Consider the following 216,703-nt stretch of genomic DNA (forward strand, 5'->3'; position numbering starts at 1 on the left):
TCACCGCAATCGTCAATGGCCATAAGCAGAGCCAAATCGACCAACTATTACCATGGAATTATACCGGCCCGGTGTGAGTGAGACACCGCTTACACCCAGACCAGTTCCGCCTCACTATCATAAGAGGCTATTCCGGCCTCAATGACCCTTTGAAGCCCCTTCCAAGCCCCTTCCAAGGGTATGCCAATATCCAGCGCAAGATACTCGATATTCAGCGGGTAAATGCCGATCATGGTTGAGTGGTGACTGGTCGTCAGGTGATAGTAGACCGCGATTGCCTCCAAATCACCGCGAAGCTTCTTCAGGTCGGTTTTCCAGATGGTCGGCGGGATAGACGCAAATGATCTCATCGGTTGTACCTCCGCATGAAGTCCTCATATGAGCGGTCGGCATGTTTGCAGGCCCAGAGCGCCAGCCATTGCCAGCAACGGTTACGAAACGTGTAGAAGAGCATCATTGATTGAACTCCGGGCTGTGCGGGTAAAGCTGCTTGAGGAATTCAAACTCCAACCGGTTCGATCGGTTAAGAACGTCGTTCCATGCGAACGAAAGGCGGTCCAGGTCATCGGGCATGATCTGCACCTTGTGCATATCGTCGTAACGGCTGGTGCTGCCGATTATGGTATCCAGCATTTCCGCGAGAATACCGGCCATGCACTTCAGATCGTGGAACTGGTATTCGATGGCCTTGAGATTGGAAATCGTGGCGTCTGGAGTGCTCATACTGATGCCCTCTTTTCTTCCACTAGCTTTTCCCAAAGACTGAAAACGTCCCGTGCCTTTTCCTGAGCTTCGAGGATTGAAAACGATATGGCCTCAGAGCGGTCATTGCTGCAAATGAGCAACTTATCGCTGGGGAAGCGCCTAATCTTTTCGATGGGCATCCCCTCCCAAACGACCTGAAGCATGTAGAGAAACGTCTTAAGCTCGCAGATCGGCGTTTCAAGATCGTACAAGCTCGGCACTCGCTGCCTTGCTTGGCTTGGAATTTCTGTGCTATTGGTATCCATGTTCTTCTTTCCTTGCTGGGTGAGGTGAACGTCGCCCGGATTTGAGGTTGCCGCCTCTGCCGGGCCTTTTGATTTCTGGGTCATTGTGATGCGCCTCCAATATTGGCGCGAAGTCCGAGGCTTGCAGCCAGCGGCGCAACTGGCACCACGATCCGGCCTCCAACTCTGATTGTCTGGAAATCGCCGCGCTTAGCGGCGTCGTATGATGCGCAACGGGCTAAGCCGAAAAACAACTTTCCTGCTTCGGTCACTGATATGGTTGGCTTGGTCAGAGCTTCTTCTAGCGTCATATCTGATCCTGTCTCTTTTAAGCGCTATCGGCGCTACTTGTGCCGATTTTTTATTGTTAAGAGATTTTTCATGCTTTCGCAATAGCTGTTGTGCTACTTGTGCCGATTTTGTATGAGTTAGTAACAGGAAGGGTGATGCTAATGGTCAAGCCGCGAGAAAACCGGGTTCCGATTATGATGTCAGACGACGAACTGACCGCTATCGATGACTGGCGATACGAGAACCGGATAAGCACACGTTCGGATGCAGTCAGACGATTGGTACAGATTGGGCTGAGGCTCGATAGGCACTTTGACGCGCTCTATGACAACTTGAATGACTTACGTGCTTTAATGCCGCGAATGATCGATAATCTGGATAACGCGGTGAATGGGGTTGATGATGAAGCCTATTCGACCCAGGCACTAACCCAAGTTCTCGTTACCTTTATGAACCAAGCCGAAGGGCAGAAGCGAATGATCAACCTTCTGTATGGTGTGCTGGGCGAGGCTGCGACCCTCAAAGACGCAAAGACTACAGCGCAGGCGATCCAAGAGGCTGATGAGGGTGCCGATAAATATTACACGAGTATCAAAGAGGTCCTTAAGCCGCTTGCTGAGAAGTGGAACGAGAGCAAATGAAAGGCCACATCCGTGAACGCTCGCCCGGTAAGTGGGCAATCGTCCTTGACGTTCCTGATCCCGAGACAGGCAAGCGCCGCCGCAAGTGGCACACGTTCCACGGCACCAAAAGGCAGGCCCAGGTCGAATGCGCCCGACTGGTTTCCGAACTTAATGGCGGGGTCTACATCGAGCCGGACAAAACCACACTCGCGGAGTTTCTGAAACGTTGGCTCACCCACGTAAAGCCTAGCGTTTCGAACAAGACCCATGAGCGATATACCGAACTCTGCGAACTGAACATCAAGCCGCTGCTTGGCGATGTCATTTTGAATAAGCTCAAAACTGAGCGCATCGACAACGCACTTTCAACGGCGATCGTTTCCGGCCGTGTTGATGGCAAAGGCGGTCTATCGCCAACCACAGTCCGGCATATTCGCCGTGTGCTTGTCATGGCGCTTGGTCAGGCCGTCACATGGGAATTGCTACTGAGAAACCCGGCCACGACTTCAAAGGCACCGAAGCAAGTTCGGAAGCCGATGGGCGCTTATGACGCCAACCAGACAGCGACACTGTTGAAGGCGATTGAAGGCAAACGACTTCACATGCCGGTGCTGCTGGCAGTGATGTGCGGAATGAGCGCGGGGAAATTGCAGCCCTGCGCTGGAAGCACATAGACTTCGAAGGATCACGGCTATTCGTGATCGAGAGCGCAGAGCAGACGAACAAAGAGGTTCACTACAAGGAACCAAAGTCTGGTAAGGGCCGTGTTGTCGACATTCCGGCTTCGGTCACGGCTGCATTGAAGGCGCATAGAGCGCGTCAGGCCGAAGAGCTATTGCCGCTGGGTGTTCGCCTTACTGATGAGACATTTATTGTGGCAGACGAGCAAGGAGAAGCTCTTGAGCCGCGCAAGCTGACAGACGCATGGAATAGACTGCGGAAAGGCCTCGCCCTGCCGCCGATCCGGCTTCACGATTTGCGTCATACCCATGCTACCCAAATGCTGGCAGCTGGGGTTCATCCGAAGATCGCGAGCGAGCGACTCGGACATTCTACAATCGCGATCACTCTCGACCTTTACAGCCATGTCATGCCGGGTATGCAAGCCAATGCTGCTGCCCAGATTGACGCGATGATTACGCGTGCTGTAGGAAAGAGGGGAAAATAAAATGGTAGCAATTGGGTAGCAAACTGCCCTCTGCTACCGTCGCCTGACACGAATTTATGTAATGAATTCAATATCTGGAAGGGATACATGCCCGGTGGCATGTCCGGACTTCAAATCCGGAAGGGGCCGATAGACGGTCTTTGGTGGGTTCGACTCCCATTCTCTTCCGCCAAGAACCCCATTTGATCTACCAAGCCGCAAACATCTCCAGCAAAGCTGCTTCACAACCTCGCTGGAGATACAGAAGATGGATCAGACGCGCTCAAGCGCGATGGCAATGCCCTGACCGACGCCAATGCACATAGTGGCGAGCGCATATTTGCCGCCGTTCAGCGACAGTTCCAGCGCCGCGGTGCCAGCAATGCGCGCGCCCGACATACCGAGCGGATGACCGAGCGCAATTGCGCCGCCATTCGGATTGACGCGGCTGTCGTCATCAGCAATGCCCAGCTCACGCAGCACGGCAAGGCCCTGCGAGGCGAAAGCTTCGTTCAGCTCGATCACGTCGAAAGCATCAGGTGCAATGCCGATGCGAGCGCTGAGCTTCTTGGTTGCCGGTGCCGGGCCAATGCCCATGATGCGCGGCGGCACACCAGCCGTCGCACCGCCCACGACGCGAGCAATAGGTGTGAGGCCATATTTCTTCACCGCGGCTTCCGAAGCAACGATCAATGCGGCAGCGCCGTCATTGACGCCCGATGCATTGCCCGCCGTGACCGTGCCGCCCTCGCGGAAAGGTGTCGGCAGCTTGGCCAGCGCTTCGATGCTGGTGGCACGCGGATGCTCGTCCTTGTCCACGACGATCGGATCACCCTTGCGCTGCGGAATGGTAACCGCCACGATTTCCTTGGCCAGACGTCCGTTGGCCTGCGCCTCAGCGGCCTTGTTCTGGCTGCGAACGGCAAACGCATCCTGATCAGCGCGCGAGACCTTATAATCTTCGGCAACGTTTTCGCCGGTTTCCGGCATGGAATCGACACCATATTGCTTCTTCATCAGCGGATTGACGAAGCGCCAGCCAATGGTGGTGTCGAAGATTTCCGCCTTGCGCGAAAAGGCGCTATCGGCCTTCGGCATGACGAAAGGCGCACGGCTCATGCTTTCCACACCGCCCGCAATCATCAGTTCCGCTTCGCCTGCCTTGATGGCGCGGGCAGCGGCGATAACCGCATCCATACCCGAACCGCATAGACGGTTGATCGTGGTGCCGGAGACGCTGACTGGAAGACCAGCCAGCAGCAGCGACATACGTGCGACATTGCGGTTGTCTTCGCCTGCCTGATTGGCCGAACCGAAGATGACGTCATCGACGGCTTCCCAATCGACGGAAGCGTTACGCTCCATAAGAGCCTTGAGGGGCACGGCGCCCAAATCATCGGCACGGACTGCGGAAAGCGCGCCACCATAACGACCGATGGGTGTACGGATGTAATCGCAAATATAGGCTTCGGTCATGACAGGCCTCACAATTCTGGAACAACGAGATCGGCAACAGGGCCATCGATATGCAGCTTCGCGCCGGTCATAGCCTGTAGCTCTTCCAGCGTCATCGCCGCAAGCTTTTCGCGCAGCACAAAGCGGCCCTTGTCGATGTCAACCACCGCATGGCTGGTATAGATGCGCGTGATGCAGCCGACGCCAGTCAGCGGAAAGGCGCATTTTTCGACCAGTTTCGGCTCGCCCTTCTTGGTGACATGTTCGGTGATGACCACCACCTGCTTGGCGCCATGGACAAGATCCATCGCGCCGCCGACGGCAGGCACACCCTTGGCGCCCACGCGCCAATTGGCCAGATCGCCGTTCTGCGCCACCTGATAGGCACCGAGGATCGCCACATCAAGATGACCGCCGCGCACCATGGCAAAGCTGTCGGCATGATGGAAGAAAGCCGCGCCCGGCTTCAGTGTCACAGCCTTTTTGCCGGCATTGATGAGATCCCAGTCTTCCTCACCTTCCGGCGGTGCTTCGCCGAAATCGAGAATACCGTTCTCGGTGTGGAAGATCGCTTCGCGGCCTTCCGGCTGATAGCGGGCAACCATTTCGGGAAAGCCGATGCCAAGATTTACATAAGCGCCGTCGGCAATATCCTGCGCCGCGCGCCAGGCAATCTGGGCGTTGGAAAGCTTGATGTCCTCACGTGTATCGACGGTCATACGTAGGCCACTCCTGCCCGAATGAGTTCTTCTTCCTGCTGCGGGTTTGCCACTTCGACAATGCTGTCGACGAAGATGCCCGGCGTGATGACATTTTCCGGCTCGATGCCGCCAAGCGGCACAATCTGGGATGCCTGCACGATGGTCTTGGCCGCAGCCATGCACATCAGCGGATTGAAGTTGCGCGCCGCCATACGGTAGTTGAGATTGCCGTGAATATCAGCCACATGCGCCTTGATCAGCGCAAAATCCGCCTTGAGCCAGCGCTCCTGCACGTAAGCGCGGCCATCGAATTCGGCGATCACCTTGCCATCGGCAAGCTCGGTGCCAAAAGCGGTTGGCGTATAGAAAGCCGGGATGCCTGCACCACCAGCGCGGATGCGTTCGGCGAGCGTTCCCTGCGGAACCAGCTCAAGCTCGATTTCTCCGGCCAGATACTTGTCGGTGAAGGCGCGCGGATCGGACGAACGCGGAAACGAACAGATCATCTTCCTGACCAGTCCCGCGTCGATCATGGCAGCGATGCCGATGCGACCGTTACCGGCATTGTTATTGATGACCGTCAGATTTTTCGACCCCTTGTCGATGAGCGCGTGAATGAGTTCAATCGGCGCGCCCGATCCACCAAACCCGCCGATCATCACGGTCGCGCCATCGCCGATACCGGCAACCGCTTCCGCAAGGCTTCCTATTGTCTTGTCCATATTCTTCTCCTCAGACGACCGCAGCGCCAAAGTCGGGCCGGGCGGTGCGCATGCCGAAAATCGGAAACCGTCTTTCAAAAATGCGCTCCAGATTGAATAAAACGACGCCCTCTCGACCACAATGATTTTGTGCGTTATGCTTACTTTGTTCGATAATCGCACAAATACGGAGGTTGCCCGCGTGCAGATCAAGGATCGCGACATGATGGGTGGACTGGCCAAGGGACTGAAAGTGATTGAGGCTTTTACCTTCGATCACCCACGGCTCAGCATTTCCGATGCAGCGGAACTATCCGGCTATGACCGCGCCACGACGCGTCGCTGCCTGCTGACACTAGCCGAGCTTGGCTATTGTGCTTATGACGGCAAATATTTCACGGTGACGCCGCGCATTCTGCGGCTCGGCACCGGGTGCCTCGCCTCCATGCCGCTTCCGCGTATCGTGCAGCCTTTTCTCGACCGCCTGTCGGATGAAATCCGCCAAAGCACTTCCGTCTCCATTCTTGATGAGACGGAAATTGTCTATGTCGCCCGCGCGGCGCAGCAGCGCGTCATGTCGGTGATGCTGATGCCGGGATCGCGATTGCCTGCCTATTGCACCTCGATGGGACGGGTGCTGCTCGCGGTCCTGCCCGATGCGGAAGCGCGTGAAACGCTGAATGCAAGCCAGCGCATCGCCCGCACGCCGCGGACGGAAACCGATCTGACGCGCATCATGGAAGAGCTGGCCCGCATCCGCGAGCAAGGCTATGCAGGCATCGATCAGGAAGTGGAAATCGGCCTGCGCTCCATGGCCGTACCACTTACCAACTTCCACGGGAAAGTGGTTGCCGCGCTCAATGTCGGCCTGGCTTTGACCGATGAACCGATGGCCGATGTCATCGAGCGCTATTTGCCCGCGCTGAAGGCGACGCAGGCGGAAATATCCCGCACTTTGCGCTAGAGCGGTTCCGGTTAAAACGGAATCGTGGAACCGCTCTATCCATTTGTTTTTACGCATTATCCTACGCAAAACCGCTACGCACTTTTGCTGGAAATGCTCTAATGAATTTCTAACAAAGACGAGCGCCGACCTGTTGCTACAGACCGGCGCTTGCTTGGTCAGCTTGCGGCGACTTCCGGCAAAGGCCTATCAACGACCATGGCATGATCGAGCACGCGTTGCAGATTGGCGGCATGGCGGAAACTCGGCTCCAGCCCAATGCCATCAGCCACGGCGCGGGCAAACCGCTGATAGTTGGTCTCGACAATACCGGCATCGATATCGCGCCAGACCGGTGTTTCGATATCCTCGCCGATAGAGCCGCGCAGGCTCGATCCGGTCGGCGTGTGAAGCACTTCCAGTGCGCCCTTGTCGCCATGAATGCGCAGACGCAACTCGTTCAGATGCCCGGTCGCCCAGCGGCTGGCATGAATGACCCCCAGCGCACCATTGGCGTATTCCGCCATCATGACGAAGCTGTCATTGGCATCCAGCACATATTCGCCGATATGGTCGTTGTCGGCCTTATCGAAGGTCTTCAGCCGTGCTGACGCCCGTTCCACGTCGCTGCCGATGGCATAGGATGCGAAGTCGAGAATGTGGATGCCGACATCGCCAAGAACGCCGTTCGACCCATGGCGGGTCGAAAGACGCCAGAGCCATTTGCTCTCGGTCTTCCAGTCACCCCATGCCTTCGACACCAGCCAGCTTTGCAGATAGGACGCCTCGAAATGGCGCACCTGCCCGATTTCTCCGGCGAGTACCATCTCGCGCGCCTTCTGCAAGGGCGCAACGTTGCGATAGGTCAGATTGACCATATTGACGACATTGGCCTGCTCGGCTGCATCGGCCATTTCAGCGGCCTTCTCATAGCTTTCCGCCAGCGGCTTTTCGCAAAAGACATGCTTGCCCGCCCCGACCAGCGTCAATGTGGTCGGGTGATGGATGGCGTCCGGCGTGACATTGGCGACCGCATCGAAGCGACCCCATTCCAGCGCATCTTCAAGCCGCGTGAAGCGGTTATGAATGTCGTGGTTTTCCGAAAACGCGTCGACACGTTCCGCCGACACATCACAGGCCGCAACCACCTCGACGCCCTCAATCGCCTTGAAGGCTTCGGCATGGTTTTTCGCCATGCCGCCAGTACCCAGAATAAGAAGACGCATCATGCACCTCAGCGATAACCGGCTTCACCGGCCTTGTGCAGCTTGGGCCCGCGCTCGACAATCGGCTCCAGCGCCTTTTCGACCGGAACATTCGGCGCGGTGTGGATGCCTGTCCATGCCGGCTGCGGATTATAAGCCCATTTGACCGAATTGCGCAGAACGGTCTGCACATTGGCATCGTGGTAGGTCGGGTAGGTTTCATGGCCGGGGCGGAAATAGAACACATTGCCCGCACCGCGACGCCAGGTCATGCCGGAACGGAACACTTCACCGCCCGCGAACCACGAAATGAACACCGTTTCCAGTGGTTCCGGCACGGAGAACTGTTCGCCATACATTTCCTCATTTTCGAGGACGAAATTCTCGTCCAGCCCTTGTGCAATCGGGTGACCGCGATTGACGACCCACACACGCTCACGCTCGCCCGCCTCGCGCCATTTGAGCGCGCAGGGCGTGCCCATGACGCGCTTGAAGATTTTGGAGAAATGGCCGGAATGGAGCACGATCAGCCCCATGCCCTCGAACACGCGCTTCGCCACGCGCTCCACCACCTCATCGCTGACGGCACCGTGATCCTTGTGCCCCCACCAGACCAGAACGTCGGTCTGGGCCAAGCGTGCTTCCGGCAAGCCATGCTCCGGTTCCTGCAAGGTGGCGGTCGTAGCACTGATGCCGCTGTCGGTGTTCAGTGCGTCGGCAATCGTGTTGTGCATGCCATTCGGATAGACCGAACGCACCGTTTCATTGATCTGCTCGTGGATGTTCTCACCCCAGACGATTGTGCGAATAGGCACGGATATTCTCCTTGCTGCGGGCGTCAAAGCCCGGTTGTCTCATGTGTCATTGAGCTTGGGAGGTCGACGTCAAACGGCGCGGCCCTTTTCATCGAAACGATGAACATTGTCCCCTGCCGGGGAAACCGAGAGCGTCTCGCCTGATTTGCGCACCGCGACGCCGCTTTCGCGGACCACCAGCGGTTCCTCCAGGCCGAGATCGATATAGACATAGGTATCGGAACCGAGGATTTCGGTGTGGATCACCTGACCGGTCCAGTGACCGCCTTCGGGAACAACGGCAAGATGCTCGGAACGCAAACCCACCGTGTGAGCACCGAAAGGCTCGGCATGTTTGCCGGTCAGGAAATTCATCTTCGGCGATCCGATGAACCCGGCGACGAAAAGCGAATTGGGCTTTTCGTAAAGCTCAAGCGGCGTACCGACCTGCTCCACGCGCCCATCGCGCAGCACACAGATACGATCCGCCAGTGTCATCGCCTCCACCTGATCATGTGTCACATAGATCATGGTGGTGTCTTCCATGCTCTGGTGGAGCTTGGCGATCTCAAGCCTTGTAGCCACACGTAGCGCCGCATCGAGGTTGGACAAGGGTTCGTCGAACAGGAAAACCTTCGGGTCGCGCACAATGGCCCGACCGATGGCCACGCGCTGGCGCTGACCGCCGGAAAGCTGGCGCGGCAACCGCTCCAGATAGGGCGACAGTTGCAGCATCTCCGCGGCCTTGTGAATGCGGCTTTTGCATTCGTCCTTGGTCTTGCCTGCAAGCTGCATACCGAAGGCCATATTCTCATAGACCGTCATATGCGGATAAAGCGCATAGGACTGGAACACCATGGCGATGCCGCGCTTCGAAGGGGTGAAGCTGTTGACCACCGTTCCATCGATGGCGAGGCTTCCCGATGAAATTTCCTCCAGTCCCGCAATCAGGCGCAGCAAGGTGGACTTGCCGCAACCGGATGGGCCGACAAAGACCATGAACTCGCCGGGGCGGATATCCATATCGACGCCCTTGATGACATCAAAATTGCCGAAAGATTTGCGCACATCGCGCAATTGAAGTTCTGCCATAACCTTACTCCTAGCCCTTTACGCCACCCGCCGTCAGACCGGAGACGATCCGCCGCTGGAAGATGAGCACGAGGATGACGAGGGGAACCGTGACAATGACCGAAGCCGCCATGATGTTGCCCCAGGGGATTTCGAACTGACTGCTGCCCGACAAAAGCGCGATCGCCACAGGCACGGTGCGCTGGCCGCCGGACGAGGTGAAGGTGAGCGCGAACAGGAACTCGTTCCATGCGGAGATGAAGGCGAGCAGACCTGTCGTCACCAGTGCGGGCCACATGAGTGGCATGAACACTCGCGTTATGATGACCCAAGGCGATGCCCCGTCGACAATGGCCGCTTCTTCGATCTCCATCGGCAGATCGCGCATGAAGGTGGTTAGCACCCACACGGTGAATGGCAGTGTGAAGATCATGTAGGAGAAGATCAGCGCCAGCGGCGTATTGAAAATGCCGAGGAAACGGATCAACTCGAACAGGCCGGCCAGAACAGCAATCTGCGGAAACATCGACACCGAGAGAATGGTGAGCAGCAACAACCCCCTGCCCCGGAAACGCACCCGCGCCAACGCATAGGCCGCTGTTATTGCAAGCAAAAGCGAAATTGCCACCACCACCGTTGCCACCAGCAGCGAATTGCCGAGACTGCGCAGGAAGCTGCCCTGCGTCAGCACGCTGGTATAGTTTTCAATCGAGAAATTGGTGGGCCAGTAATCGACCTGAAACAGCGCTGTTCCCGATTTCACACTGGTGATGATCGCATAATAGAACGGGAACACCGCGACCAGAATGATGATTGCAACGAGGAGATAGAAGCCAGCTAACTTTATATAGTGCATCCTCTACTCTCCCCTGCTGGCAATGTTCACACGTCCGAAGAACATGTAGAGCAAGGTGATGCCTGCGATGATGAGGAACAGCATTGTCGATGCCGCCGCACCATAGGCAAACTTGTCGAAATCGAACAGATTTTCACGCGCAAAGACCGACATGGTCTTTGTTTGCGCATTGTTGGGCGTCAGCACATAGATCAGATCGAAAATGCGCAGCGCATCGAGCATGCGGAAGATGATCGCCACCATCAGCGCCGGGCGTATCAGCGGCAGCGTCACCCGCCAGAACACTTTCAGCGGATGCACGCCATCGATCTTCGCCGCTTCATAAATATCCGTCGGCACCATTTGCAGACCGGCCAGAATTAGCAGCGCCATGAAGGGCGTCGTCTTCCAGACATCGACAATCAGAACCGCAATCATCGCCGTATCCGGATTGGCAGTCCACGCGATCTTCTGGCTGATAAGCCCCAGATTGAGCAGTATGTGATTGAGAATGCCGAACTGGTCGTTGAGCATCCAGTGCCAGATCTTGGCCGAAACAATGGTGGGGATCGCCCACGGGATCAGGATCGCCGCACGCACCAGACCTCGCCCCGGAAAATTGGCATTGAGTACCAGCGCCACGATCAAGCCGAATATGGTTTCCAGACTGACCGAGAGCAGCGTGAACTTGATGGTGTTCCAGACGGCGCCCCACCATGCGGGGTCGGCAAGAAGGCCACGATAGACGGTGCGTCCGCTCTTCAGCGTGATCCAGTTGAGATAATTACTGAAGCCGACGAATTCTGCCGAGCCAAGACTGGTCAGCGAAGCATTGGTAAAACTGAAATAGATGGTTCTAAGCAATGGCCACCCGGCCACCAGCGCCAGCACAAACAGCGTGGGGGCGAGAAAAATCCAAGCAGACCGGATGCGCTGACTGCGCAAATCGGAGTGAACACGCACCCTTTGAGGCGATGCTTCCGCAATATCGAGAGAAGTCTCTGTCATGATCCAGCTCTGGTCCTGCTCAGAGGAATATGAGCGTTCGGGTTGCCCACCTTGGGGGCGGGGCTTGGGAGGACAACCCGAACGCGGCTTGATCGGTCCTTACCAGCCAGAACCTTCCAGCTCAGTCAGCTCGACCTCAAGCATTTCGAGATTCTCCGCAGCGGTTCCGTTGCCGGAGAGTGTCTTGTGAACCGCCGTCCAGAATTTTGACGACACTTCGTTATACTTAACCTTTGTTGCAGCCGATGGCCGTGGCACGGCGTTCTGGAAAATGGGTTTCCAGTTGGCCATGAAGGGCTGTGCGGCGATGACATCCTTGTCATCGTAAAGCGCTTCAATGGTCGGCAGACGCGAAATCTCGACCGCCTGCACCTTCTGCACTTCCGGTGATGCCAGATATTTGACCAATGCGATGGCCGCATCCTGCTTGGTCGAATATTTGGACACGGCAAGGTTCCAGCCGCCAAGCGTAGAGGATGGTGCATCCCCATCGGCACCGGCGGGCAGTGGAGCAACGTCGAACTTGCCCTTCACGCCGCTATCCGCGCTGTTGCCCAGCGCATAGGCATAAGGCCAGTTGCGCATGAAGACGGCATTGCCGGTCTGCCAGACACCGCGCGATTCCTCTTCCTGATAGGCAAGCGCGCCTTGCGGCGAGATAGAACCGATCCAGCCCTTTGCGCGTTCAATCGCTGCGGCCGCCTTCTCATTGTTGATCGAAATCGTGCCGTCCGCCTCAACGATCTGACCGCCACCCGACGATTTGATCCACTCGAGCGCGTTGCAGGTCAGCCCTTCATAGGCATTACCTTGAAAGACGAAGCCCCAGAGATCGGACTTACCGTCAGCCCGCTCCTTGTCCATGATTTCCTTGGCGGTTGCCGTCATTTCATCCCAGGTCTTGGGGACAGGCTTGCTGTATTTTTCGAGGAGATCCTTGCGGTAGAACAGCGCTGGCGCATCCGTGTAAAACGGCAGGGCGACGAGCTTGCCGTTGACGGTCTGCGACGCGATGATCGACGCAAAATGTGTTCCCGTCACATCTTTTGTGGCCTCGGTCAGATCGACAAACTGGTCGGACAATTGCGGCGCCCAGACCACGTCGGTCTGATAGACGTCGATATCCGCATTGCCTGCGGCCAGCCACAAGCGATACTGGCTGAACTGCTCGCTTGAGGACGACGGCATGGACACGATATTGACCTTGTTGCCGGTATCCTTCTCGAACTTGACGATCTGATCCTGCAAGAACTTGATATTGTTGCCGGTCGAATTGGCAGCAATCGAAATCTCGACAGCCTGCGCGCTGACCGTTGCAAAGCCCAATGCCAAACAGGCAGCGAGCACACCCTTTAATGGTTTCATTGTTCCCTCCTCCCATCCATTCTGTAAGCGGATTATTAAAATCGAAAACGGTTTGGATGACAAAAAGTTGCAGAGGACCGCATTTCTGTCAAGCGACAGATTCTTACAGATCGGGAACTTCGATAGTTTTCTTTAAAAAGCATAGATATTTCAATTGTATATATGGATGAGTGCATTTTCTATAAATCGAGCATCAACCATCTCTAACTTGATTCTATGCTTCATTTTGAAACAAACTTGAAAGCGGTTTGGATTTGTTGCACAATGATAATTAGTCACGCCGTCTTCGGGCTGCGAGCTGATTGTTAAACGCAAGGAAGCGGCTATAATCCGCGGCCTTGCCTGCCTTTAAACTCGACATACCAAATGAAACTTCGCGAATTTGCCAAACAACTGGGGCTTTCAGCCACGACCGTCAGTCGTGCTCTAAGCGGCTATCCTGAAGTCGCCGAAAGCACACGCAAGCGGGTGATGGATGAAGCCGTGCGCCTTGGTTACCGCCCCAATGAAAATGCGGTGCGGCTTGCAACCGGGCGCGCCGGTGCCATCGGCGTTGTGATGGGCCGCAACAGCGAATTTCATTTCGCCGAATTCATGCGCGGCATGGCCGAACGGCTCAGTCAGGACGAAGTCGACATTCTCGTCAGCCCCATTTCCCATAATGGCACCGACGACGAAGTTCAGATTTGCCGTCGGCTCGCCACCAGCCGCCGGGTCGATGCGATCATCGTGACCTCCCCGAAGCCGAATGACGAACGCATCCGCCTGCTGCACGAACTCGGCATGCCGTTTCTGGTGCACGGGCGTTCGGAAACCGACATCCCGCATGCTTGGCTCGACATCGACAATGAAGGCGCGGTCTGTCGCTCGACGGCCCATCTGCTCGATCTCGGCCACCGTCGCATTGCGATGATCAATGGGCGCTACGGCTTTACATTCTCACTCCATCGCGACGAAGGTTATCGCAAGGCGCTGGAAAGCAGGGGCATCCCCTTCGATCCGGAACTGGTGGAACATGGCGATTTCACCGACGAAATCGGCTATCGTCTTGCCATCAAGCTTCTGGAGCGCACCCCGCGCCCAACAGCCTTTGTTGCCGGATCGATGATGACGGCGCTTGGCATCTATCGGGCGGCGCGGTCGTTCGGGCTGACCATCGGCAAGGACATTTCGGTCATTGCCCATGACGACGTGATCTCGTTCCTGAGCGCGGAGAATATGGTGCCGTCGCTGACAGCAACACGCTCCTCCATGCGGGCGGCGGGCAAGCGCTGCGCCGACCTTCTTATGGACATGCTCGACGGGCATGCCGCGAGTGATATTCACGAACTTTGGCCGGTGGAACTGATCCTGCGGGATTCCGCCACGCGCGCGCCCGAAAGCAGCTGAACGCCAGATGCGGAGAAAACTGTAACGGTCTTTCTCCAGACATCCGGCATCAGATAACGACTATTCTGCAGCAAGGGCTGCGGCGTCTTCCGCTTCTTCCAGTTCACGCACCAGCGGGATGACATGCTTGCCGAAATATTCGACCTCTTCCTGAAAGTGCAGGAAGCCAAGCAGAATAAGATCAGCCCCAGCCCGCTTCAGCCCGACAACACGTTCCGCTACCTGCTGTGGCGTGCCGATCAGGTTGGAACGGAAGCCATCATTATATTGCACAAGATCGTCGAAGCTGGACTTCGCCCAGTTGCCCTCGCCTTCCGGTGAGGATTTGCCTGCATTCTTCACTTCGTGACCGAAGGCCTTGACCGCTTCCGGATTGGCCTTCTCGACAATCTCGGCCAAGACGGCTTTCGCCTCTTCTTCCGTGTCACGCACGATGGCAAAAGCATTGACGCCGATACGAACCGAATGGTTGTTTTCCCTCGCTTTGGTCTGGATATCGTCAACCTGTTTGGCGATTTCTTCCGGCGAGTTGCCGTTGGTGAAATACCAGTCGGACACGCGCGATGCCATATCGCGTGCTGCACGCGACGAACCGCCCTGGAAAATCTCCGGCTGCGGATCGATTGGCTTGGGCTTCAAGGAGTAGTTGTTGAAGCGATAGAAATCGCCGTGGAAGGAATAGCTGTCCTCGGTCCAGATGCCCCGCAGCGCGCGAATGAATTCTTCCGAACGGCGATAACGCTCATCATGGTCGTACCACGGCTCGCCAATGGCATGGAACTCGCCACGGAACCAGCCGCTGACAATATTGACCGCAACACGACCATTGGTGAGGTGATTGATCGTGGCAATCTGTTTGGCGGCAAGCGCCGGGTTCCACGGTCCAGGCAGAAGAGCAGCAATCACCTTCAGCGTCTTGGTGGATTCGAGCAGCGCATGGCTGAATGACACCGATTCATGCTGGAACTCAGCACCGTAACCCGCCGTAAAGCGGATCTGGCTCAGCGCATATTCAAACCCGTTGGCCTCAGCGATTTGCGCGAGCTTGCGGTTATACTCGATCGTCCAGCTGGTGCGCTGTTCAATATTCGAGATGACGAGGCCACCAGAAACATTCGGGACCCAATAGGCGAATTTCAAGGGATTTCGGCTGCGTTCGGTCATGGCTCAACTCCATAGGTCATCGTCAATTGGTGGTGCCCCCACAGGCAAAATGCGCAAAATCACGTCTTGCAGAACATATTGTCTATGGTTTTAGTGAAGTATCAAACACGACTATTCCAAAGTGCGAACCATCTTTGAAATGACAATCCAGCCAGAGGCTGCACGAACAAACGTAATGGCTGGCCAAGCGGAAGATGTTGAAAACGACAATATAAAACCGGCCTGTAAGGACTACGCATTGCGCATCAGGGCCTTTGTTGTGCTATCCCGACGCGGTAAAATACGCGAGACTTGAGTAGATTTGCTGTAATCTCCGTCATGAGACTGACAGAAGATTCGATTACTTAGTCGGGAAGGCGTTATCGGGGCTGCCAATAAGGAGTACGCCATTGGCCGAAATCGAACTGAAGCTCGAAATTTCCCCTGCCGATCTTGAAAAGGTCGCTCTGTCCAGTCTTTTGGGGCAACCAGCTGCGACACTGGAATTGCACTCAGTTTATTTCGACACCGGCGATTGCCGGCTCTTCGATAATGGCTTCACCTTGCGTATCCGCCGTTCTGGCGACAAAAGCATTCAAACCGTGAAGGCGACCGGTTCCAACGCATCGCTTTTCGCCAGATCCGAGTGGGAAACCCCGGCCAAGACGAACACACCCGTCTTTGACTATAATAGCCCGCTTCTCAACCGGTTCGGCCCGATCGAGCGCGATCTCATCGTGCAGTTTGAAGTCGTTACCAATCGCCGCATCTGGAATCTGACCGAGAGCACGACGAGCATCGAAGTGGCAGCCGATTCCGGCATCGTGATCGCTGGCGACCGACAAGCGCCGTTTCACGAAATCGAGCTTGAACTGAAAGGCGGAGAGCCGAGACAGCTCTTCGCGCTCGCCCGCAAGGTCAATGCAATTGTCCCGGTTAAGATCGGCGCTCAATCCAAATCAGAGCGCGGCTACCGGCTGTTATCGGCTATGCGCAGCGCAGCGAAGGCGGAAGCCATCGATCTGGAGCAACGGCTGAACGCAGGTGAGAGCTTCAGGATGATCGCGCTGTCCTGTTTCCGCCAGTTCCGGCTGAACGAAACCTTGCTGCTGCAAAGGGGCAATGCCGGCAGCCTGCATCAGGCGCGCGTTGCCATGCGACGGCTGCGCTCGGCGCTGTCTCTGTTCAGGCCTCTGCTTGATGAAAACGGCAAGCGGTTTTCGGACGAATTCGGCTGGCTTGCCAATACACTTGGCGAGACCCGCAATCTGGATGTGCTTTTGTTGAAGACCGTCGATGGCGAACTGCGAGAAAAACTCGAAGCCGCACGCAAAAACTCTTACGATGAGATTGTCGAAGCACTGGGTTCAGCCCGGAGCCGAGCACTGATGCTCGACTTCAACGAATGGCTGCTTTGCGGTGATTACGCCAAACACCCGGACTGTGAAAAGCCTGTCGAAGACTTCGCTGCAAAAGCGCTCGACCGGATGCGCAAGAAGCTCAAGAAGCACGGTCGCGATCTTTCCGGGATCGATGACGAGCACAGGCATGAGGCGCGCAAAGACGCCAAGAAACTACGCTATGCCGCAGAATTCTTCGCGCCGCTGTTTGCCGACAAGCGTGGGCTGCGCCGGTACAAGAACTTCAACAAGGCCATGGAAGCCCTGCAAGACCGGCTGGGTTCACTGAACGATCTGGCGATAGGCCATGACGTGCTGAAAAAATATGGCATCGAAGAAACGCCTGAGGCTCAGAAGCTGATCTTCTATGCCGATAAGAGTCAGTTGATTGATAAAGCCCAAACCGCTCTTGATGACGTTCTCGATGCCAAGAAATTCTGGCGTTAAGTCGGGGTCAAAACATCGCTGTGGAAGCGTCGATCACACCCGATGATTGAAGATATTCAACGGCCTCAAAAGCTGGTTTGGCGGCGAAGAACACAAGTCCGTCCATCAATGTGACATAGACCCTGCGTGGCACGACATCCAGGGTTGTCGAGTCACGATAGATGGAGAATTTCGGCCAGAAACGCGGCACTTCCCGCAGATAGGCCGCATAGGGCTCGCCGAACATGCCCTCCAGGTGTTTTTCTTCCCGGTGAATGACGAGCTGAAACAGCACCGCGCATCCAAGGGCGAAGATCAGTCCGACGACAACGCTGCCGGATTGCAACCCCACACCGCCAGCGGCAATGGCCGAGAAGACATAAAGCGGATTGCGGCTGATGGAATAGGGACCCTGGCGAACCAGTTCCGACGACTTCTTGCCGCCGATATAAAGTGTACACCACAGTCTCCCGACAATGCCCGCGAGAATGAGGAATATCCCGACCACCTCAATGGTTTCGTGGGTTTCTCCGATCCAGGCAGACTTCACCTGCGTCAGTGCGAGAAATGCGAGAAGCACGGCTGCGCCAACCCAAAGGCGTCTGAAATACTGAAACTTGCTCAAGGTCATTTTTTGCAAACCTATGCCGAAAGATGTTCAAAGAGAATGGACGTGCCGAGAGCACATAGCACCACCGCAGCTGCCACCTCGGCAAACTTGCCGAACTTGGCGCCGATTACCTTGCCGATCATCAGTCCCATCGTGGACATGATAAATGTCGCACAGCCGATGGCCAATGAAATCGCGATAATACCCTGCAAGCCAATGCCGAGGAAAGCAAGCGACAGGCCGACAGCCATCGCATCGATGCTGGTGCCAACCGCCGTCGCCAACAGGACGAGGAACGAGCCTCCCTGGGGCCTCTCATCCGCGTCGTCATCCTTGGGCCAGATCACCGTGTAAAGCATATGCAGACCGACCGCTGACAACAGGCCGAATGCCAGCCAGTGATCGATTTGCGAAACCCAGTCGCTGGCCAGAATACCAGCCACCCAGCCGAGAAACGGGGTGATGGCTTCGACAACGCCAAAAACAATGCCGGTGCGCAACGCCTCGGAAAGTCGGGGGCGGTTCAAGGCGGTGCCACGCCCGACAGAAACTGCAAATGCATCGACCGACATGCTGACGGACAGAAAAAATACCGTGATGGGGGACATCATGTCTGCTCAGACGGAGGATTGGCCGGGCAACAAAGGCCATCCGTCCGTCGGCGGATGGCTGATACCACGGTCTTGCCGGGCCGTTAAACGGCTGATCACGCCACGCTTTTCAGCGATTGTGTTGACGTGATCCCACTTGATCTCAGCGCCGCTGTAATGGGCCGCGCTTCGGTGGTGGCTACTCCCCGATGCGGCTTATCTATTTGCAACTGGAAAAATTGTCAAGCAATATCAATGTGTTGAATGATTATGATAAGCATTTGCAATTAGAGAAATTATAAAAGCACTACAGGACATTGATGCGTTTTTAATATTTTGAACGGTGTGGTCGTCTCGAATTTATATGCGCCCGGTCGTAAGTTTTTCGCATCGCCACCGGTTCGATTGAGCCGAAGCGAGGGGGAGAATCCACCCGAAACGCGGAGACAAATGATTATGGCTTATGATGAACTCAAAACGAGGCTTTGTGGTGTAACAACTGCGCTTGTCACGCCGTTTCGCAGTAGCGAAGTCGATTACCGCGCCTTTGCCGATCTCATAAACTGGCAAATCGGAGAAGGCATCCATGCGCTCTCGCCGTGTGGCACCACCGGCGAAGCGCCGACATTGAACACAGCCGAAAAAATCCGTCTCATCAAAACCTGCGTCGAGGTTTCGGCCAGACGCGTGCCAGTCATCGCCGGGACCGGAACGAACGACACGCTCTCGACCATCGCCCTGACCAGTGCGGCCGCCGCATGCGGCGCCGATGCCGCGCTTATCGTGACGCCCTATTATAACCGCCCCTCTCAGGAAGGGCTTTATCGCCACTTTGAGGCGGTCGCAAACAATACCCAGATTCCGATCATACTCTACAATGTGCCCACCCGAACCGGTGTCGACCTGTCGCTGGACACCATCGAACGACTTTGCAAACATCCCGCGATCATCGGCATTAAGGACGCCACCGGCGATCTGGACAGGCCCAAGCGTCTCATCCGTCGTCTGGGAAGCCGGCTTATCCAGCTTTCAGGCCATGATACGACCTCCACAGCATTCAATCTGGAGGGTGGTGACGGCACAATATCGGTGATCTCAAACGTAGTACCAGCCGCGATGGTTGCTATCCACAATGCCTGCCAGCGCAACGATGGCTGTAGCGCGCGCTCACTCGCCTTTGCACTCAAGCCGCTTTTGACGGCACTGGAGCAAGACACCAACCCGGTTCCTATCAAATATGCGCTGCATCACATGCGCGGTCTGTCGCCTGAAGTGCGGTTGCCGCTTGTCACGACGAATGACGAGACCACGGCCTCTATTCGCCGTGCACTTGCCGCACTCGATCCCGATGTGCATCCAATCGTGCCCCTGCGCGATATTGATGGCAACAGCCGCACGCAATTGGCGGTCGTTCCCCGCTGACACATCCCCCGAAATGATACATGAGGCATAACCATCATGACCAGCATCCCGAACACTGTAGTCCCGGAACAACGGGCCAGATTTGCCGTTAGTCAGGACAAGCGAGGCCAATGGGTCGTGTTTGACAGGCTTGGCCTGACCGGCGGATTGTTTACCGACCGTGAAACTGCGCTTCGTTTTGCGAAGAGAGCTTGCCGCACCGCATCAGACACGGCCTGCCTCTCGTCCGGTCCTGTCGCGTCGGATGCGATCTTCGGCAAGAAATCGACGCTCTTGAGACTGGTCCAATAGGCAGCACTTTGGCTCGCCAATTTCAGCGAATTCGCGCCCGGATTTACCCATGCGGGCCGTCCTTTCCAGACCAATACACACCAGCCTGTTCACGCATTTCACACGTCCTCCATGCCCTATCGCCTCTCATTGTTGCTGGCGTGCTGGCATGGGTATTGACCAATATTTTCTCGCCGTCGTGAGACGGAGCCGAACGCGCCGCTTCGTTCAAGCAATCGGGGTTTGCACCGGGCAGCAGCTTCGTAAACCGCCAATAATGATGCGCGAATCGTAAAGTGACTTTGTCAGTTTCCCCTATCATATTGTTCCCAACAAAAAACAAAGGGGAGAGATGATGAAGAAGCTCAATCACTTGCTGGTGGCGGGTATCGCAATCCTGTCCGCTGCTCCGGCTTTTGCAGCCGAGGCAGAATCCTGTAAAGCGCCGAAATTCTCGGATGTTGGTTGGACCGACATCACCGCAACCACGGCGCTCGCATCGCTTTTGCTTGAAAAGGCTGGATACCAGCCTCAGACGACAATTCTCTCAGTGCCGGTGACATTCCAGTCACTGGAAAATGGCCAGATCGATATTTTCCTTGGAAACTGGATGCCCCTTCAGGAAGAAGTGCGCAAACCCTATCTCGAAGGAAAGAAAATCGAGCAAGCCGGTATTAATCTCGAAAATGCGAAAATCGGCCTTGCGGCAACGGGCAAGGATCTGGGCATCAAGACCTATGCCGACATAGCAAAATTCAAGGACCAACTCGGCGGAAAGATCTACGGTATTGAAGCGGGCAGCAGCGCCAATGCAACGATCCAGTCAATGATCGAGAAGAACAATTTCGACCTCAAGGATTTCCAGCTGGCAGAATCGAGCGAACAGGCGATGCTGTCACAGGTGCAAAACGCCGTGCGCAAAGATGAGCCGGTGGTGTTCTTCGCATGGACCCCACATCCGATGAATATTCGCTACAAGCTCACCTATCTGGAAAACGGTGATAATCTCTTTGGCCCCAATGACGGTGCCGCAACCGTCGAGACGCTGACCCGCAAGGGCTATGCCACCGATTGCCCGAATGTCTCGCATTTTCTGTCGAAGTTGAAGTTCACGACCGAGATGGAAAGCACCATGATGAACATGATCCTCAATGACGGCATGGAAGCCAAGGATGCCGTCACGAAATGGATCAAGGAGAACCCGGCACAGCTCGACGCTTGGCTCGACGGCTTCAATACTTTTGACGGCAAGCCAGCACTCGCTGAAGTGAAGTCCGGCCTCGGCTTATAATATTTATTAAGCCGCGAAACTATTTTTGCCGCAACTTGCTCGGCGCCTGTCCGAAATGCCGCTTGAAAGCGCGGGAGAGCGAACTGATCGACGAAAAGCCGGTCTGTTCAGCCGTATCCGCCATTGAAAGATGCGTATCGAGGATGAGGCGTCGAGCAGCCTTGAGCCGAAGCGACAGATAATAATTGCCAGGCGATTGCCCGATCACATTGGCAAACAGCATTTCAAGACTGCGCGTCGAAAGACCAAGCCTTCTGGCAATCCGGGTCACTGGTATAGGCCGGTCGATATGGTTCTCCATAATCTTGATGGCATCGGCCAGTCGCGGCTCCCGGTTCAAAAGCCGCCCCAGCGAGACCAGTGGCTGCGCATCCGAAGCCTGCCGCACCTCGTCATAGACATAGAGGCTCGCAACATCGAGCGCGATGGAATAGCCGTGCCGGGCGCGGATCAGCGCCAGCATCATGTCGAGCGCGGGAGCCGCACCACCTGTTGTCAGAAAAGTGCCGTCGCGCACCCAGCGGTCCGACTGCATTTCCACATCCGGGAAACGCTGGGAGAAAGCTTCCAGATCCTCCCAATGGGTAGTGGCTTTCCTGCCATTGAGAAGCCCGGCCTTTGCCAACACCCATGAACCCGCTTCGACACCGATCACCAGTTGGGACTGTTTGGCGGCCTGACGCAACTGCCCAAGAAGCTTTGGGGTTGCGTGTTCCAGCGCATGAAATGCGCTGACGATAATCAGGATATCCTGCGGCGTCGCTTCAAATTTCCCATTCACACCAACCTTCAGGCCGCTTGAGGTGATGGGGTCGCTTCCATCCGGAGACACCACCCGCCACGAATAGAGCGAACGACCCGTCACGCGGTTGGCGCCGCGCATCGGGTCGAGTGTTGCGGCCAATGACATGAGCGAGCAATCCGGCAAAACCAGCAGGGTGACAGACAGTTGTTCATCGGATGGTTCAAAGATCACGTGCTTCGCTCTTCGCCAAACTAATTTCGTAAAATGATAATCTCAGCAATCTGCGACCTGTCAAGCTCGACAAAAATCGAGGGAAATCACCATGCCTTTGCAGCCCACTCGCGAAACCTTCATCACAGCCGCCGTTACTGGCGCTGGCGCTACCACACATCGCTCCAACAAGGTGCCGATCACGCCAAGGCAGATCGCGGACGCCGCGATTGAAAGCGCTAAAGCAGGTGCCGCAATCGCGCATATCCATGTGCGCGATCCAGAAACAGGCGAGCCATCGCGCAAGGTCGAACTGTTCAGCGAAGTGGTCGATCATATACGCGCTTCCGGCGTGGATATCGTGCTTAACCTGACCGCAGGCGTCGGCGGCGATCTTGTCTTCGGTTCTGCCGAAGCGCCTCTGCCACCGGATGCGTCGAAGACCGATATGGCGGGCGCGACAGAGCGCCTTGCGCATGTCGCAGCACTTCTGCCGGAAATCTGCACGCTTGATTGCGGCACCATGAATTTCGGCGAAGGCGACTATGTGATGACCAACACCCCTGCCATGCTGAAAGAAATGGCAGCGCAAATTCAACATTTGGGCGTGCGCCCGGAAATCGAAATTTTCGACACAGGTCACCTGCCATTGGCCCAATGGCTGCAACAGCAAGGCCTGCTTGACGACCCGGTGATGGTGCAATTGTGCATGGGCATTCCATGGGGCGCACCGGATGATCTCGCGACGCTGGTGTCCATCCTCCACAATCTGCCGGATAACTGGATATTCTCAGCATTTTCCATTGGTCGTAACCAATTGCCTTATGCAGCACTTGCGGTGCTCGCTGGCGGCAATATCCGCGTCGGCCTCGAAGACAATATCTGGCTCGAAAAGGGCGTGCTCGCTTCCAATGGCGATCTGGTGGAACGCGCCAGAAACATCGCCGTCAATATGGGGTCAAAGATACTGACGCCCGGTGAAGTTCGCGAAAAGCTCAAGCTCAAGAAGCGTTGGTGATGCCCATGACCATTCATCCTCCCAAGATCGCCTGCATCGGTAGCGGCGTCATCGGCAGCGGCTGGGCCGCACGCTTTCTGCTCAACGGCTATGACGTTGCAGTCTATGACCCGTCGCCGGATGCGCAGGCGACAACCGAGCATATCCTCGACAATGCCCGGCGCGCCTTGTCCGCCCTCACCCCGAAGCGCCTGCCAAACGAAGGCACACTTTCCTTCGCGCCATCACTGGCCGATGCTGTGCGCGATGCCATCCTGATTCAGGAAAGCGTGCCTGAGAGGCTCGACCTTAAACTGGCCGTTCTCAAGGAGATCGAGGCATCCTGTTCCAGCGACGCGCTGATTGCATCATCCACCTCCGGCTTCCTGCCGAGCAAGCTGCAAGCCCCCTTGCAGCACCCGGAACGGCTGATCATCGCGCATCCCTATAATCCGGTCTATCTGCTGCCTCTGGTGGAACTCGTACCGGGTGAAAAGACCGGCAGGCAGGCTATCGAAATGGCCGCCGCGCTTTACCGCCACACGGGTATGGAAGCCGTCATTCTCGAAAAGGAAATCGATGCCTTTGTCGGCGACCGCTTGCTGGAAGCCTTGTGGCGCGAAGCGCTTTGGCTCGTCAAAGACGGCATCGCCACGGTCGAGCAGATCGACAATATCATCCGCTATTCGTTTGGTTTGCGCTGGGCGCAGATGGGCTTGTTCCAGACCTATCGCATCGCTGGTGGTCCGGCGGGGATGAAGCACTTTCTGGCGCAGTTTGGTCCCGCCTTGCAATGGCCGTGGACGAAACTGACGGATGTTCCGGAGCTGGACGAGACCCTGATAGGCCGCATCGCCAGCCAGTCTGACGCGCAGAACGAAAACCTGTCGATCCGCGATCTTGAGTCCATTCGCGACGCCAATCTGGTAGCCATCATCCGCGCCCTATCCCAGCAACAGCAGGGCAAAGGCTGGGGCGCAGGCGCACTTTTGAATGAGTATACCGCGCGACTCGACACATCCGACGACAAGATAGCGTCTCGCTCCGGTCCGCTACGGCTACTCGATGCCCGTGTGATCCCGGAATGGATCGACTATAATGGCCATATGACCGAGCACCGATACCTCGATCTTTTTGGGCAGACCACCGACCAGTTTCTCGCGCATATCGGCGTCGATGCCGTTTATCTAAACGGTGGCCACAGTTATTACACCGTCGAAACCCACATCATGCACCGCGATGAAGCCAAAACTGGCGACGAACTGCATGTCGACACACAGCTTCTGTCCTTCGATGCAAAGCGCATTCACCTGATCCATTCGTTGAAACGCGGTGAGACAGAACTGGCAAGCGCGGAGCAGATGCTGCTCCATGTCGATACGAAAGCAGGCAAGGCGGTCGCCGCCGATCCTGTCATTCTGCAAACGCTGGAAGATCTCACGCTTGCCCATAAGGGTTTAGCCGTTCCGGCTGCTGTCGGACGATATGTAGGGCAGCGCGCCTGAACGCTGCCCAAATTGGCCACAGAGCGGCCCAGCGCGCAAATCCGTTTCACATTGTTGCGAAAAATGCTCTAACATTCCTCCCGGGTGGTACGGAGGAGGAAACAAAATGGCCGAAAAGGCATCATCCAAGCCGGTTCTCCTATCCGGCGGCAACCCGCAAATTCCAAAGGGCGAAGGCGACGCGCCGGTCAATGCCTATATCGCCGCCATGCCCGGCTGGAAAAGCGAGGTGGGGCGCCGGCTAAATACGCTCATCGAACAAACGGTTCCAGACGTTCACAAGGCGGTCAAATGGAATTCACCTTTCTACGGGCTTGAAGGACAAGGCTGGTTTCTGAGCTTTCATTGCTTCGCCAAATATATAAAGGTTGCTTTCTTTCGCGGTCTCTCCCTGACCCCGCAGCCGCCGGTGGAGTCCAAGAGCCAGGATACGCGTTACTTCCACATCCAGGAAAACGACGTGCTGGACGAAGCGCAATTTACCGACTGGGTCAGGCAAGCAAGCCAGTTGCCCGGCGAAAAGATGTGAGTGAAACAATGACTACCCATGAAAACAAATCCGCTTCACAGCTGATCGACGAACGCATTGCCACACTTGACGACTGGCGAGGCAAAACGCTCGCCGGTGTTCGTGCCATCATCACGAAGGCTGATCCGGAAATCACTGAGGAATGGAAATGGCGCGGCGTACCCGTGTGGGAGCGCGATGGCATTATCTGCACCGGCGAGACCTATAAGCAGGTCGTCAAACTGACTTTTGCCAAAGGTGCCTCGCTGGACGATCCGACTGGTCTGTTCAATTCAAGCCTGGACGGCAATATGCGCCGGGCCATCGATATTCGCGAAGACGAAGAGATCAATGCCGATGCGCTGACAGCCCTCATTCGCGCTGCCATAGCGCTTAATAGCGCGAAGCCGCCGCGCAAGAAAAAGACCCCTTGAAGCATCAATAGCTGACCGTCACCACCACCGTATCCGAATAGGTTCCCGGTGCTGGTGTGGTCTGCGGCGCGACACGACCATAAACGGTCAGGCTTTGCGCGGTTCCCGTTCCCGTCCCGGTTACAATCTGCCCGGTGGTGTTACCCCACGGGATTGATCGTGCGGCATTTGTATAGAGCCCATAGATGACTGCATTGGAGCCAAGCGTCATCCGCCTTTGTGTCGGTGTTGTATTGCTCAAACCACCATTGAGCGAAACGCTATAGGGAAGGTTGGTGGTACAGCTTACCGATAGAGTACCGGTCGCATCCACGTTCGATGTCAGAACCCCGTGATTGCCAAAGTTGATGGACGTGGCGGAGACCGTGCAGGTGCGATCGACATTCGCCGTCACATTGAATGACGGCTGTGTTGGATTATCCGTCATGGCGGTACAGGCAGGCGCCACAAGCAGATAGCTGGCATAGTTGAAGCGGGTTTGAGCACCCGAAAATGTCGACAGATACGCGCCGCCTGGCGTGGCCGCCTGCCCGGACAGGATACGCCCATAGATCGTGCGCGTGGCGGAAGTGGATGTGAGCGGCAGCAACGTCATGTCGATGGGTGGCGGAGACCCCAATGTCGTGTTGGTAACAGACCCCCAGGGAACCGAACGGGCAGTATCCGAGTAAAGCTGGTAGGTCAATGTGTTGCTACCGCTCAGCATGGTGCGCAAGCCCCCACTTGAACCGCCGCTGCCCGCATTGATATTGGGGCACACCCGAAGAAACAGACTGACTGTGAGCGTGTTGGAACAATTGACACTCAATGTCGCTGTCGTATCAACCGCTCCGCCCGCCAGAAGATTGACCGTACCAAAATTGACATTGGTGACACTGAAGGAACAGGTTTGCGCATAGGTCCAACTGGGTAGAAAAATCAATAGGTTGAACAACGCGCATGCGACGATGCGATAAAATCTCATTGCGTGCTCCTGCATACGGCGTCCGGAATGGTAACGCGCGCTTCTGTATTGCACGGCACGGTGAACGTGATCTGGCATGAGCCCTTTTCGGATTGCGTCACTATCAACGTGTTGGAGTTCTCAATGCCTTCAAGATAGACCTGACCGTCATAGCCCACGATGAACTCCTGGGAGCCATTAAGACGCGCTGTGGATCCGGTCTCGATGTAAGCACCGCTTTCATCGCGCAAGGTGACAAGGGCTGCTCGTGTATCAGCCTTGACGTTGAAATCCACCACGGCTCCGCCCCGATCACTTGGGCTCACCACTTGTCGGGTTTCTCCTACAGTCGCATCAATGGGCAGATTACTAGGGTCGATTGAAATGACGTTCTTGTCGTAGGAGCGCAGATTGGGCAGAAGCATTTTGCCGCTCTTGTTGGTTTTGCCCATGGGACGGTTTTCGAATTCAACATCGACATCCGGCGCACCCACATCCACCACACCGAAAGCATCGTCGATGCGGTTCGACAGGAACACACCGCCGCCCGCGAGGACAACAGCACCATCAATCTGCGCACTGGCGCGGACATTCTCATTAAACTTCTCGACGCTACCTTCAATTCTGCCAATCTGGCTGCGATAGCTGCCGCTGGCGGCAACAATATCGCTCTGGCCGTAAGAACCGCGCAACCGCCAGCCAGTGCTTCCCACTTCGGCCTGCTCGGATTTCATCAAATCGATGGATCCAGTAGTTCCGTTTTCATCAGCCGAAACACTTGTCGATGCCGTGATGTTATGGTCGAACGACCAGGACAGTCCGGCATATAATCCGAACGAGCCTTTCTGCTCAAAATCCGTATAGGCAGACACAAACATATTGCCCTTCTCACCGAAAGGCCGTGTGGCGGTGACGCCAAGAATTCTCGACTTTTCGGAATCGGCGGTTTCGATCTGTGCATAGGAGAAATTAAGGTTTGTGCTATCGAAGATGGGTGGCAGCGAAACTGACACCTGATCGAGCGCTTTGGCAGGCTTGGCGCTATTGGACGGAAGCCCGGTCTCGTCAATATCAGCCGTGATCGAGGCAATATCATTATAGTCGCCGAAGGTACGCTGGGTACGCACATAGAACTTGATGTCCCAAAGTTCGGCTTCAACACTAGCTGCAAACTGGTAGCCGGTTTCGCCACCAAATTTGCTGGTCGCTCCGGACAAGGTTCCAACGCCGAATGGCCCTATATTGAGTACGCTGCCAATGCCCGCATTGTAGAAATTTTCAGCACCTTCAACGTGCCCCTCGACGGTCGTGTTGTTGGTGAGACCATAACGCACGGTGCCGCTTCCCACGATGCGGTCATCATAATCATTCGATTCCGTGCCGTAATAACGGCGAGCAAAACCGGTTTCAGCGGAAAAATCCGCGAAACCCTTAGCCAGCAAATCAGCCGAGGCATAGAATGGGGTTTCCGTCACTGTTTCGCGGCCCAGAACGTCGCGAACCACCATGCGCGCCGTGCCCGCACCGGTGACCACCGGGAGGTTGGTGACTGTAAATGGGCCGGATGCAACAGAGCTGGTCGCGCGGCGCGCATTGTCGATATAAACATCGACCGTTGACGGCACAGCCGCAGACCCCGACAGCTCGGGCATCGGCATGGTGACCAGATCTGGCCGCAATGAAAAATTGCGCCGGATTTGTACGCCGCCCAGACGGCTCGGTCGTGTCCATGAGAGACCACCCGTAATGAAGTCACCGACATTATAGGTCATCAGTGTTTCCTGATCCGAGTAGGACCATCGCGTATCGAGCCGCGTCGACCCGAACCTGTCGGTATCGGACGAGCTGATCACCTGTGACGATGACAAGACGCCGTAGGGACCGAACAGGCGCCCTTCCATGAGGCCCGAAACACCTTCGAACTGCGTCAGATCATACCAATCCTGTCCGCCGCTGGCGCCATAGATCGTATAATTCACCAGCCCGCCGAAATTGCTCTTGGCTTTGGGCTTGTCGTCCTCTTCCTCAGACGCGACTTCCTCGCCAGACTGTGCATCAATCACACGCGCGGCGCGCTTGTTTTCCTGCGCATCGAAACGAACGATCTGGTTCTCCTTATCATAGGTGACGTTGACCCCGGAGAGCCGGTTCACGTCGATCCATCCGTCATCCCGCATAGCTTCCCTGGCGGGCTTGATCCCGACATTCTTGAGCTGTTCCGGCTCAATCAGAAGTGATCCGTCCGGTGTTTGACGAAACGTAGCGATCAGCGCCGATGATGCGCCATTCACATAGACCTCAAGCTGAAGCTCCAGAGGGGTATCGTCGGAAACAAGCGTCCCCGACGACGTAGGTGGCAATTCCTGCGCCGCAGCTTTCAGACATCCTGTGCAGACCGTTAGAAACGCAATCGTCAAAACCGCAAGATCAACCGCCCCTGACGCTCGCTTGCGCATTTATCGGGCCAGCTTCGCTTTGAGCTGAAATCGTCAGCGAGCCACCACCCCGACTACCACCTGTTCCAGGAATAAACCAAGATGCACTTGATTGCCCCAGAACATATCCAACAAGGCCTTTCCGCTGTGCGACGGCACGACCGCCCGCACCCTGCAATGCAAGGTCGGAAACACGCAGACGCTTGTTTCCCGTGTTGTTGACGGTCACCTGATAACCGCCCGATTTACGCTGAACACTCCAGGACGGGTTCGCATCCGGCGTACCGGGTTGCGAAAAGAAAACCGGAATGGAATGGCGGATCACCAGATTGACGGTGCCGGATCGCCGCTGCGCATTATCAGGAAGTTCATCGACAATCAGCCGGTAGCTTTCTTCCGCCTTGACCGGACTTTTCGACGTGCGAACGATACGCACGATGTTTTCGCCGCCGGGTTTCAGCTGCGATATGGGCGGGCTGACGACGACATCGGTTGCTTCCGCGTACGTGTCGACCCCGTTGCTCTGGCTCCAGCGGAATATTCTGGCCTGAACATTGATGGGCCGTTTTGCATCGTTCCAGATGCGAATGTTTGAAGCCGCCGTTGGCGCGCTCAGATCGATGATGACCGGCGAAACGCGCAAGGAAGCCGCATGCGCCGGAATGAGATACAAGCTCGCAAATAACGCCGCGGCAAAAGTGAGAACACGCATTCTACCCTCCGTGACGTTAATAGCTGATCGTGGCGGTTACCGTATCCGTATAGACACCAGCAGCCGGCGTTGTTTGCACTGGCACACGCCCGTAGACCGTATAGGCCTGTGCGGCACCATTGCCTGTGCCGGCAACCGTGTTTGTCCCAACAGTATTACCCCAGACGGCTGTACGTGCCGTCGTGGTGTAAAGGGAATAGCCAACCGTGGCGCTTGCCGGTCCCGTCATCAAACGGTTTGCAACGGTTGCGCCCGTTCCACTGCCAGCACTCAGGCCAATGTTGTAAGGTGTCAAATTGGTGCATTGCACAGTAATGGTGCTGGTCGCATCGACATTGGTCGACAAAACACCATTGGAACCGAAGTCCATGTTGGTTGCAGAATTAATCTGGCAAGCCGCAGTAATCGTAATCTGTACATTAAACGTCGCTGTGGGCGTTTGGGCCATAACGCATGTTGAAGAAAGAACAAAACTCGCTACAAGCGCGGGGAACGCGTATTTTATGTACACCATATTCCCTCCTATATGTCGGGACGGAAATAATCTCCGCCCTTTCAACCAGGTTCACTTGCCCCCCAAATCATTCACTTCTCAATTCTCTGCCTAATTAGTGATTCTCTATCATATGCGGGTTAATATTTTTTTCAAGAATCGCCCATTTTTCCGTGTTTAACGGCAAGCTATTCTTATACCACATGAAAATCTCTTTATTTTACAAGCACCTAATTCGTGAATTTTCTTTTCAAAGATAAATGAATGCAGAGACGGCACAGCTTGAAAAGATACGCGAAGAACATAAAAAATTCAAAAACTCACTCGTTAATATTTTTTGAGATCTAAAACTGTCTAATCTGAGAAATATTTTTAGTTACATAAATTGAGTTAGTGAAATTCTCAATAAATCCCTTATCATTCTCAACAAAACGGCCTTGAGCGCTTGCTTTGATAATCGGGCAACCGCTCAAAATGCACGCGAAACAACAAACCTATTGGCGATAGAGGATCATGCCGCCATGGTGGAGAACATCATTGATAAAACGCCCGTCGGCTGTGAACCCGGTATCGTCCCAGTAATAGATATGGTCGCCGCGAACTTCATAACGCCCCTGATAGGCGCTTTCACGGCTACCACGCGCCTCGTCATAACGTCCGTTGGGGAGAAGATGGTGACGGACATGACCATCCCCGGTGATCCACATACCGGCATAGGAGTGGCTCTGGTCAGCAGGAGCTGACAGATCAGGCTGATTGTTCATTGCGAGGCCTTTTGGGGTCAGAAAGAATATATTCACGGCGACCGCAAACGCGGCGATCATGGGCAGAGAGGCTATCGGCATAACCTCGTCCTCCTCAGGTCGTTGCCGTTGGACGAATGACGATCTCATTGACGTCCACATCGTCCGGTTGCTCTATCGCGAAACGAACAGCCCGTGAGATTGCATCAGGCTTCAGCGCGATGGCGCGATAGGTCTTCATCGCCTCAATTGCGATGGGGTCAGTGATCGTATGCGCAAGGTCGCTTTCCACAACACCGGGGTGAATGCAGGTGACGCGTAGCGCGCTGTTTTCCTGACGCAGCCCTTCGGAAATTGCCCGCACCGCATATTTCGTCGCGCAGTAAACTGCCGCCGTCGGGGCAACACTCAATGCGCCAATCGAGGCAATATTGATGATGTGACCGGAACCGCGGGCCGTCATTTCAGGCAGCACCGCTGCGATGCCATAAAGAACGCCCTTGATGTTCACATCGATCATGCGGTCCCATTCTTCCACTTTCATCGAAGCCATCAGTGACAGCGGCATGATACCGGCATTGTTGACGATGACATCAACGCGCCCCCACAAGTTGCGTGCCGCATCGGCAAAAGCATTCATGCTGTCACGGTCGGTGACATCAAGCGGATGGGCGAAGGCCGTTCCGCCCGCTTGGTTCAGTTCGGCAGTCAGCGCTTCGAGACGCTCGATGCGACGCGCACCAAGCGCCACCTTGGCGCCCGCTGCAGCGAGTTCGCGCGCAATGTCGGCACCAATGCCGCTGGATGCGCCGGTGACGAGAACAACTTTATCGACAGCCATGGCTGTTCCTTTCTTTGGGAATTGAGAACGTCTTGACTGTAAGCGCCAATCATTGTTTCGATAACCGCACCTTCTTTAACCAGACTGGAAAGCAAAACTAACCAATGACTCCGGATCTGAATGCCCTCGCCATTTTCGCGCTCGTCGCGGAAGAACGCAGTTTTCGGGCTGCTGCCGAGCGACAGGGTGTGACGCGTTCGGCGATCAGTCAGACGATCCGCAAGCTTGAAGAAAGTCTTGGCATTGCGCTGATCCAGCGCACCACGCGCAGCGTCAGCCTGACGGAAGCTGGCGAAAGGCTCTATAGCCAGATCGCGCCAGCCGTGGCGGAAATGACCGCAGCGCTGGAGGGAACAGAGGCGCTCAAGGAACGACCGCGTGGACGCTTGCGCCTCGCCGTATCGTCCATTGCGGAGCGCTTCCTATCGGGGCCGCTGCTGGCAACCTTCCTCAAACAATATCCCGAGATCGAACTGGACATCATGGTCACGGATGACGAGTTCGATATCGTCGCGGAAGGCTATGATGCTGGTGTGCGTCTGGGTGAGGTGATTGCGCTGGATATGATCGCCGTGCCGATTGCCGGAGAAGAACGGCAACTTGCCGTCTGTGCACCATCTTATTCCGAGCGCTGTGGGATTCCCGCTCATCCGGCGGAACTGACATCGCATTTCTGCGTCGGCTGGCGACCTTTCCCGAAATCGTCGCCCTATCGCTGGGAATTTGCCGAAAACGGCAAGGAATTCAGCGTTGCAGTGCCGCCAACAGTCACCACTAACGATATGGAACTGATGATCAAGCTGGCCGTTTCGGGCGCAGGCATTGCATTCGGCATGGAAGAAAGCTTCCGCCCATGGATTGACCGCAGCGAACTGATCCCCATTCTCGAAGATTACTGCCCGTATTTCGCAGGCTTTTATCTCTACTATCCGACACGCAAGAACATCGCGCCCAAGCTTCGCGCGCTGATCGAGCATGTTCACCGCAGCCGGGCGGCTCAGGCTTAAATAAAAAGCGGCGGAGCTTTCACCCCGCCGCCTTTGTTTTTCAAACGTCGAAACCGATCAGTGCGCAGCCTGGCTCTTGCGAACCGCAGCCACATCACCAGCCGAAACTGCGCCTGCCTTGTTGCCCCAGGCGGAACGAACGAACGAAGCGAGGTCCGCCACTTCCTGATCCGTCAGGCGATCAGCATAGCCTTGCATCACAAGACGCATCGGACGCTTTGCCGTCGACGGCACTTCCGCACCATGCAGAATGATCGAGACCAGCGGCTTCACTTCCGAACCCGTCACCAGATCGTTGTCAGCCAGCTCCGGGAATATTCCCGGTGCACCCTTGCCGGTCACGAAGTGGCAGGCAGCGCAATTGTCGAGATAAAGGCGGGCGCCCACCGGCATATCCGGTGATGCTTCCGTCAGCATCTTCGCCGTTGCTTCACCAGCCGCATCGGCAGGCGCCGCAGGCAGGACTGTCGGCGCCTTGGCCGCAAAGCTCTGCGGAACTTCGACAGCCGCACCGTCAATGCCCTTGAGGAAAGCGGCAATCGCCAGAGTATCGGCATCGGTCAGGTGCTGGAACGATTGCTCGACAGCCAGACCCATTTCGCCGTTTGCGGTCGAGTGTGCATTACGACCTGTTGCGAGATAGGCAGCCATTTCCTCGACCGACCATTTCTGGGGAGCCGATTGCGCGCCACGCAGCGAAGGCGCATTCCAGCCGTCGACAACGCCGCCGGTCAGGAAGTTCTTATCGCCGACGCTGACGCCATCCTGCGCCATGAAGCTGGTACGCGGGCTGTGGCAGGCCGCACAATGCGCCGGACCTTCGACCAGATACTGGCCGCGTTCCTGAACTTCGTTCTTGCCCACTGGCGTGAAGCCAGCCTTATGGGTCAGCGCGAGCCAGTTCCAGGCGCGAATGCCAAAGCGCAGATTGAACGGGAAGCCGAGTTCGGTCTGCTGAACTTCGTTCTTCACCGGCTGCACATCGTGCATGAAGTAGTCGTAGAGCGCACGCACATCTTCTTCGGTCAGCTTGCGATAGTTTTCGTAAGGCATGGCCGGGTAAAGATGTGCGCCATCGGCGCGGATACCGTCATAGAGCGCGGCGCGGAACTGATCGAGCGTCCAGTTTCCGATGCCCGTTTCCTTGTCCGGGGTGATATTGGTTGTCCAGATTTGACCCATCGGGCTTGCAATGGCGCGACCACCAGCGAATGGCTTGCCGCCATCCGCCGTGTGGCAGGCCATGCAGTCGGATGCATACATGACATATTCGCCCTGCCCCTTGGCCGGCTTCCAGTCGGCAGCCAGTTCTTTCGTCGGCTTTGTAAGCTGTACCGGAACGAACAGGAAAGCCAGCAAGGCGACGATGCCAAGAACGATGAGGACACCGATTATCCGAAGAAAAGTTTTCATCACCGTTCTCCTCAAACCAGCGGACGCGGATTGGCAAGATACTGCGTGCGGATCGCATGTGCGGTCCAGTAGGCAAGGCCGCCGAGCAAGCCGGTCGGGTTGTACTGGGTGTTCTGCACGAAGTTACCCGCACCAAGCATGAACACATTGTGCTTGTCCCATGCCTGCGAGAAGCGATTGACCACGCCCTCGCGCGCATTCTCCGACATGATGTGTCCACCGGTCGTGTGGGTCGTCTGGTAAGGACGAACGTCGAACTGAGCGCCTTCCTTCTTGAAGGACGACTGGATCAGGTCCGGGTTCATCGTCTTGGCCAGCGCTTCCGCCTTGGTCTTCATGAACTGGGTCATCCGGATATCGTTCGGATTCCAGTTGAAGGTCATGCGCATCAGCGGACGGCCGTGCGGGTCCTTATAGGTCGGATCGAGATCGAGATGGTTAGTCTTGTAGGACATGACGGAACCATGGGTTCCGATGTTCATCGAGTGCCCATACCATTCGGCAATCGACTTCTTCCAGCCAGCACCCCAGCTCGGCGTGCCGGACGGCAATATCATGCTGCGGATCGGCTGGCCGTTGGTCTGGCCGGTGCGCCAGTAAGCGCCACCGATGAAACCTTCGCGACCGAAATCGATCTGGTTGACGCCAAAGTCATCGATACACATGCCATTGGCGCCGGTGCCGATGAACGGATTGAACTCTTCATCCTTGAAGAAAAGCGTCACACCGCCGGTCAGCTGGTAGGCATAGTTACGTCCGGTGACGCCTTCGCCCGTTGCCTGATCGTAAGGCTGTCCGATGCCCGAAAGCAGCGCCAGATGCACGTTGTTCAGTTGGAACGACGACAGAATGACGAGATCGGCAGGCTGGAAGACTTCTTCCTGCGTCTTGTCGTCGAAATAGGTCACGCCGGTCGCGGTCTTGCCATCCGGAGCCATTTCAACACGCAGCACTTCCGACTCGGTGCGATAGGAGAAGTTCGGCATCCGCTTCAGCGCATCGAGGATCGTCGTCTGGGGCGACGACTTCGAATACTGGTAACAACCAAAACGCTCACAGAAACCGCAATGATTGCACGGCCCCATCTGCATGCCATATTCATTGACGTAAGCGGTCGAGGCAATGCCGCCCGGCGACGGAAACGGGTGGTAACCCGCAGCCTGCGCTGCATCGGCGAATTTGCGTCCGTCCCAGGTCGTCTTCATCGGCGGCATTGGGTAGTCGTTTGAACGCCAGCCCTCGAACGGGTTGCCGCCTTCAACAATCTTGCCCTTGATGTTGCCCGCCTTCCCGGAAATACCAGCCACGCGCTCGAAGCGGTCGAAGAACGGTTCCATCTCGTCATAGGTGACGGGGTAATCACCCAGAAGCATGTCTTCCGGGATGATCTGCTCGCCCCAATGCTCGCGCACATGGGAACGCAGGCGCAGTTCTTCGGCCTGCGGACGCCAGTTGAGGCCGTTCCAGTGCGTACCCGCACCACCCACGCCGTTACCCGGCAAAAACGAGCCGAAGCTGCGATAAGGCAGCGCGTTTTCTTCCGCGTTGCGGCGCACGGTGACCGTCTGCTGGCTGGCGCGCTGCATCATCTTGAGACGCACGCCATATTTCAACTCATCGATCATGTTCGGATATTTGAAATCCGGCACGGTATTCTGATCGTGGCCGCGTTCAAGCGCGACGATGTCGAGGCCTTCCTGCGCCAGTTCCATTGCGAGAATAGAGCCGGTCCAGCCGAGGCCGACAATGACCACGTCTTTCTTCTTTTCCTGACGTGCCATGGTTAAGCCCTTTCGCCCTTGATCGAAACCGGACCCAGCGGGTAGGCAACATTGTAGCGCTCAACCCACTCCTTGTAGCTGCCGCGCGCGCCGGGGAAGCCAATATAGGTCCAGGCCTGCATGCCGTGATTGCCGCCATACATCGGGTCGGCGAAATAGCCTTCCTTGGTGTTCTGGAGCAGAATGCCGAAGAACTCGCGCAGTTCCGGCTGCAAACCGACTTCGCCCTTTTGAAGCGCAGTCAGTGCTTCGTCCTGTTGTTCAGGCGTGAGAGCGGCAAAAGCGGCGCTGTATTTCTGTTCGCACCAGCCGTTGAAGGCCGGAATAGCCTGGCGATAAATCTGCGCCGGGTTGAGCGGGGTTTGCCAGCCGCGTGTCGGATCAGCCGACGCGTCGTGCGGCCCAACCATGTACCAGTCGTCAGCGCGGCCATAATCGCCGGCAAGCTGGAGATCGATAAAGACAGGGACGCGGGCTTCGATGGCGCCGGGGCCATCGCCATCCGAGGGGATCAGCCTTGCCGTCGCGGCGAGGATAAATGTCCATTCAAGATCGGTAAAATATTGGCGTTCATAGTCTTCGAGCGAAACCGGTGGCGTCTTCGGTTCGGCCTGCGCTGAGACAGCCAGTCCTGAAAGCATGACGCTTGCTGCGGAGGCTTTCAGAAAACTGCGACGACTCGGATATCCGGGGAGGTCAGTCATTGTCGTTTCCTGCCTGTTAGGTGGGTAAGACGGAGGGATGCTTTTCTGAAATGAAACCGCATTGCACGATTGAGAAAAACATAGCGCTCGATACACACCAGACTAGAACAGTTCAAATAACTTGTACCCTAGCTGTGCAAAACATGAGGGATTTCGGGGCGATGAAGCAGCCGTTTCGGCGAAGAAATTGCCCCTAAAATACCAGAAACCGGCGAAAACGTGCCCGTCATCGGTACAATAATCACATTTATGTGATTACGTGATCATATACTTAAATAAAGGCTCAAAACTGCAAATTTGACCGGTCGGACAAATTTCAAAAAACGGAGAGAGACTCACTCGGCCAGCGCATGAAACGCTGGCCGAACGACGCTCATCAACCGACGACTTCGCCTACCAGAGCGAGGTCGAAAACGTGGTGGTGGATATGCCCATCGAACATTGCGAGGAGGCCCTTTGTGGCCTCCCGGCTTTCGTAGCGGATAGGTGACTCCAGCGCCTCGGCCAGCGCTTGTCGGCCGTCATAAACCGTCCACAACACCATCGGGTAGGATGGTGCGCCTTCGTCCCGTTCCACGGCATAAAGCACGCGCACATCCCGGATGCCTGGAAACTGAAGCCACATCGGCATCAGGGTTTCCGCGACATAAGCCTTGAACGCATCCTCGCGCCCGGCATGAATTTCACCTTCGAAGAAAGCCTGTCTGACAATCATCGCAAAACTCAATTTACCTTGGTGGGCGGAACATCGCCTGCGAAATAGGCCTGCAGATTGGCAAGCACCAGTTCACCCATGCCGATGCGCGTTTCGACAGTTGCACTGCCCTGATGCGGCATCAAAACCGTGTTTGGAGCAGTGAAGAATTCTTCGCGGATCGTCGGCTCGTTGACGAATACATCAAGACCGGCACCGGCGATAATGCCACCGTTCAGCGCGGCCAGAAGCGCGTCTTCATCGACCACAGTGCCGCGCGCGACATTGATGAGATAGCCCTTGTTGCCAAGCGCGGTCAGCACATCCGCATTGACGATATTCGCCGTGGAGGCATTGGCTGCCACGCAAACCGCCAGAACATCGCAGTTCTCAGCCAGTTCTACAGGCGATGCATGGGCCACCCAGTTCGTGCCTGCCACCGGCGAGCGGTTCCAGTAATGCACGTCCATGCCGAAAGCCTCGGCGCGCTTTGCCAGCGACTTGCCGATCTGGCCAAGACCGAGAACGCCGATACGCTTGCCCTTGGGGCTGATGCCCAGCGGGAACGCCTGACGCCCGGCCCATTTTCCTTCGCGGACAAAGCTGTCGCCAAGCGCCACATGGCGCAGGAGCGCGAGCATCAGCGCAATGCCGGTATCGGCAACATCATCGGTCAGGACGCCGGGCGTCGTGCTCACATGCACATTGCGGCTGCGGGCGAAGGGGAGATCGACCTTGTCCGTTCCGACGCCGTTGATGGCGATCAGGCCAAGCGACGGCAGACGCTCGATCCATTCATTGGAAAGTCCCGAACCGCCACCGGTCACGACCGCGCGGATCGAGCCCAAAGCCGCATCGATAGCCGCTTTTTCTTCGGTCTTGTAAAGCCGGTGCACCTTGTAGCCCGCATCGAGACGCTCCTCGATAGCGGACATCATCGGCTCCACGAGCAGAATTTCCTTCGTCACGTCAAACTCCAGTTCCAGATTGGGGGAAACACATCGCGAAAGGTGGGATTTAGCCTTCGCGGTATGCGTCAGAACAAACGATGCGAGCGGTCAGGAAATCTGACCGATAAAGGCCCTTGTCCGCTCATGCTTCGGATTGCCGAAGAATTCTTCCGGCTCCGCCATTTCAAGAATCTGTCCCTGATCCATGAAAATAACGCGGTCGGCGACCTGTCGCGCAAAGCCCATTTCATGGGTGACGCAGAGCATGGTCATGCCCTCCTTGGCGAGATCGATCATGGTGTCCAGAACTTCCTTGACCATTTCCGGATCGAGCGCCGACGTCGGCTCATCGAAAAGCATGATCTTGGGGTTCATGCACAATGCGCGCGCAATCGCCACGCGCTGCTGCTGGCCGCCGGAAAGCTGTGCCGGATACTTGTCCGCTTGCTCCGGGATGCGCACACGCTCAAGAAATTTGCGTGCCGTCTTTTCGGCTTCCGCTTTGGCAACCCCGCGCACTTTCATCGGTGCAAGCGTGCAGTTTTCCAGAACGGTCATATGCGGGAAAAGATTGAACTGCTGGAACACCATGCCGGTTTCCTGCCGGATGATGTCGACATTCTTGCCGCCAGCCGTCAGGTCGTGACCATCGACGACGATGCGCCCTTCCTGAATGGTCTCAAGCTGGTTGATGCAACGGATCAGCGTGGACTTTCCGGAACCCGACGGGCCGCAAATGACGATGCGCTCGCCGCGCGCCACAGTCAGATTGATATTCCGCAGCGCATGATAGGTGCCATACCATTTGTTGACGCCTTCCATCAGCACCGCAGTACCGGAAGCATCCTGCGATGCCCGGCTGGCTTTGTTCTGAGCTGAATCGTGTGCCGTCTGGTTCATGTCGAGAACTCGCTTTGCTGAACGTGATCGCCGAATGCGGCGTTTGCGGCCATGCCCGGCCAATACCGGGCATGGCACTGTCAAAGACTTACTTCGCCTTGGAAACGAAATCCGGCAGTGGAGAACCAAGCCACTTTTCGTGGATCTTGTTCAGTTCGCCGTCGCCCTTCACCTTCTCGATGAACTTGTTGACGAATTCGAGCATTTCGCTCGAACCCTTGCGAACTGCGATGCCCTGAACCTGCTGGCTGAGCTGGATTTTCTGCTCGTAACGTCCCGGCGCTGCCTTTTCGATTTCAGCGGCAACGACATTGGAAAGACCGATCAAATCGACCTGACCCGACAGCAGAGCCTGCACGGCGCTGGCATCGTCATCGAAGCGGCGGATATTCGCATCCTTCGGCGCAACCTTGGTCACCGCCGTATCCTGCGTCGAGGCGCGCGCCACGCCGATGGTCTTGCCCGACAGGTCTTCCGGCTTGGCGACTGCCGCGTCCTTCGGTCCGAAAACGCCGATGGAAATACCAGCATACGGCTGGGAGAAATCGACGCTCTTGGCGCGCTCTTCGGTGATGCCCAGCGAAGCTACCAGCAGGTCAACCTGTCCGCTCTGCAGATAAGGAATGCGGTTAGGGCCGGTGACCGGTACGATCTGCGCCTTCACACCCAGCTCGGCAGCAAGCAGCTTTGCCACGTCGGCATCATAGCCGTCCGGCTCGTTATTGGTGTTCATGATGCCAAATGGCGGAAAGTCGACCAGCATGCCGATCTTGATCGTTCCTGCCGACTTGATGCCTTCGACGGTCTGCGCGAATGCGGCAGGCGCAAAAGCCGCGGCAAGCGCGCCAGCACCGATAAGCGTCATCGCTATGCGTCTGTTGATATTCATGTTTTTCCCTTCCCTATTGTTAAACCGGACTCCTCGCCGGCTATCAGTCCCTACACAGCCCCCGGTTACCGAGCAGTTGCGCGAGAAAATTTGGTTTCCATGTTGCGGGCCAAGATCGAGAGCGGCCAGCACAGAATGAAATAGATAACCGCAACCGTGCCGAAGACCATGAACGGGCTGAAGGTTGCATTGTTGATGATCTGGCCCTGCCGGGTCAGTTCGGTAAAACCAATGATGGCGGCAAGCGATGTGCCCTTGATCAACTGCACAAGGAAACCGACCGTCGGTGCAACCGAAATGCGTGCAGCCTGCGGCAGAATGATGTAGCGCATGCGGTTGTAGTAGCGCAGGCCAAGCGCCGTTGCCGCTTCCCGCTGACCCGGCGGCACAGCATCGATACAGCCACGCCAGATTTCGCCAAGGAAAGCACTGGCATGCAAGGTCAGGGCGATAGCCGCTGCGATCCAAGGATTGATGCCCAGGCCGAAAATATTCAGTCCGAAGAACACAAGGAAAAGCTGCATCAAAAGCGGTGTGCCCTGAAACAGGCGGATGAAGCCAAGCGCGATATAGCGCAGCGCACGATTATCCGAAACGCGCATCAACGCCACGATCATGCCGCCAATGCCGCCGCCCACAAAGGCGATGGCCGAGAGCGCAATGGTCCACTGAGCCGCATAGACGATAATGAGAAATTCGTTCCAGCCGAAAGGTCTGATCATGGCCTTGCTCCTATCGGCTCAGTGGATATTTGAACGCCAGTTTTTCAATCAGCGAAAACACCGCCGAAAAACCGATGGACATGATGAGGTACATCACCGTGATGACGATATAGACCTCGAAGCTGGCGAAGGTCGCAGACTGGAGATCATTACCGGCAGCGGCCAGTTCATTGGCCGAAATCACCGACACGACGCTTGATGTCAGCATCAAATAGATGAATTGGCTGGTCAGCGACGGATAGACCGTGCGCAATGCCGGTTTCATGATGATGTAGCGGAAAACTTGCAGGCGCGAGAGGCCAAGCGCAGTGCCCGCTTCCACCTGCCCCTTATGGATGGACTCGATGCCTGCGCGGATGATTTCCGTACCGTAAGCGCCGAAATTCACAACCAGCGCCAGAAGTGCCGCACTGTTGGGCGACAAGCGCAGACCTGCCGAGGGCAGACCGAAGAAGATGAAGAATATCTGCACCAGAAACGGTGTGTTACGGATGATCTCCACATAGGCGTCGATGACAAAGCGCACCGGCTTCGAGCCGGATGTCTTGCCCAAGGCGCACACAATGGAAACGACCAGCCCGAGCACCATGGCGGCGACAGAAAGCTCGATCGTTTGCCAGGCGCCGAGAAGCAGCTTGTCCATCGACGCGAACACTGGCGCGAAATTGAAATTGTACAATGCTGGAACCTCCCGGTCGGCGAATTGGCTGTCTTCCTCCAAGATCAGCTCAATTTAGATCGATCTAAATTCGTTTAACCCCTCTCGTCAATCATTAATTCGGATTAGATGATCAAATCTCTCGTCAGCCCACAGGGCGTCCACATGACTGGCGAACCTGCAAATAGGTCTCGGCAACAATGCGCTGCGCCGCCATTTCCGGCTCTGCAAGGCGCGAAAGCAGCAATCTGGCTGCGTTTTGGCCGACCGTCACCGGACGCGTCGCGACGGAACTCAGGCGCGGGCGTGTCGCCTCGGCGTCGCTGACATCGTCAAAGCCGATCAGCGAAAAATCCTCCCCGATTTTTCGCCCGTAATCATAAAGCCCGGCCGAAAGACCGAGCGCTATCACATCGTTAAAGCAGATTGCCGCTGTTGGTTCCGGTCCCTGCTGAAACAGAAGCGGCGCGGCCCTGGCGATTTCCGGCATGGTGCTTGGCAGATGCACGATCAGTTCCGGGTCCAAGCCCTTCTGCAGCATGGCCTCGCGAAAGCCCTCGACACGCTCGCGATAGGCAGAATGCACCGGCCCATGCACCGCAAAAGCAATGGTCTTGTGCCCCAGTCCGGACAGATGATTGACGGCCTGCCGCATGCCGCCCGCATAATCGACCCCGGCATAGTCGATCCTGTCTGTCACATGGCGGAGCACCTGCACGACGGGAAGTCCCCAATCGGCAATCTGCTCGATAAATTCCGGCTCGGTTCCCGCCGTCAGCGATACGATCACGCCATCGACACCATGCTCGCGCATGCGCTGCATCAACGTGTTCTGATTGGCAAAGTTCTCATGGCTATTGGCCAGCAGAACAACCATGCCAGCCTCACCGACAATACTGTCGATGCCGGCCAGAAGCTCGCCGTAAAAGGGGTTGCCCAGCGTCGGCACAATCACGCCGACCGTGTTCGAGCGATCGGCCCGCAAGCTCGCTGCGCCCATATTGTAGACGTAGCCGAGTTCTTGCAGCGCCTTCTCGACCTTCTCCCGCGTCGCGGTTCCCACAAGCGGGCTCTTGCGGATGACAAGCGACGCCGTGGCGCGCGAAACATTCGCATGGCGCGCCACATCAAGAAGTGTAACCCGGCTTTTCTTACGGTCGTCGGTCGGCATGAAACTCACCTGTCAGTATGAATCCATGTCCTGAAAGGCATTCCAAAATGCCGCCATCAGGTCAGATTCGAAGTCGGTATATTCAGTACAGACAGATGAAATGGTCAATCCGCAGCATAAAACACCTGCGGATTGACAAAGCGCTCTTTGCGGCCCGCATCACGAAGAATGCAGGTGGCGTGTTAAAACTCCCAGTCTTCATCCTCCGTCGCCACGGCCTTGCCGATGACGTAGGAAGAGCCCGAACCGGAGAAGAAGTCATGGTTTTCGTCGGCATTTGGTGAAAGTGCCGACAGGATAGCCGGATTGACCTTGCACGCCTCTGCCGGGAAAAGCGCCTCGTAACCAAGATTCATCAGCGCCTTGTTCGCGTTGTAATGCAGGAACTTCTTGACGTCTTCGGTCAGACCGACGCCGTCATAAAGCGCTTCCGTGTAGCGCACTTCATTGTCGTAAAGCTCTAGCAGAAGCTCGAAGGCAAAGTCCTTGATTTCCTGCTTCTGCGCTTCGCCCAGCACTTCAAGCGCACGCTGGAACTTGTAGCCGATGTAATAGCCATGCACAGCTTCATCGCGGATAATTAGCCGGATAAGGTCTGCCGTATTGGTCAGCTTGGCGCGGCTCGACCAGAACATCGGCAGATAGAAACCCGAATAGAACAGGAAGCTCTCCAGAAACACGCTGGCGATCTTTTTCTTGAAAGGATCATCCGCACGGTACTGTTCGAGGATCAGTTCGGACTTGCGTTGCAGGAATTCGTTTTCCTCCGACCAGCGATAGGCGTCATCGACATCCGGTGTCAGACACAGCGTCGAGAAGATCGAGGAATAGGAGCGCGCATGCACCGCTTCCATGAAGGCGATATTGGAAAGTACTGCCTCTTCATGGGGCGTCGCCGCATCTTCCATCAGCTCGACTGCGCCGACAGCGTTCTGGATGGTATCAAGCAAGGTGAGGCCGGTAAAAACACGGATCGTCAGCTGCTTTTCCTGCGGCTTCAGCGTTTCCCATGACTGGATATCGTTGGAGAGCGGCACTTTTTCCGGCAGCCAAAAATTACCAGTCAGGCGGTTCCAGACTTCCAGATCCTTATCATCCTCGATGCGGTTCCAGTTGATGGCGCGTACGAGACCGTGGGGCTTTCCCTTGCCGGTTTTGAATTGCATGTTCATTGGATTTCCTCTGATCTCATCTTGGGCTTACAGGGCGCAGGAAACGCAGCCTTGCACCTGCGTCCCTTCAAGCGCCATCTGGCGCAGCCGGATGTAGTAGATCGTCTTGATGCCTTTCTTCCAGGCATAGATCTGGGCGCGGTTGATGTCGCGGGTGGTGGCCGTGTCACGGAAGAACAAGGTCAAGGACAGGCCCTGATCGACATGCTGGGTAGCAGCCGCATAGGTGTCGATGATCTTTTCCGGCCCGATCTCATAGGCGTCCTGATAATAATCGAGATTATCATTGGTCATGAACGCAGCCGGATAATAGACGCGACCAATCTTGCCTTCCTTGCGGATTTCGATCTTGGACACAATCGGATGGATGGAAGAAGTGGAATGGTTGATATAGGAGATCGACCCGGTCGGTGGCACCGCCTGAAGGTTCTGGTTGTAGAGGCCACCCTCCATCACCGCCTTTTTCAAGTCGCGCCAGTCGTCCTGCGTGGGGATCGCGATGCCCGCCTTTTCGAAAATCTCGCGGACCTTGTCGGTCTCTGGCTCCCAAAGCTGATCGGTATATTTGTCAAAATATTCACCCGATGCATATTTGGACTTCTCAAAACCGCTAAATGATTTGCCCGCTTCGACGGCAATGCGGTTCGAAGCACGCAGAGCGTGATAAGTCACGGTGTAGAAATAGATATTCGTGAAATCCACGCCTTCTTCCGAACCGTAGAAAATCCGCTCGCGAGCAAGATAGCCATGCAGGTTCATCTGGCCGAGGCCGATGGCGTGGCTCTCATCATTGCCGCGCGCAACAGACGGCACCGAGCCAATATGGCTCATATCGGAAACTGCCGTCAGCGCCCGAATGGAGGTTTCAATGGTCTTTCCAAAATTCGCCGAATCCATGGCGGCTGCGATGTTGAGCGAGCCGAGATTGCACGAAATATCCTTGCCGAGATGGGCATAGGAAAGGTCTTCATCAAAAATGCTGGCTTCGCTGACCTGCAGGATTTCCGAGCACAGATTGCTCATGGTGATGCGCCCGTCAATCGGGTTGGCGCGGTTCACCGTATCCTCGAACATGATGTAGGGATAGCCGGACTCAAACTGAATTTCCGCCAGAACCTGGAAGAACTCACGCGCATTGATCTTCCGCTTGCGGATGCGCGCATCATCGACCATTTCGCGGTATTTTTCCGTGACGGAAATCTCGGTCAGCGGCTGACCATAGACCCGCTCCACGTCATAAGGCGAGAAGAGATACATATCCTCGTTGTTGCGGGCGAGTTCAAAGGTGATATCCGGGATCACCACACCCAGCGACAAGGTCTTGATGCGGATTTTCTCGTCCGCATTCTCGCGCTTGGTGTCGAGGAAACGCATGATATCGGGATGATGTGCATGCAGATAAACCGCACCTGCTCCCTGTCGCGCGCCAAGCTGATTGGCGTAGGAGAATGAATCCTCCAGCAGCTTCATCACGGGAATGATGCCCGATGACTGGTTCTGGATCTGCTTGATCGGCGCGCCGGATTCGCGAATATTCGTCAGGCTCAAGGCCACGCCGCCACCGCGCTTGGAAAGCTGCAATGCGGAATTGATGGAGCGTCCGATGGACTCCATGTTGTCTTCCACCCGCAGCAGGAAGCAGGACACAAGCTCGCCACGCTGTTTCTTGCCTGCATTAAGGAATGTTGGCGTTGCGGGCTGATAGCGACCGGAAATAATCTCGTCGACAAGGTCGCGGGCCAGCTGCTCACTGCCGCGCGCCAATGCCAGCGCCACCATGCAGACACGGTCTTCATAGCGCTCCAGATAGCGCTTTCCGTCAAAGGTCTTCAGCGTGTAGCTGGTGTAATATTTGAAAGCGCCGAGAAATGTCGGGAAACGGAATTTCTTGGCATAGGCCTCATCGAAAAGGTCGCGCACGAAATTGAAGGAGTACTGATCCAGTACCGCCTGTTCGTAATAGTTCTCCGTCACCAGATAATCGAGTTTCTCCCGCAGATTATGGAAGAAGACCGTGTTCTGGTTGACGTGCTGAAGGAAATATTGCTGCGCAGCCTGCTTGTCACGATCAAGCTGGATCTTGCCTTCGTCATCATAGAGGTTGAGCATCGCGTTCAGCGCATGATAGTCCAGCCCATCCGTAGATTTGACGGGCTTGGGGCTGTTCGATGCCGCTGCTTGCGGCGCGTCCTGCGCGACCAGCTCTGCCTCGCGCTCGCGGATCAGGGTTGTGTCTGCCGTGTCCAAAATCGTTCCATCCCGTTCCTGACATTGCCAATGTCTTCATCTGTTCCCAAAAGCTCAAAGCGATAGAGATAGGGAACCTGACATTTGGCAGAGATTATTTTACCGGCTATGCCGAAAGCTTCGCCGAAATTGCTATTACCCGCGGCAATCACGCCGCGGATCAGCGAGCGATTCCCCGTATTGTTGAGAAAGCGGATGACCGGCTTGGGCACCGCCCCTTTGGTTCCGCCGCCGCCATAACTTGGCGTCATGAGCACGAATGGCTCGTCTATCTGCAACGGGTTCGATTCTTCCTCATCCTTTTGCAGGATGGGAATGCGCCTCGCGCGCATTCCAAGCCGCTCTACGAAACGATGCGTGTTCTCGGAGCGACTGGAAAAATAGACTAGGAGACCCATTGCCGAGCTCATGACAAAGCCACGGTCACGAAAGACCGTTGATCATGTCTGGACGAAAACCGGCCCAGTGAGTTTCACCAGCCACAACGACTGGCACCTGACGATAGCCCAGCCCTGTGACCAGATCGTAAGCGGCCATATCAGCAGAAATGTCGATGACCTGATAATCGATCCCCTGACGATCGAGGGCACGGGTGGTTGCGGTGCACTGGACGCAAGCGGGTTTGCTATAGACGGTGACGTTCATTTCTTCCTCACTGGATTGGGCACAGATTGCCTGGAACGCAGCAACCCCATCGGGACAGATGCGCATGAGAGATCGTTCGCGCATGGCACATGCGCGTGATGGCGGACAAAATCGGGGAACAGTCAGTGATGCTTGAGCACCACCGGACCGCGCAAAATCACCTCTGGAAAGGTGGACCTGAACTGAAGGAACAATACAAACTGGACAATGTGTCAGACATGGACTTCACCCCGAAGCTTGTGAGCGGGCATTCGGGGTAGCAATCGGCAAGAAGCACATCTCGCCTCAATGATTGCGCACCAACCGGACACCCCGCCCGTGGACGTTCATTGCTCAAGGCAGGTCTCCTGGCTCACGGGTCAGCGCTCTTGTCGGTCTTCCCAGCTTACGCCAGTGACGTGATCAACAATAACTCACCGCTTACAGTTGCGGGGGCAGCTTCGGCTTCGTCTCAGCCCTCATGGCAGCGACTCACCGAATTCCCTCTTAGCTTTCGACTCATCGAATCGAAAGAACCTAGAACACTATATATAGTAGCCGAAGTTAAAAGACCGTCAACGGATAGTTGGCGAAAAGCGAAAGATCAGCGATCCATTTTGTAATGGCTGTGAAGAACGTGGATAACCGGACTTCATCGCGCCGGTTTGATCGGCTTCGGGCGAAATTCGGGCTTGAGCGCTTTAAGCGCCATGCGATCCACGATTCGCGGTGCGATCAGCTTAAGCCAGCGCCCCAATCGCATTTGCCGCGTCATCAATACCTCGCGTTTGCGCCTCTGCAAACCATCGAGCATGAGACGCACCGCTTCTTCCACAGACATCATATCGTCTTCGCGCACGCCGCTGGTTCCCAGCGCTTCACCGCTGGCGCCGTAACCGACCTTGCGAATATCTGTCTTCACAACGCCCGGATAAACAATCGTCACAGATATACCGCTCGGTTCCAGTTCCGAGCGAAGCGCTTCGCAAAATCCGGACAGCGCGAATTTCGTGCCACTATAGGCAGAGCGCCCCGGCACGCCGATCAGCCCCGCAACCGATGAAACCACCGCAATCCGCCCTTTGGTCTCCGCGAGGTGAGGAAGTGCGGCATGGATCGGCCAGATGCTGCCAAAATAGTTCAGCTCCATCAGATCGTGCATCCAGTGCAGATGTTCCGGCCTGATCTCCGCGAAATTGGCGTGGGCCGACATGCCTGCATTAACAATCAGCGTGTCGATCCGGCCAAAAGTCGATGCCGCTTTTTCAATCAATGCGATGCAGGCATTGCGATCTGTAACATCGGTCAGCACAACCAGCACGGTGCTGCCCTCAAGCCGCAATTCTGTTGCCAGTTTTTCAAGCTTTTCGACATTACGTGCCGCCAGCACAAGGGCAGCACCTGCGCGATCGCGATGCGCTATCTGGCGAGCGGTTTCCGCTCCGATCCCATCGGACGCGCCCGTTATAATCGTAACATCCATGTCGGTCTCCCTGCCGATAAGATGCACGATTATGCCGCCGAAAATCGCCAGCCGAAACAAGCTATTTTGACGAAGTCGCAGTTTTTATGATTGGCGGCCAAGTCGTTTGCCGCCTAATGGTCAGTTTACCTGTGCCGCATGGAGTTGCTGATAACGACCGCCCGAACGAGCGACCAGCTCGTCATGAACACCCTGTTCGATAATCCGGCCTTCTTCCACCACGACAATCCGGTCTGCATTGACGATGGTTGCGAGCCGGTGCGCGATGACCAGCGTGGTGCGCCCCTGCGAAAGATCGGCAAGCGATTGCTGGATTGCACGTTCGGTTTCAGTATCCAGCGCCGATGTCGCCTCATCGAGGATCAGGATCGGCGGGTTTTTCAGGAAAATACGCGCAATCGCCAGACGCTGCTTCTGGCCGCCCGAAAGCTTGACGCCGCGTTCGCCCACAACCGTGTCCAAACCAGCAGGCAAGGCGGCAATCACATCATCAAGACGGGCGCGCCGCGCCGCTTCGAGGATTTCTGTCTCCGATGCCTCCAGCCTGCCATAAGCGATGTTGTCGCGGATCGTTCCGGCAAACAGGAAGACATCCTGACTGACAATGCCGATATTGGACCGCAGGGACTTGAGCGTCATATCTCGAATATCGATGCCGTCGATGCTGATCGCACCTTCGGTCACTTCATAGAAGCGCGGCAGCAGAGAGCAGATCGTCGTCTTTCCTGCTCCGGACGAGCCAACAAAGGCGACCGTTTCACCCGCCCGGATCGACAGGGTCAAATGGGCAAGCAACGGCTTTTCCGAACGGTAACCGAAGCTGACATCACTATACTCAATATCGCCATGCAGACGCTGCACGGAAACGGCTTGCGGCCTGTCGGCAATATCCGGCTCTGTATCGAGAAAGGCCGAATAACGCTGGAAACCGGCAATGCCCTTCGGATAGCTTTCGATGATCGAATTGATCTTCTCGATGGGCCGGAAGAAAACGCCGATGAGCAGCAGGAAGCCAACGAAGCCACCTTCCGTCAGCTGGCCGCGCACGACAAACCAGGCGCCAGCGAGCATGACAATAATCTGGACAAAACGCATCGAAAGATAAGACAGCGACATCGAAGCCGCCATGATTTTGTAGGCCCGCAATTTGGTCGTCAGATAGTTGCGATTGCTTTCGTCAAACAGCTTGCGCTCGTGGTCTTCATTGGTGAAGGCCTGCACGACGCGAATGCCACCGACATTTTCCTCGATACGCGCATTGAACTCGCCGACGCGACCATAAAGTGCATGCCAGTTCGAGGTCATCCGGCTGCCATAGCGGATGCTCACAATCGCCGTCAGCGGAACGACCAACCCCGTAATCAGCGCCAGCGGCACGTGAATCCAGAGCATCAAGGCAAAAGCGCCGATCAGGGTCATGACGGCGATGAACAGATCTTCGGGGCCGTGATGGGCCACTTCGCCGATCTCTTCCAGATCCTTGGTCAGCTTTGCGACCAGATGCCCGGTCTTCTGATTGTCGAAGAAACGGAATGACAATTTTTGCAGATGATCGAATGCCTTGCGCCGCATCTCGGTTTCAATCTTGATCCCAAGCATATGGCCCCAATAGGTCACGACAACCTGCAAACCGGCATTGAGGAGATAGATCAGAAACAGCCCGGCCACTGCGATGGCAATCAGCCCAAGCTGATTGGTCGGCAGCAGGCGGTCGATGAACAGCGTCACCGCGACCGGAAACGCCAGCTCCAGCAGACCAGCAAGGACGGCGCTGGAGAAATCAAGTGCAAACAAGCCCTTGTGCGGTTCATAATAGGCAGCAAAGCGCTTCAGCAAACTATTCATAGAAATCCCGGCTTACACTTTTGGGGCAGCATTCAAAGAGGTCTGGACACGCCCCCTTCCCTAACGCCTGTTAGCAAGTTTTTGAATAGTGCGGGGGTTATTTTCTCTGTATCCGGGCCGATCAACCGATTTGTGATCATTTGACTCAACTTTATAGCCGATAGGCGCTACAGATTGGGCAAAAGGCTCATGAGATTGTCGATCAGCGGCGAGTGGTTGCTCTTCATAGAGGCGAGCGCCAGATGTGCGGAAAGTGGTTCGCCTTCAATCGGTCTGTAGGCCACACCGGCAAGCCTGATCTGTGCAATCGCGGCCGGCACGATGGAAACGCCCAGATCGGCGGCCACCAGATTGACGACCGACGGCATTTGCGGCGCTTCCTGCGCGACGATCATTTCAAAACCAGCATCACGACAAGCCGCAACCACGTCGTCATAAAGACTGAGGCCGACAATGCGTGGAAACATCACAAAGGCCTCCTTGGCAAGCGCCGAAACCGGCAATGTTTCATGCGCTGCCAACGGATGATGGCTCGGCAAGGCGATCAGCATCGGCTCATCGGCCAAGCGCTTCGTCCGCACGTCCTTGGGATTTTCGAGGCCGGGACGGATGAAAGCCGCATCCACCTCACCGCGTAGAAGTCTTTCCATCAGAAGGCTCGTGTTCATTTCGGTGAGCGTCAGCCGTACCTCCGGCCAGCGGGCACGAAACCGTCGGATCGTTCCGCTCACCACCGGGTTGAAGGCCGATGACGCAGTGAAACCCAAGGCCAGACGCCCTGTCTCGCCCCGCGCCGCGCTCTGCGCGGCAAGCTTGGCCTTCTCCGCAGCGGCAACCGCCGCCTTCGCTTCCTCACGAAAGGCCGTGCCTGCTGCCGTCAACTCCGCGCCATGCGGAACACGATGGAAAAGAGCGACGCCGATTTCATTCTCCAGATCACGAATTTGCTGGCTCAAGGGTGGTTGACCGATCCCGAGATTTGCCGCAGCGCGCGTAAAATTGCCCTCATCGGCGACAGCCAGAAAATATCTAAGGTGGCGCAATTCCATCGGTATATCCAAAACATATTACAATCGTCTGTTCCATATATTAGACAAATGATGTGCATTTGACTAGATCAAGGCTCGGGAGGTTTTGAAAAGGCAAAGTCATGTCCCGCGTCCAAGAACGCAGTCTCGATAGCGTTAGAACACCAGACAGCACCCTCAGGCTGGTCACCGCTCCAACATCATCCGGAGCTGTACCGGAAGAAAAGCACTATCTGGTCAAAGGCACACCCGCATTTCGCAATGCCAGCGTTGCGCTCTTTCTGTCAGGCTTTGCGACATTCTCGCTTCTCTATTGCGTGCAGCCTTTGATGCCGCTCTTCGCACATGATTTTAACATCACGCCTGCGGCAAGCTCCCTTTCTCTTTCGGTTTCCACCGGCTTTCTGGCCTTTGCGATTTTCTTTGCGGCCATCGTTTCCGAACGCTTCGGCCGCCGCTCACTGATGTTCGCCTCCCTGCTCGGCTCTGCGCTTTGCACCATCGCCGCCGCACTCGTGCCGGATTGGGACATGCTGCTGGCGCTGCGCGCATTGCAGGGCCTTTTGCTGGGCGGCGTTCCGGCGGTCGCCATGACCTATCTTGCCGAGGAAATCGACCCGCGCGGTCTTGGCGCATCCATGGGCCTTTATATCGCGGGCAACGCCTTCGGTGGTATGGCGGGGCGCGTCATTACCGGAACGCTGGCTGAATTTTTCTCCTGGCGCGTCGGCCTTGCAGGCATGGGACTTCTGGGCCTTGCCGCTGCCATCGGCTTTCTGATGCTCCTGCCTGCCTCGCAGAATTTCACCCCGCGCCCCGGTCTGAATGCGCGGTTTCACCTCGGTGCATGGATCGGCCATATCCGCAATCCGGCCCTGCCGCTGCTGTTCGCCATCGGCTTTCTGGTCATGGGCTCGTTTGTGACGGTCTATAACTATATCGGCTTCCGTCTTGTCGCCGCGCCCTACAGTCTGAGCCAGACGGCGCTCGGCGCAATTTTCTCGGTCTATCTGTTCGGCATCGCCGCATCGTGGATCGCGGGCCGCATGGGCGACAGGCTCGGCCATTTCATTGTGCTTCCCATTGGTTTGGGCATTGAAGCGGCGGGCGTGCTGCTGACACTCTTTGCGCCATTGCCGCTGATCATCGTCGGCATCGTGTTTCTGACTGTCGGCTTCTTCGTCAGCCACTCGGTGGCGAGTGCGTTGGTCGGAAGGCTGGCGCTCCACACCAAGGGTCACGCGTCTTCGCTTTACCTCCTGGCCTATTATCTCGGCTCCAGCATCGCGGGATCAGCAGGCGGCATTTTCTGGATCGCGGGCGGCTGGAACGCGGTGACGGAGTTTACCTTCGCCATGCTGGCCATCGCCTTTGTCGCATCGCTTGCCGCAGCGCGTTTTGCCCGTCGGGATTGAAAATGCCTCCCAAATTGCCTAGCAGATGATTTGCCATGCAGCTGTCAGCACCTTGACAGCTGCATGGCAATGAATGGAGGCTGGGGCATGAGTGAATTGGCTGACTGGCTATCGGAAGCGCATCCGATCAACCGGAAAAACGCCGCCGAAGTCGTGTTCGACGACATACGATCGGCGATCATATCCGGTCGCCTACAGGTCGGCACCCGCCTTCCCTCGGAAGCCCGGCTGGCCGACCGGTTCGGCGTCAGCCGCCCCATCGTGCGGGAGGCGCTGCGCTCGCTGCAAACCCTTGGCCTCACCCAGACCCGGACCGGTAGCGGCACCTATATAGTGAATGCAACGCCCTCGGCGGAACTGAGCTATGACGGCTATTCCGCGCGCGATCTGATTGAAGCGCGTCCCTTTATCGAAATTCCGGCGGCAGGCTGGGCGGCACTTCGTCGAAGCGACGAACAGCTCGCGCATCTGCTTGGACTTTGCGACAAGATGGACCGCCAGACCGACCCGCATAAATGGGAGCTGCTCGATTCCGAGTTTCACAGCGCCATAGCCGTTGCCTCCGGAAACACGCTCTTTGCCAAGATCGTCGCCGATGCCCGTGATGCTCTGGTCCAGCAATCCGAACTCATCAATCTCATGGCAGGTCGCCGCGAGGCGTCCAATATCGAACATCGCCGGATTGTCGACGCCATCGCGGCCGGTTCCGAAGCTGGCGCCCGGACCGCCATGGAGGCGCATCTGAGCAAGGTTAAAACCGCCGTCAACGCCATCACAGGCAGTAGCAGCTCTTAAGCACACCCTCTTCAAACCGACTGTTTTGCGCAAGCGACAGGTTGAAACCCGTCGCGCGACGGCCTGTGGATAATTGTCACCGGGACAATCGTGGGAGACAGACAAAATCACCACGTACGAACGCTGAAAGCTAACGTCTTCTTTTCAAAAAGATATTCCCGGTGCCACATAGTGCAGCACCTTTCGGCGGGCCAACCGGCGCGCACCGGTGACTTGACGCGCCAATTTCAATATGCGTTAACGCGTCCTCTAATCTGTCATACAGCTTTACAGATTACCCTCAAAATGGGGTGAGACTCGCCCCATTGAACGACCAACGGCGCGCCCTAAGTGGCGATTCATGCTGTGAATGGTCCTATCGAAAACGCGCCCGCAAAGCGCTTACCTGGGAGGAGCAATGACGATCGAAACCGTGAAAGCCAGTCCGGCGGAACGTGAAATCTTCATCGAAGAGGATAGCGGTTACCACAAGGCCCTGAAGCCTCGGCAAATCCAGATGATCGCGATTGGGGGAGCGATCGGAACGGGGCTTTTCCTTGGTGCTGGTGGGCGACTTGCGCAAGCGGGGCCTGCCCTCGTTTTCGTCTATGCGCTTTGCGGCTTCTTCGCCTTTCTGGTTTTGCGCGCGCTGGGTGAGCTGATCATGCATCGGCCAAGCTCGGGATCATTCGTCTCCTATGCCCGTGAGTTTTACGGCGAGAAGCTGGCCTTCGCCGCTGGCTGGATGTACTGGCTGAACTGGGCGATGACTTCGGTGGCCGATGTGACCGCCGTCGCGCTCTACATGAATTTCTTCAAGCATTATGTTCCCTGGCTGCAAGGCATCGACCAGTGGATGTTTGCGCTCACAGCGCTCCTCATCGTGCTCGCGATGAACCTGATGTCGGTGAAAGTCTTCGGCGAGATGGAATTCTGGTTCAGTCTCGTCAAGGTGCTGTCGCTCGTCACCTTTCTGGTGGTCGGAATTTATTTCGTCGTCTCCGGCACACCGATTGACGGTCACGCCGCCGGTTTCAGCATCATCACCGATAGCGGGGGCTTCTTCCCGAACGGCATATTACCGGCCTTCGTGATCATACAGGGCGTCGTCTTCGCCTATGCCTCCATCGAACTGATCGGCACCACGGCTGGCGAAACCGAAGACCCGCGCAAGGTAATGCCCGGCGCAATCCGCACCGTCGTCTTCCGCCTGCTGGTCTTCTATGTCGGCTCGGTGCTGCTGCTGTCGCTGCTTCTGCCCTACACGGCCTATTCCGCTGGCGAAAGCCCGTTCGTCACCTTCTTCAGCAAGATCGGCGTCGAGGGTGCGGATATCATCATGAACCTTGTCGTGCTGACCGCAGTTCTCTCGTCGCTCAATGCGGGCCTCTATTCGACAGGCCGTATTCTGCATTCGATGGCTATTTCCGGTTCCGCGCCTTCGGCTCTGGCCAAGATGAACAAGAACGGCGTCCCCTTTGTCGGCATCGCGGTCACCGCCGTCGTGACGGTGATCGGCGTTGTCCTCAATGCCCTCGTGCCTTCAGATGCCTTCGAAATTGCGCTCAATCTCTCCGCGCTCGGCATTATCACTGCATGGGGCGTCATCGTTCTCTGCCAGCTGAAGCTATGGTATCTGGCGCGGCGCGGCGAAATCGAACGGCCTGATTTCCGGATGTTCGGCGCACCCTATACAGGCATCCTCACACTGGCTTTCCTTCTCGGCGTTCTGGTTCTGATGGCGTTCGATTATCCGGTCGGTACCATGACCATCGCTTCGCTGCTGATCATCATCCCCGTGCTCATCATCGGATGGTATCTGATGCGCGACCGTATCCATCGACTTGCCGCAGAACGTGCTATAGACGCAAGCACTCTGAGCAAGTGAGGAAAACGTGAATACAGCGCCGAACAAGCCCGTGGTGGCGGTCATCGCCACCGGGGGCACCATTGCAAGCAAACGCGGTGAAGATGGCGCAAGCACGCCGACATTATCCGGCGAAGACCTGCTCGCGCTTATACCGAATATCGACGCTGATCTGCGCCCCATAGACTTGATGGCGAAGGATTCGTCGCTGCTCACGCTGGCCGACATGCAGCATATCAGCGATACCGTCGGCGAAGCGCTGAACAATGCCGCCATCCATGGCGTGGTCGTCCTGCATGGCACCGACGCCATGGAAGAGACCGCGCTTCTGGTGCAGCTCCAGCACCGGCTTGCAAAGCCGGTCATCTTCACCGGCGCACAATTTACAGCCGATCATCCGCATGCCGATGGCCCTGCCAATCTTGCCGATGCGGTCGGGCTTGCCATTGATTCCGACAACGCTGCACGCGGCGTACTCATCGCTTTTGGCGGTCGGGTTCTTCCGGCATGGGGTGCCTATAAAGTCAGCAGCGACAGCGCCGATGCATTTCATTCGGCACGAGCGCTGGATGTGCTGCCGGATGTGCAGCTTCCGTCAAAAATTGGCGATGGCCGTGTCGATACGGTTGCCATTTATCCCGGCTGCGATGCCATCCATGTTGCGGCAAGTGTTGCAGCCGGCGCGCGCGGCATTGTTCTCGCCGGGCTTGGCTCCGGCAATGCGACGCCGGAGATTGTCGAAGCCGTACGGGTTTGCACCGAACAGGGCATCGCGGTTGTCGTATCAAGCCGCGTGCCGGAAGGTCTGTTGACGCCGGGCTATGGCGGCGGTGGCGGTGGGCACGATCTTGCTGCGGCAGGTGCGATCCACGCCCGCACACTTCGTCCCGGTCAGGCGCGCATTCTGCTGGCGGCGCTTATCGCCAGCGGCAGTCCGAAAGATGCAATCATCCGCGCCTTCGGCGACAGCCAATAACCCATAACAAAAGGGCCGGATCACTCCGGCCCTTTTGTTTTGCTGCTAGAGCATTTCCCGCAAAAGTGCGTAGCGGTTTTGCGTAGGATAATGCGTAAAAACAAATAGCTAGAGCGGTTCCACGATTCCGTTTTAACCGGAACCGCTCTAGCTGCGATCACTCGCCCGGCACAAGATGCGGTGCTTCGATCTTCGCGCCCGAATGCTTGAGCGGACGCTCGCCGCTCAGCTTGCGGATCAGCACATAGAACACCGGCGTCATGAAGATGCCGAAGGCCGTCACGCCGATCATGCCCGCGAAGACCGCGATACCCATTGCGGAGCGCATTTCCGCACCGGCACCGGTGGATGTAACCAGCGGCACCACGCCCATGATGAAGGCCATGGAGGTCATCAGGATCGGGCGCAGACGCAACCGGCTGGCTTCGACGGCGGCCTGCACCACGCTTCGACCGGAAAGCTCCAGCTCGCGGGCAAATTCCACGATCAGGATCGCGTTCTTCGCCGATAGTCCCACAAGGACGATCAAGCCAATCTGGGTGAAGACGTTGTTGTCACCCCCCGTCAGCCAGACGCCGGTGAGTGCAGCCATGATACCCATCGGAACAATCATGATGATCGACAGGGGCAGAGCAAGGCTTTCATACTGCGCGGCCAGCACCAGATAGACGAGCAGCAGCGCCAGCGGGAAGACGAGGAAGCCTGAATTGCCAGCCAGAATCTGCTGGTAGGTCAGATCGGTCCACTCGAAAGCGATGCCCGGAGGCAAGGTTTCCTGCGCAATCCGCTCGACAGCCGCCTGCGCCTGACCGGACGAGAAGCCGGGGGCCGGATTGCCGTTGATATCGGCAGACAGGAAGCCGTTATACCGGATGGCGCGTTCCGCACCCACGGTCTGCTCCACCTTCATCAGCGCCGACAGCGGGATCATCTCGCCCGATTGCGAACGAACCTTCAGCTTGCCGATATCTTCGGCATGGCTGCGGTAATTCGCATCGGCCTGAATGCGCACGCTGTAGGTGCGTCCAAATGCATTGAAGTCGTTGACGTAGAGCGAACCCAGATAGATCTGCAACGTCTCGAACACATCGGTCACCGCCACACCCAGCTGCCGTGCCTTCACACGATCCAGATCGGCATAAAGCTGCGGCACATTGATCTGGTAACTCGAATAGAGACCGGCCAGTTCGGGTGTCTGATAGGCCTTGGCGAGAAACGCCTTGGTCGCATCGTCAAGCGCACGGAAGCCAAGCCCGTTGCGATCTTCGAGCTGGAGCTTGAAGCCGCCCGTTGTACCCAGACCCTGCACAGGCGGTGGCGGGAACATGGCAATGAACGCATCCTGAATGGAGCCGAACTTCTGATTCAGCTGCATGGTGATAGCGCCTGCCGACAGGTCGGGCGTCTTGCGTTCCTCGAACGGCTTCAACGTGACGAAGACAATGCCTGAATTCGACGAGTTGGTGAAACCGTTGATCGAAAGGCCCGGGAAGGCAATGGCATTGGCAACGCCCGGCTGGTCGAGCGCAATATCCGTCATGCGGCGGATGACATCTTCCGAGCGGTCAAGTGTGGCCGCATCCGGCAATTGCGCAAAGCCAATCAGATATTGCTTGTCCTGTGCTGGAACGAAGCCGCCTGGCACCGCACGGAACAGAACAAAGGTAACGCCGAGCAGCACGACATAGAGGCCCATCACCAGCGACTTGCGCGAGAGTATTGCGCCCACGCCGCGACCATAGGCATTCGAGCTTGCACCGAAAAAGCGGTTGAAGCCACGGAAGAACCAGCCGAACGCCTTGTCCATGATGCGGGTCAAACGATCCTTCGGCGCATCATGACCACGCAGCAGCAGGGCTGCGAGAGCTGGCGACAGGGTCAGCGAGTTGAAGGCCGAGATCACTGTCGAGATGGCGATGGTCAGCGCGAACTGGCGATAGAACTGGCCGGTAAGGCCGGTAATAAATGCCAGCGGCACAAAGACCGCAACCAGCACCAGCGCAATCGCGATGATCGGGCCGGACACTTCCTGCATGGCGCGATAGGTCGCTTCCACCGGCGACAGTCCCTGTTCGATGTTACGCTCGACATTTTCCACCACCACGATGGCGTCGTCGACGACGATACCGATGGCCAGCACCAGACCGAACAGGCTCAGCGCATTGATGGAGAAGCCGAACATATACATGACCGCGAACGTACCCACGATGGAAACGGGGACCGCGACCAGCGGAATGATCGATGCGCGCCATGTCTGCAAGAACAGAATGACCACAATCACCACCAGAACGATGGCTTCAAGCAGGGTGTGAATAACCGACTCGATAGAGGCTTTCACAAATGCTGTCGTGTCATAGACGATGTCGAAATCCACGCCTTCCGGCATGGTCTTCTTCAGATCGGCCATGGCCGCGTGCACATTTTCCGAAATCTGCAAAGCGTTGGAACCTGGCGCCTGAAACACGCCCATGCCAACGGCCTGCTTGTTGTCGAGCAGAGAGCGCAGTGAGTAATCCGCAGCCCCCATCTCGACGCGGGCGACATCGCCAAGGCGCGTGATTTCGCCCTCGCTGCCCGACTTCACGACGATATTGGCGAAGTCTTCCGGTGTCTGAAGACGGCCTTGCGCATTGACGGAAAGCTGAAGATCAAGACCGGAAACATTCGGCGAAGCACCAATCACGCCAGCGGCGGCCTGAACATTCTGCTGCCGGATTGCGTTTGCGATATCGCCCGCGGAAAGTCCGCGCTCGGCTGCCTTTTGCGGGTCGATCCAGACGCGCATGGAATAATCGCCGCCGCCGAATATCTGCACCTGACCGACGCCCGGAATACGCGCGATGCGGTCCTTGACGTTCAAAACGGCATAGTTGCGCAGATAGTTCACGTCATATCGGCCATCGGGCGAGATGAGGTGAACGACCAGCGTGAGATCGGGCGAGCTTTTGGCGGTGGTGACGCCGAGCGTGCGCACCTCTTCCGGCAGGCGTGGCTCGGCCTGCGAGATACGGTTCTGCACAAGCTGCTGCGCCTGATCAGGATCGGTGCCGAGTGCGAAAGTGACAGTCAATGTCATGACGCCATCGGCTGTCGCCTGGCTCTGCATATAGAGCATGCCTTCAACACCGTTGATCTGTTCTTCAAGCGGTGTAGCGACGGTCTCGGAAATCACGGCAGGGTTGGCGCCCGGATATTGCGCGCGCACCACGATCTGTGGTGGCACGACTTCCGGATATTCCGAAATCGGCAGACCTGTCATGCCGATCAGACCGGCCACGAAGATCAGAACCGAAAGAACGCCAGCGAAGACCGGGCGGTCTACGAAGAAGCGTGAGAAGTTCATCTGTTTATCCCCCTTTAGGCGGATGAGCGAAAACTCTCCCGTGCCGCGAAAACATGCGTTCTCGCGGATTGAATAGGCTGAGCTTTTGCGTTTAGCGCGCGTCGTCAGACGCGCCGTTTCAGTTAATTCTTGGCAAGTGTTTCAGTGACGGGCTGCGGTGCGACGACCACGCCCGGACGAATGCGTTGCAGGCCGTTGACGACGATGTTCTCGCCAGCCTTCAGACCGCTTTCGACAATGCGCAAGCCATCATAATTGCGACCGAGCACCACCTGCCGGTATTCCACCTTGTTGTCCGCACCCACGACGAAGACAAATTTCTTGTCCTGATCGGAGCCAATGGCACGGTCGCTCACCACCAGTTTTTCGTCCGGTTCCGGCTCGCCGAAACGAATGCGCACGAACTGACCGGGAATGAGCTTGCCATCCGGATTGTCGATGGCGGCGCGCACCCGGATGGTGCCCGTAGTGGCATCCACTTCATTGTTGATCAGCTGGATATGTCCGGAAATTGGTGTGCCATCGTCGGCGGCTGTACCAATCTGAACGGGGATACGTTCAATAGCGCTACCGCCCGGCGATGCGGCAAGCTTGGCAAGGGCCTTGGTGACAACCTCTTCATTGGCGCTGAAGCTTGCATAGATCGGGTCGACCGACACAAGCGTGGTGAGCACCGGCGAAGCGGAGCTGGCGGCAACCAGATTGCCAGCGGTGACTTCCAGACGTCCAACGCGACCGGAGATCGGCGCGCGCACTTCGGTATATTGAAGGTCGAGTTCAGCGGAGCGAAGTGCCGCCTTGGCAGAACGCAGGCTTGCCTGCGCCTCGTCAAAGGCGCTCGACCGCTGATCCAGCCCGCTCTGGGCGAGCGTGCGGGTGGTTACAAGCTGGCGACCGCGATCCAGCTCCGTCTTGGCCAGCGCCACGCGCGCTTCCTCGGCGGAAACCTGGGCCTTGGCTTTTTCAACCGCTGCCGCATAGGGTTCAGGATCGATAGTCACAAGCAGATCGCCCTGCTTGACCAGCGCCCCTTCACGGAAATGCGCTTTCAGGATCGCGCCTCCGACACGCGGGCGAATTTCCACACGCTCGATTGCCTCAAGGCGACCCGAAAATTCTTCCCAGGTCGAAATGCGGCGCGACTCCGCTTTGGCGACTGAAACCGGCACGGCAGGCGGCGGTGCTGACATATCCGTCGCTGCGTCTGCCTTCAGATGGGGAGCGCCAAAGAGAATGGCGCCACCGCCAGCTGCAGACAATAGGATACTCAGGCCGGCGCCCCACAGGGCCCGGCGTCCGATGATCGATGTCATGTTGTATCTCCTTGCCGGTCGAAGCCGGCTACATTCTGATCGTCAGAACAAAGCTTGGGAGGCCTTTCGAACTGACGTTATGCTGGTATTGCTTTTGCACCAGCCCGCCGGAAGAAATCCGAAAACAGGCCAGTAAGGACTTCTTTTTGTGGCGGCCACTCGCGGTCGGCCACGGTGCTTTCCGGTATCCAGCCAGCCTGACCCGGCAGGACATGAGACTGAACCTTGACGCCTGCCTGACGCAGCCGCTCGGCATAGGCCTGGGTTTCGTCACGCATCGGGCATTCAGCACTGGTGACGAGCAGTGTCGGCACCAGACCGGCAAGACGCGTACACAGCGCAGGCGCGGCATAGGGATGGGTAAACCCACCGCACTGACCCAGATAATGCTGCCAGCCATCCGACATTGTCTGCACCGCACTTTCCGGGCAGTATTTGCGGAAAGATGCCGTCGCAAGGCAAGGATCGAGCATGGGCGAAAGCAATATCTGACCTTTGAGATCCGTCAGATTCTGATCTCGCGCCATAAGCGCCAAACCGGCTGCAATATTGCCGCCCGCCTCTTCACCGGCAACGAACAGCATCGACTTCTTGTGTGCAAATTCCGGGCAACGCGCACGCATCGAAGTCAGAATGGCATAGGCCACCTCAAGCGCCGCCGGGAACGGGTTGAGACAGGCCGACGAATATTCCGGCGAGACGACCACCGCTCCCGCATCGGCAAGAGCTTCGGCGACACCCTCGCAGGCATCTGGACAATCAGCCGAGAAAGCCCCACCATGGAGATGCAGCACCACAGGTGGCGGTGAAAGCAATTTGGCGCCGCGATAAATGCGTGCCGTGCAGGCGCAATTGCCAGCCTGCATTGTTTCAACCGTAAACTTCTCGCACATCTTTCTTAGCTTTCATGTCTAGCGGCAAACCGCCATGGTCAGATATTAGCATTGTCTATTATCTGGAATAGTCCCCCTGGATTGGTTACACTATCCAAAATCTCGAACAATGACGGTTATTGATCAATGGACCAACTCTCGGCCATGCGCGCCTTTCTCCGGGTTGTCGAAACCGGAAACTTCACGCGCGCCTCCGCGTCACTCAGCATGCCCAAGGCAACCATCAGCAATCTCATTCAGGGATTGGAAGCCCATCTGGGCGCAAAACTCCTCAATCGTACCACCCGTCGTGTTCTCGTAACACCGGACGGCGCACTTTACTATGAGCGTGCGGCCCGCCTGTTGGCCGATTTGCAGGAACTCGACGGCAGCCTCTCCAGCGCACAGACCCTGCCCAAAGGTCGGCTGCGCGTGGAAATGGCGAGCGCCGTCGCCAATCTGATCGTCATTCCCGCATTGATCGAGTTTCACCAGCGCTATCCCGATATCCAGATCGACCTCGGCGTATCGGACCGCCCGGTCGATTATGTGGCAGAGAATGTGGATTGCGCCATTCGCATCGGCGAGTTGACCGACCAGTCGCTGATCGCACGGCGCATCGGCGACATGCATTTCATCGCCTGTGCTTCCGCCGAATATCTTGATCGCTGTTCCACGCCGCAGCACCCGTCGGACCTCGCCAGCAACACCTATGCGGTCGGCTATTTCCGCCCCTCGACCGGGCAGCAAATGCCGTTTCACTTCAGACGCGGTACAGAAGAAGTCGAGATCAACGGGCGCTATGTTGTGGCTGCCAATGAATCGACCACCTATCTGGCGGCAGTCCGCGCGGGTCTTGGCGTCGCACAAGCACCCTTGTTCATGGTTCAGGAGGATCTGGAAAAAGGCACGTTGCGGCCAGTCCTCGAAGACTGGCAGATCGAACCGATGCCGATTTATCTGGTCTATCCGCCCAACCGACATCTCAGCAATCGTCTGCGCGTTTTTGCAGATTGGGTGGTCAAAGTCATCGCCAAATCGCAAATGGTGGAGCGCCGCTGACAGGCGCTCTCCAACAGTACTTTTCCACCCCCGGAATCGCTGATCTCGAGACCGTCAACGGGAACAAGTTTATAGTGTATTTATTTCCCGATACTGGCCTTGACGAACGCCACGACGCCCCTACTGATCCTTAAATATGCCTGTACCGGATTGAAACATATGCCTTATTAGCGTCTGCTATCGACGTCTTGGCGGTTTACTTATCATCTGACATGCAGTAGCTTCGGAACAGCTAATATATAGGGACTTCCCAGAGCATTTCCAGCAAAAGTGCGTAGCGGTTTTGCGTAGGATAATGCTTAAAAACAAATAGATAGAGCGGCTCCACGCTTCCGTTTTAACCGGAACCGCTCTAGCTAAGTTTCGCCCATATCAGACTGCCCGATAATCTGCCCAGAACTGCTTTCGTATCTTGTTCTTATTCGTTTCGTAATGAGAGGGGACTATGGCGTCAGGCGACAATCAAAAACTTCCGCTTCTCGCGCTCACTGCCATGGTTGTGGGTTCAATGGTCGGCGCAGGTATCTTCAACCTGCCCGGTCGTTTTGGCGCGGCTACCGGCCCGTTCGGGGCCATCATTGCCTGGCTGATCGCTGGTACAGGCATGTATATGCTGGCGCGCGTCTTCCAGTTATTGGCCGAGAAAAAACCCGATATCGACTCCGGTGTCTTTGCCTATGCCAAAGCCGGTTTCGGCAACTATATGGGTTTCCTGTCGGCTTTTGGCTACTGGCTCGGCAGTTGTCTCGGCAATGTGTTTTACTGGGTGCTGATCGGCTCCACGCTTGGCCGTTTCTTTCCCGATATTTTCGGTGACGGCAGCAGTATTCCAGCCATTGTCGTGTCGCTCATCGGCATCTGGGCGTTTCACCTGATGATCCTGCGCGGTGTCGAACAGGCGACATTCATCAACACGATCGTCACCGTGGCCAAGATCGTGCCGATCATCGTCTTCATTCTCGTGCTGATCTTTGCATTCAACTATGATCAGTTTGCAGAGAACTTCTTCGGCGGCCCGGACATGCCCGCCAAACCACTGATCGCGCAGGTGCGCGACACGATGCTGATTACTGTCTTCGTGTTCATCGGCATTGAAGGTGCCAGCGTTTATTCCCGCTTCGCCAAGAAACGCTCAGATGTGGGTACGGCAACCATTCTCGGCTTTGTCGGCGTGCTGGGCCTGATGGTTGCAGTCACGCTGCTGCCCTATGCCGTCATGCCGCAATCCGCCATTGCCGCCGTCCAGCAACCATCGCTCGCCAGCGTTCTTGAAACAGTGGCTGGCCATTGGGGTGCGGTGTTCATTTCGATTGGCGTGCTGGTCTCGGTTCTCGGCGCTTATCTCGCATGGTCGCTGATCTGCGCCGAAGTTCTGTTTGCCGCCGCGAAATCGGAAGACATGCCGAAAATGTTCGCCGCGCAAAACAACAACCGGGTTCCGGCCAATGCGTTGTGGTTGACCAATATCGTCGTCTCGCTGTTCGTCATCTCGACCTACTGGTCGCAGGATGCCTTCAACTTCATGCTCGACATGACGAGCGTGACCTCGCTTCTGCCTTATCTGCTCGTGGCCGGTTACGGCATCCTGGTTGCCCGTCGTGGTGAAGGTTACGCACCCGGCGAGGGCGGACGTGGACGCGATCAGACCTTTGCCTGGATTGCGGCCATCTACACGATCTTCATGTTCGTCGCCGCCGGGCTCAAATATGTGCTGCTCGTGGCGGTTCTCTTCGTGCCGGGCACGATCCTCTATTTCTGGGCACGGCGCGAACAGAAAGTGCAGCTCTTCACCAAGGTAGAACTCGTCATCTTCGGCATAACCGTGCTTGCGGGTTTGATCGGGTTCTACGGTCTGGTGACAGGCCTCATCACACATTGACTCAATCGGCGAATAATCACGCGTAGGGAGGTTCAAGCACCATGACAAACGACACTCCGCTTGGTGTACATTCTGAAGTCGGTCAACTGCGCAAGGTGCTTGTCTGTGCGCCGGGGCGCGCCCACCAGCGCCTGACGCCCAGCAATTGCGACGACCTGCTGTTCGATGATGTCATGTGGGTCGATAACGCCAAGCGCGACCATTTCGACTTCATGACCAAGATGCGTGATCGCGGCATTGAAGTGCTGGAGATGCACAATCTGCTTGCCGAAACGCTGGCCGTACCGGAAGCCAAGAAGTGGATTCTCGACCATCAGATCGTACCGAACCAGATCGGGCTCGGCCTGATCGATGAAGTACGCTCCTATCTCGAAGGCCTGTCCAACCGCGAACTGGCGGAAACGCTGATCGGCGGCCTGTCGACGACCGAGTTTCCCGAGGCAATTGGCGGCGAGCAGCTTGCGCTGATCCGCGATGCCGCCGGGGCCAATGAATATCTGCTGCCACCGCTGCCCAACACGCTCTACACACGCGATACGACGTGCTGGATTTATGGCGGCGTGACACTCAATTCGCTCTACTGGCCCGCCCGTCATGAAGAGACAATTCTCACATCGTCCATCTACAAGTTCCATCCCGACTTTGCAGGTAACGTCAATGTCTGGTGGGGCGACCCGACGAAGGATTGGGGCCTGGCCACGCTGGAAGGCGGCGATGTGATGCCTATCGGCAAGGGCAATGTGCTCATTGGCATGAGTGAACGCACCTCCCGGCAGGCGATCAGTCAGGTCGCGCAAGCCCTGTTCGCGAAAGGTGGGGCGGAACGCGTCATCGTCGCGGCCATGCCGAAACTGCGCGCTGCAATGCATCTCGATACGGTGTTCACCTTCGCTGATCGGGATTGCGTGCTGATCTATCCCGATATTGTCGACGGAATCGATGCCTTCTCCTATCGTCCTGACGGTAAGGGCGGCGTCGAGCTGCACAAGGACAAGGGCAGTTTTGTCGATACGGTTCGCGATGCGCTGGGCCTGAAGAAGATGCGCGTCGTCGAAACCGGCGGCAATGATTACATGCGCGAGCGCACGCAATGGGACAGCGGTGCCAATCTGGTCTGCGCTTCCCCCGGCGTGGTCTTCGCCTATGACCGCAACACCTATGCAAACACACTGCTGCGCAAGCAAGGCATTGAGGTCATCACCATCACCGGCGCGGAACTCGGACGCGGACGCGGCGGCGGCCATTGCATGACCTGCCCGATCATTCGCGACGCTGTCGACTACTGAGTTGCGGTCATGACAGGTCGCTGTCGAACTGACCGGATTTGCTTCAGCACCACGCCAACCCATGGCGAGGTGCCCGTCGCATGACAGAAAGCACGCGGACAGTCGGCGTCATCGTACCGGCGATACTTATACTTGCCTTGATGTATGTGGCGCAGTCGGTTTTCGCGCCGCTTGTCTTCTCGCTGTTCATCATCGCCATGGTCTGGCCGTGCCAGTCCATCCTGCAACGCTATATGCCGCGCGGCCTTGCCTTGCTGATAACCCTCGTGGTTTCCATGGCGGTGATGATCGCCGTCGGGTCGTCGCTCGTCTGGGGTATCAGCAAACTCGGACAATGGTTCTTCGTGAACGCCGACCGTTTGCAGAGCATTTATCTCGGTTGGACCGACTGGCTGGAGGAGCATGGCATTGCGCTCGTCGGGCCATTGGCAGACCGCTTCGATGTTCTGTGGGTCGTCCGCTTCATGCAGGGCATGGCGGGACGGCTGAACAGTTTTGCCGGCTTCCTGCTTCTCGTCTTCATCTTCCTGATGCTGGGCTTGCTGGAAGTCGATGACTTCAACAAGCGCCTCACTTCGCCCTATGCCCAGCCCTATGGTAAGACCATCCTGCTTTGCGACCGCATCATCGGCGCGAAACTGCGGCGCTATATGCTGGTGCGCACATTCGCCAGCGTGCTTACCGGCCTGATTGTCTGGCTTTTCGCGCTTGGCGCAGGGCTGGAACTGGCGACCGCATGGGGCGCAATTGCTTTCTCCTTCAACTATATCCCTGTGCTCGGCCCGCTCTTTGCGACGACATTGCCGACGCTGTTCGCCATTGTACAGTTCGACTCCTGGCAATTTGCCATCGTGGTGTTTCTCAGCCTCAACGTCATCCAGTTTGTCATTGGCAGCTATCTTGAACCGCGATTGGCTGGCGCGTCGCTGTCGATCTCGCCATTCGCGGTTATATTCGCCGTCTTCTTCTGGAGCTTCATGTGGGGCATAGCGGGCGCTTTCATCGGCGTTCCGATCCTGATCGCCGTCATTGTCTTTTGCGCCGCATCGCCATCACTGGCGTGGATCGCCACACTGATGTCGAATGACAAGCCGCTTCTCTGGGACGCACCGCCCGGCGACCTGACAGAAAATCCGAAAGCATCATCTGGAACGAAGCCAGGTTGAACGCACCTGAATAGCATTCAATGCTATTGTAATTTACCGATCAGGTAACAAGGGAGGAATTGTTATGTTTCGGCTGGGACAAAAGTACCAATCCTTCGTCCATGGCTCCGGCTGCTCCTGTCTCAGCCCCGCCTTGCAACAGGTTTCCCGCCGGTTGGACAGTTTTTCACGCCGCTCATTCCTTGCAGGGCTTGGAGCCACGGCAATCGCGGCAGCGACCCCGAGAAAACTCTATGCCCAGACGACAGGCGCAACCACCAAGATCTTGTTCCGACAGGTCAAGCTGTTCGACGGCAAGTCTGATAGCCTGCGCGACGACGTCCAGATTCTGGTCGAGGGCAACAAGATCATCGCCGTGGATACCACAAACAGTGCACCACCTGCCGATGCGACCGTGGTGAATTGCGGTGGTCGCGTTCTCATGCCCGGCCTGATCGACGCACACTGGCACACTCTTTATGCAGCCGTTCCGCTGAATGTCCTGCTGACCGGCGATCCCGCAGGCATATTCGCCTCATCAACGGCGGAAGCCGCTCGCACGCTTGAGCGCGGCTTTACCACCGTTCGCGACATGGGCGGTCCGGTGTTCACATTTAAACAGGCGATTGATAACGGCATCATTCCGGGGCCGCGCATTTATCCATCCGGCGCGATGATCACCACGACGGGTGGACATGGTGATCTGAGAATGCCTTTTGAAGTTCCACGTAGCGGAAACGAACTCAGCCTCGGCGAGAAGATCGGCGGCGCGGCTATCGTGGACGATGCGGGCAGCCTCAAGATGCGCGTGCGCGAGCAATTGATGCAGGGCGCGTCTCAGATCAAGCTGGTCGGCGGCGGCGGCGTTTCATCTCCGCGTAGCCCGCTTGATATGTCGACTTTCGACGAAAACGAGATACGCGCCGCCAATGACGTGGCGCGCGACTGGAACACTTATATGACCGTGCATGCCTATGCACCCCACACCGTACAACGCTCGCTCAATGTCGGCGTGGGCTGTATCGAACATGCGCATCTGATGGACGATGAAACCGCACGGATGTTTGTCGACAAGAATGTCTGGCTCAGCACGCAGCCATTCATGAGCGCGGCGGATACCGGGACGCTAAGCGGTCCCTCCGCCGAAAGAGCAGAGCAACTGTTTGCCGCAACGCCCAAGATGTATGAACTGATCCGGAAGCACGGGGTCAAAACCGCCTGGGGTTCAGACATCTTGTTTTCACCCCAGCTGGCGCCACGGCAGAGCTTCATGCTCACCCATCTCAGCCAGTGGTATTCGAATGCCGAGGCACTGCGCATGGCAACATCCGGCAATGCGGAACTCCTCACCCTTTCCAATTTGCGCAACCCTTATCCGGGCAAGCTCGGCGTTATTGAGAAGGAAGCGCTTGCAGATATTCTGGTTTTAAACACCAACCCGCTTGAAGATATCCACGCCTTGGAAAAGCCAGCCGAGACTATGGCGGTCATTATGAAGGACGGGCGCATTCACAAGAACACGCTCTGATGCCTTTCGACCGACATAAAGCGAAAGCGCCACGCAATGCATGCAATAAAGGGCGGGGCTTCGGCTTCGCCCTTTATTGGCGCTTAATGCACCACCATGAAATGGCGATTATTTAGACGAATGCCTAAATTATAATCACCTCTATTCTCAAAGCTTCTCCATTGCCTGCCAGGCTGGTCTCCAGTCCCCACCCTTGGGATGGAGACCAAAATTTTTGCTCATCAATAAATGCCGTCTTTTCAAACATATAGACCGGCCATCCCGACAAAAAACTCGCCCTTTGTGAAACTGGCATGACACTTGCATTTCAATAGGCAGAAGCAGGGAAGAGCATATTGATGGTGGCTGCCCCTACTGTGTTGGTTCAATACCCATCATAAAAGAGACTAGGCGATGACAAAGTATAAGCTCGAGTACATTTGGCTAGACGGTTACACTCCGACACCGAACCTGCGTGGCAAGACACAGGTCAAGGAATTCGATGCGTTCCCGACGCTCGAGCAACTGCCGCTCTGGGGCTTCGACGGTTCGTCGACGATGCAGGCTGAAGGCCGCAGCTCCGATTGCGTACTGAAGCCAGTCGCCATCTATCCTGATCCGGCCCGCACGAACGGCGTGCTTGTGATGTGCGAAGTCATGATGCCGGATGGCGTCACGCCGCATGTATCGAACAGCCGCGCAACCGTTCTCGAAGACGATGATGCATGGTTCGGCTTCGAACAGGAATATTTCCTTTATCAGAATGGCCGTCCGCTCGGCTTCCCTGAGCACGGTTTCCCTGCCCCGCAGGGTCCATATTATTGCGGTGTAGGCTCCAGCAATGTCGGCCCGGTTGCCCGCAAGATCGTTGAAGAACATCTCGACCTGTGCCTCGCCGCCGGCATCAACCACGAAGGCATCAACGCCGAAGTGGCCAAGGGCCAGTGGGAATTCCAGATTTTCGGCAAGGGTTCGAAGAACGCCGCCGACCAGATCTGGATGGCGCGCTACCTGCTGCTTCGCCTTTGCGAACAGTATGAAATCGACATCGAATTCCATTGCAAGCCGCTGGGCGACACCGACTGGAACGGCTCGGGCATGCATTGCAACTTCTCGACCAAGTTCATGCGCGAAGTGGGCGGCAAGGACTATTTCGAAGCGCTGATGGCGCAGTTCGACAAAAACCTGCAGGACCACATCGACGTCTACGGCCCAGACAACCATCTGCGTCTGACCGGTAAGCACGAAACGGCTCCGCTGGACAAGTTCTCCTACGGCGTTGCAGACCGTGGCGCTTCGATCCGCGTTCCGCATTCCTTCGTCAAGAACGGCTATAAGGGCTATCTTGAAGATCGCCGCCCGAACTCGCAGGGTTGCCCATACCAGATCGCCTCCCAGGTGCTGAAGACCATTTCCGAAGTTCCGACCTCGGAAGATGAAGCTCTTGCCGCTTAATTAGGCAGATAGAGAGACCAAACGAAAATGGCCGGGGTGCAAGCTCCGGCCATTTTTGTGCATGTAAGCGGCTTCTGGTGCGGATCACAACGGCATCAGGGCTGTGCCGATAGGAACAAGCGCCAAGGCCAAGGCCAGCACCAGAAGGGTTGTCGCAAGAATAGCCGCGCAATGGGCCAGCAATATCTGTGTTGCGGAAACTGCATCCGCATCATCGTTCTGTCGCTTCATCACAGGTCTGCCCCCGGCAAAGTCTCCAGAAGCGGGCGAGCGAAATGCAGAACCTCAAACGCGATGCCTTGCGCGGTCGGTGCTGGCAGTTCCGACGAAACCAGTACACGGGTGAGTTTCCAGTTGAGCGGGTCCAAACCGACGGTAGCGGCCACAGTCGTTGCCTTCCCGGCCAACAGACGATTGCGCTCGATCTCCGCGGCGATCAACTCGGTCAGTTCACTGTCGACCGGCACCGCTATTTCTTCCTTATGGAGGAAGCGCGCTTCCCGCGCAGCACCTTTGCGGGCATCAAGTGCGAAGGCCGTCGCAATATCCGCACGGCCAAAGCTGTCCGTCACCGTCTTGTAAGCGCCCGAGACAAGGAAATCGCGAAAACCCGCATCGTCCTGCCACAGATAGAGCGACGAATAGTGATTGGCCGTCGCGCCGAGTGCTCCACTTTCGCGGAGGAGAAAAGCCTTGAAAAGCAGCCTCGGCGTGGAATCCCATAGTTTCCCGCGCTCGCGCGCCCGTTCCCGGATCAGATTGATATCGTAGTTCGATGGCAACCGATGGCCGTAATTGGCAATAATCATGACCCATGTCCTTGCATATCGTACATCTCGCAAAGAAAGGTAGCCATCGACGGAACATTTGAATAGAATATCATTGGATGTTTCAATGATAACAGATTGATATGGTATATCCATGAAGGGACTGGTTATCGAGGCAGCCCGCGCCTTCGTTCTGACCGCCGAACTTCGCAGCTTCACCCGCGCGGCGGAGGCGCTTAACACAACGCAAGCCGCGGTGAGCCTGAAGATCAAGCGCCTCGAAGACGGCATCGGGCGCAAGCTATTGGAGCGCACGCCAAGGCTGGTTCGCCTGTCCGCCGATGGCGACGCCTTCTTGCCGCGTGCCCGCGCACTGGTGGCAGCGCATGAGGAGGCCATCGCCTGTTTCGACCTAGATCCTCGTCATCTGGTCGTCGGCATCAGTCACCATATCGTTGGTGCAGAACTGCCCTTGCTGCTGAAGCGTCTGGGCAATGCCGAGCCCGGCCTTGTGCTGGAGATGCGGATAGCCACCTCAAGAGATACGCTGGCAGATTTTGAGCGCGGTCTTCTCGACGCAGCCATTGTCCTGCGCCATGACAACATCCGTCGCGATGGCGAGAAAATACTGGAAGAAACCTTCGGATGGATGGCGACGCCCGATTTTGAATATCGCAAAGGTGAGCCCTTGCGTCTGGCAACACAGGCTGCGCCTTGCAATGTGCGCAGCATGGCTACCGATGCGCTGGATGCGGCACATATTCCGTGGACGGAAGCCTTCGTTGGCGGCGGCGTCATGACGGTCGGCGCAGCCGCTTCCGCCGGGCTGGCCGTCGCGGCGTTGGGGCGCCGGGTTGCACCAGCGGGAACCATCGATATCGGGCCGCAGGCGGGCCTGCCTCCGCTGCCGTCGCGTGATGTTCTGCTCTACACCAGTGTTCACGACCAGCAGGCAAAAGCTGCCTTGCGCGCGCTCAGCGTTGCAATCCGCGCATCGGCAAACAAGGCCATAGGTGCTTGAACAAAACCCTGCCCGGCTGTCGACCGGGCGGGGCGTTTTGCGATCCATATCAACGCAGGTGATGCACTGCTTGCAATTCATAGACCGGCGTATCGATGCCCTCCATGCGGGCTTTCAGTTGCAGCGACAGATATTGCGAATAATGCCGCGACTGGTGCAGGTTGCCGCCATGGAACCACAGCGCCTCCTGCTGCGTCGGCTTCCACATATTGCGCTGTTCGCCCTCCCATGGACCCGGGTCCTTGGGCGTCTCCGAACCCAGACCCCAGACCTTGCCGACCTTGTCCGCCGTCCCCTGATCGATGATATCAGCAACCCAACCATTCATCGAACCGTAGCCCGTGGCATAGACGATCAGATCGGCAGGCAGCTCGGCCCCATTGGCAAGCCGGACCGAATTTTCGGTGATCTCGTCGATCTGCCCCGAGGCAAGCTTGATCTTGCCGTCGATGATGAGCTGCGAAGCGCCGATATCGATATAATAGCCGGAGCCGCGCCGCAGATATTTGAGGAACAGGCCCGAACCGTCCGAGCCGAAATCCAGCTGGAAGCCGGCCTTTTCAAGCGCGGCATAGAAATCGGCATCGATCTCGCGGATCTTGTCATAGATGGGCTTCTGGAACTCGTGCATGATGCGATAAGGCAGCGACGCGAAGATCAGATCGGCCTTGGCGGTGGTGACGCCGTTTTGCAAAGCCTCTTCCGAGTAAAGCGCGCCAAGCCCGTGCTTCATCAGCGGTTCGGAGCGAACAATATGGGTCGATGAACGCTGCACCATGGTCACATCCACGCCCGCTTCGCACAGTGCTGCGCAAATATCATGCGCCGAATTGTTCGACCCGATGACAACGACCTTCTTGCCCTTGTAACCGTCCGGCCCCGGATGGCGGGACGAATGCTGCTGCTCGCCCTTGAAGCGTTCCTGTCCTTTGATGCTCGGAATATTCGCCTTGCCCGACATGCCGGTCGCGAAGACCAGTTGCTTTGGACGCAGAATGACTTCCTCGCCGTCCCGATCCACGACGACAGACCATTCCTTCTTGTCCTCGTTCCATTGCGCAGACTTCACTGTGGAGCGCGTCCAGTAATTCAGCTCCATCACCTTGGTGTAGAATTCCAGCCAGTCGCCAATCTTGTCCTTCGGTGCAAAGACCGGCCAGTTTTTCGGGAAGTCGATATAGGGCAGATGATCGTACCAGACCGGATCATGCAGGCAGAGCGACTTGTAGCGTTTGCGCCATGAATCGCCGGGGCGCTCATTGCGCTCGACGATGATCGTTGGCACGCCAAGCTGGCGCAGGCGTGCGCCGAGCGCAATACCGCCCTGCCCGCCGCCGATCACCAGCACATAGGGCTGCTTGTCATAGCCGAGCGTGCGGGCTTCCTCCTCGCGTTCTTCCTTCCAAGTCCTGGCGCCAAGATCCTGACCGTGCTTCGCGCCTAACGGGCGGGTAAAGCCGGACTTTTCCTCGTGACCCTTCAGCTCCGACATGACGGTGAGAAGTGTCCATATCTTGCCACCCTTCAGGCGAATGAGACCGTAACCACGCGCAACTTCGGTTTCAAAAGATATCCAGCTTTCGGTGACGCCATCGGTCTCCGTCGCTGTCTCCCCTGCTGCGACGAGCCATTTTGTCGGCTTCACAAGCTGCAATTGCAATTGCAGCATATCGCGCACCTGATCATGACCCTCCACAGTCTTTATGTTCCAGGTGAAGGCGACCAGATCGCGCCAGTAGCAATCATCGGCAAACATCGAAACCGCTTCATCGATCCGGCCCGCTTCAAGTGCTGCGCCGAACTTGTCGAGAAAGGCCTGCACGCGGACATTTGGTGTTTTCTCAAGCATTGCAATTTCCTCCCATAGATGTTGACGCCGGGCTCTCCCAAGCCCGGCAGTGAAATGTGTTACCTTTTGAGATCAATCAGAATTTTGAGCTGCGTACCCGCCGGGTCGAGCAAGCGGTCGAAACCTTCGGCAACAGCGTCCTCCAACGCGATTGTCTTGGTAACGATCTTTTTCGCCGGGATTTGGCCGCTCGCAATCAGCCTTGCGACACGCGGCCAGTAATGGGTGGGGTAGGCCCAGGAGCCGCGAATATCGATATCCTTGAACGTGACATCGAACCAGTTGAGCGGGTTTTCATGTGGGTGAAGGCCCGTCTGCACCACAACGCCCTGTTTGCGAACAGCATCGGTACAGTTCTTCAAGGCATGTTCATTGCCGACGCATTCGATGGCCACATCACAGCCGACATTGCCTTCGGTTTCCGCTCGGACCACATCGCCGACATTTTCCGATTTCGGATTGATGGTGCGAATATCACCCAGCTTTTCACGCGCGAGCTGCAAGCGGGTTTCGTTCAGATCGGACAGGAATATCTGCGACGCGCCCGCAGCCCGCGCAGCCATCGCCACCAGAATGCCGATGGGACCAGCGCCCGTGACAAGCACGCTGTTGCCAGCCGTCACGCCGCCACGGTCACAGGCATAAACCGCAACTGCCGTCGGCTCGATCAGCGCCGCCTCTTCATCGCTGAGGTCGTCGGGGATTGGCTGGACATTATAGCTGTTGAGCAAGGCCTGTTCGGCCATGCCGCCCGAATGCCATGACAAGCCAGCAAGCGCCAGACTGGTGCTCAAGTGATAAAGCCCGCGATCCGCAAAATAGTCGCCTGCCCGCGGCATAATTAATGGCTGCACCGACACGCGATCGCCAACTTTCACGTGGTGAACATCAGCCCCCACGGCCTTTACCACGCCGCCAAATTCATGGCCCAAAATCTGAGGACCACTCGCCTTGGTGAAGGGATGCGGTTCAGTCGGAATGAAAATCGGACCATAGGCATATTCGTGCAGATCGGTCCCGCAGATGCCGCAAAAGCGGTTTTCAATCAGGACCTGATCCGCGCCAAGATCAACCGGCACCGGCACGTCTTCAACGCGCAGATCCTTGGCAGCATAAAAGCGCAACGCACGCATATATTTCTCCTCCATTTGCGTCAAAGGAGGAAATAGCAAGCCGCGTGCCAGTTGCGGCTTAAGATCTAAATCATTGTTTCTTCGTTATTTTATTTTGAGGAAAGAGTGCAGCCTGAACCGATGCAACAGGGTTTATGCAACAGCTGTTGCAACTGTTGCATCGTCAGTGTGTCTGCTTCAAACGACGATGGATCGTCGACCGATTAACGCCGAGTTTTCGCGCCAGCGCAGAAATATTGTTGCCGCATGCGTCAAGCTCGCGGCGCAAGGCTTGCTGGTCGGTACGACCATTTCCCATGGCTATTTCAGCCTGAAAATGTTCGGGCAGGCAATCGGTGGTGATTGTTGCATCTGTTGCAATTGCGGCTGCAACACGCAACGTATTGTCGAGTTCACGCAAATTTCCCGGCCAGCCATAGCCCGCCAGCGCTTTTCTCGCGGCGCGATCAAGCGTAATCGTCTCGCCCTCTTCTTCCCCGATACGGTGGAGAAGATGATCGACCAGATTGTCGAAATCCTGCCTCTGTCGCAGCGACGGCAGGGTCAGCGTCGCGGCATTGAGCCGATAGAGCAGATCTTCACGAAAACGCCCTTCGGCAGCGAGCGCGGCCAGATCGCGATGCGATGCCGACAAAAGCCGGAACTTGACCGGTTTCGGCTTCAGCGCACCGACAGGCTGGATTTCGCTTTCGGACAGAACCCGCAACAACCGGCTTTGCAGCGCAAGCGGCATGTCGCCGATCTCGTCCAGAAACAGCGTGCCACCATTGGCCGCCTCGATAAGTCCGGTCTTTCCCTTCTGCATCGCGCCAGTGAAAGCGCCGGGCACATACCCGAACAATTCGGATTCAATCAGTTGTTCCGGTATTGCCGCGCAATTGACCGCGATGAACGGGCCGGGTTTGGCGTTGCTGTCATGAATGGCGCGCGCCAGATATTCCTTGCCGCTGCCGGTTTCGCCCTTGATGAGAATGGGGATGTGCCGGTCCGCCAGCTTGGCCGCACGGGCCTGAAGCGCTTCCATGGCCGGGTCGCCGAAACTCAACTGGCGCAAGGCCGCTGGCAACCGCACGGATATGCTGGTCGCAGGTGCGCGGAAACTGCTGACAGGCGCAATGGCGCTTGCAAACAGCGCCAGACCATTGCGCGCCCGGAGCAAGCGCTCGCCATTGGGGCGTCCGCGCATCAGCGCCGGAAGCTGATCAATATCGATATCGAAGACGCTGGAAATGGGTTTCCCGATGAAGTCCTTCGTCGAGATCGCGCTCAAATTCATGCCACGCGCAACAGCGCCGAAACCGCCATGCGTCATGCCGGTGATCGTGCCGCTGCCATCAATTGTAATGGCGGCATCAGGATCGACATCGAGAAAATCCGGCAGGCGCGCCAGACGCAGAACCCAGTCCTCGCGGGCCCTGGTCATCAGATTGGCAAGCTCGATCCGCCGCGCCGTTGAAGCAACCAGATGCAGCGCCAGCTGCTGGCTGGCTTTCGCAGTCGGCGAGCGCAGTTGCGAAATATCGAGCACCGCCGACAGATCGCCAAACGTATCGAAAATGGGCGCTGCCGTGCAGGTCAAACCGATATGGCAGGCGTCGAAATGATCGTCCTGATGGATGATGACCGGCTTGCCCGAAACCATGCAGGCCCCGACGGCGCAGGTTCCCGCGCGATCTTCTGACCATTCCGATCCGAGATAGAGGCCCGCCTTGCGCAACTGATTGTCGAATGTGGGGTCGCCCATGAATTCGACTGTAACGCCGCGCGCATCCGACAGCAGCAGGACATAGCTTTGATCAGCGACTTGTCTGAACAGCGCTTCAAGACCGGTACGCCCGATGCGGATGAGTTCTTCCGACTGCTCGCGATGCTCCCGCAGCAATGTGTCGGGCACGATATAGGCTTCCTGCGTCTGGGCAGGGTTCAGCCGATAATCATTGAGGCAGCGCAGCCAGGATTGAATAACAGGGCGATCGCGATCCGAGGCCCCGCCCATGGCGACGCGCTCAATCTCCTTGATGTGCGACAGTGTCGACACCATGACCATCCTCCTCCATCTGAATGCTGGCACAAGACGGGAAGGCGTTCAAGCGAATAGAGTGTTGTCAGCTTTGGCTGACAAAGGCCGCATAATTATCAGCCAGCACTTTGCCCAATATGGCCGCGTAAGCGCTGTAATGATCCTCGCCTCTGGCGACACGCCCAAAGGTCGGCTCCGTGAAGGTCGATAGCGGCAAAAGCACCAGTGGTGTTGAAACCGGCGTCAGCTGTGCGCCCTGCCCGGCCCGCAAGGTGGTCAGCAGGCCGAACATTTCACCGGTAATGCTGGGTCGCGACAGAACCACCATCCGATATTGCCCAGACGTGTTGGTCACGAGATAGATATGCCCTGACAAATGCGGGACGGATATTGAGCCGTGCTGCGAGAAAGACGCATCGGTGCGCTCGCGCTCGCGAAACCGCAATCGCGTGCCCTCGTCATCCCAGACGATTTCCGTGCAATAGGCGAAGATCGCATCCGGGTCTCCGAAGGACGGGCGCAGGGTCAGGTAGGTTCCCTCCAGCCACGAAACGGCGGGCCGCGAATAGGCCCCCAGTTCCTCGGGCGCATGGCCGCTGCCATAGCCGTTTGCGACTGCGCGCTCGGCGGCATCCCCGGCTTTCGGCGCCAGTGCCCCGCCCGGCTCACGCAGGGCAACGCCCATTGCCTGTTCAAGCCGGATGATGGTGGCAAGCGTGAAAGGGCGATGCCCGGACAGCGCTTTTTCCAGCGTTGAAAGGCTGATCCGCGCATCATCCGCGAGTCGCTGGCGTGAAATACGTCGCCGCGCGATTTCCTCGCGAACCCGCGCCGCAACGCTACTGCTTTGATTTTCCGACAGATAAGGGTCCCCGAGGACCATGCGCCAATTTCCTATTTGCGTACTTTCTTTCACAATTCCACACATGTCCGCCAGCGGCAAGACGGTTTACGGCAAGATGCGGACGAAAGAGGTCAAAGCTGACGCTGGCGAGGAAACAGCGCCTTGCAGACAATCGCTCCAGTTACTCCATCAAGGAAGGGAGCCTGTCATGCACACCGCAATCACTGTTTCACATCAAAGGGATCGGCGAAATTTTCTCGTCCGCTTCTGTCAGCTTCTATGGTTCGGGAACGCTATCCTGCTCCCCGCGCTGGCCGTGATCTTCGCCCTGTTGCACCCCTTGCAGGCGCGCGCGGAAACCACCGCTTTCGTGACGCCGAATGAGGTGGAATCGGGCAGTCTGTTGATGCAGACCGAACAGGCCGGACAATATGTCGAAGCCCCGCGCCTTGCCACCGATGTGGACATCACCGTCAGTGGTCCGACGGCACGGGCACGTCTTACCCAGGCTTTCGAAAACCCCACCGATGGCTGGGTCGAAGCGCTCTATGTGTTTCCACTGCCCGAAGATAGCGCGGTTTACTCGTTGAAAATGATCATCGGCAATCGCGTCGTCGTGGCCGACATCAAGGAAAAACAGGCCGCACGCGCTATTTATGAGCAAGCCCGCAGCGAAGGCAAAAAGGCCGCATTGGTTGAGCAGCAGCGGCCCAACGTCTTCACAAATGCCGTTGCCAATATCGGCCCGCATGAAAAGGTCGTCGTGCAGATCGAATATCAGCAGGCCGCGCGTCTGGCCGATAACCGCTTTTCGCTGCGCGTGCCACTGGTCGTTGCGCCGCGCTACAATCCGCAGGACAAGGCCGCCATCGACCAGCGCGCAGAACTGAAGGACGGCTGGGGACAGTCAACCACCGGCACCGCGCAGACCACCGATAACGCAGCGATCCACACATCGCTGACCGGACCGGACAGCACGCGAACCAACCCGGTTACGCTTGCCATCAAGCTGGATGCCGGGTTCCCCGTTGATGATCTGAAGAGCCTCTATCACCCCGTCAAGATCGACCGGCTGAATGGCGAAACACGCCAGATCACACTGCAAGGCGACGCCATTGCCGACCGCGACTTCGTGCTCGGATGGGGCGCTGCGGCAAGCGCCACGCCAACGGTCGGTCTGTTTCGCGAGCAGGTCGGCAAGGACGACTATGTGCTTGCCTATGTCACGCCGCCGGTTCTGGCCGCGCCCAAAAAGACCGGCCGCGAGATCGTCTTCGTGATCGATAATTCGGGTTCAATGGGCGGCACCTCCATGGCGCAGGCGAAAGCCAGCCTCGACTATGCCCTGTCGCGACTGGAACCGAACGACCATTTCAATGTCATCCGCTTCGACGACACTTTGACCAAGTTCTTTCCGGACAGCGTTGCCGCAACCGGCGAAAATGTCGCCGCCGCGCGCAGTTTTGTCGGCCAGCTGGAAGCCTCTGGTGGCACGGAAATGCTGCCGCCGCTGCACGCCGCCCTCGATGACAGCCATCAGAGCAAGGGCCTGCGCCAGATCGTGTTCCTGACCGATGGCGAAGTGAGCAACGAACAGCAGCTCCTCGATACAATCGCCGCCCGGCGCGGACGCTCGCGCATCTTCATGGTCGGCATTGGTTCGGCGCCGAACAGCTATCTGATGAACCGCGCCGCCGAGCTTGGTCGTGGCAGCTTCACCCATATCGGTTCGACCGCGGAAGTCGACGAGCGCATGCGCGCCCTGTTCGACAAGCTGGAAAACCCCGCCGTCACCGATATCCGGGCTACTTTTTCCGAAAAGAATGTCAGTCTAACGCCAACATTGCTGCCCGACCTTTATCGCGGCGAGCCGCTTGTCATCGCTGCCCGCATGGGCAAGGCGACCGGCGAAGTGACCATCAACGGTATGGTTGGCGACCGTCCGTGGGCTGTGACACTGCCGCTCGATCAGGCCAGCAGCGCGGAAGGCATTTCCAAAATCTGGGCTCGCCGCAAGATTGACGATGCAGAGGTTGAAGCTACGCTCGGTTCGATCAGCCAGGACACTGCTGACGCCCGCATCCTGCGGCTGGCGCTCGATCATCATCTGGTGACGCGCCTGACCAGTCTCGTTGCTGTGGATGTAACCCCGTCTCGCGCTGCCAATATACCGCTGACCCAGGCCGATATTCCGCTGCATCTGCCTGCTGGCTGGGACTACCGCACCTTGCTCGGTATCGGCGCAAGCCGTGATGCAAATGCCGGACAGTCAACCGGGAACGAAACCGCCGAATGGAGCGGCGTCAATCATCAAGCCAAGCCTCAGGCCGCTCCGTCGCCGGTGTCTCCGAGCCTTCCACTGCCACAGACGGCAACACCCGCAACCCTTCTGATGCTTCAGGGATTGCTGGCTGTGCTGGTCGGTGCACTTATCTTCTGGTTCACGCGTCGTGAAAAGGCAGGCAGCCATGAGTAATCATCAGTCTATCCTCAACGGGGGCGCGCTTGCGCGCTCCCTCTCGACACTCCTCGCCTGCCTTCTGATTGCAGGCGGTCTGCTCCTCGCCGGTCAGGGCATATGGATCCACGCCAAGGCCTTTGCCGCGCAGATCCTGCTGGAACGTGCTTTTACACAGAGTGTCGCGACCGGCGTTCCGGTCAAGCCATGGAGCTGGGCCGACACCTGGCCGGTGGCACGGATCGAAGTTCCGCGACTGGAAACTTCCGCAATTGCTCTCAAGGGCGCAAGCGGTCAGGCACTAGCCTTCGGCCCGGGGCATCTCGACAACACACCCGAGGCTGGAGATCGGGGCACCGCAGTCTATGCCGCGCATCGCGATACCCATTTCGCCTTCCTGAAAAACATTGAGCCGAACGACCTGATCCGCATCACACGCCGTGACGGGAAGATCGTGACCTATCGCACAACACGTATGGCTATAGCCCGCTGGGACGAAGCGCCAATCGACCCGCAGGCGGCAGGAAAACATCTCGTATTGGCGACCTGTTACCCGTTCGACGCGATCACACCCGGACCGCTTCGCTATCTGGTCTATGCCGATCTTGTCACCGATCTGGCAGAAAGTGAATGAGCAGGCTCAGGCGGGGCCAAGCATGATGTTGGTCTCGCTTTTGCTGACGCCCTGAAGCGAACGGATCGTCGAGATCACTTCGTTGAGTTCCGAAATCGTCGCCACTTCCAGTTCGGCAATCACATCCCACATGCCATTGGTGTTGAAGAGGCCCGTCAGACCCGGCACACGCTTGATCGCGCTGATCGTCGACTTGAGCGATGAGCCTGACATCTCGATCAACATGAAAGCCCTGATCTGGTCCTTGCCGATATCGTCACGCACGCGGACCGTGAAGCCCTTGATGTCGCCATTGGCCACCATACGGTCGAGGCGCTTTTGGGCTGTCGCACGCGCCACCCCCAGAAGCTCGGCCAGTTGCGGCACTGATGCGCGGCCATTGATACGCAATTCCGTGATTAATCTCTTGTCGAGTTCGTCCATGTTCCCTCTTTCTTTTTAGTAAGCAATCCTACCTATATCGGCAGTAATTTATAAAAATAATCACTTTATGTTCTTTTTTGTCAATCTGATTGCAGATATTGATTTTCGCCAAGGGGATTGCCCAGGTGGTTTCCAGACGTCGAACGCGATGGAAACACACGGACAGCCCCGGCCAATCTCTGCTTGGACCGGTCACAAGGTCACGAAAACAAGCGCATACAAACGGCGATTTCACGGTCCCGATATCCGGGGCTTTTACTGGGGAACTGACCTACATGAATACCGCGAAATTTTTCTCGACAGCGCTTCTGGCGCTCGGCCTCAGCTTTTCCATGAACGCGGCCAAGGCCGACGATCTGGAAAAGATCCAGAAGGCTGGCAAGATGACCATTGCCCTGTCCGGCGTTTTCCCTCCTTTCAGCTTCGTGGATGAATCCAACAAGGTCGTCGGCTTCGACGTCGATGTCGGCTCTGAAATCGCACACCGCCTGAAGGTCGAGCCGGAAATCGTCACCACCGCATGGGACGGCATCATCGCCGGTCTGGTCACCGGACGCTACGACACCATCGTCGGTTCGATGGGTATCACCGAAGAACGCAAGAAGGCCATTGCCTTTGTCGGCCCTTACTACCGTTCGGGTCTGGCGCTGTTCGTCCGCAAGGATGACGCTGCCACCTCGCTCAAGGAATTTGAAGGCAAGACCATCGGCGTGACGCTTGGCGAAACCTCTGAAAAGTGGGTCCGCGAACAGGGTAAGTACGACGTGCGCACCTATAAGGGCCTGCCGGAAATGCTGCTCGACCTCGGTTCGGGCCGTATCGATGCGGTTGTCGCTGACGACGTGCCGGTTCTGGTTGCCATCTCCAAGAGCAACGCGCCGATCAAGCAGGTCAAGGATGACCAGCTGCCGCGCTACGACATCGGCATTGCCGTGCGCAAGAACAATCCGGAACTTGCCGCTGCCATGCAGAAAGCTCTGGACGACATGATGGCCGATGGCACCTACAAAACTATCTCCGAAAAGTGGATCGGCGCGGATATCCGCTAATCTCCCTCTCCAGAAGATGGGTTGTTACACACAACCCATCTTCGAATTTGATCCCCGAAAACTTCTTGGTCCTGCCTGCTTTTTGGACGCCGACAGGCAGTCCGATCAAGCGTCACGGTTCCACTGGCCATTCCGTGGACCACCTCCATGAGCCACCGATGGGGAAGAAAGGTTGAAGGATGGATATCGCACTTATCGAGCGGATTTTTCCCTTCATTGTTCAGTCTGCCTTGGTCACCGTTCAGCTGACGGTCGTATCGCTTTTGATCGGTCTGGTCGTTGCGACCGTTCTGGTCATAGCCCGTTTTTCGCGTTTCAAGCCGTTCCGCTGGTTCGCCACAGGCTATGTCAGCATCATGCGCGGCACGCCTCTGCTGGTGCAGCTTTTTCTGGTCTTCTTCGGCGGCCCGCAATTCGGTCTGGAATTCAGTCCGTTCATGGCCGGTGTGATCACCATGGGCTTCAACATCGGAGCCTATATGTCGGAAGGCATACGCGGCGCCATTCTGGCCGTGGACAAGGGCCAGAGCGAAGCTGCCCGCAGCATCGGCTTTGGACGTTTCAACACGATGCGGCTTTTCATTCTGCCGCAGGCAGCACCCTTGATGATCCGTTCGCTCGGCGTCAACACGATCATCCTGACCAAAAGCACTGCGCTTGTTTCGACAATCGGGGTGGTCGAGCTGACCTATTCGGCACAGCGTTTCGTAACGTCGACATACAAGCCCTTCGAAGTCTTCACGGTCGCCGGTATCGCCTACATCGTCATCATAGCCATCATTTCGATGATCGTTCGCGGCATTGAAACCTTCTTCAGCGCTGACAGGAGGGCCGAAGCATGAGCCTCGATTTCACGGTCGTTCCTTCCTATCTGGAGCTGCTCTTCATCGGCCTGCTCTGGACGGTGCTGATCACAATCCTTGCTGGCGTCATCAGCGTGGTGCTGGGCGTCGTCATCGCTCTGGTGACGCTGCATGCGCCGAAGATCGTCAGCCTGCCGGTGCGCGGCATCGTGTTCCTGTTCATGGGAACACCGCTGCTGCTCCAGCTCTATCTTCTCTATTACGGCCTGTCGCAGATCGGCATCATGGTACCGGCCTTCTGGACCGGCGTGTTCGGCCTTGGCATGCATTACGCCGCCTATAATGCCGATATTTTCCGGGCGTCCCTGCAAGCCGTGGATAATGGCCAGATGGAAGCGGCCCGTTCGCTGGGCTTCAGCCGGGGCATGTCGCTGCGCTATTTCATCATTCCGCAGGCGATCCTGACCGCGCTGCCGCAGGTGGGCAATAACAGCATCATCCTGCTCAAGGATACAGCCGTGCTGTCCGTCCTCGGCATCACGGAACTGGTTCTGAATGCGCAGCGCGCCATCAGCGAAACCTACCGTCCATTCGAATTCTATTTCGTCGCCGCCGTGCTCTATTACGCCGTCAATCTTCTGATGGAATGGGCATTGAGCAAAGCGGCCAAGAAAGCGGAAGCTATCCGATGAACACACAGACACCCATGATCGAATTGCGCCAGATCAGGAAATCCTATGGCGACCATGAAGTTCTCAAGGGCATCGACCTGACCGTTGCACGGGGCAAGATCGTATCCATCATCGGCCCCAGCGGGTCCGGGAAAAGCACGCTTCTGCGCTCGATCAACATGCTGGAAGAAACCTCGGGTGGCGAAATCTGGCTCGATGGCAATCAGGTCAACAAGCCGCTCAAGGGCCATGCCTTCGAAAAGCATATCAACCATATCCGTCAGGAAATGGGGATGGTTTTCCAGCAGTTTAACCTGTTCCCGCATCTGACCGTGCTGCAAAACATCATGATCGGGCCAATGCGGCTCAAGCATCTGCCGCGCGCCGAAGCGCTGGACCGCGCCAACGCCCTGCTGGCAAAGGTCGGGCTGGTCGACAAGGGCAATGCCTATCCGGCCCGCCTGTCGGGCGGCCAGAAGCAGCGCGTGGCGATTGCCCGCGCACTCGCCATGCAGCCCAAGGTCATGCTCTTCGACGAGGCCACATCGGCGCTCGATCCCGAGCTGGTTGAAGAAGTCAATCAGGTGATGAAGCAGCTCGCCAGCGAGCACATGACCATGCTGATCGTGACCCATGAAATGCGCTTTGCTGCTGAAGTGTCCGACCATGTGATGTTCATGGATGGCGGCGTGGTGGTCGAACAGGGATCGCCAGACCAGATGTTGTCCAATCCGAAAGAGGAACGGACCCGCGCTTTCCTGCGAAAGCATCTTTCGCACTAGAGCGCGTTTCGATCTGATTGGATCAGATCGGCGCTCTAATTCTTTGTTTTAACGCGCATCGTTCCCGAAAACCGTTTCACACTTTTCGGGATGCGCTCCATATTACGGAGACTACTCAATGACTGCGAATGTTTCAAACGGCGCGCAAAACGCCGTAACGACGGCGCATAACCAAATTGATGCGAAGCATGTCGAAGAGCTGGCTCTTCGCATGGTCAGCTGGCGCAGCGAAACCGGTACGCCCGGCGAAGCGGAATTCTCCGGCCGCTTTGTCGAATTACTCAAGGAAATTCCCTATTTCCAGCAGAACCCGGCAAATATCCGCACGGTTGCCAGCCATGGCGATCCGCTGACCCATAATGTGGTGGCGCTCGTTCGCGGCAAGGGCCGCGAAACATTGGCGCTTGCCGGTCACTTCGACACGGTCGCGACCGACAATTATCACGAGTTGAAATCGCTCTCCTGCGACAGCGTCAATCTGAAAGAGGCCCTGATCAAGGACCTTGGCAAGCGCTCACGCTCGCAGCAGGAAGAGCGCGCGCTGGAAGACCTCCTGAGCGGCGACTTCCTCCCCGGTCGTGGCCTGCTCGATATGAAGAGCGGTATTGCCGCCGGTATTGCCTGCCTTGAGCGCTTTGCCGCCGATCCCGACCGCAGTGGCAATCTGGTCCTGATCGTCACGCCCGACGAAGAACGCGAAAGCCGCGGCATGCGATCCATGCGCAATGCGCTGCCGGATGTAGCCCGAGACTTCGATCTCGATATTTCGGCTGCCATCAACCTCGACGTGACCTCCGATCAGGGCGACGGCAGCGAAGGTCGCGCCGTCTATGCCGGCACCATCGGCAAGCTTTTGCCTTTTGCACTCGTCATCGGTTGCAGCTCCCATGCCAGCTACCCCTATGAAGGCGTCAGCGCACAGGCCATGGCCGCAGGCATTCTCACCCGCTTTGAAGGCAATGCCGATCTTGCCGATCGCGACGAAAAAGACATTTCCCCACCGCCCATCTGCCTTGAGGCAAAAGACCTGCGTGACGGCTATGAAGTGACAACACCGGAACGCTTCTGGATCGCGCTCAACTGGCTCTATCACGGCATGACCGCCGAAGAGCTGTTCAAGCGCTTTCAGGACGAAGTGCGCACCGGCGCCGTCGATGCGGTTGCACGCTTCGCCGCACAGGCCGAAGCCTATGGCAAGCTGGTCGGCAAGCGTGCCGGAGCAACTCCGCCTGAACCGAAGCTGGTAACCTTCACCCAGCTGCGCGCCATGGCGGCAGACATTGCAGGCGACGACTTTGAACGCCTCTATGACGAACAGGAACAGCGCCTTTCCGGCATCGACAATCCACTGGCTGTCAGCCGCCAGTTGACCGAATGGCTGGTGGGCGTGGCCCATCTCGCCGGACCGGCGATTGTTGTCGGCTTTGCCGGGCTGCACTATCCCGCGAGCCATCTCGACAACACGAAAACCAACGACCGCCTGTTTCAGCAAGCCATTGATGAAACCATCAAGGTCTTTGCCGCCTTCCCCGATCAGAACCTTGTCTGGAAGCCACATTTCCAGGGCATTTCCGACATGAGCTTTCTCGGTCAGGCAACGCTTGGACAGGATATCGTGTCGCAAAACACGCCCGTGTCGCGCCTCGTTGATCATCCAGCCGCCAATGCGCTGCGTTTCCCTGTGGTCAATATCGGCCCGTGGGGTCGCGAATTCCACCAGAAGCTTGAGCGCGTCCACGCGCCCTACGCCTTCGAGGTTCTGCCGCAGATCGTTTCGATGATCGCTGAAAAATTCCTCACGGCGAAGACCGGAAACGGCGCCCGCTGATCGGGCGCTCGCGCCCTGAACAAAAAGGTTCATTTAAATGACCAATGAAAAGCTGAATATCGTCCCCTTCGTCAGCGTCGATCACATGATGAAGCTGGTTCTGACGGTGGGTGTGGAAACCTTCCTCAAGGAACTGGCCGTGGTTGTCGAAGAAGACTTCCGCCGCTGGGAACAGTTCGACAAGACGCCGCGCGTCGCCTCCCATTCCAAGGAAGGCGTGATCGAGCTGATGCCGACCAGCGATGGCACGCTCTATGGCTTCAAATATGTGAATGGCCATCCGAAGAACACCCGCGCGGGGCGTCAGACCGTGACCGCCTTTGGCGTTCTCTCCGATGTGGACAGCGGCTATCCGCTGCTCCTGACCGAAATGACCATTCTCACCGCCTTGCGCACCGCCGCCACCTCGGCGGTGGCCGCCAAGCATCTGGCGCGCCCGGATTCCAAAACGCTGACGATTATCGGCAATGGCGCGCAGAGCGAGTTTCAGGCGCTGGCCTTCAAGGCGCTGCTTGGCATCGACAATCTCCGCCTGTTCGATATCGACCGCTCGGCAAGCGAACGTTGCGCCGCCAATCTGGCCGACAAGGGCTTTGCGGTTACCATCTGCGGTTCGTCGCAGGAAGCTGTCGAGGGCGCAGACATCATCACGACCGTCACCGCCGACAAGCAATATGCCACGATTTTGAGCGACAACATGGTCGGCCCCGGCGTGCATATCAATGCCGTTGGCGGCGATTGCCCCGGCAAGACAGAGCTGAACAAGGATATTCTCCTGCGCTCGGATATTTTTGTCGAATACCCGCCGCAGACCCGTATCGAAGGCGAAATCCAGCAATTGCCGGAAGATTATCCGGTCAAGGAATTGTGGGAAGTGATCACCGGTAAACTGCCGGGCAGAACATCGGATCGCGCGATCACGCTGTTTGACAGCGTGGGTTTTGCCACCGAAGACTTTTCCGCCCTGCGCTATGTCCGCAGCAAGCTGGAAGAAACCGGTCTCTATGCTGAACTGGACATGCTTGCGGACCCCGATGAGCCGCGCGATCTCTACGGCATGCTGCTGAGATGCGAGCAGGCATTGGAAGCCGCATAAGACTTTGCCGGGATGCCCGTCATCCCGGCAAAAAGGATAGTTCGGCCCAACACGTGCTGTTGGGCCTGTTGTTGACGCTGCAATGTGATATCACCAACGGCAAGTAACCGTGCGCGTGTAGTTGGATATCCTTGATCGTCTGAACGATGCAGCAATTGGCCAGAAAAATATCTGCAGAAATCGGCTGGGGTATTCCAAGCTCGATCGTCCTGCATCTGTTGCTGGCCTTTGTTCTGCTCGTCCGCTTGCCGGAACTGCCGACGGCGCAGGAACAGAGCGTCAATGTAGAGCTTGTTCCGCCACCACCACCCGCCGAAGAAAAACCCAAGCAGGATCAGGACAAGCCCGCCCCTGCGCCACCGCAGGCGCAAGCCCAGAAGCTTGCCTTTGAGTCCGCTTCCAACGATCCGAAGGATGAGACGCCGGAGCAACCGGATGTCCCGCCCGCCGCACCAGAAACCAGCGAAAAGCCTGACGAGGTTCCGCCTGCAACTGCCGAGGCCGGGAACGAACAGCCGCAGGAAGACAAACAGGAAGCGGCTGAGCTGAGCGCTCAATCCTCCAATGCCGGTGATACGTCTGGAGGAGCAGCCCCAACTGTCGAGAACCCGCCCGTTCCGCAACCAAAGCCGGAACAGGAAAAGCCAGCCGCCAAGGCCATTTCGGAGCAAAAGGCTGAAAACTTCAAACAGGCACGCAGGCTTTACTCGAAGGATGCGCTGTCCGATCCGCGTGTAAAGCAAGCGCTCGGCAAGCTCTCGCCAACAGATCGCGTCATCCAGATTTGCAGCATTGAAGCGCTTGAACAGATCCGCCGTCAACAACCGGGCGCTTTCCCCGACATGCTGGCCCGCGCCGGAGGTTCCGTTTCCAACACCGGTCTGACGGTCAGCAACGGCGCGTTTCGCAGCCGCACCCAGTGGTATGGCGTGGACTTCAAATGTCAGATCGATGCCGAGGCGATGTCAATCCAGTCCTTCAGCTATGCCATTGGTCACGCCATTCCCGAAAGCGAATGGGGCACACGGCAACTGCCCAGAGACTAGAACATGAAGTGATGAGACAAGGCTTGCAGCATTTGCTACAGTTCTCCATGTAATGCCCCACGAAACTAACATTGAATGGAGACAGGCATGAAAGTCGTATTTGTAACGACCGCTGTCCTCGCTCTGTCGGTTACGGCTGCGATGGCAGACTGCACTTACCATAGTGCGCAATCTTCTACCAAAATGGAGAAGCCGCAAACAACGGCGAGCGCAGAAACTACGGCACCCACCCAGAAATAACTATACTCCCAATGGGAGGTATCGTGTGAAACGGTGCCTCCTGTTTGGGACACGGGAACCCCAGACGCAATCAAAACCGCAGGCTGATACCGGCCTTGCGGAGAAGCCAGTAGAACAGCGCTGTCGCGCCTACCCCCAGCAGTATCGCCCAGCCAAAACCGGACCCGTCACTCGTGAAGGGCAGTCCGGCGGTGTTCATTCCGAAAATCCCGGCAATCAGCGTACCCGGCAGCAGCAAGGCGCTCATCACCGCCATTACTTTGAGGCTGCGGTTTGAATCATCCGCCAGTTCTGCCGCGATCTCTTCCTGAAGCAACCGCGCACGATCATTGACCATGACGATTTCACGGTCGAGCCGCTCAAGCCGCATGGAAAGCCGCTTCAAAACCGCATGGCCCATATCGGGCAAGGTCCAGTCCAAACGGTCTTCTTCTTCGAACAGCGCCACCATACCGGCCACCGGACGGTGCAGCGAAACGGCCAGACGGCGCACTTCCTTGAGGTCCCGGCGCTCGTCGTTCAACCGCTCTGTCACCAGCCTGTCTTCCACGGAATCGAGCATTTTGCTCGCTTCGTTGAGCCTTTTCGCCGTGTTCTTGCAGAAACCTGTCACCACGGCCTCGAACAGTTCATAGGCCGTTGCCGGGCAGAACCCGCTTGCGAATGAATGGCGCACCCGGTCGATGGCTTCCAGCGGATGCCGCCTGCCGGTGACAAGAAGCCCGCTCGTTACTGCAAAATGCAGGCGACCGATGGTCGTGGACATGCGCTCCATGTCCTGATGCATATCGGCGATGACACCGTGGATCGTCCCGGCTTCATGGCTGAGCACCAGACTGTCGTCATGCCCCTCCAGTATCGCCCGCGCCGACGCTGGCAAGGCGCATCGTTCCGAAAGCCAACCCTGTGCGCGCTGATCGACCAGATCGACATGCAGCCAGACCCAGCCGTCATGCGCGGCCAGCGCGGCGGCCACCTCGTCAGCTTTCAGCTCAACCACCGGCTGGTCGGGGCGCTTGTGATAAGCGCCCACCAGGCCGGGACTATGTTCCGTGTTGGAACCGCGAATGATGTTCAATGTCGTATACCGATGCTCGGCGCAAATCGGCCTCGCACGTAATGTTCAATAGACTTCCGGCACATACATTTCGGACGGGGTCTGGTGACGCACATAATCATCATGACGCACGCGTTCCGGCAGATGAATGGCAGATTTCGGCACATCCTCATAAGGTATCTGCGTCAGAAGATGCGCAATGCAGTTGAGGCGCGCCTTCTTCTTGTCGACGGCTTCCACAACCCACCATGGCGCTTCCTCAATATGGGTGCGATGCAGCATCTCTTCCTTGGCCTTGGTGTAATCTTCCCAGTGCACGCGGCTTTCAAGGTCCATCGGAGAAAGCTTCCACTGCTTCAGCGGATCGTGGATACGCATGTTGAAGCGGAATTCCTGCTCCTCATCGGTGATCGAGAACCAGTATTTGATGAGAATGATCCCGGAACGCACCAGCATGCGTTCGAACTCGGGAACGGAGCGGAAAAACTCTTCCAGTTCGTCCTTGGTGCAGAAGCCCATGACCCGCTCGACACCGGCGCGATTATACCAGGAGCGGTCGAACAGAACCATTTCGCCAGCGGTCGGCAGATGCGGCACGTAGCGCTGGAAATACCACTGATTGCGCTCGCGTTCGGTCGGTGCAGGCAGCGCGACAACGCGGCAGACACGTGGATTGAGGCGTTGAGTCACGCGCTTGATCGCGCCGCCCTTGCCAGCAGAATCGCGGCCTTCGAACAGCACGACAACCTTGAGCTTCTTGTGCTGCACCCAGTCCTGAAGCTTGACCAGCTCATGCTGGAGGCGAAACAACTCGCGGAAATACAGGCGGCGCTCCAGCGTCTGCTCGGCAGGGCCGGACATGCCCTCGGCGACCATTGCGTCCAGACGCTCTTCCTCGATCTGCATTTCCAGCTCTTCATCGAAACTGTCGGCGATTTCCGCCTTGATACGGTCCAGATGGCTGTTCTCGAACATGTTCACACCATAAGCTGAAGATTATCCCCGAAGCCGTAGTGGCTCCGCGCAATTGCACGGAATACTAGAAGTCCCTCATGACGGTTTCGTGACGTAATTTCGTCGGTCGTATGCCTTCTTACTTTCCCCCAAGACTTTCTGTCGGCCCCTCATCACATGCCGACTGTCATCAAACTGAAATATCTATCAGCCATGGCAGGATATGTGTTTCGGTAAGGACAGAACCCAGATGAAGAATACATACGATCTTTTGGTTGTCGGTGCGGGCATTGTCGGCCTTTCCACCGCGCTTGCCGCAGCCCGAAAAGGCAAGAAGGTCGTTGTCGTCGAGCGCAATGCCAAGGCTGTTGGCGCATCGATCCGCAATTTTGGCTTCGTCACCATATCCGGCCAGAAGGCTGGCGATCACTGGGCACGGGCACGGCGCGCCCGCGATATCTGGGCCGAGATTGCCGACGATGCCGGTATCGAAATCGTCCATCGCGGACTGGTCATGCCTGCTTACCGCGAGGAAGCGGAAAGCGTGCTGGAAGCATTTCTGAAAACGCCGATGGGCGAAGACTGCCGCAGGCTGACGCCTGGCGAAGCGCTGGAACATGTCCCGTCGATCCGCGCGAAAGGAATGCGCGGTGCGCTCTTTAGCCCGCATGAACTGCGCGTCGAATCGCGCGATGCCATCCCGAAAATTGCCGCGTGGCTGGAACGCCGCCACGGCGTCACCTTCCACTGGAATACCGCCGTCAATGCCATTGAAGGCAACAAAATTGCCACCAGTCGCGGCGTCATCGAAGCGGAAGCCTGCATTGTGTGCCCCGGCGACGACTTTTCGAGTTTGTTTCCAGAACGCATCGCCGCCTATGATCTGCGCATCTGCACATTGCAGATGCTGCGCGTCATGCCAGCCCAAACCGCGCGTTTCGGCGCGGCCGTCATGTCTGACCTGAGCTTTGGCCGCTATGAGGGCTTTGCCGATCTGCCGGAAGCCAAGGCGCTCTGCGACCGTCTTGATGCCGAACTTGGCGAAATGCGCCGCGGTGGCATTCATCTGATCGCCGTGCAATCCGCCGGTGGTTCGCTGGTTGTGGGTGACAGCCATGTCTATGGCAATGCCCCGGAACCCTTTGCACAGGAACGCTTCGATACGCTGATCATGGAAGCTTTCGACCAGATATTCGATCTGCCGGGCCGCGAGGTCATCGGGCGCTGGTGCGGAACCTATGCCTCGGCCAGCGACCGCGTGGTCATGGTTGACGAGCCCGCCGACAATATCCGCCTCGTCATGGTCACAGGCGGCACTGGTGCTTCCACAGGCTTCGCGCTCGGTGAGCAGGTCGTCAATTCACTCTACGCATAGAAACGGAGCCGTCATGGGACATCTCAAAGCAGTCGTGTTCGATTGGGCAGGCACGGTCATCGACTTCGGTTCCTTCGCCCCGATGGGCGTGTTTGTGGAAGCATTCGCGCAATTCGGCATTGAGGTTTCGATTGCCGAGGCGCGTGAACCCATGGGCCGCCCGAAGTGGGACCACATCGAAGCCATGCTGGCGCAGCCGCGCATTCATGCCGCATGGAAAGCACATCACGGCCACGCACCGACACAGTCCGACATTCAGGCCGTCTATGATGTCTTCGTTCCGCTGAACGAAAAGGTTGTCGATCAATATGCCGATCTGGTGCCGGGTGCCGCAGAGACGGCCCGCGCATTACGCGAACGGGGTCTCAAGATCGGTTCCACGACCGGTTACACCCGCTCGATCATGGAGCGCGTCCTGCCGCTTGCCAAGGCGCAAGGGTATGAAACCGACAATCTGGTCTGCGCCGGAGATTTGCCGCACGGACGCCCAACTCCGATGAACATGTATCGGTGCTTTCTCGATCTCGACGTCTGGCCAGCGCAGGCTGTCGTCAAGGTTGACGATACCGGCGTCGGGATAGACGAAGGGCGGGAAGCCGGATGCTGGACCGTGGGCGTGTCGCTGAGCGGCAACGAAGCGGGCGTCACGCCGGACGAACTGGCCAAAATGAGCGAGGCCGAAAAAAACACGTTGCGCGAAAAGGCATCTGCCGTTCTCTCCCGGCACCGGCCAGACTACATCATCGATACGGTTGCCGATCTTCTTCCGGTCATAGAGGCAATCGAACAACGGCTCGCCAATGGAGAACGCCCCCATGCCGGTAGCGGTGCCTGAACGAAGCCCGCTACCGAATTAATTTGACGCAAACGTAAAAAAATATGCTTTCGTTGAAACCCGTTTGATTGCATTCTCCCGGGCATGCGAACCACCGGGATCGTTCAATGATTGCAAAACCTTCCTTCCGTTTCCTCCGCTCTGGACGAAGCGTCATATTCGGAACCACGGCTGCTTTTGCATTCTGCATGTCGGCAATGACATTTGTCGTTCCAGCCCATGCTGATTCCCGCAACGTGGTTGCGGTTGCGGTGATGAAAGTCGCGGCAAGCGATTATCAGCCTAAATTGACGCTGTCCGGTGCGATCGAAGCCCGTTCGCTGGTCAACACATCGTTCCGGCTCGGCGGGCAGGTTGTGGAGCGCAAAACAGAGATCGGCCAGCATGTCGACAAGGGCGAACTGATCGCCCGCATTGACGATGCCGAACAGCAGGCCAATCTGCGTGTCGCTCAAGCCTCGAAGGATGCGGCTGAAGCGCAACTCGTTCAGGCGGATGCCAATTTCAAACGCCAGAAGGCGCTGCTGGCTCAAGGTTTCACGACCCGCAGCACCTATGATCAGGCAAACCAGACCCTGCAAACTGCGCAAAGCACGCTGGCGAGCGCCGAGAGCCAGCTGAGCGACGCGCGCGATCAGCTGTCCTATACCGAACTGCGCGCCCCGGTTTCCGGTGTCGTGACAGCGCGCAACATCGAGGCGGGTCAGGTGATACAGGCCGCACAGACGGCATTTTCCATTGCTGAAGATGGCCCCCGCGATGCCGTCTTCGACGTGCAGGAAACGCTGGTGAACCATGCCAAGGACGGCATGGGCGTGACAATCGCGCTTCTGTCGGATGCCTCAGTGGTTGCCGAAGGTCAAATCCGCGAAATTTCTCCCGTCGTCGATGCGCAGACGGGCACGGTCAGGGTCAAGGTCGGCATCGCGCGCACCCCGCCACAGATGGCGCTGGGCGCGACTGTAACCGGCACCGTGCATATGGAGAACCGTCAGGTCATCGTCCTGCCATGGAGCGCCATGACCTCCGACGCCGGGCACGCCGCCGTGTGGCGTGTGGCTGGGGATACGAATGTCGCAACGCTGGTGCCGATCACCGTGCTTTCCTATGAAAAGGAACGGGTGATCGTTGATAGCGGTCTGAACGACGGCGAACTGATCGTCACGAAGGGCGCACAGATGCTGCGTTCGGGTGAGCCGACCGAAATCATGCAGACGCAGGAAGGGGCGGTTGCGCAATGACGCGAGATATCCGAAAGCCCGTTACCCTGCCGTTCATGCGCGTTGCCGTCCTGATGGCTACGATTGCGCTTGCTGCTTGCGGCAAGAGCGATGAGGGCGACGCCAAGGCTGAACCCGTCCGCCCGGTTCTCTACATGGTTGTCGAACCACGGCCCGCCACGCAGGCCGGTTTTGCCGGTACGATCGAGCCGCGCTATTCGACCGACCTCGCCTTCCGCGTGCTCGGGCGCATTATCAGCCGCCCGGTGCAGGTGGGCGATCTGGTGCAGAAGGGTGAAACCGTCGCGACGCTCGATCCGTCAACGCTCGATCTGGCGATCCAGTCGGCAAAGGCAGATCTCGCAAGCGCCGAGGCGCAATTTGCCAATGCCTCGGCCAGTGAGGAAAGGCAGCGCATTTTGCTGCAAGGCAACAATGTTTCCCAGGCCGATTACGATGCCGCGAGACAGGCGCGCGACAGCGCCAACGCCAATCTGGAAAAGGCCCGGGCCGGGCTGAAGAAGGCGCAGGACCAGCGCAGCTATGCCGTATTGCGCCCGGACTATGACGGGGTGATTTCGGCAACCAATGCCGAGGTCGGACAGGTCGTGTCCGCGGGTCAGGCCGTGATGACGGTGGCGCGCCCGGACATTCGCGAAGCCGTGGTCGATATTCCCGACAGCATGACCCAGTATTTTGCGCCCGGCGCTGCCTTCAATGTGCAGCTTCAGGCCGACCCGTCCGTGACCGGTGCAGGCACTGTGCGGGAAGTGGCTCCGCAGGCCGATGCGCAGACGCGCAGCCGCCGGGTGAGAATTGCGCTCGATAATCCGCCCGACGGTTTCCGCCTTGGCGCGACCATTCGGGCGGCTCTTGCAACGCCGGAAAAAAATCTGGTGCGCCTGCCGCTCCAGGCTTTGCGCGAGGATAGTGGCAAGACAAGCATCTGGATCATCGATCCCGACAAGCAGACCGTTTCGCTGCACGATGTTCAGGTCATCGAGCGGCAGGGTAGCAATTTCGTCGCCGGTGGCGTCGAAGTCGGAAGCTATGTGGCGATTGCCGGCGTACATGAGTTGAAAGAAGGACAGAAAGTCCGTCTGGACCAGAAAGGAACTGGCCTGTGAAAAAGGGATTCAATCTGTCCGACTGGGCTTTGAACCACAGATCGCTGGTCTGGTATTTCATGCTCGTATTTCTGGTCGCGGGCTTCGTATCCTATCTCGATCTCGGTCGCGAAGAAGACCCGGAGTTTACCGTCAAGACGATGGTGGTGCAGGCCAACTGGCCGGGCGCGTCGGTTGAAGAAACGCTCAATCAGGTGACCGACCGCATCGAGAAGAAGCTAGAAGAACTCGACACGCTGGATTATACGCGCAGCGTCACCACTGCGGGCCAGTCGGTCGTCTTCGTCTTCCTCAAGGATACGGTGCGTAAACGACAGGTCACCGACGCCTGGAACGAAGTCCGCCATATGCTGGACGACATCAAGCCGGACCTGCCGAGCGGCGTTTACGGGCCTTATTACAACGACAAGTTCGGCGATGTTTTCGGCAATATCTTCGCCTTCACCGCCGACGGCCTGTCGATGCGGCAGCTGCGCGACTATGCCGAAGACGTGCGCGCCAAGATTTTGACGCTGCCCAATGCCGGCAAGGTCGAGCTGATCGGCGCGCAGGACGAAGCGATCTATCTCGAATTCTCGACGCGGCAGGTGGCGGCGCTCGGTCTCGACCAGCAAGCCGTGCTGCAAGCCTTGCAGGACCAGAACGCAATCACGCCCTCCGGCGTCGTACAGGCAGGACCGGAACGGATCAGTGTCCGCGTCAGCGGCCAGTTCAATTCCGAAGCCGATCTGCGCGCAGTCAATCTGCGCGTCAATGACCGGTTCTTCCGCCTTTCCGATGTCGCGACCATCACACGCGGTTATGTCGATCCGCCAACATCCATCTTCCGCGTCAATGGCGCGGATTCCATCGGCCTTGGCATCGGCATGAAGCCGAACGGCAATCTGCTCGAATTTGGTGCAGCGCTCGACAAGATGATGCAGCAGGTAACGGCGGAACTGCCGGTCGGCGTCAAGGTATTCAAGGTGGCTGACCAGCCGCATGTCGTGAAGGAAGCCGTTTCCGGCTTCACCAGCGCGCTGTTCGAAGCCGTGGTCATCGTGCTTGCGGTCAGTTTTGTAAGCCTTGGCTTGCGCGCCGGTTTCGTGGTGTCGCTCTCGATCCCGCTTGTGCTCGCAATCACCTTCCTGTCGATGTCGCTTCTGGATATTTCGCTCCAGCGTGTGTCGCTCGGCGCGCTCATTATCGCACTCGGCCTTCTGGTCGATGACGCCATGATTGCGGTCGAAATGATGGTGGCGCGACTGGAATTCGGTGATCCGATCAACAAGGCCGCAACTTACGTCTATTCGCATACGGCATTTCCGATGCTGACCGGCACGCTTGTGACCATTGCGGGCTTCATTCCAATCGGCCTCAATTCCAGTCAGGCTGGCGAATATACCTTCACGCTGTTTGTGGTGATCGCGGTCTCGCTGGTGGTTTCATGGATTGTCGCGGTTCTGTTTGCACCGCTGCTCGGCGTCACCTTCCTGCCGAAGAAAATGAAACCTCATGCGGAAAAGCGCAGTCGCTTCTTTGAAGCCTTTTCCAAGGCGCTGTTGCTGGCGATGCGCTATCGTTGGGTGACCATCGTCACCACGATCCTCCTGTTTGCGGTTTCTGTTTTCGGGATGCGCTTCATCGAACAGCAGTTCTTCCCGCAATCGGATCGTCCGGAACTGGTTCTCGACTGGACCTTGCCACAAAACAGCTCCATCGCCGAAACGCGGGCGCAGATGGAGCGTTTCGAACAAACGATGCTGAAGGATAATCCCGATATCGAGCATTGGAGCACCTATGTCGGGCAAAGCGCAATCCGCTTCATTCTTTCCTTCGACGTGCAGCCGAACAATCCCTATTTCGGCCAGATGGTCGTCGTCGCCAAGGATGTGGAAGCGCGTGACCGCTTGAAGGCCAAGTTCGATGAGGTCTTCCGCAAGGATTATGTCGGCACCGACGTCTATGTGAAATTTCTGGAGCTTGGACCGCCGGTCGGCCGCCCTGTGCAATACCGCATTTCCGGCCCCGATATTCAGAAACTGCGTGGCATAGCGCAGGATTTTGCCGGTATTCTCAGTGCCGACCAACGACTGGGCGTGGTGAACTATAACTGGAACGAACCCGGTCGCGTGATCCGCGTCGATGTCATGCAGGACAAGGCGCGCAAGCTTGGCATTTCTTCCAAGGATATTGCGACGACGTTGAACGGCGTCGTCGGCGGCATCACGATTACGCAGGTGAGGGATTCGATCTATCTGATCGATGTCATCGTGCGCGCGCAGAAGCACGAACGCGATTCCATCGACACATTGCAGAGCCTGCAAATTGCGACGGGCAACGGCACCTCAGTGCCGCTCGCATCCATCGCCAATTTCCGTTACGAACTGGAGCAGCCCGTCATCTATCGGCGGTCGCGCATCCCGACCATCACGGTAGCGGCAGGCATCATCGACAAAACGATGCCGGATACGATCGTGAAAGATCTGGGTCCTGCCATCAAGGCTTTCGCCGACAAGCTACCGGCTGGCTATTACATCCAGACAGCAGGTACGGTTGAGGAAAGCGGCAAGAGCCAGGGACCGATTGCAGCCGTTGTTCCGCTGATGCTGTTCGTGATGGCGACGGTGCTGATGCTGCAATTGCAGAGTTTCCAGCGTCTGTTCCTTGTCGTCGCGGTTGCGCCCCTCGGCCTGATCGGCGTGGTTGCAGCGCTTCTGCCGAGCGGTAAACCGCTTGGTTTCGTCGCTATTCTGGGCGTGCTGGCGCTGATTGGCATTCTGATCCGAAACTCGGTCATCCTGATCGTGCAGATTGAGGAGCACATCACCGAAGGCATGAAACCGTGGGATGCGGTGATGATTGCCAGCCAGCATCGTATGCGCCCCATTGCGCTGACGGCGGCGGCGGCAAGCCTTGCGCTTATCCCCATCGCGCGTGAAGTGTTTTGGGGGCCGATGGCCTATGCGATGATGGGCGGCATCATCGCCGGCACGGCAATCACCCTCCTGTTCCTGCCAGCGCTTTACGTGACCTGGTTCCGCATCAAGGAACCGGACGCGGAAGAGACTGCGGCGCCACAGCATTGATCTGCCAAACGAAATCACTCTGGAGCGGGGTTCGCTCCAGAGTGGAATGGCCCATCACAAAAATTTTACATCCGGGTCTTGAACGGGACAAAAACATACACATTTGAAGAAGGCAGCGCCGGGCCCCTCTGGTCATGGTATTCCGCTATGGCGATGTCGGGGCTGCTCCACTTGTTCAAATGGAGATGGTCCGGCGATGGATTCGCTTATTTCAGCCCTTTCGGGCGATTTTCTCGGCACACCTGTATATTTCTGGGCGGCATTCATCACGATCGTCGTGGGTTTGCTGGTTTTCGACCTTGGCATCCTGCATCGCGACGAACACGAAATCGGAGCCAAGGAGAGCCTGCTCCTCTACGGTTTCTATGTCCTGATCGCGTTGGCCTTCGGCGGCTGGGTCTGGTGGGAACGCGGCTCGCAGGCAGGCCTTGAATTCTACACCGGCTATCTGATCGAGCAGAGCCTTGCGATGGACAATATGTTCGTCATCGCAACGATCTTCGGCTTTCTCGCCATCCCCCGCCTTTACCAGCACCGCGTGCTTTTCTGGGGTATTCTGGGCGTCATCGCCTTCCGCGCGGTTCTCATCGGGCTGGGCGCGGCGCTCGTGCACGAGTTCAACTGGATATTGTTCCTGTTCGGCGCCTTCCTCGTCTTCACCGGCTTCAAGATGTTCCGCCATCAGGATGAAACGCCCGATATCGAGCAGAATGCGGTCTTCAAATTCCTGCGCAAGCGCTTCAATATTACAAGCGAAGTGCATGGCCGCAATTTCACCGTCAAGAAGCCCGATCCGAAAACCGGCAAGCTGGTCACCTGGCTGACGCCGCTTGCGGTCGCGCTGATCATGGTAGAAACCGTCGACCTGATCTTCGCCGTCGACTCTGTGCCCGCCGTCTTTGCCGTCACGCAGGATACGTTTATCGTCTACACATCGAACATCTTCGCCGTCCTTGGCCTGCGTGCGCTCTATTTCGCACTTGCCGCCGCCATGAACCGCTTCCGTTATCTTCAGGTATCGCTGGCGATCATTCTGGTGCTGATCGGTATCAAGATTTTCCTGGTGCCGCTGGGTGTCCACATCAACACGTTGCTGTCGCTGGTGGTAACGCTCGGTATTCTCGCAAGCGGTGTTCTCTACTCGCTCTACAAGACCCGTAACGAGCCGGATATGAGCGTCGAAGAACTGGCCGCGCAACAGCATAAGGAAAGCTGATCGCAAGCTCCCTTTCCTCAAGACAAAGCCCCCGGACTTCTTCAAGTCCGGGGGCTTTTCATTTCGGGCAGAGGATCAGGCTGCGATATAGTTTTTCAGGAAGGCGCGTGTGCGGTCCTGCTGCGGGTTGCGCAGCACCTCTGCGGGCGCACCTTCTTCAACCACAACGCCGCCATCCATGAAGACGATCCTGTCGGCAACCTCACCGGCAAAGCGCATTTCATGCGTGACGATCAGCATCGTCATGTGTTCAGCGGCAAGCTGCTTCATGACAGCATTCACTTCATCGACCAGTTCCGGATCGAGCGCCGAGGTCGCCTCGTCGAAAAGCATCACCTTCGGCTGCATGGCCAAGGCGCGGGCAATGGCGACGCGCTGCTTCTGGCCGCCGGACAGGCGCGACGGGTAGACGTCCACCTTGCTGGCGAGTCCTACCTTGTTGAGCAGTTCCAGCGCGAGTTCGCGGGCTGCCGATTTGGACATGCCCTTCAGCTTTGTCGGTCCCAGCGTGATGTTTTCGAGCACAGTGAGATGCGGGAACAAATTGAAGTGCTGAAACACCATGCCCATCTGCTGACGCACGGAGTTGATGTGCTTTTCAAAAGCCTGACCGCTGAGCGGCTGATTGACTTGCAGCCCATCCAGCCAGACCTCGCCACCATTCAGCGTCTCCAGATGATTGATGGAGCGCAGCAATGTGCTCTTGCCCGAACCGCTGGGGCCGATGATCGCAATGATCTGGCCGCGCGATACCGAAAGATCGATCCCTTTCAGGACCTCCAGCGCACCATAGGCTTTGCGGGCGCCCTTAACTTCAACCATAGGCTTCAAGGCGCTCATCGCGTAACCTCCACTTTTCTTTCGATATGCCGCAGACCCGCTTCCATGATGAGATTGACCACATAATAAAGTGCGGCGGCAGTCAGATAGAACTCAAACGGACTATAGGTTTCACTGATGGCGATCTGCGCACTGTGAACCAGTTCGGCAATGCCGATGATCGACACGAGCGACGTATCTTTCAACAGCACGATCATGTTGTTGCCGATGGGCGGGATGGTGTTGCGAATGGCTTGCGGGATGATGATATAGCGCAGCGCCTGTCCGCGGCTAAGCCCGATGGATCGCGCACCTTCCATCTGGCCGGGATCGACCGAGACGATACCCGCCCGGAACACATCCGCATTATAGACAGCGAAATGCAGGCTGAGGCCGAGAATGCCGGCAAACAGTGCTGGAATATCAATGCCGATCTGCACCAGGCCATAATAGATGAGATAGAGCTGCAAAAGCAGCGGCGTGCCCATGAAGAGCCACATGAAGAAGCGGACCGGATAGGCGAGCAGGGCCGGTGCGTAAAGCACAACCAGTGCAAACGCGATGCCGAGGATAAAGCTCAGCGCGCTGGATGCGACCGCAAGAACGAAAGTCCACCACAGTCCGGTCAAAAGCAGATCGGTATAGGGAGCGACGATACTGAAATCGAGAGCTGGCATAGCGTCCTCCCTCAGCGTGCAGCGAAGCGCTTGTCGAGCAGATCGACAATCGACGCCACCACATAGACGATGACCATGTAAATGACCGCAGCGACCGCGAAAATCTCGAACGGTTTGTAGGTCGAGCTGATGAAACGTTGCGCCGTATAGGTGAGTTCAACCACGGAAATGGTCGACACCAGCGCCGACCCCTTGACCAGAGCAACGGCATTCACACCGAGCGGGCGGATCATCAGGCGCGCTGCCTGCGGCAGAATGATGAGGCGCAGGGACTGTCCGCGTCCAAAGCCGATTGAACGGGCCGCTTCGTCCTGCCCCCGGTCAACACCTGCAATCGCACCGCGAATGGACTCGGCCATATAGGCGCCGATATTGAGTCCCAGACCGATCACACCAGCCGCATAAGGCTCCAGTTCCAGACCGATCTGCGGGCCACCGAAATACAGAACGAACAGCTGCACGAGACAGGGCGTTCCACGGAAGATGCTGACATAAGCGCCGGATAGAAAACGCAGAATAGTACTGTTTGAAAGGCGTCCGGCGACCAGAATGCCCGCAATGACGAATCCCAACACAAGAGCAAGCACGGAAATCTGCACGGTTACCCATGCCGCCTCCAGAAAAAACGGGAGGACGTGCCGCATTAACGCAAGATCCATAAAACTACTCCGGAAGATCGCATGTGCCGGCCCGGACAAACCGGGCCGGATTAAAAGCCGGCTTAGCGAATATCGCTACCGATCCACTGCATCGAGATTTTCTCGTAGCCGCCATCGGCGAGCATGTCGTCGAGCGCCTTCTGCATGGCAGCCTTGAGTTCCGGATTGTTCTTGCGAATGGCAATGCCGAGCGCCTCGCGACCGCCTTCAATATTCGGCGTATCGACGATACGAACCTTCTGGCCGGTTTCCTTGACGGCGATCTTCACCGGAATGCTGTCCATGATAAGCGCATCAATGCGACCTGCATCGAGATCGATCAGCATTTCCGGCAGACCTTTATAGGTGCGGACATTGAGGTCGCCCTGTGCCTTGGCCCACTTCTCGTGGGCATCGCCCATGGTCACGCCAACGGTCTTGCCATTGAGGTCTTCAAGCTTCTGGATGGAGGAGTCTTCCTTGACCACAACCGTGCGGCCCGCATGGTAGTAGGGGCCCACAAAGTCGACAGCCTTTTCGCGCTCCGGCGTGATGGTCATGGAGGCGACGACGGCGTCATATTTCTTCGCCAGAAGGCCCGCAATGATGCCGTCAAACGGCGTGGTCACGAGCTTGACCTTCACGCCCAGACGATTGGCGATTTCCGTTCCGATGGAAGCATCGAAGCCAACCACCTGGTTATCAGCATTGGTGAAGCTGAAGGGCGGATAGGCGCCGCTCATGGCGACACGCAACTCACCGGTTTCCTTCAGCTTTTCCAGCTCGTCAGCATGCGAGGGCACGGCTGAAAAAGCGGCTGCAATCGCAACGGCGCCCGCCGCAAACAGGGTCTTGAGCTTCATATTCATGGCTTTGTGTTTTCCTCTGGAATGGTCTTATTGTTAGGCTTATGGTTTGCCATCAACCTTCATCGGCAGAGCTTCGCACAGGCGTTGTTTTCAAGCATCCTGCAATATGACTGCGGACCCGACACATTGCCGGAATTGACCGGCATATTGTCGGCGAAGGAGATGCTTTTTCCGACGAAAAGACATCGTTGAGCGTGAACGTACTGCCCTGCCCCTCATCGACAGAACAAGCGCCACACCTTGAACCCCGAGCGCGAAAAAGGCCGCACTCCCACCCGATGATCCGGATGGGAATGCGACCTTGAAAATCAGCACTGATATCGAAGACTTTACTTCAACGCAGCCTCAAAACTGTCAGCGAGAACGCTGAGCAGATGATCGGCATTGGCGCGGTTGAACACCATGGACGGGCGCATCTTCAACACGTTGTCGTGCGGACCCTCGGTGCCCATCAGGATGCCGCGTTCGCGCGCGCCGTCATTGATCTTGCGGGCCAGTGCCGTTGCCGGGGCCTTGGTCTTGCGATCCGTGACAAGCTCGATACCGAGGAACAGTCCCTGACCGCGAACATCGCCGATAATATCGAAGCGCTGCTGCATCTTGCGGAAACCGTCGATGAGATAGTTGCCGACATTCAGCGCATTCTCGCGCAGCTTGTCCCGTTCGATCACATCGATGACTGCAAGACCAGCGGCACAGGAAACCGGATTGCCACCGAAGGTGTTGAAGTATTCCATGCCGTTGTTGAAGCTGTCTGCGACTTCACGCGTGGTCACGACAGCCGACATCGGATGGCCGTTGCCAATCGGCTTGCCCATGGTGACGATATCCGGCACGACGTCCTGCATTTCAAACGCCCACCAATGGCTGCCAACGCGGCCGAAACCGACCTGCACTTCGTCGGCAACGCAAAGTCCGCCTTCCGCGCGAACCATAGCGTAAACTTGCCTGAGGTAACCTTCCGGCAGGAACACCTGACCAGCGACACTCGGAATGGATTCCGCGAAGAAGAAAGCCGGCGCACGACCCTGCTTGCGCATAGTGTCGATCTGTTCGGCAATGCTTTCGGCAAAGCGCTTGCCATGCTCCTCCAGCGGCCAGTCTTCCGGGGCGTGATAGCTGTCTGGAATGACCGCTTCATAGACGTGATCCGGCCGTCCCTTGCCGCCCTTCCGCTTGTACTTGTAGGGGCTGAGATCAATCAGTTCCTGCGTGGTGCCATGATAGGCCCAGTCGAGAACGATGGCTTCCTTGCGACCCGTATGATTGCGCGCCATACGCAGCATCAGGCTGTTTGCTTCGCTGCCCGAGCAGGCAAAGGACGCGACCGTCAGCCCCTCCGGCAAGGTTGCCGTCAACCGTTCAGCATAGGCGACGATGTTGTCGTGCAGATAGCGCGTGTTGGTATTGAGCAGCGCCGCCTGACGGGCGATGGCTTCCACGACTTCCGGATGGGCATGGCCCAGATGGCAGACATTGTTGAAGCAATCGAGATAGGCGCGGCCATAATTGTCGATCAGCCACGTCCCGTCGCCGCGCACGAACTTGATCGGCTCCGAATAGGAAATCGACAGGTTCGGCAGCAGGATTTCCTTGCGCTTCGCGATGATCTCGGCGCGGGTTCGCCCATCCTGATGGAAGGTTTCCGGCGGAATGCCGGCCAGCGCCGCCACATCCGGGAAAATATCAGCCCATACGTCGAGATAGGCGGCTTCGCCAACGCCCAGAATTTCGGTTGCCGTCAGATTGATATCCGTCGTCATTTCGAAATGCAGATGCGGAGTCCATCCGCCATTCTCGTGAATATCGCCCATATGGCCGACAAGGTCGCCAGCCTGCAACTTCTGACCCGGCTTGAGACGGCCAAGCGCCTCATGCGCCATATGTCCCCACAAGGTTACGAAAGGCGGGCAGCCTTCCGGGCGATGCTCAAGCTTGACAAGACCGCCATAGCCGAGCGGCTCGCGTTCAATTTCGACACTGACGACGGTTGCGGCAAGCGGCGTATAAAGCGGCGTTCCGGCAGGCATGAACAGATCGACGCCCAGATGATGGATGCGGCGCTGCCCTTCGATGAAGCGCGATTCAAACGCCGTGTCGGTATAGACGGTGCGCTTTTCGCCCCAAGGTCCGATACCAAGCTGGACGTTGTTTTCGGCGCAGAAATTATCCCACCATTCCGTTGCTTGCCCGGCGCGCTGTTCAGCGGAAGCAACCGTCATGAAATGCGTTGCATCGCCATAAGGCACCAGAGCCTTGGTCATGGTTGCCGGTGCCGGGCGCACAATCGGAGCAAATGTTTTGCTGTTATCGGCAATCCATTTGCGGACCGCACCCGCGCCTTCAATGGCGTCGAAGCCGCAGGCCTTGCGCAGAATAGCAGCGGCAAAGCGCGGGTTCATCGCGTCCATCTTTTCCAGAAGACGCCAGGCCGGTGCCTCGCTGATCGCGAGATATGGATTGTCATCCGTCTTGTCGTGGCGCGAAGCCGAGAAAGTGACGCTGGTGACGAGACGCATGGCAATGAGATCGAACAACAGGTCGATTTCTTCCGCCTTGAGCGGGTATTTTTCATGGAAACCGGCGGCCAGCGCTGCCGCCGCGCCGATTGGGTCTTCCATATCGAGGATGGAATAGGCGCAGGCAATGGCGACTTCGGCAATCAGGACGGTGTGCACCGCATCGCCAAAATCGATCAGTCCGGCAATCTGTTCATGGTCGCTCTTGCTGACCAGCACATTCCAGTCATTGGCATCATTATGGATGACCTGCGCGCGCAAGCGCGACAATTTCGGCGCGACATAGTTTTCAAAACGCACGATGAAGCGCTCAAGCAGCGCACGCCTGTCGGCATCACGGACGAAATGCAGGCGGGTCCGCGCCCGGCCTGCATGGCGCAGATCCCAATCGAGTTCGCGCACGGCACCCGGATGGATAAAGCCCTGCAAGGCATGATCCAGTTCGCCAAGCGAGCGGCCCAGATTACGCATCAATGCAAATGTGCGCTTGACTTCGGCGAGCGGAACGCCCGGAAGCCAGCCCACCAGTCTCATGGCGTGGCGCTCGCCACCGGTAGCCACAGCCGATGCAAGCACATCGCCGGAAAGGCTCGGCTTCAACTGCGGAACGGCAAGCTTTGCATCCGCGTTGGAAAGATGGTGCAGAAGTGCGGTCTGGAATTCGCTTTCGACCTGCGGCTCGCTGGCATTGACGATCTTCAAAATCCAGTCAGCGTCCGTCCCGGTTTCCAGGCGAAAATTGCGATCTCGTTCGCTGTCGAGCGGCGATGCCGTTGCGGTGACGCCAAAGACTTCAATGGCTAGTTTCTCGGCATCGGCTGCGGAAAACTGCGGGTTCGGATGGGAGAGATCGGTCATAGACGGTGCGTTTCCAGTTTACATTTCTTATCAGAAGCTTGGCACGCAATGCGTTTTCGGGCATCAAGTATCCTGTCGGAAGAACCGGCACTTTGTCGGAATAGACCGGCATATGTCCGGTCACGCGTATAGGGTAACGATGCGGGAACTTGATGCGAAAGATCGCGAAATACTGGCAATTCTGTCCAAGGAAGCGCGCATCGCGCTGAAGACGCTGGCCGGTCGTATCGGCTTGTCCCGCAGCGCGACCAGCGAACGTGTCACGAATCTGGAACGCAGCGGCGTTATTCGCGGCTATCGCGCGGATATCGGCGAGATCGATACCAATTTCATCCGCGCCATTCTGCTCGTAAGCCTGAAACGCACGCCCGCTCTGGCGCTTCTCGACATTTTGGCGCAGCATGCCGAAGTCCGCCGCGTCTCGTCAGTCAGCGGACAGCTTGATCTGGTTGTCGAGCTGGAAGCGGCAACAATCGACGATCTGAACCGCGTGCGCGACCTCGTTGCCGCCCATGATATCGTCGACGACATCACCACCGCTTTCGTGCTGCGGCGCGATATCGACCGCGAAGTCCGATAGGCATAAATCGAGCGGCAGGCGGAAGCTCGCGCTTCGCCTGCCCATCATATTGCTTTAAGCTTTTGTTTTCACGAATGTCTTTGTCCCGAAACCCGTTTCCGCTTTCGGGAGACATGCTCTAGCTCTGATAAATATCAGCGCGTGTTTGCGGAACAGCCGAAATGCCACGTTTGCGCTTCGAGGCAAGTGTCTGGTTGATCTGAACCGTTCCGCGCTCAAATGCCAATGCGCATCCTGCGAGATACAATATCCAGAGGCGCGCCCGCGCATAACCGACCTCGGCAACGGCCTTGTCGAAATTGGCATGAAGCCGGTCCGCCCACATGCGGCAGGTGCGGCCGTAATGCTCGCGGAGATTTTCCACGTCATGCACCTCAAAGCCATGGCCTTCGAGATTCTCAACCGTCATGCCCAGATGGTCCAATTCACCGCCCGGGAAGATATATTTCACCAGCGCCAGATGTTCCGCACTCTTGCGGTTGAAGCTCTTCTTGTTCTTCTTCATCCGACGGGTAATGGCGTGGTGCATATAGAGACCGCCGGGCCGCAGCAAACGCCGCACCGACTTGAAATAAGTGTCGTAATTGGCAATGCCGACATGTTCGAACATGCCGATGGACGAGATCTTGTCGAACTCCTGATCAAGCTCGGTATAGGACTTGATGTGGATGGTGATCTTGTCTTCCAGCCCGGCAGACTTGATCCTTTGTCGGGCCAGCGCGGTCTGTGCTTCCGACAGCGAAACGCCGGTTCCAATCACGCCATAATTCTGCACGGCATGGATCAAAAGCGCGCCCCAACCGCAGCCGATATCCAGAAAACGGTCGCCCGGCTTCAGACGCAGCTTGCGGCAAATCAGATCCAGCTTGTCGTGCTGTGCCTGATCCAGACTGTTCTGCCAGTCGGTGAAATAGGCGCAGGTGTAAACCATGCGTTCATCGAGAAACAGCTGATAAAACTCGTTCGACACATCGTAGTGATGGGTGATCGCTTCCTTGTTCGAGCCGCTGACGAAGGGAGACTTTCCGTCGATATTTTCCTGGTCCTTCGCTTTGCCGGCAAAGAGCAGCGATGGAATGCCTTTCAGCAACTGCCATTTCGGCAGCGCCTTGATCCGGTCCTTGAGATGACCGTCGATCTTTGTTTCGGCGACATCGAAGATGGTTCCGTTTTCGATGTCGACCGCGCCGGAGGTCCAGAGGCTGATGAGCGTATCGTAATTCGGCTTCAGCACCACCTGACGCACGACCGACGGGTCCTTGATCGCCAGCGTTGGCCCGTCAAAGGCGCCGATCTGGGTGCCGTCCCACAGTTTGACATTCAACTGTGGTCGAATGGTTTCGACGATGGTCCGAATGGTACGCGCCGCACCGGTCTCTGCTGCCATGCAATGTCTCCCAATCTGGACATCGATTCGCTATGAAAAATTACCGTAATCTCTCCGATTGGAGAAAGCATCAGGAATACCGATCTGCTGCACAGCGCGATACAAGTTACCGTGAACGCACAGCTTTTCAGCGTATGGTTTGACCGCGATGAATATCCTGCGGTCGGATTTTGGCAAGTGCGGACACCAGAACACCGGTGATGACAGCCTTGACCACATCGCCCGGAATGAAGATGGCCAGGAGCTTGACCGCTTCAAGGAAAGGCTTTGCGAGGATCAGCGACATGCCGATTGCGCCGAACAGATAGAGCACCACGATACAGCCCAGCACTGCGCCGATAAAGGTCGACACGCCGAGATTGGCGATGGGTGCACGCTCGATGAAAAGGCCCGTGACGTAAACCGCCGGAATCCAGCCGAGCAGAAAGCCAACCGTCGGACCCGAGAACACGCCAAGACCACCGCGTCCAACCGCCAGAACCGGCAATCCGATCGCCACCAGCAGGATCACCAGCGCCACGGCGGCGACACCGCGTTTCGGCCCCAGAACGGCCCCGGCAAGCATCACGCCAAGATTTTGCGCAGTGATCGGCACGCCGAAGCCGAGCGTGACAGCCGGCAAAAATCCCAATGCGCAGATCAGCGCTGCAAACAGGGCCACATGGGCGACATTTCTTTCCATCCGGGAAGCCTTTATTTGAGAGTTCCGCCGCGAGCACGCAATGCTTCGGCAACATGATCGGCATCGTCAAGCGCGGCCAGTGACAGCGGCAGCACCAGTTGCCAGCCTGGGCGCCTGCGCGACCGGGCGCGCCATGCTTCAACAAGCTGTCCGGCCTTGGCAATCAGCACCGGCGAAAAGCGTATCACCAGCGGAATGGCCGTTTCAAGAATTTGCGTCGGCAGGCCCAGGCGACGCAAAGGCACGTTGAGAAACCGCAGCAGATGCACGAAATCTTCAAGCGGCGTGGTCATCGTCACCAGATTGGCCAAGGCGATCATCGTGACGACCCGCACCGTGATTTCCACCCCTTCAAGCGCGGTGTAGAAAGCCAGATGCCAGAGAAAAATCACCGCGGCAAACGGCAGAACCGGGCGCATGGCCTGCAAGCCAGCGCGAAAGAACACCCGCCCCGGAAGCGCGTAGAGCACAAGACAGAACACGAATGCGCCAAGCTGGAACCAGACCGACTGGACCATGAAAAGCGTCGTGGTCGCGATGCAAAGCGCTGCGACCTTGGCCGCCACCGGCCATTGGTGGGCGCGTGTTTTAACGGGAGAGGTGAGAGAGATCATCGCTCTTGCCCTGAAGGATCATTTCTTCAACATAGCGGGTCAGAACCGTTTGCGCATCCCCGGTTTCCCGGATCTGGCCCTGATCGATCCAGAACACTTCGTCATAACCGTGCAAATCTTCCGGATGGTGGGAAATGTGGAGAAGACGCGCCTCACCGGCATTCAGATAGCGCGACAACTGATGCCGCGTCGGAATATCGAGCCCGGCAAAAGGCTCGTCGAGAATGATCAGCGCCGGGCGCATGGCGACCACCGACATCATGCAGACGAGATGCTTCTGCCCTTGCGACAAAGACTGGATTGCGGCATCGGCCCAATGTTCCTTGCCGAAATCGCCCAGCACCTTTATCGCCATCGTCCGTGCATCGGCTTTGGTCGCGCCCTGCTGGCGCAGGCCGAAAGCGATTTCCTCGATGACAGTTGGAAAGATGATCTGGTGTTCGGGGTTTTGAAACAGGATCCCGACCGTTGAAAGCGCCGCCTTGCGGTCTTCGTACAGGTCCTGGCCCGCAATGCGGATCGCACCTTCTGAGGGTTTCAGCAGACCAGCCAGAAGCCGTGCCAGCGTGCTCTTGCCGGAGCCGTTTCTGCCGACAATGCCCATTCTGCGCGCCGTAGAATGGAGCGATACACCATGCAGGATTGGTCGCCCGGCGATGGCGTAACCAACGCCGTCGACAGCAATAAATGGTGCGAATGCGCCATTATCGGGCATGGTTCAACAATCCTATTTCGGGCCGTGTTTTTGCATTGCTGTAAAGCCTTGCAGGCTTTGACCAGAACCCGGCCAGGATTGCAACCATACAGACGCAACCAATCATCAGGAGCAATAACATGTTCATTCGTCAGACCGGTTTGTCGGTTCGTCCGTTTTTGCTGTTTCCCGACGACTAAAGATTGGTTAATGTTTACTTAATTACGCCGGTATCGCGGCGACCCAACGCAGTTAGCGTTGGATGGGGGAGAAAATGAAAAATGCGCAGCGGTTCAATGAAAAGGGATAGCGGGGCAAAAGCGGAATTGCCCGCCAGCACATCGACAAGAACGAATGGACAATTGAAGCGACCGATCTGGATCGACCGGCTTACGGCATCGGAACTGACGCTCTTTGCCTGTTCATGCGCTGTCGGCACGATTATAGTGCTCAGCCAGGTGCTCCAGTTCTGAGAGCCTGTTCCAAAAGTCGCCCTGTGTCGCTGCAACCTCATGAAAAAGGCGGGACTGAATAGTCCCGCCTTTTGTTTTATCAGGCTGCCAGCGAGGCGATATCGATCACGAAGCGATAGCGCACGTCGCTTTTCAGAACGCGCTCGTAAGCTTCGTTGATATCCTGAATATTGATCATCTCGATTTCCGAAACGATGTTGTGCTCGCCGCAGAAGTCCAGCATTTCCTGGGTTTCCTTGATCGAGCCGATCATCGAACCGGAAAGGCTCTTGCGGCCCGGGATAAGCGAGAAGGCATGGACCGGCACCATATGTTCCGGCGCGCCGACAACGACCATGCTTCCATTGACCTTGAGCAGGCCAAGATAGGCATTCCAGTCGATGGCGACGCCAACCGTGCAGATGATCAGATCAAAGCTGCCTGCAAGCTTCTCGAAGGTCGAGGCATCGCTGGTGGCGTAATATTCCTTCGCACCAAGCTTGAGGCCGTCATCCTTTTTCGACAGCGACTGGCTGAGTACCGTGACATGCGCGCCCATCGCATTGGCAAGCTTGACGCCCATATGGCCAAGCCCGCCCATGCCGACGATGGCGACGCGCTTGCCGGGACCGGCATTCCAGTGGCGGAGCGGCGAATAAAGTGTGATGCCGGCGCAAAGCAGCGGTGCCGAAGCATTAAGCGGCAGATTGTCCGGAATGGAAAGCACATAGCCTTCCTTGACGACGATCTGATCGGAATAGCCGCCCTGTGTGCGCGCCTTTCCTTCGGCGTCATCGCAGTTATAGGTCTGGATCAGGCCCGGCAGATATTGTTCGTTGTCGACGTCGCGCGTCGCACAGCCGACACAGGAATCCACGAAGCAGCCGACGCCAACCTTGTCGCCAACCTTGAACTTCGTCACCTTGTCGCCGACAGCCGTGACGATGCCCGCAATTTCATGACCGGGAACGATTGGATAAACGGCATTTTTCCATTCATTGCGAACCGTGTGAATGTCAGAATGGCAAACACCGCAATACTGGATCGAGATGACCACATCATCGGCATTGGGTTCGCGGCGTTCAAATGTGAACGGCACCAGCGGCTGATCCGCGTCGGTGGCGGCATAACCTCTTGCAATAGCCATAATAAACTCCGTTTTTCAGGGGAAAATTGGGGGAGGATGAGATGATCGACTATGCTCCGAACCGGGAAAACAGGGTAGACCGATCCTGCAAGCTTCTTGCACAATCCTGCAAATCTGATGTGCTCGACCAACCCTGTCCCTTGGTTTCGATTTCCGAAAAGGATAAATAAGGACCGTGTCGGATCGTTGACAAAGCAAGGTGCCCATGAACTTACCCGTTGATGCATATAGGGAACTGGCGTCGCTTGCCGAGCGCTTCATCGAGACCGATGGCGAGCGCAAAACCGCGATTGACGGCCTGTCGATAAGCAGACGTTCAACGCCGAGTGTGCCCTGCCATGGCAGCTATCGCCCGTGTCTGGCCATGGTTCTTCAGGGCGCGAAATCCCTGCGCCTCGGCTCGGCCACAATCAACTATGCAACGGGAGAATATCTCGTCACTTCGCTCGACCTGCCGGTGACCTGGCGGGTGGTCGAGGCAAGCGCCGAAGCACCGCATCTTTGCCTGTCGCTCGCCATCGACAGTGAAAAGCTGGTTGATCTTCTCGGGCGCAGCGACATTCGCCGCGGCATTGCGCCGTCGGAAAACCAGTGGGGCATCAGTGTCAACGCTGCGCCTGCCGGGCTTGTCGATGCGGTGATCAGACTTTTGCGCCTCCTCGACAACCCGGAGGATATTCCCGTGATGGCACCGCTGATCGAACAGGAAATTCTCTATCGTCTGCTGACAGGTCCAAGCGGCGACCGTCTGATCAATATCGCCACCGTGGACAGTCAGGCCAACCGGATCGCGCGCGCCATCGGATGGCTGCGCCAGCATTTTGCGCTGCCCTTGCGCATCGAACAGCTGGCCGAGCATGTGAATATGAGCCCGTCGTCGTTTCACCACCATTTCAAGTCGATCACGGCCATGACGCCGATCCAGTATCAAAAGCAGTTGCGTCTGAGTGAGGCGCGCCGACTGATGCTGGTCGAAAGACTGGATGCTGGCACGGCTGGCCACCGCGTGGGCTATCAAAGCCCTTCGCAATTCAGCCGTGAATACAGCCGCCTTTATGGCAATCCACCGGTTCGCGATATCGAGGCCGCCTAAAAACATTACAAAATTTGTTTAAACGTCTTCGCCATCGGCAGGCTTTGCTTGCTGTTGCTGTCGTATTCCCTATCTATAACCGGGGCGGGTCGACGCATGCATGATGGTGAAGATGATGAATACAAACGTCCAGGGCTTCTCAAATCCGGAGCGAAGCTTTTCCGTTCCGGCCAATGAAGTCGAACGGCTCGAAAGCGTTCGCAGCCTTGTCTCCCTTTCGAGCATCGGCTTGCCTGAACTCGACACGTTGGTCGATCTCGTCAAGGACGCATTTGGCGCGAGCACATCCGCCCTGAATATCGTCGATCAGGACTGGCAACGCGTCGCGGCCAATGCCGGGCAGCAAGTCAGCAGTTGTCCGCGCGAGATGACCGCATGCACATTCGTGGTTGAAAGCGGCAAGAGCTTTGTGGTCGAAGATATGGTTGAAGACCGCTTCTTCTGCACCATGCCCTATGTCACCGGAGAACCGCTTTTCCGGTTCTATGCCGGTGCGCCGGTTTCGGTCGATGCGGGCCTGACAGTTGGCTCGCTTTGCATTCTCGACAACAAACCCCGGCATATTTCCCAGAGCGATCTGGCCAAGCTTGAAGACTTTGCACGCGTCGCGAGCGGCCTTCTGCGCCTGCAAAAGACCAACAAGTTTCTCAACGACGATTCCGTCGCCCTCAAGCGGCTGGCGCTGACCGACCGGCTGACCAAGCTCTACAATCGCGGCGCGCTTTACGAGCTGGCAATCCCGATGATCGAGGATGCGCTGAAGAACGGCAGATCGGTTGGAGCGCTGTTGATCGATCTCGACCGCTTCAAGGCCGTGAACGACACGCATGGACATATTATGGGCGACGCACTGCTGATCGAGGCCGCGCGGCGTCTGCGTTCTGCCCTTGGGACCGACGATCTGCCGGTACGGGTCGGCGGCGATGAATTTGCAGTTGTTCTGCCCAATGCAACCGGCCAAAACGAAATTGAAGCCGTCGCGGCAAAGATCGTGGCAACCTTCCGCGAGCCCTTCATCATTAACGGCATTGTTCTGGATGTCTCCGCCAGTATCGGCGCTGTTGTCGCGCCACGCGACGGCCTCACGCCGCAGGATCTGGCGCGCAATGCCGACATCGCGCTCTATGAAGCTAAAGGCAAGGGACGTAATTGTTACAGCGTCTTTGGCGCAGCAAACTGATCTGAGCCCTCTATCCAAAACACCGCAACCGATCAGAACTGATCGGCTGCGGTGTTTTCATTTCAGGTTTTTCAGTCGAAAAACTGGTTCCGCGGCCGCGGCAGTCCAAGATGATCGCGCAGGGTAGAACCCTCATAGTCGCTGCGGAAAATATTGCGCCGCTGCAATTCCGGCACCAGCTTTTCCACCACATCGTCCAGCCCTTGCGGCACGAATGGAAACACCACCGTAAAGCCGTCACAACCGGCCTCGTCCAGCCATTGCTGCATCTCGTCGGCGACACTTTCCGGCGTTCCCACGAAGGCCAGACCCGAATAGCCGCCATAACGCTGGGCAAGTTGGCGAACCGTCAGGTTTTCTTCGCGTGCTAGCTTCAACACCTGTTCCTGGCTCGACTTGCTGGCATTGGTGTCAGGAAGTTCCGGCAGATAGGAATCCGGATCGAGACCGGATACATCGTGCCCGATGGCAATCGACAGCGACGCAATGGCGCTATCGTAATGCACCAGACTATCAAGCTTTGCGCGTTTTTCCTTTGCATCGGCAATCGTCTCACCAATGACGATAAAGGCGGCGGGCAATATTTTGAGGTGGTCAGGATTTCGCCCGGCGGCTGCAACGCGGCTCTTCAGGTCGGCATAAAGTTTCTTGGCATCGGACAAGCCACGCGGCGCGCAGAAGACAACTTCGGCTGTCTCAGCGGCCAGCTGCCGTCCCGGCTCCGATTGCCCCGCCTGTACGATCACCGGCCAGCCTTGCACCGGGCGCGCAATATTGAGCGGCCCACGCACATTGAAGTCGTCGCCCTTGTGGTCAAGGACATGCATCCGTGACGGGTCGAAATAAATGCCGGATTGCTGATCGCGCAGGAATGCATCATCGGCGAAACTGTCCCACAATCCCGTCACCACATCGAAGAATTCACGCGCGCGCTTGTAGCGTTCATCGTGAACCAGATGCTCCTCTTTGCCAAAATTGAGCGCCGCATCCGGGTTGGAGGTCGTGACGATGTTCCACGCCGCCCGCCCCTGACTGATATGGTCAAGCGAGGCAAAGCGCCGGGCAATGTGATAGGGTTCGTCGAAGGTTGTGGACGCCGTTGCGGCCAGACCGATCTTGTCTGTCACAGCCGCCAGCGCCGACAGCAGGGTGAACGGTTCAAAAGACGTGACGGTGTGGCTGCGCTTCAGCGCCTCTTCCGGCATGTTGAGCACGGCCAGATGGTCGGCCATGAAGAAAGCGTCGAACTTGGCAGCTTCAAGCTTCAGCGCAAAAGACTTCAGATGGTGGAAATTGAAATTGGCGTCGGGATAAGCTCCCGGATATCGCCACGCGCCAGTGTGCAGACTGACGGGGCGCATGAAGGCGGTAAGGTGTAACTGTCGTGTCATTCGTTCATTCCCGAAGCAGTTTCGAACCCCAATTTTAAGGGGCTTGATCCCACAACGGCAAGCATGAGCTGTTTCCACAGACCGGCACAATTGCGCAACATTTTGTTATCGGTCGGGGTTCTTGTAGCAATCGCGACCCTATTGCGCGCGGCGCACGGTTTCAGATGGAAGATAGCCGAAACGCTGGCGGTAATCGGCTGAAAACAGACCCATATGGTTGAAAGCCCAGGCCATGGCGATGCGTGTAATATCGCCGGGCCCGGCATATCCGCGGGCAAGCTCTGCATGCACCTTGTCCAGCCGCATATTCTTGAACACGCCGAGCGGCGTGTTGCCCCGGACACTGCGGAAGGTGCGGTGCAAGGTGCGGGCGCTGGTGCCCGTTGCGTCGACTAGCTCCTGCAAGGTCAGTTGCTTGTCGAGATTGTCGAGCATGAATTTTTCGGCGCGCTGGACATAGCTCGGCACCGCACTCATCAGCGGTCTTGCGCGCGGCTGCGTATCGAGCGCCGCCGCAAGCGACGCCATCAGGCTGTCTTCCAGCCGCTCCGACAGGCCACCATGGAAGAAGGCTTCCTTGTCCTTCTCGATTTCGTTCATGACGAAATGCGCCAGCTGATAGAAGGCGTGGCCGACCGGGGTATCGAACGATACAACCCTCTTGTTATGGGTGAACTGCTCGATGAATTCCTTGCCGCCCAGAATATCAATCTGGGTATCGTTCAGGCTGAAAATCAGCATGCGTGTGGACGGGTGAAACTCAAGGTCGATTGCCGAATGCGCATCGACCAGCTGGGCATTCATGCCCGACTGATACAACAGTTCGTCACCGCGCCGGTCGCGTGAAACGAAGATGCCCTGCAACGGAACCTGCAACAAAGTCATATCGTTATGCGCTTCGACTTCGATACGGGCGTGGCCGCCGATGCGGATCGCCGTCAGACCGAAGGGCCGCATGCGTCCGTGGGCGACTTCCGTGCGATAGGTCCGGCTGGATTTCTTCGAGATGCGGCAAGGCCGGAGCAGCCCGGACATGGTGTCCTGGAACGAATCGATGGACGGCGAAAGCCGGTGCATATAGCTCGTAGTCAGCATCACGATATTCCCCGTATCTCATTTAGAGAGCATTTTATTTTAAGATTAAAGTATCATGCCGTGGCGAGAGCGCAAGCACCGTGAAAATTTTGCCTCAAAACGCGTTTCTGGCGGTTTCCTGTTAGGAATGGCGATTTGGTGATAGACAGCACCGTTCCCGCTTTTATCGTTGGTCCCAGGCGCCAGAGAGCAGCCACGAAAAAGGGAACCGCGAATGAAAGCGATTATCGTCGGAGGGGGCATTGGCGGCCTCACCATGGCACTCATGCTGCATGCACGAGGCATCGACTGCCAGATTTTCGAAGCAGCACCTGAAGTCCGCGAATTGGGCGTTGGTATCAATGTGCTACCGCACGCCATCCGCGAACTGGCCGAGATCGGTCTACTGCCCGCCCTCGACGCCACCGGCATCCGCACCCGTGAACTGATTTACGCGACACGGCAGGGCCAGGAAATCTGGCGCGAACCGCGCGGCGTGGATGCAGGCTATGATGTGCCACAGTTTTCCATTCATCGCGGCTATTTGCAGAAACTGCTCTATGATGCCGTGATCGAACGTCTTGGCCCAGACGCCATCGTCGCCAACCAGCGCTGCGTCGGCTATGCCCAGAGCGAAGGTTCGGCGACGGTGCATTTCGCCGAAGGATCGAAGATCGCCTCGGCAACCGGCGACATTGTCATCGGCGCGGATGGTATTCACTCCGTCATCCGGCATCAGATGTTCCCGAACGAAGCCGGGCTAAAATGGAACGGCGTCATGATGTGGCGCGGCGCGGTTGAAAGCGACCCGTTCCTTGACGGTCGCACCATGATCGTTGCGGGCGGCTTTACCTATAAGCTCGTGCTTTATCCTATTGCGAAGGGCTCGACACCCGGCAAAATCCTCAACAACTGGGTCGTCACCTATCGTCCGGGCGCCGACGGATCGCCTGCGCCGAAGCGCGAAGACTGGAGCCGTCGCGGCACGCATGAAGAGCTGATGCCGCATGTCGAGAAGTTCGGCATCAATGTGGTGGATCTCGCCGCGCTGGTGCGGGCAACCGATACATTCTTCGAATATCCCATGTGCGACCGCGATCCCGCCCGCTGGTGGACCGATGGCCGTGTGGCGCTGATCGGCGATGCCGCCCATCCGATGTATCCGGTCGGATCCAACGGCGCGAGCCAGGCCATCATCGACGCCCGCACGCTTGCCGATCATCTGGCCGCCGCCGAACACGGTCGTGCAGCACTTGCCGCCTATCAGGCCATCCGACTGCCTGCGACTGCGGAAATCGTCCGGCTCAATCGTTTGGGTGGGCCGGAAGGTGTCATCGATGAGGTCGAACGTCGCGCACCGTCCGGTGTTGCCGATCTGGACGGCGTCATCAGCTTTGCCGAACGCGAGGCGATTGTTCGCGGCTATGCCGCAAAGGCAGGCTTTTCAACACAGCAGGTCAACCGGGAAGTAACCCGGGCGACCGCCTGAAACTCGCGTCTGAGTAGTTTCTAAACGCGCATCTTTTCCGAAAACCGTTTCACACTTTTCGGGATGCGCTCACATGAAAGGGAATCCAAGTGACTGATCTTCCAGCTGGCGTGACCAAATCCGGCTCCTCCGTGGACGGCGTTGTCTGGCACATTCTGGGCCAGACCTATGTGCCAAAGCATGTCTGCGAAAGCTCCATGTCGTGGCATGCAACCTTCCCTCCCGGCACCTTCGTTCCGCCGCATATCCACACCACGCAGGAAGAATTCATCTATGTGCTGGAAGGCCGCCTCGACCTGCTGCTCGACGGCAAGGATGCCGTTGCCGAAGCGGGCGATCTCGTCTGCCTGCCGCGCAATATATCGCATGGCATTTTCAACAAGTCCGAACAGCCGGTGAAGTGCGTTTTCTGGGTTTCGCCGACCGCAAAACTCTGGGACCTGTTCGTTCGCATCAACAATGTCGGTGATCCGGCTGAAATAGTTCGCGTTGCACCGGCTCATGAGGTTGAATTTTTGCCCGCGCCAGCAGAATAATGCATTCGCCCGGCAGATGTATGGGAGTACATCTGCCGGGTAATAAGCATTTCCAGCAAAAGCGCTTCGCACTTTTGTGTCGGACAATGCGAAAGAAAAAGAAAACAAAGCAAAAATCTGCAATCGAGGTGGAACAATGAAAATTTCGACGAAAGCAGCACTGGCGCTGCTCGCCGCAACCATGTTGAACGGAACCGCGCAGGCCGAAGACGGCAAGATCAAGATCGGTTTGATCTATACGCTAAGCGGGCCATCGGCCTTGCTGGGCGAACAGTCCCGCGACGGTTTTCTGCTTGCCATGGACAAGCTGGGCAACAAGCTCGGCGGCCTCGATGCTGAAATCATCGTTCAGGACGATGAGCAGAAGCCGGATATCGGCGTCAACAAGGTCCAGCAGATGATCCAGCGCGACAAGGTGGATTTCGTCATCGGGCCGATTTTCTCCAATGTCCTGAACGCCATCGTCAAGCCGGCAACCGAATCCGGCGCATTCCTGATCTCGACCAATGCAGGCACGTCCAATCTGGCCGGCAAGGATTGCAACCCCAATCTGTTCGTGACGTCCTATCAGAACGACCAGATGCATGAAGTTTCCGGCAAATATGCCGAGAAGCAGAACTACCAGCGCGTGTTCCTGATCGCCCCGAACTATCAGGCAGGTAAGGACGCGCTCGCCGGTTTCAAGCACTCCTATAAGAACCAGGTCGCGCAGGAAATCTATGTGCCGCTCGGCCAGCTGGATTATTCGGCGGAACTGGCGCAGATCGCCGCTGAACAGCCAGACGCCGTCTATGCCTTCCTGCCCGGCGGCATGGGTGTGAATTTCGTCAAGCAGTATCGTCAGGCCGGTCTTGAAGGCACGCCGTTCCTCTCGGCATTCACCGTGGACGAAACGACCTTGCCTGCGCAGCAGGATGCAGCGGTTGGCTTCTTCGCCGGTTCGAACTGGGCGCCGGATCTCGATTCCGCACCCGCCAAGGAATTTGCCGCCGCCTATGAAGCCAAGTTCAAGCGCATTCCGGCGACCTTTGCCGTACAGGCCTATGATGCCGCCATGCTGATCGATGCGGCGGTCAAGCAGGTCAATGGCAATCTGGCCGACAAGGACGCCTTGCGGGCCGCCATGAAGGACGCAAAATTCACCTCGCCGCGCGGTGAATTCAGCTTTGGCGACAACCACTTTCCGATCCAGAATTTCTACCTGACCAAAGTCGTCAAGCGCGATGACGGCCAGTTCGCCACGTCCTACGTTGAAACGGTCTTCAACGACTACAAGGACAACTATGCAGCTGAATGCAAGATGTAACCCGGTGGAAGAAGGGCGCTCCGATGAGCCCAGTCTTCTCAATTTCCAAGTCTGAAACAGTTCACGCCAGCCTGTCTGGCGTGAACCGGGCTTCAGTACAACGAGTTCCGGACATCCCCCATGCTCAATCTTTTTCTGCTGCAGTCCCTTAACGGGATTCAGTTTGGCATTTTGCTCTTTCTCGTCGCCGCCGGTCTGACGCTGATCTTCGGCGTCATGGATCTCATCAATCTGGCGCATGGCGTTCTTTATATGGTCGGTGCCTATCTGACCGCGAGTTTCACTGCCATGACCGGCAGTTTCTTCTACGGCATCCTGATCGCCCTTCCCGTCACGCTCGTCATCGGCATCGTGCTGGAAGTGCTGGTCTTTCGACGATTATACGAACGTAGCCATCTCGATCAGGTTCTGGCGACTTTCGGCCTGATCCTGATTGTGAATGAACTGGTGAAGATCATCTGGGGTGCAGCGCCGCTCAGCGTGCCGATGCCAGACTCCCTGTCCGGCTCCATCCAGCTTTTCGGAAACCTGCGCTATCCTGTCTATCGCCTGCTGATCATCGCGGCTGGCCTTCTCACGGCGGCAGGTCTCTATGTCCTCGTCAATCACACGCGCATCGGCATGTTGCTGCGCGCCGGAGCAACCAATGGGGATATGGTCTCGGCGCTCGGTATCAATATCCGTCGCCTGTTCATGGTGGTCTTCGGACTTGGCGCAATGCTTGCGGGCTTTGCCGGCGGCATGGTCTCCCCCATCCTCTCGGTCGATCCGGGCATGGGCGACTCCATCCTGATCCTCACCTTCGTCGTCATCGTGATCGGCGGCGTCGGCTCGGTGCGCGGCGCTTTTGTTGCGGCCATCGCTGTCGGCCTCGTCGATACGCTTGGCCGCACCTTCGGGCCGATGCTGCTCCGCAATCTGCTTGATCCTGCCGCCGCTTCCCAGATGGGCCGCACGCTGGTGCCGATGCTCACCTATATTCTGATGGCAGCCGTGCTCTATTTCCGCCCGACCGGTCTCTTCCCGGCACAGGGAGGAACGCGATGAGCGAGATTACCCATAACAGCGCCCGCGATACCGCCATGCCGGAGAAAGCCAAAACCCGACCATCGCCTTTGCTGGATGCAGGCCCGTGGCTGGTCTTCGCCGCCTTTGCAATCGTTCCGCTTCTTGCATCCGCTCTCGGCGACAGCTTTCTTCTGGTGATCGTCACCCGCATCATGATCTTTGCGCTGGCAGCGCTTTCGCTCAACTTCATCATGGGTTACGGCGCGCTCGTCTCCTTTGGTCATGCGGCCTATATCGGGATCGGCGCTTATTCGGTCGGCATCCTGTCCAGCTATGGCATCGATGATCTGATCCTTCAGCTGGTCGCGGCTATTGTCGCCGCAGCGATCTTCGCCTTCGTCACCGGCTATATCTCGCTGAGAACCAGCGGCGTCTATTTCATCATGATCACGCTGGCCTTTGGTCAGATGGCCTTCTTCTTCATGGTGTCCCTGTCGGCCTTTGGCGGCGATGATGGAATGACACTGTCGTCGCGTTCCACGCTGTTCGGCAATGCGCTGCTTTCCGGCAATCTGGTGCTGTTCTATTTCGTGCTGGCGCTGCTTGTCGGGGCGTTTCTCACCTTCCGCATGCTGGTGCATTCAAGGTTCGGGCGCGTGCTGCGCGGAACGCGGGATAATCCGGTGCGTATGCGCGCCATCGGCTTCTCGCCCTTCTCGTTTCAGCTCACCGCCTATGTCATCGCCGGTGTGGCGGCAGCCATTGCAGGTGTTCTGCTGGCCAACCAGATCCAGTTCGTTTCGCCTGCCTTCATGAGCTGGCAGCGCTCCGGTGAACTGATCGTCATGGTGGTGCTGGGCGGCATGGGCACGCTGATCGGCCCGGTCCTCGGCGCAACCGCCTTCATCGTGCTGGAAGAAGTACTGGCTCACTTCTCCGAGCACTGGAAACTCGGCCTCGGCCTTTTCCTCGTTCTCGTCGTGCTTTTCAGCCGCGACGGCATTGGCGGGCTGATCCGCAAGCTGCGTGGAGGTTCCGATGTCGGATGAACTTCTTCAGGTGCATGACCTGCACAAAAGCTTTGGCGCGCTCAAGGTCACGGACGGTGTCAATCTCACCGTCAAACGCGGCGAAATTCACGCGCTGATCGGCCCGAACGGTGCTGGAAAGACCACATTGATCCACCAGCTTTCGGGCAATCTGAAAAGCGACCGCGGTACGGTGATTTTCGATGGCCGCGATATTTCCAGTCTCGCCATGCCCAATCGTGTTCATCTGGGACTTGCGCGCTCGTTCCAGATCACCTCGGTTCTGGAGGGCTTCAGCGTGCTGGAAAATGTTGCGCTGGCCGTTCAGGCGCGATCCGGTTCGAGCTTCCGCTTCTTTCAGGCGGCAAGCAAGGAAGCCGGGATCAACGAGCAAGCCATGACAGCCCTCGCCCGCGTGCGGCTGGACGATCGCGCCCATCGCCGGGCCGGAGCGCTTTCTCATGGCGAAAAGCGCCAGCTTGAGATTGCCATAGCGCTCGCCACCGAAGCACGGATGCTGTTGCTCGACGAGCCGCTGGCTGGCACCAGCCACGAGGAATCCGTTGTGCTGGTCGAGTTGATGCGCGCACTGCGCCAGACCCATACGCTGGTTCTGATCGAACATGACATGGATGCCGTTTTCTCGCTGGCTGATCAGGTGAGTGTACTTGTCTACGGGCGCGTGATCGCATCCGGAACACCCGACGCCGTGCGCTCCGATCCGGACGTGCGCGCCGCCTATCTCGGTGAAGAGGAGGCCGCATAATGCTGAAAGTCGAAGGGCTCCAGAACGCCTATGGCCAGTCCCGTATTCTGTTCGGCATCGACTTTGAAGTCGGAGCGGGAGAGGTCGTTACGATCCTCGGCAGAAACGGCATGGGCAAAACCACAACCATCAAGTCGATCTTCGGCTTGCTGCCGCCGAAGGGCGGCAAGGTTTTCGTCAATGGCCAGGACGTTACCGGCAAACCGCCCCATGCGATTGCACGCGAGGGGCTGGGGCTGGTCCCGGAAGGGCGGCAGATATTTCCAACGCTCAGCGTTGAGGAAAACCTGTTGGCCACCCGGCGCACGGATGCCCGCTCGTCCAAATGGACACTGGATAGCATCTACCGGATGTTCCCGCGCCTGAAAGAACGGCGGCGCAATATGGGCAACCAGCTTTCCGGCGGCGAGCAGCAGATGCTGGCCGTTGGCCGCGCCCTGATGACCAATCCGAAAATGGTCGTGCTGGACGAGGCGACGGAAGGATTGTCGCCGCTGATGCGCGAAGAGATCTGGTCCTGCCTGCGCAACATCAAGGATGAGGGCGAAGCGATCCTCGTCATCGACAAGAATGTCGATGCGCTGGCGCGCTTTGCAGACCGTCACGTGGTTATCGAAAAAGGTCGTGTGGTGTGGAGCGGTGACAACGCCGCGCTGTTGAACACCCCGGACATCAAGGAACGCTACTTGCACGTTTGATCGGGAGAACATCCCGAGACAGGCGATGCGTCTTTCGGACAGAATGTCCGTAAAAACAAATAGTTAGAACGGCTACAACGGTTCAGCCTCCACTGAAGCCGCTCTGGAAGCCGAACGTAAACTGGCATTGACAGGAGAAGAGCATGCACCCCAGCGCTCATGTGGACACATTCGTTCTGGATAATCTCCCGGCTGCGGAACTTCTACCGGATATCATCAATCTCGACGAACTCGGCTACCCGGAACAGCTGAACGCGACCTATGAACTGGTGGATGCGCATCTGGCAAACGGCAAGGGCGACCGCATCGCCTTGCAGGCGCCGGGCGTGCGCTGGACCTATCGCGATCTTGCCGCCATGATCAACAAGATCGCCAATGTGCTGACAGATAAGCTCGGCATGAAAACCGGCAACCGCGTCATGATCCGCTCGGGCAATAATCCGACCAAGATTGCGCTTTATCTGGCGATCATCAAGGCAGGCGGTGTCGTCGTGGCGACCATGCCGCTTTTGCGCGCCCGAGAGCTGGTCCAGATCATCGACAAGGCAGAGATCAGCATCGCCTTTTGCGATCATGCGCTGATCGGCGAAATGCAAAATGCCGTGGCGCAGACCAATTTCGTCAAGACACTGGTGACCTGGGAGGACCATGCGGGCGGTGAGCTTGGCGCATTGCTGGCCGATGCATCCGGCGATTTCGACCCAGTGGCAACGCGGGCGGATGACCCCTGCCTGCTCGGCTTCACATCCGGCACCACCGGCTTGCCGAAAGCGACGATCCATTTCCACCGCGACCTGCTGATCGTCTGCGACTGCTATGCGCATCACATATTGGACGCGACGGAAGACGATATCTTCATCGGCTCGCCGCCGCTGGCTTTCACATTCGGCCTTGGCGGACTGGTTCTCTTTCCTTTCAGGATCGGCGCTTCCACAGTGCTTCCGGCAAAGACCGCGCCCCATGATCTGGCGCTCGCCATCGGCGAATATAAGCCGACTGTCTGTTTCACCGCGCCGACGGCCTATCGCGCCATGCTTTCGAAAATTGATCAATATGATCTGTCTTCACTGCGCAAATGCGTTTCAGCCGGTGAAGCTCTGCCGCTTCCCACTTTCGAAGCGTGGAAGCGCGCAACCGGGCTGTCGCTGGCAGATGGCATCGGTGCAACGGAAATGCTGCATATCTTCATTTCCGCGCCGGAAAACGACATTCGTCCCGGCGCGACCGGCAAGCCAATCCCCGGTTATGAAGCACGCGTCATCGATGACAATGGGCAGGAATGCGCGCCCGGCACCCCCGGACGCCTTGCGGTTCGCGGGCCGCTCGGCTGCAAATATCTGGCAGACCCGCGCCAGACCAAATATGTCGAGAATGGCTGGAACATCACCGGCGATACCTATGTCATGGATGAGGACGGCTACTTCTGGTATCAGGCCCGCAATGACGACATGATCGTTTCCGCCGGATACAATATTGCCGGGCCGGAGGTCGAGGCCAGCCTGCTCGCGCATCCGGCTGTAGCGGAATGCGGCGTGGTGGCAGCGCCGGATGAGGAACGGGGCTGCATCGTAAAAGCCTATGTGGTGCTGAACGAGGGCTATAATGGCGATGCGAATTTGCAGGAAACCCTGCAACGCCATGTCAAAAGCGAACTCGCACCCTATAAATATCCACGCCTGATATGCTGGGTTTCCAGTCTGCCCAAGACAGAATCCGGAAAATTGCAGCGATCCGCCCTGCGCGCGCAGGCGGCAACCGAAGCCCGCGCCTGACGCGGCTTCACGCATGAAAAATGCAGGAGACTTCAGTGCTTCAAGACTTCGATACCGCCTATGACAATATGAAAGCCATCAGCGATTCCGCCACATATCCGCCGCGCTGGACGGAACTGGCCTCCGGCTTTCGCGCCAAAATGCGCGATCAGGGCCGCTTGATCCCTGACATCGCTTACGCCGAGGGTACGCGCAACCATTACGACCTCTTCCTGCCGGAAGGCACGGCCAAGGGTACGCTCGTCTATGTCCATGGCGGCTATTGGAAGGGGCTGGACAAAAGCTTCTGGTCGCATCTGGCGCAGGGAGCGCTCACGCGCGGTTATCGCGTGGCCATGCCGAGCTATACGCTGTGCCCCGAAGCGCGGATTTCCGGCATCACGCTGGAAATCGGTCGTTTCATCGACCGGCTGGCGCAGGAAGTGGACGGCGACATTGCGCTGACCGGCCATTCCGCAGGGGGGCATCTCGTCAGCCGCATGGCTTGCGAAAACGCACCCATTGCCGCCGCGACGGCGGAACGGATCAGCCATGTTCTTTCCATCAGCGGGTTGCATGATCTGCGCCCGCTGCTCAAAACCGCGATGAACGACATTTTCCACATGGATGCGGAAGAAGCCGTCTCGGAAAGCGCCGCGCTACAGCGCCCGCGCGCGGATATTGCCGTGCATTGCTGTGTCGGCGGTGACGAACTGATGGAATTCCGGCGGCAAAATGCACTGCTGGCAAACATCTGGTACGGATTGGGGATCGAGACCAGCGCCTGGGAAATCGACGGAACGCATCATTGCGATGTGATCGACACGCTGTGCGATCCCGAAAGCCGCGCTGTTAAATTCCTCTGCCCGTAACACCGGGGAAGCGAAACGCTTTTCGCTTATGGCGGAAAGCGTTTTCAGAAATGCTCTATCGGAAGGCCGCGCCGTTCCTGTCCGGACAGGGCAAACCCTGCCGGCTCGGCTTTCGCTCCGCCGCTCATGCGGTTGATCATCACGGCCACTTCGGTTCTGTTATGGACACCGAAACGCTTGATCAGAGCATCGACATAATCCTTCACTGTATGGGGCGAAAGTTCCAGATGCCGTGCGATCTGCTTGTTGGTGTTGCCCGCAGCCAGCAACCGGGCGACGGTCGAAAGACGCGGCGGCAGGCTGGTCAGATTGGCGCCGGGCGTCTTCGCCGGACGCGCTTCCTGGATATTGCGCAAGGCCAGCGCCGACGAACGGCACAACAGTGACACCTGCTCTTCGAGCTGTGTTGCGTGCATCTCGAAACCGGCGGCATAAATCAGCGCCTGAATATTGCCGCCAACATAAACCGGACAGCACAAGTTATCGTTGTAGTTCCATCGATAGAGCAGCGTCCGCATCAGCGGCACATTGCCCGCTGCATTCTGGGGCAAACGGGAGCCTGCAACCGCGCTGGCATTCTGCACAACCGCCGCAATCATCGGATCTGAATCCGCCAGCCCGTTCTGATATTCGAGAAGAAAGCCGGTGGGCGTGTTGATGCTGTGAAAAAGGCGCGGCCGATTATTCTCCAGCAAATAAATTCCAAGCGAACGCACGCGCAGGACATGCGCGGCGAAATAATCGCAAGCTATTGTAAAATCGTCATAATTACGGCTTTCCGCAACAGAAAGTGCCGCAGAGACCCGCTCGTCTATCGATAGTATTTCCCTGGGCATTCTCTCTCCCGAATTCCCAAGCCCCCCATTCGGGGGGAATGTTTGTTCCCGCTCTTGTTCGTATCATTCCCGCTTACAACGACTAAATCAAGGGGAACCGTTTTGGATACCAGCGTGCACCGGGCTCACACCGCCGACAACTATTCCGCAGTCATTCAGGGCTTCAACGACCGCCTGCAAGCCATTCTACCCCTGATTGAAGAAAAGGCCGAAGAAGCGGAACAACTCGGGCGGATGCATGATGACGTCGTGGACGCGATGCGCAAGGGCGGCTTCTACACGATGCTGTTTCCGAAGGAAGTCGGCGGCGCGGAACTGCGACCCGTCGATGCCATGAAAATCATGTCGGCTCTTTCCTATGCCCATGCCTCATCCGGCTGGTGCACGATGGTCAACAATATGGAAGGCACGACCATGGCGATCTACCTCGACGACGAGGGGATTGCCAATGTGTTCAAGGATGGTGTCGATATCACCATTGCAGGCAACGGCGTGCCGCGCGGCTTTGCCCGCAAGGTCGACGGCGGCTACATGATCCGCGGCAACTGGGCCTATGGAAGCTCCATTTTCCACGCGGAATGGATTCATTCCGGCTGCTTCCTGCTCGATCCCAAGGACCCGAACGGCAAAGCGCTGCTGAAAGACGAAACCGGCGCACCGCAGATCATCGTCGCGCATCACCCGCGCTCGACGATCCAGCTGCTCGGCAACTGGGATGTGCTGGGCCTGCGCGCCACCGGCAGCTTCGACTATACGCTTGCAACCGACGAAGACCTCTTCGTACCGGATTCCATGGTCTATAGTTTCACGCAATCCGCACCGAAACGCGGTCAGTCGCAGGGCCATCTCGGACTGGCAGGCTACAGCGCCCTCACCCATACGAGCTGGGCCATCGGCGTTGGTCGCCGGATACTCGATGAACTCGCCAAGGTGATCCGCCAGCGACAGGACCCATTCGGCAAGAGCGCAGATAGCGCCAGCCTGCGGTTCCAGTTTGCCAATGCCGAAGCCCGCTATCGGGCGGCGCGGGCGCTTGCCATGGAAACATGGGAAGATGTCTCGCAGACCACCGCATCTGGCGGTGTTCCAACCCTCGACCAGATGACGATGGTGAAGCTCTCGCTGCGCTATATGCACGACATCGTTTCCGATGTGGCGACATTTGCGCATCGGGCGGCGCGCGGCGCATCGCTGCACAACACGGCCATGCAGCGCTTCTATCGCGACATTCATTCCGGCACCCAGCATATCCTGCTTGCCGACCAGATCGTCGAGGAATGCGGCAAGGGTTTGCTCGGCCTGTCCGGCCCCGGTGCACGATGGACCGTTTTCGGCATCAGCGAAAACTGAGACCGGCCATGACGAGAAATATTGTCAGCTTCGTCGGGTGTGATCGCCCGACGAAAGTTCACCGGCTAACCCAGGCGATTGCCGCAAGGCTGGAAGCGGAAGACGATGTGTCGGTCACGCATCTGGACCTGTCGCATGCTGGGCCGAACCTGTTTACCGTCAATCGCAAGGCGCTGGACCGGCAATCCGAAATCCTCATTTCGGAGATCGAGCATTGCGATGCCTTGATCGTCGGCTGCCCGGTCTATCAGGGAAGCTATCCCGGCCTTTTCAAGCATGTGTTCGATCTCGTGCATCCATTGGCGCTGCGCGGTCGCCCGACCGTGCTGTGCGCGGTGGGCGGCGGGCATCGTCACGCGCTGGTCGTCGAGCATCATCTGCGTCCGCTCTTCGGCTTTTTCGAAGCGGGAACCGTCGCAACCGGCATTTATGCCTGTTCGGCGGAACTGGAACCGGACGGGCTGTTGCCTCCGGCCCTCGAAGCGCGGATCGACAGCGCCGTCGACCAGATGAGAAAACAATTGGTCCAGTCACACCAAGCCAGCGGCATAAGGTGGAAAGATGTTGAATTACTCGAGCAGTTTTGAAAAACGCACGGTCGAAATCAGAGGCAAAACCATCACCTATCTCATAAAGGGTGAAGGCAAGGATGTCGTCTTTCTGCATGGAACCGGAACATTTCCCGGCTTCGACAGTCTGGCCGACATTGCTTCGCGAAACCGGCTCATCATTCCGTTTCATCCGAATTTCGGTGAAAGCGACGATGATGCCGATATCGTGCAGATGGGCGACTATGTGCTCCATTACATGGATTTCTTCGATGCGCTGAGGCTGGACCAGTTCAGCCTCGGCGGCTTTTCGCTGGGCGGCTGGATCGCCGCTGAATATGCGATCAGACAGCCGGACAGGCTCGCCGCGCTGTTTCTGGCAGCACCTGCCGGTCTCGACGTTACGGCCATCCCCCTCCCCGATCTGTTTCAGGTCGCGCCTGCCGATATCCCTGCCCATCTGGCGCACGATCCGGCGGTCGCGCTCCGCTATTTCCCATCTGCGCCCGACAGCCGGTTCGATGCAGCGCTTGGACGAGAAATGGGCGCGCTGGCGCGGGTCCATGCAACCGACGGACGTGGCAATAAAAAGCTTGGCCATTGGCTGCACCGGCTGAACATGCCGACCCTGATCCTCTGGGGCGAGGAAGACCGGGTTATCCCCGCGCAATATGCCGAAGAGTGGCAGCGCGGGATCAGCGGCGCACGGCTGGAGAAGCTCGGCGCAACCGGCCATCTGCTGTTTGAAGAAACGCCGGCGGCGGCGACACTTGTGCGCGATTTCCTGTCGACGGTCTGAGGTCCGTTTTCAAGCATTGGGCACCGCACGCTCCCGCTTGGGAGCATCATGAAGTTGCAGGTAAAAATAAGGGGAACCAGACCATGCAATGGGAAAGCCTATCGGACTTCGATCAATCCAGAATAAAGCGCTGGCAATGGGGCATGCTGGCGCTAGCGCTGTTATGCGAGATGTTTCTCGCCGCCGACTGGTACGCCTTCGCGGCGGTGATACCGTTCATTTCGGAAACACTTCAGCTTGATTCCGCGCAGGCCGGTCTGGCGCAGGGGATATTCGCGCTGACCTATGGTCTCGGCATGATTGTCTGGTCGCAATTGAGCCGTCGCATGAATGCGCGGTCGCTGCTGCTGATCGGTCTGTTCTGCACCGCCATCGGCATGGTGGCGCAAGTCTACGTCCAGACCTACGCCCAGTTGATTGCGCTGCGCCTGTTCATCGGTTTCTTCGACGCGGCAATTTTCCTCGGCAATATGAAGCTCATCATCGGCTGGTTCCCGCAGAAGCGGCGCGGCAGCATGATCGGCTTGATCCTCGCCGCCTATAGTCTTGCAATCACGCTGGACTTCGCGATTGGCATTCCGCTTTCCATCACCTATGGCTGGCGCACCTTCTTCGCCATACTTGCCATCGGTACGCTGGTGACAGCGGCGGGCGTGCTGCTCTTCACCCGTAACAATCCCGCCCATATCGGTTTCAAGGATTTTCGCTGGGAACCGGAAAAACAGCAGACCTGCACGGCGTCACTGTCCAGCATCTTCCGCTCGAAATGGATTATCGTCGGCAGCCTCGGCATTTCGGCCTGCACAATGGCCATTGCCGGAACTGCAACCTGGGTCATTCCCGGTTACATCGCCGTTCATCAGATGCCGGTGGAAGATGCAGCCCTGATCGGCACCTTGATGGGGCTGTCACAGGTCGTGTTTCTCGTTATCGGCGGTTACGCCGCCGACCGCCTGAACAAAACGGGGATGATCAAGTTCGGAACCGTGCTTGCCGTTCTCGTCGCGGCAATGTTCACCCTCGGCATGGCGATACCGCTTGGCTTTGGCTGGCTTATCCTGATGGCGCTTTTGAGCGGCGTGGCGCTTTTCGGCGGCGGCGCGATCTTCGCCTTTCTCAGCGAAAAATATCCGGAAGAACTGGCGACGGCAGCGGTTGGCTATGCCGAGATTTTCGCCATCCTTGCAACCTTCATTTCGCCCTGGGTCATGGGCGTGGTCATCAAGGTTTCGGGCGGGTCTTTTGTCAGCGCCTTCCTGACCTTCGCCATAATGGAAGCGATCATTCTGGCCATCATTCTGGTGGTCACGCGCGAGGGCTTCAGCCTGAACGACGACAAGGTTGCCATTGCCGCCAGCGGCAACGGCATTTCGGGCGAGGCCTCCCGTTCCTGATCCAGCAACTTTGCGGATGCGGCGGATGCGAATGACAGGTCGCATCCGCCTTTTTCTCTGGCTTCTTTCCGCAACCGATATTAACACCGATGAGAGCGCCTTGTTGCGCCTGATGCCAAGCTGCATCGGGCGGATGACTGTTGCAACCATGATCTAAAGCGAGGGAATTCATGGAGGAACGCTTCTCAGGTACGGTTCTGGCTTCCGAGCATCTGGAAGAGAATCCCGCGCGTTCGCTGGGCGAGATCGGCCTGAACAGTTTTGCGCCCTACCTGATGAACCGCCTGATGGCGCGCTATAATGCGAACCTCGCGGAAGGGCTGAAAGGCCGTCAGATCACAACGGTCAAGCTGCGCACGCTCGCCGTTTTGAGTGTCACGCCTTCGGCCACGATCAACGAGCTGGCGGTCTTTACCGTGACCGAACAATCGACGATGAGCCGCACGCTCGATTCGCTTGAAGAGCAGGGTTACATTCGCCGTCAGGCGCGCGCTGAAGACATGCGCATCCGCGATATTTCGATGACTGAAGAAGGGCGCAACATCTTCAACGAAGCATGGCCGACCATGTACGACCTGCTGTTGCAGTTGTTTGAGGGCATTGATGAGGACGAGCACCGCGCCTTTGTCGGCACCTTGCAGAAAATGCTGCGCAATATCCGTAAAAACGAACTTTGAAATTATGCTGAATAATAGGCCGATCCACTTTTGAGAGCGGATCGGCTTTTTTGTTGCTTAGAGCATTTCCAGCAAAAGTGCGTAGCGCCTACGCGGGGAAATCAGTCCACTGGACTGATTTCTGATCCCGCTTCGATGCGTAGGATAATGCGTAAAAACAAATAGATAGAGCGGTTCCACGATTCCGTTTTAACCGGAACCGCTCTAGTCCGTCGAGCGTGACGGGATCAGCGCGGTCGCCACGGCTGCCAGTGCAGCGACGATGGCAAAGATGTAAAAGTTCCATTGCGGGCCGACATTGAGGCTTGCGATCAAACCACCCAGAAGCGGACCCGACAGCGCGCCAATGCGGGAGAAGCTCAGCGCCCATCCCGTTCCGGCAGAACGGATTGAGGAATCGAGCCGCTGCGCCAGAAAGCCTGTCAGCACCAGCGACGCCGACACGGTGCCGAAACCGGCAATTGCGACGAACACATAGTTCATCAGCAGCGAGCCCTTGAAGGCAAGCGCCACGATGCCGAGAGCGCCCAGCGCATAGGAACAGGCTACCGTGCGGCGCACGCCGAAGCGATCCGCCCATGTACCCAATACAATACCGCCGATTGCCGAGCTGAGGCTGAAAACGGCAAGGAACAACAGGCTGTTGCCGAGATCGTAACCGTTCTTGCGCATGATCTGCGGCAGCCATTGCGCGAGACCATAGACCAGCAGCAGCCCCATGAAGAGCGCGATCCAGAAGCACGCGGTTTCGAATGCCTTTTTCGGCGAGAAGATTTCATTGAAAACGGTGCGCCAGCCGACCTTGCCATGCTTGCGGACAATCGCCGCCGGAACCCCGACGCCCATGCGCTGCGCCGTCTTGCGCGCCGCATCGTGCTTGCCGCGCTGGACCAGCGATTCCACGCTTTCCGGCAGAAATGCGAGGAAGATAGGCACAAACAGCAGCGGCACCGCACCGATCAAAACGATGGTGCGCCAGCCATGGGCTTCAAGAAAGCCGCGACCGCAGAGGGCGGCGGCGAGCAATCCCATGGAATAACCCGAATACATGAGTCCGTAATTGAAGCTCTTCTTCTTCACCGGGGAATATTCAACCGTCAGCGCTGCCGCGACTGGAATAATTCCACCGAGACCAATGCCCGAAATGAATCGGCTCAATCCGAAGATGAAGGGTGTCGGTGCCATCGCGCTGACAATCATGCAAAGCGAAAACACGGTGATGCAGGCGACGAACAGCGGCTTGCGTCCATGAAGCTCGCTCAGCGTGCCTGCCAGAATACCGCCGATCAGCATGCCGATCACCGTATAGCTGCCGATGGCGCCAAGCTCTATCGGCGTCAGCTGCCAGACCGGATCGACGGACAAGGCGGGCAGAATGGCCCCGATGACGCCAACATCATAGCCTTCCGCGAAAATCGCAAGCCAGCACAGGCCAACGACGAGCAAACTCTTGCCTGCCGATATTTCCTTTCCGGCAATAGCCGGCGCGTCTATGCTCCGGGCTTGAGACATAGCTTTCCCCTTTTATTTTGAATTGGCGAAGCGCGCCCTTTGATCAGAGCGTCGCGATTGTTTTCAGAGCGCCATCGAGCGCAATGCCCTGTTCATCCAGCAGGGCCGCCTGCCGCAGACGGCGCAGCCAGGCTGCGCCGTCGTCCCGCTCGCTTAGAGCGGGCAACGCGGACATGACGCGGTCGAATTTCGACAGGCCACGCGAATGCGTATCGGAATAACCCTTGACCAGACGGCGACAGCCCAGAACCTCAACCGCGAGATCATAGTTCTTGGGCAAGGCGGCCAGCGCCTGTGCCAGCCAGGCCTCGCAATGTTCCATCTCGCGCTGATGGCGCAGGCTGCCGCGCCGGAAACGACGCAGGCCCGACACGACATAAAGCCCGGTGAACCAGAACAGCGTTCCCGTATTCACCCTGCGACCTTTGCTGATGCGCTTGTCGAGCCATGCAAAGAGCTTCGGGCGATTTTCGATCCATGCCCCGATGCCTCTCGGCAATGTGCCGCACACTTCTTCCATGCGCGGATGCATATACTCGGTCGTATAGGCGATCTGATCCTTCTTGAGGCCGATGTCCTTGCGCACCCGCTCGAACCGCGAGCCGCGCACCTTGATATCGGCCACCCGAACCACATCGTCATAGGCCATGGCGACAGCGACATATTTCGCCGCCTGTACGGTGAAGGCAAAGCCATGCGCCGTGCCGCCATTGGCAAGATCGGCCTTGAGCATCGCGGCGCAGCGGTTCAGATATTCATCGGCATAGGCCGGGTCCTGAAACTCGGTCAGTTTCTTGATGCCCGCAAAAAGCATCGGATGGCATTCGCCCGGAAACTCACTGCGGATGCGCTTGATAAGCCCGTCAAGTGCTGGATGATCGGACCGCTCTGGCAGAGGATCCAGCCGCTTTGCAGGCGTTGCCGCCAGCTTGTCATTCGCACCGCCAAGTGCGCGCTGATAGGCGGCCTCAAAAGCTCTCAGGCTTGCCTCAATGCCTTTACCGCCGGACTTGATAGTCGTTTCAAAGGCGGCTTTGTCGAAAGGCAAAGCACCGGAAGCCGCAAGCGCGCCGAACAAAGCCGAAGACACCACGCTGCCGCTTTTCGTTGCCAGCGCTTCCATATCAAAAGCGATGGTTTTGCGCGCAGCAAAGGCTGTCGCGTCCTCAACGACCACCGGATTGCCGATGCCGTCACCCGGCTTTTCCTTTTCGCCCACCGCGAAAGAGCGATGGGTGGAGGTGATGAGCAAGGTCTTGTCCGGCGTCACAAGGCCGCGCAGCACCGAGCGCCCCGCTTCCATCAGTTCAGCCGCAATGACGATATCAACGTCGCCGGGTGTCGGCATCAGTGACAGGATCGGATGCGCCCCTTCACGGGCCCGCAACAGCTCAAGATAATAGATCGTTGCGCCGGTTCTCTGCGCCACGCCGGGTACGGAGGTGGTCTGCGCAACCCAACCATTATTTTCCGCCAGCGCCACAACCCAGTCGGCCAGAACGCCACCGCCCTGCCCGCCCATGGCGAGAATGGCAATCGATAGCGGTTTGTCCTGCGAAAGAAGAGCGGACGGCGATGCATTCAGTGTAGACATGGCCTGTTCCTCAATCCGCAAAGACAATGCGCGATGCGCGGCGGCGCTTTTGCAGCCAGCCAATGACACCGGAGCGCAGACGATGCACGAACTTGTCCCAACCCGTCGGATTGTGGATGACATCGGCGCGATAGAAAGACGGGCACAAAACCGCCGCTTCCGAAACCTCACCGCAATTGCCGCAACCAACGCAGGAATTGTCGATGGCCGCGACCGGATCGTCCTTCAGCGGATCGTCGGTGTGCTTCACCGAAAGCGAAGGGCAGCCCGACAGACGAATACAGGCGTGATCGCCGGTGCACACATCCTCATCGACACCGAAACGCTGCTTGACCATCCGCTTGCCGTCCTTGACGGCCTTGGCGAATTGCGGCTTCACGCGGCGCTGCTTGTTGAGCATGCATTCCGACGATGCCACGATGATCTTCGGGCCTTTTTCTTCCGTCGTCAGCGCTTCCTTCAGCGTGTCGCGCATCTTTGCAACGTCATAGGTGTGGTCGATCTGGCGAACCCAGCCTGCACCAATTCCCTTGACCGCATCGACGATGGAATTGTTGGTCTTGCGGCGCGGATTGATCGCCCTGGAGGACATCACGTCCTGACCGCCCGTCGCCGACGAATAGTAATTGTCGACCACGAGGATGACGCCATCCTGCTTGTTGAAGACGGCATTGCCGACCGAAGTGGCAAGTCCATTGTGCCAGAAACCACCATCGCCCATCACCGAAATGGAGCGTTTGCCCGCTGGCACGTTGAAAGCGGAAGCCGAGGCCGGACCAAGGCCGTAACCCATGGTCGTGCCACCGAGATTGAACGGCGGCAGAATGGAGAACAGGTGGCAGCCAATATCGGCTGAAACGTGATGCTCGCCCAGCTCCTTCTCCACCAGCTTCATGGCGGCGAAGATCGGGCGTTCCGGGCAACCGGTGCAGAAACCGGCGGGGCGCGGCGGCACCACTTCGGCCAGCGCCTTGACGCGTTCATCGGCCAGAACCGGCGATGGATCGGGCAGCGGCGGACGGTTGCCAAGCAATTGCGGCGCATGCGCATCGAAGAATGCCGTCAGGCCCTTAAGAAGCACAGGCGTTGTGTATTCGCCGCCCAGCGGCAGCACATCCTTGCCGGACAGTTTTGTCTGGATATCGCGGCGGCGCAGCAGCGTATGCAGCGCCTGCTCGATATATTCAGGCGCGCCCTCCTCCAGCATCACCACGGCTTTCTTGCCGGCAACGAAGTCAATGACCTCGTCGTCTATCATCGGATAGGCGACATTCATCACATAGAGAGGAACCCGGCTTTCGCCGTAAACATCGGCCAGCCCCATTTGCTGCAAGGCGCGCATAGCGCTGTTGTAAAGCCCGCCTTGCAGGATGATGCCGACATCGCCCTCTTGCGGGCCGAAATATTCATTGAGACGATTGGCTTTGACGAACTCGACGGCAGCAGGCCAGCGCTTCTCCAGCTTTTCCTTCTCGTGCAGGAAGGATGCGGGCGGCAGGACGATGCGGTTCACGTCGCGCCTTGGATTTTCCAGCGCTTCGGCAAGCGTGTGGGCAGGCCGCTTGTTATCCTTCGCAACAAACTGACCATGCACATGGCAGCTGCGAATGCCGACCTGCAACATGACCGGTGTGTTGGAGGCTTCCGACAGTTCAAAGCCTTTTTCAACGGCTTCCACGATCGAAGGCAGATTGGGCCGTGGCGTCAAAAGCCACATTTGCGATTTCATCGCATAGGCGTGGCTACGCTCCTGCATGATGGAGGAGCCTTCACCGTAATCTTCACCGATGATGACCAGCGCGCCGCCGGTCACACCGCCGGAGGCAAGATTGGACAGGGCGTCAGAGGCGACATTGGTGCCAGCCGTCGATTTCCAGGTGACCGCACCGCGCACCGGATACATCACGGAAGCGGAAAGCATGGCCGCAGCCGCAGCTTCCGATGCGGACGATTCGAAATGGACGCCCAGATCTTCCATCACGTCCTTCGCATCGGCGAGAACGTCCATAAGGTGGGAAATCGGCGAACCCTGATAGCCGCCAACATAGGAAACGCCCGATTGCAGCAGCGCCTTGGTGATGGCGAGAATGCCTTCACCGCTAAAAATATCGCCTTCGCCGAGCTTCAGATCCTCGACTTCACGGGCGAATGAGCGCTCCGCCATGACAATTCCCCTTTTCCGTTTGCCGGAATATCAATTCATTTGCATCAGCATATTTTCTAATTCTAAACTGTGTCAATAGCGCTTTTCAGAACGATTATAATTATTGCATTTGCATATTTCTGTTTGGAGGCATTTTCCATGCTCCATGACGGAATGTGAGAAAGGCCGCGATTTTTTCGCTTGACGTGCTTGAGCACCCAATTATATTTTAAGCTTAAAATAATTAACCGGCTCCGTTCGGCAAATATCGGTCGGCAGCAAATCGGAAAGGGAACTCAACATGCGTATCGTGTGTATTGGAGGAGGTCCGGCCGGCCTTTATTTCGGCCTTCTGATGAAGAAGCTTCATCCGGAACATGACATTACGGTTGTGGAGCGGAACCGCCCCTATGACACCTTCGGCTGGGGTGTGGTGTTTTCCGACGCGACCATGGAATCCATGAAGGTCTGGGACCCGGAAAGTGCAGCCGAAATTCAGGACGCCTTCAATCACTGGGACGATATCGAGGTGCTGTTCAAGGGCACGCGCCAGCGCACCAGCGGTCATGGCTTTGTCGGCATCGGCCGCAAGCGCCTGCTCAACATTCTTCAGCTGCGCTGCGAAGCGCTGGGCGTGAAGCTTCAGTTTGAAACCGACGTGGAAAGCGATCTCGATTTCCCCGATGCCGATCTCATCATCGCTTCGGACGGCCTTAACTCCCGTATTCGCAATCGCTATGAGGACGTGTTCGAGCCCGATCTGATCGTGCGGCCCAATCGCTATATCTGGCTTGGCACGGAAAAGCTGTTCGACGCCTTTACCTTCGATTTCCGCAAGACCGATCACGGCTGGTTCCAGGCGCATATCTACAAGTTCGACGACAAGACCTCGACCTTCATCATAGAAACCACAGAGGAAGCCTATCTGGCGCACGGGCTGGACCAGATGGACCAGACTGCCTCCATCGATTTCTGCGAAAAGCTTTTTGCGGAGACGCTGGAAGGCGTACCGCTGATGACCAATGCGCGCCATATGCGCGGCTCGGCCTGGCTGAACTTCAACCGCCTGATTTGCGGAAAATGGAGCCACTTCAACGGCAATTCCCATGTCGTGTTGATGGGTGACGCAGCCCATACCGCGCATTTCGCCATCGGATCGGGCACCAAACTTGCCATCGACGACGCGATTGAACTGGCCAACCAGTTCCAGAAGCTCGGTCACGGCAAGGAAGGCATTCCTGAAGTGCTGCATGCCTATGAGGAAATCCGCCGGGTCGATGTTGCACGCATTCAGAACGCTGCGCGCAACGCCATGGAATGGTTCGAGGTCGTCGGCCAACGTTATGCCGACACGCTGGAGCCGGAACAGTTCATGTATTCCATGCTCACGCGTTCGCAGCGCATCAGCCACGAAAATCTGCGTCTGCGCGACAAGAACTGGCTCGAAGGCTATGAGCGCTGGTTTGCCCGCAAGCAGGGGCTGAACGTAACGGAAGACGAGCGTTGCCTGCCGCCGATGTTCACGCCCTACACGCTGCGCGGTGTGACGCTGCCAAACCGCATCGTCGTGTCGCCGATGGCAATGTATTCCGCGAGCGATGGCCTTATCGACGATTTCCATATGGTGCATCTGGGCAGCCGCGCCATGGGCGGCGCGGGACTGGTCTTTGCCGAAATGACCTGTGTGTCACCCGATGCGCGGATCACCCCCGGCTGTCTCGGCATCTGGAACGATGCACAGGCCGAAGGCTGGAAGCGCGTTGTCGATTTCGTGCACGGCAACAGCAATGCCAAGGTTGCCATGCAGATCGGCCATGCCGGACGTAAAGGCGCGACCAAGCTTGCATGGGAAGGCATTGACCAGCCGCTGGACGACGGCGCGTGGCCGCTGCTGTCCGCCTCCGCCCTCCCCTACCTCAAGCACAGCCAGACGCCGAAGGCGATGGACCGCGCCGATATGGATCGGGTGAAAGCGGATTTCGTCGCCGCCACCAAACGCGCGGCTGAAGCTGGCGTCGATTGGCTCGAACTGCACTGTGCCCATGGCTATCTTCTGTCGAGCTTCCTGTCGCCGCTCACCAACCGGCGCGAGGACGAATATGGCGGCAGCTATGAAAACCGCGCACGTTATCCGCTGGAAGTCTTCCACGCGGTTCGCGAAGTCTGGCCGCAGGATAAGCCGATCTCGGTTCGTCTTTCGTGCCACGACTGGTTTGAAGGCGGCAACACGCCGGAAGATGCAGCCATCTTTGCCGAGATGTTCAAGGCCGCAGGCGCCGATCTGATCGACTGTTCGTCGGGTCAGGTCTGGAAGGAAGAAAAGCCGGTTTATGGCCGTCTGTTCCAGACCCCGTTCTCCGACAAGATCCGCAACGAAATCCACATTCCGACGATCGCCGTCGGTGCGATTTCGGAAGCCGATCATGCGAATTCGATCATCGCCGCCGGGCGCGCCGATCTCTGCGCTGTGGCACGCCCGCATCTTGCCGATCCGGCATGGGCGCTGCACGAGGCGGCGAAAATCGGCATCAACTCTATCGCGTGGCCGAAGCAATATCGCTCCAGCAAGTATCAGTATGAAGCCAATCTCGCCCGCGCCGCTGCTGCACCGCAAGGCGCGAAATAGAGCTGGTGAGATAACGGAGAGATGGCGATGAACGATCCGGCTGTTGGCCTTGCCCTTTCTGGCAAACATGCGCTGGTTACCGGTGCCGGTAGCGGTATCGGCGCCGCTATCGCGGTGGGCCTTGCGCGCGCCGGGGCCAATGTGACCCTGGCGGGCCGCCGCCGCGAACCGCTGGAAGCAACTGCCGCCCTGTTGGACTGGCAGCGATGCTTCATTGCCGATGGTTTCGATGTGACAAACCGCGAAGCCATTGAGACCGGGTTGAACGGCGCGCGCGCCGCATTCGGGCCTGTCAGCATTCTTGTTAATAATGCCGGGGAAGCACCGAGCGCCCCTTTCGAGAAAACCAGTCTCGATATGTGGAGCCGCGTTCTCGACGTCGATCTCACCGGCGTCTTCAATGTGACGCAGGCGACCCTTGATGACATCAAGGCGGGCGGCAAAGGCGGGCGCATCATCAATATCGCGTCGACGGCGGGCCTGAGCGGTTATTCTTATGTCTCGGCCTATTGCGCTGCAAAGCACGGGGTCGTCGGGTTGACCAGAGCGCTGGCGTTGGAATTGGCCCGCAAGGGCGTAACCGTCAATGCCGTTTGCCCGGGCTTTACCGATACGCCGATCATTGCTCGTTCGATCCAGGCCATTGTCGCGAAGACCGGACGGTCGGAGGACGATGTTCTGGCAGAATTCGTCAAGGCGAACCCGCAGGGACGCCTGATACAGCCTGAGGAAGTGGCTGAAACCGTGCTGTGGCTCACATCGCCCGGCGCGCAATCGATAACTGGACAGGCGATAGCAATCGCCGGTGGGGAGGTAATGGCAGGATGAACGACGGCACAATTTCGATGGCGAGCAATCTGAAGCCTTTCAAGGATTATCAGGCCGAGCATTTTCTGTGGCAGACCAGCGAAGATGGGCGCGTTGCAACGCTGACCCTGAACCGCCCGGACCGCAAAAATCCGCTGACATTCGAAAGCTATGCCGAGCTTCGCGACCTGTTTCGCAATCTCGTCTATGCCTCCGACGTGCGCACCATCGTGCTGACCGGCGCTGGCGGAAACTTCTCGTCGGGCGGCGATGTGTTCGAGATCATCGAACCGCTGACCAAAATGGCGATGCCCGACCTTCTGGCTTTCACGCGCATGACTGGCGATGTCGTCAAGGCCATGCGCAAATGCCCGCAGCAGATCATTGCCGCCGTTGACGGCATTTGCGCTGGTGCTGGCGCTATTCTGGCCATGGCATCGGATTTGCGCATCGCAACACCGGAAGCCAAGACAGCCTTCCTCTTCACCCGCGTCGGTCTCGCGGGCGCAGATATGGGTGCCTGCGGCATTCTCCCGCGACTGATCGGTCAGGGCCGCGCATCGGAACTGCTTTATACCGGACGCTTCATGAGCGCCGACGAAGGCGAGCGCTGGGGCTTCTTCAATGCGCTGCATCCGCAGGGCGACCTCATCGGCAAGGCCGAAGCGCTGGCGCGCAACATCGCCGATGGCCCATGGTTCGCGCATGGCATGACCAAAACCATGCTCAATCAGGAATGGGCAATGGGCATTGAAGAGCTGGTGGAATCGGAAGCGCAAGCGCAGGCCATTTGCATGGCAACGCAGGATTTCCGTCGCGCCTTTGAGGCTTTCGCAGCCAAGCAGAAGCCCGTTTTCGAGGGGAACTGACGATGGATAGTTCCGCAGCAAAACCGCTCGTGCGGGAGCATCTCGACTGGCCGTTTTTTGACAAAACCCATACCGACTGGGCCGCAAAGCTCGATGCCTTTGCAGCGAGCCCGGCGCTGGCCGATGTCGATCACAGCGATACCGACAATGCCTGCCGCGCTTTGGTGAAAGCGCTGGGCCAAGCCGGGCTGCTGGAAGCGGCTGTCAGCCTGACCGGCGGCGAAGGCATCGATTCCCGCAAGCTTTGCATTGCCCGCGAGACACTGGCCTATCATGACGGTCTCGCCGATTTCGCTTTTGCCATGCAGGGCCTCGGCACCGGCGCGATCAGCCTGACCGCGTCGGACGAACTCAAGCAGGCCGTGTTGCCGAAAGTGGCAATCGGCGAATGGATTTCGGCTTTTGCGCTTTCGGAAAAACTGGCGGGGTCCGATGTGGCGGCGATGAGCTGTGCCGCCAGAGCCGACGGCGATGACTATGTGCTCGACGGTGAAAAGACCTGGATTTCCAATGGCGGCATCGCCGATGTCTACACCGTCTTTGCCCGCACGGGCGAAGCGCCCGGAACACGGGGCATTTCGGCCTTTGTGGTTTTCGCCACCGATCCCGGCTTTTCCATCGCGGAGCGCATCGATGTGATCGCGCCGCATCCGCTGGCCACGATCCGCTTCGACAATTGCCGCATCCCCGCCTCGCGTCGCCTCGGCGCGCCGGGCGAAGGCTTCAAGATCGCCATGCGCACGCTCGATATTTTCCGCGCATCGGTTGCCGCAGCAGCACTTGGCTTTGCGCGCCGTGCAGCCAGCGAGGCGCTGTCCCATGCACGGTCGCGCCCGATGTTCGGTGGCGCATTGGCCGACTTGCAGCTGACGCAGGCCACGCTTGGAGACATGGCGACCGATATCGACGCCGCTGCGCTTCTGACTTATCGCGCAGCATGGCGGCGCGACGTTCAGAAGCTGAACACAACCAAGGAAGCCGCAATGGCCAAGATGGTTGCGACGGAAAACGCCCAGCAAACCATCGACAAGGCCGTGCAAATGTTTGGCGGTCGCGGTGTGAAAAGCGGCGAAATCGTCGAGCGGCTTTATCGCGAGATCCGCGCACTTCGCATCTATGAGGGCGCAACCGAAGTGCAGAAACTCATTATCGCGCGCGAACTACTGAAGGCAAATTAAAGCCCGCCACCGCGCGCATTTTCTGGAGATACAACATGCATAAGACCCTTCAGCCGCAAGGCTGGGCCCGCCCCATCGGATATGCCAACGGCGTTGAAGCCCGCGGGCGCACCGTCTACATCGGCGGCCAGATCGGCTGGAACGAACAGCAACAGTTCGAGACCGACGATTTCGTCGAGCAGACCGAGCAGACATTGAAGAACATTGTCGCCATTCTGGCGGAAGCCGGCGGCAAGCCGGAGCATATCGCTTCCATGACCTGGTATTTCACCGACAAGGTTGAATATACCGCCAATCTGAAAGGCATCGGTCGCGCCTATCGCGATGTGATCGGCAAGCACTTCCCCGCAATGGCGGCGGTGCAGGTTGTTGCGCTGGTCGAAGACCGGGCCAAGATTGAAATACAGGCTTTTGCCGTTATACCGGACTGAGGCAACCATGGCCGATAGACGCGAATTCTCCCCCGCTGTGACAGGCACAGTTGTTGACGGCATTCTTGTCGTCACGGTCGACAACCCGCCGGTCAACGCCACATCCGCTGATGTGCGCAAAGGTTTTGCCGCAGCCATTCGCCATGCTTCTGCCGACGCGGCGATCCGTGCGACCGTGCTGAGCGGTGCAGGCAAAATCTTCATCGGCGGGGCAGACATTCGCGAATTTGGCAAGCCTCCGGTCGAACCGACATTGCCGGATGTTATCACGATCATCGAAAGCGCCGACAAACCCGTGGTGGCCGCTATCAACGGCCCCGCTTTGGGCGGCGGGCTTGAGGTTGCGCTTGCGACTCACGCCCGTATCGCATCAACCAGCGCCTCCTTTGCCTTGCCGGAAGTCAAGCTCGGGATCGTGCCCGGCGCTGGCGGCACGCAGCGCCTGCCTCGACTGATCGGGCCGCTCGCAGCACTCGATATGATCGCCACCGGACGCCAGATTGCCCCGGATGAAGCGCTACAATTGGGCCTCATCGACCAGATATCGGATGGCGATCTTGTGGCCGACGCTATCGCGCTCGCCAATACGCTGGTCGGCAAGCCATTGTGCCGGACCGGCGATCTGCCCGTTACCGCGCCCGATGCAGCCGCCTTTGAACAGGCCAAGGCCAAAATACTGAAAAAGGCGCGCGGCGCGACCGCTCCCGGAGAAGCGGCGCGGCTGGTCCAACTCTCGACGACAACCGCGATTGCCGAAGGTCTGGCCGAAGAACGGACAACCTTCATTCGCCTGCGCGATAGCACGGAAGCAGCCGCCTTGCGGCATCTGTTTTTCGCCGAACGTGCCGCTGGAAAAGTGGAAGGCATTGAGGCGAAGCCTCGGGCGCTTTCCACCATCGGCATTGCCGGGACCGGCCTGATGGGATCGGGCATCGCCGTTGCCTGTCTCGCCGCTGGCTATAAGGTCATCGGCTATGAAACGACTGCGGAAGCAGCCGCCAAGGGCCATGCGCGGATCAGCGACATGATCCAGAAGGCTGTCGATACGGGCAGGCTTTCCACCGAAGCCGCAGACGCGCAACGTGCAAAGCTCACTGTCAGCGCCGATATGGCTGCACTGGCCGATGCCGATCTCGTCATCGAGGCCGTGTTCGATGATTTCACCGTCAAGGCGTCGCTGTTCCGCGCGCTTGATGCGTTGCTGCCTGCGGCAACCATTCTCGCGACCAATACAAGCTATCTCAACCCGGATGAGCTGGCCGCCGTGACAAGCCGTGCCGACCGGGTGCTGGGCCTGCACTTCTTCTCGCCAGCCAATATCATGCGGCTTCTGGAAGTGGTGCGCTGCGCGCAGACCTCCGACGAGACGCTGGCAACCGGCATCGCCTTCGCCCGTAAGATCAAGAAGCTGCCCATCGTTACCGGTGTCTGCGAAGGCTTTATCGGCAACCGGATGTTTTCGGCCTATCGCGCGCAAGCCGAGGAAATACTGGCCGAAGGCGCTTATCCCGAAGATATCGACCGCGCCATGGAAGCCTATGGCTTTCCGATGGGACTCTTCGCGGTTTACGACATGGCCGGGCTGGAAATTGCCTGGGCGCGGCGCAAGAGAGCGGCGGCAAGCCGCGATCCCAACCTGCCCTATTTCGATGTTGCCGACAAATTATGCGAAGCCGGTCGTTTCGGGCGCAAGACCGGTCTCGGCTGGTATCGCTATGCGGACGGTGTTCGCGCCAGCGACCCGGACGTTCACGCGCTGATCGACGATTACCGCGCACGCAACGCCATTGTTCCTCGCAGTTTCAACGACGAAGCAATCATGCAGCGCCTGCTCGCTGCCATGGCGGATGAAGGAAAAGCGCTGCTTGAAGAAGGCATCGCGCGCCATTCCGACGACATTGATCTCGTTCTGGTCAACGGCTACGGCTTTCCCTCGATCAAGGGCGGCCCGATGTTTGCAACAATGTCCGGGACGGGCGATCAGGCGAACTGAAATCCGGCAGGCGGAAGGCGGCTTACTCGTCTTCCGCTCCGGAAAGATGGTTTCGTACCGACTTCTTCAGCGGATCGAGGTCGGCCAGCAATATCTGGATGACATCGTGATCGACGTCGGCCATCATTTCCCGCAACCAGCCTTCATGGGCGCTGGCCATCTGGCTGAAAACCGAAATGCCCTGATCCGTCAGGCGAGCAACCGTGACGCGACGATCGGCACCCGGCGTTTCGCGCTTGACCAGACCTTCGGTCTCCAGCCGCTCCACCAGCCCGGTCACATTGCCATTGGTCACCATCGTGCGGCGTGACAGTTCACCCAGCCGCAAGCCGTCCGGCTCGCGATAGAGCTGCGCCAGCAAATCGAATTGTGGGAGTGTTGCGCCGAATTCGTTGCGCAGACGCCGCCTGATTTCCTGTGAGATCAGCTTGGTCGTGGACAACATGCGCAGCCAAAGGCGCAATTCCGGCTTTTCGCTTTCATGATCCTCGCTGACTATGATCTCGAAATCCACCGACACGCCAATTTCCTTTGTTCAACCGCACGCTGGTCAGGCTCAGGAATCGAGCCACACCGTGCTTTAAGATTCGCGTTTGCCGAAAAATATTTCAAGCCTTAAATAATTGACCTGACAGCCGATGTGAGGACGGCAAAACGCCCTTCATCAGCGCGAAATGCAGCGCAAGCGGCATTTTATTTCTAAATGCATATATTTCTAATTCCAAGCGCGATTTCTGCATTCAAGAAAATGTCCGAACAAGCAAGATTTCAGGCTTGATAAGCCTGTATGGAAAGTCGTTTCGGACCGCTTAATTACTTGCAAAGTCATATGATATTGCATAGCTTTCCTCTCAAGGCTCACAGAAGCCATTACACAAATCCGCAGTTCCGCCCACACTGGGTTGAGCGCGGTAAAGACGAGGGAAACTATGAAAGAGACATCCGTTCTCACCGGTCTCGCATCCGCATTGGTGTCGCAATCGATCAAGGTCGTGGATATTACCGCGCCGCTCGGACCCGACACGCCGGTGCTTTATCTTCCGCCGCAATTCGGCAAGAACACCCCGAATGTGAAGATCCACGAGATCAGCAAATATAATCAGGACGGTCCGTTCTGGGCCTGGAACTGGATCGAGCTGGGCGAACACACGGGAACCCATTTCGACGCGCCGAGCCATTGGGTCACGGGCAAGGACCATTCCAACAACACGACGGACACCATCCCGCCGCAGAATTTCGTTGCGCCGGTCAATGTGATCGACCGCTCTTCGGAAGCAGCCGCCAACCCGGATTATCTCCTCACGGTGGAAAGCATCCAGCAATGGGAAGCGGAGCATGGCGAGATTGAAGCCGGCTCATGGGTGATCCTGCGCACCGACTGGTACAAGCGCAATGGCTCGACCGAGACATTCCTGAATGCCGACGAGAATGGTCCGCATTCGCCCGGACCGACGGCGGAAGCAATCCGCTATCTTCTGTCCAAGGGGATCATCGGCTGGGGTCAGGAAACCATCGGCACCGATGCCGGTTCGGCTGGCGGCATGACCCCGCCCTTCCCGGCACACCATCTGCTGCATGAAGCCAATCGCTACGGCCTCGCAAGCCTCAGCAATCTCGACCAGCTTCCAGCAAAAGGCGCGATCCTGATCGCCGCACCGTTGAAATTCGTCGCTGGTACGGGATCGCCAGTGCGGGCGCTGGCGCTGGTTCAGGGCTAAATCAGCATCCCGACTGCCGCTCCAGATAAGGCAGTTCACGCGGCCGGATTGTGCTGGCCAGCGTATTGATGCGCAGCATAGCGCGTTCGTGCGAGATTTGCAGATGATGCACGAGCGCGCGTTGTGCCCCGGCCAGATTATCGGCCTGCAGGCACGCCACGATCTCAACATGCTCGGGCAAAAACGGTTCCGACGCGAAAAGTCCTGAGGTCCACTGATACAGGAAATGGTGTGCGACGAGCAGGGTCTGCGGCAGCCGCACCGCCTCCAGCAGGGAGGCGCTGTCGCAATGGCCAAGCAGTTCGACATGCAGTTCCTGTTCCAGCCGGTCCAGTGTTTCGCCCGCGACCAATGGAGAGGCGACCGCTTCATCCAAATTCCGGCGAACCCTCTCCAGAAGTCCCTCGGGCAAACGCGGCAGAGCCTTTTCAAGCGCGAGTGGCTCTAGCACCCATCGCAACTCGAACAGGTCATGAATGTGCTTGTCGGTCAGCGCCGGGGCCAACCAGCGGCCACGCGCATCCTTCTGGATAACGCCGCGCTGCTGCAACCGGGCCATGACGTCATGCGCCACAGTGCGGCTGACACCATAGTGCTTTGCCAGGGCCAGCTCGTTGACACGCCAACCATCCAGCGATGTGCGGGCGAAAATCTCGCTTTCGATTTCGGTATAGATGAGCTGCCAGCTGGGCATGAACTGCATGCGGCTGTTCTTGCTCTGCCTGACAAGGGGGGCGCCATTTGGACAGCCCGCCCCGTTCACCGCCGCTTCCTCGGCAATCGCATAGCCGCGCCCATCCGCCTTGCGAATGAGACCGCGCTGTTCCAGTTCCGCCAAGGCTTGGCGCGCTGGTGCCCGGCTGATGCCAAACAGTTCCGCGACCCAGCTTTCCGTCAGTCGCTTGGTCGCCGGGATGGCGCCATTGGCAATATCAGCCGCCAGACTGTCACGCGCGCGCTGATAAAGTTTGGGTGCGATGTTCCGCATAATGTCAATTTCCTCCCCTGAATGCGTCCGGCTTTTTGTTATTTTGTCCGGCCAGCCCCGATATCCCCCAGATACCCACAGGCATGCTCCCGCCTATGTCGGGATGGATAAGCTCATATACAACCCATTGAGTCCAGTATGGTTTATGGATTGATGGTTCATCTCCGTGAACAGTGAAGGGATGCTCCAATTCCTCCACTCCTCCCCAACAACACTGCACGCTAATATATCCCGGATTGCGTCTCCCCATTAATTCGTATAGTGCATGCACAATACATTATGGCTGGAGGAGTTTCATAGTGCAACAGGAAGTTGACCAGGCCACGTTCTCGCTCGCATCGCTAGAACGGTTCTGCCGTGAGGTTTTTTCAGCATGTGGAGCAGATGCCGCGACCGCCGATGCGGCAACGCGCGCCATGATGCACGGCACGCGCTACGGCGTGGATAGCCACGGCGTTCGCCTTCTCGCGCATTATGTGACTGCTCTCGTTGGCGGTCGCGTCAACAAGACCCCCAAGCTCAAGGCCGCTCGCAGCTTCGGCGCGATTGAAACGCTCGATGCCGACGATGCCCATGGCGCTCTGGCGGCTTATACCGCGATGGATCGCGCCATTGCTTTGTCCGACCAGTTCGGCATCGGTGCGGTTGCCATTCAGAACAGTTCGCATTTTGCTGCCGCTGGAGCCTATGCACTGGAAGCAGCGCGGCAAGGCCGGATCGGTGTGGCGGTCTGCAATTCCGACAGTTTCGTGCGCCTTCACGATGGCGCAATGCGGTTTCACGGCACCAATCCGATTTCGGTCGGCGTGCCGACCACTGACGAAAATCCGTGGCTACTCGATATGGCCACAAGCTCGATCCCCTATAACCGCGTGATGCTCTATCGCAGCCTCGGCGTCGAGCTGCCGCAGGGCGTTGCATCCGATCTCAACGGTGTCGATACACGCGATGCAGAAGCGGTCGAAATGCTTGCGCCGCTGGGCGGCGAATTCGGCTTCAAGGGTGCCGCGCTCGCCGGTGTTGCGGAAATTCTCAGCGCCGTTCTGACCGGCATGAAGCTCAGCTTCGATATCGCCCCGATGGGCGGCCCGGATTTTGCGACGCCGCGCGGCATGGGTGCTTTCGTTCTGGCGATCAAGCCGGAAGCCTTTATCGAGCGCGATGTGTTCGACGCAGGCATGACCCGTTATCTCGAAACATTGCGCAACTCACCAGCGCGCGAAGGCTGCACCGTTATGGCTCCGGGCGACCGCGAATGGCGCGTTGCCGAAGAGCGTGAGCAGACCGGCATCACCATCGACCCGGTGACGTGGCAGGCATTCGGCGAAATGGCAGAAAAATACGGCGTGGCGCTGCCCGCCTGACCTTGCAGGTCACATACGCATAAACAACCCGTCAGAGCGATTAAAGCAACGCAGCCGCTCTGATTACCATTCGAACTGTGAAGACATATCCCGGGAGGATATTGGGAATGAATACTTCAAACAAGGCGCCTTTCGGCGCCAGCCGCTTCCGGTATTTCATACTTTTCATGTGTTTTATCGGCATCGCGATCAACTATCTCGATCGCGCCAATATGAGCGTGGCACTGCCCTTCATCGATTCCGAACTGGGCCTGAACCTGACCAACACGCAGAAGGGCCTCATCCTTGGTGCCTTCTTCTGGGCCTATGACGGCATGATGCTGTTTGCAGGCTGGATCACGGACAAGCTTGGCGCGCGCAAGAGCTTCTCGCTCGCCGCCATCTGGTGGTCGATATTCACCGCCGTCACCCCGCTCGCCAACAGCTTCTGGTCTTTCTTCACCGTCCGCTTCTTCCTCGGCGCTGGTGAAGCACCGGCCTATCCGGCAGCAACCAAGGCAGCTTCGCGCTGGTTCCCGAGAAGCGAACGCGCCTTTGCAACGGCTGTGATCGATTCCGGTTCGCGCGTCGGCACGGTTCTGGCGCTGCCGATCGTGACCTCGATTATCGCTTTCGCAACCTGGCACTATTCCTTCGTCATTCTGGGTGCTGTCGGCCTCGTCTGGGCGTTTTTCTGGTACGTCACCTATCGCGATCCGTCGGAACATCCGCGCGCCAATGATCTGGAACGTCAATACATCATCCAGAACGGTGCCCGCACCGACGACAATGACAGCGAAGAAGCACAGAAAATCCGTTGGGCAGACCTGTTCCGCTACCGCACGGTCTGGGGCATGATGCTCGGCTTCTTCTGCCTGAACTTCGTCATCTACTTCTTCCTGACCTGGTTCCCAACCTATCTGAAGACCGCACGCGGCCTGAACCTTGCAGAACTCGGCCTTTATGGCATGCTGCCGGGCATCGCTGCTGTCGTCACCGCCTGGATCGCCGGCCTTCTGGCCGACCGCGCCATCCGTGGCGGCGCGAATGTCACCACCGTGCGCAAGATCGTCATGGTTGGCGGCATGCTGGGCGGCGCAGCTATCCTTCCGGCAGCGCTGGTTGAATCGCTCTATGCAGCTTTGTTCTTCCTGGCGATTTCCTATAGCAGCCTTGCCATCGCAGCGACCGCGATCTGGTCCCTGCCAGCCGACGTTGCACCAAGCTCGCGCCATGTGGCATCGATTGGCGGCATCCAGAACTTCGCTTCGAACATTGCAGGCATCATCAGCCCGTTCCTGTTCGGCTTCCTGCTGGATCAGTTCAACGGCAGCTATACGCCATCCTTCCTGATGGCCGCCATCATGGCTGTTGTCGGCGCATTTTCCTACGCGTTCATTGTTGGACGTGCGGAACCTCTGCCGATCCTTCCTCCCCGCTCGTAAGTTCATCAACGAGCGCTGACGAAAAAGCCCCCATCCGGGTGATCCGGATGGGGGCTTTTCTTTTAACCCAAACGTCAGGAACGCAGTGCCGATGCCGGGCTCATACGCAATGCGAGCAGTGCTGGCACCAGAGACACAATGGCCGCGACAAGGATAAAGCCACCAGCGCCGTAAAGATCATCCATCGAAAACTCGACGGGCATTCTCACCGCCGTTGTCGCAGTCAACCATGCCGTGATGATGTGGGCGGCTGCGTAGCCGATGGCCAGCCCCAGCAGGATGCCGAGCACCAGCAGAAAGAACAACTCGCCCCAGACAATTGTCATCACCGCACTGACCGGTGCACCAAAGGCCCGCAAGGCGCCGATCTGTCGCTTGCGTGCGCCAATATGCATGACAGCAACCAGCAGCAAGGCGAAAACAACGATCACCTGCGTACCGACAGCGATACCGAGCAGAAGTTTGCGGGCATCGCCCAGCGTGGAATAGAGCCGCGTCAGCACCTCCGCCGGGAAAATCGACAATGTCGTTTCAGAGCGATATTCCTGCCGCAGACGATAAGCATCGGCGATGGTCTTCGGCTTGACCAGAACCGCCGGAATTCCGGGGCTGTTGGCATCGAACCGCTCATCAAGCGGTGCATCGACATCGATCCGGGCATTGTGATCATGCGTATCGTTCGGTCCGATTACCGCAAGCGAGCCTTGGGTCTTCGGCGCATCATCATGGGCATCCGCATTCTCATGGTCATGGTCATGACCACTCATGCCGTGCAATTGCCAGACCGCCCGAATGGGCACAAGGATCGAGCGATCCCATGCGGTTCCTGTCGGAGCCATCTTGCCGCTGACATGATAGCTCAGTTCCGTATGCGCATGACCGCCGGTTTCAACGGTTCCATGCATCGGATTGACCCGGCCGCCAATCGGCAGATCCACCGCCGAGCCGATAACCGCCTCGCCCAACCGGGTAAACACGGCACCTTCCGCCAGTTGAGGCGACAAGGCCGCAATCAGTTGTGTCGTTGTGCCGACGATGGGGAAACCCATCGCGCTGTCGCCAAAGCCAATGGGCGCGGCGAAAGCCACGCGCGGATCGGCAGTAAGCTTGCCGAGCGTCGCGCCCGACATCAGCGGCAGAGGCGACGGTTGCAGAAACACGGAGGACAATGTCAGTTGCGTGTCGCTTCCGGCTGCACCCACCACAAGATCGAATTTCTCCGACGCGCGCGCGGTGCCAAGACGCACGGCCCGCTCCTGCAATGTCACCACCGTGCTCAAGGTCACGGACAGCGCCAGCAGGATAATCACCGCAACGGCTCCGCTCCAGAACCGGCGAAGATCGGCAAGAATGAATGTGATCATGTCGCGCCGTGTCCCGTGACGTCTTTCGTTATGCGTCCGCCTTCCAGAAAAATCTGCCGCCGCAGGCGCTTCATCAATTGCGGATCATGCGTGACGGCAATCAGCGTGGCCCCCTGCGCGCTGGCAAGCTGTACCAGAAGTTCGGCGATCTCCGCGCCGGTTTTCTGATCGAGGCTCGCGGTCGGCTCGTCGGCAATGATCACCCGCGGCGCGGGGAACAGCGCACGCGCAATGGCCACCCGCTGCATTTCGCCACGCGACAGCGTTTCGATATGCTGGTCGGGCCTTGCAATACCCACTGTTTCCAATAGTTCGAGCGCCCGCTCGCGCCGCACCGGCTTCACCGCGCGGCTCAGTTTTGCAGGCAGCAGAACATTGGCAATGGCCGAAAGGCCCGGAAAGAGATGGAAATCCTGCATCACCAGCCCGATATTGCGGGCCCGAAACGCATCGCGCTGAAAAGCCGACAGGCTGCTGAAGGCTTCGCCATTCCATAAGACATGTCCCGTTCGAACGCCTTCAAGGCCGGTGATCGCGTTGATCAGCGTACTTTTCCCGGACCCCGACGCACCGGCGACAGCCAGATGTTCGCCTTGCGTCAGATGAAAGGTCTCAATGGCGAGTGCAGGCTCAGGCAGGCCGGGAAAACGGACTTCCAGCGCGGAAATGTCCAGCGAAAGGCCGGACCTTTGTTCAGTCAGCATGTCAGACCGTTGTGAATGAAGCATCGCGCATGCGTAGCTGGCTAACAAATCCCGTTTCAGGATCAGTCCACGAACCATATTCAAGTGTGCCGCGCGTGAGGATTGGCGCGTTGAACTGCACGAAAGTCTGCTTCGCCGCGAGATAAACCACCACAATGTTGTCCGGCCAGTCGGAATCCGACGAGCAGAACGGGCAGATCGACATTGGTATTTCGGTCAGCACGAAGAAATTGGCTTCTGCCTTCAAGGGCGGCGCCATGAAGCCGCTGATGGCGACTTGCTTGCCGGCGGACTGCTTGACCTGATCGGAAAACTCAAGGCCCAGCACGCCGAAGCTTTTATAGAGATTGTTGAAGCCGAGTTGCTCGGCGGCCCGCGCTTGTGGGAGACCTGTCACCAGCGGCATGGCCAGTGCGCCAAGCATCACCTGTCGGCGGCTTAGATCGTTCCGGTTGAACATCGAACGCTCCATCAATTGCGGGCAAGCGGCGCAAGCCGCCTGCCCTGTTTCAGGATAGACCGTACTTACTCGGACTTCGGCTTGCCGAGAGCAAATGTATCAGCAAGGGCGCGATACACGTCGCTCTGTTCCATATAGCCACGCAGCCCTTCGGAGCCCGGACCCGTCGCCTGAAGAACGATATCGTCTACCGCGTGAACGCCGGTATCCTCATCCTTCGGGATGTTGCCCTGCACGAAAACCGCGCCCGGCACATCCTTATAGGCTTCATTGGCAACATATTCGCCCTTTTCATTCTTGATGGCCGGAACGAACGGATCATCCAGCTTCGGGCGGAAGGTTTCATAATGATCCGGGCCGTTATTGGCAGCCATGAACAGTCGGCGGGAGACATCGACGCGATCCGGATAGCCGTCGCCGTCCTTGTCTTCATAGTTCGGGAAGCCAGCCGCATCGTAAGTGCCAACCTTGGCGCGCATTTCATCGCCCGGCTTCTCGTCATCAACCGTACCGATAATCGCCACGCCATGGGTGTGGTCGCCGGTCACAACGATCAGCGTGTCCGGGTTGTTCTTGGCGAATTCCTGCGCAACGCCGACAGCCTTGTCGAACTCGATCGTGTCGACCAGCGCACGTTCCCAGTCGAGCGGGTGGCTCATCTTGTCGATAGAAGCCCCTTCCACCATCAGGAAGAAGCCTTCCGGATTCTTGGAAAGCTTGTCGAGCGCAGCCTTGGTCATGTCGACCAGGCCCGGCTGGTTCGGAAACTTGTCGACCGTACCCTTCTTCAGAAACTCGCGGTCCAGCGTCACATCCATATTGCCGGTGTGGAACAGGCCGAGCAGGTTCTGCTGATTGGACTGACCGGAAGCGGCCAGTTCGTTCTTGTCGGTGACGATGGCGTAACCCGCATCACGGAACAACTGGATATAATCCTTGTCGTCCTTACGCTTCGAGCCCGGAACATCCTTGCTCAGGAAATAGGCCGAACCTCCGCCCAGAAGTACATCGGGCTTGACGTCGTAGAACATGCCGACAATGTCCGCCTTATCGGAACGCTTGCGTGTGTGCGAGACCAGCGCGGCAGGCGTTGCGTCTTCCACTTCTGCCGTGGAAACGATGCCGATGGACTTCTTCGTCTGACGACGCAGCGCTTCGGCAATGGTTTCGACCTTCGGGTCGTCCTGGCTCGCCGGGGTGCGGTCGGCATAGACGCCCAGCGCGTTCACACGCGCTTTGTGACCCGTCATGTAAGCCGACATGGTGTTGGCGCTGTCAGTCGCGATGGAGTGAGTCGACGACGTGCCGATAAAGGCAACCGGCGGGACGTCATCCATATTGAGGCGACCATTGGCCTTGCCCTCCGTCATGCCCTTGGACATGATGCGCGCACCGGTGCGGTGCGCAACCGAAAGACCATCAGCCACGAGGAAGATGATGTTCTTGGCTTTGGCTTCAGTTGCGGTCGGATAGACCTCCCAGGTGACGGTCTTCTTCTCATCGCCTGCCGAAACTTCAACCTTGTAGGCACCCGGCTCCGCGAGCTTCACATCACGCAGAATGAGGGCCGAGCCCAGAACTTTGTCCTCGCTCCCCTTCTCTTCTGCGACGAACTCGGCCTTGGAGCCGAACAGGGCTTCATAATCCTTGCCGTTGACGGTCACCTTGACCTCTTCCGGCTTCACGACCTTGTCGAGTTCCACTTTAAAATCGAACGGAGAGCCGACGAGGATGGTCGCCCGGTCGAGCGGATAGACATCGGCAGCATGAGCAGCGCCACTCAAGAATGTTGCGGATGCCAAAGTGAGCAAAAGCTTACGCATAATAGAAACCCCTTCCTAAGAGTGTCAGGCCTCCATAAGCAAGCTAGATGACGTGCATATAACGATTTCGGATTTGTTGATCAGGGCCACAGCAGGAAGCCCTATTTCATCACTCCCGGCAGTGCGTTCGTGTGGATGGCTTTTTGAAAAGAAGAGCAGATTTGCCTTGAGGCAATGCAGCTGAGTCGGAGTTCGCGAAAGATAGTTTGCAGGGCGTCAAATCGACTGAAAAGCGGGTCGTTTCGACTGCGGAATGGTGAAACTCAACAATATGAGAATAAAAGACATTTTTTGGCAAACGAAAGCTAATTCGACGTTAGGTTTTCCTAGCGTGACTGTCCTATAACTGAGATTTCAGAGGGGATTTTACTGTTCAGAGAAGGCCGAAGCGCTAAAAAGGAATCTCTGTAACGATGCTTCGGATGGTAACGCGAAGAAGTTAAAAAAGCTACAGCATCCAGCTCTAAAAGCACAAAAAACGTCGTTCTTTGCCAATCCATGCACAGGACCCATGCTGGGGCCTGAATTGTCCTCCGTTACAATGGAGCAGGTTCTCCGACATAAATCCAGCGCCTTCGCGAGGAGCGGTTTGACCCGTAAAGCCCTGCCCCATCGGAGCTGGTCTTTGCTATTCTACACCAGCGCGCTGTATTTCATCGCCTGACAAGTCCTCCCCCGAGAAACCCGATAACGTTCGCATCGCATTGAGCGCCGAGGCCTATTGAAGCCGGAAATGCGGTTTTCCGTTTAATTTGAAGGCAGCGCGACTGACTGACGATTCGGGGAGCTCATCCACCGCCTAAAAGCGTGGACGATGACAATAAATGACTCCACCTACAGTCGTCAGCATGCCGTGTCCGATGATAGACTGCGGTCTAATTCCGATAAAAGCTTTTAAAAACAATTCGATAAAAGAACTCGATTCGGAAAGATAAAATTCTTTGTAATTTTTAATTGCCTGCTAACCCTTTGTTAATCCGGGCAGCACTTGCGATACAAGAAGAATCGGACATAATGACGGTATTTAGGCGGTATTAGTTCCGATGCCGTCACTAGGGATCCCAAGTCAATGAATATCGCAAATTCAACAGCAGCATTGTCGTTTGACGACATGATATTGACGCAGGGGAGAGAAATCTCTCGTAAGCTCAATCTGCTGCGCCATGAAAACTTCCCTCCGGATGCGCGGAAAAACCTGCGCCAGTTTTCCATGGCTGAAGCTGCATACTTTCTTGGCGTCTCCCCCAGCAATTTGAAGAAGCTACATCTCGAAGGCAAAGGCGTCGAGCCGACTATTCTGACAGGTGGACGCCGCGCCTATAGCGTGGACCAGTTGCATGAACTGCGTTTGTGGCTCGACCAGAATGGTCGCGCTGAAGTGAAGCGTTATGTTCCGCATCGTCGCGCCCATGAAAAGCTTCAGGTCATTGGCGTCGTGAATTTCAAGGGCGGCTCTGGCAAGACCACGACGGCAGCGCATCTTGCGCAGCATCTCGCCCTGACGGGTCATCGCGTGCTTGCCATCGACCTTGATCCGCAGGCTTCCCTGTCGGCTCTGCACGGCATTCAGCCCGAGCTGGATGAATTCCCGTCGCTTTATGAAGCCATTCGTTACGATTCCGAAAAGAAGCCTATCCGCGAAGTCATTCGTCGGACAAACTTCCCCGGTCTCGACATTATTCCGGCCATGCTGGAGCTTCAGGAATATGAGTACGATACGCCTTTGGCCATGCAGAATGGCGGCGAGGGCAAGATGTTCTGGAATCGCATCGCTTCGGTCCTGGCCGAAGTTGATGATTCCTACGATGTCGTCGTCATCGACTGCCCTCCCCAGCTTGGTTACCTGACGCTGACGGCGCTGTCTGCCGCCACGTCGGTACTGATCACCGTGCATCCGCAGATGCTCGACCTTATGTCGATGTCGCAGTTCCTGCTGATGCTTGGCGATATTCTGAAAACCGTTCGTCAGGCTGGCGGTGCAGTACAGCTCGACTGGTTCCGCTATCTGATTACCCGTTATGAGCCGACCGATGTGCCGCAGGCGCAGATGGTGGGCTTCATGCAAAGCATGCTTGCCTCCCATATGCTCAAGCATCAGATGCTGAAATCAACGGCTATTTCGGATGCCGGTCTGACCAAACAAACGCTTTATGAAGTCGAACGCTCATCCATGAATCGCGGCACCTATGATCGCGCCATGGAAGCCATGGAAGCGGTCAATTCTGAAATCCGCGGCCTTATCCACGAAGCATGGGGACGTTAGACTGCCGTCTAAAACGGCAAATACGCAATAAAATCAGGTCTATGACCGGTTTGAGGAATAGAGAATGGCACGGAAGAACATATTTGATAGCGTGATGCGGAACGAACCGGCAGCGGAACAGCCTTCCCAGCCGGTCGATGCCACATCGCGTCGGTTCGGTGCCGCCAAGTCGCTCTCCGCTTCGATCGATGAACTCGCCAAGCAGGCTTCGCAAAGGCTGGATGGCGAAACCGTCGTTGAGCTTGATCCGAACAGTCTCGATGCGTCTTTCGTAGCCGACCGTCTGCCTGAAGCCGACGATCAAGAATATCAGGAACTTCTCGAAGCTATTCGTGATCGCGGGCAGGACAGCCCTATCCTTGTGCGTCCGCATCCTGAGACCAGCGGTCGCTATATGATCGTCTTTGGCCATCGGCGTGCGCGGGTTGCGCGTGAACTGGGCCACAAGGTCAAAGCCGTTATCAAGCCACTTGCCGATCTGGAACATATTCTGAGCCAGGGTCAGGAAAACTCGGCGCGCGCCAATCTCAGCTTCATCGAACGTGTTCTATTTGCAGCGCGTCTGGAAGCACTTGGTTTCGAGCGTGAAGCCATTCAGGCGGCTCTGACCATTGATTATCAAACTCTTTCGAAGATGCTGACCATTCCCAAGGCCATACCGGAAGCCATTCTTCTGGCCATCGGTCCGGCCAAGGGTATCGGCCGTGATCGTTGGCTTGAATTGCGCAAGCTTATCGAGATTCCAGGCAAGCAAAATGCCGCGGAAGAACTGATGGAAACAGATGCTTTCAATGCAGCCTCATCCAGTGAGCGCTTCGAACAGCTGTATGGGTATCTGAAAGGCGCTCGTCAGAAGAAGTCCGTTACCAAGGCAGCGTTACGCCCAGGTTCGACATGGACCGCTTCGGACAAGTCCGTCAGCGCCACGATCAAGCAGAACGGCAAATCGGCAACGCTGGCTCTCGGCGCAGCCAATGGGCCTCGTTTTGCTGAATGGCTCTCTCGCAATCTGGATACGCTTTATGCGTCATTCCAGAATGACGAGAAATAACATGCATTCGGATTGGAAAGCGGTTTTCGCAGCCCGGTCCAGTATCTGAGTACGATTTTCTGCGTATCTGTATCGCGTGATTGAAAGCATTTTCAGCAAAGTCTGAAACGGCTTTGCATTGGAAAATGTGTGGCAAAAAGAGAGGAGCCGTTTCAACGATCTCGATGATCGCGGTTCGCTCCAAGGAAAAAGGAACGAGATAGCAAAAGAAAAAGGCCCCCAAACGTCGCCGCGTGGAAGCCCTTCTCATTGGTTTAGCAGCTAGAGAATCGCAAATCCACGAATCACTGTCAAGTGTAATTAGCGTCATTTCGGCGGGTGGATTTCTTTTGCCTTGTGGAAGGTGAAAGAAAATGGAGATGCATTTGGCTTCGACGCCGTTTGGCAGTCGACCGATGACGGCTGCCTTGTTGGCAGCGCACCGCAATGCCCGGCAAATGCCACAAGACCTGACGGTCGATAAGTGGCAACTGCATCGTTGGTTGTGTGAAGCAAAGACGATCTATGGTCTGAATGATCGCTCGCTGGCAGTCCTGTCAGCATTGCTGTCCTTTCATCCGGACAATCAACTCAAGGCCAATGAAGGCCTGATCGTCTTCCCATCCAACAAGCAGTTGGCGTTGCGTGCCCATGGCATGGCAGACGCTACCTTGCGTCGTCATCTGAGCGCGCTGGTCGATGCCGGTTTCATTACCCGTCAGGATAGCCCAAACGGCAAACGCTATGCACGTCGGGCCAAAGGCGGCGAATTACAGATCGCATTTGGCTTTTCGCTCGCTCCTTTGCTGTTGCGTGCAGATGAACTTGAAGCCTCTGCCGAACAGGTGAAGGCGGAAAAAGCTGCATTGCGCGAGCAGCGTGAACGTTTGACCTTGCTGCGTCGTGATATCGCCAAGCTGATTGAATTTGCCATGGTCGAGAAGCTTTCCGGAGATTGGCCAGCGATCAACCAGCGCTTCCGGGCCATTGTCGATGCGATTCCACGCCGTGCAGAGCGTGATGAACTGGCTTTGTTGGTTGCTGCAATGGAGACACTTTCGGCAGAAGTCGATAAGCTGTTGAATATTCATCAGAATACGGAAATTTTGAGCGGCAATGAGTCTCAAAATGAGCGGCAGCAAATTGAATCGAATCCAGATTCCTATTTTGAAAAGGACAGCGTTTCGCAAATCGACCAGCGCCAGATCATAATCGACAAGACGCTGGCAGAACCTGCCGTATCGCTCGATATGGTTTTACGAGCTTGCCCGGAGATTGAAGCCTATTCATCGAGCCCGATCCGGCAATGGCACGGACTGGTTGATGCGGCTGAGACTGTACGCAGTTTCATCGGGATTGATGCAAAGCTCTATGATTTAGCCAAAAAGACGCTAGGAACCTATAATACGGCCATCGCAATTGCCTATATTCTCCAGCGTTATGATCAAATTCGATCAGCGGGTGGATATCTGCGCATATTGACGGAGAAGGCTGCTGAAAGCGGTTTTTCGATCAAACCAATGATGATGGCCGCGCTGAACTATCAGCTAAATAAAAAGTGACCGCCAAAATATAGACAAACCCAGCATCAGAATGCTTGATTGATACTTATTCAACATTCTTGGCGAATAATGCTTCCGAAAAGAATAATGACGGAATGCATTATATGTTTCTAATATTTTGGCAACTTTGTTTTGGAAGCTTCATAGGTCTGATCAATGTCATTCTACATGCATTGGCCACGATCATAGTAATCAAGGTGACTCGACAACTTCATAAGTTACTACAAAAATACTCCATGCTCGCATTGATCCTGACCATGTCTGTGGCTGCATCGATCCTGCTGGCCACACAAGTCATCGAGATCATCATGTGGTCTCTGTCGTATATAGCGGTTTCCGCGATAGCGTCTGGTGCAGACGGACTATATTTCGCTTTCGTGAACTTCACCTCCCTGGGATACGGAGATATAGTTCCGCTCGAACGCTGGCACCTCATGGGGCCAATGACCGCGATGAATGGAGTTTTGCTGTTTGGCTGGTCGACGGCAGTTCTGTTTCAAGTCCTGACTTTTGCGCTCCAAAGTCAGAAACCGCAGAGCTTTCATTCAACTCCGGTAGCCGAATGAAAGAGCGGCCCGCAAGGGAGCGCCGTCCCGGACAACGATTCGACACGAATGATATTTCTAGATCTGGAGTCTTCACACAGTGAATTTGGCCATCGATTTCATCAAATATGTTTCTATCGTCTTCATTGGCCTTCTGCCGATCATGAACCCGCTCACCACTATTCCGCTCTACATGGCTTTGACCAAGCGGATGAGCAAGGAGAACAAGCAAAAGCAAGCCATAAAGACCTGCATCTACGCATTCTCCATTCTGACGGCTTTTCTGCTGCTGGGGCAGGGGATTATCGCGCTGTTCAATATTTCGCTGCCCGGCATCCGGGTGGCAGGCGGCATCATCATCATGATCCTGGCGCTTCGGATGATCTTTTCCGGCGAGGATACGTCTTCAGAGGTCAATGTCGAGCCTTCCGAGATCAAGAAGGCTGAGATTGATTATTCCTTCTCGCCGCTTGCCATGCCCAGTCTTGCAGGACCGGGATCGATTGCCGTGGTGATGAGTTTTGGTTCGCAAATACCGGCAGAACACACGATCATCGGCCACGTCATCGTTATCGTAGCCATTCTGTTGACGGTCAGCATCGCTTATGCAGCGCTGTCATCGGCGACTTTCATCGAGAAAATGCTTGGCGAACACGGCATGCAGGCGATCACCAAGATCATGGGCTTTCTCCTGACCTGCATTGCCGTGCAGTTTCTGGCTTCCGGCGTCCACGATTTCTATATCGAGTTCGCCAAGCTGTAGGCTTTGCTTTTCTTTACGCATTATCCAACGCAAAACCGCTTCACACTTTTGCTGGAAATGCTCTATTCCATGGCGATGGTGTGATCGACTTCCTGCGCAACCTTTGGCTTGCGGAGCAAGAGAACAAGCGGCATCGCCATGAGCGACATCAGCATCAGCAGCTTGAAATCATCGATATAGGAGATGACGGTCGCTTGCTGCGTGATGATGTTATCAAGAAGCGCGCGTCCGGCAGCCGTGGTCGGGTTGAGATATTGCGAAACAATCGCGCTGTCGAAATTATGATTGAACGGCGTGACATAAGCGCTGATATCCGCGTGGTTGGCCTGAACATTTTCTGTCAGAAGCGCTGAAACCACCGAAATGCCGACGCTCGATCCGATATTGCGCGAGAGATTGTACAAGCCGGTGCCGTCGCCACGCAAATGGGCGGGGAGGGTGGAAAAGGCAATCGTGGTCAGCGGCACGAACAGGAAGCCCAGACCCGCGCCCTGAATGAAGCCGACCCGTACGATAGTCCATTGCGAAATATTGGGCGTCCAGCCCGTCATTTCATACATGGCCCAGGCCGTCAGTCCGAGACCGGTCAAAAGCAAATAGCGTGAATCGACACGGCCAATCAGTTTGCCGACCAGGAACATGCAGGCCATGGTTCCCATGCCACGCGGACCCATCACGATACCGGCTGTGGTCACCGGATAACCCATCAGGGTCTGGAGATAAGGCGTCATCAACGCCAGCGATGCCAGATAGGTCACGCCGATAATGAAGATGAAGAGCATACTTACCGCAAAATTGCGGTCCAGAAACAGCTGCGGTTTGACGAAAGAATTCTCCGCGGTGAATGTGTGCACCACAAGCAGGTAAAGCGCTGCCGCACAAACCAGCGACTCGATGACGATTTCGCTCGATGAAAACCAGTCCATCTGCTCGCCGCGATCAAGAAACAATTGCAGCGAGGCAATGGCAAGACTGAGCAGACCGAAGCCGGTCCAGTCGAGACGCGCCATTCGATCTATCTTGGTTTCGGACACGAAGACCATGATCCCGGCAAAAGCCAGCGCACCAATTGGCACATTGATATAGAAAACCCAGCGCCAGCTCATATTGTCGGTGAGCCAGCCGCCGATGACGGGTCCGAGAACTGGCCCAACCATCACCGAAACGCCGAAAAGTGCCATGGCGGAGCCACGTTCTTCCAGCGTGTAGATATCGAGCAGAATGCCTTGCGACAGCGGCACCAGTGAAGCGCCGAACAGGCCCTGCAAAAGACGGAAGCCGACAATCTGCGGCAGGGATTGCGCCAGACCACACAGAACGGAGGCCAGAACAAAGCCCGCAATGGCTGCCAGCAGCACGCGCTTGCGGCCGAATTTCGCGGCCAGAAAGCCCGATGGCGGCGTCATGATCGCGGCTGCCACGATATAGGAGGTCAGCACCCAGTTGATCTGGTCGGCGCTTGCCGAAACGCTGCCCTGAATATAGGGCAGGGCGACATTGGCAATCGTCGTATCCAGCGCCTGCATGATGACCGCGAGAATGACGCAAGCGGTGATCGCGCCGCGATGTGCGACGATAGACGCGCCGGAAATGGCGACGTTAGACATGGTTTCCACCGCCGAAAAGATTGGTAATGAAGCGCGGCAAGCCGCGCGGGTGGCCGGTATCGACTTCAACATTGACGCTCATGCCGACACGCAGCGGCGGCTGGCCGTTCTTATTGTCGATGCTGACACGCATGGGGATGCGCTGCACGACCTTGACCCAGTTGCCAGACGTATTCTGGGCTGGCAGCAGCGAGAAGCTGGAACCTGAAGCCGGGCTGATGCTGGCGACTTTGCCTTCCCAGCGCGCATCGGGATAGGTATCCACCGAGATCGTAACCGGCTGGCCGGGTTCGATCCCCGTCAGTTCGGTTTCCTTCGGATTGGCGGTGATCCAGAGATGATCGGACGAAACCAGCGAGAATGCCTGTTGCGCTGCTTGCAGATAGGAGCCGACCTGCAGGCTGTTCACATTGGTAACGATGCCGTCAAACGGCGCGCGAATGGTGGCGTCATTAAGCTGGCGCTGGGCTTCATCGACCTTGGCCTTGGCTTGCAGATAAAGCGGGTTCTGTTCCACCGGCTGGTCAGCATTGCCGCCGAGTTGAGCCAGCGCCGATTGGGCTTGCGCCTTGGCCACGGCAACCTTCTGCTGGGCGGCATCGAGATCGTGCTTTGCCTGATCGAATGTCGCGCGCGATGATGCGCTGGTCGCTACGAGATCCTGTTGCCGCTTGAATGTGGCCTGATAGAAGGGCAGATCGGCTTCGGCCTGCGTGATTTCGGCAAGCGATTGCTGATAGCTGGCCTGAAGGCCCAATATCTGGTTGCGCACCTGGCCGAGTTCGGCCTGAGCACCTTCAAGCGCAATGGCAAAGGAATCCGGCTTCAGGCGAAACAGCACCTGACCGGCTTTGACCAGCTCGTTTTCTTGCACATCGATACCGGCGACAAGGCCCGAAACATCGGTCGAGATGCCCACCATATCGGCCTGCACATAGGCATTATCTGTCGAAACATAGCGCCCGCCGGTGACGTAGAAATAGCCGCCGACAACAAGCGCCAGCGGCAGAAGCGAAAACATCATGCGGCGGCGCTTCAACCGGCGACGCGCGGCGATGTCGCTCGCGCTCGGCTTCAGAGCCGCGTCGATGGCGCTTTGCGGCTGCGCGGCCGGACCAGTGCTTTCGGCGTGGGTTTCCTGACGTGCTTCAGGCTCATCCCGTTCGATAGCGGCGGGATGTTTTACGATATTGGACGTATCAGTCATGATCTGTATCTTCGTTGACGATTTCAGAACTTGCGGGAGACCGGCAAGCCCGGGAGAGATTGTCTTTCATCGACAGGAGGGTCTGGATCAGCTGTTCCTGATCCGCCTGTGAAACACCTTCAAGCGCTTCGGCACGGGTCTGGCCGCCGAGCACGCGCATATCTTCCAGAAGCGGCATCGCCGCCTCACATATGTAAATCAGATGCGCACGCCGATCGGTCGGGTGGGGCCGTCTTTCGACAAATCCCTGTTCGACGAGCCGGTCGAGAATGCGCGTGAGGGTTATAGCCTCCACATCCAGCAGATCAGCCAGACTGCGTTGCATGATCCCGTCATTCTTCGAGAGGAATGCCAGCGTTTGCCACTGGGCCCGTGTCAGGCCAGTTCCGCGTGCGCGCTGTTCAAAACGTTTGCGAAGAAGGCGGGCAACATCATGCAACAGAAAACCGAGAACGCGGGTGTCCGCCACTTGTATGCCCACTTATTTATAAGCTACCTTATTATTTGCAGCTTATGACAAATGTCTTGAACATGGCAAGCGAATTGGATCGCCGGCTTGCGCCAGCGATGTCACAATCACGTGACAACTTGTTGGGAGAGGGCGCTGACGATCAGTACGCTGGTTGCGGCGCGACGGCCTCCAGCCACTGTGCGCGATAGGCGGCATAGGCGTTGCCGGAAGCATCATCGTCTGGCTGATAGCTTCTGCCGTGCTTTTCCTGGGGCGCAGCACCTGCTAGCAAGCCAGCACCGGTGGCCGTACCGGTTGATCCGGCAATGGCCTCAACCTCGCGTCCGGAGAAATTCGCCAATGCTTTCAGATAAATAGCATTATCGGAAAAAGGGCCCTCGACCACAATTGGTCCCTTGGCGCCCAATAGGCCAAGACAGCTCTCCGTCATCAGCGCGGCATAGATACACGCAGCCGCATAGCGTTCGGCATCGCTTGCCTGATCCGCGTTGCGCCAACGCAGGTGTGTGTCGGGGAAAGGGCCGCAGCCCGGAACGGCTGAAGGCAGAGCCATAATCCCGCGATGCAGAGCCTGCGCGGCAAGCCTATCGTATTCAGCAGGCGAGGGCTTTAGCAGCCCTTCGGTCATCAGATCGAATTCGCGCCCGCCCATATAGCGCGCCGAAGGCACGGCTTGCCCATAGGCATCGACATTGGCGAGCGTATCGCGCTTCGGGTCCAGCTGGTCGAGATTGCCGCCAACGGCAAAGCTCACCACCCATGTGCCAGTCGAAACCACCGAAAACGGGCCTCTACGATCCATCAAATGTGCGAGCAGCGATGCGTTGGAATCGTGAATGCCGCAATGTACCGGAACGGGCGAGGGCAGTCCGATATCGGTCGCGATCTCGGGCAGCAGCGGCCCAAGCGCATCGAAGGCGGAGCGCAGCGGCGGGAATTTTTCGCGAATGTCCAGTCGGTCGACAAGCGCCGAAAAAGCCGATTGCTTCGGCAGCCACAAATCCGTGTGGCAGCCAAGCGAGGTCACTTCCGATGCGGCAATGCCGGTCAGACGCCATGCCCAATATTGCGGGTAGGTGAATATGAAATGCGTGCGCGCAAAATCGGCAGGAAAGACCGTTTTCAGATAGTGAAGCTGCGCACCGAGATTGAGGCCGAGCGACAGGGTCGGCGAAAACGTATCACGAAAATCCGGCTTTATGGCCGCATAGGCGGCACGGATATCGGCTGGATATTCGAGTTCATAGTCGAGAACCGGCATTGCCAGCGTGCCGTCTTCAGCAACGAGGGCCGCCGACGCGCCATGCGTGGTGATGGAAATGGCATCGAAGCCCGGCTCGTGCGCAAATTCCGCCAGGCTTGCCAGAAAGAAACGCCAAAGCGCCTCGATATCATAATGCGGATAGGGGCCGTCGCGCAGAACGGTGTTCGGCATGCGGCGCGCGGCAATTTCCTCGCCGCCTGACGCATCGAGCACGACGACTTTAGCATTGGTCTTGCCGATATCGAGAATGGCGATGCGCTTCATGACATGTGAAACACTGGCTTGAGATCGACAGAAACCGGCGAATTGTCGGGGTTCGTCGCCATGATGTCGGCCATATGCGCCCACCATTTCTTCATGACGGGATGGTCGGGCAGAGCCGCCATGCCGTGCCCGGCGCTGCGCGACAGTACGCCGAACAAAATGTTGGTTTCTTCATCGAGATAGATCGCATAGTCCGACACGCCAGCCGCGTGCAGAAGTTCGACCAGTTCGGGCCAGATCTTGTCATGGCGGCGGCGATATTCCGCTTCCATGCCCGGATTAAGCGTCATGCGAAATGCGTAGCGTTCGGTGGTCATGTCGCGCGCCTCCCCTTGAACTGCCGGATCAGGATCGGCAGCGAAATGGTGATGATGAGCAGGAGGCCGATGAAGATCGACATGACGATGCCCGGCACGTTGAGAAGGCCTAGCCCGAAGGTCACAAGGCCCATCACGAAAGCCGCAATCACCACGCCGACAATGGTGCCCGATCCGCCGAGGATCGATACGCCGCCCAGCACGACCATAGTGACGATTTCCAGTTCCCAGCCTTGCGCGATAGACGGGCGCGTGGAGCCGAGGCGCGACGTCAGGCAGACGGCGGCGATACCGCTCATCACGCCGGTCATCAGAAAAAGCACGAATTTTGTTTTTTCTACCGGAATGCCGGAAAAGCGGGCCGCGAACTCATTATTGCCGATGGCATAGATGCGGCGTCCGAAGCTGGTGGCATGTAAGAGCATGCCAAACAGCACCGCGAAGAGAATGAACAGCACGAATTCGAACGAAAAGACCCAGAAGACATAGCCCTGTCCGAAATAGGCAAAGCTTTCCGGATAGCCGCCAAAGGCCTGATCGCCGAGCACGATATAGGAAATGCCGCGGAAAAGGCTCATCGTGCCGATGGTCACGACGATGGATGGCAGTTTCAGCCCGGCCACCAGCCCGCCATTGATTGCGCCGCAGACAAGGCCGGTGCCAATGCCGATGGCGACCAGACCCGGCGTGCCGACGCCAGCCTGCGCAGCCGCACCCATCGCGGTCGAGGAAAGTGCAATGATCGCAGCGACCGAGAGGTCGATTTCACCGGAAATGATGAGCAGCGTCATCGCAAAGGCGATCAGCGCCTTTTCGGTGAAGTTGAACGTGGCGTCGGAGAGGTTCCACGCATCGAGAAAATAGGGTGAGGCGAAGGAATTCGCGATGAAGATCGCAATCGCCACGCCAAGCAGCAGCATTTCCCAGCTTGCAAAGATGCGCGAGAAGGGCGTTCCGAGGCGGTCGGGAATATGACGGCGCTGGTCGTTCATGTCCATCTGGCTCATGCCGCAACCTCCTCATAAGTCTTCGCGGCCTTGTCGCGCAGGATGATGCGTCCGCGCCGCTTTTCCTGACGTGCATTGAAAATCACCGCCAGAATGATCACGGAACCGGAGATCGCCATCTGCCAGAAGGGCGATATGTCGATGACCGGCAAAGCGTTTTTGATGACACCGAGAAACAGCGCGCCCAGAACGGCACCGGCAACTGTGCCGATGCCACCGAGCGTTGAGATACCGCCGATGACGCAGGCCGCAACGCTGTCGAGTTCAAAACCATTGGCGATATCGACATAGGCGACGGCATAGCGCGACACCCAGAGATAGCCGCACAGCCCGGCAAGCGCACCCGAAAGCACAAAGGCGAAGAAGCGCGTGCGGCCAACATCGATGCCGGTATAGACGGCGGCGGTCGGATTGCCGCCGGAAGCATAAAGGGCGCGGCCGAAGAATGTCCGCGTCAGCAGCACATAGACGAGCGCGACAATCAGGATCGCCGTCCAGCCCAAGAGCGGCAGGCCGAGAAAAGGCGTGCGTGGCGTGTTGAGGAAGGGCGCTGTCATCTGATGTGCATTCACCCATGCGCCGCCGGACAGCACAAAGGCCATGCCGCGATAAATGGTGAGCGTGCCAAGCGTGACGACAATCGCCGGAATATTGAGCTTCCAGACGAGAATGCCGTTGATTGCGCCCAAAACCGCACCGATGCCGATGGCAAGCACGATCAGCAGCACCAGCGGCAGGCCCGGATAGGTGGCGTTGAGCATCGCCACGGCCATGCCGGTAAAGGCGAGATTGGCAGCAACCGACAGATCGATGGATTTGGTCAAGATTACTGCCATTTGTCCGAGCGCGATGATGATCAGGATTGACGTGTCGTTGAAGATGCCCGCCAGATTGCCGACGCTGGCAAAGCCCGGCGCGCGGCTTGCAAACAGGCCCACCAGTAGCGCGATGATGACGAGGAGCAGGAGTTCCCGCTGTTTCAGCAACTGTTTCATGATCTACTCCGCAGCCTGCTCGGCATTGCCCGTGGCGGCGCGCACCAGTACTTCCGCGTCGAGGCTTGCGCGTTCGAAGACGCCTTCCATGAGGCCCTCGCGCATAACCATCACACGGTCTGACATGCCGATGATTTCCGGCAGTTCCGACGAGATCATGATGATGCTGAGCCCCTCGGCGGCGAGTTCGCTGATAAAGGCGTGAACCGCGGCCTTGGAGCCGATATCGATGCCCTTGGTCGGTTCATCGAGAATGATGACCGTCGGATTGGTGGCGAGCCACTTGCCGATGACGACCTTCTGCTGATTGCCGCCGGATAGCGTTCCGACCGGTACGGAAAGGGCGGCGGCGCGCAGGTCGAAGCGCTCGGCATATTTGCGTGCCAGCGCCAGTTCTTCCGCCATGCGCAGAAAGCCATTGCGCGAGGTGCGGGCAAGCGACGGCAGCGAAACATTCTGAAAGATCGGCAGTTGCAGCACCGCGCCGTGGCGTCCGCGCTCTTCCGGCACATAGACAATGCCATGGGCTACCGCGTCGCCGGGGCGGCGGATGCTGATCTCGCGATCTTCAAGCGTCACACGGCCACGCGATGGCTTGGTTATGCCAAACAGCGATTGTGCAAATTCCGAGCGCCCGGCGCCGACGAGGCCGTAAACGCCGAGGATTTCACCCTTGCGCAGTTCAAAGGAAATGTCGCGAAACTCGGTCGGGTGCGAATAGTTTTCAACCTTCAGCACCGGCTTGCCGATGGCGACATCCTGCTTGGGAAAGGCCTGATCGACAGACCGCCCGACCATCATGCGCACGATATCGTTCTGCCGCGTATCGGCAAGCGTGCCATGTCCGACGGCGTGCCCGTCGCGGAAAACCGCATAATTATCGGCGATTTCGTAAACTTCATCGAATTTGTGGCTGATGAACAGGATGGCTTTGCCCTGCGCTTTCAGCCGCGCCACGATGCGAAACAGATCGTCCACTTCCTTGCGCGACAAGGCTGCGGTCGGCTCGTCCATGATGACGATGCGCGAATCCACCGACAGCGCGCGGGCAATGGCGACCAGATGGCGCTGGGCGATGGACAGTTCCTTCAGCTTGATGCGGGCGTCGACCGTCGTTTCCAGCGAGGATAGCAATGCTTGCGAACGGGCATAGACGGCCTTCCAGTTGACGAAGCCGAATTTCGTGCGCGGCGCATGGCCGAGATAGATATTTTCGCCCACCGACAATTCGTCAAAGAGCACGGTTTCCTGATGAATGGCCGTTACGCCGTGATCGGTCGCATCCTGCGCCGTCGCCAGATGCACCGGCTTGCCGTCGATGAGGATTTCACCTTCATCGGGCTGGTAAATGCCGGTGAGGATTTTCACGAGCGTGGACTTGCCCGCGCCGTTCTCGCCGATCAGTGCGGTCACCTTACCGGGATAGAGCGCGATATTGACGTCATCGAGCGCACGCACACCGGGAAATGTCTTGGCAATGCCGCGCATTTCCAGAATGGGCTGGTCCGTCATGGCAAGCACCGTCTGCTCACCGCTGGAATCGCCGCTTGAGAGAAAAGCTGCATTCATTGCAGACACCTGAAATCGATTCTGGGGAACGGGAGGCGGCACCCGTTCAGCGAATGCCGCCTCTTTTTAAAATGCGCATCGTGTCCGAAAACCGTTTCACACTTTTCGGGATGCGCTTTCCGATCAGAAGACCTTGGAGAACTGGTCGATGTTCTTCTCGTCATAGACGAAAGGATCGCTCATCGCGGCTTCGCCGTTTTCGCCGATCTTGATCTTGCCCATGCGTCCGGCATTGATTTCGGAACCCGGCTTGCCATCAGCATCACCCTTCACGAGGTGATAGGCGATCTGCGTTGCGGAATAGCCGAGATCGATCGGGTTCCAGATGGCGAATTCCTTGGTCGCGCCGGACTTGATGGCACCAGCCATTTCGGACGGCAGGCCGAGGCCCGTCACATAGACATCGCCGATCTTGCCAGCATCTTTCACGGCCTGCGAAGCGGCCAGAACGCCCACGGTGGTTGGCGCCACGATGACCTTGACGTTCGGGTTCGACTTCAGAAGGCCCTGTGCTTCACGATAGCTCTTGTCGGCCAGATCGTCGCCATAGACGGTCGTGACCAGATTGAGGCCGGGGAAGTCCTTGAGCTGCTTCTTCATCTCGCCGATCCAGATATTCTGGTTGGTCGAGGTGGTGGTGGCGGACAGGATCGCGAAATCGCCCTTGCCGTCCGGTAGGTGGTCGGCAGCAAGCTTCAGGCACATCTTGCCGATCAGTTCATTGGACGATGGGTTGAGATGCACGATACGGCCAGCCGGAGCGACACCCGAATCCCAAGAAATGACCTTGATGCCGCGCTGGGCAGCCTTTTTCAGCGCTGGTACGACCGCATCCGGGTCGTTTGCGGAAATGGCGATGGCGTTCACGCCTTGCGCAATCAGCGAATTGATGACTTCGATCTGGCCTTCGGCAGTCGTGGTGGTCGGGCCGGTATAGATGACCTCGACGCCGCCAAGTTCCTTGGCAGCTTCCTGCGCACCCTTGTTGGCGGCTTCAAAGAAGCCGTTGCCGAGCGACTTCGCGACGAGCGCGATCTTCATGTCGGCTGCCTGCGCCTGACTTGCCATGAAGGCGACGGCCAGTGCAGTACCAAGTGCGAGTTTCTTGAAAAGCTTCATGTCTCATTCCTCCCAGTATAAAGACATATGTTTCACGATGATCCCGGCATTGACCGGGATGATAATAGAGTTGGCTCAGGCAACCTCGGCGGAATCCCCCTGTTCGCCGCCCTTGCTGGCATTTGCGGAAACCTGCGCTACAATCAGCCGGATACCCGCATTTTCGACCATCCGCCGCGCCTCATCGGAAATGCCGTCATCGGTGATCAGCGTGCTGACACGGTCGAGCGGGCAAAGGATGAGGCTGGAACGGCGGGTGAATTTCGATGAATCGACCATCAGGACAAGTTCGTCCGCCTGACCCATCAGTTTCTGTTCGCTCTGGATGATCAGCGCGTCGGATTCCATCACGCCGAGCGGGCTGACACCCTGACAGCCCATGAACATGCGCCGACCGTAAAAATTACGGATGACGTCATTGTCGAAAGGCGAAAGGATCAGGCTCTGGTCGCGGTAGATCGCGCCGCCGGGCACGATCACCGTGCTTTTCGACTGCCGCAACAGATGTTCGGCAATGGCGAAGGAATTGGTCAGAACCTGAAGGCGGCGCACTGTGAGATAATGCACCATCTGGAATGTTGTGGAGCCGCCATTGATGATGATGCTGTCGCCTTCATCGCAAAGCGCCACAGCTTCGCGGGCGATGGCGCGCTTGCGATCACCATTTTCAGACTCGGAAACCTTGAACGGACGCCCTGCCAGACTGCCGAACTGCGGCGGATGGATGGCTTCGGCCCCACCGCGCACGCGCTTGATGCGGCCCTGCATATGCAACGATGCGATATCGCGCCGAAGGGTCGCTTCCGACGCCTCCGTCAATTCCACCAGATCCTGAATGGTGATCACCGGTTTCTCCTGAACAGCGCTCAGGATGATGCGGTGGCGCTCTCTTTCGTGCATGGCTCCTCCTGCTTCCATCTATTCTCATATTGCTGGCGCATGTCAATCATAAACAATCAATAATTCGCACATGCGTGAATTATTTGATTGGTTGTGATTGTTTATGATTGACAGTATTTCGTTTCATGCGTCATATCTGCCGCCAACATGATCGCTCGCGCATGGGAAGGATATGCGCGCTGCGATTGGCCATAACCTGGCATAACTGACTTGGGAGGATGATATGGTGGTCAGCAATCGGCTGCTCGATAATCGCTGGGACGACGCCAAGGCGGCAACGCTGGATGAGCCGGGAAAGCTGCTTTACCGCTCCAATCTGCTCGGGTCTGACAAGCGTATCACCAATTACGGCGGCGGCAACACCTCTGCCAAGGTCGAGGAAATTGATCCGCTGACCGGCGAAAAGGTTCAGGTTCTCTGGGTCAAGGGTTCGGGCGGCGATGTCGGCACCATCAAGCTCGACGGTTTTGCCACGCTTTATCAGGACAAGCTGGATGCTCTGAAAGGCATCTATAAGGGCGTTGAGGATGAGGACCGCATGGTCGGCTTCTTGCCGCACTGCACCTTCAACCTCAATCCGCGCGCGGCATCCATCGATACGCCGCTGCATGGTTTCGTCGCTTTCAGCCATGTCGATCACATGCATCCCGATGCGATCATCGCGATTGCTGCGTCGAAAAATTCCCGCGAGCTGACGGCGGAGATTTTCGGTGACGATATTGGCTGGCTGCCATGGCGCCGCCCGGGTTTCCAGCTCGGTCTCGATCTCGAAGCTTTCGTCAGGGCGCATCCGCAGGCCAAGGGCGTAGTCCTTGAAAGTCATGGGCTTTTCACCTGGGCCAATGATGCGAAGACCTGCTACGAAACCACGCTCGCCATCATCAACAAGGCCATTGAATGGCTGGACCAGAAGACGGCTGGCAAAGCCGCTTTCGGCGGTGCTGTCACACAAAGCCTGGCTGCTGCGGAACGTCGCGCCATCGCAGCGCGGCTGATGCCGGAAATTCGCGGCCTCATCGGCAAGGAAGAGCGCAAGCTCGGCCATTTCGATGATCAGGATGCGGTGCTGGAATTCGTGAATGCAAAGGAACTGCGCCCGCTGGCCGCTTTGGGCACGTCCTGCCCGGATCATTTCCTGCGCACCAAAATCCGCCCGCTGGTCGTCAATTTCGATCCGTCCAAGCCGGATGTCGATGCCATCGTTGCCGGGCTTGAAGACGCGCTGGAAGCCTATCGCGCCGATTACAAGCGCTATTATGAGGCTTGCAAGCACGACAATTCGCCAAAGATGCGCGATCCCAATCCGGTGATTTTTCTGATCCCCGGCGTCGGCATGCTGTCTTTTGCCCGCGACAAGGCGACGGCGCGGATCGCTGGCGAATTCTATGTCAATGCAATCAACGTTATGCGCGGCGCATCCGCTGTGTCCGAATATCAGGGCCTGCCGGAACAGGAAGCCTTCGACATTGAATATTGGCTGCTTGAGGAAGCCAAGCTGCAACGCATGCCAAAGCCGAAAAGCCTTGCCGGACGCATCGCGCTTATCACCGGCGGCGCTGGCGGCATCGGCTATGCCACCGCCGAGCGGCTGGCGGGCGAGGGCGCTTGCGTGGTTCTGGCGGATATTGACGCAGAATCGCTCAAATCCGCTCACGCCAATCTGTCAAAGCGTTTTGGCGCCGATCAGGTTCGCAGCGTCGCGCTGAACGTGACCGACGAAAAGGGCGTCGCAAACGCCTTTGTCGAAGCCAGCGTCGAGCTGGGCGGCATCGACATTCTGGTCTCCAATGCAGGCATCGCGTCATCGGCTCCGGTCGAAGCGACCGAATTGTCGATGTGGAACCGCAATATCGACATTCTGGCGACCGGGTATTTCCTCGTGTCGCGGGAGGCCTTCCGCCTGTTCCGCCGCCAGAAGATCGGCGGCAATGTGGTGTTCGTCGCTTCCAAGAATGGTCTGGCCGCTTCACCCAATGCGTCCGCCTATTGCACGGCCAAGGCTGCTGAAATCCATCTGGCCCGCTGTCTGGCGCTGGAAGGTGCTGATGCCGGCATCCGCGTCAATGTGGTCAATCCTGATGCGGTTTTGCGCGGCTCCAAGATCTGGGATGGCGAGTGGCGTGAACAGCGCGCGGCATCCTCCAAGATCGATGTTTCGGAGCTGGAGGAGCATTATCGCAAGCGGTCGCTGCTGAAGCTCAATGTCCTGCCGGAAGATATCGCCGAGGCGATCTATTTCCTCGCCAGCGATGCTTCGGCTAAATCCACCGGCAATATCATCAATGTCGATGCCGGGAACCAGCAGAGTTTTCCGCGCTGACCGTATAATCAGGACATTCTGGGAGGAACCATGTCCGATCAACGTATTTCGGCGGATTTCATCGCCGAGCATAATTCCGGTTTCGAAAAGGCGCTGAAGAGCGATTATCAGGCGCTGGGTGCGCAGCTGGCACGTCGCGGCATCGAGATCGATACCGTTACCGACAAGGTGGCAAGCTATTTCGTCGCCGTGCCTTCGTGGGGCACTGGCACCGGCGGCACCCGTTTCGGTCGCTTTCCCGGCGGCGGCGAGCCGCGTGGCATTTTCGACAAGCTGGACGATTGCGCCGTCATCAACGAGCTTTCGCGCGCAACGCCGAATGTATCGCTGCATATTCCGTGGGACAAGGCAGACCCGAAGAAGCTGAAAGCCCATGCCGCAGCGCTGGGCCTCGGCTTCGACGCGATGAATTCCAACACGTTCTCGGACGCGGCTGATCAGAAACTGTCCTACAAATACGGATCGCTCACCCATGTCGATGCGGCGGTGCGGGCGCAGGCTGTTGACCACAATCTCGAATGTATCGAAATCGGCAATGCCATCGGCTCCAAGGCGTTGACGGTCTGGCTCGGCGACGGGTCCAATTTCCCCGGCCAGCAGAATTTCACCCGTGCTTTCGAGCGCTATCTCGCTTCGATGGGCGAAATCTACAAAGCGCTGCCCGATGACTGGCGCTTGTTCTCCGAGCATAAAATGTATGAACCGGCCTTCTATTCGACGGTGGTTCAGGACTGGGGCACAAACTATCTCATCGCTTCGACGCTCGGTCCCAAGGCGCAATGTCTGGTCGATCTCGGCCACCATGCGCCCAACACCAATATCGAAATGATCGTGGCGCGGCTGATGCAGTTCGGCAAGCTCGGCGGGTTCCATTTCAACGACAGCAAATATGGCGATGACGATCTCGATGCCGGTTCCATCGATCCCTATCGCCTGTTTCTGGTTTTCAACGAGCTGGTGGATGCCGAATATCGCGGCGTGAAGGATTTTAACCCGGCGCATATGATCGACCAGTCGCACAATGTGACTGATCCGCTGGAGAGCCTCATTTCGTCGGCAAATGAAATCCGCCGCGCTTATGCGCAAGCGTTGCTGGTGGACCGCGAGGCGCTGGAAACCTATCAGCAGGAAAACGACGCGCTGATGGCATCCGATACGCTGAAACGCGCCTATCGCACCGATGTCGAGCCGATCTTGGCCGAAGCCCGCCGACGCACTGGCGGGGCGATCGAGCCGATTGCCGCCTATCGCGCCAGTGGGTATCGCCAGAAGGTCGCAGCGGAACGCCCGGAAAGCAAAAGCGACAGCGGCGCTTTCAACTGACACACTGACTGACGTGAAATAAAGCGCCGACGGAGAAACTTCGTCGGCGCTGGTCTTTTATACCCGGCCGTAAATATCGTCGAAACGCACGATATCGTCTTCGCCGAGATATTCGCCGCTCTGCACTTCGATCAGCACCAGGGGCAGAATGCCCGGATTTTCCAGACGGTGCTTGAAGCCGCAGGGAATATAGGTCGACTGGTTGTTGGTCAGCAGAATTTCCCGGTCGCCATTGGTCACTTTGGCCGTGCCGGACACGACGATCCAGTGTTCGGAACGGTGATGATGCGCCTGTAGGCTCAGGCGGCGTCCCGGCTTGACCTCGATGCGCTTGATCTTGAAGCCGTCGCCTTCTTCCAGCACGGTATAGGTGCCCCATGGACGGTGGGCGGTGCGGTGCAGCTTGGCGGCTTCGTGGCCATCGGCGCGCAGGCGGTTGAAAACCTTGCGCACATCCTGCGCCTTGTCGCGATGGGCGACAAGCAGCGCGTCCGGCGTATCGACGACCAGAAGGTCGTGCACGCCGACAAGGCTGACCAATCGGGTTTCCGACAGAACAAAACTGTTGGTCGTGTCTTCCAGAACGGTTTCGCCGCGCAGGCGGTTGCCATCGGCATCCGGATTAATCAGGTCGGCCATGGCGGCCCAGGAACCGATATCCGACCAACCGCAGGAAACGGGAATGCAAGCGATATTGTCGGCCTTTTCCATGATGGCATAATCGATGGAAATGGCCGGTGTCGCCGCAAAATCTTCTTTCGGAATCTCGATAGTCGTGGTGTCGCCATTGACGCCGCGGCGCGCATGTTCGAGCGAAGCCTGCACGCCGTTGAAAATCTCCGGCGCGTGGGCGCGCATCGCTTCCAGCATGGTTCTCGCGGTAAAGCAGAACATGCCCGAATTCCAGAAATAGCGTCCGCTCTCGACATAGGCCTGCGCGGTTTCCGCATCGGGCTTCTCGACAAAGCGCAGGACATCCACGCCATCCGCCTCGATATAGCCAAAACCCGTTTCCGGATGATCGGGCACAATGCCGAATGTCACGATGCGACCGGTTTCGGCAAGCTGCCGCGCCTTTTGAACCGCTTCCGCAAAGGCGGGTTCGTCTTCGATCAGGTGGTCGGCAGGCATGACCAGTAACGTTGCGTCCGGGCCGTAAGTTGCGGCGGCATGCATGGCCGCAAGCGCCACCGCAGGCGCGGTATCGCGCCCCAGCGGCTCCAGCAGAAACACATTGTCGGTCTTGGGCGCTTTGGCGTCCGCATAGGCGTCGAGCGTCAGAAACAGAAAATCGCGATTGGTGACGGTCAGGATGTGATCGACACCTTCAAGCCGTGCCGCCCGGTTATAGGTCTTGCCGATCAACGTGCTGCCGTCTGGCAGTTCGATGAAGGGCTTCGGGTGGGCATCGCGCGAAAGCGGCCAGAGCCTTGAACCGGAACCGCCGCTGATGATGACAGGAATAAAGCTCATTGCTCAGGCATCCTTTGTTGCGTTGCGGGCGATATCGAGGCCCATGGCCAGAAGTTCAATGGCCTGGTTTTCATTGGCCGCTTCCACATAGCAGCGTAATTCCGGTGCATTGCCGGAAGCGCGATAGTGGACGGCATTGCCGGAATGGAAGAACAGTTTGACGCCGTCAATGGCCTCAGACCGGATGATCGCATCCGTTGCCGGAAACAGCGCCTTGCGCCCGGCTTCATCCTTGAGGATGGCGAGAAATGCACCGCTCTTTTCCTGCGGGACGTTCTGTAACCGGTCGCTGAGCGCGATGCGGAAGTTGAAAGCCGCGCCAATTTCCGCAAGCGGCTTGCCCTGCTCTTTGATCATGCTCAGGCAGGCGAGGATCGGCAGCAGCGCATCGCGGGTCGGCAGTGCGGAAAGCGTGTGGCCATTGCGGGTGCTGTCGCTGCCCAAAAGCACGCCGCCATTGGCTTCGAAGCCTACGATGATCGTTGCGCCTTCGGCCTTGGCGCGTGCCATGCCTTCGATGACATAAGGAGAACCGACGCGGGTTCTGACAACGCGGTCGAAACGCCCGCATTCTTCCAGCGCTGCATTGGAGGTTACTGGCGTGACGATGGTGTCCGCGCCGATCCAGTTTGCGGTGATCGCGCCGACGAGATCGCCGCGCACGAACTGGCCCCGCGCATCGGCAATCAAAGGTCGGTCCGCATCGCCATCCGTGGAAACGATGGCATCAAGGCGGTTTTCCTTGGCCCACTGGTCGAGAAGCCGGATATCTTCCGGGCGCAACGCTTCGGTATCGACGGGCACGAAAATGTCGGAGCGCCCAAGCGCGAGGGTTTCCGCGCCAAGCGCAGTCAGAATATCCGTTATAACATCGCGGGCGACAGACGAGTGCTGGTAGACGCCGACGCGCAGGCCCTTGAGGGCGCCGCGCCCCAGATAATCGATATAACGTTTCTCATAGGCGCTGGTCGCTGTGGCGCTTTCCGCGATGTTGCCGGAGTGCCTTGCGGTCAGGTCTGCGGTCAGGTCTGCGGGCAGGGCGGCGTAGGCAGCGCTGATGGCCTGCTCGTCGTTCTTGTCGATTTCGCCATCGGCCCGATAGAATTTCAGACCATTGCGATCATCGGGGATATGGCTTCCTGTGACCATGATGGAAGGTGCACCTTTCGCCATGGCGTGGAAGCTGAGCGCCGGAGTGGGCAGCACACCGCAACTGACCGGCGTAAAGCCGCCGTCTTCTATAGCCGCCATGCAAAGGGCGGCAATGTCGGGACTGGATGGTCGGAGGTCCCGTCCGACGAAGACCTCCGCTCCATTTTTCAGTTTGCCGCTTTCGGCGAGCATGCGCACGAAGGCGAGTGAATAAGCATAGGCGGGCAAGCCGTTCAGCTCGTCCGCCAATCCCCTGAGACCGCTGGTGCCGAATTTAAGGGAACTGCCACTCATGCCTTCATTCTACCTTCTTGCGAAATTGCACCATCAGGGATGGCCAGATATCTTATAACCTTATCCCAATACAGGACGATCCCTTCAATGGTGCAAGATGTGCATCCTATTGCGGGTGATAATCCTTATAGGCGGGCAAATTCAAATCGTTAAGGCTATCTGCGTTAACGACCGCCCGTGCGACGGCATCCGCCATGACGGTTGCAGCGATTGCGCCGATGGCGGTCACGTCCGCTTCGACATCCTTGGCCTTGCCGGTCGAGAGCGCGAAAATCGTATCGCCATCCCACATGGTGTGGATCGGATTGATCGTGCGCGCAAAGCCGTCATGAGCCATGCCTGCGATCTTTTTCAGTTCAGCCTTGTTGAACGGCACATTGGTGGCAATCGCCCCGATGGTCGTGTTGGCGCCACCGGATTTGACCACGCCGTGGCCTTGCATGATGGCCTGCATCGTATTGCGGAAGCCCTTGCCGTCTTCGCTACGCGCACCGGCCAGGATCTGGCGCGAGTTGGGCGCATAGACATCGCCAACCGCGTTGACGGCGACGATTGCGCCAACCACGATTTCCGTGCCGGGCACCTTGTAGCTTGCCGTGCCGAGGCCACCCTTCATGGCGAAATCCTTGCCGAACATCTTGCCGACCGTCGCGCCAGCGCCAGCGCCGATATTGCCTTCGCCGGAAGCTTCCGCCTTGGCCGCCTTGCAGGCGAGATAACCGGCTTCCTCATCGGGGCGGATCGAAAAATCGCCGACGCCGAGATCCATCAGGATCGCTGCGGGCACGATGGGCACCACGCCGTTGCCGATCTTGAAGCCGAGCTTGTTTTCTTCCAGATAGCGCATCACACCGGTTGCGGCGCTAAGGCCATAGGCGCTGCCGCCGGACAGCAGAATAGCCTGCACCTGCTGCACATAATTGATGGGATCGAGAAGGTCGGTCTCGCGGGTGCCGGGCGCGGAGCCGCGCACATCGACGCCTGCCGAAGCGCCTTCTTCACACAGAAGAACGGTGCAGCCGGTGGGGCGCTTGGTCAGTGTGTGATGGCCGAGCTTGATCCCCGGTACATCCGAAATGCTTCCGCCCATAAGTTCCAGCATGCTCTTTCCTCCCGTGCTCGCTGCTGCTGCCGCGCTAACGACAAAGGGCATTGCTCCCAGCCCTGCAAGCGATTTGCCGAATGTTCTGCGATCCATAAACAGTTTTCTCCTCCATCTGACGCTTCACTCCGAAAGCGCATTTTTTTCGCGTGCGCGCCGCTGGCGCAGCACATCCGCCACGAAGTTGCGCGACAGGGCGTGGTAGAGCGGCTCATTGGAAATAAGCCGCGCCGTCCCGTAACCGAGCATCGAGGCGCACATCAGCGGAATGACATTGTTATGATTGCCGGTCATTTCGAGAATGATGACGAAAGCCGTCATTGGCGCCTGAACGACGCCGGCAAAATAGCCGGCCATGCCGAGCACGGCGGCGAGGCTCGCGCTGGTGCCGAGCACAAGACCGATTGTGCTGCCAAGTCCTGCGCCGACCGAGAGCGACGGTGCGAAAATACCGCCCGGAATGCCCGATATCATCGAGAGCAGACCGGCAACGAATTTTTCAACGAAGTAGAATGGCGGCAAAGCCAATCCTTCGACCGCGCCGCGCGCCTGATCATAGCCGGTGCCGAAAGTTGCACCGCCCGAAGCGATGCCGATAATCGCAACCAATAGCCCGCAAATGCCGGCAAACAACACTGCGTTGCGCAGCGGAACCTTCTGCACATGGCGGCGCACGCGACGTCCGAGATCGAGCGCCAGCGCGCTGAATGCTGCACCGAAAGCGCCGCCGATCACGCCGCAGGCGACAACCAGAACCCAGTCCCTGCCGGTCGTGGCCGTGATGGTCGTCATGCCGAAATAATTGTAGTTGCCGACCAGACCGAGCGAGGCGAGGCCGGCCAGAATAACCGCCGACAGCACCAGCCCGTTGGTGCGCGCCGCATAAGCGCGGCCCATTTCCTCAATCGCGAAAACAATCCCGGCAAGCGGCGTGTTGAAGGCCGCAGCGATACCGGCGGCCGATCCGGCGAGGATCAATCCGCGCGCCTGTTCCATGCCGCCGATCCGCGCCGATTGCAGCATGATCGACGCGCCGATCTGCACGGTGGGGCCCTCGCGCCCGATGGATGCACCGCAAAACAGGCCCACGACAGTGAGCACGATCTTGCCGATGGCAATCCGGATCGACAGAAGCATCGAGCGATCCTGATGGTCGTCGAGATGTCGCGCAGCGATGGCTTGCGGGATACCGCTGCCGCCGGAATTCGGGAACCAGGCGATGGCGATCCACGAACAGGCCATGAAGCCGAGCGGCGTGATGATAAGCGGTAGCCAGGCGCGCCAGAAACTGCCGCCGGTGCCATCTGTCAGCGCCTTGAACCAGTTCTGTGCAATGTCGGCCGCCTCAGCAAAGCCGACGCTTATAATCCCGATTGCAAGCGCGCCGCACCAGAACACGAGCCGCGGTTTCCAAAGCCGTGGCGACATCCACATCACTCTGGAACGACGGATCAACCGAACGCGCTTATACGACTTTCGCATTGTCTCCCCTCGGGGTGGGATTGAAATCGATTTGTGGTCTATCACGCTAATTCTTAGCGGTAACTGAAACTTGTAAGCAAAAGGCTTTCCATTTGGTCATAACCGTGTTACCAGCCGGTGCCAATTCAACCAAGTAAACCCTGATTGTCGCTGCTCCCGGACATATCCCGGAGAGGCGGCTTTTCTTATTCAAAGGAATTGGCAATGGCTAAAATCGTGGAATCGCCCACCGGCGCTCTCGCTCTCACATTCGACGATGTGCTCCTGCAGCCGGGCCATTCCGAAGTCATGCCGGGTCAGGTCGACCTGCGCACCCGCATCGCCAAGGATATCGAACTCAACCTGCCGCTTCTCTCCGCCGCCATGGACACGGTGACGGAATCGCGTCTCGCCATCGCCATGGCGCAGGCAGGCGGCATCGGCGTCATCCACCGTAATCTCACCCCGGAACGTCAGGCCGAAGAAGTTCGTCAGGTCAAGAAGTTCGAATCCGGCATGGTCGTCAATCCGGTCACCATCGGCCCGGATGCAACGCTGGCCGATGCGCAGGCGCTGATGAAAGCGCATGGCATTTCCGGTATTCCGGTCGTTGAAAACGCCACCAAAGGTCCGGGCCGTCTCGTCGGCATCCTGACCAATCGCGATGTGCGTTTCGCGTCCGACCCGGCACAGAAGATCTACGAACTGATGACCCGCGAAAACCTCATCACGGTTCGCGAGAATGTCAATCAGGACGAAGCCAAGCGCCTTCTGCACGCACATCGCATCGAAAAGCTGCTCGTCGTTGACGACAAGGGCCGCTGCGTCGGTCTCGTCACCGTCAAGGATATCGAAAAGTCGCAGCTCAACCCGAATGCCGCCAAGGATGCGCAGGGCCGTCTGCGCGCCGCTGCCGCCACGAGCGTTGGTGAAGACGGTTATGAGCGCGCCGAACGCCTGATCGAAGCAGGCGTCGATCTTCTGGTCGTCGATACCGCGCATGGTCATTCGCAGCGCGTTCTCGATGCCGTCGCTCGCATCAAGAAGGCCTATCCGAATGTCGCCATTCTGGCTGGCAATGTCGCCACCGCAGGCGGCACGCAGGCATTGATCGATGCCGGTGCGGATGCCGTCAAGGTCGGTATCGGGCCGGGCTCGATCTGCACCACGCGTATCGTTGCAGGTGTTGGCGTGCCGCAGCTTTCGGCAATCATGTCGGCAGTGGAAGCAGCCCACAAGCAGAACATTCCGGTCATCGCCGATGGCGGCATCAAGTTCTCGGGCGATTTTGCCAAGGCGCTTGCTGCCGGAGCTGTTGCTGCCATGGCTGGTTCGCTTCTGGCCGGTACGGAAGAAAGCCCGGGCGAGGTCTATCTGCATCAGGGCCGTTCGTTCAAATCCTATCGCGGTATGGGCTCGGTTGGCGCTATGGCGCGCGGTTCGGCAGACCGTTACTTCCAGGCGGAAGTGCGTGACGAGCTGAAGCTGGTGCCGGAAGGCATCGAAGGTCAGGTTGCCTACAAGGGTCCGATCTCGGCTGTGCTGCACCAGCTCGCCGGTGGCTTGCGCGCCTCGATGGGCTATGTCGGCGCCAAGACGCTGGAAGAGTTCCGCGAAAAGGCAACCTTCGTGCGCATTTCCAATGCGGGCCTGCGTGAAAGCCATTCGCATGGCGTCGCCATCACCCGTGAAAGCCCGAACTATCCGGGCGGCATGTAAGATAAATTCGCTTCAATTGAAGCCGACGAAAGCCGGAGCCTCGTGCTCCGGCTTTTGTTTTGATTTGGCGATTGCCTTTTGCCTGTAAGGAAGGCTATGCCGTGAAAGCTAATTATTAAGGAGAAGCAATGCGGCTTGGTGGACGCCTGCAGGCGGCAATCGAGGTTCTGGGCGATATCGAAGCGGGCAAACGCCCGGCTTCCGATGTGCTGAAGGACTGGGGTTCCGCTCATCGTTTCGCAGGCGCGGGCGACCGCGCGGTAATCGGCAACATCGTCTATGACGCACTGCGCCGTAAGCTCTCCATCGCTTGGCGCATGGACGCCGACGATGCGCGCGCACTGGCCTTTGGCGCTTTGCTTGCCGATGGCGGCATGGATATTGCTGCCATTGACGCGGCGCTGGATGGCGACAAGTTTGCGCCTGAAATGCTGGAACAGGCACGCCGTATCGCATGGGAAAGTCGCGATAGCGCTGCCGCGCCCGATTATGTTCAGGCCGACGTGCCGGACTGGTGCGCCGCTTCGCTTCAGGAGCTTTTCGGTGAACGCTGGGTCGAGGAAGGCAAGGCGCTTGCCACCCGTCCGCCGGTCGATCTGCGCGTCAACAGTTTGAAGGCGAAGCCTGAACAGACCCTTGCAGCCCTGGAAAAGGCTGGTGCGGCTCCCGCACCATTTCTGGCGCAGGCATTGCGCATTCCGCCGATTGAAGCGCTGGGCCGTCATCCGAATGTGCAGGGCGAACAGGCCTTTCTCGATGGCTGGTTCGAAGTGCAGGATCTGGGTTCGCAGCTCGCTGCACTTTTTGCCGGAGCCAAGCCCGGCGAGCAGGTTCTCGATTATTGCGCCGGTGCGGGCGGCAAGACGCTGGCACTAGCGGCAGCCATGCAGAACAAGGGGCAGGTGCACGCCTATGATGCGGAGCGTGCGCGCCTATCGCCCATGCATGAGCGCTTGCAGCGCGCTGGCGTGCGCAACACGCAGGTGCATGGCAATCTGGATGCGCTCGATCCGCTCACGGGTCATATGGACCTTGTGCTGACCGATGCGCCTTGCACCGGCTCCGGCACATGGCGGCGCAGGCCGGATGCGAAATGGCGTCTCAACGACCAGCAGCTTGAACGCCGGGTTCAGGACCAGCACGAAGTGCTGGAAGCGGCCAAGCATTATGTGAAGCCGGGCGGGCGTCTGGCCTATGTCACCTGTTCGCTGTTTGCAGAAGAAAATACGCGTCAGGTTGCGCGCTTTCTGGCCGACAATCCCGATTTCACGGAAATGCCCGCGCAAGCGCTGTGGCAGTCGGTTGTGACGGATACCGATGGCGCGGAACCGGTATTTCCATCGCATGGCAGTGTGTTTTCCCCATTGTCCACCGGCACGGACGGGTTTTATGTAAGTGTGATGAAGAAAGCTTCTTAAATCGGGGAATAAATGTCAGCGCATCGCATAGCCGAACCGGATTTCAAGGAACGCGTCGAGGAGAGTTTCGGGCGGCAGGCCGCCATGAAACTGATCGGCGCAGAGCTGACGCGATGCGAACCCGGGATTGTTGAAGTGGAAATGCCGTTCCGGGAGGAACTCACCCAGCAGCACGGCATTCTGCATGCGGGCATGATTTCCGCCGCGCTCGATTCTGCCTGCGGCTATGCAGCGCTGACGCTGATGCCCGCCGAGGCGGCGGTGCTGACCATCGAATTCAAGGTCAATCTGCTGGCGCCCGGCAAGGGCGAACGCTTCCTGTTTCGCGGCGAGGTCACCAAGCCCGGCCGCACGATCATGGTCAGCGACGGGCAGGCTTTTGCCGTAACCGATACGGAAGTTCGTCTCATTGCCACAATGACAGGCACGATGATGGTCGTGCAGGATCGCAAAGGTTTGCAAGGATAGGGCTACAGGGATGTTGAAGACCGTTGCCGGAAGACGCCTGCTTTATGTCATGGCTGCCGATGCCGAATATGGGCGTCATCTGGCCAAGCTCTTCGATCCGCTGATGATCGGCGTCGGCCCGGTTGAGGCGGCGATCAACCTGTCCCGTGCATTGTTCCGCATGGAACGTGACGGCGAGCAGCCCGATCTCGTGGTCTCGCTCGGCTCGGCGGGTTCCGCGAAACTGCCGCAGGCGGAAGTGTTTCAGGTCTCCTCGGTTTCCTATCGCGACATGGACGCTTCGCCGCTTGGTTTCGAGAAGGGGCTGACGCCGTTTCTCGATCTGCCGAAGATGATCAAGCTGCCGTATCAGGTGGAAGGCCTCGCCAGCGCAACGCTGTCGACGGGCGCCAATGTGGTGTCCGGCAAGGTCTATGAAACCATCGACGCGGATATGGTGGACATGGAAACATTCGCCTGCCTGCGCGCCTGCCAGATTCATGGCGTGCCCTTATACGGTTTGCGCGGCATTTCCGACGGTGCGGACGAGCTGCATCATGTCGGCGACTGGACGCAATATCTGCATGTGATCGACGAGAAAATGGCTGTTGCGGTCGAAGAACTGGAAGCGGTGATTGCCGGTGGACTTTTGCCACCTCCTGACAATGGTGTGTCAGGATAGGCCTCATTCCTGTCACTGCGCTGTTGAGGGAAGCGCATATAATCCGTATATGCCCACCACATAAACATTGCATCCTCACCACTTTTTAAATAGATGCTGCACATGAGCACCACGGCACATCCTGACACAATCCTGATCATCGACTTTGGCAGCCAGGTCACGCAGCTGATTGCGCGACGTGTACGCGAAGCCAACGTCTATTGCGAAATCGTCCCGTTCCAGTCTGCGGAAGAGGCATTCCAGCGGTTGAAGCCAAAAGGCGTCATCCTCTCGGGCAGCCCGCATTCGACGACCGACATCGGCTCGCCGCGCGCGCCGCAGGCGGTTTTCGACCAAGGCATTCCGGTTCTTGGCATCTGCTACGGCGAGCAGACCATGTGCGCCCAACTGGGCGGCAAGGTTGAAAGCGGCCATGACCGCGAATTCGGTCGCGCCTTCCTCGACGTGCAGGAAGACAGCCCGCTTTTCGCCGGCATCTGGGCCAAGGGCACCCGCCATCAGGTCTGGATGAGCCATGGTGACCGCGTCACCTCGCTTCCTGACGGTTTCACCATCATCGGCACCTCGCCGAACGCACCTTTCGCGGCCATCGCCGATGAAAAGCGCAAATATTACGGCGTGCAGTTCCACCCGGAAGTCGTACATACGCCGGACGGCGCGAAGCTGTTACAGAACTTCGTTCATCGCATTGTCGGTGTAAAGCCGGGCTGGACGATGGGCGCCTATCGCGAACAGGCCGTCGAGGCAATCCGCAAGCAGGTTGGCAGCGGCAAGGTTATCTGCGCGCTTTCCGGCGGCGTGGATTCGTCTGTTGCAGCGCTTCTGGCGCATGAAGCCATTGGCGACCAGCTGACCTGCATTCTCGTCGATCATGGTCTGATGCGCAAAAACGAGGCGCAGCAGGTCGTGGAAATGTTCCGCGAACATTATAATCTTCCGCTGATCCTCGTGGATGCAGCCGACCGTTTCATCGGTGAGCTGGAAGGCGAAAGCGATCCGGAAAAGAAGCGCAAGACGATTGGCCGTCTCTTCATCGAAGTGTTCGAAGAAGAAGCCAAGAAGCTCGGCGGCGCGGATTTCCTCGTGCAGGGCACGCTCTATCCGGATGTCATCGAAAGCGTTTCGTTTACCGGCGGTCCTTCGGTCACGATCAAGTCGCACCACAATGTGGGTGGTCTGCCCGAGCGCATGAAGATGCAGCTCGTCGAGCCGCTGCGCGAATTGTTCAAGGACGAAGTGCGTATGCTCGGCAAGGAACTCGGCCTGCCGGACAGCTTCATTGGCCGTCACCCGTTCCCGGGTCCAGGCCTTGCCATCCGCTGCCCGGGCGGCATTACCCGCGACAAGCTGGAAATCCTGCGCGAAGCCGATGCGATCTATCTCGATGAAATCCGCAAGGCTGGCCTCTACGATGCCATCTGGCAGGCTTTCGCTGTTCTGCTGCCGGTTCAGACCGTGGGTGTGATGGGCGATGGCCGCACCTACGAATTCGTCTGCGCATTGCGCGCAGTGACTTCTGTCGACGGCATGACGGCGGATTTCTACCACTACGACATGAACTTCCTTGGCAATGCGGCCACCCGCATCATCAACGAAGTCCGCGGCATCAACCGCGTCGTCTACGACGTGACCTCGAAGCCGCCCGGCACCATCGAGTGGGAATAATCCCGCAATAGTCCAAAACAAAACCGCCGGAGTTCAAAACTCCGGCGGTTTTGTTTTGATGGGCTGACAACAATCAGATCAGGGGTATTGCGCGCCGGTTACGGTCAGATAGACCGCATAAAGCGACTTCGTGGCGGCGATGAACAGGCGATTGCGGCGCGGACCGCCGAAGGTCAGATTGGCGACCGTCTGCGGCGTCTTGATCTTGCCGAGAAGCGTGCCTTCCGGCGAGAAGCAATGCACGCCATCGCCCGCGCTGGTCCACAGATTGCCATCCGTATCGAAGCGGAAGCCGTCTGGCAGGCCGTTGTCGATGGTGCAGAACACACTGCCGCCCGTCAGGCGCTTGCCACCATCCACAACGTCGAAGACGCGGATATGGCGCGGTGCGTTCTCGTCGTGGCTATAGGCGCTGTCGGCGACATAGAGCCGGGTTTCGTCCGGCGAAAAAGCCAGCCCATTCGGCTGATGGAAGTCGGTGACGACGGCATCGATCTCGCCGGTCTTCGGGTCGAGGCGGTAGACATTGCGCGATGGCTGTTCGGGGTCTGCCTTGTAGCCTTCATAATCCGCCAGAATGCCGTAGGTCGGGTCGGTGAACCACACGGTGCCATCCGAGCGCACGATGACATCGTTTGGCGCGTTCAGCTTTTTGCCCTGATAGCTGTCGGCCAGCACGGTGATGCTGCCATCATGCTCTGTGCGGGTGACGCGACGGCCGCCATGCTCGCAGGTGACGAGGCGTCCTTCGCGGTCCCGCGTATTGCCATTGGAGAAATTGGACGGGTTGCGGAACACTGAAACGCCGCCGCCGGTTTCGCCTTCAATTTCGCTTCCCGGCACCCAGCGCAGGATGCGCTGGTTTGGAATATCGCTCCACAGCAGGCAGTTCAGGTCGTTGAACCAGACCGGGCCTTCCGCCCAGCGGCAGCCGCTGTAAAGCTCATCCAGATCGGCGCTCGGCACGATCATCTGCTTGAAACGTTCGTCGTGGATTTCGTAGATCGAAACAGTCTGAGACAAGGAAGATACTCCGAGAAATTTTAACGCTCTGCCCGACGGCTGCTGGCGAGGAAGATCACCGCGATGATGGTGAGGCCAGTCAGCACGAGGCGAACACCGGCGCCGAAGCCGTAGGTGTTGAGCATCGAGACTATGAGGAACATGAAGAGAGCGGCACCCCAAATACCGGGGATGTTGGAATCGCCGCCAGCAACCGCCGTACCGCCGATGATGACGACAGCAATCGACATCAGGAGATATTCCGCGCCCATGTTCAGCGCCGCGCCGCCCGAGAAACAGGCCAGCAGGAAGCCGCAGAGCGAGGCGAGTACCGCGCAGAGCAGATAGGTGACGAAGCGGGTGCCATCAACCGGAACGCCTGCCATGCGGGCTGCGAAGGGGTTCTGGCCGATGGCCGAAATCCAGCGTCCATAGATGCTCTTTTTCAAAAGCACCCAGCCGATCAGCGAGAGGATCAGCGCCACGATGGCGACATTGGGAATGCCGAGCGTGGAAGATGTGGTGAATTGCGAAAGGCTTTCCGGCGGCTTCACGCGCAGGCCGCGATTGCTCCAGATGGCGGTGGACTGGATCAGGAAGCTCATCGACAAGGTGGCGATGATGGGCGGAATGCGCAGGAGCTTGATCAGCGCGTAGTTGCAGATGCCAATGGCAAGGCCGATCAGTATGGCGACGGCGAGGCCTGCCAGCACCATGCCGTCCTGCGTATCCATGAGCTTCAGCGCCAGTGTGGCGGCGAGCGTCATGTTGGCCGGGACCGACAGGTCAATATTGCCGGGTCCGAGCGTGATGACGAACATTTGCCCGAGGCCGACGATCACCGAAAAGGATGCGAAGGTGAAGGCTGCATGGGAAAGCCCGTGCGCGCCGGCACCACCGGTGAACAGGATGGTGATGATCCACACCGCAGCCGTCGCGATAAATGACCATATCCACGGACGGCTGGTGACTACAGACATGGCGTTCATTGCTTTTTCTCCCTCTTTTCGAGGCGGTTGAGGAAGAGGCGCAATGCCAGCACCACGATGAGAATGCCGCCCTGCGCGCCAATCTGCCAGTCCGGCGAAATTCGCATGAAGGAGAGGAACGAGCCTGCAAGGGTCAGTGTAAGCGCGCCGATGACGGCGCCGATGGGGGAAACGCGTCCGCCGACGAATTCACCGCCGCCAAGAATGACGCCCGCAATGGACAGCAGCGTATAACGCAATGCGATATTGGCATCCGCCGAGGTGGTGAGGCCGACCAGTGCGATCCCGGCCAGCACGGCGAAGAAAGCGGCCAGCGCATAGGTCGCGGCGCGGATGGCGGTGACCGACCAGCCTGCGCGCTCGATGGAGCGCGTATTGCCGCCCGCACCGCGCATCAGCACGCCGAAGGTCGAGCGCATGACGATGAAATGCGTAACGATGGCAATCACGATGCTGGCAACGATTGCCATGGGGATGAAAGGCGGCTTGGCCGTCATGATCCAGCGCGCCCAGTCTGGCGCCTGTCCACCCGGCGAGGGCAGGAGAAGAACGGCCAAACCGCCCCAGACGAAGCTCATGCCGAGCGTCACGACGATGGAAGGCAGATTGCGCAGATGGATGATTGCGCCGAGCGCCGCATAAGCGGCAATTGCGGCTGCGAGGATCAGCACACCGATAAGGGGAGCCGTGTTGAGGTAGGTCGCCGCAACGCAGACGACAAAGCTCACAAAGGTTCCCATCGAAAGGTCGAGATCGTTGACGGCCATGATCAGCATCTGGGCGATGGTCGCCAGAGCGATAGGCACGGCCAGATTGAACAGCAGGTTCAGCCCCGTATAGCTCATGGCGCGCGGCTGCATGTAGAAGACGGCGGCCAGCAGCAGGACCAGCGAGAATACCGGTGTCAGCAGGCGGATGGAGGAAGAGGAGAGGCGCATTATTCGTGACCTCCCTCAAAAGATGCTGCAAGCACGTTCTTTTCCGTAATGTCTTCGCCGGTCAGTTCCGCAACGATAGCGCCGTCGCGGAAAACATAGACGCGGTCACAAAGTTCGATTTCATCCATCTCGGTGGAGTACCAGACAAAGGTGCGTCCGTTTTCTGCTTCATGGCGCAGGATTTCATAGACTTCCTGCTTGGTGCCGACATCGACGCCGCGCATCGGGTCGTCCATCAAAATGGCGTTGGCGCTGGTCGCCAGCGCGCGGGCAAAAAGCACCTTCTGCTGGTTGCCACCTGAAAGCGACAGGATGCGGTTGCCCATATCCGGCGTGCGGATCTGGATGCGGTCTTTCCACTGGCCGCCAAGCGCGTCTTCGCGCTTCTGGTCAACGAGCTTTGCCGACGACAGCCGGTCCAGCGAGCCGATGGTGAGATTGTGCAGAATGCTCCACAGCGGGAAAGTGCCGTTGAGGCTGCGATCGCCTGCCACGAATGCGATTTCGCATGTGCGGGCCGGAACCCAGTTCGGCCGCCGCGCATAGTAAAGATCGAGCAGCATCTTGGTCTGCCCGTGTCCGGCGAGACCGGCGAGACCGATGACTTCGCCCTTGAATGCCTGAAACGGCTTGATGTCGCTGGCACGCTTGGCAAAGGACAGAACGGGCGTGCCGCTCGCATCGGTCTTTGTAACGCGGCGCGCCGTTTTCTCGCGCTCGACGCTGCCCATGGCTTCGACGAGGCTGCGATTGGTGAAATCGCTGGCCGCACGATTGGCCACGACCTTGCCGTCCTTCATCACGACGATGCGGTCAGAAGTCGTGAGGATTTCGCCCAGCATATGCGAAATCAGGATAACGGAGCCTCCGGTGCCGACGAAACGGCGCACATAGGCCATCAGCTGCGCAGCAATGCCAGCGTCGAGCGAGGAGGTGGGTTCATCGAGAATGACAAGCTTTGGCGCAGTGCCCGGCGCGGTGAAGTTGATGGCGATTTCCACCATCTGCCGCTCGGCAATGGAAAGCTCATCGATGGTGGAAGTGCAGTCGATTTTGTGGCCGGGGAAAATCGCGTCGAGCTTTTTTGCAATCAGTTCGACGGCCTTGCCGCGCCAGCTCGCGCCGGTCAGGTCGCGCTGCATGATGCGGACATTTTCGGCAATGGTGAGGTTTGGAAACAGCGACAATTCCTGAAACACGCAGCGTACGCCATGCTTGCGTGCCATCGTCACGCCATGTCCCGCTTCGCCGTGATAGGAAATGCTGCCCTCATGCGGGGAAAGCCCGCCATTGATGACATTGACGATGGTGGATTTGCCAGCGCCATTATGGCCGACCAACCCCACGCATTCGCCTTCGCGGATCACGAGTTCGGCGCCATCCAGTGCTTTTACCGCACCGAACTGCACGCGAATATTGCGCGCGGCGACGACCTCCTGTTTCTCTGCTGTTTCTGTCATACACTCAACTAACGATTGGACGTTTCCGGCGAAGCCAGCAAAGGGCTTGGCCGTCGGAAAGGCGTCAAAGTAAAGGGACAAAGAAGGGGCGAGGATGAACTCGCCCCTCATGTTTTGGGCCGATCCGCTTATTTCGCGGCGTCGATGACCTTCTGTGCGTCTTCAAGCGCATATTCGACATTGGCAACGCCACCCTTCTGGGTGTTGGCCAGATCCTTGTCGAGCGATTCCTGGCTGACGCTGAGGAATGGAACGACGAGGTCCTTCTTCACTTCCTTGCCGTCAAGAATCTGCTGTGCGACCCAGAAAGCCAGCGTGGACACGCCTGGTGCAATCGAAACCGACATGGTTTCGTAGCCGTTGGCGTCCTTCTGCTGCTTCCACCACTGCAGTTCGTCTTCACGGTTGCCCATGATAATGGTCGGCGTTTCGCGCTTGGCGGCAGCAAAGGCCTGTGCGGCGCCGTAGCCGTCGCCACCCTGCGTTACAACAGCGTCGACTTTCGGCAGGCTTGGCAGGATACCGGCAACGGCGCGCTGCGCAACGTCGGCAGCCCAGTCACCGTTGACCGAACCGACAACTTTGAACTTCGGATGCTTCTTCACGCCTTCTTCGATACCGGCATGGATGTTGTCATCGACCGAAACACCGGCGAGGCCGCGAATTTCAAGCAGGTTACCGCCATCGGGGTAACGCTTTGCGAGATAATCGATCTGGCCTTCGCCCATGGCCTTGAAATCGACTGCGATGCGCCATGCGCAAGGCTCGGTGACAATGCCGTCGAAGGAAACGACGGTGATGCCTGCATCGCAGGCTTCCTTCACAGCACCGTTCAGAGCGGTCGGCGAAGCGGCGTTGATGACGATGGCGTCATAGCCCTGCAAGATCATGTTCTGGATCTGGGCGGCCTGTTCCGTCGCCTGATTTTCAGCGGTCGTGAACGGGTCGGCGGCAGCCACCACACCAGCCTTCACGGCTTCCTTGGTAATCTTGTCCCAGCTTTGCAGCATGGCCTGACGCCAGGAATTGCCTGCATAATTGTTCGAGAACGCAATCTTCTTCGACGAAGTGTCGGCGAGCGCGCTGCCAGCCGCAAGAACGCCTGCCAGAGCCGCAGACGCAAAAAGGATTTTCCCAAGCTTCATTATTTCCTCCCGGTTGCAAATATTCCGCCCCGCAGCGCCCCTGCGCTTCGGTTCGTTTAAACTCGAAATTGGTGCGAAGCCTCCCGCACCGCCGCTCCTCAACGGCACCAACCGCAATTGACGTGATTTCACTCTTGTCTTGCGGGCAATTTTCTGGTGAAGCGAAGATGGAAGAAGCGGCGCGGTCTGTGAAGGCCGAATGCAGCAACTGAGCTGCGGGTTCCCGCAGCAAAATTGCGGTTTCCCGCAAGACGGGCGCAGGAGAACGCGGCGTATTATAAGAGCCTGTTCCAAAAGTCGCCCTGTGTGGCTGCAAATGGCAATTTGAGATTTGCTTTCGCATAATCTGAACCGAAAAGTCTGCAACTTTTCGGGATTATGCGAGGCTTCCGGTGCTCACGTACCCAAAAGTACGCTCCGCTCCGGTACTCGAAAATCACCATTTTCGCACACACATGCCGCTTTTTGATTCAGGCTCTAAGTCTCGTACAGATGAGCGTAACTTGCGTTTGGAGGAGAAACGCTTGGCCGAACTCGCGCCCAGACAGCAGGATAGCAAGCACGATCACCGGCAGGCCGAAAGCCTCCTTGATCATTACCTGAATATTTCCCGTCTTCTGGCGGGGCAGCTCGATTTCGATTCCATCATTCAGGCGGTGGCGGCAGAGATTGCCTGCATCTTGCCCTATGATCATCTCGACGTCTGCATCAAGATGCTCGATGGTAAGTTCCACATTGCCTATGAGGCCGGTATTGCGACCGCCTGGAGCCGCAATCCGCCAGCGCTTTTGTCTGGCAGTCCGATCCGTACCCTGTTGTCCGGCGAGGCGGGATATCTCCTGACCGACGATGCGCGCACCGATCCGCGTTTTCATTTCGAAGGGTCATTTTCCAGCCCGATCATCGAGCATGATCTCAAGGGCCGCGTCCATGTTCCGCTCAAGGCGCAGGGCGATATCATCGGCGCGCTGAGCTGTTCCAGCCTGACGCCTGCCTGCTATTCCATGCGCGACGTTGAAAACGGGCAGTCGATCGCCGATCTTCTCGCGCCTTACTTTTTCGCCATTCGCGCCGCCGAGCAGGCCAAGCGTTCGGCCATTGTGGAAACGGAAGCCCGCGCCCGCGAGGAGGGCTTGCGGTCAGGTGCGCTGAAACTGACCGAGGCCTTGGAAACCGAACGGCACCGCATCGGCATGGATTTGCATGACCAGACGCTGGCCGATCTGACCCGGCTTGCTCGCCACGTCGAGCGGCTCACCCGCGCACCGGATCTTTCCGGTGAACAGCTGGAGCCGCTGTTTCGCGGTCTCCAGCATTGCATGCGCGATCTGCGGCAGATCATCGAGGAGGCCAAGCCCTCCATTCTCCAGTTATTCGGTTTCGTTCAGGCCACGGAAAACCATCTCGACCGTTCGGTGCGCGACAGCGATGCGGCGATTGAATGGACGCTGGACGACCAGAGCGACGGCATGGCCGACAGGCTGGAAGAAACGGTGGCGACATCGCTGTTTCGCATCGTTCAGGAAGCGATCAACAATGTCATCCGCCATGCTCATGCCAGCGAATTGCGGGTGAAGCTGAGCGACCGGAGCGGGCGGCTTCTGGTGGAAGTGATCGATAATGGTATCGGGACGGACCGGCCAGCCCAGCGTCCCGGATCGGTATCGGAACTGACGCCCGAACTCACCCCCGAACTTACATTGGGTCACGGCATCGACAATATGCGCACCCGCGCGCGGCTGATTTCAGCAGGTTTCGCCATCCGAAAAAATGCGACAGGCCCGGGAACCAGTGTAACGGTGCTTTTGCCGCCGGAAATGTGCAAACCGATGAATGGAGAGAGTGATGCAGGTTCTGATCGTTGAGGATGACCCGCTGCATCGCACTTATCTGGGCGAGGCGGTACGGGCGGCACTGCCGGAATGCAGCGACATTTTCGAGGCTGGAAACGGGTCGGCGGGCGAGAAACTGGCGCGCCAGCATCGCGATGCGCATATCGTGATGGATTTGCAGATGAATGGTCGCAACGGCATTGAGGCGGCGCGCACGATCTGGAAGGAAAACCCCGAAACCCGCATCCTGTTCTGGTCGAACTATGCCGATGAGGCCTATGTGCGCGGCGTGTCGCGCATCGTGCCGGAAGGTGCGGCCTATGGTTATGTGCTGAAATCGGCCTCCGACGACAAGCTGCGGCTGGCGCTGCGCAGCATTTTCGTTGAGGCGCAATGCGTCGTCGATCGGGAAGTGCGCGGCTTGCAGCAGAAGAGCCTCAGCCATGCCAGCGGCTTTACCGAGAGCGAATATGAAATCCTGATTGATATCGCGCTGGGCCTGACAGACAAGATGATTGCGCGCCGTCGCAATCTGTCGCTGCGCAGCGTTCAAAATCGTCTACAGCAGCTTTATGAAAAGCTCGGCGTCTATCAGGAAAAGAGCGATACCGACGAGGGACGGTTCAATTTTCGCGCCCGCGCCGTGACCGTGGCGCTGTTGCGCAAATTGTTGAATTACAGCGCACTGGAGCGTGCGGAAGCCGAGCTCAACGAATGGCTGAGCCGACAATCCGCTTAACGCGGATTACGTCCAGAAGTAACGCACGAAGTGAAAGAACACCGGCGCTGAAAAGACAAGGCTGTCGGCGCGGTCGAGCATGCCGCCATGGCCCTCGATCATGTGGCCCCAATCCTTGACGCCCCGGTCGCGCTTGATTGCCGAGGCCACCAGCCCGCCAAAAAAGCCCATGACGCAAGAGACCGCCGCCAGCGCGCCCGCCTGAAGCGGTGAGAAAGGCGTCAACCAGGCAAGCCCTGCGCCGAGCAGTGATGCACTGGCCACGCCGCCGACAAAGCCTTCCCAGGTCTTGGAGGGCGAGATATTCGGCGCGATGCGATGCCTGCCGAACAGTTTGCCGAACACATATTGCAGCACGTCGCTGCCCTGCACAGTTGCGACCAGAAAAGCGATCAGCAGCAGTTTTTCACTGTCATAGCCGGGGATATCCAGCGTCATCAGCGCCGGAACATGGCTGATGCAATAGACCGACAGCATGATGCCCCATTGCTGTTCGCTGATGCGTTCGAGAAAGCGCGACGTATCGCCGGAAAGCGCGGTCAGCACTGGCATGGCGAGGAAGCAATAGACCGGGATGAAAATCGAATAGAGGCCATACCATTCGATCCAGATCAGATAATATTGCACCGGAATGACCAGCAGAAACATGCCGAGCAGGATGCGGTGGTCGCTGCGGCGGGTCTGGGTCAGCGTCACATATTCGCGCAGCGACGCGAAGGAGACGAGCGCGAACAAAATGATCACGCCGCCTTTGCCGAAAAGGAAGGCAATGCACATGGCCGCGACCATGATCCACCATGCCTTGATACGGGCATTGAGGTTGACCAGTGTGGATGAAAGCGGCTTCGGCGCGCGCCAGGACAGAACGGCGGCGACGAGGCTTGCTGTTCCCAGAACGCCCATAAGGCCGATGAATAATTGGGTTGTTTCGCTCATGGGCGGTTCCCGTTTCTGGGCTGTATATCGAGAAGTTGCTGGCGGGCTCGCGTCAGAAATTCCTTGCGGTCCTCGCCGTCGCCAAGTTGCACCGGCGCGCCGAAAACGACACGGCACAGCAAAGGCACCGGCAGGGCGGCGCCTTTCGGCAGCACCCGCGACATGTTCTCGATCCAGCAGGGGACGAACTCGACATCGGGCCGCGCCAGCGCGAGATTGTAGAGACCGGAGCGAAAACGCAGCAGCGGCTCGTCCGTCATGTTGCGTGTGCCTTCCGGGAAGATGATCAGCGAATGGCCATCGGCCAGCGCGGTCAGCATCACTTCCATCGGGTCTTGCGTGCGCTCCACCCAGTTTCGTTCAACCAGAACCGTGCGCAGCAGCACTTCGGCCATGAATTGCCGCACGCGATTGGCGCGCCAGTAGTCTGCGCCCGCCACGGCACGGGTGCGCGCCCGTTCCTCCTGATCGAGGCAGGAGGCAAGCAGGATGAAATCGCCATGGCTGGTGTGGTTGGCATAATAGATGCGCTGGTTGCGCGATGGCCCCGTGCCGCTCCAGATCGGTCGCACGCCGGTGATGCCGCGTGACAGGATGGCGAGCAACGAGCCGAACAAAGATTGCACCTGATGACGAATGATGGTGCGCATGTCAGAACTCCGCGCCCGGCGGCAAAAGCGCCAGCAGGCTGAACAGGACGATAGCCAGTCCGAGAAAAAGATTGAGACGCCGGGCAATGCGGCGCGATCCCGCAATGCGGTCGCAGAGCGGTCGCACGGCCGGTTGTTTTGTGCGCAGGCCCATCCGTTCCAGAATGGAATCGACCTCCGCAAGGGCTGCCTTTTCATCGTCACCAGCGGCGATCATCCGAAACAGGGCGGCGTCGAACAGAAGATGCGCGGCAATGCCCAGCGCAATCAATGCGCTTGCCAGTAGCGCTGGCCAGATCAGCCAGAAGGCAAGGTCGTGCTGCGCGCGCACAAACGGCGCGACACCGATCAGAACAATCGCGATGCCAAGCCCGATAAAGGCGTGGCTGCGCAGGGCTTTGGCGCTATATGCGGCTGGAGAGGTCATTCCCGCACCTCATGCGAGTGCGGGCGGAGCGGCCAGCCCTTGGCGCGGATAAGGTTTTCGGCCTCACGGGCGCTGGTCGCATGTCCAGATTGCACCAGCCAGTCAACGGCGACCGTAGCGCTTCGCTGGAAACCAAGCGCACAGCAGATCAGGACCGGGCCTGTATGACGGGCGGCCTCGACAGCATCGGCGGCGAGCCGAAGCTTTTCCGGCGACGGCGGCAGCAGATCCATGGCACATAAGCTCTTCCAGTCTTCCACACCGCGCGGGGCGACCATTTCGGCGGCAAGATCGATGACAGTCGTGAAGGCGTGGGCTTCGCTTTTCGAGGGAAAGCGACCGAGAAACACAGTGTCAGTCAAAGCGACGTAGGGCGGCAGTTTCCGCGTCCATAAACGGATATTGAGGCGTGCAAACAGCCGGTAGGGTGCGAGCAGCCAGCGGCTTGCGAGGGTGACTGTGCCGTCTGTCCGCTTCTGGAAAATGTCGGGACCGGCACCGAAATAGCCTGCCGCCACGATGGCGAGAGCAAGGGCTGGCCAGAACCAGAAAATCGCATAGCCCGTCAGGCTGAGACCATGGATGCCAAGCGCGAGCAACAAAAGCGCGCCCGCCAGATAATAACTGCCGAGACGCCGCGCTTTTGCATTGTCAGTCAGATGAAACCCGGCAAGCGGCGATGGGCGGGTGCGCGGAAACAGCCAGAGCACGAAAAAGCCAAGCAATGCCCCTGCCGGAATATCGACCGCATGGTGCTGATAGGTCGTCAGCACCGACAGGCCGATCAGCAGGCACCAGATGTGCCAGACGATGCGAACGCCGCTGCTCATGATGCGGCGCATCTGGTCCCAGATGACAATCAACAGCGCGATATGCAGCGAAGGCGCCTGATTGAACGGCTTGTCGAAACCGCCCAGCACATCGAACATGAAGCCCGGCAGGCCGGAGGTCTCGGGCTTCACAAAAGTCGCGGTCAGCGGGAAGGCGACGAAGCAGATAACGGCGATGATCTGCGCTGTCAGATAGCGCTTTGCCAGACGATCCACCTGTTCGGGGCTTTCATTGACGAAAAGCGCAATGGCGTAGAACAGGTTGACCGACCAATAGGGCACGATGCTCCAGGCGATGAACGGCACGCGGCTTTCCCAGCCAAGCGCCAGATTGGGAACGTCGCTTCGCAGCGAAGCGAGCCAGTTGGCGGTGCCGTAGGTCAGGTAGAAAAAGGGACCGAGAAACAACAGCCACAGAATGGCGCGCCGGATGACCGGCCGCCGCGATGAACCGTCGATTCCCCCCAATGCTGCTGTCACGCTTCCGGCTCTCCGATGCGCTCGGCGATTGAAACGGTGAAAATGCCCCATTGGTCAACGCGCTGTTCCAGCTTGCGATAACCGGCCTTTTCCACCAGCTGATCCATTTCGCCCTGCGTGCGGCGGCGCATGATCCACGCCTCGCCGCCGCGATGCGACGTCAGTGCGCGGGCGATCATTTCAAGCTGCGGATGCCATGGCTGGTTGGTGTAAATCAGCAGGGAGCCGGGCTTTTGCGCACGCGCCAGTCCCGATAGCGACCGATCAATCAGCGCATTGTCGGCAAAAAGCTCATAGAGGCCCGACACGATTGCCAGATTTGGCCGTGGGTCGACGGTGGCGAGGCTTTCCGCATCGAAGGCGTCGCCTTCTTCCATATGCGCAATGGCTTCCAGCCCGCGATCGGCAATCAGCTTGCGCCCGGCAACCACATTGATCGGCGAATAATCGCGCAGATGAATGCTGTCGGGCATGATGCCCGCACGTGCCACGGCATCAATGACATAGCGGCCATGGCCACAGGCTATATCGAGGATATTGGTGGGGCGGCCTTCGCTTTTGAGGCGGGCCAGTGCCTTGCCGATCAGCTCTTCCAGATGCACCTTGCGCTGGCGGATGCCGCGCCAGCCAATGGCGTCGAGGAACTGCCGGTCGATCAGTTTGCCGCCGGGGCCGAACCCGCGCGTCTCGTTTTCATAGACATAATCGAGCGTCGAGCCGGAATCGAAACCGGTGCGTTGCCCCACTTTCAGCCCTTCGGAGAAAAGCGCGCCAAAGGCGATGGAGGAGCGGGTCGAAGCCCAGTAAAGCCCGCGCGGCGACAATAGCGGCAACGGGCTTGAAAGCCTGTCGGCTTCGTCGCGTGTATAGCCCGCAATATGCGCTTCGGTCAGGTCGGCGCGCTGCGGCTCTTCGGCAAAGCGCTGGTCGATGAAGGTCCTGATCTTGTCGATGGCCTGCTTGCGATCCTTCTCGCCCAGCGTGTCGTGATAGAAGCCCTTCAGCACATGCCGCTCCTTGATGCGGCTACCGAGATTTTCGAAAAAGCGATGCTGAGGTGTCGGGCGCACCACGAAATCGCTGCCGGAAATCAGAAGCTGCGTCGGCACGGTGATGGCGCGGGCATCGTCCACCACGCGCTTCGCCGCTTCATAAAGTTGCAGCAGAATATGCGAGGCGATGGGCCGGGTGATCAGCGGGTCGGTGCGGTAGGATTCGATCCGCTCGGGATCATGGGTCAAAAACTGCGGCTTGACGTAGGAATTGACGTAGAACGTGCCCTTCAGCTTCTGCCACAGCGCGATGCCTTCCTTGGCGAACGGCACATAGAGCTTGATGTCGAAGGCGGGCGAGGCCAGCACTAGCGCACGAATATTCGGCGCATAGTCATGCACCCATGCGGCGGCAAGCACTGCGCCCACGCTCTGCGCGACAATGGCGACATCTTCAATGGCAGCGCCGGTTTCTTCGCGTATATGCGCGACAAAGCTGTCGAGATCGCGGATTGAAGCGCCGAAGGACGGTGAAAAGCCGCGCTCGCCGGGTGAACGTCCGTGGCCGCGTGCATCCCACGCATAGAAGGCGAAATCATCGAGGCCAAGTTCATCGACCAGATGCGCAACACGTCCGCTATGTTCGTGGCCGCGATGCAGCAGGACGATCACGCCTTTCGGGCGGGCCGAGGCGGCTGGCCAGACGCGATAGAACAGCGATGTACCGTCATGGGTTGTAAACTGGGCTTCTGTTGCTTCGCGATGTGCCGTCTTGTGCGGCGGCATTTCAGCGTGCTGGCTCATCCGGTTCCTCCCCAATTGCCTAGAGCGCTTTTTGATCTGATTGGATCAGATCGGCGCTCTAGTTCCCTATTTTAACGCGCATCTTTTCCGAAAACCGTTTCACACTTTTCGGGATGCGCTCTAAGCTGCCCGCACTCAATTAACCCCAATTAGTATTGAGTGCAGTAGAATGTTTGAATAAACGAGCAAATGCGAACCGCAAATAGCTGTTTGTCCGATATTGTCCATTTCCCAAGAGATTCTCGATGTCCGTCTATCAGCTTAAGTCACAATTCCAGAATTTACTGAGGCCTGTTGTCGTGCGACTTGCCCGTGCCGGAGTAACGGCCAATCAAGTCACGATAGGCGCGGCGTTGGGGTCGGTCATACTTGGCGCGCTGCTTTTCTGGGGCGGCAGCGCGGTCTGGTTCGCGCTGGTGCCGGTCTGGCTTTTCCTGCGCATGGCGCTCAATGCGGTAGACGGTATGCTGGCGCGGGAGCACAACCAGAAGAGTACACTCGGCGCTTATCTGAACGAGGTTGGCGATGTCGTTTCCGATGCCGCACTCTATGCGCCATTCGTCCTTGTCGCGCCTTTCTCCGGTGCGTGGATGTTCGCCATCGTCCTGCTTGCGGTTCTGACCGAATTCGTCGGCGTCACAGGTGCTTCACTGGGCGCGAGCCGCCGCTATGACGGGCCGATGGGCAAGAGTGATCGCGCGGTGGTCTTCGGCGTTCTTGGCGCGTGGATTGCCATTGACGGCGGATTGCCGGGCTGGGCCTTTTGGGTTCAACCGTTGCTGTGCCTGCTTCTGGCGGTGACGGTCGTCAAGCGCGTTCGCGGCGGTCTTGGCGAAGTGGCTTCCAAGGTCTAAGCGCCCGTGCGCTCAAAGCGCTTGAGCACACCCAGCAACACCAGCGGCACGAATGTCGTAATCACGATGGCGATGAAGGCCATCGCCATGCCAAGCCCGACCGAACCCTGTTCGAACTGACGCCAGATGAAGATGGATATGGTCTGCATGCCGACTGGCGCGACCAGCACCGAGGCGACCAACTCGCGCGTCGCGACCGCAAACACCAGCAGCATGGCGGTGATCAGGCTTGGCGCGATCAGCGGCAGCATGATGCGGCGGAAAGCCGTGAAGCTGTTAGCACCGCAAACACGGGCGGCGGCTTCCAGATTATCGCCGATCTGGTGAAAAGCGGCGGTTGCATAGCGGATCGGCTGCGGTAGCAGAATGCAGCAATAGGCCAGCAGCAGGATGAGCGGCGTATTATAGGGCGAGATCGGCAGCGACGGCTGGTTCCACGCCAGAATGAGGCCTACCGCCACGACGACGCCGGGCAGGGCATTGGGCAAAACGGTCAGCACATCGAGCCAGAAGCGGCCACGAAACCGCATTTTCACCACGGCATAGGCGGCGACAGCACCGAGGAACCCGGTCAACAGCGCGCTGCCGAGACCGAGCGACAGGCTGTTGAACAAGGCGCGCATCCCACCAGCACTGTTTTCGGCGATGGCTGCGAAGTTGTCGAAGCCGAGATTGGCGGGCGTCAGTCCGCCGGATACGGTTTTGGACAGTGCGGTGGCGAGGATCGCCAGCAGCGGAACACCGGTGGCCGCAAAAGCGACCAGCGCAAACAGCGCCACCACTGGCGCGGTCATTGTGCCAAGCGGGCGCTTGTCTTTCGATTGCGGCTTGCCGCCAGTGGTCACATAGGAACGGCGGGTCAAAATCCAGCGCTGGATCAGAAAGGCCGCCAGCGACAGGCAGACCAGCGTGAGCGAAAAGACCGAAGCCCCGGCCAGATCAATCGGCCAGTCGGAAATGCGCAAGTCGATTTCCGTCACCAGCACCTCAAAACCCGAGCGGCGTCCAAGCGCTGCGGGGGTGCCATATTCCTCAATCGCCGCGGCGAAGACGAGAAGCAGGCTTGCTGCCAGTCCCGGTGTGGCGAGCGGCAGGGTGATGCGGAAGAAGGACCGCCATGGCGATGCGCCGAAGACGCGGCCCACATCGGAATAGCGTGCGCCGACCGCTTCGATGGTGCGTGATACGGCGAAATAGACCAGCGGGAAGGTGTTGAGCGCCATCACGAAGGTCATGCCCGCGAGCGAGAACAGAAACGACGCCAGATGAAATCCGGTCAGCTGTTCGAGATAACCACGCGGCTGCAAGGTCATGATCCAGCCAAGCGTCGCGATATAAGGCGGGATCATGAAGGGAACGAGCATCAGCACGTCCCAGACGACCGCAAAGGGCACCTTGTAAAGCGCGCGAAACACCGCGAGCGGCACGGCGATCAGTGCTGACAGCACGACCACGCAAAGGCCGAGCAACACCGTATTGGCGCTCATGCGCAAAAGCTTCGGATCACCGAACAAGGCCGGAAGATGCAGGAAGGGCTCGGCCAGCGAGCCCTGTCCCAGTTTTGGAAAGACAGCCTGAAGCACGATGAAGACAAAGGGGACGGCCACAACCAGCGCCAGTCCGACGCCAGCGACAAGTCCGAGCGGGTTTGCACCAGCGCTGCTATTTGCCTTCATGACGATGCTTCTTAATTGCTGGCTGCGAAAATCGCGCCGAATTCCTTCAGCGTTTCATTGCGTTTGCCATAGACTTCCTTGGCGTCGATGGTCAGGACCTTCAGGTCGTTGATCAGCGGACGATTGGCCGGAATGTCGGTACGCGATGGCATCAGATAGGTTGCAGCAACCAGTTTCTGGCCTTCGTCGGACAGCATGTAATCGATGAACTGCTTGGCTTCGTCCTGGTTCTTCGACCATTTCAGGATCATGGCCGGGCGCGGCGCAACAACCGTGCCCGAAGCCGGGAAGATCACGTCGATGGACTCACCCTTGGCCTTGCCTGCAAGCGAGATGTAATCGACCGCGCCGAACACGGCTGCCTTGGCGCCCTGAAGCACCGGGTTCAGCGCTTCGGCATTGGCGCCAGCAACGGTTGCACCATTGGCGTGCAGGTTCTTGAACAGATCCCAGCCCTGCGTTGACTGAAGCGCGGCGACCAGTTCAAAGCTTGCGCCCGACTGTGCCGGATCGGGCAGGTTCACCAAATCCTTATATTCTGGCTTGGCGAGATCGGCCCATTCGGTCGGCTTCGGGGTCTTGCTGGCCGGGTTCCATGCGATGCCGAGCGCCGAAACGCCCTGTGCGACGGCGGTTTCGTTCTTCAGGAAATCCGGCACTTTTTCGGCATTGGGGCTGGTATAGGCGACCAGCCAGTCGCGCTTGGCGAAATCGGTCGCCGTGTCCCAGGACGCCGAAATCAGCACGTCCACCACCGGATTGGCGGCTTCTGCCTCGATGCGGGCCATGATCTTGCCGGTCGTCGCCTGGAAGACATTGACCTTTGCGCCGGTCTTGGCGGTAAAGCCCGTGGCGAGCTTTTCAATCAGGCTGCCGGGACCGGCGGAATAAACGGTGATATCGGCATAAGCCGCCGTGCTCGCGAAGAGTGCGGTCATGAGCGCAAAGCCTGCCGCGACTTTGGCACCGAGGATCGATTTCTTCATCTGTAGCTCCTGAGATGTTGCCTGTAATGGTCTTACTTCGAGAACCAGCGCAGCTGGCCCGGATCGATGGCGATGCCGACGGGAACACCCGGCGACAGGCGAATACCGTCGAGATAGGTCAGTTCATGTCCGGCATCTTCCATGCCGATCCGAACCGTCGTCAGATGTCCGTCACCGCGAAACTGGCTGCGCAATACGGTGGCCGGGATCGCCTCGTCATTGAGCGGCACGCTGCGCACGGATCGCGATGGCAAAAGCACATGCGTGACTGCATTCTGGGCAGCATCCGCTCCCGTATTGTGAGCAATGCGGATATCGGTGCGGGTGATGCGATAGGCGTCGTTATAACGTTCGACCGGCACGACACATCCCAGACGCAGGAAATCGGCGACTTCTGGCGTCCTCGGCTGGGCAACCAGCTGTTCTGGCGCTGCGAGCTGTTCGATCACGCCGCCACGCATAACGGCAACTTGATCGGCCAGCGAAAAAGCCTCGCTCTGGTCGTGGGTGACATAGATGGCGGTCAGGCCGAGATTGGAAACCAGCTGGCCAATTTCCGTGACCATGTTCTCGCGCAATTCACGGTCGAGATTGGACAGCGGCTCGTCGAACAGAACCAGTCCCGGCTCCGCGACGATGGCGCGGGCAATCGCCACGCGCTGTTGCTGCCCGCCGGACATGTCGCTGATGGAACGATTGCCAAAGCCCGAAAGGCCCACGCGATCCAGCGCGGCGGCGACGCGTTTTTCCCGGTCGGCGCGATTGATGCCGCGCATTTCGAGTGGAAAGGAGACATTGCCGAAGACGGTCATATGCGGCCAGAGCGCATAATCCTGAAACACCATGCCGAGATGGCGCTTTTCCGGCGGAATGAAGCTGCAGCTGTCGGCATCCGCAACGGTGATGCCATTGATGGTGACGGAGCCTTTGGTGGGCTCGAGCAGGCCTGCGACGAGACGCAGAAGCGTCGTCTTTCCGCAGCCGGACGGCCCGAGCAACGCAAGGGTCTGGCCCTTGGGAAGCGTGAGGCTGATGTCGTTCAGAATGGTCGCCGGACCATAAGCGAGGCTGAGGCCAGCTGTCTGAACGGCGATATCTGCGGATGGTGGACGACTATGTAACATCTGCCTGCAATCTGAACGGTTTCGCCGCTTCTATTCGGATTGCATGACGTGTGTATGACAGGAAGTTGACAGACAATCGGGCCAGTGGCCGACCGGAATTGCCAGGATTATTCGCCGGGTAAAAGCCTGAAATGGCCCATCGAAGTTAGCCGGATCAGGAGACCTTAGCGGGGCGTAACGTGGCGTGCGAGAAAGCGATCCATCTCTTTTTGCAACGGGGCCTTGCCGGTGAAGGCCGCCACATAATGCGGAATGCGCGCCAGTCGCAACGCGGTGTCTTCCTGCGTGCGCATCGAGATATAGCCGATCTGCACCAGATAAAGCGTGCGGGCGCGAACATCGGCAACCACAGGCTCAAAACCGAACCGCTCGAACAGGCGCGCCAGACCGGCCAGACGACTTGCATCGGCGGCGCGCACTTCCTCTTCCACCTGCACCGATTGCAGCGCCCAGCTGCGCACTGCAAATTCGAAAGCCGGATCGAAAATATCCCGGTCGAGCCAGCAGTCGAAAACATTGAGAACCGCTTCCTCAAGCGTTTCTGCATAGGCTTCCGTCTGTTTGAGAAGCGCGCCGGTGTTCTTGTCGCGCCAGCGGGTGACCAGCGCATCGAGCAGCTCTTCGCGGTCCTTGAAGAACCAGTAGAAACTGGTGCGTGACAGATCGAGCCGCTTGGCCAGCGGTAAAATGCGCACGGCTTCCACGCCGCTTTCGATCAGCGCATCATAAGCCGCTTCAAGCCAGAGGTCGGGCGATCCGCGCCATCCTGTTTCATTTGTCACCGGTTGTTCCATGGCGTCAGTTCTACCAGACGCCCGGCATTTGGCAAGAAGACTGAACAGCTTTGTACGGTAAAATGACAGCCATGATTATTAAATTGACAGTCATGTACATTTCTAGCTAGCCTTGTTGAAAACAACAAATGGGAACGATCGAAATGTCAGCCGATCCGCTGTTGCAGCCGCTTACCATCAAGCATCTGACGCTTCGTAACCGCATCATGCTCACCTCGCATGAGCCAGCCTATGCCGATGACGGCATGCCAAAGGAGCGCTATCGCGCCTATCACGTCGAACGGGCCAAGGCCGGTATCGCACTGACGATGACGGCGGGCTCCGCCTCGGTGTCGAAGGACAGTCCGCCTGCCTTCAACAATGTGCTGGCCTATAAGGACGAGGTTGTGCCCTGGTTGCGGATGCTGGCCGAGGAGTGCCACGAGCACGGCGCGGCGGTGATGATCCAGCTTACCCATCTCGGTCGCCGCACCCGCTGGGACAAGGGCGACTGGCTGCCCTCCGTCTCGTCAACGGCAAAGCATGAACCGGCCCATCGCGCTTACCCCAAGCGAGCCGAAGACTGGGATATCGAGCGCATCATCCGCGATTATGCCGATGCGGCGGAGCGGATGAAAGCCGCCGGTCTCGACGGTCTGGAACTGGAGGCCTATGGCCACCTGCTCGACCAGTTCTGGTCGCCGCTGACCAATGAGCTTGATGGAGATTACGGCGGTTCGCTCGACAACCGGCTGCGGTTTTCCTTTCAGGTTCTGAGCGCCATTCGCGAGCGGGTCGGCCCGGATTTTCTGGTCGGCATTCGTTACGTCGCCGATGAGACGCTTGAAGGCGGCCTGACGCGCGCGGATGGGCTGGAGATTTCCCGCAGGCTGAAGGACAGCGGTCTGGTCGATTTTCTCAATGTCATTCGCGGCCATATTGAAACTGATGCCGGTTTGACCGACGTCATTCCCATTCAGGGCATGCCGAGTGCGCCGCATCTGGATTTCGCGGGCGAAATCCGGTCCAGCACCGGAATGGCGACGTTCCATGCCTCCAAGATTCAGGATGTGGCAACGGCGCGCCATGCTATTGCATCCGGCAAGCTCGACATGGTCGGCATGACGCGTGCCCATATGACCGATCCGCATATCGTGCGCAAAATCCTCGAAAAGCGGGAAGAGGAAATCCGCCCCTGCGTCGGCGCGAATTACTGCCTCGACCGGATTTATCAGGGCGGTGCAGCCTATTGCATCCATAATCCCGCCACGGGTCGCGAGACTTCGATGCCGCATGTGGTCAACAAGGCTGAACAAAGCCGCCGCATCGTGGTGGTCGGTGCGGGTCCCGCCGGGCTGGAAGTCGCGCGCGTCAGCGCCGAGCGCGGCCATAAGGTCGTGGTCTTCGAGGCGGCGAGCCAGCCGGGCGGTCAGGTACGGCTGACAGCGCAAAGCCCGCGCCGTCGCGAGATGATGGGCGTCATCGACTGGCGCATGGCGCAGTGCGAAAAGCTTGGCGTCGATTTCCGCTTCAATGCCTGGGCCGAGGCCGACACGGTAACGGCGGAAGCGCCGGATGTGGCAATCATCGCGACCGGCGGCATGCCGGAAATGAGCCTGCTTGGCGCGGGCAACGAGCTTGCCGTTTCCGCCTGGGATATCATTTCCGGTGATGTGCGTCCGGGAACCAATGCGCTGGTCTTTGACGAGGCGGGAGATCATGCCGGGCTTCAGGCCGCGGAATTCATCGCCAATGCGGGCGGCAAGGTCGAGATCATGACTGCCGACCGCACATTCGCACCGGAAGTTATGGGCATGAACCTCGTGCCCTATATGCGCAGCCTGCAAAAGAAGGATGTCACCTTCACCGTCGGCTATCGGCTGGAAGGCATTCACCGCGACGGCAACAGGCTCGTTGCGCGGATCGGCAGCGATTATGGCGCGCCTGTCAGCGAGCGCGAATTTGACCAGATCGTCATCAATGACGGTACACGGCCGATGGATGCGCTGTATTTCGAGCTGAAGCCCCTGTCCCGCAACCTCGGCGCGGTGGATTACGACGCGCTGATCGAGGGGCGCAAACAGGCCGTTGTCAGAAATGCGCAAGGCGCTTTCGAGCTTTACAGGATTGGCGATGCCGTTGCGGCCCGTAACACCCATGCGGCCATTTATGACGGTTTGCGGCTGGGCAAGGATCTGTAGTTAGAGCCTGTTCCAAAAGTCGTCCTGTGCGGCTGCAAATGGCAATTTTCTACGTTCCGGTGCTCACGTACCTTAAGTACGCTCCGCTCCGGTACTCGAAAATCACCATTTTCGCACACACATGCCGCTTTTTGATTCAGGCTCTCCGAGGCATGACCTCATAACTAAGAGTTATGAAGTCGTAGACATTTTTTGCCTTTGTATTCTTTCCAGCGGTCACTATCGTGATGAAGATAAAGGGAACGTCGGCGGCATAATAAATAATCAAGGTTCCGCCAGAACGAGCATAGATCCAGCGTGTCTTGCAGGCATTTCCGGTCTGCATCCGCGTAAAGATGGGACTGTCGCGATGAACGATAAAAAAGGGGAGTGCGGTTATTGAACGCAATGCGACCGACTTTGGTGTCAGGGTCTGCTGGCGTGGAAAATGCGCCTGCCTCCGCATCGAAACTCATACGCCTTGAGGGGTTGAGCAAACATTTCGGGGCGCATCTCGTCCTTGAGAATATCGATCTGGAAGTTGCGCAAGGCGAAGTGCTGGCAATCATCGGTCCCAGCGGCTCGGGCAAGAGCACACTTCTGCGCTGCATCAATTATCTGGAAAGGCCGGATGGCGGTCTCCTGACGGTGGGCAAGGTGAAGCTCGACGCCACTCAGGCACCGCGTGCTGCGCAGCTGAAGGAATTGCGCAATACGGTTGGCATGGTGTTCCAGTCGTTCAATCTGTTCCCGCATATGAGCGTTCTGCGCAATGTCAGCCTGCCGCAGGAACGTGTTCTGGGCCGCAGCCGCGCGGAAGCCGAGGAGCGGGCGATCCAGCTTCTCGAACGCGTCGGTCTTGCTGACAAGGCGACGCAATATCCGGGCCGTTGCTCCGGCGGTCAGCAACAGCGCATCGCCATTGCGCGCTCGCTGGCGCTCAATCCGCAGGTGATGCTGTTCGACGAGCCGACCTCGGCGCTCGATCCTGAACTGGGGCTTGAGGTGCTTGCCGTCATGCGCGAGCTTGCCGAAAGCGGCATGACCATGCTCGTGGTGACCCATGAAATGGGCTTCGCGGAAAATGTCTCCGATACGGTCATGATCATGGCCGATGGGCGCATCATCGAGAAGGGCGCATCGAAGGATGTCATGCGCAATCCGCAAGAGGAACGCACGAAACGGTTTCTTCGTGCGGTACACGACCGATGACAGCGGACAATGTTCTCCTCATCCTGAGCGGCCTGCCATGGACCATAGCGCTGACGCTGGGTTCCTTTGCAATTGGCTGCATTCTTGGCGTCCCGCTTCTCGCCGCGCGTCAGGCGCGTCTCGCGCCGGTACGGTGGATCGCGGCTGTGCTGATCCAGATCGTGCGCGCCCTGCCGCCGATCCTCTGGCTGTTCATCATCTTCTTCGGCATTGGCATGGGCATCATGCCGATTAATCCGTTTGTGGCGGCGTTGATCGGTCTGGGGCTGATCGCATCGGCCAATATGGCTGAAATCTATCGCGGCGCGCTGGCCTCTCTTCACCATGGCCAGTGGGAAGCGGCGACAGCGCTGAATTTCGGCACCCGCCACACGCTGGTCGATGTGGTCGCACCGCAGGCCTTTCGCGTCGCGCTGCCATCGGCGGCGAGCTATCTGATCGGGCTGATGAAGGAAACCGCCGTTGCCTCGACCATCGGTGTCGCGGATCTCGCCTTCCGGGGCAATCAGGTGTCGCAGCTTACCTTCAAGGGCATCGAGGTCTTCGCACTGGTCGGCCTGTTCTACATTTTCCTGAGCCTCCCCGTCGCATGGCTGTCGCGCTCTGCCGACAGCTATCTGAGAGCAAAGGTGGCGCGCTGATGTTCCCGACCTCTGAAGAATTCTACGAATGGATGCCTGCGCTGCTCGGCGGGTTGCAAGTCAGCTTGCAGGTGGCGGCGCTGAGCCTCGCCATCGGCATTCCGCTCGGGCTGTTGCTGGCGCTGGGCGTCGGTGCAAAATCGCGGTTCAATCGCTATCTGAGCCTGTTTCTGGTCGAGATCGGGCGCGGCGCTCCCGCGCTGGTGCTGTTGCAGTTCATGTATTTCGGCCTGCCTGCGACGGGTCTGACGATGACTTCGTTTTCGGCTGCCGTGGTGGCGCTGGCCTGGAATACGGGCGCTTACACGAGCGAGATCATCCGCGCGAGCCTGCAATCCATCCACCATGGCCAGCGCGAGGCGGCGGAGGCGATGGGCTTCAATGCGCTTGACGAACTGCGCTTTGTCCTGCTGCCACAGGCTCTGCGCGTGGCGCTTCCCGCGCTCCTGGGCTTCGCGATCCTGATTTTTCAGGGCACCTCGCTCTGCTTCACGATTGCCCTGCCGGAACTCGTCAGCAATGCCTACGAAATCGGGTCCAACACGTTCCGCTATATGCCTGCCTTGCTGCTGGCCGGGCTGCTCTATGCCACGATCTGCATTCCGGCAGCATGGATCGTTTCCTATGTGGAGAAGCGCTCATCCGCTTACGCCACCCGATAAAACCCAACGCAACAATGAATGCCCACAACAATAAAGGGGAGTAGCAGATGAAAAATGGGATGATACGTAAAGGTGTTCTCGGCGCCGCATTGCTTATGGGCCTGTCTTCGGCAGCGTTCGCAGAGGATTGCAAGCCGAAGCATGAGTTCAAGACCATCACGCCGGGCACGCTGACGATTGCCGTCACCACATATGCACCGCATTCCTTTATGGATGAGAGCGGCCAGCTGAAGGGTCTCGATGGCGATATCGCCACCGAATTCGCCAAACGTGAATGCCTGACCGTCAAGCCGGTCGCCGTCGATCCGGCTGCGGCCATCCAGTATGTGCTGTCGGGTCAGGCCGATATCACCACCGGCGACTGGTATCGCACCGCCGAACGCGCCAAGGTCATGAACCTTTCCTATCCGCTCTATAAGGACCAGATGGGTCTTTATTCCAAGGATGGCGCCAAGACTGTCGAGGAACTGGTCGGCAAGAATGTCGGCACCGTTCAGGGCTATCTCTGGGTCACCGATGCCAAGAAGCTGCTGGGTGCAAAACTGCGCCTTTACCCGAACTCCGTGAACATGCATCAGGATCTCGCATCGGGCCGCATCGACATCGGCATCGACGGCTATTCGACCGGCGCTTATGCCGCCAAGAATGGTACGCTCAAGGATATCAAGGTCGAGGTTGCACAGCCCGATCCGCGCATCCGTGCCACCAAGGAAGCAGCGCAGGCAAGCCTGCCTTATGCCAAGAGCGCGACGGATTTCGGCGCAGCACTCGATGCCAATATCGAGGAAATGCACAAGGACGGCACGATTGCCAAAATCCTGAAGTCCTACGGTCTCGATGAAAGCGCCGGTGACACCGGTGCGCCGAAGCTCATCGAGTAATCCCATCATCATGAGCGGATGCGGCGGCTGACCGCCGCATCCGCAACCACCTGCAAATCGGCATATTGCGGAGGTGCCGCCATGGCGCTCGATCACTATTTCCTTCTCGGTCGTTCCGGTCTTCGTGTCAGCCGTCTGGCGCTTGGCACGATGACATTCGGCAACGCCGGGATCAGGGGGATCGGCGGGTCGTGGGGCACCGACGAGGGCAATGCGCGGGCCATTTTCGACCGCTATCTGGAAGCGGGCGGTAATTTCATCGACACGGCGGATTCCTATGGCGCGGGTCTCAGCGAAACACTGGTCGGCAAGTTTGTCGCGGAAGCGGGCGCACGGGATCGTGTTGTCATCGCGACCAAATATTCGAACAATTTGCAGCCGGGCAATCCCAATGCCGGCGGCAATGGCCGCAAGAACATGATGCGTGCGGTCGACCAGTCGCTGAAGCGGCTGAAGACCGATTATATCGACCTCTATATGGTGCATACCTGGGACGGGATGACCCCCGTGGAAGAGGTCATGCGCGGCTTCGACGATCTGATCCGCGCGGGTAAAATCCGCTATTGCGGCCTTTCCGACGTGCCTGCCTGGTATGCGGCGCGGGCGCAAACCTGGGCGGAAGCGCATGCGCTTTCGCAGCCGATCAGCCTTCAACTGCCCTATTCGCTGGTCGAGCGCAGCATCGAGCAGGAATTCGTGCCGCTCGGTCAAAATCTCGGCCTTGGCATCACCGCATGGAGCCCGCTGGCCATGGGGCTTTTGTCAGGCAAATATCGCGCAGGTGGCGAAGGCCGCCTGAACCGCGACAATGCCGAAGGGCTGGGGCTGTTCACCGAACGCAACACCCGCATCGTCACGGCGCTGGCCGAGGTTGCAGATGCCATGGGCAAGCCGATGGCGCAGGTCGCCCTCAACTGGGTGGTGACACAGCCGGGCATTGCGGCAGCCATTATCGGCGCAAGCAAGCTTGCGCAGCTCGACGACAATCTGGGCGCGCTCACATTTACAATTCCGGATGAGTTGCGTGCCAGACTGGAGGGTGCAAGCGCCCTTCAACCCACTTATCCCTATTCGCTTTTCGCGCCGGATTATCAGGCGGGCATTCTCAACACCGGCGTTTCGGTCGGTGACAAGCCTGCCGGTTATCAGCACCCGCATTTCGTGCCGAAGGTCGGTGAATACGCTTTCGGAAAGCCTCCCAAGAACGACTGATCAGTCTTAAGGAACCACCATGAACGACATGCCCGCGAAGGTGCGCTCCGTCGCCGCCGTCGAACCAACCCTTTTTGTCCTCACGCTCGATTGCGATGACAAGCCCGGCATCGTGGCGGCCATCACCACGGAACTGGCGGCCATCGGTGGCAATATCGTGGAAAGCAATCAGTTTCGCGACAGGCTGACCAACCGCTTTTTCATGCGTATTGCTTTCAGCGCGCCGCTTGGTATGTCGCGTGAGGCGATAGAGCATGCACTGAAACCGGCAGGCGAGCGGTTCGGCATGAAATTCGCGGTGGCCGATGCCAGCCGCAAGCCGAAGATCGTTCTCATGGTGTCCAAATTCGATCACGCCATGCTGCATCTTCTCTATCAGATCCGCGTCGGCTGGCTGAATGCCGAGGTCGTTGCCATCGTCTCCAATCATGAAGATAGCCGCGAAACGGCGGAAAGTGCGGGCATTCCCTATCATTCATGGGGCGTGAACAAGGACAACAAGGCCGAGCAGGAAGCCCGCCTGATCGATCTGGTGCGTGAGACGCAGGCCGATCTGGTGGTCCTCGCACGCTATATGCAGGTGCTATCGGATAATCTGTCCAACCGCCTGTTCGGCAAGATCATCAACATCCACCATTCGTTTCTGCCATCCTTCAAGGGTGCAAAACCCTATCATCAGGCGTTCGAGCGCGGCGTGAAGCTGATCGGTGCAACGGCGCATTATGTGACGCCGGACCTCGACGAAGGCCCGATCATCGAGCAGGAAACCGAGCGGGTCACGCATTCCATGAGCGCGGAAGATTTCGTCGCCACCGGGCGCGATATCGAAAGCCGGGTTCTTGCGCGGGCGGTGAAGATGCATCTGGAAAACCGCGTCATGCTCAATGGGCACAAGACGGTGGTTTTCGCGCAATAGGCCGAGGGCCTATATATCCAGTTCCGCGTCTGCGCCCTGTTCGAGAAGCCAGTCGCGGAACAGTTCAGCCCCTCGCTTCGGCGGGCGTTGAGCGGGCATGACGAGATGAATTGTATCGCCGGACCGATGAAAAATATGCGTGGCGGGCACAAGACGTCCGGCCACGATATGATCATGGACGAGGTGTTTCCAGCCAAGCGCCACGCCTTGTCCCTGCACCGCAGCCTCAATGGAGCTGAGCGCGTCGGTAAAGACGAAATCCTGTTCAATGCGCGGGTTTGGTACGCCGGAGCGTTCCAGCCATTCGCGCCAGCCAAGCCGCGAGCGGTGGCGCTCCTCGAAATGCAGCAGCGTGTGGTTCAGAAGATCACTCGCTTCCTCGATCTGTCCGCGCTCCTTCAGATAAGCGGGGCTGCAAACCGGCCAGACTTCCTCCGTCACGAAGGGCCACGCGAGGATGCCCGGCCATTTGCCTCTCCCCAGACGCGCGGATACGTCGATATCTTCTTCAAGCAAATCCTGATCGTCGCGGCTGCTTTCTTCGATGCGCAGCGCCACATCCGGATGCTTTTCCTTGAACCCTTTCAGGCGTGGCAAAAGCCATAGTTGCACGAAGGACGCCGAGAACGACACGCGGATGATATCGCGCGAGTGTTTCTTGCGCATGGACGAGATGACCATGTGCAGATGGTCGAATGCTTCCTGCGTTTCGCGATAAAGCCGCTGGCCTTCCGCCGTCAGTTCCAGACGGCTGCGCTCACGCCGGAAAAGCTTCAATCCGGTGGCTTCTTCCAGAAGCTTGATCGTCTTGCTCACCGCTGGCTGGCTGACATTCAGCTCTTCCGCTGCCGCCGTAAAGCTCAGCCGTCGGGCCGCCGCCTCAAACACGAAGAGGTAATTGGCCGAGGGGATGAGCGAACGGAGTCTATGCATAATCTGAAGTTATATCTTCGCGGATTTTTTATCAAGCTCACAGGGCGCAGAACCCTCTGTAATGTAACGCACAAAGGAGTCCGTATTGTCGTCGGGAGCGACGCTTCGGCAATCTCCAAATCATATATTGGAAGGGAACTTGGAATGCAGACTCATGCGCGCGCGGTTGTCATCGGGGGAGGTTGCGTCGGCGCCTCCATTCTTTACGGGCTGGCCAAGCGGGGCTGGTCGGATGTCGTTCTTCTGGAACGCACGCAGCTGACAGCTGGTTCCACATGGCACGCGGCAGGCCTGATCCCGTCCTATGCGCGCAGCATCAATATCGGCCGCATGATCAACAAATCCATCGAGATTTATGAAGGTCTGGAAGCCGAGACCGGGCAGCATGTCGGCTGGCACAAATGCGGCCAGCTGCGCATTGCCAATACGCGCGACCGGCTGGACGAATATAAGAGCTATATGAGCGTTGCCGAAGTGCAGGGTCTGCGCGCCGAGCTGGTTTCTCCGGCGCGCGCCCGCGAATTGTGGCCGCTGCTTGAAAACAATCATGACATGCTGGGCGCGCTTTATCACCCGGATGACGGTCATATCGCGCCTGCCGACGTCACCATGGCGCTTGCCAAGGGCGCACGCGACAGAGGCGCGAAGATTCATCTCAACACGCAGGTCAACGGTTTCGAGCGTCTGCCAAGCGGCGAGTGGAAGGTGAAGACCAATCAGGGCGACATCATCTGCGAGCATATCATCTCGGCGACTGGCAACTACGCCCGCCAGACAGGGGCCATGCTCGGCCTCGACATTCCGGCGATCCCGATCATCCATCAGTACTGGATCACCGATGCGGTGCCGGAAGTGATCGAGCGCAAGCGTCAGGGCCTGCCGGAAATGCCGATCCTGCGCGACGAGGGCTTTGAGGGCTATCTGCGTGAGGAAGGCGACGGGCTGATGTTCGGCCCTTATGAAAAGACGGAACACCTGAAGCTCTTTGCTGAAAACGGCGTGCCGGAATGGTTCGGTGCCGATCTTCTGGAAGAGGATTTCGATTCTGTTTCGTGGAACTGGGAACAGGCCATCGAGATGGTTCCCGCACTCGGTCGCGTCGGCATCAAGGCCAATGTGCGCGGGCCGTTCCAGATGACGGCGGATGAACTGCCGCTGGTCGGTCCGGCCTGGGGGCTGGACAATGTCTGGCTGGCCGAAGGCGTTCCGGGCGGCATCCTGTGGGGTGGTGCAATCGGCTATTATCTTTCGGAGCGTATCGTGGAGGGCGGCAACAGCATCGATACGTCCGAACTCGATCCGCGTCGTTTCGGCGATTACGCCAACAAGAACTGGACCCGCGAAAAGGTGCGCGAATCCTGGGGCACCCATGCCGAGCAGCATTATCCGGGGCAGGACATGCCCGCCGCTCGCCCGCAGAAAACCGCGCCGTCCTATGACCGCCTGACGGAACTGGGCGCTGTCTGGGGCTGCCTCAACGGTTGGGAAATGCCCAACTGGTTCGCGCCTGAGGGCGTCGAGGCCAAGGATCAGTATAGCTGGCGCTGGACGGAAAAGGGCAAATATGTTGGCGAGGAAGTTGAAGCGGTCCGCAATGCGGTCGGCCTCGTCGAAATGACGCCGATGACCAAATTCGAGGTCAGCGGTCCCGGCGCGGAAGCCTGGCTCGACGGCATTCTCGCCAATCGCCTGCCGAAAGCCGGTCGCGTCAACCTTGCGCATCATCTGACGAAAAAGGGCGGCGTGCAGGCGGAATATGTGGTGTCGCGTCTTGATGACGGCACTTTCTATATGATTTCCACCCCGCGCGCCGAACGCTGGAACTTTGACGATCTGTCGAAGCTGCTGCCGAAGGACGGCAGCGTCACCCTGCGCAATGTGACCAATGATCGGGGTTGCTTCACCATCGTCGGGCCGAAGGCGCGTGACGTGTTGCAGTCGCTTACCGAAATCGATCTGTCGAACGAGGCGTTCCCGTGGTTCGGCATCAAGTCTGGAACGGTCGGCCTTGCCAGTGATGTGCGCCTGCTGCGCGTCAATTATGAAGGCGAATTGGGCTGGGAGCTTTATCATCCGCTGGCCTATCAGCGTCACCTACTGGAAGCCTTGCTTGCATCCGGCAAGGAGCACGGCCTGCGTCTCATCGGCCTGCATGCGCTGGAATCGCTGCGCCTCGACAAGTCCTATCGCGCCATGTACCGCGACATGAACACCGAGCTGAGCGCCTGGGAAAGCGGCCTCGAACGATTCATCCGTCTCGACAAGGGCGATTTCATCGGCAAGCAGGCGCTGGTCGAGGAAAAGGAACGTGGCATCAAGCGCCGCTCTGTCACGCTTGCGGTTGAAACCGATGGCGCCAGCACGCTGACCTGCGAGGGTGTTTACCGTGATGGCAAGCTGGTGGGTCGCGTCACTTCGGGCAGCTATTCCTACACGTTCGGGCACGATATCGCGCTGGCGCTGCTGCCGGTCGAGCTTGGCGTGCCGGGCACGGAATTGGAAATCCCGGTTCTAGGTGAGATGCGCAAGGCCCGCGTGATTGAGGAATCGCCATACGATCCGGAAGCCAAGCGCGCGCGCCTCTGATCGTCCGTCCATTAGTCTGTGCGAACCGGCTCCGATATATCGTTACGACGATCCGGTTCGCTGCAAGGAAAGGTTAGCCCCATGAAGGCAGTTGTCGCAGTAAAACGTGTCGTCGATTACAATGTTAAGATCCGCGTTAAGGGCGACGGATCAGGCGTTGAGCTTTCGAATGTGAAGATGTCGATGAACCCGTTCGACGAGATTGCGGTTGAAGAGGCGATCCGCCTGAAGGAAGCTGGC

At 57.9% G+C, this 216,703-nt stretch carries 194 protein-coding genes, 1 tRNA gene, 1 pseudogene and 2 riboswitches; of the genes and pseudogenes, 92 read left to right on the forward strand and 104 right to left on the reverse strand.

Annotated features, from left to right (window positions below):
* Positions 1 to 89: 89 nt before the first annotated feature.
* From FGI60_RS16290 to FGI60_RS16305, 4 genes are all read right to left on the reverse strand, one after another.
* The gene (locus tag FGI60_RS16290) at positions 90 to 350 is read right to left on the reverse strand and encodes a hypothetical protein (protein WP_138786090.1); all 261 of its coding nucleotides are present in this window, start codon (positions 348 to 350) and stop codon (positions 90 to 92) included.
* A gap of 103 nt (positions 351 to 453) precedes the next feature.
* Positions 454 to 723 carry a hypothetical protein gene (locus FGI60_RS16295; RefSeq protein WP_138786091.1) on the reverse strand — a complete coding sequence of 90 codons (270 nt, stop codon included), beginning with the start codon at positions 721 to 723 and terminating at the stop codon, positions 454 to 456.
* Positions 720 to 1,094: a hypothetical protein gene (locus FGI60_RS16300; RefSeq protein WP_138786092.1), complete on the reverse strand. Its 375-nt coding sequence runs from the start codon at positions 1,092 to 1,094 to the stop codon at positions 720 to 722. Before FGI60_RS16300 ends, FGI60_RS16295 begins: the two co-directional genes overlap by 4 nt.
* On the reverse strand, positions 1,091 to 1,300 hold the full coding sequence (locus FGI60_RS16305; RefSeq protein WP_138786093.1) for a hypothetical protein: 210 nt from the start codon (positions 1,298 to 1,300) through the stop codon (positions 1,091 to 1,093). Before FGI60_RS16305 ends, FGI60_RS16300 begins: the two co-directional genes overlap by 4 nt.
* Positions 1,301 to 1,441: 141 nt before the next feature.
* Here FGI60_RS16305 and FGI60_RS16310 point away from each other — a divergent pair, with 141 nt between their 5' ends.
* From FGI60_RS16310 to FGI60_RS16320, 4 genes are all read left to right on the forward strand, one after another.
* Positions 1,442 to 1,921: a hypothetical protein gene (locus tag FGI60_RS16310; protein ID WP_171058788.1), complete on the forward strand. Its 480-nt coding sequence runs from the start codon at positions 1,442 to 1,444 to the stop codon at positions 1,919 to 1,921.
* Positions 1,918 to 2,577: a tyrosine-type recombinase/integrase gene (locus FGI60_RS26420; protein ID WP_210238447.1), complete on the forward strand. Its 660-nt coding sequence runs from the start codon at positions 1,918 to 1,920 to the stop codon at positions 2,575 to 2,577. The genes FGI60_RS16310 and FGI60_RS26420 overlap by 4 nt, the downstream gene beginning before the upstream one ends.
* Positions 2,578 to 2,600: 23 nt before the next feature.
* Positions 2,601 to 3,071, forward strand: coding sequence for a site-specific integrase (locus tag FGI60_RS26425; protein WP_235889835.1), 471 nt, complete (start codon positions 2,601 to 2,603; stop codon positions 3,069 to 3,071).
* Between the two features lie 76 nt (positions 3,072 to 3,147).
* Positions 3,148 to 3,243 (forward strand) — tRNA-Sec (locus FGI60_RS16320).
* A gap of 80 nt (positions 3,244 to 3,323) precedes the next feature.
* On the opposite strand, the gene pcaF is transcribed toward FGI60_RS16320, so the two are convergent.
* Genes pcaF through FGI60_RS16335 form a run of 3 tightly spaced genes read right to left on the reverse strand, consistent with a single transcriptional unit; the run spans position 3,324 to position 5,928 of the window.
* Complete coding sequence (pcaF, locus tag FGI60_RS16325) at positions 3,324 to 4,526, reverse strand: 3-oxoadipyl-CoA thiolase (RefSeq protein WP_138786095.1); 1,203 nt, start codon at positions 4,524 to 4,526, stop codon at positions 3,324 to 3,326.
* An 8-nt stretch (positions 4,527 to 4,534) separates the two neighbouring features.
* Positions 4,535 to 5,224, reverse strand: a complete 690-nt coding sequence (locus FGI60_RS16330) for a CoA transferase subunit B (RefSeq protein WP_078338305.1) — start codon at positions 5,222 to 5,224, stop codon at positions 4,535 to 4,537.
* Positions 5,221 to 5,928, reverse strand: a complete 708-nt coding sequence (locus FGI60_RS16335) for a 3-oxoacid CoA-transferase subunit A (RefSeq protein WP_138786096.1) — start codon at positions 5,926 to 5,928, stop codon at positions 5,221 to 5,223. The genes FGI60_RS16330 and FGI60_RS16335 overlap by 4 nt, the downstream gene beginning before the upstream one ends.
* Positions 5,929 to 6,064: 136 nt before the next feature.
* Between FGI60_RS16335 and FGI60_RS16340 the strand changes: the two genes are divergently transcribed.
* A complete protein-coding gene (locus FGI60_RS16340) occupies positions 6,065 to 6,871 on the forward strand; it encodes an IclR family transcriptional regulator domain-containing protein (RefSeq protein WP_374843515.1) in 807 nt (268 codons plus the stop codon).
* Between the two features lie 158 nt (positions 6,872 to 7,029).
* On the opposite strand, the gene FGI60_RS16345 is transcribed toward FGI60_RS16340, so the two are convergent.
* The 6 genes from FGI60_RS16345 to FGI60_RS16365 form a co-directional block, all read right to left on the reverse strand.
* The gene (locus tag FGI60_RS16345) at positions 7,030 to 8,076 is read right to left on the reverse strand and encodes a Gfo/Idh/MocA family protein (protein WP_138786244.1); all 1,047 of its coding nucleotides are present in this window, start codon (positions 8,074 to 8,076) and stop codon (positions 7,030 to 7,032) included.
* Between the two features lie 8 nt (positions 8,077 to 8,084).
* A complete protein-coding gene (locus tag FGI60_RS16350; RefSeq protein ID WP_138786098.1) occupies positions 8,085 to 8,870 on the reverse strand; it encodes a ThuA domain-containing protein in 786 nt (261 codons plus the stop codon).
* A 69-nt stretch (positions 8,871 to 8,939) separates the two neighbouring features.
* Positions 8,940 to 9,941 carry an ABC transporter ATP-binding protein gene (locus FGI60_RS16355; RefSeq protein ID WP_138786099.1) on the reverse strand — a complete coding sequence of 334 codons (1,002 nt, stop codon included), beginning with the start codon at positions 9,939 to 9,941 and terminating at the stop codon, positions 8,940 to 8,942.
* Between the two features lie 10 nt (positions 9,942 to 9,951).
* Positions 9,952 to 10,776, reverse strand: a complete 825-nt coding sequence (locus FGI60_RS26540) for a carbohydrate ABC transporter permease (RefSeq protein ID WP_235889836.1) — start codon at positions 10,774 to 10,776, stop codon at positions 9,952 to 9,954.
* A gap of 3 nt (positions 10,777 to 10,779) precedes the next feature.
* Positions 10,780 to 11,763, reverse strand: coding sequence for a carbohydrate ABC transporter permease (locus tag FGI60_RS26545; protein ID WP_235889837.1), 984 nt, complete (start codon positions 11,761 to 11,763; stop codon positions 10,780 to 10,782).
* A gap of 99 nt (positions 11,764 to 11,862) precedes the next feature.
* Entirely contained in the window at positions 11,863 to 13,128 is a 1,266-nt protein-coding gene (locus FGI60_RS16365; protein WP_138786100.1) for an ABC transporter substrate-binding protein, read from the reverse strand.
* Positions 13,129 to 13,494: 366 nt separating this feature from the next.
* Between FGI60_RS16365 and FGI60_RS16370 the strand changes: the two genes are divergently transcribed.
* Positions 13,495 to 14,517, forward strand: coding sequence for a substrate-binding domain-containing protein (locus tag FGI60_RS16370; RefSeq protein ID WP_138786101.1), 1,023 nt, complete (start codon positions 13,495 to 13,497; stop codon positions 14,515 to 14,517).
* A gap of 60 nt (positions 14,518 to 14,577) precedes the next feature.
* Here the strand turns inward: FGI60_RS16370 and sfnG are convergent, their stop codons facing one another.
* Positions 14,578 to 15,681: a dimethylsulfone monooxygenase SfnG gene (gene sfnG, locus FGI60_RS16375; RefSeq protein ID WP_138786102.1), complete on the reverse strand. Its 1,104-nt coding sequence runs from the start codon at positions 15,679 to 15,681 to the stop codon at positions 14,578 to 14,580.
* A gap of 389 nt (positions 15,682 to 16,070) precedes the next feature.
* Here sfnG and FGI60_RS16380 point away from each other — a divergent pair, with 389 nt between their 5' ends.
* Entirely contained in the window at positions 16,071 to 17,507 is a 1,437-nt protein-coding gene (locus tag FGI60_RS16380) for a CYTH and CHAD domain-containing protein (RefSeq protein WP_235889838.1), read from the forward strand.
* A 7-nt stretch (positions 17,508 to 17,514) separates the two neighbouring features.
* On the opposite strand, the gene FGI60_RS16385 is transcribed toward FGI60_RS16380, so the two are convergent.
* Both FGI60_RS16385 and FGI60_RS16390 read right to left on the reverse strand, forming a co-directional pair.
* Positions 17,515 to 18,117 (reverse strand): methyltransferase family protein, encoded by a 603-nt coding sequence (locus tag FGI60_RS16385; RefSeq protein WP_138786104.1) that lies wholly within the window; start codon positions 18,115 to 18,117, stop codon positions 17,515 to 17,517.
* 11 nt (positions 18,118 to 18,128) lie between these two features.
* Positions 18,129 to 18,704, reverse strand: a complete 576-nt coding sequence (locus FGI60_RS16390; RefSeq protein WP_138786245.1) for a manganese efflux pump MntP — start codon at positions 18,702 to 18,704, stop codon at positions 18,129 to 18,131.
* Positions 18,705 to 18,784: 80 nt separating this feature from the next.
* A riboswitch (yybP-ykoY riboswitch) is annotated at positions 18,785 to 18,906 on the reverse strand.
* A gap of 236 nt (positions 18,907 to 19,142) precedes the next feature.
* Here FGI60_RS16390 and dapA point away from each other — a divergent pair.
* The 3 genes from dapA to choX all read left to right on the forward strand — a co-directional run bounded on the left by dapA (position 19,143) and on the right by choX (position 21,669).
* Positions 19,143 to 20,108, forward strand: a complete 966-nt coding sequence (dapA, locus tag FGI60_RS16395) for a 4-hydroxy-tetrahydrodipicolinate synthase (RefSeq protein WP_138786105.1) — start codon at positions 19,143 to 19,145, stop codon at positions 20,106 to 20,108.
* A 36-nt stretch (positions 20,109 to 20,144) separates the two neighbouring features.
* Positions 20,145 to 20,399 carry a hypothetical protein gene (locus FGI60_RS16400; RefSeq protein ID WP_138786106.1) on the forward strand — a complete coding sequence of 85 codons (255 nt, stop codon included), beginning with the start codon at positions 20,145 to 20,147 and terminating at the stop codon, positions 20,397 to 20,399.
* A 334-nt stretch (positions 20,400 to 20,733) separates the two neighbouring features.
* On the forward strand, positions 20,734 to 21,669 hold the full coding sequence (gene choX / locus FGI60_RS16405) for a choline ABC transporter substrate-binding protein (RefSeq protein WP_138786246.1): 936 nt from the start codon (positions 20,734 to 20,736) through the stop codon (positions 21,667 to 21,669).
* Positions 21,670 to 21,688: 19 nt separating this feature from the next.
* Here choX and FGI60_RS16410 read toward each other — a convergent pair whose 3' ends face one another.
* Positions 21,689 to 22,645: a GlxA family transcriptional regulator gene (locus FGI60_RS16410; RefSeq protein WP_138786107.1), complete on the reverse strand. Its 957-nt coding sequence runs from the start codon at positions 22,643 to 22,645 to the stop codon at positions 21,689 to 21,691.
* Between the two features lie 91 nt (positions 22,646 to 22,736).
* On the opposite strand from FGI60_RS16410, the gene FGI60_RS16415 reads away from it, so the two are divergent.
* The 4 genes from FGI60_RS16415 to FGI60_RS16430 all read left to right on the forward strand — a co-directional run bounded on the left by FGI60_RS16415 (position 22,737) and on the right by FGI60_RS16430 (position 26,068).
* A complete protein-coding gene (locus tag FGI60_RS16415; RefSeq protein WP_138786108.1) occupies positions 22,737 to 23,642 on the forward strand; it encodes a BKACE family enzyme in 906 nt (301 codons plus the stop codon).
* A gap of 5 nt (positions 23,643 to 23,647) precedes the next feature.
* Positions 23,648 to 25,126 carry a carnitine 3-dehydrogenase gene (locus FGI60_RS16420; RefSeq protein ID WP_138786109.1) on the forward strand — a complete coding sequence of 493 codons (1,479 nt, stop codon included), beginning with the start codon at positions 23,648 to 23,650 and terminating at the stop codon, positions 25,124 to 25,126.
* Between the two features lie 106 nt (positions 25,127 to 25,232).
* Positions 25,233 to 25,655: a DUF1801 domain-containing protein gene (locus tag FGI60_RS16425; RefSeq protein WP_138786110.1), complete on the forward strand. Its 423-nt coding sequence runs from the start codon at positions 25,233 to 25,235 to the stop codon at positions 25,653 to 25,655.
* Between the two features lie 8 nt (positions 25,656 to 25,663).
* Positions 25,664 to 26,068, forward strand: a complete 405-nt coding sequence (locus FGI60_RS16430) for a DUF1801 domain-containing protein (RefSeq protein WP_138786111.1) — start codon at positions 25,664 to 25,666, stop codon at positions 26,066 to 26,068.
* Positions 26,069 to 26,072: 4 nt separating this feature from the next.
* Here FGI60_RS16430 and FGI60_RS16435 read toward each other — a convergent pair whose 3' ends face one another.
* The 6 genes from FGI60_RS16435 to FGI60_RS16460 all read right to left on the reverse strand — a co-directional run bounded on the left by FGI60_RS16435 (position 26,073) and on the right by FGI60_RS16460 (position 32,235).
* Entirely contained in the window at positions 26,073 to 27,032 is a 960-nt protein-coding gene (locus FGI60_RS16435) for a Csu type fimbrial protein (RefSeq protein WP_138786112.1), read from the reverse strand.
* The gene (locus FGI60_RS16440) at positions 27,029 to 29,467 is read right to left on the reverse strand and encodes a fimbria/pilus outer membrane usher protein (RefSeq protein ID WP_138786113.1); all 2,439 of its coding nucleotides are present in this window, start codon (positions 29,465 to 29,467) and stop codon (positions 27,029 to 27,031) included. Before FGI60_RS16440 ends, FGI60_RS16435 begins: the two co-directional genes overlap by 4 nt.
* Positions 29,439 to 30,158, reverse strand: a complete 720-nt coding sequence (locus tag FGI60_RS16445) for a fimbrial biogenesis chaperone (RefSeq protein ID WP_138786114.1) — start codon at positions 30,156 to 30,158, stop codon at positions 29,439 to 29,441. The genes FGI60_RS16440 and FGI60_RS16445 overlap by 29 nt, the downstream gene beginning before the upstream one ends.
* Positions 30,159 to 30,174: 16 nt before the next feature.
* Positions 30,175 to 30,606 (reverse strand): Csu type fimbrial protein, encoded by a 432-nt coding sequence (locus tag FGI60_RS16450; protein WP_235889839.1) that lies wholly within the window; start codon positions 30,604 to 30,606, stop codon positions 30,175 to 30,177.
* A 539-nt stretch (positions 30,607 to 31,145) separates the two neighbouring features.
* Entirely contained in the window at positions 31,146 to 31,496 is a 351-nt protein-coding gene (locus tag FGI60_RS16455) for an Atu4866 domain-containing protein (protein ID WP_374843523.1), read from the reverse strand.
* Between the two features lie 13 nt (positions 31,497 to 31,509).
* The gene (locus FGI60_RS16460; protein ID WP_138786116.1) at positions 31,510 to 32,235 is read right to left on the reverse strand and encodes an SDR family oxidoreductase; all 726 of its coding nucleotides are present in this window, start codon (positions 32,233 to 32,235) and stop codon (positions 31,510 to 31,512) included.
* 104 nt (positions 32,236 to 32,339) lie between these two features.
* Between FGI60_RS16460 and FGI60_RS16465 the strand changes: the two genes are divergently transcribed.
* Positions 32,340 to 33,242 carry a LysR family transcriptional regulator gene (locus FGI60_RS16465; RefSeq protein WP_138786117.1) on the forward strand — a complete coding sequence of 301 codons (903 nt, stop codon included), beginning with the start codon at positions 32,340 to 32,342 and terminating at the stop codon, positions 33,240 to 33,242.
* A 57-nt stretch (positions 33,243 to 33,299) separates the two neighbouring features.
* Here FGI60_RS16465 and FGI60_RS16470 read toward each other — a convergent pair whose 3' ends face one another.
* The 17 genes from FGI60_RS16470 to FGI60_RS16550 form a co-directional block, all read right to left on the reverse strand.
* A complete protein-coding gene (locus FGI60_RS16470) occupies positions 33,300 to 34,655 on the reverse strand; it encodes a c-type cytochrome (protein WP_138786118.1) in 1,356 nt (451 codons plus the stop codon).
* Between the two features lie 11 nt (positions 34,656 to 34,666).
* Complete coding sequence (locus tag FGI60_RS16475; protein ID WP_138786119.1) at positions 34,667 to 36,436, reverse strand: GMC family oxidoreductase; 1,770 nt, start codon at positions 36,434 to 36,436, stop codon at positions 34,667 to 34,669.
* Positions 36,437 to 36,438: 2 nt separating this feature from the next.
* Positions 36,439 to 37,140 (reverse strand): gluconate 2-dehydrogenase subunit 3 family protein, encoded by a 702-nt coding sequence (locus FGI60_RS16480; protein WP_138786120.1) that lies wholly within the window; start codon positions 37,138 to 37,140, stop codon positions 36,439 to 36,441.
* 376 nt (positions 37,141 to 37,516) lie between these two features.
* Entirely contained in the window at positions 37,517 to 37,855 is a 339-nt protein-coding gene (locus tag FGI60_RS16485) for a hypothetical protein (RefSeq protein WP_078338277.1), read from the reverse strand.
* A gap of 8 nt (positions 37,856 to 37,863) precedes the next feature.
* On the reverse strand, positions 37,864 to 38,814 hold the full coding sequence (locus tag FGI60_RS16490) for a 2-hydroxyacid dehydrogenase (RefSeq protein WP_138786121.1): 951 nt from the start codon (positions 38,812 to 38,814) through the stop codon (positions 37,864 to 37,866).
* A gap of 78 nt (positions 38,815 to 38,892) precedes the next feature.
* Positions 38,893 to 39,684 carry an amino acid ABC transporter ATP-binding protein gene (locus FGI60_RS16495; protein WP_328592662.1) on the reverse strand — a complete coding sequence of 264 codons (792 nt, stop codon included), beginning with the start codon at positions 39,682 to 39,684 and terminating at the stop codon, positions 38,893 to 38,895.
* Between the two features lie 88 nt (positions 39,685 to 39,772).
* Positions 39,773 to 40,573, reverse strand: coding sequence for a transporter substrate-binding domain-containing protein (locus FGI60_RS16500; RefSeq protein ID WP_138786122.1), 801 nt, complete (start codon positions 40,571 to 40,573; stop codon positions 39,773 to 39,775).
* A gap of 65 nt (positions 40,574 to 40,638) precedes the next feature.
* Positions 40,639 to 41,295, reverse strand: a complete 657-nt coding sequence (locus tag FGI60_RS16505; RefSeq protein ID WP_138786123.1) for an amino acid ABC transporter permease — start codon at positions 41,293 to 41,295, stop codon at positions 40,639 to 40,641.
* A gap of 10 nt (positions 41,296 to 41,305) precedes the next feature.
* Positions 41,306 to 41,974 carry an amino acid ABC transporter permease gene (locus FGI60_RS16510; protein WP_078338272.1) on the reverse strand — a complete coding sequence of 223 codons (669 nt, stop codon included), beginning with the start codon at positions 41,972 to 41,974 and terminating at the stop codon, positions 41,306 to 41,308.
* Positions 41,975 to 42,098: 124 nt separating this feature from the next.
* Positions 42,099 to 43,124, reverse strand: coding sequence for a LacI family DNA-binding transcriptional regulator (locus FGI60_RS16515; protein WP_138786124.1), 1,026 nt, complete (start codon positions 43,122 to 43,124; stop codon positions 42,099 to 42,101).
* Positions 43,125 to 43,306: 182 nt separating this feature from the next.
* The gene (gene nrdF, locus FGI60_RS16520; protein WP_078338270.1) at positions 43,307 to 44,296 is read right to left on the reverse strand and encodes a class 1b ribonucleoside-diphosphate reductase subunit beta; all 990 of its coding nucleotides are present in this window, start codon (positions 44,294 to 44,296) and stop codon (positions 43,307 to 43,309) included.
* Positions 44,297 to 44,323: 27 nt separating this feature from the next.
* Positions 44,324 to 46,543: a class 1b ribonucleoside-diphosphate reductase subunit alpha gene (nrdE, locus tag FGI60_RS16525; RefSeq protein WP_138786125.1), complete on the reverse strand. Its 2,220-nt coding sequence runs from the start codon at positions 46,541 to 46,543 to the stop codon at positions 44,324 to 44,326.
* Positions 46,519 to 46,941: a class Ib ribonucleoside-diphosphate reductase assembly flavoprotein NrdI gene (gene nrdI, locus FGI60_RS16530; RefSeq protein WP_138786248.1), complete on the reverse strand. Its 423-nt coding sequence runs from the start codon at positions 46,939 to 46,941 to the stop codon at positions 46,519 to 46,521. Before nrdI ends, nrdE begins: the two co-directional genes overlap by 25 nt.
* Positions 46,942 to 46,966: 25 nt before the next feature.
* The gene (gene nrdH, locus FGI60_RS16535) at positions 46,967 to 47,188 is read right to left on the reverse strand and encodes a glutaredoxin-like protein NrdH (protein ID WP_078338267.1); all 222 of its coding nucleotides are present in this window, start codon (positions 47,186 to 47,188) and stop codon (positions 46,967 to 46,969) included.
* A 320-nt stretch (positions 47,189 to 47,508) separates the two neighbouring features.
* Positions 47,509 to 47,723, reverse strand: a riboswitch (cobalamin riboswitch).
* Positions 47,724 to 47,819: 96 nt separating this feature from the next.
* Positions 47,820 to 48,650 (reverse strand): SDR family oxidoreductase, encoded by an 831-nt coding sequence (locus FGI60_RS16540; protein WP_138786126.1) that lies wholly within the window; start codon positions 48,648 to 48,650, stop codon positions 47,820 to 47,822.
* Positions 48,651 to 48,770: 120 nt separating this feature from the next.
* Positions 48,771 to 50,495 (reverse strand): ABC transporter ATP-binding protein, encoded by a 1,725-nt coding sequence (locus FGI60_RS16545; RefSeq protein ID WP_138786127.1) that lies wholly within the window; start codon positions 50,493 to 50,495, stop codon positions 48,771 to 48,773.
* Positions 50,496 to 50,662: 167 nt separating this feature from the next.
* A complete protein-coding gene (locus tag FGI60_RS16550; protein ID WP_138786128.1) occupies positions 50,663 to 51,544 on the reverse strand; it encodes a LysR family transcriptional regulator in 882 nt (293 codons plus the stop codon).
* 101 nt (positions 51,545 to 51,645) lie between these two features.
* Between FGI60_RS16550 and FGI60_RS16555 the strand changes: the two genes are divergently transcribed.
* From FGI60_RS16555 to FGI60_RS16570, 4 genes are all read left to right on the forward strand, one after another.
* On the forward strand, positions 51,646 to 52,938 hold the full coding sequence (locus tag FGI60_RS16555; protein ID WP_138786129.1) for an MFS transporter: 1,293 nt from the start codon (positions 51,646 to 51,648) through the stop codon (positions 52,936 to 52,938).
* A gap of 87 nt (positions 52,939 to 53,025) precedes the next feature.
* On the forward strand, positions 53,026 to 53,733 hold the full coding sequence (locus FGI60_RS16560; protein ID WP_138786130.1) for a FadR/GntR family transcriptional regulator: 708 nt from the start codon (positions 53,026 to 53,028) through the stop codon (positions 53,731 to 53,733).
* A 397-nt stretch (positions 53,734 to 54,130) separates the two neighbouring features.
* Positions 54,131 to 55,600 (forward strand): amino acid permease, encoded by a 1,470-nt coding sequence (locus FGI60_RS16565; RefSeq protein WP_374843529.1) that lies wholly within the window; start codon positions 54,131 to 54,133, stop codon positions 55,598 to 55,600.
* A 7-nt stretch (positions 55,601 to 55,607) separates the two neighbouring features.
* Complete coding sequence (locus FGI60_RS16570) at positions 55,608 to 56,555, forward strand: asparaginase (RefSeq protein ID WP_138786131.1); 948 nt, start codon at positions 55,608 to 55,610, stop codon at positions 56,553 to 56,555.
* A 157-nt stretch (positions 56,556 to 56,712) separates the two neighbouring features.
* Here the strand turns inward: FGI60_RS16570 and FGI60_RS16575 are convergent, their stop codons facing one another.
* The 3 genes from FGI60_RS16575 to FGI60_RS16585 form a co-directional block, all read right to left on the reverse strand.
* The gene (locus tag FGI60_RS16575; RefSeq protein WP_138786132.1) at positions 56,713 to 59,898 is read right to left on the reverse strand and encodes an efflux RND transporter permease subunit; all 3,186 of its coding nucleotides are present in this window, start codon (positions 59,896 to 59,898) and stop codon (positions 56,713 to 56,715) included.
* A gap of 122 nt (positions 59,899 to 60,020) precedes the next feature.
* Positions 60,021 to 61,211, reverse strand: coding sequence for an efflux RND transporter periplasmic adaptor subunit (locus FGI60_RS16580; RefSeq protein WP_138786133.1), 1,191 nt, complete (start codon positions 61,209 to 61,211; stop codon positions 60,021 to 60,023).
* A gap of 77 nt (positions 61,212 to 61,288) precedes the next feature.
* Complete coding sequence (locus tag FGI60_RS16585; RefSeq protein WP_138786134.1) at positions 61,289 to 62,104, reverse strand: alpha/beta hydrolase; 816 nt, start codon at positions 62,102 to 62,104, stop codon at positions 61,289 to 61,291.
* Positions 62,105 to 62,230: 126 nt separating this feature from the next.
* Between FGI60_RS16585 and FGI60_RS16590 the strand changes: the two genes are divergently transcribed.
* The 6 genes from FGI60_RS16590 to FGI60_RS16615 all read left to right on the forward strand — a co-directional run bounded on the left by FGI60_RS16590 (position 62,231) and on the right by FGI60_RS16615 (position 70,417).
* Positions 62,231 to 63,145, forward strand: coding sequence for a LysR family transcriptional regulator (locus FGI60_RS16590; RefSeq protein ID WP_138786135.1), 915 nt, complete (start codon positions 62,231 to 62,233; stop codon positions 63,143 to 63,145).
* Between the two features lie 445 nt (positions 63,146 to 63,590).
* Entirely contained in the window at positions 63,591 to 65,024 is a 1,434-nt protein-coding gene (locus tag FGI60_RS16595; protein WP_138786136.1) for a basic amino acid/polyamine antiporter, read from the forward strand.
* A 41-nt stretch (positions 65,025 to 65,065) separates the two neighbouring features.
* Positions 65,066 to 66,310, forward strand: a complete 1,245-nt coding sequence (gene arcA, locus FGI60_RS16600) for an arginine deiminase (RefSeq protein ID WP_138786137.1) — start codon at positions 65,066 to 65,068, stop codon at positions 66,308 to 66,310.
* Positions 66,311 to 66,390: 80 nt separating this feature from the next.
* A complete protein-coding gene (locus FGI60_RS16605) occupies positions 66,391 to 67,476 on the forward strand; it encodes an AI-2E family transporter (RefSeq protein ID WP_138786138.1) in 1,086 nt (361 codons plus the stop codon).
* 64 nt (positions 67,477 to 67,540) lie between these two features.
* The gene (locus FGI60_RS16610) at positions 67,541 to 68,983 is read left to right on the forward strand and encodes a metal-dependent hydrolase family protein (protein WP_138786139.1); all 1,443 of its coding nucleotides are present in this window, start codon (positions 67,541 to 67,543) and stop codon (positions 68,981 to 68,983) included.
* A gap of 393 nt (positions 68,984 to 69,376) precedes the next feature.
* Entirely contained in the window at positions 69,377 to 70,417 is a 1,041-nt protein-coding gene (locus tag FGI60_RS16615) for a glutamine synthetase beta-grasp domain-containing protein (RefSeq protein WP_138786140.1), read from the forward strand.
* Between the two features lie 84 nt (positions 70,418 to 70,501).
* On the opposite strand, the gene FGI60_RS26315 is transcribed toward FGI60_RS16615, so the two are convergent.
* Positions 70,502 to 70,648, reverse strand: a complete 147-nt coding sequence (locus tag FGI60_RS26315) for a hypothetical protein (RefSeq protein WP_171058789.1) — start codon at positions 70,646 to 70,648, stop codon at positions 70,502 to 70,504.
* Positions 70,648 to 71,226 carry a DUF4865 family protein gene (locus FGI60_RS16620; protein WP_138786141.1) on the reverse strand — a complete coding sequence of 193 codons (579 nt, stop codon included), beginning with the start codon at positions 71,224 to 71,226 and terminating at the stop codon, positions 70,648 to 70,650. The genes FGI60_RS26315 and FGI60_RS16620 overlap by 1 nt, the downstream gene beginning before the upstream one ends.
* Positions 71,227 to 71,338: 112 nt before the next feature.
* On the opposite strand from FGI60_RS16620, the gene FGI60_RS16625 reads away from it, so the two are divergent.
* Positions 71,339 to 72,205 carry a LysR family transcriptional regulator gene (locus tag FGI60_RS16625; RefSeq protein ID WP_138786142.1) on the forward strand — a complete coding sequence of 289 codons (867 nt, stop codon included), beginning with the start codon at positions 71,339 to 71,341 and terminating at the stop codon, positions 72,203 to 72,205.
* A gap of 49 nt (positions 72,206 to 72,254) precedes the next feature.
* On the opposite strand, the gene FGI60_RS16630 is transcribed toward FGI60_RS16625, so the two are convergent.
* The 4 genes from FGI60_RS16630 to FGI60_RS16645 form a co-directional block, all read right to left on the reverse strand.
* A complete protein-coding gene (locus FGI60_RS16630) occupies positions 72,255 to 74,054 on the reverse strand; it encodes an NAD(P)/FAD-dependent oxidoreductase (protein WP_138786143.1) in 1,800 nt (599 codons plus the stop codon).
* A 59-nt stretch (positions 74,055 to 74,113) separates the two neighbouring features.
* Complete coding sequence (locus tag FGI60_RS16635) at positions 74,114 to 75,187, reverse strand: 2,3-butanediol dehydrogenase (RefSeq protein WP_138786144.1); 1,074 nt, start codon at positions 75,185 to 75,187, stop codon at positions 74,114 to 74,116.
* Positions 75,188 to 75,350: 163 nt separating this feature from the next.
* Complete coding sequence (locus tag FGI60_RS16640; protein WP_138786145.1) at positions 75,351 to 77,228, reverse strand: sigma-54-dependent Fis family transcriptional regulator; 1,878 nt, start codon at positions 77,226 to 77,228, stop codon at positions 75,351 to 75,353.
* Between the two features lie 64 nt (positions 77,229 to 77,292).
* Entirely contained in the window at positions 77,293 to 78,090 is a 798-nt protein-coding gene (locus FGI60_RS16645) for a helix-turn-helix domain-containing protein (RefSeq protein WP_138786146.1), read from the reverse strand.
* Between the two features lie 169 nt (positions 78,091 to 78,259).
* On the opposite strand from FGI60_RS16645, the gene FGI60_RS16650 reads away from it, so the two are divergent.
* Together FGI60_RS16650 and FGI60_RS16655 are read left to right on the forward strand one after the other, a co-directional pair.
* Positions 78,260 to 80,527, forward strand: a complete 2,268-nt coding sequence (locus FGI60_RS16650; protein WP_138786147.1) for a marine proteobacterial sortase target protein — start codon at positions 78,260 to 78,262, stop codon at positions 80,525 to 80,527.
* Entirely contained in the window at positions 80,520 to 81,143 is a 624-nt protein-coding gene (locus FGI60_RS16655; protein WP_138786148.1) for a class GN sortase, read from the forward strand. Before FGI60_RS16650 ends, FGI60_RS16655 begins: the two co-directional genes overlap by 8 nt.
* A 6-nt stretch (positions 81,144 to 81,149) precedes the next feature.
* On the opposite strand, the gene FGI60_RS16660 is transcribed toward FGI60_RS16655, so the two are convergent.
* Positions 81,150 to 81,566, reverse strand: coding sequence for an Lrp/AsnC family transcriptional regulator (locus FGI60_RS16660; protein WP_138786149.1), 417 nt, complete (start codon positions 81,564 to 81,566; stop codon positions 81,150 to 81,152).
* Between the two features lie 275 nt (positions 81,567 to 81,841).
* On the opposite strand from FGI60_RS16660, the gene FGI60_RS16665 reads away from it, so the two are divergent.
* The 7 genes from FGI60_RS16665 (at position 81,842) to FGI60_RS16695 (ending at position 88,841) form a co-directional block, all read left to right on the forward strand.
* The gene (locus tag FGI60_RS16665) at positions 81,842 to 82,615 is read left to right on the forward strand and encodes an ABC transporter substrate-binding protein (protein ID WP_138786150.1); all 774 of its coding nucleotides are present in this window, start codon (positions 81,842 to 81,844) and stop codon (positions 82,613 to 82,615) included.
* 179 nt (positions 82,616 to 82,794) lie between these two features.
* Positions 82,795 to 83,457, forward strand: a complete 663-nt coding sequence (locus FGI60_RS16670) for an amino acid ABC transporter permease (protein WP_138786151.1) — start codon at positions 82,795 to 82,797, stop codon at positions 83,455 to 83,457.
* Positions 83,454 to 84,110, forward strand: a complete 657-nt coding sequence (locus tag FGI60_RS16675) for an amino acid ABC transporter permease (protein WP_138786152.1) — start codon at positions 83,454 to 83,456, stop codon at positions 84,108 to 84,110. The genes FGI60_RS16670 and FGI60_RS16675 overlap by 4 nt, the downstream gene beginning before the upstream one ends.
* Entirely contained in the window at positions 84,107 to 84,871 is a 765-nt protein-coding gene (locus FGI60_RS16680; protein WP_318282792.1) for an amino acid ABC transporter ATP-binding protein, read from the forward strand. Before FGI60_RS16675 ends, FGI60_RS16680 begins: the two co-directional genes overlap by 4 nt.
* Before the next feature lie 118 nt (positions 84,872 to 84,989).
* Positions 84,990 to 86,699 (forward strand): M20/M25/M40 family metallo-hydrolase, encoded by a 1,710-nt coding sequence (locus FGI60_RS16685; protein ID WP_138786153.1) that lies wholly within the window; start codon positions 84,990 to 84,992, stop codon positions 86,697 to 86,699.
* Positions 86,700 to 86,736: 37 nt separating this feature from the next.
* Positions 86,737 to 87,795: an ornithine cyclodeaminase gene (locus FGI60_RS16690; RefSeq protein ID WP_138786154.1), complete on the forward strand. Its 1,059-nt coding sequence runs from the start codon at positions 86,737 to 86,739 to the stop codon at positions 87,793 to 87,795.
* A gap of 146 nt (positions 87,796 to 87,941) precedes the next feature.
* Positions 87,942 to 88,841 carry a DUF930 domain-containing protein gene (locus tag FGI60_RS16695; protein ID WP_138786155.1) on the forward strand — a complete coding sequence of 300 codons (900 nt, stop codon included), beginning with the start codon at positions 87,942 to 87,944 and terminating at the stop codon, positions 88,839 to 88,841.
* A 310-nt stretch (positions 88,842 to 89,151) separates the two neighbouring features.
* Here the strand turns inward: FGI60_RS16695 and FGI60_RS16700 are convergent, their stop codons facing one another.
* Positions 89,152 to 90,159, reverse strand: a complete 1,008-nt coding sequence (locus FGI60_RS16700) for a transporter (protein WP_171058790.1) — start codon at positions 90,157 to 90,159, stop codon at positions 89,152 to 89,154.
* Positions 90,160 to 90,204: 45 nt separating this feature from the next.
* Positions 90,205 to 91,113 carry a polyphosphate kinase 2 gene (gene ppk2, locus FGI60_RS16705; RefSeq protein ID WP_078338237.1) on the reverse strand — a complete coding sequence of 303 codons (909 nt, stop codon included), beginning with the start codon at positions 91,111 to 91,113 and terminating at the stop codon, positions 90,205 to 90,207.
* Between the two features lie 229 nt (positions 91,114 to 91,342).
* Here ppk2 and FGI60_RS16710 point away from each other — a divergent pair, with 229 nt between their 5' ends.
* The 6 genes from FGI60_RS16710 (at position 91,343) to FGI60_RS16735 (ending at position 99,933) form a co-directional block, all read left to right on the forward strand.
* Positions 91,343 to 92,467: a TIGR03364 family FAD-dependent oxidoreductase gene (locus FGI60_RS16710; protein ID WP_138786157.1), complete on the forward strand. Its 1,125-nt coding sequence runs from the start codon at positions 91,343 to 91,345 to the stop codon at positions 92,465 to 92,467.
* A 13-nt stretch (positions 92,468 to 92,480) separates the two neighbouring features.
* The gene (phnX, locus tag FGI60_RS16715; RefSeq protein ID WP_138786158.1) at positions 92,481 to 93,302 is read left to right on the forward strand and encodes a phosphonoacetaldehyde hydrolase; all 822 of its coding nucleotides are present in this window, start codon (positions 92,481 to 92,483) and stop codon (positions 93,300 to 93,302) included.
* 188 nt (positions 93,303 to 93,490) lie between these two features.
* Positions 93,491 to 94,543, forward strand: coding sequence for an efflux RND transporter periplasmic adaptor subunit (locus tag FGI60_RS16720; RefSeq protein WP_374843539.1), 1,053 nt, complete (start codon positions 93,491 to 93,493; stop codon positions 94,541 to 94,543).
* Between the two features lie 35 nt (positions 94,544 to 94,578).
* A complete protein-coding gene (locus FGI60_RS16725) occupies positions 94,579 to 95,649 on the forward strand; it encodes an efflux RND transporter periplasmic adaptor subunit (protein WP_138786251.1) in 1,071 nt (356 codons plus the stop codon).
* Positions 95,646 to 98,717, forward strand: a complete 3,072-nt coding sequence (locus tag FGI60_RS16730) for an efflux RND transporter permease subunit (protein WP_138786160.1) — start codon at positions 95,646 to 95,648, stop codon at positions 98,715 to 98,717. Before FGI60_RS16725 ends, FGI60_RS16730 begins: the two co-directional genes overlap by 4 nt.
* A gap of 196 nt (positions 98,718 to 98,913) precedes the next feature.
* Entirely contained in the window at positions 98,914 to 99,933 is a 1,020-nt protein-coding gene (locus FGI60_RS16735) for a TerC family protein (RefSeq protein ID WP_138786161.1), read from the forward strand.
* Positions 99,934 to 100,008: 75 nt separating this feature from the next.
* Here FGI60_RS16735 and FGI60_RS16740 read toward each other — a convergent pair whose 3' ends face one another.
* The 5 genes from FGI60_RS16740 to FGI60_RS16760 all read right to left on the reverse strand — a co-directional run bounded on the left by FGI60_RS16740 (position 100,009) and on the right by FGI60_RS16760 (position 106,313).
* Positions 100,009 to 100,773: an amino acid ABC transporter ATP-binding protein gene (locus FGI60_RS16740; RefSeq protein ID WP_138786162.1), complete on the reverse strand. Its 765-nt coding sequence runs from the start codon at positions 100,771 to 100,773 to the stop codon at positions 100,009 to 100,011.
* Entirely contained in the window at positions 100,770 to 101,429 is a 660-nt protein-coding gene (locus tag FGI60_RS16745) for an amino acid ABC transporter permease (RefSeq protein ID WP_138786163.1), read from the reverse strand. Before FGI60_RS16745 ends, FGI60_RS16740 begins: the two co-directional genes overlap by 4 nt.
* 11 nt (positions 101,430 to 101,440) lie before the next feature.
* The gene (locus tag FGI60_RS16750; RefSeq protein WP_138786164.1) at positions 101,441 to 102,088 is read right to left on the reverse strand and encodes an amino acid ABC transporter permease; all 648 of its coding nucleotides are present in this window, start codon (positions 102,086 to 102,088) and stop codon (positions 101,441 to 101,443) included.
* Positions 102,089 to 102,150: 62 nt separating this feature from the next.
* Entirely contained in the window at positions 102,151 to 102,936 is a 786-nt protein-coding gene (locus tag FGI60_RS16755; RefSeq protein WP_138786165.1) for an ABC transporter substrate-binding protein, read from the reverse strand.
* A 329-nt stretch (positions 102,937 to 103,265) separates the two neighbouring features.
* Positions 103,266 to 106,313 carry an aminotransferase class III-fold pyridoxal phosphate-dependent enzyme gene (locus FGI60_RS16760; protein WP_138786166.1) on the reverse strand — a complete coding sequence of 1,016 codons (3,048 nt, stop codon included), beginning with the start codon at positions 106,311 to 106,313 and terminating at the stop codon, positions 103,266 to 103,268.
* A 139-nt stretch (positions 106,314 to 106,452) separates the two neighbouring features.
* Between FGI60_RS16760 and FGI60_RS16765 the strand changes: the two genes are divergently transcribed.
* A complete protein-coding gene (locus FGI60_RS16765) occupies positions 106,453 to 106,893 on the forward strand; it encodes an Lrp/AsnC family transcriptional regulator (protein ID WP_078338226.1) in 441 nt (146 codons plus the stop codon).
* A 118-nt stretch (positions 106,894 to 107,011) separates the two neighbouring features.
* Here the strand turns inward: FGI60_RS16765 and FGI60_RS16770 are convergent, their stop codons facing one another.
* From FGI60_RS16770 to FGI60_RS16795, 6 genes are all read right to left on the reverse strand, one after another.
* The gene (locus FGI60_RS16770) at positions 107,012 to 108,280 is read right to left on the reverse strand and encodes an SAM-dependent methyltransferase (protein WP_138786167.1); all 1,269 of its coding nucleotides are present in this window, start codon (positions 108,278 to 108,280) and stop codon (positions 107,012 to 107,014) included.
* Between the two features lie 127 nt (positions 108,281 to 108,407).
* Entirely contained in the window at positions 108,408 to 108,962 is a 555-nt protein-coding gene (locus tag FGI60_RS16775) for a biotin transporter BioY (RefSeq protein WP_078338224.1), read from the reverse strand.
* 11 nt (positions 108,963 to 108,973) lie between these two features.
* Positions 108,974 to 109,576: an energy-coupling factor transporter transmembrane component T family protein gene (locus FGI60_RS16780; protein WP_138786168.1), complete on the reverse strand. Its 603-nt coding sequence runs from the start codon at positions 109,574 to 109,576 to the stop codon at positions 108,974 to 108,976.
* On the reverse strand, positions 109,551 to 110,291 hold the full coding sequence (locus FGI60_RS16785; protein WP_138786169.1) for an energy-coupling factor ABC transporter ATP-binding protein: 741 nt from the start codon (positions 110,289 to 110,291) through the stop codon (positions 109,551 to 109,553). Before FGI60_RS16785 ends, FGI60_RS16780 begins: the two co-directional genes overlap by 26 nt.
* Before the next feature lie 193 nt (positions 110,292 to 110,484).
* On the reverse strand, positions 110,485 to 110,709 hold the full coding sequence (locus FGI60_RS16790) for a hypothetical protein (protein ID WP_138786170.1): 225 nt from the start codon (positions 110,707 to 110,709) through the stop codon (positions 110,485 to 110,487).
* Positions 110,710 to 110,822: 113 nt separating this feature from the next.
* A complete protein-coding gene (locus tag FGI60_RS16795) occupies positions 110,823 to 111,869 on the reverse strand; it encodes an NAD(P)-dependent alcohol dehydrogenase (RefSeq protein WP_138786171.1) in 1,047 nt (348 codons plus the stop codon).
* Between the two features lie 205 nt (positions 111,870 to 112,074).
* Here FGI60_RS16795 and FGI60_RS16800 point away from each other — a divergent pair, with 205 nt between their 5' ends.
* Both FGI60_RS16800 and FGI60_RS16805 read left to right on the forward strand, forming a co-directional pair.
* Complete coding sequence (locus tag FGI60_RS16800; protein ID WP_138786172.1) at positions 112,075 to 112,962, forward strand: AraC family transcriptional regulator; 888 nt, start codon at positions 112,075 to 112,077, stop codon at positions 112,960 to 112,962.
* A gap of 115 nt (positions 112,963 to 113,077) precedes the next feature.
* Positions 113,078 to 114,142 (forward strand): sensor domain-containing diguanylate cyclase, encoded by a 1,065-nt coding sequence (locus tag FGI60_RS16805; protein WP_235889840.1) that lies wholly within the window; start codon positions 113,078 to 113,080, stop codon positions 114,140 to 114,142.
* Positions 114,143 to 114,213: 71 nt separating this feature from the next.
* On the opposite strand, the gene FGI60_RS16810 is transcribed toward FGI60_RS16805, so the two are convergent.
* On the reverse strand, positions 114,214 to 115,533 hold the full coding sequence (locus FGI60_RS16810; RefSeq protein ID WP_138786174.1) for an LLM class flavin-dependent oxidoreductase: 1,320 nt from the start codon (positions 115,531 to 115,533) through the stop codon (positions 114,214 to 114,216).
* 138 nt (positions 115,534 to 115,671) lie between these two features.
* Positions 115,672 to 116,628, reverse strand: a complete 957-nt coding sequence (locus FGI60_RS16815) for an AraC family transcriptional regulator (RefSeq protein WP_138786252.1) — start codon at positions 116,626 to 116,628, stop codon at positions 115,672 to 115,674.
* A 214-nt stretch (positions 116,629 to 116,842) separates the two neighbouring features.
* Between FGI60_RS16815 and FGI60_RS16820 the strand changes: the two genes are divergently transcribed.
* From FGI60_RS16820 to FGI60_RS16860, 9 genes are all read left to right on the forward strand, one after another.
* Positions 116,843 to 118,096, forward strand: a complete 1,254-nt coding sequence (locus FGI60_RS16820) for a flavin-dependent oxidoreductase (RefSeq protein WP_138786175.1) — start codon at positions 116,843 to 116,845, stop codon at positions 118,094 to 118,096.
* A gap of 89 nt (positions 118,097 to 118,185) precedes the next feature.
* The gene (locus FGI60_RS16825; protein ID WP_078338209.1) at positions 118,186 to 118,632 is read left to right on the forward strand and encodes a cupin domain-containing protein; all 447 of its coding nucleotides are present in this window, start codon (positions 118,186 to 118,188) and stop codon (positions 118,630 to 118,632) included.
* A gap of 136 nt (positions 118,633 to 118,768) precedes the next feature.
* Positions 118,769 to 119,938 carry an ABC transporter substrate-binding protein gene (locus tag FGI60_RS16830; RefSeq protein ID WP_078338408.1) on the forward strand — a complete coding sequence of 390 codons (1,170 nt, stop codon included), beginning with the start codon at positions 118,769 to 118,771 and terminating at the stop codon, positions 119,936 to 119,938.
* A gap of 120 nt (positions 119,939 to 120,058) precedes the next feature.
* A complete protein-coding gene (locus tag FGI60_RS16835; RefSeq protein ID WP_138786176.1) occupies positions 120,059 to 120,985 on the forward strand; it encodes a branched-chain amino acid ABC transporter permease in 927 nt (308 codons plus the stop codon).
* The gene (locus FGI60_RS16840) at positions 120,982 to 121,995 is read left to right on the forward strand and encodes a branched-chain amino acid ABC transporter permease (RefSeq protein ID WP_138786177.1); all 1,014 of its coding nucleotides are present in this window, start codon (positions 120,982 to 120,984) and stop codon (positions 121,993 to 121,995) included. Before FGI60_RS16835 ends, FGI60_RS16840 begins: the two co-directional genes overlap by 4 nt.
* Complete coding sequence (locus FGI60_RS16845) at positions 121,985 to 122,740, forward strand: ABC transporter ATP-binding protein (protein ID WP_138786178.1); 756 nt, start codon at positions 121,985 to 121,987, stop codon at positions 122,738 to 122,740. Before FGI60_RS16840 ends, FGI60_RS16845 begins: the two co-directional genes overlap by 11 nt.
* On the forward strand, positions 122,740 to 123,438 hold the full coding sequence (locus tag FGI60_RS16850) for an ABC transporter ATP-binding protein (protein WP_138786179.1): 699 nt from the start codon (positions 122,740 to 122,742) through the stop codon (positions 123,436 to 123,438). Before FGI60_RS16845 ends, FGI60_RS16850 begins: the two co-directional genes overlap by 1 nt.
* 143 nt (positions 123,439 to 123,581) lie before the next feature.
* Complete coding sequence (locus tag FGI60_RS16855; protein ID WP_138786180.1) at positions 123,582 to 125,210, forward strand: benzoate-CoA ligase family protein; 1,629 nt, start codon at positions 123,582 to 123,584, stop codon at positions 125,208 to 125,210.
* A 35-nt stretch (positions 125,211 to 125,245) separates the two neighbouring features.
* Complete coding sequence (locus FGI60_RS16860; protein ID WP_138786181.1) at positions 125,246 to 126,061, forward strand: alpha/beta hydrolase; 816 nt, start codon at positions 125,246 to 125,248, stop codon at positions 126,059 to 126,061.
* Between the two features lie 44 nt (positions 126,062 to 126,105).
* Here the strand turns inward: FGI60_RS16860 and FGI60_RS16865 are convergent, their stop codons facing one another.
* Positions 126,106 to 126,897 carry a response regulator transcription factor gene (locus FGI60_RS16865; RefSeq protein ID WP_235889841.1) on the reverse strand — a complete coding sequence of 264 codons (792 nt, stop codon included), beginning with the start codon at positions 126,895 to 126,897 and terminating at the stop codon, positions 126,106 to 126,108.
* Positions 126,898 to 127,011: 114 nt separating this feature from the next.
* Between FGI60_RS16865 and FGI60_RS16870 the strand changes: the two genes are divergently transcribed.
* The 6 genes from FGI60_RS16870 to FGI60_RS16890 all read left to right on the forward strand — a co-directional run bounded on the left by FGI60_RS16870 (position 127,012) and on the right by FGI60_RS16890 (position 131,665).
* Entirely contained in the window at positions 127,012 to 128,247 is a 1,236-nt protein-coding gene (locus FGI60_RS16870; RefSeq protein WP_235889842.1) for an acyl-CoA dehydrogenase family protein, read from the forward strand.
* A gap of 8 nt (positions 128,248 to 128,255) precedes the next feature.
* Complete coding sequence (locus FGI60_RS16875; RefSeq protein WP_138786183.1) at positions 128,256 to 128,834, forward strand: NAD(P)H-dependent oxidoreductase; 579 nt, start codon at positions 128,256 to 128,258, stop codon at positions 128,832 to 128,834.
* The gene (locus tag FGI60_RS16880; protein ID WP_138786184.1) at positions 128,809 to 129,594 is read left to right on the forward strand and encodes an alpha/beta fold hydrolase; all 786 of its coding nucleotides are present in this window, start codon (positions 128,809 to 128,811) and stop codon (positions 129,592 to 129,594) included. The genes FGI60_RS16875 and FGI60_RS16880 overlap by 26 nt, the downstream gene beginning before the upstream one ends.
* 83 nt (positions 129,595 to 129,677) lie before the next feature.
* On the forward strand, positions 129,678 to 130,988 hold the full coding sequence (locus tag FGI60_RS16885; protein WP_138786185.1) for an MFS transporter: 1,311 nt from the start codon (positions 129,678 to 129,680) through the stop codon (positions 130,986 to 130,988).
* 31 nt (positions 130,989 to 131,019) lie between these two features.
* Positions 131,020 to 131,145, forward strand: a complete 126-nt coding sequence (locus FGI60_RS26680; protein WP_268898842.1) for a hypothetical protein — start codon at positions 131,020 to 131,022, stop codon at positions 131,143 to 131,145.
* A 13-nt stretch (positions 131,146 to 131,158) separates the two neighbouring features.
* Positions 131,159 to 131,665: a MarR family winged helix-turn-helix transcriptional regulator gene (locus FGI60_RS16890; protein ID WP_138786186.1), complete on the forward strand. Its 507-nt coding sequence runs from the start codon at positions 131,159 to 131,161 to the stop codon at positions 131,663 to 131,665.
* A 204-nt stretch (positions 131,666 to 131,869) separates the two neighbouring features.
* Here FGI60_RS16890 and FGI60_RS16895 read toward each other — a convergent pair whose 3' ends face one another.
* The 3 genes from FGI60_RS16895 to FGI60_RS16905 are packed head-to-tail and all read right to left on the reverse strand — an operon-like array spanning position 131,870 to position 136,935.
* A complete protein-coding gene (locus FGI60_RS16895; RefSeq protein WP_138786187.1) occupies positions 131,870 to 133,177 on the reverse strand; it encodes an MFS transporter in 1,308 nt (435 codons plus the stop codon).
* Positions 133,178 to 133,220: 43 nt separating this feature from the next.
* Positions 133,221 to 134,771 carry an indolepyruvate oxidoreductase subunit beta family protein gene (locus FGI60_RS16900; RefSeq protein WP_138786188.1) on the reverse strand — a complete coding sequence of 517 codons (1,551 nt, stop codon included), beginning with the start codon at positions 134,769 to 134,771 and terminating at the stop codon, positions 133,221 to 133,223.
* 10 nt (positions 134,772 to 134,781) lie between these two features.
* Positions 134,782 to 136,935, reverse strand: a complete 2,154-nt coding sequence (locus FGI60_RS16905; RefSeq protein WP_138786189.1) for an indolepyruvate ferredoxin oxidoreductase subunit alpha — start codon at positions 136,933 to 136,935, stop codon at positions 134,782 to 134,784.
* A 280-nt stretch (positions 136,936 to 137,215) separates the two neighbouring features.
* On the opposite strand from FGI60_RS16905, the gene FGI60_RS16910 reads away from it, so the two are divergent.
* From FGI60_RS16910 to FGI60_RS16935, 6 genes are read left to right on the forward strand one after another with little or no spacing between them, the layout of a single operon-like run.
* The gene (locus tag FGI60_RS16910; RefSeq protein ID WP_138786190.1) at positions 137,216 to 139,540 is read left to right on the forward strand and encodes a bifunctional salicylyl-CoA 5-hydroxylase/oxidoreductase; all 2,325 of its coding nucleotides are present in this window, start codon (positions 137,216 to 137,218) and stop codon (positions 139,538 to 139,540) included.
* A 27-nt stretch (positions 139,541 to 139,567) separates the two neighbouring features.
* Positions 139,568 to 140,368 (forward strand): SDR family NAD(P)-dependent oxidoreductase, encoded by an 801-nt coding sequence (locus tag FGI60_RS16915; protein ID WP_138786191.1) that lies wholly within the window; start codon positions 139,568 to 139,570, stop codon positions 140,366 to 140,368.
* Positions 140,365 to 141,216: an enoyl-CoA hydratase family protein gene (locus FGI60_RS16920; RefSeq protein WP_138786192.1), complete on the forward strand. Its 852-nt coding sequence runs from the start codon at positions 140,365 to 140,367 to the stop codon at positions 141,214 to 141,216. The genes FGI60_RS16915 and FGI60_RS16920 overlap by 4 nt, the downstream gene beginning before the upstream one ends.
* Before the next feature lie 2 nt (positions 141,217 to 141,218).
* A complete protein-coding gene (locus FGI60_RS16925) occupies positions 141,219 to 142,394 on the forward strand; it encodes an acyl-CoA dehydrogenase family protein (RefSeq protein WP_138786193.1) in 1,176 nt (391 codons plus the stop codon).
* A 35-nt stretch (positions 142,395 to 142,429) separates the two neighbouring features.
* Entirely contained in the window at positions 142,430 to 142,825 is a 396-nt protein-coding gene (locus FGI60_RS16930; protein ID WP_138786194.1) for a RidA family protein, read from the forward strand.
* A gap of 7 nt (positions 142,826 to 142,832) precedes the next feature.
* Positions 142,833 to 144,818, forward strand: a complete 1,986-nt coding sequence (locus FGI60_RS16935) for a 3-hydroxyacyl-CoA dehydrogenase NAD-binding domain-containing protein (RefSeq protein ID WP_138786195.1) — start codon at positions 142,833 to 142,835, stop codon at positions 144,816 to 144,818.
* Between the two features lie 22 nt (positions 144,819 to 144,840).
* Here the strand turns inward: FGI60_RS16935 and FGI60_RS16940 are convergent, their stop codons facing one another.
* Positions 144,841 to 145,332, reverse strand: a complete 492-nt coding sequence (locus FGI60_RS16940) for a MarR family winged helix-turn-helix transcriptional regulator (RefSeq protein ID WP_235889847.1) — start codon at positions 145,330 to 145,332, stop codon at positions 144,841 to 144,843.
* Positions 145,333 to 145,747: 415 nt separating this feature from the next.
* On the opposite strand from FGI60_RS16940, the gene FGI60_RS16945 reads away from it, so the two are divergent.
* Positions 145,748 to 146,536 (forward strand): cyclase family protein, encoded by a 789-nt coding sequence (locus FGI60_RS16945; protein ID WP_138786196.1) that lies wholly within the window; start codon positions 145,748 to 145,750, stop codon positions 146,534 to 146,536.
* A 1-nt stretch (position 146,537) separates the two neighbouring features.
* Here FGI60_RS16945 and FGI60_RS16950 read toward each other — a convergent pair whose 3' ends face one another.
* Complete coding sequence (locus FGI60_RS16950) at positions 146,538 to 147,524, reverse strand: GntR family transcriptional regulator (protein ID WP_138786197.1); 987 nt, start codon at positions 147,522 to 147,524, stop codon at positions 146,538 to 146,540.
* Positions 147,525 to 147,823: 299 nt separating this feature from the next.
* On the opposite strand from FGI60_RS16950, the gene FGI60_RS16955 reads away from it, so the two are divergent.
* Together FGI60_RS16955 and FGI60_RS16960 are read left to right on the forward strand one after the other, a co-directional pair.
* Entirely contained in the window at positions 147,824 to 148,888 is a 1,065-nt protein-coding gene (locus FGI60_RS16955) for an Ldh family oxidoreductase (protein WP_138786198.1), read from the forward strand.
* Between the two features lie 107 nt (positions 148,889 to 148,995).
* Positions 148,996 to 150,312: an MFS transporter gene (locus FGI60_RS16960; protein WP_078338185.1), complete on the forward strand. Its 1,317-nt coding sequence runs from the start codon at positions 148,996 to 148,998 to the stop codon at positions 150,310 to 150,312.
* A gap of 74 nt (positions 150,313 to 150,386) precedes the next feature.
* Here FGI60_RS16960 and FGI60_RS16965 read toward each other — a convergent pair whose 3' ends face one another.
* From FGI60_RS16965 to FGI60_RS16980, 4 genes are all read right to left on the reverse strand, one after another.
* Positions 150,387 to 151,676 carry an ABC transporter permease gene (locus tag FGI60_RS16965; RefSeq protein ID WP_138786199.1) on the reverse strand — a complete coding sequence of 430 codons (1,290 nt, stop codon included), beginning with the start codon at positions 151,674 to 151,676 and terminating at the stop codon, positions 150,387 to 150,389.
* Complete coding sequence (locus FGI60_RS16970; RefSeq protein ID WP_138786200.1) at positions 151,673 to 152,380, reverse strand: ABC transporter ATP-binding protein; 708 nt, start codon at positions 152,378 to 152,380, stop codon at positions 151,673 to 151,675. Before FGI60_RS16970 ends, FGI60_RS16965 begins: the two co-directional genes overlap by 4 nt.
* A 1-nt stretch (position 152,381) precedes the next feature.
* Entirely contained in the window at positions 152,382 to 152,840 is a 459-nt protein-coding gene (locus tag FGI60_RS16975; RefSeq protein WP_138786201.1) for a hypothetical protein, read from the reverse strand.
* A gap of 65 nt (positions 152,841 to 152,905) precedes the next feature.
* Entirely contained in the window at positions 152,906 to 154,663 is a 1,758-nt protein-coding gene (locus FGI60_RS16980; RefSeq protein ID WP_138786202.1) for an alkaline phosphatase, read from the reverse strand.
* 1,069 nt (positions 154,664 to 155,732) lie between these two features.
* Here FGI60_RS16980 and repA point away from each other — a divergent pair.
* From repA to FGI60_RS17005, 5 genes are all read left to right on the forward strand, one after another.
* Positions 155,733 to 156,926: a plasmid partitioning protein RepA gene (repA, locus tag FGI60_RS16985; protein ID WP_138786203.1), complete on the forward strand. Its 1,194-nt coding sequence runs from the start codon at positions 155,733 to 155,735 to the stop codon at positions 156,924 to 156,926.
* A gap of 64 nt (positions 156,927 to 156,990) precedes the next feature.
* Positions 156,991 to 157,977: a plasmid partitioning protein RepB gene (repB, locus tag FGI60_RS16990; protein ID WP_138786204.1), complete on the forward strand. Its 987-nt coding sequence runs from the start codon at positions 156,991 to 156,993 to the stop codon at positions 157,975 to 157,977.
* A 353-nt stretch (positions 157,978 to 158,330) separates the two neighbouring features.
* Positions 158,331 to 159,518: a plasmid replication protein RepC gene (gene repC / locus FGI60_RS16995; RefSeq protein WP_138786205.1), complete on the forward strand. Its 1,188-nt coding sequence runs from the start codon at positions 158,331 to 158,333 to the stop codon at positions 159,516 to 159,518.
* 35 nt (positions 159,519 to 159,553) lie between these two features.
* The gene (locus FGI60_RS17000; RefSeq protein WP_138786206.1) at positions 159,554 to 160,084 is read left to right on the forward strand and encodes a potassium channel family protein; all 531 of its coding nucleotides are present in this window, start codon (positions 159,554 to 159,556) and stop codon (positions 160,082 to 160,084) included.
* Positions 160,085 to 160,163: 79 nt separating this feature from the next.
* Complete coding sequence (locus FGI60_RS17005) at positions 160,164 to 160,826, forward strand: MarC family NAAT transporter (protein ID WP_138786207.1); 663 nt, start codon at positions 160,164 to 160,166, stop codon at positions 160,824 to 160,826.
* A 62-nt stretch (positions 160,827 to 160,888) separates the two neighbouring features.
* On the opposite strand, the gene FGI60_RS17010 is transcribed toward FGI60_RS17005, so the two are convergent.
* The 10 genes from FGI60_RS17010 to FGI60_RS17055 form a co-directional block, all read right to left on the reverse strand.
* Positions 160,889 to 162,433: a DHA2 family efflux MFS transporter permease subunit gene (locus FGI60_RS17010; RefSeq protein WP_138786208.1), complete on the reverse strand. Its 1,545-nt coding sequence runs from the start codon at positions 162,431 to 162,433 to the stop codon at positions 160,889 to 160,891.
* Positions 162,426 to 163,640 (reverse strand): HlyD family secretion protein, encoded by a 1,215-nt coding sequence (locus FGI60_RS17015; protein WP_138786209.1) that lies wholly within the window; start codon positions 163,638 to 163,640, stop codon positions 162,426 to 162,428. The genes FGI60_RS17010 and FGI60_RS17015 overlap by 8 nt, the downstream gene beginning before the upstream one ends.
* Entirely contained in the window at positions 163,633 to 164,109 is a 477-nt protein-coding gene (locus FGI60_RS17020; protein WP_138786210.1) for a MarR family winged helix-turn-helix transcriptional regulator, read from the reverse strand. The genes FGI60_RS17015 and FGI60_RS17020 overlap by 8 nt, the downstream gene beginning before the upstream one ends.
* Positions 164,110 to 164,251: 142 nt before the next feature.
* Entirely contained in the window at positions 164,252 to 165,640 is a 1,389-nt protein-coding gene (locus FGI60_RS17025) for an FGGY-family carbohydrate kinase (RefSeq protein ID WP_138786211.1), read from the reverse strand.
* Entirely contained in the window at positions 165,637 to 165,957 is a 321-nt protein-coding gene (gene rhaM, locus FGI60_RS17030) for an L-rhamnose mutarotase (protein WP_138786212.1), read from the reverse strand. The genes FGI60_RS17025 and rhaM overlap by 4 nt, the downstream gene beginning before the upstream one ends.
* Complete coding sequence (locus FGI60_RS17035) at positions 165,954 to 166,955, reverse strand: ABC transporter permease (protein WP_374843574.1); 1,002 nt, start codon at positions 166,953 to 166,955, stop codon at positions 165,954 to 165,956. The genes rhaM and FGI60_RS17035 overlap by 4 nt, the downstream gene beginning before the upstream one ends.
* A 5-nt stretch (positions 166,956 to 166,960) precedes the next feature.
* The gene (locus tag FGI60_RS17040) at positions 166,961 to 167,959 is read right to left on the reverse strand and encodes an ABC transporter permease (protein WP_138786214.1); all 999 of its coding nucleotides are present in this window, start codon (positions 167,957 to 167,959) and stop codon (positions 166,961 to 166,963) included.
* A gap of 3 nt (positions 167,960 to 167,962) precedes the next feature.
* Entirely contained in the window at positions 167,963 to 169,528 is a 1,566-nt protein-coding gene (locus FGI60_RS17045; protein ID WP_374843560.1) for a sugar ABC transporter ATP-binding protein, read from the reverse strand.
* A gap of 123 nt (positions 169,529 to 169,651) precedes the next feature.
* Positions 169,652 to 170,647, reverse strand: coding sequence for a rhamnose ABC transporter substrate-binding protein (rhaS, locus tag FGI60_RS17050; protein WP_138786215.1), 996 nt, complete (start codon positions 170,645 to 170,647; stop codon positions 169,652 to 169,654).
* A gap of 75 nt (positions 170,648 to 170,722) precedes the next feature.
* Entirely contained in the window at positions 170,723 to 171,547 is an 825-nt protein-coding gene (locus tag FGI60_RS17055) for a DeoR/GlpR family DNA-binding transcription regulator (protein ID WP_138786216.1), read from the reverse strand.
* A 223-nt stretch (positions 171,548 to 171,770) separates the two neighbouring features.
* On the opposite strand from FGI60_RS17055, the gene FGI60_RS17060 reads away from it, so the two are divergent.
* Together FGI60_RS17060 and rhaI are read left to right on the forward strand one after the other, a co-directional pair.
* Positions 171,771 to 173,867, forward strand: coding sequence for a bifunctional rhamnulose-1-phosphate aldolase/short-chain dehydrogenase (locus FGI60_RS17060; RefSeq protein ID WP_138786217.1), 2,097 nt, complete (start codon positions 171,771 to 171,773; stop codon positions 173,865 to 173,867).
* Between the two features lie 30 nt (positions 173,868 to 173,897).
* Positions 173,898 to 175,190 carry an L-rhamnose catabolism isomerase gene (rhaI, locus tag FGI60_RS17065; RefSeq protein WP_138786218.1) on the forward strand — a complete coding sequence of 431 codons (1,293 nt, stop codon included), beginning with the start codon at positions 173,898 to 173,900 and terminating at the stop codon, positions 175,188 to 175,190.
* Positions 175,191 to 175,247: 57 nt separating this feature from the next.
* Here the strand turns inward: rhaI and FGI60_RS17070 are convergent, their stop codons facing one another.
* From FGI60_RS17070 to FGI60_RS17085, 4 genes are all read right to left on the reverse strand, one after another.
* Complete coding sequence (locus tag FGI60_RS17070) at positions 175,248 to 176,663, reverse strand: mannose-1-phosphate guanylyltransferase/mannose-6-phosphate isomerase (protein WP_138786219.1); 1,416 nt, start codon at positions 176,661 to 176,663, stop codon at positions 175,248 to 175,250.
* A gap of 3 nt (positions 176,664 to 176,666) precedes the next feature.
* Complete coding sequence (locus FGI60_RS17075; protein ID WP_138786220.1) at positions 176,667 to 178,109, reverse strand: phosphomannomutase; 1,443 nt, start codon at positions 178,107 to 178,109, stop codon at positions 176,667 to 176,669.
* A gap of 106 nt (positions 178,110 to 178,215) precedes the next feature.
* Complete coding sequence (locus FGI60_RS17080; protein ID WP_078338163.1) at positions 178,216 to 179,307, reverse strand: P1 family peptidase; 1,092 nt, start codon at positions 179,305 to 179,307, stop codon at positions 178,216 to 178,218.
* A gap of 27 nt (positions 179,308 to 179,334) precedes the next feature.
* Entirely contained in the window at positions 179,335 to 180,693 is a 1,359-nt protein-coding gene (locus FGI60_RS17085; protein ID WP_138786221.1) for a chloride channel protein, read from the reverse strand.
* A gap of 204 nt (positions 180,694 to 180,897) precedes the next feature.
* Here FGI60_RS17085 and guaB point away from each other — a divergent pair, with 204 nt between their 5' ends.
* From guaB to guaA, 5 genes are all read left to right on the forward strand, one after another.
* A complete protein-coding gene (gene guaB, locus FGI60_RS17095) occupies positions 180,898 to 182,391 on the forward strand; it encodes an IMP dehydrogenase (protein ID WP_138786222.1) in 1,494 nt (497 codons plus the stop codon).
* Positions 182,392 to 182,519: 128 nt separating this feature from the next.
* Positions 182,520 to 183,809 carry an RsmB/NOP family class I SAM-dependent RNA methyltransferase gene (locus FGI60_RS17100; RefSeq protein WP_138786223.1) on the forward strand — a complete coding sequence of 430 codons (1,290 nt, stop codon included), beginning with the start codon at positions 182,520 to 182,522 and terminating at the stop codon, positions 183,807 to 183,809.
* A 12-nt stretch (positions 183,810 to 183,821) separates the two neighbouring features.
* Entirely contained in the window at positions 183,822 to 184,277 is a 456-nt protein-coding gene (locus tag FGI60_RS17105) for a PaaI family thioesterase (RefSeq protein WP_078338159.1), read from the forward strand.
* A gap of 10 nt (positions 184,278 to 184,287) precedes the next feature.
* Positions 184,288 to 184,938 (forward strand): 5'-methylthioadenosine/S-adenosylhomocysteine nucleosidase, encoded by a 651-nt coding sequence (locus tag FGI60_RS17110; RefSeq protein ID WP_138786224.1) that lies wholly within the window; start codon positions 184,288 to 184,290, stop codon positions 184,936 to 184,938.
* A gap of 102 nt (positions 184,939 to 185,040) precedes the next feature.
* Positions 185,041 to 186,603 carry a glutamine-hydrolyzing GMP synthase gene (gene guaA / locus FGI60_RS17115; protein ID WP_078338405.1) on the forward strand — a complete coding sequence of 521 codons (1,563 nt, stop codon included), beginning with the start codon at positions 185,041 to 185,043 and terminating at the stop codon, positions 186,601 to 186,603.
* A 78-nt stretch (positions 186,604 to 186,681) separates the two neighbouring features.
* Here guaA and FGI60_RS17120 read toward each other — a convergent pair whose 3' ends face one another.
* The 5 genes from FGI60_RS17120 to FGI60_RS17140 form a co-directional block, all read right to left on the reverse strand.
* The gene (locus FGI60_RS17120) at positions 186,682 to 187,575 is read right to left on the reverse strand and encodes an SMP-30/gluconolactonase/LRE family protein (RefSeq protein ID WP_138786256.1); all 894 of its coding nucleotides are present in this window, start codon (positions 187,573 to 187,575) and stop codon (positions 186,682 to 186,684) included.
* A gap of 71 nt (positions 187,576 to 187,646) precedes the next feature.
* Complete coding sequence (locus FGI60_RS17125) at positions 187,647 to 188,594, reverse strand: ABC transporter permease (protein WP_138786225.1); 948 nt, start codon at positions 188,592 to 188,594, stop codon at positions 187,647 to 187,649.
* Positions 188,591 to 189,532 (reverse strand): ABC transporter permease, encoded by a 942-nt coding sequence (locus FGI60_RS17130; protein WP_138786226.1) that lies wholly within the window; start codon positions 189,530 to 189,532, stop codon positions 188,591 to 188,593. Before FGI60_RS17130 ends, FGI60_RS17125 begins: the two co-directional genes overlap by 4 nt.
* Complete coding sequence (locus FGI60_RS17135; RefSeq protein ID WP_138786227.1) at positions 189,532 to 190,992, reverse strand: sugar ABC transporter ATP-binding protein; 1,461 nt, start codon at positions 190,990 to 190,992, stop codon at positions 189,532 to 189,534. The genes FGI60_RS17130 and FGI60_RS17135 overlap by 1 nt, the downstream gene beginning before the upstream one ends.
* Before the next feature lie 128 nt (positions 190,993 to 191,120).
* Positions 191,121 to 192,137, reverse strand: coding sequence for an ABC transporter substrate-binding protein (locus FGI60_RS17140; RefSeq protein WP_078338154.1), 1,017 nt, complete (start codon positions 192,135 to 192,137; stop codon positions 191,121 to 191,123).
* Between the two features lie 524 nt (positions 192,138 to 192,661).
* Between FGI60_RS17140 and FGI60_RS17145 the strand changes: the two genes are divergently transcribed.
* Both FGI60_RS17145 and FGI60_RS17150 read left to right on the forward strand, forming a co-directional pair.
* Complete coding sequence (locus FGI60_RS17145; RefSeq protein WP_374843566.1) at positions 192,662 to 194,002, forward strand: GAF domain-containing sensor histidine kinase; 1,341 nt, start codon at positions 192,662 to 192,664, stop codon at positions 194,000 to 194,002.
* Positions 193,983 to 194,708 (forward strand): response regulator transcription factor, encoded by a 726-nt coding sequence (locus tag FGI60_RS17150; RefSeq protein WP_078338152.1) that lies wholly within the window; start codon positions 193,983 to 193,985, stop codon positions 194,706 to 194,708. Before FGI60_RS17145 ends, FGI60_RS17150 begins: the two co-directional genes overlap by 20 nt.
* 6 nt (positions 194,709 to 194,714) lie before the next feature.
* Here FGI60_RS17150 and FGI60_RS17155 read toward each other — a convergent pair whose 3' ends face one another.
* From FGI60_RS17155 to FGI60_RS17175, 5 genes are read right to left on the reverse strand one after another with little or no spacing between them, the layout of a single operon-like run.
* Entirely contained in the window at positions 194,715 to 195,644 is a 930-nt protein-coding gene (locus tag FGI60_RS17155; RefSeq protein ID WP_138786229.1) for a phosphatidate cytidylyltransferase, read from the reverse strand.
* Positions 195,641 to 196,294 (reverse strand): lysophospholipid acyltransferase family protein, encoded by a 654-nt coding sequence (locus FGI60_RS17160; RefSeq protein WP_138786230.1) that lies wholly within the window; start codon positions 196,292 to 196,294, stop codon positions 195,641 to 195,643. The genes FGI60_RS17155 and FGI60_RS17160 overlap by 4 nt, the downstream gene beginning before the upstream one ends.
* 1 nt (position 196,295) lies before the next feature.
* Complete coding sequence (locus tag FGI60_RS17165) at positions 196,296 to 196,721, reverse strand: hypothetical protein (protein WP_138786231.1); 426 nt, start codon at positions 196,719 to 196,721, stop codon at positions 196,296 to 196,298.
* Complete coding sequence (locus tag FGI60_RS17170) at positions 196,718 to 198,031, reverse strand: phosphatase PAP2/dual specificity phosphatase family protein (RefSeq protein WP_235889843.1); 1,314 nt, start codon at positions 198,029 to 198,031, stop codon at positions 196,718 to 196,720. Before FGI60_RS17170 ends, FGI60_RS17165 begins: the two co-directional genes overlap by 4 nt.
* Complete coding sequence (locus tag FGI60_RS17175) at positions 198,028 to 199,809, reverse strand: bifunctional alpha/beta hydrolase/class I SAM-dependent methyltransferase (RefSeq protein WP_374843575.1); 1,782 nt, start codon at positions 199,807 to 199,809, stop codon at positions 198,028 to 198,030. The genes FGI60_RS17170 and FGI60_RS17175 overlap by 4 nt, the downstream gene beginning before the upstream one ends.
* Before the next feature lie 263 nt (positions 199,810 to 200,072).
* Between FGI60_RS17175 and FGI60_RS17180 the strand changes: the two genes are divergently transcribed.
* Entirely contained in the window at positions 200,073 to 200,681 is a 609-nt protein-coding gene (locus tag FGI60_RS17180) for a CDP-alcohol phosphatidyltransferase family protein (protein WP_138786234.1), read from the forward strand.
* Here FGI60_RS17180 and FGI60_RS17185 read toward each other — a convergent pair.
* From FGI60_RS17185 to FGI60_RS17200, 4 genes are all read right to left on the reverse strand, one after another.
* Positions 200,678 to 202,357 (reverse strand): ABC transporter permease, encoded by a 1,680-nt coding sequence (locus FGI60_RS17185; protein WP_138786235.1) that lies wholly within the window; start codon positions 202,355 to 202,357, stop codon positions 200,678 to 200,680. The genes FGI60_RS17180 and FGI60_RS17185 overlap by 4 nt on opposite strands.
* 11 nt (positions 202,358 to 202,368) lie before the next feature.
* Positions 202,369 to 203,343, reverse strand: a complete 975-nt coding sequence (locus tag FGI60_RS17190; protein WP_078338145.1) for an ABC transporter substrate-binding protein — start codon at positions 203,341 to 203,343, stop codon at positions 202,369 to 202,371.
* Positions 203,344 to 203,375: 32 nt separating this feature from the next.
* Positions 203,376 to 204,467 carry an ABC transporter ATP-binding protein gene (locus tag FGI60_RS17195; protein ID WP_138786236.1) on the reverse strand — a complete coding sequence of 364 codons (1,092 nt, stop codon included), beginning with the start codon at positions 204,465 to 204,467 and terminating at the stop codon, positions 203,376 to 203,378.
* Between the two features lie 164 nt (positions 204,468 to 204,631).
* Complete coding sequence (locus FGI60_RS17200; protein WP_138786237.1) at positions 204,632 to 205,261, reverse strand: TetR/AcrR family transcriptional regulator; 630 nt, start codon at positions 205,259 to 205,261, stop codon at positions 204,632 to 204,634.
* A 143-nt stretch (positions 205,262 to 205,404) separates the two neighbouring features.
* On the opposite strand from FGI60_RS17200, the gene FGI60_RS17205 reads away from it, so the two are divergent.
* The 7 genes from FGI60_RS17205 (at position 205,405) to purU (ending at position 212,944) form a co-directional block, all read left to right on the forward strand.
* Complete coding sequence (locus tag FGI60_RS17205) at positions 205,405 to 207,441, forward strand: NADH:flavin oxidoreductase (RefSeq protein ID WP_138786257.1); 2,037 nt, start codon at positions 205,405 to 205,407, stop codon at positions 207,439 to 207,441.
* Positions 207,442 to 207,819: 378 nt separating this feature from the next.
* Positions 207,820 to 208,632, forward strand: a complete 813-nt coding sequence (locus FGI60_RS17210) for an amino acid ABC transporter ATP-binding protein (RefSeq protein WP_138786238.1) — start codon at positions 207,820 to 207,822, stop codon at positions 208,630 to 208,632.
* Positions 208,629 to 209,273 carry an amino acid ABC transporter permease gene (locus tag FGI60_RS17215; RefSeq protein ID WP_138786239.1) on the forward strand — a complete coding sequence of 215 codons (645 nt, stop codon included), beginning with the start codon at positions 208,629 to 208,631 and terminating at the stop codon, positions 209,271 to 209,273. The genes FGI60_RS17210 and FGI60_RS17215 overlap by 4 nt, the downstream gene beginning before the upstream one ends.
* Complete coding sequence (locus FGI60_RS17220) at positions 209,273 to 209,935, forward strand: amino acid ABC transporter permease (protein WP_078338140.1); 663 nt, start codon at positions 209,273 to 209,275, stop codon at positions 209,933 to 209,935. The genes FGI60_RS17215 and FGI60_RS17220 overlap by 1 nt, the downstream gene beginning before the upstream one ends.
* 59 nt (positions 209,936 to 209,994) lie before the next feature.
* Positions 209,995 to 210,816 carry an ABC transporter substrate-binding protein gene (locus tag FGI60_RS17225; RefSeq protein ID WP_235889844.1) on the forward strand — a complete coding sequence of 274 codons (822 nt, stop codon included), beginning with the start codon at positions 209,995 to 209,997 and terminating at the stop codon, positions 210,814 to 210,816.
* A gap of 81 nt (positions 210,817 to 210,897) precedes the next feature.
* Complete coding sequence (locus FGI60_RS17230; protein WP_138786241.1) at positions 210,898 to 212,028, forward strand: aldo/keto reductase; 1,131 nt, start codon at positions 210,898 to 210,900, stop codon at positions 212,026 to 212,028.
* Between the two features lie 19 nt (positions 212,029 to 212,047).
* Positions 212,048 to 212,944: a formyltetrahydrofolate deformylase gene (purU, locus tag FGI60_RS17235; RefSeq protein ID WP_138786242.1), complete on the forward strand. Its 897-nt coding sequence runs from the start codon at positions 212,048 to 212,050 to the stop codon at positions 212,942 to 212,944.
* A 9-nt stretch (positions 212,945 to 212,953) separates the two neighbouring features.
* Here the strand turns inward: purU and FGI60_RS17240 are convergent, their stop codons facing one another.
* Positions 212,954 to 213,877, reverse strand: a complete 924-nt coding sequence (locus FGI60_RS17240) for a LysR substrate-binding domain-containing protein (protein ID WP_078338136.1) — start codon at positions 213,875 to 213,877, stop codon at positions 212,954 to 212,956.
* 144 nt (positions 213,878 to 214,021) lie between these two features.
* Between FGI60_RS17240 and FGI60_RS17245 the strand changes: the two genes are divergently transcribed.
* Complete coding sequence (locus FGI60_RS17245) at positions 214,022 to 216,463, forward strand: GcvT family protein (protein ID WP_138786243.1); 2,442 nt, start codon at positions 214,022 to 214,024, stop codon at positions 216,461 to 216,463.
* Positions 216,464 to 216,544: 81 nt separating this feature from the next.
* Positions 216,545 to 216,703: pseudogene (locus FGI60_RS17250) on the forward strand (electron transfer flavoprotein subunit beta/FixA family protein); the annotation flags it as partial.

It is taken from the genome of Brucella haematophila (assembly GCF_005938105.1).
Taxonomy (GTDB): domain Bacteria; phylum Pseudomonadota; class Alphaproteobacteria; order Rhizobiales; family Rhizobiaceae; genus Brucella; species Brucella haematophila.

Coding starts and splice junctions, on each gene's coding strand:
- FGI60_RS16290 (WP_138786090.1), bottom strand. CDS start 350: ATGAGATCATTTGCGTCTATCCCGCCGACCATCTGGAAAACCGACCTG.
- FGI60_RS16295 (WP_138786091.1), bottom strand. CDS start 723: ATGAGCACTCCAGACGCCACGATTTCCAATCTCAAGGCCATCGAATAC.
- FGI60_RS16300 (WP_138786092.1), bottom strand. CDS start 1,094: ATGACCCAGAAATCAAAAGGCCCGGCAGAGGCGGCAACCTCAAATCCG.
- FGI60_RS16305 (WP_138786093.1), bottom strand. CDS start 1,300: ATGACGCTAGAAGAAGCTCTGACCAAGCCAACCATATCAGTGACCGAA.
- FGI60_RS16310 (WP_171058788.1), top strand. CDS start 1,442: ATGGTCAAGCCGCGAGAAAACCGGGTTCCGATTATGATGTCAGACGAC.
- FGI60_RS26420 (WP_210238447.1), top strand. CDS start 1,918: ATGAAAGGCCACATCCGTGAACGCTCGCCCGGTAAGTGGGCAATCGTC.
- pcaF (WP_138786095.1), bottom strand. CDS start 4,526: ATGACCGAAGCCTATATTTGCGATTACATCCGTACACCCATCGGTCGT.
- FGI60_RS16330 (WP_078338305.1), bottom strand. CDS start 5,224: ATGACCGTCGATACACGTGAGGACATCAAGCTTTCCAACGCCCAGATT.
- FGI60_RS16335 (WP_138786096.1), bottom strand. CDS start 5,928: ATGGACAAGACAATAGGAAGCCTTGCGGAAGCGGTTGCCGGTATCGGC.
- FGI60_RS16340 (WP_374843515.1), top strand. CDS start 6,065: ATGCTTACTTTGTTCGATAATCGCACAAATACGGAGGTTGCCCGCGTG.
- FGI60_RS16345 (WP_138786244.1), bottom strand. CDS start 8,076: ATGCGTCTTCTTATTCTGGGTACTGGCGGCATGGCGAAAAACCATGCC.
- FGI60_RS16355 (WP_138786099.1), bottom strand. CDS start 9,941: ATGGCAGAACTTCAATTGCGCGATGTGCGCAAATCTTTCGGCAATTTT.
- FGI60_RS26540 (WP_235889836.1), bottom strand. CDS start 10,776: ATGCACTATATAAAGTTAGCTGGCTTCTATCTCCTCGTTGCAATCATC.
- FGI60_RS26545 (WP_235889837.1), bottom strand. CDS start 11,763: ATGACAGAGACTTCTCTCGATATTGCGGAAGCATCGCCTCAAAGGGTG.
- FGI60_RS16365 (WP_138786100.1), bottom strand. CDS start 13,128: ATGAAACCATTAAAGGGTGTGCTCGCTGCCTGTTTGGCATTGGGCTTT.
- FGI60_RS16370 (WP_138786101.1), top strand. CDS start 13,495: ATGAAACTTCGCGAATTTGCCAAACAACTGGGGCTTTCAGCCACGACC.
- sfnG (WP_138786102.1), bottom strand. CDS start 15,681: ATGACCGAACGCAGCCGAAATCCCTTGAAATTCGCCTATTGGGTCCCG.
- FGI60_RS16385 (WP_138786104.1), bottom strand. CDS start 18,117: ATGACCTTGAGCAAGTTTCAGTATTTCAGACGCCTTTGGGTTGGCGCA.
- FGI60_RS16390 (WP_138786245.1), bottom strand. CDS start 18,704: ATGTCCCCCATCACGGTATTTTTTCTGTCCGTCAGCATGTCGGTCGAT.
- dapA (WP_138786105.1), top strand. CDS start 19,143: ATGGCTTATGATGAACTCAAAACGAGGCTTTGTGGTGTAACAACTGCG.
- FGI60_RS16400 (WP_138786106.1), top strand. CDS start 20,145: ATGACCAGCATCCCGAACACTGTAGTCCCGGAACAACGGGCCAGATTT.
- choX (WP_138786246.1), top strand. CDS start 20,734: ATGAAGAAGCTCAATCACTTGCTGGTGGCGGGTATCGCAATCCTGTCC.
- FGI60_RS16415 (WP_138786108.1), top strand. CDS start 22,737: ATGCCTTTGCAGCCCACTCGCGAAACCTTCATCACAGCCGCCGTTACT.
- FGI60_RS16420 (WP_138786109.1), top strand. CDS start 23,648: ATGACCATTCATCCTCCCAAGATCGCCTGCATCGGTAGCGGCGTCATC.
- FGI60_RS16425 (WP_138786110.1), top strand. CDS start 25,233: ATGGCCGAAAAGGCATCATCCAAGCCGGTTCTCCTATCCGGCGGCAAC.
- FGI60_RS16430 (WP_138786111.1), top strand. CDS start 25,664: ATGACTACCCATGAAAACAAATCCGCTTCACAGCTGATCGACGAACGC.
- FGI60_RS16435 (WP_138786112.1), bottom strand. CDS start 27,032: ATGAGATTTTATCGCATCGTCGCATGCGCGTTGTTCAACCTATTGATT.
- FGI60_RS16440 (WP_138786113.1), bottom strand. CDS start 29,467: ATGCGCAAGCGAGCGTCAGGGGCGGTTGATCTTGCGGTTTTGACGATT.
- FGI60_RS16445 (WP_138786114.1), bottom strand. CDS start 30,158: ATGCGTGTTCTCACTTTTGCCGCGGCGTTATTTGCGAGCTTGTATCTC.
- FGI60_RS16450 (WP_235889839.1), bottom strand. CDS start 30,606: ATGGCCCAAACGCCCACAGCGACGTTTAATGTACAGATTACGATTACT.
- FGI60_RS16455 (WP_374843523.1), bottom strand. CDS start 31,496: ATGCCGATAGCCTCTCTGCCCATGATCGCCGCGTTTGCGGTCGCCGTG.
- FGI60_RS16460 (WP_138786116.1), bottom strand. CDS start 32,235: ATGGCTGTCGATAAAGTTGTTCTCGTCACCGGCGCATCCAGCGGCATT.
- FGI60_RS16465 (WP_138786117.1), top strand. CDS start 32,340: ATGACTCCGGATCTGAATGCCCTCGCCATTTTCGCGCTCGTCGCGGAA.
- FGI60_RS16470 (WP_138786118.1), bottom strand. CDS start 34,655: ATGAAAACTTTTCTTCGGATAATCGGTGTCCTCATCGTTCTTGGCATC.
- FGI60_RS16475 (WP_138786119.1), bottom strand. CDS start 36,436: ATGGCACGTCAGGAAAAGAAGAAAGACGTGGTCATTGTCGGCCTCGGC.
- FGI60_RS16480 (WP_138786120.1), bottom strand. CDS start 37,140: ATGACTGACCTCCCCGGATATCCGAGTCGTCGCAGTTTTCTGAAAGCC.
- FGI60_RS16485 (WP_078338277.1), bottom strand. CDS start 37,855: ATGATTGTCAGACAGGCTTTCTTCGAAGGTGAAATTCATGCCGGGCGC.
- FGI60_RS16495 (WP_328592662.1), bottom strand. CDS start 39,684: ATGAACCAGACGGCACACGATTCAGCTCAGAACAAAGCCAGCCGGGCA.
- FGI60_RS16500 (WP_138786122.1), bottom strand. CDS start 40,573: ATGAATATCAACAGACGCATAGCGATGACGCTTATCGGTGCTGGCGCG.
- FGI60_RS16505 (WP_138786123.1), bottom strand. CDS start 41,295: ATGATCAGACCTTTCGGCTGGAACGAATTTCTCATTATCGTCTATGCG.
- FGI60_RS16515 (WP_138786124.1), bottom strand. CDS start 43,124: ATGCCGACCGACGACCGTAAGAAAAGCCGGGTTACACTTCTTGATGTG.
- nrdF (WP_078338270.1), bottom strand. CDS start 44,296: ATGAACATGCAATTCAAAACCGGCAAGGGAAAGCCCCACGGTCTCGTA.
- nrdI (WP_138786248.1), bottom strand. CDS start 46,941: ATGGGTCTCCTAGTCTATTTTTCCAGTCGCTCCGAGAACACGCATCGT.
- nrdH (WP_078338267.1), bottom strand. CDS start 47,188: ATGAACGTCACCGTCTATAGCAAACCCGCTTGCGTCCAGTGCACCGCA.
- FGI60_RS16540 (WP_138786126.1), bottom strand. CDS start 48,650: ATGGATGTTACGATTATAACGGGCGCGTCCGATGGGATCGGAGCGGAA.
- FGI60_RS16545 (WP_138786127.1), bottom strand. CDS start 50,495: ATGAATAGTTTGCTGAAGCGCTTTGCTGCCTATTATGAACCGCACAAG.
- FGI60_RS16550 (WP_138786128.1), bottom strand. CDS start 51,544: ATGGAATTGCGCCACCTTAGATATTTTCTGGCTGTCGCCGATGAGGGC.
- FGI60_RS16555 (WP_138786129.1), top strand. CDS start 51,646: ATGTCCCGCGTCCAAGAACGCAGTCTCGATAGCGTTAGAACACCAGAC.
- FGI60_RS16560 (WP_138786130.1), top strand. CDS start 53,026: ATGAGTGAATTGGCTGACTGGCTATCGGAAGCGCATCCGATCAACCGG.
- FGI60_RS16565 (WP_374843529.1), top strand. CDS start 54,131: ATGACGATCGAAACCGTGAAAGCCAGTCCGGCGGAACGTGAAATCTTC.
- FGI60_RS16575 (WP_138786132.1), bottom strand. CDS start 59,898: ATGAACTTCTCACGCTTCTTCGTAGACCGCCCGGTCTTCGCTGGCGTT.
- FGI60_RS16580 (WP_138786133.1), bottom strand. CDS start 61,211: ATGACATCGATCATCGGACGCCGGGCCCTGTGGGGCGCCGGCCTGAGT.
- FGI60_RS16585 (WP_138786134.1), bottom strand. CDS start 62,104: ATGTGCGAGAAGTTTACGGTTGAAACAATGCAGGCTGGCAATTGCGCC.
- FGI60_RS16590 (WP_138786135.1), top strand. CDS start 62,231: ATGGACCAACTCTCGGCCATGCGCGCCTTTCTCCGGGTTGTCGAAACC.
- FGI60_RS16595 (WP_138786136.1), top strand. CDS start 63,591: ATGGCGTCAGGCGACAATCAAAAACTTCCGCTTCTCGCGCTCACTGCC.
- arcA (WP_138786137.1), top strand. CDS start 65,066: ATGACAAACGACACTCCGCTTGGTGTACATTCTGAAGTCGGTCAACTG.
- FGI60_RS16605 (WP_138786138.1), top strand. CDS start 66,391: ATGACAGAAAGCACGCGGACAGTCGGCGTCATCGTACCGGCGATACTT.
- FGI60_RS16610 (WP_138786139.1), top strand. CDS start 67,541: ATGTTTCGGCTGGGACAAAAGTACCAATCCTTCGTCCATGGCTCCGGC.
- FGI60_RS16615 (WP_138786140.1), top strand. CDS start 69,377: ATGACAAAGTATAAGCTCGAGTACATTTGGCTAGACGGTTACACTCCG.
- FGI60_RS26315 (WP_171058789.1), bottom strand. CDS start 70,648: ATGAAGCGACAGAACGATGATGCGGATGCAGTTTCCGCAACACAGATA.
- FGI60_RS16620 (WP_138786141.1), bottom strand. CDS start 71,226: ATGATTATTGCCAATTACGGCCATCGGTTGCCATCGAACTACGATATC.
- FGI60_RS16625 (WP_138786142.1), top strand. CDS start 71,339: ATGAAGGGACTGGTTATCGAGGCAGCCCGCGCCTTCGTTCTGACCGCC.
- FGI60_RS16630 (WP_138786143.1), bottom strand. CDS start 74,054: ATGCTTGAGAAAACACCAAATGTCCGCGTGCAGGCCTTTCTCGACAAG.
- FGI60_RS16635 (WP_138786144.1), bottom strand. CDS start 75,187: ATGCGTGCGTTGCGCTTTTATGCTGCCAAGGATCTGCGCGTTGAAGAC.
- FGI60_RS16640 (WP_138786145.1), bottom strand. CDS start 77,228: ATGGTGTCGACACTGTCGCACATCAAGGAGATTGAGCGCGTCGCCATG.
- FGI60_RS16645 (WP_138786146.1), bottom strand. CDS start 78,090: ATGGTCCTCGGGGACCCTTATCTGTCGGAAAATCAAAGCAGTAGCGTT.
- FGI60_RS16650 (WP_138786147.1), top strand. CDS start 78,260: ATGCACACCGCAATCACTGTTTCACATCAAAGGGATCGGCGAAATTTT.
- FGI60_RS16655 (WP_138786148.1), top strand. CDS start 80,520: ATGAGTAATCATCAGTCTATCCTCAACGGGGGCGCGCTTGCGCGCTCC.
- FGI60_RS16660 (WP_138786149.1), bottom strand. CDS start 81,566: ATGGACGAACTCGACAAGAGATTAATCACGGAATTGCGTATCAATGGC.
- FGI60_RS16665 (WP_138786150.1), top strand. CDS start 81,842: ATGAATACCGCGAAATTTTTCTCGACAGCGCTTCTGGCGCTCGGCCTC.
- FGI60_RS16670 (WP_138786151.1), top strand. CDS start 82,795: ATGGATATCGCACTTATCGAGCGGATTTTTCCCTTCATTGTTCAGTCT.
- FGI60_RS16675 (WP_138786152.1), top strand. CDS start 83,454: ATGAGCCTCGATTTCACGGTCGTTCCTTCCTATCTGGAGCTGCTCTTC.
- FGI60_RS16680 (WP_318282792.1), top strand. CDS start 84,107: ATGAACACACAGACACCCATGATCGAATTGCGCCAGATCAGGAAATCC.
- FGI60_RS16685 (WP_138786153.1), top strand. CDS start 84,990: ATGACTGCGAATGTTTCAAACGGCGCGCAAAACGCCGTAACGACGGCG.
- FGI60_RS16690 (WP_138786154.1), top strand. CDS start 86,737: ATGACCAATGAAAAGCTGAATATCGTCCCCTTCGTCAGCGTCGATCAC.
- FGI60_RS16695 (WP_138786155.1), top strand. CDS start 87,942: ATGCAGCAATTGGCCAGAAAAATATCTGCAGAAATCGGCTGGGGTATT.
- ppk2 (WP_078338237.1), bottom strand. CDS start 91,113: ATGTTCGAGAACAGCCATCTGGACCGTATCAAGGCGGAAATCGCCGAC.
- FGI60_RS16710 (WP_138786157.1), top strand. CDS start 91,343: ATGAAGAATACATACGATCTTTTGGTTGTCGGTGCGGGCATTGTCGGC.
- phnX (WP_138786158.1), top strand. CDS start 92,481: ATGGGACATCTCAAAGCAGTCGTGTTCGATTGGGCAGGCACGGTCATC.
- FGI60_RS16720 (WP_374843539.1), top strand. CDS start 93,491: ATGTCGGCAATGACATTTGTCGTTCCAGCCCATGCTGATTCCCGCAAC.
- FGI60_RS16725 (WP_138786251.1), top strand. CDS start 94,579: ATGCGCGTTGCCGTCCTGATGGCTACGATTGCGCTTGCTGCTTGCGGC.
- FGI60_RS16735 (WP_138786161.1), top strand. CDS start 98,914: ATGGATTCGCTTATTTCAGCCCTTTCGGGCGATTTTCTCGGCACACCT.
- FGI60_RS16740 (WP_138786162.1), bottom strand. CDS start 100,773: ATGAGCGCCTTGAAGCCTATGGTTGAAGTTAAGGGCGCCCGCAAAGCC.
- FGI60_RS16745 (WP_138786163.1), bottom strand. CDS start 101,429: ATGCCAGCTCTCGATTTCAGTATCGTCGCTCCCTATACCGATCTGCTT.
- FGI60_RS16750 (WP_138786164.1), bottom strand. CDS start 102,088: ATGGATCTTGCGTTAATGCGGCACGTCCTCCCGTTTTTTCTGGAGGCG.
- FGI60_RS16755 (WP_138786165.1), bottom strand. CDS start 102,936: ATGAATATGAAGCTCAAGACCCTGTTTGCGGCGGGCGCCGTTGCGATT.
- FGI60_RS16760 (WP_138786166.1), bottom strand. CDS start 106,313: ATGACCGATCTCTCCCATCCGAACCCGCAGTTTTCCGCAGCCGATGCC.
- FGI60_RS16765 (WP_078338226.1), top strand. CDS start 106,453: ATGCGGGAACTTGATGCGAAAGATCGCGAAATACTGGCAATTCTGTCC.
- FGI60_RS16770 (WP_138786167.1), bottom strand. CDS start 108,280: ATGGCAGCAGAGACCGGTGCGGCGCGTACCATTCGGACCATCGTCGAA.
- FGI60_RS16775 (WP_078338224.1), bottom strand. CDS start 108,962: ATGGAAAGAAATGTCGCCCATGTGGCCCTGTTTGCAGCGCTGATCTGC.
- FGI60_RS16780 (WP_138786168.1), bottom strand. CDS start 109,576: ATGATCTCTCTCACCTCTCCCGTTAAAACACGCGCCCACCAATGGCCG.
- FGI60_RS16785 (WP_138786169.1), bottom strand. CDS start 110,291: ATGCCCGATAATGGCGCATTCGCACCATTTATTGCTGTCGACGGCGTT.
- FGI60_RS16795 (WP_138786171.1), bottom strand. CDS start 111,869: ATGGCTATTGCAAGAGGTTATGCCGCCACCGACGCGGATCAGCCGCTG.
- FGI60_RS16800 (WP_138786172.1), top strand. CDS start 112,075: ATGAACTTACCCGTTGATGCATATAGGGAACTGGCGTCGCTTGCCGAG.
- FGI60_RS16805 (WP_235889840.1), top strand. CDS start 113,078: ATGAATACAAACGTCCAGGGCTTCTCAAATCCGGAGCGAAGCTTTTCC.
- FGI60_RS16810 (WP_138786174.1), bottom strand. CDS start 115,533: ATGACACGACAGTTACACCTTACCGCCTTCATGCGCCCCGTCAGTCTG.
- FGI60_RS16815 (WP_138786252.1), bottom strand. CDS start 116,628: ATGCTGACTACGAGCTATATGCACCGGCTTTCGCCGTCCATCGATTCG.
- FGI60_RS16820 (WP_138786175.1), top strand. CDS start 116,843: ATGAAAGCGATTATCGTCGGAGGGGGCATTGGCGGCCTCACCATGGCA.
- FGI60_RS16830 (WP_078338408.1), top strand. CDS start 118,769: ATGAAAATTTCGACGAAAGCAGCACTGGCGCTGCTCGCCGCAACCATG.
- FGI60_RS16835 (WP_138786176.1), top strand. CDS start 120,059: ATGCTCAATCTTTTTCTGCTGCAGTCCCTTAACGGGATTCAGTTTGGC.
- FGI60_RS16840 (WP_138786177.1), top strand. CDS start 120,982: ATGAGCGAGATTACCCATAACAGCGCCCGCGATACCGCCATGCCGGAG.
- FGI60_RS16845 (WP_138786178.1), top strand. CDS start 121,985: ATGTCGGATGAACTTCTTCAGGTGCATGACCTGCACAAAAGCTTTGGC.
- FGI60_RS16850 (WP_138786179.1), top strand. CDS start 122,740: ATGCTGAAAGTCGAAGGGCTCCAGAACGCCTATGGCCAGTCCCGTATT.
- FGI60_RS16855 (WP_138786180.1), top strand. CDS start 123,582: ATGCACCCCAGCGCTCATGTGGACACATTCGTTCTGGATAATCTCCCG.
- FGI60_RS16865 (WP_235889841.1), bottom strand. CDS start 126,897: ATGCCCAGGGAAATACTATCGATAGACGAGCGGGTCTCTGCGGCACTT.
- FGI60_RS16875 (WP_138786183.1), top strand. CDS start 128,256: ATGACGAGAAATATTGTCAGCTTCGTCGGGTGTGATCGCCCGACGAAA.
- FGI60_RS16880 (WP_138786184.1), top strand. CDS start 128,809: ATGTTGAATTACTCGAGCAGTTTTGAAAAACGCACGGTCGAAATCAGA.
- FGI60_RS16885 (WP_138786185.1), top strand. CDS start 129,678: ATGCAATGGGAAAGCCTATCGGACTTCGATCAATCCAGAATAAAGCGC.
- FGI60_RS26680 (WP_268898842.1), top strand. CDS start 131,020: ATGACAGGTCGCATCCGCCTTTTTCTCTGGCTTCTTTCCGCAACCGAT.
- FGI60_RS16890 (WP_138786186.1), top strand. CDS start 131,159: ATGGAGGAACGCTTCTCAGGTACGGTTCTGGCTTCCGAGCATCTGGAA.
- FGI60_RS16895 (WP_138786187.1), bottom strand. CDS start 133,177: ATGTCTCAAGCCCGGAGCATAGACGCGCCGGCTATTGCCGGAAAGGAA.
- FGI60_RS16900 (WP_138786188.1), bottom strand. CDS start 134,771: ATGTCTACACTGAATGCATCGCCGTCCGCTCTTCTTTCGCAGGACAAA.
- FGI60_RS16905 (WP_138786189.1), bottom strand. CDS start 136,935: ATGGCGGAGCGCTCATTCGCCCGTGAAGTCGAGGATCTGAAGCTCGGC.
- FGI60_RS16910 (WP_138786190.1), top strand. CDS start 137,216: ATGCGTATCGTGTGTATTGGAGGAGGTCCGGCCGGCCTTTATTTCGGC.
- FGI60_RS16915 (WP_138786191.1), top strand. CDS start 139,568: ATGAACGATCCGGCTGTTGGCCTTGCCCTTTCTGGCAAACATGCGCTG.
- FGI60_RS16920 (WP_138786192.1), top strand. CDS start 140,365: ATGAACGACGGCACAATTTCGATGGCGAGCAATCTGAAGCCTTTCAAG.
- FGI60_RS16925 (WP_138786193.1), top strand. CDS start 141,219: ATGGATAGTTCCGCAGCAAAACCGCTCGTGCGGGAGCATCTCGACTGG.
- FGI60_RS16930 (WP_138786194.1), top strand. CDS start 142,430: ATGCATAAGACCCTTCAGCCGCAAGGCTGGGCCCGCCCCATCGGATAT.
- FGI60_RS16935 (WP_138786195.1), top strand. CDS start 142,833: ATGGCCGATAGACGCGAATTCTCCCCCGCTGTGACAGGCACAGTTGTT.
- FGI60_RS16945 (WP_138786196.1), top strand. CDS start 145,748: ATGAAAGAGACATCCGTTCTCACCGGTCTCGCATCCGCATTGGTGTCG.
- FGI60_RS16950 (WP_138786197.1), bottom strand. CDS start 147,524: ATGCGGAACATCGCACCCAAACTTTATCAGCGCGCGCGTGACAGTCTG.
- FGI60_RS16960 (WP_078338185.1), top strand. CDS start 148,996: ATGAATACTTCAAACAAGGCGCCTTTCGGCGCCAGCCGCTTCCGGTAT.
- FGI60_RS16965 (WP_138786199.1), bottom strand. CDS start 151,676: ATGATCACATTCATTCTTGCCGATCTTCGCCGGTTCTGGAGCGGAGCC.
- FGI60_RS16970 (WP_138786200.1), bottom strand. CDS start 152,380: ATGCTGACTGAACAAAGGTCCGGCCTTTCGCTGGACATTTCCGCGCTG.
- FGI60_RS16975 (WP_138786201.1), bottom strand. CDS start 152,840: ATGTTCAACCGGAACGATCTAAGCCGCCGACAGGTGATGCTTGGCGCA.
- FGI60_RS16980 (WP_138786202.1), bottom strand. CDS start 154,663: ATGCGTAAGCTTTTGCTCACTTTGGCATCCGCAACATTCTTGAGTGGC.
- repA (WP_138786203.1), top strand. CDS start 155,733: ATGAATATCGCAAATTCAACAGCAGCATTGTCGTTTGACGACATGATA.
- repB (WP_138786204.1), top strand. CDS start 156,991: ATGGCACGGAAGAACATATTTGATAGCGTGATGCGGAACGAACCGGCA.
- repC (WP_138786205.1), top strand. CDS start 158,331: ATGGAGATGCATTTGGCTTCGACGCCGTTTGGCAGTCGACCGATGACG.
- FGI60_RS17010 (WP_138786208.1), bottom strand. CDS start 162,433: ATGTCTAACGTCGCCATTTCCGGCGCGTCTATCGTCGCACATCGCGGC.
- FGI60_RS17015 (WP_138786209.1), bottom strand. CDS start 163,640: ATGACTGATACGTCCAATATCGTAAAACATCCCGCCGCTATCGAACGG.
- FGI60_RS17025 (WP_138786211.1), bottom strand. CDS start 165,640: ATGAAGCGCATCGCCATTCTCGATATCGGCAAGACCAATGCTAAAGTC.
- rhaM (WP_138786212.1), bottom strand. CDS start 165,957: ATGACCACCGAACGCTACGCATTTCGCATGACGCTTAATCCGGGCATG.
- FGI60_RS17035 (WP_374843574.1), bottom strand. CDS start 166,955: ATGGACATGAACGACCAGCGCCGTCATATTCCCGACCGCCTCGGAACG.
- FGI60_RS17040 (WP_138786214.1), bottom strand. CDS start 167,959: ATGAAACAGTTGCTGAAACAGCGGGAACTCCTGCTCCTCGTCATCATC.
- FGI60_RS17045 (WP_374843560.1), bottom strand. CDS start 169,528: ATGAATGCAGCTTTTCTCTCAAGCGGCGATTCCAGCGGTGAGCAGACG.
- rhaS (WP_138786215.1), bottom strand. CDS start 170,647: ATGAAGCTTTTCAAGAAACTCGCACTTGGTACTGCACTGGCCGTCGCC.
- FGI60_RS17055 (WP_138786216.1), bottom strand. CDS start 171,547: ATGCACGAAAGAGAGCGCCACCGCATCATCCTGAGCGCTGTTCAGGAG.
- FGI60_RS17060 (WP_138786217.1), top strand. CDS start 171,771: ATGGTGGTCAGCAATCGGCTGCTCGATAATCGCTGGGACGACGCCAAG.
- rhaI (WP_138786218.1), top strand. CDS start 173,898: ATGTCCGATCAACGTATTTCGGCGGATTTCATCGCCGAGCATAATTCC.
- FGI60_RS17070 (WP_138786219.1), bottom strand. CDS start 176,663: ATGAGCTTTATTCCTGTCATCATCAGCGGCGGTTCCGGTTCAAGGCTC.
- FGI60_RS17075 (WP_138786220.1), bottom strand. CDS start 178,109: ATGAGTGGCAGTTCCCTTAAATTCGGCACCAGCGGTCTCAGGGGATTG.
- FGI60_RS17080 (WP_078338163.1), bottom strand. CDS start 179,307: ATGGATCGCAGAACATTCGGCAAATCGCTTGCAGGGCTGGGAGCAATG.
- FGI60_RS17085 (WP_138786221.1), bottom strand. CDS start 180,693: ATGCGAAAGTCGTATAAGCGCGTTCGGTTGATCCGTCGTTCCAGAGTG.
- guaB (WP_138786222.1), top strand. CDS start 180,898: ATGGCTAAAATCGTGGAATCGCCCACCGGCGCTCTCGCTCTCACATTC.
- FGI60_RS17100 (WP_138786223.1), top strand. CDS start 182,520: ATGCGGCTTGGTGGACGCCTGCAGGCGGCAATCGAGGTTCTGGGCGAT.
- FGI60_RS17105 (WP_078338159.1), top strand. CDS start 183,822: ATGTCAGCGCATCGCATAGCCGAACCGGATTTCAAGGAACGCGTCGAG.
- FGI60_RS17110 (WP_138786224.1), top strand. CDS start 184,288: ATGTTGAAGACCGTTGCCGGAAGACGCCTGCTTTATGTCATGGCTGCC.
- guaA (WP_078338405.1), top strand. CDS start 185,041: ATGAGCACCACGGCACATCCTGACACAATCCTGATCATCGACTTTGGC.
- FGI60_RS17120 (WP_138786256.1), bottom strand. CDS start 187,575: ATGATCGTGCCGAGCGCCGATCTGGATGAGCTTTACAGCGGCTGCCGC.
- FGI60_RS17125 (WP_138786225.1), bottom strand. CDS start 188,594: ATGAACGCCATGTCTGTAGTCACCAGCCGTCCGTGGATATGGTCATTT.
- FGI60_RS17130 (WP_138786226.1), bottom strand. CDS start 189,532: ATGCGCCTCTCCTCTTCCTCCATCCGCCTGCTGACACCGGTATTCTCG.
- FGI60_RS17135 (WP_138786227.1), bottom strand. CDS start 190,992: ATGACAGAAACAGCAGAGAAACAGGAGGTCGTCGCCGCGCGCAATATT.
- FGI60_RS17140 (WP_078338154.1), bottom strand. CDS start 192,137: ATGAAGCTTGGGAAAATCCTTTTTGCGTCTGCGGCTCTGGCAGGCGTT.
- FGI60_RS17150 (WP_078338152.1), top strand. CDS start 193,983: ATGCAGGTTCTGATCGTTGAGGATGACCCGCTGCATCGCACTTATCTG.
- FGI60_RS17155 (WP_138786229.1), bottom strand. CDS start 195,644: ATGAGCGAAACAACCCAATTATTCATCGGCCTTATGGGCGTTCTGGGA.
- FGI60_RS17160 (WP_138786230.1), bottom strand. CDS start 196,294: ATGCGCACCATCATTCGTCATCAGGTGCAATCTTTGTTCGGCTCGTTG.
- FGI60_RS17165 (WP_138786231.1), bottom strand. CDS start 196,721: ATGACCTCTCCAGCCGCATATAGCGCCAAAGCCCTGCGCAGCCACGCC.
- FGI60_RS17175 (WP_374843575.1), bottom strand. CDS start 199,809: ATGCCGCCGCACAAGACGGCACATCGCGAAGCAACAGAAGCCCAGTTT.
- FGI60_RS17180 (WP_138786234.1), top strand. CDS start 200,073: ATGTCCGTCTATCAGCTTAAGTCACAATTCCAGAATTTACTGAGGCCT.
- FGI60_RS17185 (WP_138786235.1), bottom strand. CDS start 202,357: ATGAAGGCAAATAGCAGCGCTGGTGCAAACCCGCTCGGACTTGTCGCT.
- FGI60_RS17190 (WP_078338145.1), bottom strand. CDS start 203,343: ATGAAGAAATCGATCCTCGGTGCCAAAGTCGCGGCAGGCTTTGCGCTC.
- FGI60_RS17195 (WP_138786236.1), bottom strand. CDS start 204,467: ATGTTACATAGTCGTCCACCATCCGCAGATATCGCCGTTCAGACAGCT.
- FGI60_RS17200 (WP_138786237.1), bottom strand. CDS start 205,261: ATGGAACAACCGGTGACAAATGAAACAGGATGGCGCGGATCGCCCGAC.
- FGI60_RS17205 (WP_138786257.1), top strand. CDS start 205,405: ATGTCAGCCGATCCGCTGTTGCAGCCGCTTACCATCAAGCATCTGACG.
- FGI60_RS17215 (WP_138786239.1), top strand. CDS start 208,629: ATGACAGCGGACAATGTTCTCCTCATCCTGAGCGGCCTGCCATGGACC.
- FGI60_RS17220 (WP_078338140.1), top strand. CDS start 209,273: ATGTTCCCGACCTCTGAAGAATTCTACGAATGGATGCCTGCGCTGCTC.
- FGI60_RS17225 (WP_235889844.1), top strand. CDS start 209,995: ATGATACGTAAAGGTGTTCTCGGCGCCGCATTGCTTATGGGCCTGTCT.
- FGI60_RS17230 (WP_138786241.1), top strand. CDS start 210,898: ATGGCGCTCGATCACTATTTCCTTCTCGGTCGTTCCGGTCTTCGTGTC.
- purU (WP_138786242.1), top strand. CDS start 212,048: ATGAACGACATGCCCGCGAAGGTGCGCTCCGTCGCCGCCGTCGAACCA.
- FGI60_RS17240 (WP_078338136.1), bottom strand. CDS start 213,877: ATGCATAGACTCCGTTCGCTCATCCCCTCGGCCAATTACCTCTTCGTG.
- FGI60_RS17245 (WP_138786243.1), top strand. CDS start 214,022: ATGCAGACTCATGCGCGCGCGGTTGTCATCGGGGGAGGTTGCGTCGGC.